Source organism: Cohnella rhizosphaerae (assembly GCF_029525575.1).
GTDB lineage: Bacteria > Bacillota > Bacilli > Paenibacillales > Paenibacillaceae > Cohnella > Cohnella rhizosphaerae.
The window spans coordinates 230686-461371 of sequence record NZ_JAPDIA010000007.1 but is presented as its reverse complement, the minus strand read 5'-3'; the positions used below and the strand labels follow the sequence as shown (position 1 = coordinate 461371).

Annotated in this window: 201 protein-coding genes, 1 tRNA gene, 23 pseudogenes and 1 riboswitch (2 of these 226 running past the window's edge); of the genes and pseudogenes, 57 read left to right on the top strand and 168 right to left on the bottom strand. The window is 59.4% G+C overall.

The features are described from left to right. From OMP40_RS19970 to OMP40_RS19960, 3 genes and pseudogenes are all read right to left on the bottom strand, one after another. Window positions 1-2013, bottom strand: the 5' portion of a protein-coding gene (locus tag OMP40_RS19970) for an efflux RND transporter permease subunit (RefSeq protein WP_277533989.1). 981 nt of this gene lie to the left of the window's left edge; the window shows 2013 of its 2994 coding nt (coding positions 1-2013); the start codon lies at window positions 2011-2013; its stop codon lies beyond the left edge, outside the window. Window positions 2014-3200: 1187 nt separating this feature from the next. Next, entirely contained in the window at window positions 3201-6002 is a 2802-nt protein-coding gene (locus tag OMP40_RS19965) for a glycoside hydrolase family 3 protein (protein WP_277533987.1), read from the bottom strand. Continuing rightward, a pseudogene (locus OMP40_RS19960) lies at window positions 5999-6986 on the bottom strand (LacI family DNA-binding transcriptional regulator). The gene OMP40_RS19965 and the pseudogene OMP40_RS19960 overlap by 4 nt, the downstream one beginning before the upstream one ends. A 321-nt stretch (window positions 6987-7307) precedes the next feature. Between OMP40_RS19960 and OMP40_RS40250 the strand changes: the two are divergent. After that, window positions 7308-8234 carry a type 2 periplasmic-binding domain-containing protein gene (locus tag OMP40_RS40250; RefSeq protein ID WP_420872022.1) on the top strand — a complete coding sequence of 309 codons (927 nt, stop codon included), beginning with the start codon at window positions 7308-7310 and terminating at the stop codon, window positions 8232-8234. Between the two features lie 115 nt (window positions 8235-8349). Here OMP40_RS40250 and OMP40_RS19950 read toward each other — a convergent pair whose 3' ends face one another. From OMP40_RS19950 to OMP40_RS19910, 9 genes are all read right to left on the bottom strand, one after another. Then, window positions 8350-8916, bottom strand: coding sequence for a CBO0543 family protein (locus OMP40_RS19950; protein WP_277533985.1), 567 nt, complete (start codon window positions 8914-8916; stop codon window positions 8350-8352). A gap of 255 nt (window positions 8917-9171) precedes the next feature. Next, the gene (locus OMP40_RS19945) at window positions 9172-9963 is read right to left on the bottom strand and encodes an endonuclease/exonuclease/phosphatase family protein (RefSeq protein WP_277533982.1); all 792 of its coding nucleotides are present in this window, start codon (window positions 9961-9963) and stop codon (window positions 9172-9174) included. Between the two features lie 315 nt (window positions 9964-10278). Further along, a complete protein-coding gene (locus OMP40_RS19940; protein ID WP_277533980.1) occupies window positions 10279-10623 on the bottom strand; it encodes an SRPBCC domain-containing protein in 345 nt (114 codons plus the stop codon). Between the two features lie 117 nt (window positions 10624-10740). Next, a complete protein-coding gene (locus tag OMP40_RS19935; protein ID WP_277533978.1) occupies window positions 10741-11457 on the bottom strand; it encodes an SDR family oxidoreductase in 717 nt (238 codons plus the stop codon). A gap of 123 nt (window positions 11458-11580) precedes the next feature. Beyond that, window positions 11581-12141: an NAD(P)H-dependent oxidoreductase gene (locus OMP40_RS19930; RefSeq protein ID WP_277533977.1), complete on the bottom strand. Its 561-nt coding sequence runs from the start codon at window positions 12139-12141 to the stop codon at window positions 11581-11583. 69 nt (window positions 12142-12210) lie between these two features. Next, window positions 12211-12789, bottom strand: coding sequence for a TetR/AcrR family transcriptional regulator (locus OMP40_RS19925; RefSeq protein ID WP_277533976.1), 579 nt, complete (start codon window positions 12787-12789; stop codon window positions 12211-12213). Window positions 12790-12900: 111 nt separating this feature from the next. Then, on the bottom strand, window positions 12901-13317 hold the full coding sequence (locus tag OMP40_RS19920) for a hypothetical protein (RefSeq protein ID WP_277533974.1): 417 nt from the start codon (window positions 13315-13317) through the stop codon (window positions 12901-12903). A 133-nt stretch (window positions 13318-13450) separates the two neighbouring features. Then, window positions 13451-14524 (bottom strand): sensor histidine kinase, encoded by a 1074-nt coding sequence (locus OMP40_RS19915; protein WP_277533971.1) that lies wholly within the window; start codon window positions 14522-14524, stop codon window positions 13451-13453. Then, complete coding sequence (locus tag OMP40_RS19910; RefSeq protein WP_338131187.1) at window positions 14521-15126, bottom strand: response regulator transcription factor; 606 nt, start codon at window positions 15124-15126, stop codon at window positions 14521-14523. The genes OMP40_RS19915 and OMP40_RS19910 overlap by 4 nt, the downstream gene beginning before the upstream one ends. A 309-nt stretch (window positions 15127-15435) precedes the next feature. Between OMP40_RS19910 and OMP40_RS19905 the strand changes: the two genes are divergently transcribed. Both OMP40_RS19905 and OMP40_RS19900 read left to right on the top strand, forming a co-directional pair. After that, on the top strand, window positions 15436-15567 hold the full coding sequence (locus OMP40_RS19905; RefSeq protein ID WP_277533969.1) for a hypothetical protein: 132 nt from the start codon (window positions 15436-15438) through the stop codon (window positions 15565-15567). Further along, on the top strand, window positions 15557-16210 hold the full coding sequence (locus OMP40_RS19900) for a DUF2306 domain-containing protein (RefSeq protein WP_277533968.1): 654 nt from the start codon (window positions 15557-15559) through the stop codon (window positions 16208-16210). The genes OMP40_RS19905 and OMP40_RS19900 overlap by 11 nt, the downstream gene beginning before the upstream one ends. 79 nt (window positions 16211-16289) lie before the next feature. On the opposite strand, the gene OMP40_RS19895 is transcribed toward OMP40_RS19900, so the two are convergent. From OMP40_RS19895 to OMP40_RS19860, 8 genes are all read right to left on the bottom strand, one after another. Then, window positions 16290-17609: a polysaccharide deacetylase family protein gene (locus OMP40_RS19895; protein WP_277533966.1), complete on the bottom strand. Its 1320-nt coding sequence runs from the start codon at window positions 17607-17609 to the stop codon at window positions 16290-16292. A 42-nt stretch (window positions 17610-17651) separates the two neighbouring features. Next, window positions 17652-18206 carry a hypothetical protein gene (locus OMP40_RS19890; RefSeq protein WP_277533965.1) on the bottom strand — a complete coding sequence of 185 codons (555 nt, stop codon included), beginning with the start codon at window positions 18204-18206 and terminating at the stop codon, window positions 17652-17654. Between the two features lie 972 nt (window positions 18207-19178). Then, window positions 19179-19697 (bottom strand): GNAT family N-acetyltransferase, encoded by a 519-nt coding sequence (locus tag OMP40_RS19885; RefSeq protein WP_277533963.1) that lies wholly within the window; start codon window positions 19695-19697, stop codon window positions 19179-19181. Window positions 19698-19895: 198 nt separating this feature from the next. Then, window positions 19896-20615, bottom strand: a complete 720-nt coding sequence (locus OMP40_RS19880) for a DUF5666 domain-containing protein (protein WP_277533961.1) — start codon at window positions 20613-20615, stop codon at window positions 19896-19898. Between the two features lie 130 nt (window positions 20616-20745). Further along, window positions 20746-21243: an RNA polymerase sigma factor gene (locus OMP40_RS19875; protein WP_090116672.1), complete on the bottom strand. Its 498-nt coding sequence runs from the start codon at window positions 21241-21243 to the stop codon at window positions 20746-20748. Between the two features lie 222 nt (window positions 21244-21465). After that, window positions 21466-21930, bottom strand: a complete 465-nt coding sequence (locus OMP40_RS19870) for a hypothetical protein (protein WP_277533958.1) — start codon at window positions 21928-21930, stop codon at window positions 21466-21468. 129 nt (window positions 21931-22059) lie between these two features. After that, complete coding sequence (locus OMP40_RS19865) at window positions 22060-23745, bottom strand: methyl-accepting chemotaxis protein (protein WP_277533956.1); 1686 nt, start codon at window positions 23743-23745, stop codon at window positions 22060-22062. Between the two features lie 325 nt (window positions 23746-24070). After that, window positions 24071-24739, bottom strand: a complete 669-nt coding sequence (locus OMP40_RS19860) for an S-layer homology domain-containing protein (protein ID WP_277533954.1) — start codon at window positions 24737-24739, stop codon at window positions 24071-24073. A gap of 43 nt (window positions 24740-24782) precedes the next feature. Here OMP40_RS19860 and OMP40_RS19855 point away from each other — a divergent pair, with 43 nt between their 5' ends. Then, on the top strand, window positions 24783-24989 hold the full coding sequence (locus OMP40_RS19855) for a hypothetical protein (RefSeq protein WP_277533952.1): 207 nt from the start codon (window positions 24783-24785) through the stop codon (window positions 24987-24989). Here the strand turns inward: OMP40_RS19855 and OMP40_RS19850 are convergent. The 9 genes from OMP40_RS19850 to helD all read right to left on the bottom strand — a co-directional run bounded on the left by OMP40_RS19850 (window position 24964) and on the right by helD (window position 31760). Then, window positions 24964-25335 carry a hypothetical protein gene (locus OMP40_RS19850; RefSeq protein WP_277533950.1) on the bottom strand — a complete coding sequence of 124 codons (372 nt, stop codon included), beginning with the start codon at window positions 25333-25335 and terminating at the stop codon, window positions 24964-24966. The two genes, OMP40_RS19855 and OMP40_RS19850, sit on opposite strands and share 26 nt — an antisense overlap. A gap of 16 nt (window positions 25336-25351) precedes the next feature. After that, window positions 25352-26902: a cohesin domain-containing protein gene (locus OMP40_RS19845; RefSeq protein ID WP_277533948.1), complete on the bottom strand. Its 1551-nt coding sequence runs from the start codon at window positions 26900-26902 to the stop codon at window positions 25352-25354. Between the two features lie 13 nt (window positions 26903-26915). Then, a complete protein-coding gene (locus OMP40_RS19840) occupies window positions 26916-27182 on the bottom strand; it encodes a dockerin type I repeat-containing protein (RefSeq protein ID WP_277533946.1) in 267 nt (88 codons plus the stop codon). After that, window positions 27139-27456, bottom strand: coding sequence for a chitobiase/beta-hexosaminidase C-terminal domain-containing protein (locus OMP40_RS19835; RefSeq protein ID WP_277533945.1), 318 nt, complete (start codon window positions 27454-27456; stop codon window positions 27139-27141). Before OMP40_RS19835 ends, OMP40_RS19840 begins: the two co-directional genes overlap by 44 nt. Window positions 27457-27538: 82 nt before the next feature. Next, window positions 27539-27832 carry an InlB B-repeat-containing protein gene (locus OMP40_RS19830; RefSeq protein ID WP_277533944.1) on the bottom strand — a complete coding sequence of 98 codons (294 nt, stop codon included), beginning with the start codon at window positions 27830-27832 and terminating at the stop codon, window positions 27539-27541. After that, window positions 27810-28244 (bottom strand): NHL repeat-containing protein, encoded by a 435-nt coding sequence (locus OMP40_RS19825; protein ID WP_277533942.1) that lies wholly within the window; start codon window positions 28242-28244, stop codon window positions 27810-27812. Before OMP40_RS19825 ends, OMP40_RS19830 begins: the two co-directional genes overlap by 23 nt. Next, window positions 28165-28530: an NHL repeat-containing protein gene (locus OMP40_RS42000; RefSeq protein WP_420872001.1), complete on the bottom strand. Its 366-nt coding sequence runs from the start codon at window positions 28528-28530 to the stop codon at window positions 28165-28167. Before OMP40_RS42000 ends, OMP40_RS19825 begins: the two co-directional genes overlap by 80 nt. Then, window positions 28466-29062 (bottom strand): NHL domain-containing protein, encoded by a 597-nt coding sequence (locus tag OMP40_RS19820; RefSeq protein ID WP_277533940.1) that lies wholly within the window; start codon window positions 29060-29062, stop codon window positions 28466-28468. Before OMP40_RS19820 ends, OMP40_RS42000 begins: the two co-directional genes overlap by 65 nt. 139 nt (window positions 29063-29201) lie before the next feature. Next, window positions 29202-31760, bottom strand: coding sequence for an RNA polymerase recycling motor HelD (gene helD, locus OMP40_RS19815; RefSeq protein WP_338131186.1), 2559 nt, complete (start codon window positions 31758-31760; stop codon window positions 29202-29204). A 245-nt stretch (window positions 31761-32005) separates the two neighbouring features. Here helD and OMP40_RS19810 point away from each other — a divergent pair, with 245 nt between their 5' ends. Next, window positions 32006-32269: a nitronate monooxygenase gene (locus OMP40_RS19810; protein WP_420872000.1), complete on the top strand. Its 264-nt coding sequence runs from the start codon at window positions 32006-32008 to the stop codon at window positions 32267-32269. A 497-nt stretch (window positions 32270-32766) separates the two neighbouring features. Here the strand turns inward: OMP40_RS19810 and OMP40_RS19805 are convergent, their stop codons facing one another. After that, window positions 32767-34755: a glycosyl hydrolase gene (locus OMP40_RS19805; protein ID WP_277533939.1), complete on the bottom strand. Its 1989-nt coding sequence runs from the start codon at window positions 34753-34755 to the stop codon at window positions 32767-32769. Continuing rightward, complete coding sequence (locus OMP40_RS19800) at window positions 34727-35395, bottom strand: hypothetical protein (RefSeq protein WP_277533938.1); 669 nt, start codon at window positions 35393-35395, stop codon at window positions 34727-34729. Before OMP40_RS19800 ends, OMP40_RS19805 begins: the two co-directional genes overlap by 29 nt. Before the next feature lie 169 nt (window positions 35396-35564). Between OMP40_RS19800 and OMP40_RS19795 the strand changes: the two genes are divergently transcribed. After that, window positions 35565-35984: an SRPBCC family protein gene (locus OMP40_RS19795; protein ID WP_277533936.1), complete on the top strand. Its 420-nt coding sequence runs from the start codon at window positions 35565-35567 to the stop codon at window positions 35982-35984. A 156-nt stretch (window positions 35985-36140) separates the two neighbouring features. On the opposite strand, the gene OMP40_RS19790 is transcribed toward OMP40_RS19795, so the two are convergent. The 8 genes and pseudogenes from OMP40_RS19790 to OMP40_RS19755 form a co-directional block, all read right to left on the bottom strand. Continuing rightward, window positions 36141-36731 (bottom strand): helix-turn-helix transcriptional regulator, encoded by a 591-nt coding sequence (locus OMP40_RS19790; RefSeq protein WP_277533934.1) that lies wholly within the window; start codon window positions 36729-36731, stop codon window positions 36141-36143. Window positions 36732-36781: 50 nt separating this feature from the next. Next, window positions 36782-37768, bottom strand: a complete 987-nt coding sequence (locus OMP40_RS19785; protein ID WP_277533932.1) for a response regulator — start codon at window positions 37766-37768, stop codon at window positions 36782-36784. Between the two features lie 16 nt (window positions 37769-37784). After that, a complete protein-coding gene (locus OMP40_RS19780) occupies window positions 37785-38819 on the bottom strand; it encodes a sensor histidine kinase (RefSeq protein ID WP_277533929.1) in 1035 nt (344 codons plus the stop codon). Then, on the bottom strand, window positions 38801-39061 hold the full coding sequence (locus OMP40_RS19775; protein ID WP_277533927.1) for a hypothetical protein: 261 nt from the start codon (window positions 39059-39061) through the stop codon (window positions 38801-38803). The genes OMP40_RS19780 and OMP40_RS19775 overlap by 19 nt, the downstream gene beginning before the upstream one ends. Continuing rightward, window positions 39051-39503 (bottom strand): hypothetical protein, encoded by a 453-nt coding sequence (locus tag OMP40_RS19770; RefSeq protein ID WP_277533925.1) that lies wholly within the window; start codon window positions 39501-39503, stop codon window positions 39051-39053. The genes OMP40_RS19775 and OMP40_RS19770 overlap by 11 nt, the downstream gene beginning before the upstream one ends. A 117-nt stretch (window positions 39504-39620) precedes the next feature. After that, window positions 39621-40500, bottom strand: a pseudogene (locus OMP40_RS19765) (carbohydrate ABC transporter permease). An 18-nt stretch (window positions 40501-40518) separates the two neighbouring features. Continuing rightward, window positions 40519-41416 (bottom strand): annotated as a pseudogene (locus tag OMP40_RS19760) (ABC transporter permease). A 116-nt stretch (window positions 41417-41532) separates the two neighbouring features. Continuing rightward, the gene (locus OMP40_RS19755) at window positions 41533-42972 is read right to left on the bottom strand and encodes an extracellular solute-binding protein (protein ID WP_277533923.1); all 1440 of its coding nucleotides are present in this window, start codon (window positions 42970-42972) and stop codon (window positions 41533-41535) included. Window positions 42973-43075: 103 nt separating this feature from the next. Between OMP40_RS19755 and OMP40_RS19750 the strand changes: the two genes are divergently transcribed. Next, window positions 43076-43360, top strand: a complete 285-nt coding sequence (locus tag OMP40_RS19750) for a hypothetical protein (RefSeq protein ID WP_277533921.1) — start codon at window positions 43076-43078, stop codon at window positions 43358-43360. 156 nt (window positions 43361-43516) lie between these two features. Here the strand turns inward: OMP40_RS19750 and OMP40_RS19745 are convergent, their stop codons facing one another. The 11 genes and pseudogenes from OMP40_RS19745 to OMP40_RS19695 all read right to left on the bottom strand — a co-directional run bounded on the left by OMP40_RS19745 (window position 43517) and on the right by OMP40_RS19695 (window position 57667). Next, entirely contained in the window at window positions 43517-45877 is a 2361-nt protein-coding gene (locus OMP40_RS19745; protein ID WP_277533919.1) for a polysaccharide lyase family 8 super-sandwich domain-containing protein, read from the bottom strand. Continuing rightward, window positions 45858-47234 carry a polysaccharide lyase family 8 super-sandwich domain-containing protein gene (locus tag OMP40_RS19740; protein ID WP_277533917.1) on the bottom strand — a complete coding sequence of 459 codons (1377 nt, stop codon included), beginning with the start codon at window positions 47232-47234 and terminating at the stop codon, window positions 45858-45860. Before OMP40_RS19740 ends, OMP40_RS19745 begins: the two co-directional genes overlap by 20 nt. A gap of 273 nt (window positions 47235-47507) precedes the next feature. Continuing rightward, window positions 47508-49109 carry an ABC transporter substrate-binding protein gene (locus OMP40_RS19735; RefSeq protein WP_277533915.1) on the bottom strand — a complete coding sequence of 534 codons (1602 nt, stop codon included), beginning with the start codon at window positions 49107-49109 and terminating at the stop codon, window positions 47508-47510. A 63-nt stretch (window positions 49110-49172) separates the two neighbouring features. Further along, window positions 49173-50088 (bottom strand): annotated as a pseudogene (locus OMP40_RS19730) (carbohydrate ABC transporter permease). 15 nt (window positions 50089-50103) lie between these two features. After that, on the bottom strand, window positions 50104-51045 hold the full coding sequence (locus OMP40_RS19725) for an ABC transporter permease (RefSeq protein ID WP_277533913.1): 942 nt from the start codon (window positions 51043-51045) through the stop codon (window positions 50104-50106). A gap of 449 nt (window positions 51046-51494) precedes the next feature. Beyond that, window positions 51495-52001: a hypothetical protein gene (locus OMP40_RS19720; RefSeq protein WP_277533912.1), complete on the bottom strand. Its 507-nt coding sequence runs from the start codon at window positions 51999-52001 to the stop codon at window positions 51495-51497. A 202-nt stretch (window positions 52002-52203) separates the two neighbouring features. Further along, the gene (locus tag OMP40_RS19715; protein WP_277533910.1) at window positions 52204-52989 is read right to left on the bottom strand and encodes a helix-turn-helix domain-containing protein; all 786 of its coding nucleotides are present in this window, start codon (window positions 52987-52989) and stop codon (window positions 52204-52206) included. A 50-nt stretch (window positions 52990-53039) separates the two neighbouring features. Continuing rightward, window positions 53040-53786 (bottom strand): response regulator, encoded by a 747-nt coding sequence (locus OMP40_RS19710; protein WP_277533908.1) that lies wholly within the window; start codon window positions 53784-53786, stop codon window positions 53040-53042. Continuing rightward, window positions 53783-55531 (bottom strand): sensor histidine kinase, encoded by a 1749-nt coding sequence (locus tag OMP40_RS19705; RefSeq protein WP_277533906.1) that lies wholly within the window; start codon window positions 55529-55531, stop codon window positions 53783-53785. The genes OMP40_RS19710 and OMP40_RS19705 overlap by 4 nt, the downstream gene beginning before the upstream one ends. A 258-nt stretch (window positions 55532-55789) precedes the next feature. Further along, window positions 55790-57256 carry an S-layer homology domain-containing protein gene (locus OMP40_RS19700; protein WP_277533904.1) on the bottom strand — a complete coding sequence of 489 codons (1467 nt, stop codon included), beginning with the start codon at window positions 57254-57256 and terminating at the stop codon, window positions 55790-55792. Between the two features lie 270 nt (window positions 57257-57526). Then, entirely contained in the window at window positions 57527-57667 is a 141-nt protein-coding gene (locus OMP40_RS19695; protein ID WP_277533903.1) for a hypothetical protein, read from the bottom strand. Between the two features lie 388 nt (window positions 57668-58055). Between OMP40_RS19695 and OMP40_RS19690 the strand changes: the two genes are divergently transcribed. The 11 genes from OMP40_RS19690 to OMP40_RS19640 all read left to right on the top strand — a co-directional run bounded on the left by OMP40_RS19690 (window position 58056) and on the right by OMP40_RS19640 (window position 71010). Then, window positions 58056-59261, top strand: coding sequence for a cache domain-containing sensor histidine kinase (locus OMP40_RS19690; protein WP_277533901.1), 1206 nt, complete (start codon window positions 58056-58058; stop codon window positions 59259-59261). A gap of 14 nt (window positions 59262-59275) precedes the next feature. Then, window positions 59276-59848, top strand: a complete 573-nt coding sequence (locus OMP40_RS19685; RefSeq protein WP_277533899.1) for a sensor histidine kinase — start codon at window positions 59276-59278, stop codon at window positions 59846-59848. Continuing rightward, window positions 59845-61464 carry a helix-turn-helix domain-containing protein gene (locus OMP40_RS19680; protein ID WP_277533898.1) on the top strand — a complete coding sequence of 540 codons (1620 nt, stop codon included), beginning with the start codon at window positions 59845-59847 and terminating at the stop codon, window positions 61462-61464. Before OMP40_RS19685 ends, OMP40_RS19680 begins: the two co-directional genes overlap by 4 nt. Before the next feature lie 147 nt (window positions 61465-61611). Then, the gene (locus OMP40_RS19675; protein WP_277533897.1) at window positions 61612-63045 is read left to right on the top strand and encodes an ABC transporter substrate-binding protein; all 1434 of its coding nucleotides are present in this window, start codon (window positions 61612-61614) and stop codon (window positions 63043-63045) included. A 77-nt stretch (window positions 63046-63122) separates the two neighbouring features. Further along, window positions 63123-64016: a carbohydrate ABC transporter permease gene (locus tag OMP40_RS19670; protein WP_277533896.1), complete on the top strand. Its 894-nt coding sequence runs from the start codon at window positions 63123-63125 to the stop codon at window positions 64014-64016. Between the two features lie 15 nt (window positions 64017-64031). Beyond that, window positions 64032-64877 carry a carbohydrate ABC transporter permease gene (locus OMP40_RS19665; protein ID WP_277533894.1) on the top strand — a complete coding sequence of 282 codons (846 nt, stop codon included), beginning with the start codon at window positions 64032-64034 and terminating at the stop codon, window positions 64875-64877. Window positions 64878-64890: 13 nt separating this feature from the next. Next, the gene (locus tag OMP40_RS19660; protein WP_277533892.1) at window positions 64891-66561 is read left to right on the top strand and encodes an alginate lyase family protein; all 1671 of its coding nucleotides are present in this window, start codon (window positions 64891-64893) and stop codon (window positions 66559-66561) included. Between the two features lie 50 nt (window positions 66562-66611). Beyond that, complete coding sequence (locus OMP40_RS19655; protein WP_277533891.1) at window positions 66612-66914, top strand: hypothetical protein; 303 nt, start codon at window positions 66612-66614, stop codon at window positions 66912-66914. 55 nt (window positions 66915-66969) lie between these two features. Further along, window positions 66970-67518, top strand: a complete 549-nt coding sequence (locus OMP40_RS19650; protein WP_277533889.1) for a glycosyl hydrolase 2 galactose-binding domain-containing protein — start codon at window positions 66970-66972, stop codon at window positions 67516-67518. Between the two features lies 1 nt (window position 67519). Next, window positions 67520-70645 (top strand): family 16 glycoside hydrolase, encoded by a 3126-nt coding sequence (locus OMP40_RS19645; protein ID WP_277533888.1) that lies wholly within the window; start codon window positions 67520-67522, stop codon window positions 70643-70645. A gap of 29 nt (window positions 70646-70674) precedes the next feature. Then, entirely contained in the window at window positions 70675-71010 is a 336-nt protein-coding gene (locus OMP40_RS19640) for a cupin domain-containing protein (RefSeq protein ID WP_277533886.1), read from the top strand. 239 nt (window positions 71011-71249) lie between these two features. Here OMP40_RS19640 and OMP40_RS19635 read toward each other — a convergent pair whose 3' ends face one another. The 6 genes from OMP40_RS19635 to OMP40_RS19605 all read right to left on the bottom strand — a co-directional run bounded on the left by OMP40_RS19635 (window position 71250) and on the right by OMP40_RS19605 (window position 76130). After that, complete coding sequence (locus OMP40_RS19635; RefSeq protein WP_277533884.1) at window positions 71250-72200, bottom strand: SGNH/GDSL hydrolase family protein; 951 nt, start codon at window positions 72198-72200, stop codon at window positions 71250-71252. 163 nt (window positions 72201-72363) lie between these two features. Continuing rightward, the gene (locus tag OMP40_RS19630; RefSeq protein WP_277534907.1) at window positions 72364-73536 is read right to left on the bottom strand and encodes an RNA polymerase sigma factor; all 1173 of its coding nucleotides are present in this window, start codon (window positions 73534-73536) and stop codon (window positions 72364-72366) included. Then, the gene (locus OMP40_RS19625; protein ID WP_277533882.1) at window positions 73424-73942 is read right to left on the bottom strand and encodes a YciI family protein; all 519 of its coding nucleotides are present in this window, start codon (window positions 73940-73942) and stop codon (window positions 73424-73426) included. Before OMP40_RS19625 ends, OMP40_RS19630 begins: the two co-directional genes overlap by 113 nt. Window positions 73943-74162: 220 nt before the next feature. Further along, complete coding sequence (locus OMP40_RS43145) at window positions 74163-75308, bottom strand: ABC transporter substrate-binding protein (protein WP_459076920.1); 1146 nt, start codon at window positions 75306-75308, stop codon at window positions 74163-74165. Between the two features lie 28 nt (window positions 75309-75336). Continuing rightward, entirely contained in the window at window positions 75337-75696 is a 360-nt protein-coding gene (locus OMP40_RS19610) for a helix-turn-helix domain-containing protein (RefSeq protein WP_277533881.1), read from the bottom strand. Window positions 75697-75701: 5 nt separating this feature from the next. After that, a complete protein-coding gene (locus OMP40_RS19605; RefSeq protein ID WP_277533879.1) occupies window positions 75702-76130 on the bottom strand; it encodes a hypothetical protein in 429 nt (142 codons plus the stop codon). 274 nt (window positions 76131-76404) lie between these two features. Between OMP40_RS19605 and OMP40_RS19600 the strand changes: the two genes are divergently transcribed. The 6 genes and pseudogenes from OMP40_RS19600 to OMP40_RS19575 all read left to right on the top strand — a co-directional run bounded on the left by OMP40_RS19600 (window position 76405) and on the right by OMP40_RS19575 (window position 80864). After that, entirely contained in the window at window positions 76405-76773 is a 369-nt protein-coding gene (locus OMP40_RS19600; RefSeq protein WP_277533877.1) for a MerR family transcriptional regulator, read from the top strand. Between the two features lie 19 nt (window positions 76774-76792). Then, window positions 76793-77554: an SDR family oxidoreductase gene (locus OMP40_RS19595; protein ID WP_277533875.1), complete on the top strand. Its 762-nt coding sequence runs from the start codon at window positions 76793-76795 to the stop codon at window positions 77552-77554. Between the two features lie 164 nt (window positions 77555-77718). After that, a pseudogene (locus tag OMP40_RS19590) lies at window positions 77719-78193 on the top strand (DUF2975 domain-containing protein). A gap of 10 nt (window positions 78194-78203) precedes the next feature. Then, the gene (locus tag OMP40_RS19585; protein ID WP_277533872.1) at window positions 78204-78428 is read left to right on the top strand and encodes a helix-turn-helix domain-containing protein; all 225 of its coding nucleotides are present in this window, start codon (window positions 78204-78206) and stop codon (window positions 78426-78428) included. Beyond that, window positions 78425-79248: pseudogene (locus OMP40_RS19580) on the top strand (DUF817 domain-containing protein). Before OMP40_RS19585 ends, OMP40_RS19580 begins: the two are co-directional and overlap by 4 nt. 215 nt (window positions 79249-79463) lie before the next feature. Beyond that, the gene (locus OMP40_RS19575) at window positions 79464-80864 is read left to right on the top strand and encodes an HD-GYP domain-containing protein (protein WP_277533870.1); all 1401 of its coding nucleotides are present in this window, start codon (window positions 79464-79466) and stop codon (window positions 80862-80864) included. A gap of 57 nt (window positions 80865-80921) precedes the next feature. Here OMP40_RS19575 and OMP40_RS19570 read toward each other — a convergent pair whose 3' ends face one another. The 5 genes and pseudogenes from OMP40_RS19570 to OMP40_RS40240 form a co-directional block, all read right to left on the bottom strand. Further along, on the bottom strand, window positions 80922-81329 hold the full coding sequence (locus tag OMP40_RS19570) for a GNAT family N-acetyltransferase (RefSeq protein WP_277533867.1): 408 nt from the start codon (window positions 81327-81329) through the stop codon (window positions 80922-80924). Between the two features lie 22 nt (window positions 81330-81351). After that, window positions 81352-81576, bottom strand: a pseudogene (locus OMP40_RS41995) (GNAT family N-acetyltransferase); the annotation flags it as partial. Window positions 81577-81610: 34 nt separating this feature from the next. Beyond that, window positions 81611-81841 carry a hypothetical protein gene (locus OMP40_RS19565; RefSeq protein WP_277533865.1) on the bottom strand — a complete coding sequence of 77 codons (231 nt, stop codon included), beginning with the start codon at window positions 81839-81841 and terminating at the stop codon, window positions 81611-81613. A gap of 64 nt (window positions 81842-81905) precedes the next feature. Next, window positions 81906-82082, bottom strand: coding sequence for a hypothetical protein (locus tag OMP40_RS40245; RefSeq protein ID WP_338131185.1), 177 nt, complete (start codon window positions 82080-82082; stop codon window positions 81906-81908). Between the two features lie 304 nt (window positions 82083-82386). After that, window positions 82387-82704 (bottom strand): annotated as a pseudogene (locus OMP40_RS40240) (SDR family NAD(P)-dependent oxidoreductase); the annotation flags it as partial. A 198-nt stretch (window positions 82705-82902) separates the two neighbouring features. Here OMP40_RS40240 and OMP40_RS19555 point away from each other — a divergent pair. Further along, window positions 82903-83487 (top strand): TetR/AcrR family transcriptional regulator, encoded by a 585-nt coding sequence (locus tag OMP40_RS19555; RefSeq protein ID WP_277533863.1) that lies wholly within the window; start codon window positions 82903-82905, stop codon window positions 83485-83487. A gap of 53 nt (window positions 83488-83540) precedes the next feature. On the opposite strand, the gene OMP40_RS19550 is transcribed toward OMP40_RS19555, so the two are convergent. Continuing rightward, window positions 83541-83717: an AsnC family transcriptional regulator gene (locus OMP40_RS19550; RefSeq protein ID WP_277533862.1), complete on the bottom strand. Its 177-nt coding sequence runs from the start codon at window positions 83715-83717 to the stop codon at window positions 83541-83543. A 120-nt stretch (window positions 83718-83837) separates the two neighbouring features. On the opposite strand from OMP40_RS19550, the gene OMP40_RS19545 reads away from it, so the two are divergent. Both OMP40_RS19545 and OMP40_RS19540 read left to right on the top strand, forming a co-directional pair. Further along, window positions 83838-84584, top strand: a complete 747-nt coding sequence (locus tag OMP40_RS19545) for an MBL fold metallo-hydrolase (protein ID WP_277533860.1) — start codon at window positions 83838-83840, stop codon at window positions 84582-84584. Between the two features lie 17 nt (window positions 84585-84601). Then, window positions 84602-85024, top strand: coding sequence for a GNAT family N-acetyltransferase (locus OMP40_RS19540; protein ID WP_277533858.1), 423 nt, complete (start codon window positions 84602-84604; stop codon window positions 85022-85024). 51 nt (window positions 85025-85075) lie between these two features. Here OMP40_RS19540 and OMP40_RS19535 read toward each other — a convergent pair whose 3' ends face one another. Both OMP40_RS19535 and OMP40_RS19530 read right to left on the bottom strand, forming a co-directional pair. After that, the gene (locus tag OMP40_RS19535) at window positions 85076-85849 is read right to left on the bottom strand and encodes an SDR family NAD(P)-dependent oxidoreductase (protein WP_277533856.1); all 774 of its coding nucleotides are present in this window, start codon (window positions 85847-85849) and stop codon (window positions 85076-85078) included. A gap of 15 nt (window positions 85850-85864) precedes the next feature. Then, a pseudogene (locus tag OMP40_RS19530) lies at window positions 85865-86603 on the bottom strand (SDR family NAD(P)-dependent oxidoreductase). Window positions 86604-86783: 180 nt separating this feature from the next. On the opposite strand from OMP40_RS19530, the gene OMP40_RS19525 reads away from it, so the two are divergent. Further along, the gene (locus OMP40_RS19525) at window positions 86784-87386 is read left to right on the top strand and encodes a TetR/AcrR family transcriptional regulator (RefSeq protein WP_277533854.1); all 603 of its coding nucleotides are present in this window, start codon (window positions 86784-86786) and stop codon (window positions 87384-87386) included. A gap of 633 nt (window positions 87387-88019) precedes the next feature. On the opposite strand, the gene OMP40_RS19520 is transcribed toward OMP40_RS19525, so the two are convergent. Further along, window positions 88020-88535, bottom strand: coding sequence for a DinB family protein (locus OMP40_RS19520; protein WP_277533852.1), 516 nt, complete (start codon window positions 88533-88535; stop codon window positions 88020-88022). Between the two features lie 199 nt (window positions 88536-88734). On the opposite strand from OMP40_RS19520, the gene OMP40_RS19515 reads away from it, so the two are divergent. Together OMP40_RS19515 and OMP40_RS19510 are read left to right on the top strand one after the other, a co-directional pair. After that, window positions 88735-89559, top strand: coding sequence for an SDR family oxidoreductase (locus OMP40_RS19515; RefSeq protein WP_277533851.1), 825 nt, complete (start codon window positions 88735-88737; stop codon window positions 89557-89559). Between the two features lie 140 nt (window positions 89560-89699). Continuing rightward, window positions 89700-90299 carry a TetR/AcrR family transcriptional regulator gene (locus tag OMP40_RS19510; protein WP_277533848.1) on the top strand — a complete coding sequence of 200 codons (600 nt, stop codon included), beginning with the start codon at window positions 89700-89702 and terminating at the stop codon, window positions 90297-90299. Between the two features lie 15 nt (window positions 90300-90314). On the opposite strand, the gene OMP40_RS19505 is transcribed toward OMP40_RS19510, so the two are convergent. The 4 genes and pseudogenes from OMP40_RS19505 to OMP40_RS19490 all read right to left on the bottom strand — a co-directional run. After that, window positions 90315-91286 (bottom strand): helix-turn-helix transcriptional regulator, encoded by a 972-nt coding sequence (locus tag OMP40_RS19505; RefSeq protein ID WP_277533847.1) that lies wholly within the window; start codon window positions 91284-91286, stop codon window positions 90315-90317. 100 nt (window positions 91287-91386) lie between these two features. Continuing rightward, on the bottom strand, window positions 91387-92304 hold the full coding sequence (locus OMP40_RS19500; RefSeq protein ID WP_277533845.1) for a DUF1835 domain-containing protein: 918 nt from the start codon (window positions 92302-92304) through the stop codon (window positions 91387-91389). A gap of 82 nt (window positions 92305-92386) precedes the next feature. Next, the gene (locus OMP40_RS19495; RefSeq protein ID WP_277533843.1) at window positions 92387-93505 is read right to left on the bottom strand and encodes an MFS transporter; all 1119 of its coding nucleotides are present in this window, start codon (window positions 93503-93505) and stop codon (window positions 92387-92389) included. Between the two features lie 67 nt (window positions 93506-93572). Continuing rightward, window positions 93573-93740, bottom strand: a pseudogene (locus OMP40_RS19490) (MFS transporter); the annotation flags it as partial. Window positions 93741-94002: 262 nt separating this feature from the next. Between OMP40_RS19490 and OMP40_RS19485 the strand changes: the two are divergent. Further along, a complete protein-coding gene (locus OMP40_RS19485; RefSeq protein ID WP_277533841.1) occupies window positions 94003-94632 on the top strand; it encodes a TetR/AcrR family transcriptional regulator in 630 nt (209 codons plus the stop codon). A gap of 168 nt (window positions 94633-94800) precedes the next feature. Then, a tRNA-Met gene (locus OMP40_RS19480) sits at window positions 94801-94877 on the top strand. A gap of 72 nt (window positions 94878-94949) precedes the next feature. Here the strand turns inward: OMP40_RS19480 and OMP40_RS19475 are convergent. The 7 genes and pseudogenes from OMP40_RS19475 to ytxJ all read right to left on the bottom strand — a co-directional run bounded on the left by OMP40_RS19475 (window position 94950) and on the right by ytxJ (window position 100195). After that, the gene (locus tag OMP40_RS19475; RefSeq protein ID WP_277533840.1) at window positions 94950-95306 is read right to left on the bottom strand and encodes a nucleotide excision repair endonuclease; all 357 of its coding nucleotides are present in this window, start codon (window positions 95304-95306) and stop codon (window positions 94950-94952) included. 329 nt (window positions 95307-95635) lie between these two features. Beyond that, a pseudogene (locus tag OMP40_RS19470) lies at window positions 95636-96316 on the bottom strand (ABC transporter ATP-binding protein). Beyond that, window positions 96313-97230 carry an ABC transporter permease gene (locus OMP40_RS19465; protein ID WP_277533838.1) on the bottom strand — a complete coding sequence of 306 codons (918 nt, stop codon included), beginning with the start codon at window positions 97228-97230 and terminating at the stop codon, window positions 96313-96315. The pseudogene OMP40_RS19470 and the gene OMP40_RS19465 overlap by 4 nt, the downstream one beginning before the upstream one ends. A gap of 97 nt (window positions 97231-97327) precedes the next feature. Then, the gene (locus tag OMP40_RS19460; protein ID WP_277533837.1) at window positions 97328-97453 is read right to left on the bottom strand and encodes a hypothetical protein; all 126 of its coding nucleotides are present in this window, start codon (window positions 97451-97453) and stop codon (window positions 97328-97330) included. Window positions 97454-97517: 64 nt separating this feature from the next. Next, window positions 97518-98897, bottom strand: coding sequence for a sensor histidine kinase (locus OMP40_RS19455; protein WP_277533836.1), 1380 nt, complete (start codon window positions 98895-98897; stop codon window positions 97518-97520). Then, window positions 98894-99572, bottom strand: a pseudogene (locus tag OMP40_RS19450) (response regulator transcription factor). Before OMP40_RS19450 ends, OMP40_RS19455 begins: the two are co-directional and overlap by 4 nt. Before the next feature lie 284 nt (window positions 99573-99856). Then, window positions 99857-100195 carry a bacillithiol system redox-active protein YtxJ gene (ytxJ, locus tag OMP40_RS19445; protein WP_277533834.1) on the bottom strand — a complete coding sequence of 113 codons (339 nt, stop codon included), beginning with the start codon at window positions 100193-100195 and terminating at the stop codon, window positions 99857-99859. Between the two features lie 237 nt (window positions 100196-100432). Here ytxJ and OMP40_RS19440 point away from each other — a divergent pair, with 237 nt between their 5' ends. After that, on the top strand, window positions 100433-102463 hold the full coding sequence (locus OMP40_RS19440; protein ID WP_277533832.1) for a Na+/H+ antiporter: 2031 nt from the start codon (window positions 100433-100435) through the stop codon (window positions 102461-102463). On the opposite strand, the gene OMP40_RS19435 is transcribed toward OMP40_RS19440, so the two are convergent. The 3 genes and pseudogenes from OMP40_RS19435 to OMP40_RS19425 form a co-directional block, all read right to left on the bottom strand. Then, on the bottom strand, window positions 102460-103041 hold the full coding sequence (locus OMP40_RS19435) for a DUF4304 domain-containing protein (protein WP_277534903.1): 582 nt from the start codon (window positions 103039-103041) through the stop codon (window positions 102460-102462). The two genes, OMP40_RS19440 and OMP40_RS19435, sit on opposite strands and share 4 nt — an antisense overlap. Window positions 103042-103196: 155 nt before the next feature. Further along, window positions 103197-104052: pseudogene (locus tag OMP40_RS19430) on the bottom strand (MBL fold metallo-hydrolase). Between the two features lie 121 nt (window positions 104053-104173). Then, on the bottom strand, window positions 104174-105004 hold the full coding sequence (locus OMP40_RS19425) for an SDR family oxidoreductase (RefSeq protein ID WP_277533831.1): 831 nt from the start codon (window positions 105002-105004) through the stop codon (window positions 104174-104176). Window positions 105005-105095: 91 nt separating this feature from the next. Here OMP40_RS19425 and OMP40_RS19420 point away from each other — a divergent pair, with 91 nt between their 5' ends. After that, window positions 105096-105476: a MerR family transcriptional regulator gene (locus tag OMP40_RS19420; RefSeq protein ID WP_277533830.1), complete on the top strand. Its 381-nt coding sequence runs from the start codon at window positions 105096-105098 to the stop codon at window positions 105474-105476. A gap of 58 nt (window positions 105477-105534) precedes the next feature. On the opposite strand, the gene OMP40_RS19415 is transcribed toward OMP40_RS19420, so the two are convergent. From OMP40_RS19415 to OMP40_RS19285, 27 genes and pseudogenes are all read right to left on the bottom strand, one after another. Then, entirely contained in the window at window positions 105535-105711 is a 177-nt protein-coding gene (locus OMP40_RS19415) for a hypothetical protein (RefSeq protein ID WP_277533828.1), read from the bottom strand. A gap of 34 nt (window positions 105712-105745) precedes the next feature. Beyond that, window positions 105746-106348, bottom strand: a complete 603-nt coding sequence (locus OMP40_RS19410; RefSeq protein WP_277533826.1) for an alpha/beta fold hydrolase — start codon at window positions 106346-106348, stop codon at window positions 105746-105748. Window positions 106349-106436: 88 nt separating this feature from the next. Beyond that, complete coding sequence (locus tag OMP40_RS19405; RefSeq protein WP_277533824.1) at window positions 106437-107240, bottom strand: MBL fold metallo-hydrolase; 804 nt, start codon at window positions 107238-107240, stop codon at window positions 106437-106439. A gap of 123 nt (window positions 107241-107363) precedes the next feature. Further along, window positions 107364-108422: an ABC transporter substrate-binding protein gene (locus OMP40_RS19400; RefSeq protein ID WP_277534901.1), complete on the bottom strand. Its 1059-nt coding sequence runs from the start codon at window positions 108420-108422 to the stop codon at window positions 107364-107366. A gap of 70 nt (window positions 108423-108492) precedes the next feature. Next, a pseudogene (locus OMP40_RS19395) lies at window positions 108493-109032 on the bottom strand (ABC transporter permease); the annotation flags it as partial. A gap of 157 nt (window positions 109033-109189) precedes the next feature. Continuing rightward, a pseudogene (locus OMP40_RS19390) lies at window positions 109190-110031 on the bottom strand (ABC transporter ATP-binding protein). 35 nt (window positions 110032-110066) lie between these two features. Then, a complete protein-coding gene (locus OMP40_RS19385) occupies window positions 110067-110750 on the bottom strand; it encodes a Crp/Fnr family transcriptional regulator (RefSeq protein ID WP_277533822.1) in 684 nt (227 codons plus the stop codon). Window positions 110751-111654: 904 nt separating this feature from the next. Continuing rightward, window positions 111655-112452, bottom strand: coding sequence for an S-layer homology domain-containing protein (locus OMP40_RS19380; protein WP_277533820.1), 798 nt, complete (start codon window positions 112450-112452; stop codon window positions 111655-111657). Beyond that, on the bottom strand, window positions 112439-114013 hold the full coding sequence (locus OMP40_RS19375; RefSeq protein WP_277533818.1) for a hypothetical protein: 1575 nt from the start codon (window positions 114011-114013) through the stop codon (window positions 112439-112441). The genes OMP40_RS19380 and OMP40_RS19375 overlap by 14 nt, the downstream gene beginning before the upstream one ends. Further along, a complete protein-coding gene (locus tag OMP40_RS19370) occupies window positions 113931-115823 on the bottom strand; it encodes a WD40/YVTN/BNR-like repeat-containing protein (RefSeq protein ID WP_277533816.1) in 1893 nt (630 codons plus the stop codon). The genes OMP40_RS19375 and OMP40_RS19370 overlap by 83 nt, the downstream gene beginning before the upstream one ends. A gap of 291 nt (window positions 115824-116114) precedes the next feature. Next, window positions 116115-119210 carry a BTAD domain-containing putative transcriptional regulator gene (locus tag OMP40_RS19365; protein WP_277533815.1) on the bottom strand — a complete coding sequence of 1032 codons (3096 nt, stop codon included), beginning with the start codon at window positions 119208-119210 and terminating at the stop codon, window positions 116115-116117. A gap of 816 nt (window positions 119211-120026) precedes the next feature. Then, on the bottom strand, window positions 120027-121484 hold the full coding sequence (locus tag OMP40_RS19360) for an extracellular solute-binding protein (RefSeq protein ID WP_277533814.1): 1458 nt from the start codon (window positions 121482-121484) through the stop codon (window positions 120027-120029). Window positions 121485-121770: 286 nt separating this feature from the next. Further along, window positions 121771-122661, bottom strand: a complete 891-nt coding sequence (locus OMP40_RS19355) for a carbohydrate ABC transporter permease (RefSeq protein WP_277533812.1) — start codon at window positions 122659-122661, stop codon at window positions 121771-121773. A 19-nt stretch (window positions 122662-122680) separates the two neighbouring features. After that, window positions 122681-123581 (bottom strand): annotated as a pseudogene (locus OMP40_RS19350) (ABC transporter permease). A 2-nt stretch (window positions 123582-123583) separates the two neighbouring features. Beyond that, window positions 123584-124516, bottom strand: coding sequence for a nucleoside hydrolase (locus OMP40_RS19345; RefSeq protein WP_277533810.1), 933 nt, complete (start codon window positions 124514-124516; stop codon window positions 123584-123586). A 186-nt stretch (window positions 124517-124702) separates the two neighbouring features. After that, window positions 124703-124951 carry a hypothetical protein gene (locus tag OMP40_RS19340; RefSeq protein ID WP_277533808.1) on the bottom strand — a complete coding sequence of 83 codons (249 nt, stop codon included), beginning with the start codon at window positions 124949-124951 and terminating at the stop codon, window positions 124703-124705. Further along, window positions 124927-125874, bottom strand: a complete 948-nt coding sequence (locus OMP40_RS19335; RefSeq protein WP_277533807.1) for an ABC transporter substrate-binding protein — start codon at window positions 125872-125874, stop codon at window positions 124927-124929. Before OMP40_RS19335 ends, OMP40_RS19340 begins: the two co-directional genes overlap by 25 nt. Continuing rightward, the gene (locus tag OMP40_RS19330; protein WP_277533806.1) at window positions 125867-126046 is read right to left on the bottom strand and encodes a hypothetical protein; all 180 of its coding nucleotides are present in this window, start codon (window positions 126044-126046) and stop codon (window positions 125867-125869) included. The genes OMP40_RS19335 and OMP40_RS19330 overlap by 8 nt, the downstream gene beginning before the upstream one ends. Further along, a complete protein-coding gene (locus OMP40_RS19325; protein ID WP_277533804.1) occupies window positions 126043-127257 on the bottom strand; it encodes a response regulator in 1215 nt (404 codons plus the stop codon). Before OMP40_RS19325 ends, OMP40_RS19330 begins: the two co-directional genes overlap by 4 nt. Further along, the gene (locus OMP40_RS19320) at window positions 127254-128222 is read right to left on the bottom strand and encodes a sensor histidine kinase (protein WP_277533803.1); all 969 of its coding nucleotides are present in this window, start codon (window positions 128220-128222) and stop codon (window positions 127254-127256) included. The genes OMP40_RS19325 and OMP40_RS19320 overlap by 4 nt, the downstream gene beginning before the upstream one ends. Before the next feature lie 97 nt (window positions 128223-128319). Then, window positions 128320-128856: pseudogene (locus tag OMP40_RS41990) on the bottom strand (cache domain-containing protein); the annotation flags it as partial. A 716-nt stretch (window positions 128857-129572) separates the two neighbouring features. After that, entirely contained in the window at window positions 129573-130694 is a 1122-nt protein-coding gene (locus OMP40_RS19310; protein ID WP_277533800.1) for a glycoside hydrolase family 88/105 protein, read from the bottom strand. A 3-nt stretch (window positions 130695-130697) separates the two neighbouring features. Continuing rightward, window positions 130698-131159 (bottom strand): alpha/beta hydrolase, encoded by a 462-nt coding sequence (locus tag OMP40_RS19305; RefSeq protein WP_277533798.1) that lies wholly within the window; start codon window positions 131157-131159, stop codon window positions 130698-130700. Continuing rightward, a complete protein-coding gene (locus tag OMP40_RS19300; RefSeq protein WP_277533796.1) occupies window positions 131086-131895 on the bottom strand; it encodes a dienelactone hydrolase family protein in 810 nt (269 codons plus the stop codon). Before OMP40_RS19300 ends, OMP40_RS19305 begins: the two co-directional genes overlap by 74 nt. A gap of 88 nt (window positions 131896-131983) precedes the next feature. Beyond that, window positions 131984-133561, bottom strand: coding sequence for an extracellular solute-binding protein (locus OMP40_RS19295; RefSeq protein ID WP_277533795.1), 1578 nt, complete (start codon window positions 133559-133561; stop codon window positions 131984-131986). Window positions 133562-133588: 27 nt separating this feature from the next. Next, window positions 133589-134473 (bottom strand): carbohydrate ABC transporter permease, encoded by an 885-nt coding sequence (locus OMP40_RS19290; protein ID WP_277533793.1) that lies wholly within the window; start codon window positions 134471-134473, stop codon window positions 133589-133591. 10 nt (window positions 134474-134483) lie between these two features. Then, complete coding sequence (locus OMP40_RS19285; protein ID WP_277533791.1) at window positions 134484-135389, bottom strand: ABC transporter permease; 906 nt, start codon at window positions 135387-135389, stop codon at window positions 134484-134486. Between the two features lie 222 nt (window positions 135390-135611). Between OMP40_RS19285 and OMP40_RS19280 the strand changes: the two genes are divergently transcribed. Together OMP40_RS19280 and OMP40_RS19275 are read left to right on the top strand one after the other, a co-directional pair. After that, window positions 135612-137117 (top strand): response regulator transcription factor, encoded by a 1506-nt coding sequence (locus OMP40_RS19280; protein ID WP_277533789.1) that lies wholly within the window; start codon window positions 135612-135614, stop codon window positions 137115-137117. Continuing rightward, the gene (locus OMP40_RS19275; RefSeq protein WP_277533787.1) at window positions 137101-138171 is read left to right on the top strand and encodes a sensor histidine kinase; all 1071 of its coding nucleotides are present in this window, start codon (window positions 137101-137103) and stop codon (window positions 138169-138171) included. Before OMP40_RS19280 ends, OMP40_RS19275 begins: the two co-directional genes overlap by 17 nt. A gap of 46 nt (window positions 138172-138217) precedes the next feature. Here OMP40_RS19275 and OMP40_RS19270 read toward each other — a convergent pair whose 3' ends face one another. After that, complete coding sequence (locus OMP40_RS19270; protein ID WP_277533785.1) at window positions 138218-138637, bottom strand: hypothetical protein; 420 nt, start codon at window positions 138635-138637, stop codon at window positions 138218-138220. Between the two features lie 357 nt (window positions 138638-138994). Here OMP40_RS19270 and OMP40_RS19265 point away from each other — a divergent pair, with 357 nt between their 5' ends. Next, complete coding sequence (locus tag OMP40_RS19265) at window positions 138995-139330, top strand: ArsR/SmtB family transcription factor (RefSeq protein WP_277533783.1); 336 nt, start codon at window positions 138995-138997, stop codon at window positions 139328-139330. Window positions 139331-139503: 173 nt separating this feature from the next. Further along, window positions 139504-141254 (top strand): annotated as a pseudogene (locus OMP40_RS19260) (SulP family inorganic anion transporter). Between the two features lie 113 nt (window positions 141255-141367). Here the strand turns inward: OMP40_RS19260 and OMP40_RS19255 are convergent. From OMP40_RS19255 to OMP40_RS19200, 12 genes and pseudogenes are all read right to left on the bottom strand, one after another. Continuing rightward, on the bottom strand, window positions 141368-143089 hold the full coding sequence (locus tag OMP40_RS19255) for a CotH kinase family protein (RefSeq protein ID WP_277533781.1): 1722 nt from the start codon (window positions 143087-143089) through the stop codon (window positions 141368-141370). Between the two features lie 160 nt (window positions 143090-143249). Further along, window positions 143250-145694 carry a glycoside hydrolase family 38 N-terminal domain-containing protein gene (locus tag OMP40_RS19250; protein WP_277533779.1) on the bottom strand — a complete coding sequence of 815 codons (2445 nt, stop codon included), beginning with the start codon at window positions 145692-145694 and terminating at the stop codon, window positions 143250-143252. Next, window positions 145694-146620 carry an ROK family protein gene (locus OMP40_RS19245; protein ID WP_277533778.1) on the bottom strand — a complete coding sequence of 309 codons (927 nt, stop codon included), beginning with the start codon at window positions 146618-146620 and terminating at the stop codon, window positions 145694-145696. Before OMP40_RS19245 ends, OMP40_RS19250 begins: the two co-directional genes overlap by 1 nt. Before the next feature lie 40 nt (window positions 146621-146660). After that, a pseudogene (locus OMP40_RS19240) lies at window positions 146661-148413 on the bottom strand (class I mannose-6-phosphate isomerase). A gap of 48 nt (window positions 148414-148461) precedes the next feature. Further along, window positions 148462-149340 (bottom strand): DeoR/GlpR family DNA-binding transcription regulator, encoded by an 879-nt coding sequence (locus tag OMP40_RS43140; RefSeq protein ID WP_277533776.1) that lies wholly within the window; start codon window positions 149338-149340, stop codon window positions 148462-148464. Between the two features lie 1732 nt (window positions 149341-151072). Beyond that, window positions 151073-152773, bottom strand: coding sequence for a sensor histidine kinase (locus OMP40_RS19230; protein WP_277533775.1), 1701 nt, complete (start codon window positions 152771-152773; stop codon window positions 151073-151075). Between the two features lie 39 nt (window positions 152774-152812). Then, window positions 152813-153694, bottom strand: a complete 882-nt coding sequence (locus OMP40_RS19225) for a carbohydrate ABC transporter permease (protein WP_277533773.1) — start codon at window positions 153692-153694, stop codon at window positions 152813-152815. Window positions 153695-153709: 15 nt separating this feature from the next. Beyond that, window positions 153710-154600 carry an ABC transporter permease gene (locus OMP40_RS19220; protein WP_277533772.1) on the bottom strand — a complete coding sequence of 297 codons (891 nt, stop codon included), beginning with the start codon at window positions 154598-154600 and terminating at the stop codon, window positions 153710-153712. A 94-nt stretch (window positions 154601-154694) separates the two neighbouring features. Next, window positions 154695-156401 (bottom strand): extracellular solute-binding protein, encoded by a 1707-nt coding sequence (locus OMP40_RS19215; RefSeq protein ID WP_277533770.1) that lies wholly within the window; start codon window positions 156399-156401, stop codon window positions 154695-154697. Window positions 156402-156498: 97 nt separating this feature from the next. Continuing rightward, entirely contained in the window at window positions 156499-157122 is a 624-nt protein-coding gene (locus tag OMP40_RS19210) for a helix-turn-helix transcriptional regulator (protein WP_277534897.1), read from the bottom strand. A 19-nt stretch (window positions 157123-157141) separates the two neighbouring features. Further along, the gene (locus tag OMP40_RS19205; protein WP_277533769.1) at window positions 157142-158050 is read right to left on the bottom strand and encodes a response regulator; all 909 of its coding nucleotides are present in this window, start codon (window positions 158048-158050) and stop codon (window positions 157142-157144) included. 83 nt (window positions 158051-158133) lie between these two features. After that, entirely contained in the window at window positions 158134-160569 is a 2436-nt protein-coding gene (locus OMP40_RS19200) for a glycoside hydrolase family 38 N-terminal domain-containing protein (protein WP_277533768.1), read from the bottom strand. A 369-nt stretch (window positions 160570-160938) separates the two neighbouring features. Between OMP40_RS19200 and OMP40_RS19195 the strand changes: the two genes are divergently transcribed. Then, entirely contained in the window at window positions 160939-161370 is a 432-nt protein-coding gene (locus tag OMP40_RS19195; protein ID WP_277533767.1) for a FixH family protein, read from the top strand. A gap of 7 nt (window positions 161371-161377) precedes the next feature. On the opposite strand, the gene OMP40_RS19190 is transcribed toward OMP40_RS19195, so the two are convergent. The 6 genes and pseudogenes from OMP40_RS19190 to OMP40_RS19165 all read right to left on the bottom strand — a co-directional run bounded on the left by OMP40_RS19190 (window position 161378) and on the right by OMP40_RS19165 (window position 165708). Then, window positions 161378-162064: a sulfite exporter TauE/SafE family protein gene (locus OMP40_RS19190; protein WP_277533766.1), complete on the bottom strand. Its 687-nt coding sequence runs from the start codon at window positions 162062-162064 to the stop codon at window positions 161378-161380. Continuing rightward, a complete protein-coding gene (locus OMP40_RS19185) occupies window positions 162061-163422 on the bottom strand; it encodes a heavy metal translocating P-type ATPase (RefSeq protein WP_277534896.1) in 1362 nt (453 codons plus the stop codon). The genes OMP40_RS19190 and OMP40_RS19185 overlap by 4 nt, the downstream gene beginning before the upstream one ends. Window positions 163423-163522: 100 nt before the next feature. Continuing rightward, a pseudogene (locus tag OMP40_RS41975) lies at window positions 163523-163714 on the bottom strand (hypothetical protein); the annotation flags it as partial. A gap of 122 nt (window positions 163715-163836) precedes the next feature. Beyond that, on the bottom strand, window positions 163837-164295 hold the full coding sequence (locus tag OMP40_RS19175) for a heavy-metal-associated domain-containing protein (RefSeq protein ID WP_277533761.1): 459 nt from the start codon (window positions 164293-164295) through the stop codon (window positions 163837-163839). A gap of 209 nt (window positions 164296-164504) precedes the next feature. After that, window positions 164505-164960 carry a DUF2269 family protein gene (locus tag OMP40_RS19170; protein ID WP_277533759.1) on the bottom strand — a complete coding sequence of 152 codons (456 nt, stop codon included), beginning with the start codon at window positions 164958-164960 and terminating at the stop codon, window positions 164505-164507. Window positions 164961-164979: 19 nt separating this feature from the next. Next, on the bottom strand, window positions 164980-165708 hold the full coding sequence (locus tag OMP40_RS19165) for an NAD(P)-dependent oxidoreductase (RefSeq protein ID WP_277533757.1): 729 nt from the start codon (window positions 165706-165708) through the stop codon (window positions 164980-164982). A 148-nt stretch (window positions 165709-165856) separates the two neighbouring features. Here OMP40_RS19165 and OMP40_RS19160 point away from each other — a divergent pair, with 148 nt between their 5' ends. Then, window positions 165857-166222 (top strand): winged helix-turn-helix transcriptional regulator, encoded by a 366-nt coding sequence (locus OMP40_RS19160; RefSeq protein ID WP_277533755.1) that lies wholly within the window; start codon window positions 165857-165859, stop codon window positions 166220-166222. Between the two features lie 360 nt (window positions 166223-166582). Here OMP40_RS19160 and OMP40_RS19155 read toward each other — a convergent pair. Continuing rightward, a pseudogene (locus OMP40_RS19155) lies at window positions 166583-167508 on the bottom strand (alpha/beta hydrolase family protein). A 102-nt stretch (window positions 167509-167610) separates the two neighbouring features. On the opposite strand from OMP40_RS19155, the gene OMP40_RS19150 reads away from it, so the two are divergent. Continuing rightward, complete coding sequence (locus OMP40_RS19150) at window positions 167611-168057, top strand: MarR family winged helix-turn-helix transcriptional regulator (RefSeq protein ID WP_277533754.1); 447 nt, start codon at window positions 167611-167613, stop codon at window positions 168055-168057. A gap of 29 nt (window positions 168058-168086) precedes the next feature. On the opposite strand, the gene OMP40_RS19145 is transcribed toward OMP40_RS19150, so the two are convergent. Then, on the bottom strand, window positions 168087-168530 hold the full coding sequence (locus OMP40_RS19145) for a GNAT family N-acetyltransferase (RefSeq protein ID WP_277533753.1): 444 nt from the start codon (window positions 168528-168530) through the stop codon (window positions 168087-168089). A 246-nt stretch (window positions 168531-168776) separates the two neighbouring features. Here OMP40_RS19145 and OMP40_RS19140 point away from each other — a divergent pair, with 246 nt between their 5' ends. After that, window positions 168777-169253, top strand: coding sequence for a MarR family winged helix-turn-helix transcriptional regulator (locus tag OMP40_RS19140; RefSeq protein WP_277533751.1), 477 nt, complete (start codon window positions 168777-168779; stop codon window positions 169251-169253). 17 nt (window positions 169254-169270) lie between these two features. Further along, a complete protein-coding gene (locus OMP40_RS19135) occupies window positions 169271-170209 on the top strand; it encodes an NADP-dependent oxidoreductase (RefSeq protein WP_277533748.1) in 939 nt (312 codons plus the stop codon). A gap of 86 nt (window positions 170210-170295) precedes the next feature. Here the strand turns inward: OMP40_RS19135 and OMP40_RS19130 are convergent, their stop codons facing one another. The 8 genes from OMP40_RS19130 to OMP40_RS19095 all read right to left on the bottom strand — a co-directional run bounded on the left by OMP40_RS19130 (window position 170296) and on the right by OMP40_RS19095 (window position 182370). Next, window positions 170296-171192 carry a diacylglycerol/lipid kinase family protein gene (locus OMP40_RS19130; RefSeq protein WP_277533747.1) on the bottom strand — a complete coding sequence of 299 codons (897 nt, stop codon included), beginning with the start codon at window positions 171190-171192 and terminating at the stop codon, window positions 170296-170298. Window positions 171193-171319: 127 nt separating this feature from the next. Further along, window positions 171320-173068: a polysaccharide deacetylase family protein gene (locus OMP40_RS19125; RefSeq protein ID WP_277533746.1), complete on the bottom strand. Its 1749-nt coding sequence runs from the start codon at window positions 173066-173068 to the stop codon at window positions 171320-171322. A gap of 41 nt (window positions 173069-173109) precedes the next feature. Next, complete coding sequence (locus OMP40_RS19120; RefSeq protein ID WP_277533743.1) at window positions 173110-174348, bottom strand: DegT/DnrJ/EryC1/StrS family aminotransferase; 1239 nt, start codon at window positions 174346-174348, stop codon at window positions 173110-173112. Window positions 174349-174423: 75 nt separating this feature from the next. After that, complete coding sequence (locus OMP40_RS19115; RefSeq protein ID WP_277533742.1) at window positions 174424-174663, bottom strand: hypothetical protein; 240 nt, start codon at window positions 174661-174663, stop codon at window positions 174424-174426. Between the two features lie 13 nt (window positions 174664-174676). Then, window positions 174677-179026, bottom strand: a complete 4350-nt coding sequence (locus OMP40_RS19110; protein WP_277533741.1) for a carbohydrate binding domain-containing protein — start codon at window positions 179024-179026, stop codon at window positions 174677-174679. A gap of 211 nt (window positions 179027-179237) precedes the next feature. Continuing rightward, complete coding sequence (locus OMP40_RS19105) at window positions 179238-180836, bottom strand: extracellular solute-binding protein (protein ID WP_277533740.1); 1599 nt, start codon at window positions 180834-180836, stop codon at window positions 179238-179240. A gap of 69 nt (window positions 180837-180905) precedes the next feature. Continuing rightward, window positions 180906-181769: a carbohydrate ABC transporter permease gene (locus tag OMP40_RS19100; RefSeq protein ID WP_277534894.1), complete on the bottom strand. Its 864-nt coding sequence runs from the start codon at window positions 181767-181769 to the stop codon at window positions 180906-180908. Between the two features lie 40 nt (window positions 181770-181809). After that, window positions 181810-182370, bottom strand: coding sequence for an ABC transporter permease subunit (locus OMP40_RS19095; protein WP_277533739.1), 561 nt, complete (start codon window positions 182368-182370; stop codon window positions 181810-181812). Between OMP40_RS19095 and OMP40_RS19090 the strand changes: the two genes are divergently transcribed. Next, the gene (locus OMP40_RS19090) at window positions 182345-182623 is read left to right on the top strand and encodes a hypothetical protein (protein ID WP_277533738.1); all 279 of its coding nucleotides are present in this window, start codon (window positions 182345-182347) and stop codon (window positions 182621-182623) included. The genes OMP40_RS19095 and OMP40_RS19090 overlap by 26 nt on opposite strands. A 364-nt stretch (window positions 182624-182987) precedes the next feature. On the opposite strand, the gene OMP40_RS19085 is transcribed toward OMP40_RS19090, so the two are convergent. The 3 genes from OMP40_RS19085 to OMP40_RS19075 are packed head-to-tail and all read right to left on the bottom strand — an operon-like array spanning window position 182988 to window position 185099. Further along, the gene (locus tag OMP40_RS19085) at window positions 182988-183236 is read right to left on the bottom strand and encodes a helix-turn-helix transcriptional regulator (protein WP_277533736.1); all 249 of its coding nucleotides are present in this window, start codon (window positions 183234-183236) and stop codon (window positions 182988-182990) included. Next, the gene (locus tag OMP40_RS19080; RefSeq protein WP_277533735.1) at window positions 183226-184113 is read right to left on the bottom strand and encodes a hypothetical protein; all 888 of its coding nucleotides are present in this window, start codon (window positions 184111-184113) and stop codon (window positions 183226-183228) included. The genes OMP40_RS19085 and OMP40_RS19080 overlap by 11 nt, the downstream gene beginning before the upstream one ends. A 44-nt stretch (window positions 184114-184157) precedes the next feature. Next, window positions 184158-185099 carry a cache domain-containing protein gene (locus tag OMP40_RS19075; protein WP_277533734.1) on the bottom strand — a complete coding sequence of 314 codons (942 nt, stop codon included), beginning with the start codon at window positions 185097-185099 and terminating at the stop codon, window positions 184158-184160. 378 nt (window positions 185100-185477) lie between these two features. Here OMP40_RS19075 and OMP40_RS19070 point away from each other — a divergent pair, with 378 nt between their 5' ends. The 3 genes from OMP40_RS19070 (at window position 185478) to OMP40_RS19060 (ending at window position 189662) form a co-directional block, all read left to right on the top strand. Further along, the gene (locus OMP40_RS19070) at window positions 185478-187586 is read left to right on the top strand and encodes an EAL domain-containing protein (RefSeq protein ID WP_277533733.1); all 2109 of its coding nucleotides are present in this window, start codon (window positions 185478-185480) and stop codon (window positions 187584-187586) included. 4 nt (window positions 187587-187590) lie between these two features. After that, window positions 187591-189246, top strand: coding sequence for a thiamine pyrophosphate-binding protein (locus OMP40_RS19065; protein ID WP_277533731.1), 1656 nt, complete (start codon window positions 187591-187593; stop codon window positions 189244-189246). Between the two features lie 68 nt (window positions 189247-189314). Then, on the top strand, window positions 189315-189662 hold the full coding sequence (locus tag OMP40_RS19060; RefSeq protein ID WP_277533729.1) for a carboxymuconolactone decarboxylase family protein: 348 nt from the start codon (window positions 189315-189317) through the stop codon (window positions 189660-189662). Between the two features lie 2136 nt (window positions 189663-191798). Here OMP40_RS19060 and OMP40_RS19055 read toward each other — a convergent pair. The 4 genes from OMP40_RS19055 to OMP40_RS19040 form a co-directional block, all read right to left on the bottom strand. Continuing rightward, window positions 191799-192704 (bottom strand): N-acetylglucosamine-6-phosphate deacetylase, encoded by a 906-nt coding sequence (locus OMP40_RS19055; RefSeq protein WP_277533727.1) that lies wholly within the window; start codon window positions 192702-192704, stop codon window positions 191799-191801. Window positions 192705-192777: 73 nt separating this feature from the next. Next, entirely contained in the window at window positions 192778-192957 is a 180-nt protein-coding gene (locus OMP40_RS19050) for a hypothetical protein (RefSeq protein ID WP_277533726.1), read from the bottom strand. Between the two features lie 45 nt (window positions 192958-193002). Beyond that, the gene (locus tag OMP40_RS19045) at window positions 193003-193740 is read right to left on the bottom strand and encodes a glucosamine-6-phosphate deaminase (RefSeq protein WP_277533725.1); all 738 of its coding nucleotides are present in this window, start codon (window positions 193738-193740) and stop codon (window positions 193003-193005) included. 240 nt (window positions 193741-193980) lie between these two features. After that, window positions 193981-195012 (bottom strand): LacI family DNA-binding transcriptional regulator, encoded by a 1032-nt coding sequence (locus OMP40_RS19040; RefSeq protein WP_277533724.1) that lies wholly within the window; start codon window positions 195010-195012, stop codon window positions 193981-193983. A gap of 283 nt (window positions 195013-195295) precedes the next feature. On the opposite strand from OMP40_RS19040, the gene OMP40_RS19035 reads away from it, so the two are divergent. Further along, window positions 195296-196210 carry an amidoligase family protein gene (locus OMP40_RS19035; protein ID WP_277533722.1) on the top strand — a complete coding sequence of 305 codons (915 nt, stop codon included), beginning with the start codon at window positions 195296-195298 and terminating at the stop codon, window positions 196208-196210. A 45-nt stretch (window positions 196211-196255) separates the two neighbouring features. Here OMP40_RS19035 and OMP40_RS19030 read toward each other — a convergent pair whose 3' ends face one another. The 5 genes and pseudogenes from OMP40_RS19030 to OMP40_RS19010 all read right to left on the bottom strand — a co-directional run bounded on the left by OMP40_RS19030 (window position 196256) and on the right by OMP40_RS19010 (window position 200522). Beyond that, window positions 196256-196690, bottom strand: a complete 435-nt coding sequence (locus tag OMP40_RS19030; protein ID WP_277533720.1) for a TIR domain-containing protein — start codon at window positions 196688-196690, stop codon at window positions 196256-196258. Between the two features lie 193 nt (window positions 196691-196883). After that, window positions 196884-197507, bottom strand: a complete 624-nt coding sequence (locus tag OMP40_RS19025) for a TrkA C-terminal domain-containing protein (protein ID WP_277533719.1) — start codon at window positions 197505-197507, stop codon at window positions 196884-196886. Between the two features lie 109 nt (window positions 197508-197616). After that, on the bottom strand, window positions 197617-198477 hold the full coding sequence (locus OMP40_RS19020; RefSeq protein ID WP_277533717.1) for a glycine betaine ABC transporter substrate-binding protein: 861 nt from the start codon (window positions 198475-198477) through the stop codon (window positions 197617-197619). Window positions 198478-198490: 13 nt separating this feature from the next. Continuing rightward, window positions 198491-199326: pseudogene (locus OMP40_RS19015) on the bottom strand (ABC transporter permease). Continuing rightward, window positions 199323-200522: a quaternary amine ABC transporter ATP-binding protein gene (locus OMP40_RS19010; RefSeq protein WP_277533716.1), complete on the bottom strand. Its 1200-nt coding sequence runs from the start codon at window positions 200520-200522 to the stop codon at window positions 199323-199325. Before OMP40_RS19010 ends, OMP40_RS19015 begins: the two are co-directional and overlap by 4 nt. 262 nt (window positions 200523-200784) lie before the next feature. On the opposite strand from OMP40_RS19010, the gene OMP40_RS19005 reads away from it, so the two are divergent. Further along, window positions 200785-201342: a GbsR/MarR family transcriptional regulator gene (locus tag OMP40_RS19005; protein WP_277533715.1), complete on the top strand. Its 558-nt coding sequence runs from the start codon at window positions 200785-200787 to the stop codon at window positions 201340-201342. Between the two features lie 89 nt (window positions 201343-201431). Here the strand turns inward: OMP40_RS19005 and OMP40_RS19000 are convergent, their stop codons facing one another. Beyond that, the gene (locus OMP40_RS19000) at window positions 201432-202028 is read right to left on the bottom strand and encodes a YjgB family protein (protein WP_277533714.1); all 597 of its coding nucleotides are present in this window, start codon (window positions 202026-202028) and stop codon (window positions 201432-201434) included. A gap of 232 nt (window positions 202029-202260) precedes the next feature. Beyond that, window positions 202261-202353: riboswitch (cyclic di-GMP riboswitch) on the top strand. Between the two features lie 97 nt (window positions 202354-202450). Here OMP40_RS19000 and OMP40_RS18995 point away from each other — a divergent pair. From OMP40_RS18995 to OMP40_RS18985, 3 genes are all read left to right on the top strand, one after another. After that, window positions 202451-203773, top strand: a complete 1323-nt coding sequence (locus tag OMP40_RS18995) for a FapA family protein (protein WP_277533712.1) — start codon at window positions 202451-202453, stop codon at window positions 203771-203773. 73 nt (window positions 203774-203846) lie between these two features. Then, window positions 203847-204281, top strand: a complete 435-nt coding sequence (locus OMP40_RS18990; protein WP_277533710.1) for a hypothetical protein — start codon at window positions 203847-203849, stop codon at window positions 204279-204281. Window positions 204282-204315: 34 nt separating this feature from the next. Beyond that, entirely contained in the window at window positions 204316-205383 is a 1068-nt protein-coding gene (locus OMP40_RS18985; RefSeq protein ID WP_277533708.1) for an HD-GYP domain-containing protein, read from the top strand. A 180-nt stretch (window positions 205384-205563) separates the two neighbouring features. Here the strand turns inward: OMP40_RS18985 and OMP40_RS18980 are convergent, their stop codons facing one another. The 9 genes from OMP40_RS18980 to OMP40_RS18940 form a co-directional block, all read right to left on the bottom strand. Further along, window positions 205564-207186 carry a hypothetical protein gene (locus OMP40_RS18980; protein ID WP_277533706.1) on the bottom strand — a complete coding sequence of 541 codons (1623 nt, stop codon included), beginning with the start codon at window positions 207184-207186 and terminating at the stop codon, window positions 205564-205566. A 19-nt stretch (window positions 207187-207205) separates the two neighbouring features. Then, entirely contained in the window at window positions 207206-209002 is a 1797-nt protein-coding gene (locus OMP40_RS18975) for an extracellular solute-binding protein (protein WP_277533705.1), read from the bottom strand. Between the two features lie 38 nt (window positions 209003-209040). Then, window positions 209041-209946, bottom strand: a complete 906-nt coding sequence (locus OMP40_RS18970) for a carbohydrate ABC transporter permease (protein ID WP_277533703.1) — start codon at window positions 209944-209946, stop codon at window positions 209041-209043. A 15-nt stretch (window positions 209947-209961) separates the two neighbouring features. Beyond that, window positions 209962-210870 (bottom strand): ABC transporter permease, encoded by a 909-nt coding sequence (locus tag OMP40_RS18965; RefSeq protein WP_277533701.1) that lies wholly within the window; start codon window positions 210868-210870, stop codon window positions 209962-209964. Between the two features lie 87 nt (window positions 210871-210957). After that, window positions 210958-212544: a response regulator gene (locus OMP40_RS43135; protein ID WP_277533700.1), complete on the bottom strand. Its 1587-nt coding sequence runs from the start codon at window positions 212542-212544 to the stop codon at window positions 210958-210960. After that, a complete protein-coding gene (locus OMP40_RS18955; protein ID WP_277533699.1) occupies window positions 212471-212668 on the bottom strand; it encodes a response regulator in 198 nt (65 codons plus the stop codon). The genes OMP40_RS43135 and OMP40_RS18955 overlap by 74 nt, the downstream gene beginning before the upstream one ends. Window positions 212669-212684: 16 nt before the next feature. Next, window positions 212685-213563: a sensor histidine kinase gene (locus OMP40_RS18950; protein ID WP_277533698.1), complete on the bottom strand. Its 879-nt coding sequence runs from the start codon at window positions 213561-213563 to the stop codon at window positions 212685-212687. Continuing rightward, a complete protein-coding gene (locus OMP40_RS18945) occupies window positions 213545-214459 on the bottom strand; it encodes a hypothetical protein (protein ID WP_277533697.1) in 915 nt (304 codons plus the stop codon). Before OMP40_RS18945 ends, OMP40_RS18950 begins: the two co-directional genes overlap by 19 nt. 205 nt (window positions 214460-214664) lie before the next feature. Beyond that, window positions 214665-215708 (bottom strand): SDR family oxidoreductase, encoded by a 1044-nt coding sequence (locus OMP40_RS18940; protein WP_277533696.1) that lies wholly within the window; start codon window positions 215706-215708, stop codon window positions 214665-214667. A gap of 117 nt (window positions 215709-215825) precedes the next feature. Here OMP40_RS18940 and OMP40_RS18935 point away from each other — a divergent pair, with 117 nt between their 5' ends. Continuing rightward, window positions 215826-216359 carry a TetR/AcrR family transcriptional regulator gene (locus OMP40_RS18935; protein WP_277533695.1) on the top strand — a complete coding sequence of 178 codons (534 nt, stop codon included), beginning with the start codon at window positions 215826-215828 and terminating at the stop codon, window positions 216357-216359. A 26-nt stretch (window positions 216360-216385) separates the two neighbouring features. Here OMP40_RS18935 and OMP40_RS18930 read toward each other — a convergent pair whose 3' ends face one another. The 7 genes from OMP40_RS18930 to OMP40_RS18900 all read right to left on the bottom strand — a co-directional run bounded on the left by OMP40_RS18930 (window position 216386) and on the right by OMP40_RS18900 (window position 221982). Then, window positions 216386-216574, bottom strand: a complete 189-nt coding sequence (locus tag OMP40_RS18930; RefSeq protein ID WP_277533694.1) for a hypothetical protein — start codon at window positions 216572-216574, stop codon at window positions 216386-216388. A gap of 20 nt (window positions 216575-216594) precedes the next feature. Further along, window positions 216595-217167: an immunity 22 family protein gene (locus OMP40_RS18925; RefSeq protein ID WP_277533693.1), complete on the bottom strand. Its 573-nt coding sequence runs from the start codon at window positions 217165-217167 to the stop codon at window positions 216595-216597. A gap of 237 nt (window positions 217168-217404) precedes the next feature. Further along, window positions 217405-218892 (bottom strand): alpha-L-rhamnosidase-related protein, encoded by a 1488-nt coding sequence (locus tag OMP40_RS18920; protein WP_277534892.1) that lies wholly within the window; start codon window positions 218890-218892, stop codon window positions 217405-217407. Between the two features lie 208 nt (window positions 218893-219100). After that, on the bottom strand, window positions 219101-219847 hold the full coding sequence (locus tag OMP40_RS18915; RefSeq protein ID WP_277533692.1) for a hypothetical protein: 747 nt from the start codon (window positions 219845-219847) through the stop codon (window positions 219101-219103). Window positions 219848-220478: 631 nt separating this feature from the next. Next, entirely contained in the window at window positions 220479-220946 is a 468-nt protein-coding gene (locus OMP40_RS18910; protein WP_277533691.1) for a phage tail protein, read from the bottom strand. Window positions 220947-220971: 25 nt separating this feature from the next. Continuing rightward, window positions 220972-221451, bottom strand: coding sequence for a GyrI-like domain-containing protein (locus tag OMP40_RS18905; RefSeq protein ID WP_277533690.1), 480 nt, complete (start codon window positions 221449-221451; stop codon window positions 220972-220974). A gap of 108 nt (window positions 221452-221559) precedes the next feature. Beyond that, on the bottom strand, window positions 221560-221982 hold the full coding sequence (locus OMP40_RS18900; protein WP_277533689.1) for a DoxX family protein: 423 nt from the start codon (window positions 221980-221982) through the stop codon (window positions 221560-221562). Between the two features lie 96 nt (window positions 221983-222078). Here OMP40_RS18900 and OMP40_RS18895 point away from each other — a divergent pair. Further along, window positions 222079-223044: pseudogene (locus OMP40_RS18895) on the top strand (helix-turn-helix transcriptional regulator). Window positions 223045-223105: 61 nt separating this feature from the next. On the opposite strand, the gene secF reads toward OMP40_RS18895, so the two are convergent. Genes secF through OMP40_RS18885 form a run of 3 tightly spaced genes read right to left on the bottom strand, consistent with a single transcriptional unit; the run spans window position 223106 to window position 225201 of the window. Further along, window positions 223106-223963, bottom strand: coding sequence for a protein translocase subunit SecF (gene secF, locus OMP40_RS18890; protein ID WP_277533688.1), 858 nt, complete (start codon window positions 223961-223963; stop codon window positions 223106-223108). A 13-nt stretch (window positions 223964-223976) separates the two neighbouring features. After that, on the bottom strand, window positions 223977-224228 hold the full coding sequence (locus tag OMP40_RS40235) for a hypothetical protein (RefSeq protein WP_338131184.1): 252 nt from the start codon (window positions 224226-224228) through the stop codon (window positions 223977-223979). A gap of 22 nt (window positions 224229-224250) precedes the next feature. Beyond that, window positions 224251-225201, bottom strand: coding sequence for a preprotein translocase subunit SecD (locus tag OMP40_RS18885; RefSeq protein ID WP_338131183.1), 951 nt, complete (start codon window positions 225199-225201; stop codon window positions 224251-224253). Between the two features lie 335 nt (window positions 225202-225536). Between OMP40_RS18885 and OMP40_RS18880 the strand changes: the two genes are divergently transcribed. The 3 genes from OMP40_RS18880 (at window position 225537) to OMP40_RS18865 (ending at window position 230259) form a co-directional block, all read left to right on the top strand. After that, entirely contained in the window at window positions 225537-227546 is a 2010-nt protein-coding gene (locus OMP40_RS18880; protein ID WP_277533687.1) for an S-layer homology domain-containing protein, read from the top strand. A 163-nt stretch (window positions 227547-227709) separates the two neighbouring features. Beyond that, window positions 227710-229437, top strand: coding sequence for a glycosyltransferase (locus OMP40_RS40230; RefSeq protein WP_338131182.1), 1728 nt, complete (start codon window positions 227710-227712; stop codon window positions 229435-229437). Window positions 229438-229545: 108 nt separating this feature from the next. Next, a complete protein-coding gene (locus OMP40_RS18865; RefSeq protein WP_277533686.1) occupies window positions 229546-230259 on the top strand; it encodes a glycosyltransferase in 714 nt (237 codons plus the stop codon). Between the two features lie 47 nt (window positions 230260-230306). Here the strand turns inward: OMP40_RS18865 and OMP40_RS18860 are convergent, their stop codons facing one another. Beyond that, window positions 230307-230686 carry the 3' portion of a class I SAM-dependent methyltransferase gene (locus tag OMP40_RS18860; protein ID WP_277533685.1) on the bottom strand. Its footprint extends 244 nt past the window's final position, so only the last 380 of its 624 coding nucleotides appear in the window; the start codon falls outside the window, past its right edge; its stop codon occupies window positions 230307-230309.

The window sequence follows — 230686 nt, the reverse complement described above, 5'->3', positions numbered from 1 at the left end:
AGTGCCGTCCTGCAGATTGTTCGCGACATTCTCCGTGCCGGCGATCTTGGCGATCGCTTCCGTGATCATCCCGGTACCCGTCCGGATATCGCCCGTCGAAGGGCCGGTCACCGTCACGTCGATCGCGCCGCCGCCGGACATGTCGTCCTGCGTCAGGCTGAACTCGGCGCCTTCCGGCACCGCGACCTTCGCGGCGATCTCGTCGCTGAATCGGTCGAGGTCCGTGCCGTTCTTGAGGCCGATGAACCAGCCGGCGGCATTCGCGCTCTCCTCGCCGAAGAAGGTGCCGCCCATCGTGACGCTCGAATTTTTGACGGCCGGATGCTCGGCGATCAGCTTGTCGAGCTTGGCGGCTTCCGTCCGAACGGCGCTGGCCGTCGTGCCCTTCGGCATCTTCAGATCGGCGAAAATGTATTTGTAGTCGGATTCGGGCAGCAGCGTGACGCCGATCTTGCCGGCGAAAATGGGGGCCAGGCTGCCCAGGAAGATCAGGGTGGCGAGCACGAGCACCGTTCCCTTGTGGGCCAGCGACCATTCGAGCACCCGCTTGTAGCCGCGGCTCATCGCCGATTCGCCGGTTTCCTTCGGCACCTTGTTTTTCATCAGTCCCCAAGCCATGAGCGGCACGACCGTCAGCGCGACGAGCAGCGAGGACAGAAGCGCGAAGCCGACGGTCAGCGCGAACGGGCGGAAGTAGCCGCCAATCATGCCCTGCAGCAGTCCGAGCGGCGCGAACACGGCAACCGTCGTGATCGTTGACGACGTGATCGCCCTGCCGACCTCCGCCGTCGCGGCGGCGATCAGTCCGCTGTCCGCCTTTTCCCCGCGGATTCGCCGGATGATGTTCTCGATGACGACGATGCTGTCGTCCACGACGCGCCCCGTCGCGACGGCCAGGCCGCCGAGCGTCATGATGTTCAGCGTGACGTCCGTGAACGTCTTGAGGCAGATCATCGCGATCAGCATGGACAGCGGGATCGAGACGATCGCGATCAGCGTCGCGCGGAAGTTCCGCAGGAAGAAGAGGATCAGGATCGAGGCGAACAAGGCGCCCAGTCCGCCCTCGCGCGCCAGGGAACCGACGGATTCCTTAATGTCGACCGCGCGGTCGTACATGATCAGCGTATCGACCTGGCCGCTTTTTTCCGCTTCGTCGTATGCTTCGAGCACCCGCTCGGACACATCCACCGTGTTGGCCGTGGCCGTCTTGACGACGTTCAGCGTGACGCTCGGCTTGCCGTTCGTCCGATTGACGATCGCAAGGTCTTCGCGCTGCCCGATCGAGGCGACGTCGGTCAGCTTGACCGTGCCGTCCGCCGTCAGCGGCCATGCCTTCAACTGTTCGACCGAACGCAAGTCGCCCTGGACGAATACCGGCAGCGTCGACTGTCCCACCGTCGCTTCCCCGAGCGGCACGCTCAGGTTGTTGGCTTGCAGCGCGCCCGTGATCTGCTCGAAGGCGATCCCGCGCTCGTTCATCTTGGCGGCGTCGAGGCGGATATAGACCCCGTCGTCCTTCAGCCCGACGGTCTGCACTTCGCCGACGCCTTCGAGCGCCTCGAGCTTCGGCCGCAGCGTGTTTTTTACGTAATCGCTAAGCTCCGATTCCGTCATGTCGCCCCGGGCGATGACCGTCGAGTACATGATCGGCTGATTGGTCGTCGAATAATACATGACCTGAGGCTTGTCGACGCCCTCCGGCAGCCGAACCTCGCCGACCGCCTGCTTGACGAGCTCCTGCTTCTTTTTCATATCGTCGTTGTAGCTGAATTCGAGCTGCAGCCCCGATACGCTGTTGGCGGACTGCGACGTCACGTTTTTGACGCCTTCCACGTTTTTAAGCGCCGCCTCCAGCGGCAAGGTCACCTGGCTCAGCACCTCGCCCGGCGCAGCGCCGGGATAAATCGCCTGAACCATGATGCCCGGAAATTGAATCTCCGGCTGCTGCTCCTGCTGGAACTTGGTCGAAGCGTAAACGCCCCCCGATCGCCACCAGGATGACGAGCAGAACAATCGCCACCGGATTGCGCAGCGAAAAATTCGTGAAAAACTTCATGTTCTCTCCCACTTTCTCTTTAGTCGTTTTATGGTTAATGGTATGCCATGCTAAGCGCCGATCCGAAAGACGCCGGCGAAACCTATTGTATGGCACCTGAATCGCGCCGAACATGGCCTGCAGGTGGTGCAAGTCCTGGACCTAGGTCTGGAATTGGAAAAAACAGGTTTGATTTGCCCGTACGTTCGTTAAAGATTCGCTAAAGTCCGGGAAGCCCCCGCCGCAGGCAATAAGAAAAGCCGCCGGCGGCCTTTGTTTGCGCAATGGCGCGCAGCGGACGGACATAGGAGCCCTTATATTTGTTCCGATCGCGCTTTGCAGCCCGCTCGCGGACCCAGGAGCCCCTATTGCGGGATTAGAGACTATTTTAGTCTTGATCTGGGTGAATAACGGCTCTCCAGTCCGTAATGATCACAATTGCACCGTTTTTTTACGAAATAGCGTCATCTGAGTCCGGTATCTTCGCTCGACTTGCCTTCGGTTACTCCCGGAGTTTCATTTGCATCTCACACTTACCTTTCCGCTTAACGTCATCGTAAGGTTAGCAAGTGAAGCCAGCGAGGGTGATTGGACGCCGCCGCTCCTGTTCGCAATATGCATGCGCAAGGGATAACCTATGATGCCTGCAAAGGATTGGCAGGCATATCCGCCTCGGCTCATCCAATCGGCTGGAAAGCCTGCGTTATCCAGCTTTCCCCTTTCTCGCCTCGCGCGACGATGCGAGAGCGGGGCGTAAGGCGCTGTGCAGCGTTACCTGTCGGGACTATGGCGTATTTCGGGCCGAAGAGGCGCTGTACAGCGTTACTTGTCGGGGATGTGACGTATTCCGGGCCGAAGAGGCGCTGTGCAGCGTTACTTGTCGGGGATGTGACGTATTCCGGGCCGAAGAGGCGCTGTGCAGCGCTACTTGTCGGGGATGTGACGTATTCCGGGCCGAAGAGGCGCTGTACAGCGTTACTTGTCGGGGATGTGGCGTATTCCGGGCCGAAGAGGCGCTGTGCAGCGTTACTTGTCGATTTTATACTTTCTATTATGTAAACAAAGAGCGCCCGCTTAGGCGCTCTTTGCCGATCCTTGTTGCATATCCCTTATCCCTTATCCCTTATCCCTTATCCCTTATCCCTTATCCCTTATCCCTTACTCCTTATCCTTCTACAAGCTTGAATTCGATCCAGCGGATCGCAAGGCCGGGTTTGACGGCTTCCAGCTTGAGCTCGTACACGCCGGCCGCAAGCTCGACCTTCGGCAGCTTGTGCAGCATCCAGGCGCCGCCGGTCCCGTTCGTCTGGACGGTCGCGACCGGCTCGCCGTTCAGGATCAGGTTGCTCGCGCTCTGCGCAAGCTCGGATTCGTCGGACATGGCGCTCGCGAACAGCCTGTAGGCGCCCGCTTGCTCCACCCGCAGGCAGGTCGGGCCCGCGGCTTCCGGCGCGATCCGCGCGCCGTCCGTCAGCGGCTGCGCGCCTTGCGCCTGCTCCGGGGCAGGGGCGGCCAGCGCCCGGAACGCTTGGGCGCGCTCCCGGGTGACGTCGTCCCGGGCGCCCGCCGGCGCGCGGAGGATGAAGCCGAGGATGTTCATCGCGGACCGCTGCAGCTCGCCCCTGGCAAGCGTGCCGTCGGCCAGCGATTCGATCGTGTTGTCCCCGTAAGCGTTGGTCTCCGCCCCGTAGTTGCTGACGACCATGTACAGATCGTTCTGCGCGCGCACCATCCAGTTCGTGTACTTGCGATCCGGAGCGCCGCCGCGCGCGGCGTCGTTCATGACGGCCCACCAGTCCGTCATGACGATGCCCTCGAAGCCCCATTCGCCGCGAAGGATCGTCGTGTTCAGGTCGTAATTCGACGCCGCCCAGTGCCCGTTGATCGGGTTGTAGGACGTCATGACCGCGTTCGCTCCGCCCTCGCGGACCGCGATCTCGAAGCCCTTCAGGTAGATCTCGCGCAGCGCGCGCTCCGATACGACGGCGTCGACCTTGCTGCGGTGCTTCTCCTGGTTGTTGCAGGCGAAGTGCTTGAGCGTGGCGTTCGAGCCGCCCCTCTTGATGCCCCGCACGCAGGCCGCCGCGAAGGCGCCCGAGATGAGCGGGTCTTCGGAAAAGTATTCGAAGTTGCGCCCGTTAAGCGGGCTCCGCCGAATGTTGAGTCCCGGACCGAGCAGCGCGTCGATCTCGTTGCGCACGAGCTCTCGGCCCTCCAGCACGTACAGCTCCTCGACGAGCGCCGCGTTCCAGGTCGCCGCGAGCAGCGTCCCGATCGACACCTGGGTTGCCTTGTGCCCGCTGTCCATGCGAATGCCGGACGGCCCGTCCGACGTGCAGGCGGCCGGAATGCCGTAGCCGAGCAGGCTGTCGGTCACCCCGCCGAACGCCGAAGCCGTCCCTGGCGTGACGAGCGGGCTGCTCATGCCTTCGCCCCGGACGAGCGCCGCCAGATCTTCGTCGCCGAGCTGCGCGACGAAGGCTTCCAGGCCGACCTTGCCGTCGCGAACGTCTCTCAGCTTGTAGCCGCGATCTCCGGTCTGCGCGATCTCCCGGGGAAGCCGGCGCTCGATGCGGTCCGCCAGCGAGAGCTTGCGCTTCGGCGCGTCCTCGTACGCAAGCTCGTAGGCGCCGTCCGCCCGGCGGGCGCCCGGCTTCATCCGCGAGAGGCTCGCGGTCGGCGCCATCGCTTCCTCCAGCTGCCGCACGATCCCAAGCGCGTCGACGACGTAGCCTTCTTGCCCCTCGAAGGCGACGGCGCTCGCCTTTTTCACGCTCGTACCCGCGTATAGCCGGTAGATTCCAGCTTCCAGTACGTAGGCGGAAGCATGGCCCGTCTTGCCGGCGTCGTCATAGGCGGCCAGCGCGCTGACCGGGAAGCCGAGCGTCAGGCGCTGCGACTGTCCCGGCTGCAGCAGCTCGGTCTTGGCGAAGGCGACGAGCGCTCTGGCCGGGCGTCCCAGCACGCCTTGCGGCGCTTCGGCGTACAGCTGAACGACCTCTTTGCCGGCGTAGAACGCGCCTGTATTCGTCACGACGACGTCGACCGCGATGGCGGCTTCTCCGCCGGCATCGATCAGACGGGCGTCCGCCGCCGCGAGGCCGAACGTCGTATAGGACAGGCCGTAGCCGAACTCGAACTGCACGCGATCCGGACAAAACGTCTCGAAGTACCGGTAGCCGACATAGATGTCCTCCTGGTACAGGTTCGCGAGCTCGTTGCCGTAGTTGCGGGTGGACGGATAGTCGGCCAGCGCGTAGGCGATCGTGTCCGTCAGCTTGCCGCTCGGCGTCGCGTCGCCGGCGAGCACGTCGGCGATCGCGTTGCCGCCCTCCATGCCGCCGTGCCAGGCATAGATGACGCTTGCGATCGGGTGAACGTAAGCGTCGTCCGCCAGCCAGCTCATATCCACGATATTGGAAACGTTGAGCACGACGACGGTCCGCTCGAAGCGCGCCGTCACTTGCCTCAGCATCGCCCGCTCCTCGTCCGTGAGCAGGTAGCTGCCCGGCTCGCCCGCGTTGTCCTGGTCCTCGCCTGCCGTACGTCCGATGACGACGATCGCCTTGTTCGAGACGCGCCTGGCCTCGGCGACCAGTTCGTCCGTCAGCGGCATCTCCCGCTGATGCCAGGGCTCCGCCGCCCAGCCGCCCCCGCCGTTGTCGAACGGGTTCTGCGCGATCCACCGCTCGTAGACAGCCGCGAGCGTCTCGTTTACCGCCACGTTTTCTTTGCCGCGAAGACCGTCCAGCAGGTTTGTCGTATACGCCACATGGACGCTGCCGCCCGAGCCCGTGCCGCTGCGGTAATAGTTCACTTGTATTCTACCGAACACGGCGACGTTGTCCCCTTGGCGCAGGGGCAGCGTCTCGCGCTCGTTTTTCAGCAGCACCGCGCCTTCGGCGGCTACGTTGCGGCTGAACGCCGCGAAGCCCTCCAATGGAACGCCGATCATCGATGTCGTCATTTCGTCTCCTCCTTCAGTTGTCCGACCGATTCGCCTTCGACCAGCCGCACGTAGATCCGCTCCTGCTCGACGGGCCGGCCCTCGAGCATTTTCAGCAGCTGTTCGGCGGCGAGCGCTCCCCCACTTGCGCTTGGAGTAATCGATCGTCGCCAGCCGAGGCTGCATATACTGCGCAAGCTCGATGTTGTCGTAGCCGACCACGTGGACGTCGCGCCCGATCACAAGCGAGGTCTCCGTCCGCAAGTAGTCGCACAGGCCGATCGCCATCTCGTCGTTCAGACAGAAGACGCCGACCGGCCCTTCACCCGCGGCCTCCGCGATCCGCGGCCCCGCCGCATAGCCGGAGGCTTTGTCGAAGGCACCCGGGAGCTCCTCGAGCCTCGCCTCCGGCGCGCGCTCCGCCGCCTGCCTGACCGCCCGCATCCGCTGCCGCGCGTCAAAAGCCGACTCGGGCCCGCTTACGGCAAAAATCCGGTCGAGTCCCCGCCCGAGCAGATGCTCCACCGCCAGCGTCGCGCCTGCCTTGTTGTCGAGCAGCACCTGGTTGACGTTGGGGTGCTCGAGCTCCCGGTCGAGGACGACCAGCTTGTGGCCGCGCTCCGCGTAGCCCAGCAGCTCCACGTCGGCGAACGTCGCGTCGAGGATGATCGCCCCGTCGAACGTCCGCTCCGGGATCATCCGGTGCGAGCGGCGGCCGCTGCAGACGATGAGGTCATAGTCCCTTCGGTTCAGCTCTTCCTTGAGCCCGAACAGCAGATCTCCGTAGAAGTGGCCGCTGAAGTCCGTAAGGAAGACGCCGACGAGCATCGTCTCCCGCTTCTTCAGCATGCGGGCCGCCCGGTTGGGCACGTAGCCCAGTTCGTCCGCGATCGACCGGATCCGGTCCGCGGTCTCCTTCGTGATCCGGTCGCTGCCGTTCAGCGCGTACGATACCGTGGAGATCGAGACCTTCGCCGCGCCGGCGATATCCTTGATGCTGACCAAGCTTCCCCTCTCCTTGCCTCCAAAGCTGAATTTAATAATTATGTTTTGCGAAACGTTTCAATTATTCCAAAACGAAGGGTCCCAAGCAAACAATATATGCCTTTTGCTAAGATCCTTTCTCTAAATTTATCCGAAAAGGGCGTCACGAGCAACATAAAATATAGGTTTGACGCCTTGTTATTGTGGAATTATAATGTCCGTAGAAACGTTTCGATAAAGCGTTATCAGCAGAAAGAAGGTTATATGCGCATGTCCGAATCGAAAGTTCCGTCGTCCCCTTTATCTCCTCAAAAGCTGCCGCTCCTCGTCTACCTTGAACGAATGACCCTGGACGAGAAGATCGCCCAGTTCATTCAACTGGCCGTTCCTTTCTTCGAAGGCGCGTCGGATGCCGGCCAGATCACCGGCCCGATGGCTTCGCTCGGCATCGGCCAGGACACCGTCCGCAGCGCCGGGTCCGTGCTCGGCATGGCCGGCGCGCAGGAGACGATCAATGTCCAGCGCGAGCATCTCGCGCACAATCGCCTGGGCATTCCCCTCCTCATGATGGCCGACATCGTGCACGGCTTCAAGACGATCTTCCCCGTACCGCTGGCCATCGGCTGCTCGTGGGATCTCCCGGCGGGTCCGGACGGCAAGATCGGCACCAAGTGGCAGAACTCCGGCGTCAACAGCAGCTTCATGGTCAACAAGAACGCCGCGCATCCGGAAGCGATCCTGCTGTACTACAACTACATGCTGGACAATCTGGCCAACCCGGCCGCCGGCAGTGCCTACGAGCACGGCTTCGCCAAAGGCTACGACTGGGACATCGTCGACGGCCAGCCGACGAGCGATTCGGCCAAGATCAAGAACTACAACGACAAGTTCCCGTTCATCACCGGCCCGGCGCGCATTCCGGACCTGTACATGAAGACGCTCGTCAAGCTCGCCGACGGCGGCAAGCCGGAGACGCCGTTCGAGAAGCAGCAGGCCGAGTCCCGCAAGCCGGAGAACTGGTACGCCGCCAAGGTCGTCATGTCGCAGATCGACGTGCGCAAGCAGAACTACTTCACCGGCGCCGCGACGCCGACCATGATCGCCAAGTGGAACCTCCTGCGTCAATCCGAGCTCGAGACGTTCAACAAGATCATCTACGACAAGCTGCCGGTCGACGCGTTCGACACGTTCGTCGCCAGTTGGAAGGCGAACGGCGGCGATCAAGTCACCAAGGAAGTCAACGATTGGTTCAGGTCGGTACAGCAATAAGGCGGATGCCCTCCGGCTTGACTTAAACCGATCCGAACGCAGAGAGCCGCCCCCCAAGTCATGTCTTTGACCCGGGGGCGGCTCCTTTGTATTCGATGTGGCGCTCGGCCCTTGCTCAAGACGGCGCTGCCACGCGCCGGCCGCCCCGGCGCAGCAGCGCTTCCAAGCCGCCTTTGACAAGCGCGGATTTGGCGACGTAGAGCGGGAACGAGTAGAAGTGATGCCAGTTAAGCATTTCATAGAGATCGATCCAGACGCTGACGGGCTCCAGAACGAACGCAAATACCGCTCCCATAATCGTTTCCGCGATCAAAAACGACCGCCATTTCGGAAAATACTGATAGACCAGCATATGCAGAACCGGCAGCATCCCCATGTCGATCGCGGTCATCTCCGGAATAAACCGAAACAGCTTATGCGGATAAATCCATAAGTTCAGCTCATAGCCGATATGGTCCAGCAAGAAAACGATGAAGGCGATCGAGATGCCGAATAACAAAATGTCTTTGAGTCTGGCCCGATCGACAAGCCTCCACCAGACGATCCAGGGCAGGATCAACGCCGCCAGCAGCAGCCACCACTGCGGCGCGAACAGATCGTAGCGCAGCCAATATTCATGGCCGAGCTCGGTCAGCTTCCGGTGGACATCCTCCATTTCGCCCAGCAGGGACTCCCTCGACACGCGATTCGACCTCCGATCCGATTCCGATTCGCCGACCGCGGGACCGCGATCGCTCGCCGCTTTCCGGGGAAAAGCGGCCGCGTTTCCATAGATTCAGCGTAAGGGCTCACGCTGGCTATTGTTGCCTGCGGCGGCATAACTATGCGGACGAACGAGATTAATCGGTAACGGCGGCGATTGCCGGGCATACTGGCCGAGGCGGGAGATTCGTGGTCCAAAGGTCGGCAAAGCTGCCGGCCGCCGTTCAACGCATACCTATTTTGTCGACAATACCGCGCAAACAGGGTAGTGATCCGAAGGATACCGCCCCTCGTACAATCCTCGGTCCACTTCGATCCGCTCCACTGCGACGTCCGGCGAAGCGAAAATGTAGTCGATCGGCTCTCCGGTCTTGCCGCCGCGAAAATCGTGGAAGGTCGCCCCTGCCGCCGCCGCACCGCCAGACAACGCCGAATAGCCGTTGATAAAGCCTGCCCGCTCCAGCCCTTTTACGACGGCGTGCGAAGGACCGACGTTGAAGTCGCCCGTCAGCGCGACGGGCGTCCCGGTCCGCTCCCGCAACGCCCCGATCCGATCCACGATCAGCCGCATCCCGTTCGTCTGCGCCGGCTCGCTGATATGGTCGAGATGCGTGTTGAACACCGTCAGTCCGCTCCCCCCCCGTCTCCGCGAGCAACGCCGTTCAGCCGGACCCACGTGCACATCCGCGGATAGTCCGCCCCCCCAGTCCGGCTCGCCGAGCCGCCCGGGCGTCTCCGACAGCCCGAAGCTGCCGTATTCCGCCACGCTCGCCTTGCTCTTCTTGTACCAGACCGCGCAGAACTCGTCTTCTTGCCCGCCGCGCCGGCCTTCGCCCACCCACGCATAATCCGGGAGCAGCGGCACCAGATCCAGCAGCATCGCATAAAGCGCCTCCTGCACGCACACGATGTCCGGATCGTGGCGAAGGATCGCCTGCGCGACGGCACGCGGCCGGTGCGGCCAGGCATGGTCTCCGTCCGAAGGGACGTTGGTGCGCAAATTAAACGTCATGATTTTCCATTTCACGCGTATCACCTCAAGTTCGTCTTGGCGCAACTGCCATGCAACTTGAAACCAGCTTACCGCGCGTGTCCCCCTCCGGTCTATATCCTAACGGAGGGTTTATCATGAATCGTGCATTATTCCCCGGCAGCGCCCTGTCTCCGTTTGTTCGCGCAGCATCAAGCCCAGCCTGGCGATACGATCTAGATTGACGGCTTATCGGTTGGTGGGGCGGAAATCCTCTGAGCAAGCTCCTCCAGCAGCTCGCCCAGTCGGTCGAGATTCTGCTCATTGCCCTCGATACAGTAAGGCTTGGCCTGCTCGAACGCCCGCTTCAGCTTAAAGCGCTGGTTGAACGTGACCCGCGTGCCCCCCGTCCGCAATCGACTCGAACGTGGCAGTTACCCTGAATTGATGGCCCGACAGATGATCAATTACGATGCGTTCCTGGGGCACGACTTCGACAAACGCGCTGACATTCGGGTAGGTTTTGCCGTCCGGCCCATGCATGGTGAAGCGCCACTCGCCGCCAGGTGTGATGTCGCACACGTCGAACGTGTTCGTAAATCCCTTCGGCCCCCACCACCTTGCAAGCCATTCGGGTGTCGTCCAGGCCTCGTACACAAGCGCCCTCGGGAAACGATAATCGCGCGACGTCGCCAGTTCATTCTCCGCTTCGTTCATTCTGGATTCCTCCTTTGGTCTTGCGCGCAGCAAAAGACGCAGCTTCAGTATAAAACCTGACGCTGCGTCACGTGCAAACTGAATGTTAGCCTGGAAGCATTCCGCGCTCAGGCTTCATTACCAGGGAAGCTCGCTGTCCATGTAGTAAAACCCGCCCGTCGGCCCGTCTTCGGGCAGCGTCGCCAGGCGAACGGCCGTAAGCGCGCCTTCCTCCGCGGTCAGCTCCGCCTTGTCGCCGCCCATGCGCGTCTTCACCAGACCCGGATGAACGGAATTGACCTTCAGGTTCGTGCCCTTCGATCGCTGCGACCAGTATGCCGTCAGCATATTGAGGGCCGCCTTCGAGGCCGCGTAGGCCGGGGTGGCGATCCGCTGCGCAAGTTCGTTGTTCAGGATGAAATGAATCGAGCCGAGCGCGCTGCTCTGGTTCACGATGCGGCCCGCCTCGCTCTTGAGCAGAAGCGGCATGAGCGTCTCCGTGATCAGGAACGGCGCGAACGTGTTCACCTCGAACGTATCTCTGAACGCATCGCCCTCGTACGGGCCGCTTTCCGCCCAGATGCCCGCGTTATTGACCAATATGTCCAACCGGCCGTATTGCTGCTCGATATACCGGGCCAGCTCCGCGATATGCGCGGCATTGGTCACCTCGAGCTCGACGCCTTCGGCCTGAATGCCTTCCAGGCGCAGCTCGGCCGCGGCCTTCCCGGCAGCGCCGATCGTGCGCGCCGATACCAGCACCGTGATGCCCTGGCGGCCCAGCTGCCGGGCGACCTCAAGTCCGATTCCGCCGCTTGCTCCGGTTATTAACGCGATTTTGTCGTGGTTTGCCATGATAAAATGCCTCCTCGTATAGGTTCGATATCCAGCGAAAAACCGTTGCCTCTTAGTCCGATATTCGTTGTCCCGATATTCGTTGTCCCCTTGATCCCGCTGCCTTATTATTGCCGCCGCTCGTTACCCGTTGCTTGCAACGAGGTCCGCCGCAGAGACGCGACGAGCGGTCGCCAGGTGACGAACGTACGCGGCTGCGCTCTCGGCCAGTTGTTCGTCCGTCGCATCCCTTGCGTGATGCATCGCGAAGGGCGGCAGATAGTGCGCGCCCACATAGTTCGCAAGCGCCTCGACCGGTCTCGCGATATCCCTGATCGTGAACAGATTGGATCCGCCGGGCCGATACGAATCCGCCGTCCCCGCCGTCGAGATCGCGATGCCGATCTCCTTGCCCTTCAGATGCTCGCCGCCCGGTCCGAACGCCCAGCCCCGCTCCAGCACTTCGTCGAACCACTGCTTGAGCAGCGGAGGCGTACTGTACCAGTAGAGCGGATATTGAAAAACGATGCGGTCGTGGGCGTCCAGCAACGCCTGCTCGCGGCGAACGTCGATCCGGCGGTCGGGATAAGTCCGATACAGTTCGTGCACGGTCGTATCCGGCAACCGCGTCAAGCGCTCGGCCCAGGCCCGGTTGATTCGCGATCGATTCAAATCCGGATGCGCGACGACAATCAATGTTTTCATAGTCATGCTCCTTCGAGGCGAATTATTGGGAACGATCGTTCTACTATGTTGAAAAAAAGGGCGATGCGCTTAAGGCTCCAGAATGCGCATCGTCAGTGCGGCGGTTCGTTCGAGCTTCTCCTTCGCGACCGTCGTCCGCGTCATGACGCGAAGTCCCGTCAACGCATTGTGCAAATATTCGGCGAGCTCCGAGGCGCCGTACCGCTTGGCGAACTCCCCGCTCTCCTGTCCCCATGCGACGATCTCCGCCAGCAGCCGCTCCGTCCCGGCGAACGCTTCGCGGGCTTTCGCGTCCACCTCCGCGTCCCGCAGCGCCAGCTCTGCGGCCGAATTCACGAGCATGCAGCCGGCAGGCGCGTCTTCCTCGCCGTGGATGATGAAGCCGAAGACGAATCGCAGCGCTTCTCCGGCCGAGCCGGACTGCTTGACGCCGGCCGCCAGCCGGCTGCCGATGCGGTCTTCGAACCGCTCCAGCGCCTTGAGGAACAAGGTGTGCTTGTCGGTAAACGTATCGTAAAGGCTTCGGCGGTGAATGCCCATATGCTCGACGAGATCGTTCAGCGACGTTTTTTCGTAGCCCTGCTCCCAGAACAGCTTCATCGCTTTTTCCAGGACGGCGGCTTCTTCGAACTCTTTGCTTCTAGCCATTGGAATTCCCTCCCGACCCCCATCATAGCATTTCGAGAACGAACGGTAAAGAATGTTCGCGACAAACGAACTTGTGGCGCGTCTGTCGGGAAAATGCCTGCGCAAAGACCGTCAACCGATCGCGCGCAGCTCCCGCCCCTGTGCCGACAGCCAGCGGACGGCTTCGTCCCGGTCCTCGAAGCTCTCTTGCCGGTAAGGCAGCGTGCCGAGACCTTCGACCGTGCGATTCACGCTCATCCTGGCGATCGCGCTGTGCGGCTCGAGCATGGCCAGATGGCGAAGCCCGCTCTCGTAGGCGCGCCGGACAAAAAACTCGGCGATCCACGCCTTGTCCTCCGCCTTGATCGCCGAGCCCTCGCGCGTATCCATCAGCACCTTGCTGCCGTATCGCAGCTTCAGCAGATCCGCGCCCTTGAGCAGAATCGTCTGAAATTCCTCGCCGTACGCGAATCCCTTCCACTCGATGACGACGCTCCGCAGCTCGTCGTCCCAAGAGACCTTGCCGTGCTTCGATTCAAAGTAACGCATGCCGTCCAACTCCTCGTCTCATTTTGCGGATCGAACGGGAACGATCATTCTCAAATGAAGACCGATTGACGTTCCGCGTCGTTGCTGCTGAACACAGATTAGCATATCGAGAACGATCAGTAAAGAATTATTTTTACCGATCGTTCTCAATGGGCATCCAGCCGCGCAGCTCCGCTCCGCCCTCCGGCCGGTTGGCCGCCGTCAGGTCGCCGCCGTGCGCGCGAAAGATGCGCCGCGCGATCGCCAATCCAAGACCCGCTCCCCCCGTATCCCGGCTGCGAGACGACTCGCCCCGGTACAGGGGCTCGAAAGCCCGTCCGAGGTCCGCGGGGGCGAATCCGGCGCCCGTGTCCCTGACGATGACGATGACGCGGTCGCCCTCCGTCTCGCAGCGCACGACGACGGCCCCATGCTGCGGGGCGTGTCTCACCGCGTTGTCCAACAGATTGCCGAAGGCGCGGGAGAGCTGATGGGCATCGCCGCGCACGGCGCAAGAACCGGCGCGCGGCAGCTCCGCTACGATCGAAGCGCCCTTCGCTTGCGCGGCGCCGCGCGCGCCTTCGACGGCGCGGCGAACCTCGGCCGCCAGATCCAGCGTCTCTCCTTCGAGCGCGGCGCGGGGATATTCCGTCTTCGCGAACGCGAACAAATCCGAGACGAGACGGTCCAACTGGCCGGCCTTGTCCTGACATACCGCGACGTATCTCTTCGCCTGCTCCGGCGAAGCGGCGATGCCTTGCTCCAACCCCTCGAGATAACCTCTTAACGCGAACAAAGGCGTACGCAAGTCGTGAGCGATCGCCCCGATGAAAAATCGGCGTTCCTCCTCCATCGCCTCCCGCTCCGCCAGCGACTGCCGGAGTCCGGCGAGCATCGCCTCGAAGCCGTCCCGCACCTCCGCGATCTCCCGGATCCGCGATTCGGGCAGGGCGACGTCCAGATCGCCGCCGGCGATCTCCCGGGCGCTCCGCCCCATCGCCTCGAGCGGCTTCGCGATCCATCGGCGCAGGCCATATCCGAAGAAGGCAGCGATCAGCAGCACGCCCGACAGCGCCGCGATCCAAATGCCGGTTCGGCTTGGCGTCCCTTCTCCCAGATGAAGCCCGCCAGCATCTGCGATCGCGGCGATCGCGTACGCCGTCCAGGCGAGCGTCAGGACCGCCAGCAGCGAGAGCGCCAGCAGGCTTCGAATCCGCAGGCGCCTCATCGGGGCTTGCCTTCGAAGCGGTACCCGACGCCCCATACGTTCGCCACATAGCCGGGCCGGGCCGGATCGGGCTCGATCTTCTCCCGCAGCCGGGCGATATGGACGCGAACGGTGTGCTTGTCGCCGATCCCTTCCCAAAATTGCCGGAGCAGCTGCTCGTAAGTGATCACCTGGCCGGGTCGCTCGCACAGCAACCGCAGCAGTTCGTACTCCCTCGGCGTCAGCGGCACGCTGGCGCCGTCGACCTTCACGTCGCGGCTGGCCGGTTCTATCTGCAGCCGGCCGAAGTCGAGCAGCCGCGGCGCGGCATGCATCGGAGGCGCTTCGGCGCGCCGCAGCGCAGCCTTAACCCGCGCGACGATCTCGCTGGGAGACGCCGTCTTGACGATGTAATCGTCGCCGCCGATCCCGAGGCCCCGGATCTTGTGCATGTCGTCGTCCCGCGCGCTGAGGAACAGGATCGGCACGCCGCTGACCGCGCGGATGCTGCGGCAGAGCTCGAAGCCGTCCTGTCCCGGCATCATGATGTCCAGCAGGATGAGATGGACGTCGGACGCATGGAACCGCGCCATCGCCTCCTCGGCGTGGCGTGCCGTCGACACGCGAAATCCGTCGTTCTCCAAAAAAGTCGCGCATCAGCTCTACGATGCTCTCGTCATCGTCCACGACCAGAATCGTCCGCTGCCGCATGTTCGATACCCGCCTTTTCGCCGGCCGCAGTCGGCGGCCTTTCATTGTTATAGCCAGTATAGCACTTCGGGTCCGGCGAACGTCTTCCGGACGACATCGTGATCGTTCGTTGACGGTTTCGTGACGAATGGACGTCCCCTTTCGAGACAAGCCCCGATTAAGCTTAAACGAGCGGCTAGCCTTTATCCCGCTAGCCCAAACCCATTAAAGGAGCGGTTCGCATGTCGTTTCACGGTCAACTTCTGCTCACGGCCAATCTCTGGTTCGGGGCCTCCCTCCTCGTCTTCGTCATCTTCAGATTCGCGCGGCTTCGCGATGGGCGCGGCTTCCGCAGGCGCCGCGATGAACGCTAAGGCCTCGCTTCGCGCCGTCGTTATCGTCGCGATCGGCTTCGTCGTCTGGACGATTCTGAACCGGCTCGTCTTCGATCCGCAGTTCGCCGCCTTCCTCGCTCACAAGACCGATCTGGCGCGTCCGCTGCGGCTGACGGCATGGCTGCGCGTATTGGATGTCCATATCGCGTTCGCCTGTCTGGCGCTGCTGGCCGGCGCGCTGAACTTCGCGGGCCGTCCGCCAAGCGAGCGCAGAACCCGCCATCGGGCGGCCGGGTATTTGTATCTCGCCAGCGTGCTTATCGTCGTCGCGACATCGGGTTACATGGCGCCCTACGCGACCGGCGGCCGTGCGGTGTCCATGGCTTTTAACCTGCTGAACATGCTCTGGATCGCCGTGACGCTCGCCGCGCTCGTGACGATCCGGCGCAAGCAAGTCGACCGTCATCGCCGGTGGATGATTCGCAGCTATGCGTTCTGCTTCACCAACCTGTCCATCCATCTGATCGAGACGGTGTTGACGCGTACGTTCGGCATGCCTTACAAGACGGCATATGCCGTCAGCGTCTATGTCACGATCCTGCTCCTCGCCGCAATCGCGGAATGGGTCGTACGGCGGACCGTCCCGAACCGGCAGCGAACAGAGACGAGCGCGCTTCATTAGGCCGCTTGCCAAGCCGCTCGTCGGGCCCACGGCAAAAACGGCTTCCGCGAGGAAGCCGTTCTTTTCGCCAGCGCCTTATTTAAAAACAACGAATTTTAAATCCTTCTTTTTTAAGATATTCGATGATGGCGGGCAAGGCTTCTACCGTATGCTGGTCTTCGTGCATCACGTACACGCCGCCGGCCGCCTCGATCTCCTTGAAGTACCGGATGATGTCGTCGGCGCTTTTGGCGTTCCAGTCTTCCGGATCGCGGTTCCACAGGAGCGTCTTCATCCGCTCCTTCGCGGCCGCGGAGACGAGCGCGTCGTCGACGGCGCCGTAAGGCGGCCGGAACAGGGTCACCTTCTCGCCGGTCAACGACTCCAGCAGGCTGCTCGTCATGGACAGGTTTTTGCTCCGGTCCTTCGCCGAAGCCTTGGTAAGCACGCTGTGATCCCACGAGTGATTCCCGACAGACATGCCATGCTCGTGCGCGTAGACCACGCCTTCCGGATGGCGCTCCGCGTTTTTCCCGACGAACAGGAACGTCGCCGCGATCTTGTGCGCGGTCAAAATATCCACGATCTTCTTCGTAAGCGGGGAAGGCCCGTCATCGAAGGTCAGGGCGACCTCGTCTTTGGGCAGTCCGAAAAACTTCTTCTTCGCGTCGATGTCCACGACGACGTATCCGGCTGCCTTGGCGCCCTGCTGAAGCGAGGCTTGCGCCGGCGCCGCCTGCTTGTCGGGAATCGCGGCGGCCTCTGCAGGGGCCGCCTCGTGCGCGTCTGCGCGGACGTCCGCATGGACGGCCGCTTCCTTGACGTCGTCCCGCGCGGCGACCGGCTTGACGGGCTCGACCGGAGCGCTCGTCTCCGCAGCGCCGGCCGGCTTCGTCTCGGCGCCGGGCAGCGCATCCGCCCTGCCGCCGGCGGACACATAGAGGAAGATCGCCGCTCCGCATAGCAGCAGGAGGAGCAGCGCCGACAGCCGCGGACCGTACGCCGCAAGCTTCCGCGGCAGCGTCCATCGGCTCCGGGCAGGCAGCTCCCGGGCGATCTTCCCGCCTGCTCCGCCCGGCGCGAGGAGCGAAGGCTCGCCCTGCCGAATCAGGCGAATCTGCGCCAGATACGCCTCGCTGCAAGCGAAATACAGCGTGTCCTGCAACGCGCTCGTCATCCTGACCAGCGCGCTATAATAAGTTTGCCTGTACGGATCCCACTTGGGATACGGCGAGAGCCTCGCCCTGCCGCCGTCCAACGGCCGCAACGCTTCCAGTTCCGAAAAAGTAAGCTCGTCGATATCGATCGCGTAGGTATGCTGCCCGTCTTCGCGGGACACGGCGATCACCATGCGATTCCTGCCGTCCTCGGTTCGCCCGAGCGACAGCAGCTCCATTACCTGTATGCTGTAAGTCTCCATGCCGTCTTCGCCCTTCTGCTCCCGGTCCCGATTGTAATAGCCTTAGTCGGCGGAGACGCCGTCCGTCCGGCCCTGGTTCGAGCCGAACGGAGACGTCAGCCGGTTGGTGAAGTCGTTCACGATCGTCAGCAAATGCGTCTTTTCCTGGCGCAGGGCGTCGAATTTTTGCTTCATCTGGGCGAGCTCCGACTCCAGCCGTTCGCTCTTTTCCTCGAGCTCGCCGATCTTTTTGTTTTTCTCCGCGGAGGTGGCGTTGTACTTCTGGAGCAAGCCCGCGTAGTTCTGCCGTTCGAGCTCGAGCATGCCCTTGAGCTCCTCGATCTCGCCGGTCAGCGCCGCCTGCAGCTCCCGGTAATCCTCCATCATCTGATCGACCTTCAGGTTCTTGTCGCCCAATCGCCGTTCCAGCTCCTGAATGCTTTTTTCGCGCTCCTCGATGACCTTGCCCAAGTTTCTGAGGTCCCGGTTCAGGCGGTCGGTCTGGCCGTTGGCATGACTGAGCCGGTCCTCCAGATCCCGATGGCTCATCTCGACGTGCTGCTTTTCCTTGATCATCTGTTCGACGGCAAAAATCAGATCGAGCGACCTTTTGTCCATATGGCTCCTAGGCACTAATGCCGCGTCCTGCGCCGCTTCGCCATCCCCCGCCCCCCGTCGCGAAGGCCGTTCCCTCGACCGGCGCTTCCGGCGCTTCCTTCCTCAAGTCTATTTCTTCGCGCGAAGGCCGCTGCTCCGCGCCGTTCTTCTTTTTAAGGAAGGGAGAAAACATCGATGAATTCACCTTTTTCTAAAAAAATGTTGATTCGTGTCGAATGATGTTATTTCCATTATAGATGAATTTTCCAATTTATTTGCGGGGCCGAAGTACCTATTTAAATACCGGAACTTAGGCTAAAAGGCGGGGGGGAGCGAGGATGATAGCGCAATCATCGGGACGCGGATCTCTTGCACGGCGGTTTGATCCTATAACGGCGCGTTCGGACCCAGGAGCCGTTATCCTTGCTCCGATCGCGATTTGCGGCCCGCTCGCGGACTCAAGTAACGCTATTTCGGGATTTCCAGCTTTTTTTAGCCTCGATCCGAGTAAATAACGTCCCTCCAGTCCGCCCAATCGTCATTTGGACCGTTTTTTAGGAAAATAGCGGCGCCTGAGTCCGACGCCATCTGCTTGACTTGAATTGACCGAGAAACCCGCATGCCTTGCCTTGCCTGCCCTGACTGCCTGGCTGCCCTGCCTGCCTGACCCGCATGACTTGCCTGCCCTGCCCTGCCCTGCCCTGCCCTGCCCTGCCTGCCTGACCCGCATGACTTGCCTGCCCTGCCCTGCCTGCCTGACCCGCATGACTTGCCTGCCCTGCCTGCCTGCCCTGCCCTGCCTTGCCTTGCCTTGCCTGCCCTGCCTTGCCTTGCCTGCCCTGCCCTGCCTGCCTGCCCTGCCCTGCCTGCCTGCCCTGCCCTGCCCTGCCCTGCCCTGCCCTGCCCTGCCCTGCCTGCCCTGCCTGCCCTGCCCGCCTGCCCTGCCCGCCTGTCCTGCCTGCCTGGCTGCCTGCGCACCTTCGCGACACCGCGTCAGCGGTCCGTCTCGCCGATTGCTTTCTCCATGATAAAGTCGTCCATCACGTAGCCGTTCCCGATATCCGCCACCTGCTCGCGCACCTTGCGAAATCCCTTCTTTTCGTACACTGCGATCGAAGCGTCGTTGTGCCGGTTGACGGTCAGCCAGACGGCCCCAAGGCCGCGCTCCCGGCACAGCCGTATTAGAAAAGCCATGGCGCTGCTCGCATAGCCGCGTCCTCGATGCGCCTTCAGCACGTACAGCTTGCTCAAAAACAGCTTCCCGTCCTCCGCCTTGACGGCCAGGTAACCGACATCAGCCCCGTCCGCCCGCATCAGGTAATATTCGTAGCCTTGCTCCGATATCTGATCCGCGATCGCATCCGGCGACTGGAACTTGTCCACCATATAGACGATTTGCTCGAGGGACAGAAGCGCCCCGTAATATTCATGCCAGATCTCCGCGGCAAGCGCGGCCACGGTCCGCACGTCCTCAATCGTCGCCGGGCGGCATGCCCATGTGTCTTGCGTCATCTCAATATAACCTCCCTTACGCTTGCGCGATTGGTTCGCCGGATCGTCGTTCAAACCCCGTCTGACGCGAATGTCTTCTCCTGCTTACTCAAATACTAACACATCGCATGCATCCGCCGAACGCGAAAAACCTCCGCTTCACGCGGAGGCTTTCCGATTGGCGTTGCGCAGGGCCCGAACCCTGTCCGATCGTCCATCTTACTGCTGCGGCGCCATGTTGTTGTAAATGCGCGTTGCGTCGACTTTGCCCGTGGACACGTCTTCGCTTGTGTAGCCCGACACGATGTTACCGACCTTGAACTCCTTTTGCAGCAGCTCTTCGGACGGCTCTGCGGCCGTCGGGCCGTCGATGCCCATGGCGGTGTCCGGCGTGATCGTCACCCAGAGATCGCCGACCTTGAAGCTTTTGCCGTCCGCGCTCACTTCGGAGATGACGCCGTCGATGTTGACCATCGCTTTCCCTTTGATCGGCGCTTCCTCCTTCGCAGGTGCCATATTGTTGTAGATGACGTCAGCCGTCACGCGGCCGGACGAGACGTCCTGGGAAGTGAAGCCGGACACGATGTTGCCGACCTTGAACTCCTTTTGCAGCAGCTCTTCGGACGGCGCGGTCGCCGTCGGCTCGTTGCTGCCCAGCTTCGTCTGATCCGTGATTTCTACCCACAGATCGCCGACCTTAAAGCTCTTGCCGTCCGCGCTCACCTCGGAGATGACGCCGTCGATGTTGACCTGGACCTTGCCCAGAATCGGCGGCCGTTCGGACACGACCGAAGAGGGCTGCGCCGTCGCCGACGGGGATGCGACCGAATCCTTCGCCGGACCGTTCTGATTCAGCGCGAAGATGCCGACCGCCAGCACCGCGCAAGCCGCCACGCCGACCGTCCAACCCGTCATCGTCTTCTTCTTTGCCTTTTCCATTTTAACCATCTCCTTGGATTGTGTTTGATCGATCGGGCCGTTCTGCTCCGATTTTGCCATTTCCCGCATTAACTTCTCGTACGTAGCCTCGTTAAAGTCCTCGCTCGTTTTCAAATGAGACATCGCGGATTTATATACTGAACGCTTCATCCTCTGCGCCTCCGATCTTCTCTTTTAACAGCATCCGTCCTCTGGCGAGCCACGTCCCGACCGTAGCGGGCTTGGCCTGCAAAATGTCGGCGATCTCCTGGATCGAATAGCCTTCGTAATAGTGCAGGTGAATCGGGATCCGGTACTTCTTGTCCAGCGCCAGCACGGCCTGCAGCACCTCGTTTTCTTCACGCGGGAGGTAGCTCAGGTTTTCGGGAACCGGGTTGCGGCTCCTGAACCAGCCGGCTTTGAGCATATTTTTGCTTTTATTGATCGTCGTGCGGATCAACCACGCTTTTTCGTGTTCGTTATTTTCAAAAACCGGACGTTTCTGCAGATAGGCGAGGAAGACGTCTTGCGCCACCTCTTCCGCGTCGGCCATATTTTTCAGGTATGCGAAGGCGATTTTGATCAGACTTTGCGAATAGCGATCCAAGGCCCGTCGCACAGATTCATTGAGCTCAAATGAATTGTACACCTCAGCACCTCCTTTCCCTTTGAATACAATCGAGCGGGCGGATATTTTTCATGGCGGTCGGATTTTTTTTTAAAATGATTTGCGCAGTCTCGCGCGCTTATACGCTAATGGACGCACGCGGAGGGGAAATGCATGCAATAATTCCGCGTTCGCGCGCAAAAAAATGACGGCGCCAGGACGATTGTCCCGACACCGTCATTCATTTGGATGCGGCCCCGACGATCAGGAGATCGCGAGGTGATAGCCGTACAGCGCGGGCGAGCCCGTCGGCTTGACGAGCACGACGTGGTAGGTATGGCCCGCCGTCTTGCTGAAGGTGATCGTCCGCGACGGGCTTGTCGGCGAGATGCTGCCGGTGGCGAGCGTCGTCGCGGTCGTCGCGTCGATGACGGAGATGTACTGGTTGACGGCCTCGCTCGTCCCGCCGTCGGACGAGAACGTCACCGTTACGGTGCCGGCGGTCGGCGCCGTGAACGCGAAGTAGTCGTTGTCCGCGCCGCCGCCCGGCCCGTTCAACTGTCCGAGCACGGTGTCGCCGATGTTGACCGCATCCGCCGTGGCGGCCGAGTTGTTGCTCTCGCTCTCGAGCACGGTCGCCGCGGACGCGGCGCTCGCGCCGGCGAGCAGCATACCGAGCACGGTCAGCGTCGCGAGCGCTTTGCGCGGTTGCCATACTGCCTGAATCATATCAATTCGCTCCTTTGGATAGAGCGGGCGCGCCCGCTCGGATAGGTGGTGCGTCATCTACGTTAGCACCCCCGTCCGGCGGTCGGATACGGTAGGGATTGAACATTGCTGTATATTCTGTACAAGTCGCTAAACTTTAAAATGACCGATCGCTTCCTGAAGCTCCTGCGCCATCTGGCTCAGCGCCTCGGCCGACGCGGACACTTCCTCCATGGCCGCGTTCTGTTCCTCCGACGAAGCGGCCACGTTCTGCATATTGGCCGCGGATTGCTCTGCAATGTGGGCTACGTTTTCCATCATCTGCAGCATACGCTGCGCGCTGGCGTTCACCTGCTCCACAATGGAAGCGACCGCCTGGGATTCGGCAGCCGCTTGCTCGACGGCGCCCGAGATGAGCGAGAAAGAGGTTCCCGACCGGTTGACCAGCTCGATGCCTTCGATGACGACGGACGCGCCGGCATCCATCGATCCTACAGCCGTATCCGCTTCCTTCTGAATCTCCAGAACGAGCTCCTGAACTTGCCCCGCAGCCTCGCTGGACTGCTCGGCCAGGCGCCTTACTTCGCGGGCCACGACGGCGAAGCCGAGCCCATGCTCGCCGGCTCGCGTGGCCTCTATGGCGGCATTCAGGGAGAGAATGTTGGTCTGGGCGGAGAGGCCTGCGATCGTCTCTGCGATTTGTTTAATGGCTTTGGACTTCCCGCTCAAGGCGTAAACGACTTCCGACGCCTCGGTGACGGCGTTCCCGATGCGTTCCATCTGTTCAATCGCCCGCGACACCACTTGATGGCCGTCATCGGCCTTTTCGTTCGCATCCGTATTAAGCGCCGCGACCCTTTGTATCGAGGCAGCCGCCTGCGCCATGCCCTTCGAGATCTCGTCGGCCGCTTCCGCCGCCGCCGTCACGCTGGACACTTGGACGCTCGATCCCTCCGCCACCTCTTGAATCGCCGCCGAGATCTGCTCGGTCGCCCTGCTCGTCTGTTCGGCGCTGGCCGCAAGCTCTTCCGAGGTTGCCGCCACTTGCCCGGTGTTCATCCCGACTTCGCCGATCAGCTGCCGAAGCTTCGCCTTCATCAGGTTGAAGGCGGTCGCCAGCCGGGCGATTTCATCCCTGTTTTTCGCTCGGATGTCCGGCTGCGTCAGATCGCCCGACGCGATTCTCTCGGCGCCGTCCGCCAACGCCAGGATGGGCCTTGCGATGACGCGGGATATCAGCAGCGCGATGCCGACCGCGAGTATCAAGGAAATCGCGCTAAGCGTAAGCACGGTCCGGATAACGTCGTCCACCAGCTTCGAGTTTTCCTTGCTTCCTTCATCCATCGACGAAGATTGAGATTCGACGATCCGATCCGCCAAGTCCCTGATTTGAACAGCGATCGGAGACGTTTTTTCGACGAATTGCTCCTTCGCCGCCGTCGGGTCGGTTCGCAGGAGCGCGAGAACCTTATCCGCCTCCTGTTTAAATTCGCCGTTCAAGGACGCAAGCTGGCTAAGCGTATCTTTTGTCTCTGCGCGTTGAGCCAGATCGCTCGCCGATCGAATGGCGCCGTCAAGACCGGCGATCATTTCAGCCAGCGTGTCGGATGCGCCTTCCTCCTGGAGCAAGGCGCCGCGCAAGCTGCCGTTCTCCCGGGAGGCGTAGTTTTGGATTTCCTTGGCCTGAATCAGTATCGCGGTCCGGCGGCCGACGAGATCGGAGTACGCGTTGTCGATATGCAGCAGTTGCACATACGAGATCGCGCTGATCATGCCGAGAAGAATAATGACGCCCAAAAAGCCTGCCATGAGCTTTTTCCGTATCGTGAAATTCATTGTCTGCCTCCCTGGATGTGCGATTATTACAAAACATAATTTAATAGTAAAGATAAAGTGCCGATCGTCCTAGACAATTTGCTTAAAGGCACCCAAAATACGGAAAAATAAGCTTGAATCCCAAGGAAGGATCGTGAATCGTTCGCGATACGTGTCACGAGCACGCATGCCAGGCAGGAGCATCGGAAGCAAAGGGGCAGCTTTCAAACTTCGAATGAGCGAGGGCGCAGACAGCGGACGGATCGGGGGAACGACCGACGGCGGCGGGTTCGTGCACCGTTAAGGTGCATGATTCCCGCCGCCGTCGGCCTTGCTTCGCTTTAATTTATTGTCTTCCGGCGTCGTCGTGGTCGATAGACGCTTCCTGAATGAATCCGAACGCCCAGTGCGACTTCGGCACGTCACGCCACTTCGCGGGCGCCTCGGATAGCGGGGCTCTGCCTGACAGCTTGCTTATCATCGCGACCGCTTCGGCACGCGTGAGCGTTTGATCCGGACGGAAGCTGCCATCGCTATAGCCGCCGATTATTCCCGCAGCTTTCGCCAGTTCAATGGCGCTTTGCGCCCAGTGGCCGCTAATGTCGGAGAAGCTTCCATTGCCGCCAGGCGTTGTTGCGAGCATGCGAGCCGCAATTTTCGCCATCTCCGCGCGTGTCATCGTCTGCCCCGGCTTGAAGCTGCCATCCGGATAACCGTCCATCAAGCCCGCTTTCGTCACGTCAACGATAGCGTCCTTGGCCCAATGCCCTGCGCTCACATCCGTGTAGCTTTTGCCGGCTTGCTTTTCCGTGTTTTCCGCGTTGCCGGATACGCGCGTCAGAATCGCCGCCATTTCAGCCCGCGTGATGCCTCTCTCCGGACCGAAAGTGCCGTCCGCATAGCCCTGCACGTACGCTTTGAGCTGCGATGGCTTCTCCCCGTCGATATGGACAATCGTAAATGTACTGAATTTGTCGACGGTGAAGCGAATCCCCCCGCTGCCCGCTTGCGTCATAAACGACGGCTTCCCCTTTAACCAGTTCCTTCGAGCCGTCGCCGTGTTCAATGAAGATGCCCAGATTGGCAAGTTGCGCCGGGTCGATCGACGCGTCCTTCAGCGGCAGCACCAGCGTGATCGGGCGGCTCTGCAGATTCGTTTCGATTTTCATCGGTCGGCCGACCAAGGTGACATGCTGGCTGCCGGCTGCCTCCTGCTCCGTTTTCGCACGCTGCTCGATTTCATTGCGTTCGGTTTCCTTTTTTGACCGGTACGATTCGGAAATACCCATCGCCTGTCAGGCCTTGCAGTGAATCGTTCGGAATGACGATCCGCACGTTGTCCGTGAAAATCTCTAAATGGATATGGCTTGCGGCCAGTCGTTCTGCCGATGCCTGCGGAATCGTAACGTCAAGTTCGGCTACCTCATCCTTCGGATCCGGGATCACCACTTTGGCCACGTCGGAGCCTGCCGCTTGAAGCTTCTCGATCGATTTGTTCGTCTGCTCCAGGGTGAGCGTGACTTCATCCCTTTTGCTCCCATCGGCTGCCGTCTTGCGGTGGATGACGGTTGTCGCTACGATCGCCCCGTTGTCGATTCCGCCGTTTTCCACATTTACCGTTATGGTTTCATAACCCGCCGTCGTACTGCCGCTCCCCCTGATTGCTGCCGGCCGATTGCGGGATTGCGCTCGCTTCATTCGAGTTGGGGCCGATCCCGGCTTCGTCGCCAGCCTTCACCGCAAAATAGTACGTCTGACCATTCGCAAGTCCGGTCACGTGATAAGCGTAAGTTGCTCCCGTCACAGTGGCTGCAGGCGTAGCGCCGTATTCGCCGGTTAACGTGCCCATGTAAATATTGTAGTAGGTTGCTTCCGCTACGCCGTTCCAGCTCAAGGCGACTTGCCCGTCGCCGGCTGTCGCGCTCAGATTGGACGGCGCCGCAAGCACTGTTCCCTGCCCGCTCGCGACCATTGCAGTCGTCTGACCGGATCTGACCGCTTGACCTGCCGCGTTCACTTCCGCAACAACGATGCGATCGCCGTTAGCCGCCTCGACAAGGCCATCCTCGGGCAATAAGGCGTAGTCCGCTTCAATAGCGTCGCCAACGTCGGGCAAATCCGCCGCAGCGCCGGCAAAATTTTTATACTTGAAGATGTTGCCGGCGCCCGCCGTTTCTGCGACCGTTATCTTCGTTTTGCCGTCTGTGCCTGCACCGGTCGGATCGCTCGACGCAACGGTCAAGCCTATCGTTACCATCCCCGAATTTACCGTCTTCATCATTTCTTTGCCGGACGTATCCGTCACGCTGAAGCTCTCCAGCGCATTTGCATCCGTAACGACAAGCGGCAATCGATCGCCCGCCGCCGCAGCGGCCTTCACCTTGAAATGGATCGTGAACAGCCTATCCCCGGCACGCAGCGGCCGGTCGCCGCCCGCAGCGTCCGCCCATAGCCCGATCAGCGTGCCTTCGGTGTTGTCAAAGCTGGAGATGAACCTCTCTCCGGAATCTCCAGCGATGCTTGATACTTCAAGCGCTGTCGGATCAAACCCGATTCGTATGCCGTACGAGCCTACGTCTGCCGACGCGTTCTCCAGGTACACAGGAACCGAAGCCGTTTGTCCTGCCGACCCGCTGCCGCTTCCGATCGTGACGGCCGCAGTATCGCTTACGGTGACCATGCCGGGCGTCACGGTTGTGACGGCTTGCGGCTCCTCATCCTCTACGTAAGTACTGTCATTGACGGTCACATGGGAAGGCCCGGATGGCGCCGTCTTCTTGATCTTGAAATGAATGGTGAATACCTTCTGCTTCTCGTCCATTATAAAATAGGAATCCCCGAAGCTGGAGGCCTCCACCTGCAAAACGCCGCCGGCGGTTGTCACCTCAAGCGGGCCGGCTGCATCCGCTTCGTCCGTGACACTCGCGCCTTCCGCAAGCTCAAGCACCGCCGGGTCGTAAGAGATGTTCAACGAATATTTCCACACCCCGTAATCGCCGGGATCGATAAACACCGGTACATCGACGATGTCCTCGCGGGCACCCGATGCCTGGCCGACTTCAACCCGTACAGGATGTTCGGGCGCCGGAGCAGCTGCCGCGCGGAGGGGATGCCATCCGAACAGCAATATAGAAAGCGTCATGATGAATGAGAGCAGCTTCATCGACTGTTGCCTCAATTTATCCCACTCCTTATTTCGAATTCGTATAGATTTGCATAATCAATTCTGCATCCTGCGCATCGACTTTCCCGTCATCATTCATATCCAGCGCCTCGAACTCGTCATTCGTCAGCGTTATTTTATGCTGAATATATTTATAAACGATGAGTGCATCTGCGGCAGTCGCCTTCCCGTCTCCGTTTGCATCGCCTTTCATGATGGAAGGAATCGTGTATGCGGCGACCGTCGTAGGGCTATTGGGGATGCCGTCCTTCACCACGATCGCCTTGATCGTCACGACCGCCCCCCCGCACGCCGGCGATCGTGACGCTTGTGCCGCTGGGGCTGTTCGTATTCGGCATTGTTCCGTCGGTCGTATAATGAATCGTTGCGCCGGCTGTTTCCGTATTCAACGTCACGATGCTCCCGTTCGATACAGTCGTGCCGCTTGCCGGATTGGCTGTTGGCGCCTTGGCCGGAGGCAAAGGCGCGTTCACCGCCTGCGTCACCGTAAAGCTCACCTTGTCCGCATTTTTCGCGGATACCGTGACCACCGCCGCATAGGACCCCACCGCCAGACCATCCTTTGCTCTCACGGTAAAGGTGGTCGTGTCTAGCGTCGAATTCAGCGTCGTTGCAATAGGTTGGGAGATTTCAAAGTCGCCGCCCCCACTCTCGCTCAATGCGACTGCCAGCTCTTCCAGATCGCCTGTGCCGGATTTTTTTGATGGTTATCGTTTTGGTTTCCTGTGTATTGGGGCTGTAGCCTGCTCGCTTAGGCTCCAGGGTCTGATTGCCGATCGGTTCGATCGAATACGGATTCGGCACCCAACTTGCGTACAACACCATACTTTCGGTACCCATGATGAAGGTGTCGCCGGCTGCATAGTTGGCGCCGCTGCCGTCGGCCTTCGTATTCCATCCATCAAAAACATAGCCCTTCTTCACGAGTCCGCCTGTGTTGCCGGGAACGCTGACCGTCGCCCCCCTTGTTATATTCGCTAGGGGTCGGCACTGCCCCGCTGGCAGCGTTAGCGTTATAGGATACGGCCAGAGACACTTTCCGAATTCTGCTGTTATTCCGATCTGCGATGTATAGAACGCCATTGCTGTCAACCGCTACGCCATATGGGTAATTGAGCTTTGAATTGGGCGCCAGCACGCCATCGGCGCTATAGCCTGCGTTTCCGTTTCCCGCCACGGTAGTTATGATGCCGTTCAGGTCGATCTTTCGAATGCGGTGGTTATAGGCATCTGCCAGAAAAATGTTGCCGCTGCCGTCAATGGCGACTCCCCCGGGGTCCATAAATTTGAGCCGATACGGCTGAACCTCCATCTCCGGAATAACCGTCAGAACCATTGCCCGCCACCGTGGTGATGATCCCGCTGAGGGCGTCAATCTTTCGAATATGTCCGTTCTCTACGGAGTACATATTCCCTATGCCGTCAAAGGCGAGATGCCAGGAATACGATAATTTGGCGGATGTGGCCGGGCCTCCGTCACCGGAATAACCGGAAGTACCCGTACCGGCTGCTGTCGTTATAATCTTGCTGACTGCGTCAACCTTTCGAATGCGGTTATTATTGGAGTCTGCAAAGAAGAGATTCCCGCTGCCGTCGACGGCGATCGCCGAGGGATAGTTCAATTTGGCCGCCGTGGCCGGACCTCCATCGCCGGAATATCCGGATTCCCCCCGTACCTGCCACCGTAGTGATGATTTTGCTGACGGCGTCGACCTTCCGAATCCGGAAGTTTTTTCCGTCCGCAATATAAAGGTTTCCTGCCGCATCGATCGCAATGCCGTCGATTCGGCCAAGTGCCGCGGCTGTGGCCAGGCCTCCGTCACCGGAATAACCCGATTCGCCGGTCCCGGCCACCGTCGTAACGATGTTCGTGCTCGCGTCGATTTTACGGACTCTGTAATTCCCCGTATCTCCTATGTAAATATTTTTGCCGCTGTCGACCGCTATGCTGCCGGGCAAGCTAAACTTAGCTAACGAAGCGTCGCCCCCATCCCCTGAGTAGCTGTAGCTGCCCGAGCCTGCGATCGTGGAAATGATGCCGTAGCCAGCGGCATTTGCGTTAGCCTGCGGGTTCATGGCGATGATGGATGCGATCGCCAGACAAATAATCAGAATGGATCCGACGATTTTCCTTCCGGACCTTAAATGCCGCATTTTTTTGTCCTCCTTATTTTTTGCGTCCATGAGGTTTAAACGATGCATGACTGCGGTATCCCTATTTCATCATAAGCAAGTGCCTTCCGTGCTCCTTCCCCCCCTCTTCTCCGCTACAATTCATGGTATCAAGCCATTCTCAAAAGAATCTCACAAGACCGCCGGCAGTTCCGGCAGCATCGGAAATTCGGGGAAACGGCCGACGGCGGCGGGTTCGTACACCGTTAAAGGTGCATGAGCCCCGCCGCCGTCGGCCTTGCTTCGCAATGATTAAACGTCTTCCGGCGCCGTATCGTACAGACCGGCATCCAGCTCCCGCACGAACGGCGTCCATTCCCCCGCCGCATAGAGCAGCAAGCCGGTGCATGGCGCGCGTGCAGGCCGTGTAGAACAGCTTGCGCTCGCTCTCCCGGCCGTAGGTTCCCGCGGACGCATCGTAGATCAGCACGGCGTCGAACTCGACGCCCTTCGCGAGGTACGCGGGCAGCACCAGCGTCCCCTTCTCGAAAGTCGGCGTCTGCTTCGTGACGAGCCGCAGCGACGGGCAGCCTGCCGCCAGCAGCGCCTCGTACGCCTGGGCGCTTTCGGCCGCCGTCTTCGAGATGACGGCGATGGAGGCATAGCCTTCTGCCCGCAGCGCCGCGACATCCGCCGCCATGCGCGCCGCGGTTTGCTCGAGGCTTGCGGTCCGCGCGAGCAGCGGCTTCGGTCCGCTGCGCTCGAAGGGCACGATCTCCCGGCCGTCCGGCAGCAGCTCCCGCGCGAACGCCACGATCTCGCGCGTCGATCTGTAGCTGCGGACGAGCCGGATGAGGCGGGTGTCCGCCTCGCCGTACAGCCCGATCAGCGGGGAATCGGCGCCGTGCAGCTCCGTCGCCTGCGTGAAGATCGCCTGCCCGAAGTCGCCGAGCACCGTCATGCGGGCTCTGGGGAACAGCCTTTTCAAAAACTCGTATTGAAATACCGAGTAATCCTGCCCCTCGTCGACGAACACATGACGGACCTCCGTGTTCGTCCGCACGCCTTCGACGAGCTCCTTCAAATACAAGTACGGCGTCGCATCCTCGTAAAACAGCTCGCGCTTGCCCAGCTTCTCCTTCGTTTGTTCGCAAATGTCGTCCCACAACGCCGGCGCCTCCGCCTCGCCGGTCATCGCCAAGTAAGCTTCTCTGTCGCCGAACAGCTGCGCGTACAGCCCGTTCGCGTCGATGAACCGCATCCGCTTGACAAACCGCCGCAGCGGCTTGAATTGCGCTTTGACGACGCGAATGCGAAGCAGCTCCTCCTCGCGTTCGGCGTAGTCGAAGTCGCTCTCGTCCCGCCGGCTGCGCCCCTGAAGCCGCTCCTGGACCTGCTCATACTGCTCGGCGAAGTCGAACACGCCGCGGTCCTGATGCAGCGCTTTGAATGCGGCGGCGTAATCGTCCTTGTCGAGATAATCCAGCTCATCCTGAACCCACGTGGCCTCCCGCTCCTCGCGTTCGAGCGCGGTCAGCTCCTTCAGCAGCCACTCCTGCAGCAGGGCGACGCGATTCGCCGCGCCGACGGCGGGATCGTAGCCGTAGAATTGGGCCTCCATGCGCGCCGCCGGGATCAGCTCCCGATCGCGGAACCGGATGCCGACGAACTGCATGCCTTCCCGTGCCAGCCAACCCGCATACCCCCGGAGCGCATGCAGGAACGCCGCGGACGCCTTGTAGGCGATCCCCACCAGCCGGGCTTCGTACGCGCGGGAAGACGAGCCCGACAGCACGTATTCGATCTGATCGAACGGATCCTCCGTTCGCAGCCCGTCGCCGAGCCCGATCTCCAGATATTCCTGGAATGTCGTCTGCTGCATATTTTCTTCGCCGAGCTCGGGAAGCACGGTGGACACGTAGCTGTTGAACATCGGGTTGGGCGAAAAGAGAACGATCTGGTCCGCCTTGAGCCGTTCGCGATGCTTGTAAAGCAAGTACGCGACGCGCTGCAGCGCCGCCGACGTCTTGCCGCTGCCCGCCGCGCCCTGCACGATGAGCATTCGGCTCACGTCGTCGCGGATGATGGCGTTCTGCTCCTTCTGGATCGTCGCCACGATCGTCTTCATCTGCGCGTCCGCGCCATGCCCAAGCACCTGCTGCAGCAGCTCGTCGCCAATCGTCAGGCTCGTGTCGAACACGTTCAGCAACCGACCCTCGCGGATCTGATACTGCCGCTTCAACGCCATCGTCCCCGCCACGCGTCCGCCCGGCGTGTCATAGAATGCCGGGCCCGGCGATTGATCGTAATACATGCTCGCGATCGGCGTGCGCCAATCGTACACAAGGAACTGCAGGCCATTCGATTCGACGAAGGACGATACGCCGATGTACACCTGCTCGCTGACGCCGAGCCCGTCCTCGCTAAAGTCGATCCGGCCGAAATAAGGCGAAGGCAGCAGCCGGTTCAAGCCCTTCCATTGCTGCTGGCGCAGCCTGTAGCTGCGCTCCCGCTCGGACAGCAGCGCCTCTTGCTGCTTAATGCTGTAGAAGGTCTCCTCGAAGTCCTCGCTGGTGGCGGTATTCACCGTCACTTCTTCCCAGAACCGTTTGCGGATCTCTCCGGCCTGACTCCGCAAGCCGTCGGCTTCCGGCTCCAGCTCGGCGATCCGCGCCCGCAGCTTTTCCGTCACCTCGTCCAACCGCGTCTGCTCTTGCGTCCAATCCTGTTCGTTCATCATTTTCCGATCCCGCTCCCTTACGTCGATGGGTAGAAAAAGAACGTTTGACAATCCACGGACCCGCATGATATGATTATTGTGAAGGTAACATGCGATATCTGTGATTTATTAAAAAAAGCTAGTGGTTTCTTATCATACCACGGCTTTTCTTGTTGCGCAATCGAATAAGTACATATACCGGCTAATGCCGGTTTTTTTTGTTTTCATGCTTGTACTGGGGAACGAACTACGGAGGGGATATGAAAATGGAGACCTCGTTCACGCGCAAGCTCGGCATCGCCTATCCGATCGTGCAAGCGCCGATGGCGAGCGGACCCGCCACGCCCGAACTGGCCGCCGCGGTGTCCAATGCCGGCGGACTGGGAAGCCTTGGCGCGGGCTACTGGTCGCCTGCGCAGATCCGCGACGCGATCCGGGAGGTCAGGCGGAAGCGAGACGCAGTATCGACACATAGCAAAAGCCGGGCCAGCTCCTCTAAAGGGAGTGCAGCTGCCCGGCTTTTTTCATAACATCAACTCACTTGGGTATGCGCGGGCGGGAATAGCTCAATTTTGAGCTATTCTGTGTGCTGCGCGAGTGGCGCGCGGGATCGGGAGGTGTGCGCGGGCGGGGATAGCTCAATTTTGGGCTATTCTGTGTGTTGCGTGAGTGGCGCGCGGGATCGGGAGGTGTGCGCGGGCGGGGATAGCTCAATTTTGAGCTATTCTGTGTGCTGCGCGAGTCGCGCGCGGGATCGGGAGGTGTGCGCGGGCGGGGATAGCTCAATTTTGAGCTATTCTGTGTGCTGCGCGAGTCGCGCGCGGGATCGGGATGTGTGCGCGGGCGAGGAATAGCTCAATTTTGAGCTATTCTGTGTGTTGCGTGAGTGGCGCGCGGGCCAGGAAAGTGTGCGCGAGCGAGAATAGCTCAATTTTGCGCCATTTTGCGTGCGAACACACCACACCAAACAAAAACGGTACGAAGCAGCGGGAGTCCCTCAGCTTCGTACCGTTTGGTTATTTCCGCGTCACGCCGCGGTGATGGCGATGTCGTCAATGAAGGCCGTGTTGTCCCCGGTCGTCGTCGTCGCCAGGAATTTGATCGTGTGACTGCCGGCCGTTGCCGCGAAATTGACGGTGGCGAACGAGGCGTAAGTCCCGGCCGTCGTCGTAAACGAGCCGATGACGGTGCCGTCGTACAGGACGGTAAACGACTGGACGCCCCCGAAGCTCGTTCGCTGCGCCGCCTTGAAGGTTACCTTGTAGCTGCCGGCCGACGGGAACGTCACGCTCTGGCTGAACTCGCCGGGCACGCCGCCGTCCGTCTTCAGGTAGGCGGTCTGCACGCCCTCGGGCGCAACGGCGGACGGTCCCAGCACGCTGCCGTTGTACTGGAGGCCGGCGCGGCTGTTGAACGTCCAGCCGCCGTAGGTGGCCGGTCCCCAAGCCGTCTTGGTCGACGCGGTGGCGACGGACGGCGACTCGAAGCCGGCACCCGTGACCGGAACTACGGCAGCCGGATTCAGCATGACCTCGTCGATGAACGCCGTGTTATCGCCGGCGGTCGTCGTGGCGGCGAACTTGATCGCGCGGCTCCCTGCGGACACGGTGAAAGCGCCCGTCGTATAGGGCGCAAACGCGCCCGAGGAAGGCGTGAACGAACCGACGACCGCGCCGTCGACCAGGACGTTAAACGACTGGGCGCCGCCGTAGCTCGCGCGCTGAGCCGCTTTGAAGCTCAGCGTGTAGCTTCCCGCAGCCAGCGTCACGCTCTGGCTGAACTCGCCCGCCACGCCGCCGTCCGTCTTCAGGTAGGCGGTCTGCAGCCCCTCGGGCGCATAATCCAGCGCGCCGAAGACGCTGCCGTTGCGCTGGATGCCCGCCCGGGAATTGAACGCCCAGCCGGCGGTCGTCGGACCGACGACGGTGCCCGTCGTGGCGGGCGATTCGAATCCGGCGTTGGCCGGCTGCGCGGAGCCGTCCGGATTCACCCGGACGAGCGCGATGCCGTAGCTCGACGGATCGGCCGTACTCGCCGCCTTGACGGCGACCAGCTTACTTGCGATGACGCGCGGCGCCGTGTAGACGCCGCCGGTCGAGATCGTGCCGTTGCCGCTGCCGACGACGCTCCAGGTCACGCCGCCGGTATTGTCGACGACGCTCGCGGACAGCGTGACGGATTGGCCCGCGGTTACGGTCGGATTGACCGGCGACACCTCCACCTGCGTCTGCGCCGGCAGCGTCGTGTAGACGATCACGTTGTAGTTCGCGTCGATCGCGCCGTCGGTGAACGAGGTGCCCGCGGCGAAGCTCGCGACGGACTTCGGGATCGTGGCATTGGCGTTCAGCGAGACCGTGTCCTGGTAGACGTGCTTGCGGAACGTCTTGCCGACGTTGACGCCACTGAAGTTGAACGTGACGCTGCGATCGGTGCCGGCCTTCGTCTCCAGCACGATCGTGTAGTCGCCGCCGCTCGTCTTGAAGGCGGCGGCCCGGATGTCGGCGGAGCCGGTGCTGACGGAGACGACCGAGCTGTGCGCCGGGACGTAACGCGCGAGCAGTCCGGCCACATAGTACGCTTTTTTGGGCGTCAGTCCCGTGTACAGCGCATCGTAGAGATCGTAGTTGCCGTTCGTGCTGCCGTCGGGATCGGTCGAGTAGCCGCCGTTCAACTGCCAGACCAGCGCGCCGTTCACGCCTTCGTTGGCCGACTTGATGACCGTGTTGGCGTAGCCGGAGTCCCAGCCGCTGTCGTTGTCGCTCGCCCAGCCGAACTCGGTCAAGTACACCGGCTTGGAGCCGAACACGGACGTGCGGGCGGAAATCGCCGTGCTTAGCGTCGCATACGGCTCGCCATAGACGTGGAAGCTGTAGCCGTCGAGATAGCTGTCGATGTTCGTTTTCATATATTGCGTCCATTCCGGCGCCCCCGTCTCCTCCGGTCCCCACAGCTTCACCAGGCTGCGGCGGCCGTCGGCGACGAGCCGGTCATGCACCTTTTTTGACCATATTCGCATAGTAGAGCTTCTGGTCGCCCGGCGCTTCGAAGTCCCAGGAACCGTTGGGCTCGTTGTAGAATGTCATGTACTTGATATTCGTGTAGCCCCTGACCGAGATCAACTGCTGCAGGGCGGCCGAAGCCGAGGCGGCGAACGCGTCCAGGTCCGCCGGCGCGCTCTCGTACGGCGTCGTGCTTCCTGCGATCGGGAACCAGCCGTGAATCGTCGAGCCGTTTTTCCAGCCGAAGTTCAGTTCGACCTCGGTCCCCGCGCTCTTCAGGACGTCGAGGTACTGGCAAAACGCCTGCATCTTCAGATTGTCCCAGGAGTAAGACCCTTTGGCCGGCTCCATCCAGTCGATCTGGAACCAGACGCGGGCCACCTTCGGCTTCATCGCCAGGATGCGTTCTTTGTCCATTTCCCAATGCGCGGCCGTGTACCCTTGCTCCCTGGACTTCGCCATGAGGGCGCTCGGAATGAGGTTGACGCCGACGCCCTTGTAATCCGATTGGACGACGGTATTCGGGTTGATCGTGACAGTGTGTACGGCGGTGGCGGAGGCTGGGTGCGGGAAAGCGAGGGCGGAGGGCATGAGCGAGAGGAGCAGACAAAGACCGGCGAGCAACCTGCTTCTGGCCTTGCGTGTCAACTTCATCAATCTTCTCCCTTCGATTCGTGGAATGCCGACGGGCGTCGCGGCAGCTGAATAGGAGGAGTCGGCTGATCCCAGTGTGACAGCAGGGAGAATGAGTTGACATGATCGATTTCCGTATTTGGTTGAAATGTTTACCGGCTTCTATATAATGGGACCCAAGGAGCGTGATCATTTGCCAACGATTCGCAAGGAGATCCTCATTGAAGCTACGCCCGAACAGGTATGGGACGCCGTCCGCGACGTCGGAGCCGTCCATCGCCGCCTTGTTCCCAAGTACACCGAGGATACGCGAATGAACGGTCATGAACGGACGCTGACGATGCTGGGCGGCAACGTGGTGCGCGAGTACATCGTGTCCGTCGACGATCAGGCGCGCCGCATGGCGTATGCCGTCGTCGAGAGCCAGACCCCGCTGCTGCATCACCATGCTTCGTTTCAGGTCTTCCCGCACGAAGACGGCGGCGCCCTGCTCGTATGGACGACGGACTTTCTGCCGGACGGCCTGGCTGCCGAGATCCAGGCGCGCGTCGACCGCGGGTCGCAGGTGATGAAGGCAACGATCGAAGCCGAGGCGCAAGGGAGCGTTCGGTAAACGATCCGGATACTGAACCGACCGGCGCAAGCCCGCGCCGGTCGGCAAAAATGCAACGACACCTCTTCATTTACGACCGGCTCACCTCTTACGACCGGCTCACCTCTTGTACGAGCGGCTTACCTCTTTTACAACCGACTCACCTCTTTTACGCCCTTACCTCTTGCGATAGATCTCCGGCGTCACGCCGTAATATTGCTTGAACCGCCTGATGAAGTGCTGCGGACTCTGGTAGCCGACTTTTTCGGTGATCTCGTAAATTTTACAGGACGTATTTTCCAGCAGGTTTTTGGCTTCTTCCATGCGTACGCGCAAAATGTATTCGCTTAAGTTCATGCCGGTCATTTCTTTGTATATTTTGGACAAATACACCGCATGCAAATAGACGGCTTCGCTGATCGTTTGAAGATTGACGTCATTCCCCAGGTTTTGCCGAACGTAGCTATGAATTTTATGGATCAACTGCCTATGGTTCTCGTCGTTTTTAACGGGCGCATCGTTCATCAGCGCTTCCAGGATGATCCCGCTCCATGCTTTTAATTGCTTGGCCGAATGGAACGCCTGGCTTTCCGAATGCGACGATACGGTCCCTATGATATCCTCCAGCACGATTCCTTTCTTGTGCGCCAGATAGGTGAAGCAGCTGAGCAGATGTAAATAGGCCTCGCGGATATGCGCTTGCGAATCCGGATGAACGCGCTCCAATTCACTAAAAATCGCCGCAAGCTTTTCGTTGATTTTATCCATATCCCCCCATATCCATCAACTGCACGAGCATCGGCACTTGATAGAGCGCGCTAAGCGGCGTCAGTTTTCGATGAGCGGCCGCATCCGGCGCGACGACAAAAAAACCCTGTCGTTCCCCCCGACTTCATCACCTTAGACAGCACGGACAGGTAGACGGAATGGACTTCCTTCGGAAATTGCGCCGGGCTCGAGAGATAGACGGCTACCTTCCCTTTTAAATACTGTTCGACCTGCTCCACCAGGCGATTAGCCAAAGACGCCAGCGAATCCTGGCATGACGGCGTCCAAGCGTCCGTCCCGGCCGCTGCCGCCGCATGGGGCAACAGCAATAACGTCAAGTTGCCTTGCATCGTTTTGCCGAACCACAGATGGAAATGGGACGCCAGCAGCTCCTCCGCTATATTCTTCATCGCATATTCGAATAACTTCATATCGTACGCGTCGTAGGAATCGTAGAATTCGGGATCGAATTTAACGACGGCGACTTTAACGTAATCTCCGATCCGCACCGGAATTCGGTACATGCCCAGCTTTTCCGCCAGTTGATTGCCCGTCAGTCTGACCCCTTGCAAAATATCATGCAGCAGGTTTTCCTTCAGCAAGGGCAAGTTTCGATGAAGAAGCGAGGTTGCATGCTCGAAGCTTTGATGCTGCCGCAAATCGGTTTGCCGTTTAGCAATAATTTTTCTCACCGACTCCAGCAGCACCTCGTCCCGAACGGGTTTGATCAAATAATCGACGGCGTGCAGCTCGATCGCCTTTTTGGCGTATTCGAACTCCGCATAGCCGGTGAGCAGGATGCAGTCTATTTTGAGATTGCCCCTGTCGATGAATTCGATCAGATCGAGTCCTGTCGTGCCGGGCATGTGAATGTCGGTGATCAATATGTCGATCGGGTGCGCTTCGATCATGGCCAGCGCACTTTGCCCTCCGTAGGCTTTATGAACGGCGGAGATGCCGATTGCATCCCAGTCCACGGTAGCTGCCAGCGTATCGACCTGATGCTTGTGGTCGTCCACGATCAACAAAGAAAACATCGCTTTCACGCCCTTTCTATTTGCCCCAATAGAGTTCGACCTTCAGGCCGCCCAGCGCCGAATGGTTCAATTGCATGCCTGCGTTCGGACCGAAATAATATTTGAAACGGTGATGAACGTTCCATAGTCCGGTTTGTTCGCTCTCGTTGTTTTCCATGGCAACCTTTAACTTAAGCGCTTCCAGCTTCTCCTCCGACAGGCCAGGCCCGTTATCCTCGACGATGAGACGATACCCGTCCGGCTCCTCGATGCCCACGATCGTAATCCAGCCATCCTCTAAAATTTCTTCAAGACCGTGCACGATCGCGTTTTCGATGATCGGCTGGAAGATGAGCTTCGGAATCTTGATCGCTCTCATCGATTCGGGAATATCGTACGTATACTGGAATTTATCCAATTGATGATTCATGATGTTCATATAGTTAACGGCCAGCTCGATTTCGTTGATTAACGTCGTCACCAGCGTTTCGTTGCGGGTCGTATATTTGTAGTAGTCACCCAGGTTATGCGCCATCGCGATGACGGATTTGTTGTTGTTCATCTTGGCCATATTGATCATATAGGCCAGGCAATTGTACAGAAAATGGGGGTTGATCTGCGATTGAAGCTGCTTCATCACGGCTTCTCTGGAGCGAATCTCTTCCGCGTAGACGCGCTTCAACAGATGGTCGATCTCCATTCCCATGCCGTTAAAGGAATCGAACAGCTGCTGGAATTCATTGTTGCGCCGCTTCCTGATCCGATAGCCGAAATTTTTGTTTTTAATGTGCTCAACGCCGCGGATCAGGATCCGAATGGGAACTTGAATATGAAAATACAAAAGAGATGCCGCAAGGGTGCCCAGCAACAGCAGCAGCAGCAAAATCGCATAAAATAAATTTCTGCTGTGAACGACCGGCTTCAGAATCTCGTCCAGCGGCTCGATATCGACCAGGCTCCAGTCCACCTTGCTCGAAGCGAGCGTATACAGCAGATACTTCTTGCCGTCGATGGACACGATATCGTGAAACTTGGATTTGCTCGTATATTCATCTATGGGGTGGTTTTGCATAAGCTGCCCGAATCCTTTGCGTATTGGCCGTACTGCTGTACACCACTTCGTCCGCGCTTCGATAAAAAAAAGGCGTCGCTATTGCCCGCCAGCTTAAAGCCGTCCAGCAAATTAGTAATGTTCTGCGTGAAAAAATCCACGCGAATGATCAGCTCGGCATTCATGAGGCCGTCCGGATCCTCATGAAAAGGGGATGCAAAAAAGCGGGAAAAGGCATCCATGGGGATATCGTTAACTTCCACTTTGTTCAGTCGCCAATTGGGCGTGTAGCTTTTTTAGAAACGCATCTCGATCGAACGCCGATGTCGTATCCGTTGTTAAGAACAATTGGCTTCTTGGGAAATAGATGGAGATGACATTCATGATTTTATTCGTAATGCTAAACAAGCTGAGCTTGCTTTGAAGAGACTGAATCACATTAAAACGGTCATAACCCGAATCTGGCAAGTTTCCGAAGGCTACGCTTTTGATCTCGGGGTCCTTGGTCGCGAGTGCGGCAAATAGCATGTTCTGGTCCAACAAAAATTCGATTTGATTCAGAAAGTTAGCCAGCTTCTCTTCGTTTCTCGTATTGATCTGATGCTCGATGACATGAACGGACTGACGATAGGAATACGCGTAGAGCCCTAATATGGGTATCAGAATCATGACGATCAGCAAGATAACCTTCGTAATCAGGTTCATCGGATTCCCCGTCCCATCAAAGACCTGGCCATTCGAGGTGCCGCAGGGCCGGCCAACCGATGCTGTAAGGCGGCCGCCGGCACGTCGAATTTTATTTCTTTATCATACGACGGTCGTCTACTCTTTTACAGATCCCAAAGTCATTCCCTTAACGAAGTACTTTTGCAAAAAAGGGATACACGAGCAGAATCGGAAAAATGCCGATGAACATGAGCGCCGATTTAAGCGAACGCTCCGACAGCTGCTCCAGATCGGAAGGGTTGAGGCCGATCTTCGTATAATCGAATCCCGCGATCAAAGCTTGAAGAAAGGTAGCGAGCGGGAATTGGTCCGCTTGATTCATATAGATCATCCCGTCGAACCATGAGTTCCAATGAAAGACCATCGTAAATAAGGACAGCGTCGCGATCGAAGGCAAGGAAATCGGGAAAAAGATCGTAAACAGGACGCGGAAATGCCCGGCGCCATCGATCATGGACGCCTCCTCCAGCTCCTTGGGAATGCCCCGAAAGAAGTTCATCATGAGCACGACGTTAAACACGTTGACGGCGACCGGCAAAATGAGGGCCCATATCGAGTTGGTCAGGCCCGACTTCTGAACGACCAGATACGTGGGGATCAATCCGCCGTGAAACAGCATCGTAAATACGAAAAACCAGGCGTACAGCGTTCTTCCTTTAAAGTACCGATCGTCCTTCGACATCGAATAGGCAGCCAGCATCGTGAGGAACATCGTGAGCAACGTACCTCCAAGCGTCCTCAGCACGCTGACTTTGAAGGCAACGATAAAATTGTTGCTGTCCAACGCCGTTTTGTAAGCATCCAGGTTAAAGCCGATCGGCCAAAACTTGACCAAATAGGAGGTTGTCGCGTAATCCGAGCTTAAGGAGACCGCCAATACGTGAACCATCGGCAAGATGCATAAGAAAGCCATCAACGCTAAAAACAAATGATTGACGATCCGGAACACACGGTCCGATAACGATAATTTGAGCATAACCGCTCCCCCCTTCCCTCAAAAGATTCTGTAATTCGCGTATTTGGCCGCCAGCCGATAGGTGGTCGCGATGAGAATAAAGCCGATGACCGATTTGAAAAACCCGACTGCCGTCGCCAAGCTGAAGGAGCCTTGCTGCAGTCCCACGCGATACACATACGTATCGATAATGTCGCCCTTCGGGTAAACGAGCGGGTTGTACATATTGAATACTTGATCGAATCCCGCGTTCAAAATGTTGCCCAGCGACAACGTCACCAGCACGATCGCGATCGGGATGACGGCGGGAATCGTCATATAAATCGCCTTTTGAAAGTTGTTGGCGCCATCGATGTCGGCGGCTTCGTACATATTCGGATTAATTCCCGCCATGGCCGCCAGGTAGAGAATCGTCCCGAACCCGAACTCTTTCCACACATCGCTAATAATCAATATTGCGCGAAACCAGTTCCCGCTTTGGAGAAAATCGATACTGTTCAAGCCCAGCCAGCCTAAAAACTGATTAATTAATCCGTTCGTGGAGAGGATATCCGTCAAAATCCCGCCGAGAATGACCCAATTGATGAAATGGGGCAAATAAACAAGGGATTGGACCGTCCGCTTGAACAGCATCCTTCTGACTTCATTGAGCAATAGCGCAAAAGCAAACGGCGCGATCGAGCCGGCGATGATTTTCAACACGGCGATCAGAAGCGTATTCCAGATCACCTGCAGCGCAACCGGATCGTGAAACATGAATTTAAAATGCTTCAGGCCTACGAACGGGGACTTAAAAAACCCCGAGCCAGGGCTTGAAGTCCTCGAAGCCGATCATAAAGCCGACCATGGGAATGTAATTGTAGACGATGAGCAGCAGGACCGAAGGCAATAAAAACACATGCAGCGGCCAGGTTTTTCTCAGATTCAAGGTTTTCATACCGGTGATCTCCTGTCTTCATCCGTTAGGACGGGAATACCCATTCAGAAAAAAATACGGAGAGACAAAGTGGCTCTTTGCGCTCCGTATTTTTTTGCATGTATGAATGGCGTGCCTTATTTCATTTTGGACACGGCTTCATTGATTTCTTTCGTAATTTGGGTGCCGCCTTGCTCATGCCATTGCTTCAGGAAGGTATCGAAGGAGTCCAGGCTCTTTTTCCCGTAAATAATTTGCAGGTACGCTTGGTCCTCCAGCGTATTCAACTGCTCCCATTTCTCCTTCATCGTCGGCGTGTTGGCGCCATAGAAGCCGTTTTTAACGTCTTTGTCCATCTGCTGGTAGGCGACCGAGAAGCCCTCGATGGCCAAGCTATCGTTGCTCGCCGCCAATTTTTGCTCGAATACGTTGTCTAACTTGCCTGCGGCGACGCGCTGGTAAATGCTCGGGCCATCCATGACGTTCGTCGGCGCGGTTCCGTTCGAAGGGAAAATTAAATACCTGCTCAGGCTGACGAGTCCGCCGGGCACGTCCTTCCAATCCGGCTTGCCGTCCTTCATGACATAGTCGTAGCCTTCTCCCTGGCCGATGGCGAACGGACATTTCGGATCTTCGATCAGGCAACCGTACATCGTGTCGTAATATTTGAAAACGGCTTCCATATTGTCAAAGCCTTTGCGGAATACATAGGTGCCGTAGGACGGCTGCGATTCTTGACGTCCGACCTCGCCGGTGATGCCCGACGGGATCGGGTACGGTTTAATATTGAGCGTTTGATTTTTGCTTTTCGCTTCCTGCACCGCCGTTCCGATCGGCCAGCCGCCTGCCCAGCCTGCCGCCATGGCGATTCCGGCTTTTCCGGAAGTGAAGTCCGCCATCGCCTGCGCCGCGTCCATCGTGCCGAAGTCGGGATTGAAGTAGCCTTTGTTGAACCACTCGTTCAGCTTGGCCAATCCCTTTTTGACGTTCGGACTGTTGGCGCCGTAATACAGCTGCCCGTCGTCGCCTTTGATCCACAGGTAAGGCTGATCCTGTCCGAACAAGAATTCGCTGTCCGCCATGTAGTTGTTCGTCGGCTTGTGGTAGCCGGTGTTGGCGCCGAATGCCATGCCGAACGTGTCCTTCTTGCCGTTGCCGTCGGGGTCCTGGTTCGTGAAGGCGTCCAGCACCTTCTCAAACTCCTCGACATTGGTCGGCGCCTTCAGCTGCAGCTTATCCAGCCAATCCTGGCGAATCCACATGACCTTGTTGCCGACGACGCCGTTGGAGACATCCGGCAGACCGATTATTTTGCCGTCTCGCTTGGCCATTGCCCATACCGCCGGATTTTTGGCATACAGGTCCTTTAATCTCGGCGAGGCGTATTTTTCGTAGGCTTCGTCGATGGTTTGAATCTTGCCGGAATCGATCAGCTCTTCGAGCAGGCTGCCGCCCGTGTACAGGACGTCCGGCAAAGCCTCGCCGCTCGCAAGCGCCAGGCGTACTTTGGTCTCGAACGCGGCCGTATCCGTGACCACCCATTGGAACTTGGTGACGATCCCCAGGTTCTCGCTCAACCAACGCGTGACGGGATTGTTCTCTGTCGTATCCCCGAAGCGGAGCTTATCGGAAGGCCGTAGCGTTATCGCCGCTGAGATCGTAACGGGCGGATCGAATTTAGTGAATGCCGTCTCCTGCGTCTCGGCGGGAGCTGCTGACGCGGTTGAACTAGCCGATGCCGTCGGACTCGCGCTTGCGCTTGCGGACGGTTGCGCGCTGGCCTCGCTCGTTTGCGATTCCTTCGCGTTATTGCTCGAACATCCGGCGATAATGCTCATGCAAAGAATGATGCCGGCTAATGCTTTGACTGCTCTCCTATGCCGTTTCATCTTACTCCCCCTCGAATTGGATCTTGCATTCTCATTATGGCATTCGCCAAAATCGATGGACATGATCGGTTTTTAAGAACATGAACTTTCCTTAGTCAGAATCAAAAAAAGCTCTCCGTCGCCGCCAGGCGCCGGAAAGCTTCTTCGTCCCCTTATGAATCTCTTATTGAATCTCTTATTGAATCTCTTATTGAATCTCTTATTGAATCTTCTATTGAATCTTCTATCTTATTCAGAGCTTGCTCGTGATTACGGCTCTCGCCAGCGCCGGATTCCACGCATTGGCCGTATTGTTCATATATACGATTTTTAAATACTTGGTGCCTGCCGGAACCGTATTGCTATAGCTGACCTTGTGATAATTCGTCCCCGTGCCCAGCACCACCGTTCGATTAGGCGCGACCAGCGTATAGTTGATATTATCCGGTGAAGCGTAGAATTCGAAATCGACGATGGGCTCGTTGTAAGCAAACCAGGTGTCCACGTCGAAGGCATCCATATTCATGCTTCCGAACGCTTTGTATACGACATTTTCTTGCAGGTTTTTCGTTCTGACTAATTTGGAAGTATCGTCTCCCATCCTGGACGCATTGGACGAGCTGAACACCAGATTAGCCGTATGCGAGAAAATCTTCGAATAATCGTAAACGTCGTCCACGACCGAGATTGCGCTTGTCGGCGGAATAGGGGCGGACGTATCGTATTGAATCGACAGCTTATGCGAGACGCCGTCCTTGGCCTGGGTATCGACCTCGAACTTGATCGTCGGGCTCAATTGCAGAATCGTGATGCTCGCATCCTTTTGCGTGACCGTAGCGCCCGTCTTCGTGATCTCGTACGTAATCTTGTCCTGAAGATGCGTCGGATCGGATACGGCAATATCCAATACGCCGGCCTGATCCTTCAGCATTATCGACGATGGGTTGTACGCGATGATACCGTCAGCGATATCCGGCGTCCAGAAATTAGCGCCCGTGACGCCCAGCGTATTCTCCTTCACCATCTGTACGCTGGCATTGTTGGCAACGATCGAGATGTCCGGGTTGTTGCCGTAAGCCGTCGTCTGCTGTGCGGTCTTGTTCGGCAGCATGACGTAGGCATAATCCTTATTGACCGGGTTGATCCCATGATCGTACCAGAGCGTCAGGTACTTCTTGCTCACGTTGGCCGTCCCGCCAAGCACGCTCAATTGCGCCCAGTTGCCTGTTCTGGATTCTCTCAGGCCCTTAATCGCCGCAGGCTGCGGAAAGTAGTAGCCTCCCGTGCCTTCCATATAGACGGTCGAAACGGCCGACATGGCCTCTGTCCAGCCCAGGCCGGCGGGCTTGGCGACGCCGTTGACGACCAACTGCTCGTCTCCGTTATATTTGGTAACCGTATGCAGGGGATTGAGTACCGTGCCCAGCGCATTCGGCGCATAGAATTGAATCTCGGACAGCCGGTTGCCCAGATCGACATCGTTCCCGTGGAAAATGATTTTCACGTATCTGGCCGTCGAATCCGTCAGATCGTAAGCGTGCATTTCCGAAGTCAGTACGCTTTGACCGCTGAATACCGTCGTCCACGTCGCGTCGTCCGTCGAGGTCTGAATGTCGAACGAATACTTTCGGACATTGCCGATAAAGAAGCCGATGCCGGCATAGCCCACCGTCACGTTGCTCCCCAGATCGTATTTGAGCGATTGGCCGTCGCCCACCGAAGACCAACGCGTAAAAATATCGTTGTCGATCGTTTCGAGATTGTTCGTCGTGGACAACGCTTTAAGCGGAGCGACCGTGATCGGAATTAACGCATTTTGCGCATGCGGGGCATAAATTTGCACCTCCGTAAGGTGGTTATACTTGTTCGACGTGTTGCCATGACCGACGATCTTCACGTAGCGCGCGTTCACATCGGGAAAGTCGAATACCTGGATGTCCGCCGCCGTTCCTCCTACCGTGGAGCTGCCGCTGAATACCGTCGTCCATGCCGTGTTGTTGCTGGACACCTGGATATCGAAGCTGGTCGCTCTCGCCGTTTGACTCAAGAAATTGATGCCGACATACCCGACAGGCTGCACTTTGCCCAGGTCGTATTGAATCCACTGGCCGTCGCCCAGGGCGGTCCATCTGGTATTCAGGTTGTTGTCTAACGTGTTTTCCGGCAAGTTGATGCCGTCGTTGTCGCTGTTGGTCACCTGACTGACCATCAGCCGCATCGGCTCGCTTCCGGCCGGCGTCGCAACCGCCGAGTTCGTATCGATACCGTGGGAAATGCTCGCTTTATTCAGACTCCGGTTCTCGATCGTCGTCTCGATCGTTCTTCCGTCCGTACTGTTGATCCCGCTTCCCAGGGCGACGATCTCGTCATCGAACGTGAACCACGACTTTTTGGCTTTAAGCGTGCTTCCGTAAGTTTTCAAGTCCATGCCTGACGCCGTGTACTGATTCAGCAGCTCCGTTCCGCCGGTCCACGTGTTCGGACTCGTATAAGCCGCACCCGAATTGTCCGCCCGAGCCATCGTATCTACCGTCGTACCCGGCAGCCGGTATTTGTTCACCGTCGGCCAATAATCGACATACTGCAGCGAATCGTTATTGTAGAGATAAGTCATCCCTTCCCCCGGTATACCAGCCTTTGTAATTCTGATTGATGCCCGTCTCATAATTGGCGATACGCTTGGAAGACATGCTGACGCCGAATCCGAAGCCCGGCTTCAGGCTGATCGCCCTGTCCATACCCGCATACACCTTGGCTAACGACAGCTCGCCTCTTGGGACAATGTTCGTATCGTTCATAACGGCCTTGGCGAGCTGAAGAACGCTGAGCGTCGCTTCCCTGTAGAAGCTCAAGGCTGGATCCTGCTGCAGCCAATATTTGACCATGGACTTCATGCGCTGCGCATCCGCGGGCGGCGCGATCTGAGCCAAACGCAAAATGCCGCCCGCCACCTTGTTGCCGATGACGCGGCCTTGGGTCTCGGCCCTTGCGATCTCTCTGCCTCTGACCATATCCATCATGGAGCCGTTATAAATAAATGGCTCGTAGGCATCGTAAACCCACTGATACACGTTGGTTAGACCTGCATAGGTGGATTGCCATGACGAACCGTTCAGCAAATACAAGACATTCGCGATATCCTGTATGAGGTTAGCCCCGTAACCGCCATTGTAGGAATAGACGAGATGCTGCACGAAGGACCCGTCTTTATAGAACCCGTCTCCCGACACGACGTAATCCATCACTTGATTCAAAGCGTCTCTGGCAGCGGCCAGCAGCGTGCCCGATTTCGTAATCACGCCTTGCAGAGCGACGATCTGGGATTTCCAGATGCGATTGGCGCCGGTCGCTTCGTTGACGAGACCCGGTTCATGCATCGAGATCATCGTGGGATCGGGAGAATAGTGTGAAACCGCATTCATATAATTGGTTAATTTAGCGGGGGTCGCAATCAAGTCATCGTACAGGAGAACGACGGTGTCCATCAGCTGAAGCGGCGTGCCGATCTCCAGGTCGTACCACGTAAGCCATGTCTCGGCGCCCATCGATTCGTTGTACCGATTCGTGTACAGCCAATCGAGCGCGTCGATAATATCCGCTTTGAGCGTCGCGTTGCCATACAGGCTCGATCCGTACGTCTTGTACGCAACGGCCATTTCCTTGACTCTCGTATAATTATAGGTCGTGTCCGTCGAACTGGCGGGATTGTTTAAATCGGACCACAGATAGGTTCGGTTTGCAGCCTTGTTCAAGCTGCCCCAACTCGACTGGGCGGCCATGGCGAGTTTTCTCGCGATGTCAGGATCGGCCGTATTGTACCCCGTGCCTCCGGTGAGCGTTTCCGCCCATTTGATCCTCAAATCATCGTACGGATCGCTCGCGCTCACGCTTGCCAAGCCGATTTGCGATAGACAGGAGAATAACAGACTCATAATCATGAACGAACAGAGCTTTTGCTTGAACCTTTTCAATTTAGCCACCGTCCCTTTCGAATTTGATGTTCGCCGCGCGCAGAGAAGCTGAATGACCACCCTCCTTTCGCGCCTATTATCGCACCCGAAATTTGCGAATGATATGAACGTTCCTAAAGATCATGAACTTTCGTTAGCCATATTTTTAGGATATAGGCGGCGTTTTGCACGAAAACGCATGTTATGTCTTTGATGGGCCTGAAGCCACGCAAAAAACCGGCTACCTTCGCCTTGTTGACGAAGATAGCCGGTTCGGTTCTGTTGCGTTCGCTTTTAGTTCTTAGCCAAAAACGCGTCGATCTGCGATTGCAGTTCGGTCTGGATCTTGGCGATGCCGGCCGCGTCCAGCTGCTTGTTCAGATCCGCCAGACCCTTGTCGATGTCCTTGACCAGGCCGTATTCGAGCGGGATGCCGTAGCGCAGCATGACGTTGCCGACGTTGGCGATCTCCGTCTTGACCTTGCTGTTGTCGAACACGAACGTCTCGAGCGGGTAGTGGTACACATTCGCTTCCCAGCTCTTGACCAGGTCGGACGCTTCCTGCGGGAATGCTTCGTTGTCGCGGTTGAGCGGCGAGTTGAAGCTCCAGTTGGAGAAGCCCGTATAGTTCGGGTTCTTGTCGAGCGCCTTGTACTTGTCGTCGCCGACCGGCTCGTAGTGAACGCCGTTGATGCCGTACATGATCAGGTCGTGCAGCTCTTTGTCGTTTTGCAGCAGGTCGATCGCCATCAGCGCGCGCTCCGGATTTTTGGAGGTCGCGTGAACGGAGGTGCCATTTTGCGTGGAGATCGCCACCGACTTTTTCTTGCCTTGGTTGATGTCCGCCAGCGCCACTTCGTACGGCGAATTTTCCTGGCGCATGAGCGCCATCAGCGCGCCGAGCGTGCCGTTGTTGTGCGTGATCGAAGCCGTCTTGCCCGCCTTGAAGTCCGCCTGATGGTCGTTTTTGCTGTTCAGGACGTTCTTCGACCAGGCATTGTGGTCCGCAAGATCCTTGTAATACGTCGCCAGCTGCTTGAATTCCGGCGTGTTGTAAACGTTGAAAACTTGCCCCTTCTCGTCCGTCAGCTTGAAGGCGAACGGCATATCCAGGTCGAACATGTTCCACTCGTTCTGCTGCTTGAGCAGGACGCGGTCGAGGTTATGGAACTTCCAGTCGCCCGTCTCCGGCGTGAACGGCACAATGCCCTTCTCTTTCTCGGCAACCGTTTTCAAATACGTGGCATAAGCTTCCGGGCTGTCGATGGCCGGCAGATTGTATTTCTTGCGCAGGTCTTCGCGGTACAGGATCAGCTTCTCGACGGATTCTCCGCGGTTCTGCGGCACCATGTACAGCTTGCCGTTGACCTTCGCCTGATCCCAGCTCACCTTGGACATGTTCTTCCACGTTTGCGGCATGTACTTAGCCAGCATATCGTCCGTCAGCTCGAGGAAGCCGCCCTTCAGCGCCTGGTCGTTGTAGCCTGCCCAGTTGGCCGAGTAGATCAGGTCGAAGTTCTCGTCGGCAGCCAGCTTGAGCGGATACTTCTGCGCCCAGTCGGACCAATCGAGGAACTCGCCTTCGATCGTGGCGTTGATCTTCTCTTTGAGCTTCTTGTTGAGCTCGGCGAACACCGAATCGTAGTCGACCGGCTTCGGACCGACGAAGATCATCTTGAGCTTCACTTCTTTAGACGTGTCGACGGCGCCTTCGGACGGCGCGGCGGCGCTGCCGCTAGCGGCCGAGGATGAAGCCGAAGCCGATGCGCTCTTCGACGGCTCCGTACTCTGACTGGCTGACGACCCCGAATTCTTGTTGTTATTGCCGCATGCGCTCATGATCATCACAAAAGCGAACAAAAGCGTGAACATCGTCCATCTGCTTTTTCTCAACATGCCCATCTTCCCCCCTAATGGTAGTCGTATCAAGCTCTATCGATAAACCGGGTCGCCCCGTATTCATCCCTTTACCGCGCCGATCGTGAGGCCCTGGACGAAGTACCGCTGCACGAACGGATATGCCAGCAGGATCGGGCCGGTCGCGACGACCGTCATCGCCATCTTCAGGCTCTCGGTCGGGATCGCCGTCGTAACCACGGCCCCCCGCGCCCATCATCGCCTTGCGCATGCCGTCCATGTTGCCCAGCATTTTGTACAAATAGTACTGAAGCGGCATGAGCTTCTCGTCCGACACGAACAGCAGGGCGTTGTACCAGTCGTTCCAATAGGCCAGCGCCAGGAACAGCCCGATCGTCGCGAGCGCCGGCTTGGACAGCGGCAGGATCAGCTGCGCGTAGATGCGGAAGTCGCCCGCGCCGTCGATCTTGGCCGACTCGACGATCGCCTCCGGGATGCCGCCGAGGAACGATTTCATCACGATGATGTAAAAGACGTTAAGCACGAGCGGCACGATCAGCGCAAGCACCGTATCCTTCATGTGCAGGTAGTTCACGATGAGCAGGTACCACGGGACGAGCCCGCCGCTGAACAAGGTGGTGAAGAAAAAGAAGAACGAAAAGCCGTTGCGCCACTTGAAGTCCCTCCGGGACAGCGCGTAGGACGTCATCGAGGTCAGAAACAATCCCAGCAGCGTGCCGCCGATCGTCACCCCGATCGTCACCAGGTAGGCCTGGATCATCTCGGTCGGGTATTTGAACAAAATGCTGTACGCCTCTACCGAAAAGTCCGTCGGTATAAACTGATACCCCGCCGTAATGATCTTGTTCTCGCTCGTGAGCGACGACGATACGACCAGCAGGAACGGCATCAGGCAGAGCAGCGCCATGATCGTCAGCGCCCCGTACCCGATGGCGGCGAATATTTTCTGATCCGTCTTTTTTGACGCCCGAGGTTTTGGCGAACGACTTGTCCGCATTCAGCTCCGTTGCGCTCATGTCATCAGCCTCCTCTTTAGAATCAGGGCGCGGTCTTTGTCGTACCGCCGTACCGCATAGTTGACCGCCATGATCGTGGCGAAGCCGAGCACCGACTGGAAGACGCCGGCCGCGGCCGACATGCCGATATCGTTGGACGTGATCAGCGACCGGAAGACGAAGGTGTCGATGACGTCCGTCGCGGAGAACAGCATCCCGTTGTTGCCGACCATGTTGTAGAACATCCCGAAGTCCCCGCGGAAAATGTTGCCGACCGCCAGCAGCACCAGGATGATGATCGTCGGGTACAGGTTCGGAATCGTCACCTTCAGGATGCGCTGGAAGATATTCGCCCCGTCGATCTCCGCCGCCTCGTACATCTCGGTGTCGATGCTCGTGATGGCGGCCAAGTACATGACCGTGCCGTACCCGAGCCCCTTCCAGGCGGACACCAGCACCAGCAGGAACGGCCAATAGGCGGGCGTGTTGTAAATGTCGACCGGCTCGAGTCCGAGTCCTCTCAGCATGGCGTTCACGGTGCCGATGTCGTAGTTGAGCAGGTTGTAGGCGATGGCGCCCACCACGACCCACGAGATGAAGTACGGGAGGAACAGCGACGACTGAATGATTTTGCGGAACCACTTGCCTCCGACTTCAAACAGCAGGATCGCCGCGAAAATCTGCAGGGCGTTGTTGACGACGATAAACGCGACGTTGTAGAGCGCCGTGTTGCGCGTCACCTGCCAGGCGTTGCCCGAGTCGAAGAAAAAGCGGAAGTTGTCCAGTCCGTTCCACGCGCTGCCGAAAATGCCGCCGGCGTAATCGTAGCGCTTGAACGCGATGACGATGCCCGCCATCGGGATATAAGCGAATAATAGATAGAAGATGACCGCCGGGGTCAGCATCAACAAGAACATTTTGTACTTTTTCACATCGTGCCAGAAGCTGCGCAGCCGCATATCCGCTCCCCCCTCTCTCCTCTGTAGCTCTCATTATAGAAGGCGGGACGGAGCGGCATAATTCAGCGAAACAACTAAAGTTAATACAAATTCAACGATCCAGGTGAAAACGTATACGATCGGATACGCCGGTTCGGGGCGGCGCGTAGTTAGCGGGGCCTAGCGGTGCGCGGTGCCGCTATCGGCTCCGACGGCGCGTAGCCCGCTGCGACCAGCATTGCGTGAAATAAGGATGCGCCACATCGCTATTTCGCCGCTGGGACCGGTATTGCGCAAAATAAGGATGCGACACATCGTTATTTCGCCGCTGGGACCGGTATTGTGCAAAATAAGGATGCGCCACATCGCTATTTCACCGCCGCGACCGGTATTGTGTGAAATAAGGATGCGACACATCGCTATTTCGCCGCTGGGACCGGTATTATGTGAAATAAGGATGCGACACATCGTTATTTCGCCGCTGCGACCGTATTGCGCAAAATAAGGATGCGACACATCGCTATTTCGCCGCTGCGACCGGTATCGTGTGAAATAAGGATGCGACACATTGCTATTTCGCCGCTGCGACCGGTATTGCGCAAAATAAGGATGCGAAACATCGCTATTTCGCCGCTGCGACCGGTATTGTGTGAAATAAGGATGCGACACATCGTTATTTCGCCGCTGCGACCGGTATTATGTGAAATAAGGATGCGAAACATCGTTATTTCGCCGCTGCGACCGGTATTATGTGAAATAAGGATGCGACACATCGTTATTTCGCCGCTGCGACCGGTATTGCGCAAAATAAGGATGCGAAACATCGCTATTTCGCCGCTGCGACCGGTATTGCGCAAAATAAGGATGCGCCGCATCGCTATTTCGCCGCTGCGACCGGTATTGTGTGAAATAAGGATGCGCCGCATCGCTATTTCGCCGCTGCGACCAGCATTGTGTGAAATAAGGATGCGAAACATCGCTATTTCGCCGCAGCCCGCGGGGCTCAGCGGCATTCGGTGCGGTTATCGGCCCCGGCAGCGCGTGGCCCGCGGGGCTTGGCGGCACTCGGTGCCGCTAGCGGCATCCGCAGCGATATGCTGCCGTAAAAAAAGGAGGCCCCTGTTCCCGCGGGAACCGGAGTCTCATAAGGCGTGGCGGCGCATCAGGGGCGGCGCTTCATCAAATGTTGTGCTTCTTGCGGTATTCGCCGGGCGACATGCCCATGTGCTGCTTAAACTGGCGGTTGAAGTAGATGATGTTTTTGTAGCCGACCTGCTCTGCGATCTCGTACACCTTCTTGGTCGGCTCCTGCAGCAGCTCGCATACCCGCTTCATGCGCAGATCGTTCAGGAAGTCGCTGAACAGGCTGTTGGTCTCGGCCTTGAACAGCTGCCCCAGATAATTCGGCGTAAAGTTAAAATGAGCCGCCACTTCGTTCAGCGTGATCTTCTGCTCCAGCCTGTCCTTCACGTAAGCCGTGATGTCGTCGATCAGCTTGCGCTTCTGCCGCTGCCGCTTCAGATAGAGCAGCTCGGACAACTCGAAAAACCGCCTTCTGAGCCAGGATAAAATGTCGTGCACGGTCTCGAACTGAAACAGGATGAGCGGCTGATGGGCATCCCAATTCAGAATCTCGTACAGATGCTCGTTGAGCTGCCGCAGATCCGCATGAAGCTTGGACGTGATCCGGATGATGAGATCGTAAATCTCGTGCTTCTGCGAGAGCGGATGATCGCCGTCGAACAACTGCAGCAGGCAGTCGTCGATCGCGGTCAGGTCGTACTCGAGCATCGCCTTCAGCATCCGGTCGACGATCTCCTCCAGATTCGGGGCGATCCGCTCCTTCGGGCGCCACTGCGAGGCGTCTTTGATGAGCCGGTTTTTGCCGACGATCCACTTGATGCTGAGCGCGGCCTGCGCCTGCCCGTAAGAGTCGTGCAACTGGTCGAACGCATTCGTGTACATCCCGGTCCCGATCGTGACAGAGAAGGCGAACTCGGCGTAAAAAGCGCGGATCAGCTCTTCGAGCAGCGTGGAAAAGAAGGCTCGGGCACGGCGGCCAACAAGACGAAGCGGCTGTCGTAGGCGTCGATGACGAGGCCCATGTTGCGCTCCTGCGCGAAACGGCGGATGAAGGCGGCCGCACCTGCAAGCCAGGCCCGACGCTCCTCGGCGGTCGAGCTGCTCGTCTTCCACGCGAGGTCGTCGATCTCGGCGATGGCGACCGCGGTCCCTTCCTGGAGCATCGGCGCGAGGAAGCTGCGGATATGCGCTTCGACGTCGCCAGGCGCGGACTCGTTGAACCAGCGCAGCAGCAGCTCCTGGTTGACGAGCGACAGCGTCTCGGTCAGCGACGTGTGCTGCCGCCTCTCCCGCTCGATTTTGCCGCATAGCTCCGTCAACGTCGCATTCAGCTCGCCGTCCTCGACGGGCTTCAGCAGGTAGCCGTGGGCGTTCAGTTGAATCGCCTGTTTCGCATAATTGAAGTCCTCGTGTCCGCTGATGAACACGATCGACACCTGCGGATTGATCTCCTTCGCCTGCCGCGCGAATTCGGTCCCCGACATGATCGGCATGCGGATGTCCGAGAGGATGATGTCGACGCGCTGCCCCTTCATCAGCTCAAGCGCGGCGAACCCGCTCGTGGCCGTACGCACGCTGGCGCCCGCCAACTGTTCGTGACCCGCCACCCGGCGTCTCAGCCATTCGAGATCGACCGCTTCGTCGTCCACCAGCAGGACGTTGATATCGTTGTCCGTCATTGATCGCCGCGCCCCTTGTCTTCCCGAATCTCCGCGTTTTCCATCGGAAAAATAAGCTCGACCGTCGTCCCCGCGCCGTAGTAGCTCCCGATCTGGATGCCGAAGTCGCTGCCGTATCTCATTTTGATTCGCTCCTCCACGTTTTTCAGGCCGTAGCCGCCTGCGCTCGGTTCGCTCGAACGCATCCTTTTGAGCGTATCCGGCCGCATGCCGATGCCGTTGTCGATGACCTTCAGCGCGATCCGGTCGCCGCCGAGCCGCCTGCCCGCGATCCGGATCGCGATCGATTCCCCGAACCAGGCGTGCTTGAATATATTTTCAACGAAAGGCTGCAATACCAGCTTGATGATGCGCACGTGCAAAATGCCGGGGTCGATGTCGAAGTACACCTGGAAGGCGTTCGCGTACTTGACCCGCTGGATGTCCAGATACGCCTTGACCTGCTCCAATTCGGCTTCAAGAGAAATATAGACCTGCCCTTCGTTCAACGTCAGCCTGTAAAATTTGGAAAGCTCCTGCACCATCTTCGTCACCTTGTCGGCTTCGCCCATATTCGCCAGGCTGCCGATCGTCGAGAGCGTGTTGTACAGGAAATGCGGGCTGATCTGCGCCTGAAGCACGTCGAGCTCCGCCTGCTTTTTCTGCATGCCCTGCTCGTAGACGTCGCGGATCAGCTCCTGGATGCTCTGGGCCATCTGATTGAAGGCGTCGGCGATATACACGAACTCGTCGTTCCCGGCGAAGCCGATCCGCTTGTAGAAGTTGCCCTCCTGGAACGACCGCACGAGCGAGACGATCCGCTTCATTTTTTTGCCCGACAGCCTGGCGACCAGGAAACCGATAAGCGCCATCACCGCGAAGCTGATCGCGCAGACGGCGCCGATCACGCGGCGCATCTTGCTCGCGTCTTTGTTCAGATACCGGTGAGGCACCCAGGTCTCGATCGCGTAGCCGGAGTCGGGGATGTCTTCGCTGACGACGAGATAGGCGCCCGCGTCGGCATTCGTCGCCACGGACCCGCGCTCGTACAGGTTCGCGCCCGTCGCCTTATCCTTCAGCCGGAGCGCGATGCCCTGCTCGATCGGAAACGTATCGAAGTTGCCGAGCAGCTCGTCGAACCTCGCCGTCACGCGAATGTAGCCGATGAGCGACTGCGCGCCGTTCGCTGCGAACAGCTTGCGAAAATAAGAGAGGTTCCCCAGCTCGCGGTCGGTGTCGATCTGCAGCCACAGCTTGTCCCTGCTCGGCGGGGAGACGGACTTGAACCAGTCCGTCTGCGCGACGCCCTGCGCCGACAGCACGTAATAATCGCTGCGGCCGATCGGCTGCGACATGTCGTCGCCTGCGATCTCGAGCATCGTCTCGTTGACCGCGTACAAGACGAGCCGCAGCTTGTTGCCGTACAGCTGGAGCGGCGCCTTCATGTACGGCACGATGTCGTCTTTCATCTTCAGCATATTCTCCCGGGTATCGCCCTTGAATTGCAGCGCGTTCTGGAACGTCGTGTTGAGAAAAAGCGCGTTCGTCATGCGCGTGATCTCGTCCATCTGGTATGCGATATTGTTGCTCGTCTGCCGCATCGCGGTGCGGATGTTCGTCTCCGCCATCTCGGTCCGGGACTCGACGAGCATCGTGTACGAGATGTAGCCCACCAGAATATCCGTCAGCAGCACCAGCGCCAGATACGGCAGCATCGTTTTATAGGTAAACGGGATGTATTTGCGGTTCAGCCGAAAATTCCCCATGCGCGCGCTCCCTTTCCGTTCGTAACCGTCCCTTGAGAGGGTTGCCCCATTTTACAACGAAATGAGAGCGGTTACTAGATGGTCGGTATCGACCGGACCCGAAGGCCGGTGTCTCACGCGCCGTCCGTCGGCATTGGTCCGGACGGGAAGGGCGGCATAAAAAAAGAGGGGCCGCCGGCCCCTCTCGATAGGATTGCTATGGCATTGAGATTCTTCGTGTCGGCCGGCCCATTCGTCTTGTTGAAGGGAGCCGTTTCTTTATGCCGCCGGCGTGTAAGTGACGGTGTAGATTACATCCGTCGATTTGCCGTACTTGTTCGTCGCGGTAATCTTGAACTTGTTTTCTCCGGGCTGCAAGGAAGCCGTATAGCTCGTGCTGTAGTAAACTTCCTTGTCGTTGACGTACATTTTAAGCGAGGTATCGTTCTTGTCGGACGCCGTCCAGCTGATCGAGATCGAACTGGAGGCGGTCGTCTCCGGCGCGTGAAGCAGCGTGAGCGTCGGCGCGGGCGGCTCGAACGCGATCGTCTTCGTGACGGTCGTTTCTTTGCCCAGCTTGTTGACGGCGCGAACCGTGATCGTATTCGTACCCGGCTCGAGAGCTACGTTGGCGGAGGTCGAGTAATACTGCTCTTTGTCGTTCAGATATACGCGAGGACTCGAATCGTTCGTATCCTTAACGGACCAAGTCACGTTAACCGAGTCCTTGTCGGTCGCAGCCGGCAGATCGCCGACGGTTAACGCGGAAGTGCCCACGCTGAAAGTGATCGTCTTCGTCACCGTCGTGCTTTTGCCGAGATCGTTCGTCGCCTTGAACACGATCGTATTTACGCCTTCTTTTAGCGTGACGGTCGTCGAGTCGCTATAGTACTGCTCGCGATCGTTAACGTAGACGCGAGGAGACGTATCGTTCTTATCCTTTACGGTCCAGCGGACCGTGATCGTCTCTTTGTCGGTCGTCTCCGGAAGGTCCGCGACCGTCAGCACGGGGCCGCCGCTCGTAAACGCGACATGCTTGGTGACCTCGGCAGACTTGCCAGCCGCATTCTCGGCTCTAACGTTAATGATGTTGTCGCCTTCCTCCAAAGTGACGGTCGCAGAGCTGCCGTACTGCTTCTGGCCATTCAAGTAGACGACGGGGCTGCTGTCGTTCGCGTCTTTGACCGTCCAGGACACGGTGATGGATTGCTTGTCGGACGACACCGGCACGCCTTTAACCTCGAGGGTCGGAGCGCCTTTCTCGAAGGTCACCTTCTTCGTGACGGACTCCGCCTTGCCGCCGGCCAGTCTTGCGGCGATCGTGTAGGTATAGGTCCCTTCTTGCTCGAGACGGATGCCGACGCGGAACGCCCCTTGGACAACCTCGACCTTCTCGTTGTTAATGGTCACGTCCGCACCCTTGGTGACGTCGCCTGTGATATAGAAGGTCGGGGAGCTGATCGTTTCGGGCGCGTCGACGTTCAGGGTCAGCGCATTTCCGCTGTCCGCCGACGAATTCTTAATGACGCGGTAGAGCAGAGATGCGGCCTCCGCGCGCGTAACGCTGTTGCCCGGCTTGAGCGTGTAATCGTTGTAGCCGGTCAGCAGCTTCTTTTCTACCGCGATCGCGACATAAGTTTCCAGATTCGGCGAGACGTCTTCCGAGTCGTAGAAGCGATCCAGAATATCCGCGTTCTGCAGATCGTCCGGCTGATAGCCCAGCGTCTTGACGAGCGCAACCGCCACATCCTCGCGCGTCGCCTTGCCGGTCGGATCGAAAAAAAGCTTTTCCGCTCGGCGGGTAGTACCCGGTCAAAAAGTCCTTGGCCGCTTCGACCGAAGCGAAGGACCAGCGCGATCTGCCTACGTCGACGAAGGTCTGCGACGCGTCCGCCGCCGGAAGATCCAGGTAAAAAAGCCGACGTAATGATCTTCGCGAACTCTTCGCGCGTCACGGGCGCCTGCGGCTTGAATGTATTATCCTGATAGCCCTTGATGACGCCCATCTGAACGAGGCTATTGATCTCGTCTTTGGCCCAGAATGTTCCCCCCCACGTCTTTGAACGAAATATCGTTCTCGGCGGCGGCGAATCCCGGAATGACAAGCGCGGCGGCCAGCAGGGCTGTAGCGGCATAGGCGAACCATTTCTTGAACAAGTCGCTTTCTCTCCTTAGGCATATAAGTTAGGAAAATAGTACCATGAGAATGATAGCACGACTTGTTTGCGCTGTACATATTTTCCTAGGGCTTCTTTTCCATCGCTTCTAGATCGTGTGACGATCACGCGTCTCCTTTCCGGACCGGCTTCACACCGACCCAAAGCTAGTCGGCGGTACCTGCCGGAGTAACGCGGCTTTTCCAGGCAACTGAGCTCCCGCACGCACCCCATTAACGTCTCCTCAGTCCATCCGGCGTGACCTGCGCGAGATTCCGAGACATCGGGAAACGCGATGAAGCCCGTTTACAAAATTCCCCCTTCCCCCGCTAGTCTAAGAGCATATAGACATCGACATCCATCGCGCCGAGCGCAAGGAGTTATCCCGCATGGAAACCGTCCGCATGCTGCTGTACAAGCTATCCTTCCGAAGCCGCATGACGATCTCGTTCATCCTCGTCATCGCGTCGGCCATCCTGGTCACGAGCGTCATGTCTTACGTGATCGCGACCCGGGAGCTCGAGGGCAACGCCACGAGTCAGAGCCAGGAGACGCTCAGCAAGACGGCGCAGCTGCTCGACGAGCAGCTCAAGGGCTTGCTCGTATCGAGTCTCACGCTCATGATCAGCGCGCCGTTCACGGAGATGGTCAATCATGCGACACGCAGCCAGACCGATGCCTATTACGCAGACCTCAGCGCGCTCCAGACCCCCTTCACCCAGTTGAAAATGACGAATCCGGCCGTCCAGTCGATCCTGATCAGCACGCCGATCGGCGAGTTTTTTCCCACCAGCTACTATCGCAATCCCGCCTTCTCCTTCGCGAGCTCGCCGATGCGGCAGGCCTTCGACGCCAGGCCCGGCATCTCGATGTGGGCGGCGGGGCACGAGGACGAGCTGTTCACCGGCAGAGACCGGGTCGTCTCTCTTGTTTTGAAAGCGTTCTCCCAGACCAACAGCGACATCTACCTGGTCATCAACGTCAGCGAATCGGCGATCAAACGCGTCGTCACGAGCAACCTCGGAAGCGACAGCAAGCATTATTTTCTCGTCACGGACGAGGGACGGTACGGCTTCGATCCGGGCGCCGAGCCGCTGATCCCCGAAACCAACCTGCGCGATTGGGCGCTTGCGTCGAAGGATAAGTCAACGGCGATCTACAAGCATGAAGGAAGCGAATACCTGGTCAATCGCGCCGCGCTCAAGGTGGCGGAGCATTGGACGCTGTACAGCGTCCAATCCAAGGACAAGCTGTTCAGGCAGGTCGAGCGGATCAAATGGCTGACGATCGTCATCATCGGGAGCGGCATCGCCGTCGCGATCCTGATCTCCCACGCGCTGTCCGCGCTCCTCCTTCGCCCGCTCCGCGCCCTCCAGCGGACCATCAAGCAGGTCGGGCTCAGCAATCTCGACGTGCGGTACAGCTCGGGCTACCGGGACGAGGTGTCGCAGGTGGGCTACAAATTCAATGCCATGCTCGACCAGATCGGCATCCTCATCTCGGAGCTCGGCGCGCGGGAGAAGGAGAAGCGGATCGCGGAGGCCAAGGCCCTCCAAGCCCAGATCGACCCCCCACTTTTTTATACAACACGCTGAACACGATCGTCTGGGTGTCCGAGTCGGGCGCGGCGGACGAGACGCGGCGGCTCATCATCTCGTTGTCCCGGCTGTTCAAGCTGGGGCTCAATCAGGGGCTGGAAATGACGACGCTCGGACTCGAACTCGAACATGTCGAGCACTACTTGCGGATCCAGCAAGCGAGCTACGAGGGCTTGTTCGACTATGAGATCCGGCGCAGCTTCGACGCTTCGCTGCTAGGCATGCCGATGCTGAAGATTCTGCTGCAGCCGCTCGTCGAGAACAGCATCCTGCACGGCTTCAAGGACTTTACGGACGGCGGCCGCATCCTCATCGAAGTCGAAGACGAGGGCGGTACGCTCCGCGTCGCGGTCACGGACAACGGCGCCGGCATGGATGCCGAGGAAGCGACAAGAACGATTGCGCAGGAGCCGCAGGAAAGCGAAGCGATCGACGCCGGCAGAAAAGGGTACGCCCTGCGCAACGTATACCGCCGCATTCTGCTGCATTACGGCGAACGGGCCGAATTCCGGCTGGAGAGCGAGCCGTTTGCGCAAACGAGAATCACTATTCTACTGCCACTGCCGGAGGGGAACGAGAAATGATGCTGAAGCTCTGCGTCATCGACGACAGCCGGATCGTATGCAACGGAATTATGAACAACATCCGCTGGGCGGAACACGGGATCGAGCCGGCGGGTACCGCGATGGACGGCGAAGCGGGACTTGCGCTGGTGCGTCGCGTCAGACCCGATATTCTGATCACCGATATCCGGATGCCCCGCAAGAACGGCATCGAGCTGTTCCGGGACGTACTGGACCTGGGCTGGCCCTGCAAGGTCATATTGATCAGCGGCTACACCGACTTCGAATATGCGCAGGAAGCGGTGAGGCTCGGCGCCTTCGACTTCGTCAGCAAGCCGTTTCTGGCGGAAGAGATCGCGGCGGTCGTAAACAAGGCGAAGGCGCGCATCGTCGCGGAGAGCGAGGAAGCCGAGCGCGTGCGCGGCCTGGAAAGCCGCGTGCGGGAGAGCCTGCCGCTGCTCCGTCAGGAATTCGTGCAGCTGCTGCTCCGGGTCGCCTCGACGCCCGAACAGACGGCAAAGCGCTGGGACTTTCTGCAGCTGCCGCCGGCGATGACGGACCTCGTCGTCCTGGCCGTCGAGATCGACGGCGCCGAGCCGCCCGCCGCTTCGGGCGGCATTCTGGATATCGAGCTCGTCCGCTTCTCCCTGTCCAACATCCTGGAGGAGACGGTCGCCCAAGCGACCCGGGGTATCGTCGCCCGCGACGGACTGAGCCGGTTCGCGCTCGTCGTGAACGCCGGACCGGACGCCGACGCCACGAGTCAGCTGGCCGAGCTGTGCAGGGAGCACGTCGAGCGCTACTCCCGCCGTACCGTCTCGATCGGCGTCGGCTCGCCGGCGCCCACGGTGAGGGAGCTTCCCGAATCGTACCGCCACGCGCTCGCCGCGCTGTCCTACAGCTTCTTCTCCGGCGGCAACAGCGTATTCCGCTACGCGGACCTGGCCGACCGGCCGGCGGACGCCCGGTTCCAGGCGTACTCCCCGGACAGCGAGAAGGAGCTGCTGCTGTATGCGCGCGCCGGCAACAAGACGCGCGCCCTCGAAGCGTTAAGCGCGATCTACGCCGGGTTCGACGACAAACGGACGCAGGTCGCGCCGGACGGCACGGCCGCCGCCTTCCTCAAGCTGGCGGAGGCTTTGTACGACGTCCTCGCCTCCGCGGCCGGCAAAGACGCGGACGCCCGAAGCCTGGCGGCGGGCGAGCTGCGGGCGCTGCGCGCAGACGCGCCGCGGACGCTGGCCGCCTGGAAGGAGACGCTGGACCGGGCGTGCGCGGACGTCTGCGACCGGATCGCGGCCGAGCGGACCCACGAATCGGAGGCCGATATCCAGCGTTCGGTCGCCTATATTAAGGCGCACCTGCAAGAGTCGCTCACCGTGCAGTCGCTCGCGCGGCTTGCCTGCCTCAGCACGAGCTATTTTGCCAACCTGTTCAAGAAGCAGACCGGCGTCACCGTCGCGCAATTCATCATCGCCGAACGGATGAACCGGGCCAAGGAGCTGCTCGCCGAAGGCAAGCAGGTGCAGGAGATCGCCGCCATGCTGGGGTACGAGGACCGCGTGTACTTCAGCGACGCGTTCAAGAAGCATACGGGCCTCACGCCTTCCGAATACAGGCAGCGCATTTCCGGGTAATCGTCGTTTTCCCCCCCTCTCGATTCGCGTTTACCCCTCCTCCCCCGATCGCCCGCCCGCTGTTATTGTTTGTATCAGAGGGCCGCGAGCCGCCCGCGGATGCTCGCGCCCCGCTACCAACGGATGATCCAAGAAGGGGAGAACAGTATGGCTAGAAAATGGTTAGGAATCGCGCTCACGGGAATCCTCGCGTCGAGCCTGGCCGCCTGCGGCGGCAACAACGAAGGGAACGCATCGCCTTCGGGCTCGAGCGCGGCCTCCGGGACCGGCGCGGCGTCCGCATCGCCGGCAGCTTCGCCTGCGGCGTCGCAAGCCGAGCCGGTCAAGCTGAACTTTTGGACGCCGGATCGCGGCGCGACCGACCACATCAAGGCGGAGATCGCCCGGTACAACGAGACGAACAAAGACCATATCCAGGTCGAAGTCAACATCATGGCCGAAAACTACGATCAGCAGCTGGACATCGCCTTCGCGTCGAACCAGGCGCCGGATATCGTGCGCGTCAACGGCCTCCCGAGCCTGAGCGTGTTCGTGAAAAAGGGGTATCTCGCGCCGCTCGACGACTTGCTGACGCCCGACATGAAGGAACGCTTCGGATCGCTGCTCCGCGAGGGCGTGAACCAGATCGGCGGCAAGACGTATACGCTGCCGAACTACGGCACCACCCAGCGGCTGATCTATAACGTCGAGCTCTTCGAAAAGGCCGGCATCAAGGAGCCGCCGAAGACGCTGCAGGAGATGATCGACGTCGCGAAGAAGCTGACCGCGGCGGGCAAAGCCGACGGCGCCTACGGCATCGCCGGCAACCTGAAGAGCACCGGCTCCGGCCTTCGCTTCGCCGACCCGATCGGGATGCTGAGCGGCATGGGCAGCAGCGGCTACGATTACAAGAAGGGCGCCTTCGACTTCGCGCAGTTGAAGCCGATCATCGAAGCCTACCGCCAGATGAAGCTGGACGGCAGCTTCATCCCGGGCGTGGAACAGCTGGATATCGATCCGCTGCGCGCGCAATTCGCGGAGGGCAAGATCGGGATGTACGTCTCGACCGCTTCCGAGCCGCTCGTGTACAAGAACCAGTTCCCCGCGAAGATCAAATGGGCGTCGGCGCTGCCGCCGACGATCGACGGCCAGCAGCGAGGCATCGTGCCCGTCGGCAACGCAGGCATCTTCATCGGACTCAGCCCCAAATCCGAGCATAAGGAAGAAGCCTGGAAGTTCATCGAGTGGATGTACAGCGACGAGGTGCTCAAATCGTATCAAGAGGACGGCGTCGGCCTCTCCGTCGTGCCTTCCGTAATCGCGAAGGCCGGCAAGCCGGCGATCAACGGCATCGACGGCTTCATGCCGACCAAGTTCGACGCGATCATCCCGCCGGTGCCGATCGTCGCGATCGAAGGGATGGGCTACCAGGAGGCGCTCATCAAGTACATTCTCGTCGGCGGCGATCTGGATGCCGTCATCAAGGATCTGAACGCAAGATACAACGCCGCGCTCGACAAGGCCAAGGCGTCCGGCGAAGTGAAGGCCGAGCCGATGCCCGACTTCGATCTTAGCCAGTTGCAAGGCACGCTCGCGAAGTAATCCGGCATTGCCGCAAGAGGGGCCTTTCAGCCAACGACTGAGGGCCCCTTTCTTTTCCACCGGAAGGAGATACCTGCATGCACCGGACCCGAATCAAACTGGAGGCCGTCGCCTTCACCCTCCCGAGCCTGCTGCTCACGCTCGCGCTCGGCATCTATCCGATCTTCTGGGCGATTCGCTACATGTTCTACGAGTACGCGGGCTACGGCACGCCCAAGTTCGTCGGACTCTACAATTTCGAACGGCTTTATCATGACGAACGTTTCTGGAACGCCGTGACCAACACGCTGGTATACGCCGGCGGCAAGCTCCTCGTGACGCTCCCGCTGTCGCTGCTGCTGGCCGTGCTGCTGAACCGCCGCATGCGGGGCGCGGGACTGTTCAAGACGATCTTCTTCATGCCGACGGTGCTGAGCGCATCCGTCATGTCCATCGTTTTCTACGTCATCTTCAACTCCTACAACGGCATGATCAACCAGCTGCTGCAGCAGCTCGGATGGTCGCGCGGCGTCGAATGGCTGGGCGCGAACTATGCGATGCTCACGATGATTCTGATCGCGATCTGGGGCGCGGTGGGCAACTATATGCTGCTGTTCCTCGCCGGCCTGCAAGGCATCCCTCGCGACATCTACGAGAGCGCGTCCATCGACGGCGCCCGTCCCGTCCAGCAGTTTTTCTACATTACGATTCCGATGCTGGGCCCGGTGCTGCAGATGGTCATGCTGCTCGCCATCACCGTCTCCCTCAAGGGCTACGAGAGCATCATGGTGCTCACGCAGGGCGGACCGTTCGGCAAGACCGACGTCATGTTCCTGTACGTGTACAAAATGTTTTTTCCCGTCGCCTCGACCACCGCGGAGGTGCAGCAGTTCGGCTACGGCAGCGCCGTGGGCTTCGCCGCGGCCTTGCTGATCGGCGCCGTCACGCTGATCTACTTCTATGCCTCCAAAAAACTCAATTCGCTTTATTAGAAAGGGCGTATCGCCATGAACAGATGGTCCAAGCGGCCTTCGGGGGCGAACGTGCTGGCCGGGGCATTTCTCGTGCTCGTCGCCGTCGTCATCCTCTATCCGGTCCTAATGGCCGTGCTCGGCTCGTTCAAGACGAACGCGGAGCTAAGCGGCGGCGGTTCGTTCTGGCCCGCGCACTGGCAGTTCGCGAATTATTCCAAGGCGTGGAAAGGCGCCAACTTCGCGCGCTTCTCGTGGAACAGCCTGTTCGTCAGCGTAGCGGCGACCGCCGGCACCCTGATCGTCGCGGCGATGGCGGCGTATGCGGCGGACCGGCGCGACTTTCCCGGCAAACGGCTGGCGATCGCCATCCAGGCCTCGACGATGTTCATCTCCATCGGCGCCGTCGTGCTCAAGCCGCAGTTCGACCTGATGGTCGCCGTCGGCCTGCACCGCACGCTCTGGGGCGTCGTGCTGATCCTGATCGCGGGGCATGCCGGCACCTACTTCATGCTCGCGAGCTTCATGCGGTCGATCCCCCGCGATCTCGACGAGGCGGCCATGATCGACGGCAGCGGCTTTTTCCGCACCTTCCGCTCGATCATTCTGCCGCTTCTGAAGCCGGGTCTCGGCGTCGCCGGGCTGTTCGTCTTCCGCAGCGCCTGGAACGAGTACATCCTGCCCTCCGTCTTCACGATGACGAATCCGAAGCTCCAGACGCTGACGGTCGGGCTCGCCAACCTGCGGTACGGCGTATCCGCCGCCATGCAGACCGACCTGATGCTGGCTGGCGCCTGCATCTCGCTGCTGCCGCTGCTGCTGGTCTATTTGCTCGCCAACAAATCCTTCGTCCAGGTTACGGCCGGTTCGGTGAAGGGATAGGAGCGTGACGGACATGCCGACGACGATAGATTGTGCGAACGGCTACTATTTGACGTTTGGAGAATTAAAACAAGCCGCCGAAGCTTATGCGGCAAGCCATCCTGCGGGAGCTGCGGAAGCGCTGGAAACCGCGGATCGCGCGAGACGGGGCGAGTTCCGCGTCCCCTTCTCGATGCTGGCCGGCGAATGGGTCGGTCTCGGGACGCCGATCGACTGGCTATACAACCCTTCGCGCGACCCCGAGTTCACCTGGGTGCTGAACCGGCACGGCCACCTGCGGGCGATGGGAAAAGCATATCTGCTGACGGGCGACGAGTCGTATGCGACGGATGCCGCGGCGCAGCTCGCGGATTGGATTCGCAGCTGTCCCGCCCCGGAGGGAGAAGCGTACGAGGAGGCGACTTATTTTCAGAAGCCGGGTCCCTGGCGGCTGCTGGAGACCGGCGTGCGTCCGCTATCGTGGATTTTCGCCTATGCCTGCATGGAACCGGTCTGGCGCCGGGACGCGAACTGGATGGCGATGTTCAAGGAGGCGCTCGCCGCGCATGCCGCTTATCTGTCCGCGCATATGGGCGATCCGGCGATCAACCACGCCATCATGCACATGCAGGGGCTGCAGGCGATCTCCGTGCTGCTCGGCGACCATCCGCGCGCCGCGTTCTGGCGGCAGCTCGCGCTGGAGCGCCTGGAACTGTGCATCCTGCGGCAGGTTGGCGAGGACGGCGTCCAGACGGAGTTGGCCGTCCACTACCACAATGTGGCGATCGAATGCTTCGCGCTCCCGTATCTGCTGGCCCGGAAGACGGGCGACCGCTTCCCCGACGCCTATCGCGCGCGGCTGGCTGCCATGGCGGACTTCGCCTCCGCCACGGTACGGCCCGGCGGCACTTCTAGTCCGCTGTCCGACTCGGACTGCAACCGGTGGGGCTTGCGCAAGCTGGCCCTGCTCGGCGAGGTGCTGGAGGACGACGCGCTGCGGGCGCGGGGCGAGCCCGACTGGGAGGATGTCTGGATCGCCGGTCCGGGCATCGCCGAGGGATGGGCGGCGCGGGAAGGCGAGGGCGATGCGCTTGCTGGCAGCGCGGGTGTTGGCGGGTCGGGTATCGGCGAGCCGGGTGCAGGCGGCTCGGGCGCTGACAGCTCGGATACCGGCCTCTCGTATCGGTTCTTCCCGCATGCCGGCTATCACATTCTGCGCGATCCGCAGCATTATCTGCTGTTCGATGCCGCTCCGCTGGGCGGGGCGCACGGGCATGCCGACGCGCTGCAGCTCGAGTGGTTTTACCGGGGACGCGCCGTTTTTATGGACAACGGCAGGTATACGTACGAGGAGGGCGCCGGCAGGCGCTATTTTAAAGCTACGGCGACGCATAACACGGTCACGGTCGACGGTCTCGACCAGACGGAATACGTGTCCAGCCAGCGCTGGTCCGACCGCGAAGCGACGGTCGCGCTTCACCGGTCCGTGCATCAAGCCGACTACACCTTGCTGGACGCCTCCCACGACGGCTACCGGCGACTGTCGGACCCCGCGACGCATCGCAGGTGGCTGATCGCGGACCGGCAGCTCGATGCGCTCATCCTCGTCGACTGGCTGATCGCGTCGGGGGGAGCATCGCCTGGCGCAGCATTTTTATCTCCATCGCGATACGACGGTGCGCGCGGCGGACGGCCAAGCCGATAGCGCATACACCTTTTTCTTAAATCCTGAAGGGGGGGGATGCAACACTTCGAATGAGCTGGCATTTCGGCGGGGCTTGCGAGGCGCCTGTCGTCTCGGCCGCGGCCGGGTACCGTTCGGACAGCTACGGAACCAAGTACGAAGTACCCGCGCTGCGGGCGGAAGCCGCATGCGGCGGCACCGCGGGCATCGTAACCGTCATCGCGCCGCACGGCACTTCGGATCCCGGCTGGCGATGCATCGCTTGCCGGATCGACGAAGAGACGCTCGCCGTCCGGATCGAGCTGGAGAACGCAAGCGGCGGCAGGCACAGGCTGGACGTTAGCCCGGAAAGCTACGAAAGATCCCTGATTTAAGCGCAATCTCGATTTCTCGCCTGAAGGAACCGCTACTATCTGAGGAGGTCCGATAATGGGAATTTCGAAGAGCAAACACGCTTACGCAAGGTTGATCCAGGTTCTAATCTGCTGCAGTCTGCTGATCGCTTACGCAGCCGTGGCCCCGAAGCCGGCAGCGGCGGCCGGGGAGCGGGAGTCCGCGTCGCTGAACGGCATCTGGGACTTTTATCCGAACGGCGGCACGACCCGGTACGACATCGTCGTCCCCTCCTATTGGGACGAAGCCGAGAACTTCGGTTATCCGTCCAGCTGGGCGACGCTTAATTACGGCGTATACAAGCGCAATTTCACCATTCCCGCTACGATGTCGGGCAAGGAGATCTTCCTCGACTTCGATCAGATCGCGCCGCTCGCGAAAGTGTTCGTCAACGGCACGCAGATCGCGACCGATACGAACGGCTACCTGATGACCCGCCTGCCGTACAAGCTGGACATCACGTCCGCCGCGAACGCGGGCGCCTCCAACACGCTCGAGGTGCGCGTCTGGGGCCTGCAGTCCTTCCCCTTCCGACGCGATCGAATCCGGCACCGGCAAGCCGATGTACCCCATCGGACTGGATAACATGTCCTGGGGGCAAGGACGGGGCATCAAGGACGACGTGCGTCTCGTCGCCTATCCCAAGCTTTACATCGCGGATACGCAGGTCGTGACGAACCTGCAGAACAACGCCGATCCGTCCGACGACGTCATTCAGATCGTGACGACCGTCGTCAATAAGACTTCGACCTCCCAGACGGCGACCGTCAAGAGCGCGGCGACGCTTGTCGGAGGTACGCTGGAGAAGAGCTTCGCCGACCAGAGCGTCACCGTCCCCGCGGGCGGCACCCAGACGGTCGTCTGGAACAATATCTCCTGGACGAACGCCAAGTATTGGTGGACGCACGATCCGAAGCTGTACAACCTCGGCGTCAGCCTCGTTCAGTCCGACGTCACGGTCGACAGCAGCACGACGCGGTTCGGCTTCCGGGAGTTCACGAAGACCTCGAACTACTTTCAGCTGAACGGCATCAAGACGAACCTGCGCGGCGACGCGCTTCAGTTCAACTGGCGCGCCGGCAGCGCGCACGGCTCGATCCCGAGCGCTTCCCAGAGCTTTAAGGATTCGAATATCGCCCAGGTCAAGAAGCTGATGGACGAGTGGGTCAAAACGTACAATGTCGCGCGCACCCACGTGGGCGGAGCGATTGACGAGCTGTACGACTATGCGGACGAGATCGGACTTCTGATCATCGACGAGACGCCTTTTTGGCAATACCAGGTCACCCAGGGCTTCGGTACGACGGCGATGAGCAATGTGTCCAAGTGGACCAGCCAGTGGGTCGCGGCGCGCCGCAACCATCCGAGCATCGTGATGTGGAGCGGAGGCAACGAGAATTGGGGAACCGAGAGCTCGCTGCTGCCCGTCGTGACGACCGCCATCCAGAGCGCGGATACGAGCCGTCCGATCATGCAGGACGATCTGGAGACCGACTGGGAATTTAACGATCACTATACGGGCGGCTATCCGATCGGATTTATGAATCACGCGAACTTGTACGGCCTGTATACGAACAACGCGACGAAGCCCCGCGGCGAGGGCGAGGCTTACACGCCGTCGCAGGGCTGGCCGACCCTGAACGCGGACGGCAGCTACAACGGCGCGACGCTCACCAAAGACCATCTGAACGACAATATCGTCTCGCAGGCCGTCTGGCACCGGGCGACCGACCGGATGGTCCGGGCCATGCGATACGCCGGCTTCGCGGACATCCGTTATTACGCCGACTGGATCTACGCGTACGAGCCGATCGAAGCGACGCTTTATCCGGCTTGGTCCGATATGACCGCGCCGGGCGTCAAACCGGTCAAGATCGACCGTCCGGTCGTCAATGTCTTCTCTTCGGCGTACCCGACGGTCATTCCGTCCGATTCCTACGAATATACGAAAAATTCGTTCTCGCCCGTCGCCGCGTTCGACAAGGTCGGGGACCAAAACAATCGCATTGGCGTGGCGCCGACCGTATTCGCCGGCGGCAGCGCCGCGTCCCGGACGATTATCGTCTATAACGATGAACAAAGGGACGGCACTTCCATCAACGTCAACTGGGAAGCCGGATATGTGGATCCCGCTACGAATGCCTATACGTCGTTCCAGACCGGTTCCTTCGCCGCGACGGTGGCGTACGGCTCCAAGACGGAGCAGGCGATCAGCTTCACCGTGCCGACCGGCGTCTCGGCCAAGTGGCTGACGCTGAAGCTCACGGCGAGCAAGGGCGGCGTGCAGAAGTTCCAGGAGACCAATCAGCTCGGCGCCATCGGCAGCGTTCCCGCGCCCAAGATCAGCGTGACGCCCGCCATCAACGTCGGCGTCAAAAACCCGGCGAACGCCTCGCAGCTGCACAAGATCAAGCTGGTCAACAAAGGCGGCGGCCTCAGCACGAACTGGACGGTCGCCGGACAAGGCGGCTTCCTCACGCTGACGCAAACCTCGGGCAACCTGCGCGGCGAACACGAGCTTTATTTCACCATCAACACGAACGGATTGTCGCCGAACACGGCTTATACGCGGACCTTGACCTTTACCGAGGCAAGCGGCTCTTCCGCTTCGGTCGTCGTCTCGTTCACGACGGACGCCAATCCGGGCGGCGGCGCAAGCGGGAATTTTACGGACGACTTCGAGGACGGCAGCGCGGCGGACTGGACGACGAACGGCGGCACGTGGGCCGTCGCGACCGACGGCTCGAAGGTGCTCCGGCAGACCGACGCCGCGGCTACCAACGTATCCGCGCTGAACGGCTCGGGCACGTTGACGGACTACGAGCTCACGGCCAAGGTCAAAGCCGCTTCGCTGGGAAGTCTGTCGGGGATCGGCCTTAACGCGCGGTTCCAGGATACGAGCAACACCTACAATTTCCAATACTACACCGCCGGCAATCTGATTAAGATTCAGAAGGCCGTCGGCGGCACGTGGACCACGCTCGCCTCGAAGGCTTTCACGTTCAACACCGGTACCTGGTACACCTTCAAGGCGGTCGCCGTCGGCAGCACGCTGGAATTCTGGGTCAACGGCGTCAAGGAGCTGACCGCCACGGACAGCACCTTCGCGTCGGGACAATTCGGGCTGAACGCCCACCGCGCCGACGCCAGCTTCGACGACGTCGTCGTCTCGCCGGTGCTGCTGGCGGACGACTTCGAAGACGGCAATGCGAACGGATGGACGACCACGGGCGGCACTTGGGCGACGGCGACGGACGGCACTTACGTGTACCGGCAGTCCGACAACACGGCGGCCAACGTCCATGCGCTCGCCGGCACCGCAAGCTGGGATAACTACGCGGTGACCGCGCGCGTGAAGGCCGGTTCCTTCAATGGCACCTACTCCGGGATCGGCCTCGATGCCCGGTACCAGGACGCGAACAACCAGTACAACTTCACCTATTACAGCGGCGGATCGGGGACCGTCAGCACGCTGAAAATTTCAAAATGCATCGGCGGCACATGGTCGGACATCGTTACGGTGCCCTTTACGATGACGACGGGTACCTGGTACACCTTCCAGGCCGTCGCGAACGGCAGCAGCTTGTCGTTCTGGGTGAACGGCACGCAGATGCTGTCCGTCACGGACACGAGTCTGACGACCGGCAAAGCGGGGCTTAGCTCGCACCGGGCGCAATCGAATTTTGACGATGTAAGGGTACTGGATCTGTGAGCGCGATGCTTAGAGAATGGAGGTAACAAATGAGTCTTAATGAAGAATGGCAGTACGCCGAACCCGGCGTGCGCCGCAAAATCGTAGCCGCCGGCACCGCCATCATGGGGATGCTCGTCGAATTCGAAGCCGGCGCCGAAGGCGCGGTTCATGCGCATCCGCACGAGCAGCTGACGTACGTCGCGAAGGGCGAGCTGGTCTTCCGGATCGGCGACGCCGAGCGCAGCGTCTCGGAGGGGGATACGGTGTATATCCCCTCCAATGCGCTTCACGGCGTCCGGGCGCTGACGCCCGCCACGCTGTTCGACACGTTTACGCCGCTGAGGGAGGACCTGCTCGCGGCGATGGGCGTGTCGAACGACTGACGGTCAGCGCAAACGGCCAATGTAACGCTGTGGGACGCCTCTTTACGCACATGCGCTCGCCGACCGACCGAAGTAACGCTGTCGGGCGTCTCTTTCGGCGCATGCGCTCGCCCGCCGGCTAAAGCAACGCTGACGAGCGTCTCTCTCGGCGCACGAGCCCCCCTGCTGGCAGAAGTAACGCTGTCGGATGCTACTTCGGCGCGTGAGCTCGCTTACCGGCCAAACTCGAAAATGAGAGGCTACGAAGCAGGCGAAGCCTTAAAGTCCGCCGCCAGCTCCCGGATGCGTACTTCCAGCGCATGCGCCGCGGCCTTCGCTTCCGCCAGGGGCAGCGCGCCTTCCGCCTTGTTCGGGTTCGTGTGCCCGACATGCTCTTTCCAGGCCGCGCTGACCAGCCGGTGGCGCTGCATGATCAGCTCAAAGTACGCCGAGCCGTCCACCGCCGTCACGAATGCCCGCGCATGCTCCGGCTCGATGCCGAACAGCGTGCGCAAGATCGACTGCGCCATCACCGCATGACCCGGCGCGAACGGATGGATGCCGTCTCCCGACAGGTACGCCGGATCGGCCGCCCGTTCCGCCGCGATGTGCGCCAGCAGCTCGTCGTGGATGCTCACCGTCGCGTCTGCAACATCTTCGCCGAGCGACAGCACCCAGTCCGCGTAGCGCTTCAGCACCTGCTCGTAATCGGCGAAGGGCGTCTCGTAACTGTACGCCGACTCCGGCCGGCCTTCGGGCAGCAGCCGCTTCGCGCCGTCCGGCAGCGACGCGGGATCGAACGGCGGCGGCGTCATGGCGATCGCCTTGGCGCCCGCCTGCCGGATCTGGCCGAGCAGCCGAAGCAGGCCGTCCTTGTAGGCGGCGAAACGCGCCTCCGACAGCGGATGGTAGATGCCGTCGTTCATGCCGTAGCAGACGACGACCCAGTCAGGCTGCGTCTCGGCGAGCGCCCGCGCCAACCGGTCGTGTATGCACGGCCGCGGAAACGGATGAATGGGCTCGCTCAGTCCCGACGCCGTCTCGCTGCTGACACCCAGGTTGATCAGCTCGATCCGGGAAGCCGGGACATGCAGGTGGAAATAGGCATCGAGATAGGCGATGTAAGTGCCGTCGTCGGTAATGCTATCTCCCAGAAACACGATTCTGAGCGCTTCCGGAAGCGGCTTGTCTTTCCCGTAAAATGGCTTCATGGCAAACTCCCAACTCTCGCAAGGAATGATATCGTCAACGCCATTATACACGCGAACGGGCCAACGAACGAGAACGGCGCGCAAAGAACCCAGGAATCCAAAGAACCCTTAAGCAACACTCGCTTTGCGGTGTTCTGCTTAAGGGTTCTTTTTACTGTCGTATTCACAGCCCGTCTGACTGGCTGCTCAAAAACCGCCGGACGGCCCCGTCCGCGCTGAGTCCGATCGCCCGGCTGTACGCGGATCGCGCTTCATCATACCGATGCATCCGCTTGTACAAATGACCGGCCAGCGCCCAGTAGGGCTGATAATCCGCAACTTCCGCAGACGGAATGGATGCCAGCAGCGCGATACCTTGGTCTGCGCCATAGGCCTCCGCGACCGCCGCGGCACGGCCGACGATAGCGCCTAGCGTGGGTCGCACGCGGACGAGCCCCTCGTACAATTGCGCGATCGCTTCCCACTCGGTACGTCCCGTCCATAGACGCTGCGCATGCACCGATTGAATCGCGGCCATGAGTTGAAACCGCCCGATGCGGCCGGCTTGCGAAGCCGCGTGCAAATGACGCTCCGCCTCCGCGATCAAGCTCCGATCCCAGCTTGCGCAATCCTGCTCGGAGAGCGGGACATAACTTCCTTCCCTATCGCGGCGAGCCGCTCGGCGAGCCTCGCCGTGCAGCATCAGCGCGAGCAGCCCGTGCACCTCCGGCTCGCGGGGAACGAACCTAAGCAGCAGCTTTCCGAGCTCGATCGCTTCCTCGACGAATCTCCCGCCAGGCGAACCGGCGGCGGTCGCGTCGTCCCAGCCGCTCCCGTAAGCGGCGTAGACGGCCTCCAGGACCGCGTCGAGACGCGCCGGGATCTCTTCCGCATCGGCCGGTTCGAACGCGAGGCGCTCGGCGCGGATCTTGGCCTTCGTCCGGGTCAAGCGCTGGCTCATCGTCGAAGGCTTGACGACGAAAGCGGACGCGATGCGGGCCGCGTCCAACCCAAGCACCGTCTGCAGCATGAGCGGCGTGCGCATCGCGGGATCGATCGCCGGATGCGCGCACAGCAGCATCATGCCGAGCCGCTCGTCCGGCAGCTCGGCGATGGACGCATTCAGAAGCCGGGCATCCTCGGCCATGGCCAGAAGCGTCGGCAGCGCCTCGGCGGAGACGCGGCTGCGGCGGGCGCGGTCGATCAACCGCCTGCGGGCGATCGTGACAAGCCAAGCTTCGGGCTTATCTGGAATGCCTGTCTTTGGCCAAGTTTCCAACGCCGACAGAAAGGCGTCGCCGATGGCATCCTCCACATCCTGAGGATTGCGCCAACGGACCGTGAGATAGGAGAGCAGCCGGCCGTAGGCCTCGCGCGCCGCCTTTTCGGCTATTCGATGCAATTCCATCGGCGGCTACTTCAGCGCGGGGATGTTCTGCCTGATCTCGACCGTATCGATCGGCCCCCCGGGCCGCCCACTCCAACGCGGCGTCCATATCCGGCACGTCGATCACGAAGATCCCGCCGAGCTGCTCCTTCGTCTCGGGAAAAGGTCCGTCCTGAACGACCATGTCGCCGCCGCGGCGCTTCAAAGTAGCGGCCGTCTCGGGCGCATACAGCCCGGAGCCGAACACGACGACGCCCGCTTCCCGCAGCGCATGCACATAGTGCGTCCAGCCAGCCAAATAAGCCTCCTGGCGTTCCGGATCCGTTCTGGCCGCGAAGTCCTCTTGCGACTCATAAAACATTAACGTGTAATTCATACGATAAGCCTCCTAGAAAACCGTTGAATTTGGTTACGTTATTCTGTCGTTTCGGCTTGCGCGATTTCTACATATCCGAAAAAAAATTTCTTCAGTCGCATCCAATGTGTGCATTTGCCTAAGTATAACAAATCGGAGGAAAAGAAAGCCGTTGCCTAGCGCCAAAAAACGAAGAAGCCTTCCCATGTCAACGATATGACTTTGGGTCGGCCTCTCATTTTCATTTTAATTTTCGACTATAAGGTCTGCCGCGCTTCAGAGGCTTGTCAGCCAGTCGGCCAACTCCTCCGTCTGGCTTAGAATCGCGATCGGGTCCCAGTAGCCTGAGCGGGTGCTGGTCCACAGAAATACATGATTGTTTTTGACGGCCGGCAGCGAGCCCCAGATCGGGTCCGCCTTGATATCGTCCAGCGTCTTCGAATCGGAGGTCAGAACGATATAGTCTCCCGCGTATTTTGGCAATACCTCGGCAGAGAATGCCGCCCAACCCGGATCGGCCATCTCGGCGGCGACCGCCGCGGGAGGCTTGAACCCGAATCCGTTGTAGATCGGTTGTCCGCCTTTCCCGTAGTCGGTTCCCACGGCCATCAGATCTTTTTTGATTGAGTTCGATGACCGAAAACGTGCTGTCCGCAGGTACGGCCTTCAAAACGCGTTCTTTGGCGCTCGCGATGCGACTGTCGTAGTCCGCGAGCCAGGCGTCGGCCTTTTCCTTTGCGCCCAGCAGCTCGCCAAAATAAGCGACCTCTTCGTGCACTGTCTTTAGCGAAGCGTAGGGGATAACGACAGTAGGCGCGATTTTGGCCAGCTGCTCGTTCACCTCCGGATAGAAGTCGTCCATGATGATCAGGTCCGGCTTCAGCGCCAATATCTTCTCCGCGTTGCCGTTGCCGTCCCCGATATTTTCGACGTCTTTCAAATATTCCTGGAAATACGGATTTTTAATATGATGATCGGACGTGCCGACCGGCGTAATGCCCAGCGCGATCAGGCTGCCGAGATACTCGCCTGCCACGATTCGCTGCGGATGAACGGGGATTTCCACCTCTCCGTTGACCGTTTGGACTTTTCTGGTCTGCGGCTCTGCCGAAGCTGTCGCCGCAGCGCTTGGACTCGGCTGCGAGGCGGCCGTCTCCGTCCCGGCGCCATTCGAGCCGCATGCGCTAAGCAATAGCATGAAACTCAGCAGTAATGCAGAAGCCAGCGTTGGCCTTACCTGTCTAAACATGATATCTCCCTCTCCGTCACCATGATACTGATAATCGTTATCAATAGATTCAGTATATGGAAACGCCTCGGGAGGGACAATGGAGTATCCCATGTTTATGACAGGACGATCTGCTCGTTTCTGCTTTTCGGCATGCATCTCTCTGTAACGGATGGGAGAGACGCCTTTATACTTTTTTGAACAGTCTGCCCAGATAGCCCGAATCTTGATATCCGATACCCGCTGCGATTTCCTTCAGCGTCGCATCCGTCTCGCGCAGCAGCGCCGCCGCCTTGTCGATGCGCACCTTAATCAAATAATCGATCGGGCTGAGTCCCGTACGGAGCTTGAAGTACGAGGATAGATGGGGAACGCTGTAGTTCAGGCTCTCCGATAGCGATTCAAGCGTGATAGTCTCCGCATAATGTTCGTGGATGATGGCGGCGACCTGGGCGGCCAAATCGCGCTTGGCCGGGCGTTGGCCAAGCTCTCCCATCTGCTGCAGCAGCTCATGCGCGAATTGATAGAGCAGCGTCCGGACGCGCAAAAGCGCTAATGGCTGCCTTTTCCCCAGGCCCTGAACATTTCGCCCGCGATCCGGTGCAGCGCTGCCGGATTGTCCGGCGCGAAGCTGTAGGATCGGTCCTGAGGCCGATCCTCCTCCAACGATGCGGCTAGCTCGGAAGGGATCGCAGCGCCTATGACAACCTTGTAATAAACGCTATAGTAATCCAAACCCGCGCTGCCCGCGACGAGGTCGAGCACGGCGCCCTTGCCTGCATGAAGCACGGTGACGCGCTGCATGCGGTGAACTTCGCGGCCGACATGAGCCTCGGCTTCGCCGCGAACCGAGATCAGAAACAAACTGGAGGGCACGCGGTAGCGGTAGACAGATTCGCTCGCTCCGATCGTGGTACGGCGAACGTCCACGACTTTGCATTCGGCATGATTCCATAGCGCGATCAGTTGATTGACGTCCATGCGGCGACCTCCCTTCCGCGTCTTTAAATTCCAGGCCTGCCGATCGGACTAAATCGCCTTCATCCGATTGTTCCTCGGCTGATGCTCGACTTCCGCCAAGCCCCATGCTTCCGCACCGATTCGACCTCCGTCGCATTGTTTATCTTTTCGTATAGTATATCCCGTGAGAATGCCCGCAACAAAGGCTTGTCCGTTCCCCCCTGTTGACTTAAACCACGGTTCAAGTCGTATCCTATAGTTGTCGACTCAATCGAATGAATTTGGAGGCCTCCAGATGAAGTACCGTTCCATCGGGGAAGCGGCGGCGGAGCTCGATATTCCGGATTCCACGATTCGCTACTACGAAAAAAAGGGGCTGCTGCCGCTAGTCGAGCGCGACAAGGCCGGGAGACGGATCTTTTCGGACGATCAGATGGCACTCCTCGGCACCGTGATGTGCTTGAAAAATACGCATATGCCCATCAGCGACATCAAGCAATACGTGGATTGGATCGTAGAGGGCGAGCGCACGCTCGAACGCCGGCTCGAGATGATGAACCGTCACAAGCAGGCGGTGCTGGACGAGATCGCGTTGATGACGGAAAGCTTGAAGGGCATCGACTACAAGATCGATCGGTACGCCAGGGAGCTCGGAAAAAAATAAACGGAGAAGAGGAACGCGCATGAAACTGTCGGGCAATACGATCCTGATCACGGGCGGCAGCGCCGGCATCGGCCTCGCCTTCGCGGAGCGATTTCTGAAGGCGGGCAACCGCGTCATCGTGTGCGGCAGACGCGAACAAGCGCTGCGGCAAGCAAAGGAGAAATATCCGGACCTTATCGCTCGCGTATGCGATCTGGCTATCGGGTCGGAGCGGACGGCCTTGTTCGAATGGGTAACGGCGAACCATCCGGAAGTCAACGTATTGGTGAACAACGCAGGCATCCAGCTGCGCTTCAACGTGCTGAAGGCGGATGCGAAAAACGACTGGGCTGCGCTAAGCCAAGAGATCGCCACCAACATCGAGGCTCCGTTCCACCTCTCGATGCTGTTCGCTCCGTTTTTTGCGGCCAAAGATGCGTCGGCGATCATCAACGTGACGTCCGGCCTGGCCTTTACGCCATTTGCGATCGCGCCGATCTATTCGGCGTCGAAGGCGGCGCTTCATTCCTTCACCATGAGCCTGAGGCTTCAGCTGTCGAACACCTCCGTGGAGGTGATCGAGGTCGCGCCGCCCGCCGTCAATACGGATCTGGGAGGCACCGGGCTGCACGTTCAAGGCGAACCGCTCGACGCTTTCGCGGACGGCATCTTCCAGGAGCTTGAAGCGGGGCTGACGGAGATCGGCTACGGCACCTCGGTCGCACGCCTGCGCATGTCGCGGGACGAGATCGACCAATACGCGGAAAAGATCTACGAAGCGACGAAAAGCGCGATTGAATAAAGCGGACCGCCGTCCGCGCGAACACCCAGCTCTCCGGCACGCGCCGGAGCAGTTGGGTGTTTTTATTTATCGGCAAATATGTTCTCTTAATCGAAATAAATTTATTGTAAAACGATAAATGTCGTGGTACGCTCTGTTCACCATACTTAAGCGGGGTGCTGGAAATGAAACGGAAAACGCTCATGCTGAGGGCAGTCGTCTTTCTGATCGGAATCGCGATTCTTGCCTTGTGCGTCATCGGGCTGCCTTCGACCTTTGACGAAGCGGCCGCGAATTATCCGACGTCGACTTATTTGCCCCTGTTCATAGGCATGTACGCCTCGGCGATTCCCTTTTTTTGCCGCACTGGTTCAGGCGCTGCGCCTCTTGCGCTATATCGACGACAACAAAGCTTTCTCGATATTGTCCGTCCGGGCGCTCCACATCATCAAATATTGCGCTTGCGCGATCAGTCTCCTGTATATAGCATGCCTGCCGTTCCTCTACCGGATCGCCGAAAAAGACGATGCCCCCGGCGTCATGGCCCTCGGCCTGGTCGTCGCGTTCGCTTCCTTCGTGATCGCCGTCTTCGCCGCCGTGCTTCAGAAGCTGCTCCAGAACGCCATCGACATTAAAGCGGAAAACGACTTAACGATCTGAGGTGAACGATGTGGCGATTGTCATCAATATCGATGTCATGCTGGCAAAGCGGAAAATGAGCGTGACCGAGCTGTCGGAGCGGGTCGGGATCACGATGGCCAACCTGTCCATTCTCAAAAACGGGAAGGCGAAGGCGATCCGCATCTCGACGCTGGAGGCGATCTGCAGGGCGCTGAAGTGTCAGCCCGGCGACCTGCTCGAATACGTCGACGATGAAGAGGAGGCCGGGCGATGAATCTGCTAAGCCTGAGGAGAGCGGCCGACACGGTCGGCATTCCCCGCGTTCTGCGGCAGCTCGTGCGGTTCGGCTGGGTGCAATCGCTGTCCTGCGTATTTCCCGTCGTCATCTTCGTCTCGCTCGCCGCGACGCAGCAATTTTCCCTGCCGTGGCTGCCTCGCTACGACTGGCTGCTGATTATCTGCCTGGCCATGCAGGCCTGGATGCTGCTCGCCGGACTCGAGACGCGCGACGAGCTGAAGGTGATCACCGTCTTCCATCTGATCGGCCTCGCGCTGGAGCTGTTCAAGGTGCATATGGGGTCCTGGTCGTACCCCGAGGCGGGCTGGGCGAAGATCGGCGGCGTGCCGCTCTACAGCGGTTTCATGTATGCCAGCGTGGCCAGCTACCTCTGCCAGGCCTGGCGGCGCATGCATGTCCGCCTGGAAGGCTGGCCGCCTCTCCGGTTGGCCGTTCCGCTGGCGGCCTCCATTTATTTGAATTTTTTTTACGCACCATTATTGGATCGATCTTCGCTGGTGGCTGTCGGCCCTCGTGCTCATCGTGTTCCGGCGGGCCTGGGTGACCTACCAAGTCGGGCGCCGCCGCTACCGGATGCCGGTCGTCCTCTCGTTCGCGCTGATCGGCTTCTTTATCTGGATCGCCGAGAATGTCGCCACCTTCTTCAACGCCTGGCAGTATCCGAATCAATCCGGCGCCTGGCATCTCGTTCCGCTCGGCAAGATCAGCTCCTGGCTTGCTGCTCGTCATCATCAGCTTTCTTATCGTCGCCTCGCTGAAGCTTTACAAGGGGCGTCGGCTTCCCGAAGCGCCTTGAGCGCCTTGAGCGCCTTGAGCTCCCGAAGCTCCGAAGGCTCCCAGACAACCTGAAGCTCGCGATTCCTCCTCCCGATTTATACGCTAACGGTCGTCGCCTCCGGCAGGATTCAACAGGGTTTATGTCGAATTTTGGCTACAGGCGAAGGAAGTTAGCTAAAAACCGGAAAGGTTGGAACGACCATGCCGCGTTCACCGCGCGTTTTGATCCGCATCATGTCGATAACGTCTGTCGTTCTTCTTCTGGCCTACGCTTACCTGGATTCTTTCCCCGGCCGCGATACGATGTGGGATTTGCCTCGCTTCCATTTTTACGTCATTTCCCCGACGCTGCTGACTTTGGCGATCAGCGCGGTCATCCTCGGCTGGACCGGGATCCGGCTGCGGGATATGAGCGTCCTCATGCTGGCGCTGGCCATCTTCTCGTTGAACGGATTTTTTCTGATCCATGCGCTGTCGACCCCGGGATTCATTATCCACGACCAGTACCATTTGGCCGGCGTCTCCTCTCAAGTCGCGCTGACGACCTGCGCGGTATGGATATGCCTGTCCACCCTGTCCTCGGACCACCCCGCGATTCGCCTGCTATCCAAGCACCGCAGGGGGATCGTCGTCGGCTGGGTGACGCTCATCGTCCTGTTGAATATGGCCGCGCTGGTGAATCCCGACCTTTCCGAATTCATACCGATCGATATCGAGCCGTTGAACTACGTTATGGCGGCGATTACCGTCCTCCTGTTCATTTTCGCAGCCGTCCGATATTACCGGCAGTTCCGGGTCGTTCGATTTCCCCTGCATGCCGCCATCGTATTCGGCGCCGTGCTGCTGGCGATCACGGAGTGCTTCATGATCAGCACGATGATGTGGACCCTCGCCTGGTGGCTGTACCATGTCGTTCTCGCCGCGTCGGCATTGCTGCTGTTGTACGGCATTATCGCCCAGTACCGGTCGAACGTCGCGGTGACGCACACCGTTCAACAGCGCGATCGGCATTCGCCGCAAGGCCAGCTGCGCATCAGCATCTCCGGCAGCATGCAAAATTTGATCGCCGCCACGGAGACGAAGGATGCTTATACGGCGGGCCACAACTACCGCGTCGCCATGTACGGCGTGCAGCTGGCCCAGGCCATGAAGCTCGATCCCGAGCTGCTGCTGGCGCTCGCCCGCGGCGGACTCATTCACGACGTCGGGAAGACGCAGACCCCGGGCGAGATTCTGAACAAGCCGGGCAAATTGGATCCGGACGAGCGGCTCGTCATCGAACAGCATCCGGTGGCCGGCTACGAGATGTGCAAGTATATCGGTTTTATGACCGAAGAGCTGTCCGTCATCCGCCACCATCACGAAAAGTGGGACGGCACGGGGTACCCCGACAAGCTGAAAGGCACGGAAATCTCGCTGCCCGCGAGAATCCTTGCCGTCGCGGACGTGTACGACGCGTTGACTTCGCGCAGGTCCTACCGCGAGCCTTGGCCGCAGGCGCGCGCGCTGCAGGTCATCGTCGAGGGGAGCGGCACGCACTTCGATCCCGATTGCGTCTCGGCCTTCGTCAAGCTTTGCGAGAGCGGCGACTTGTTCGTTCCTGACGAAGGTGACCGAAAACATAAGACCGTGTAAATGATAAACGGCTCTTCCGATGGGCGCCTTAAGCGCGTCCATCCGAAGAGCCGTTTTTTATTTCCCGCGATTCGCGATCGCTTCCTTGACTTGCCCTAGGTCTCCGGCGATGCGATAGGAGCCCCGCAGCGGCACATAACCCAGGTTTTGATTGACTTTAAGGATAGGACCGTTTGAAGAATCGTTATCCGTCTTCAAGTAGACGGCGCCCTGTCGCTTCGCGAGTTGAACGGCGCGGATCTTCAGCGCTTGCGCGATCTTGCGGCCCCGGTATTCCCGGCGGACGCCGGTATATTCGCGGTACATGCCGCCGGTCGCTTCCTTGTAAGGTATATTCGATACGGCGACGTACCGGCCGTCCTTCACGTCCACGGCGAGCAATACCCGTTCGGGGGCGTAACCCTCGACCCGCAAGTGCCACTTCGACCATTGCGCCCGGTCTGGCACCTCGCCCATGAAACGCATGCCGGTCCACGGAGAAGCCTCTGTGCTCGGCGAACAGCCGCGCTGCAGGGTCGTCGTCCCAGATCTCGGCGACGAGCTTGGTTGCCCCCAGCCCTTCGCCCCACTGCACGAGGTACTGCAGTAGCTGCCCTCCGATGCCTTGTCCGCGATATTCTTTTTTCACGACGACCGTATTATTGAGACGGCCCGGTTCGGTCCAAGGCGCCCGCCACGACCAGACATAGTCGACGATCAGCTCGTCATCGGCGACGACGACACGCTCATATTAGCGCAGATTTGCGCTATTCTCGCCCCTGCCGCTCCCGCACGCTCGCCCGCCGAACGCGTGCGGTCATGCCAGCCAGCAGCCCATTGTCGTCCATATACGTATGTCCGACCTCGTACAGGTTCGCATCGTCTTCCTTCAGGCGCTCGGCGGATATCGGCTCGGAGAAGAAGACGTTCAACAGCGCTGCCGATCCTTCATAATCCTCGAGTACCTTCAAAGGACGCAGCCCGTAATGCTCGGTCATGCGCTCTCCGCCTTTTTTATCCAGCATAGCATGTCATTATCTGGAACTGTCCCGAACTATCCGATCAGGAGGTTACTGCCCTTCCGGAAAATCCGTCGAGAAAGCGAGCTCCCCGCTGCGCCTCAAGCTCCGCGAGTCGGCCGGTGAGCGCGCGATGGATCGCCTGGTAGGAATCGCTGCCCAGCGCGATCCGCTTCGGCGCCGGATGCTGGTCGACGCTGTCGATTATGATCTTAGCCATTTTTGCAGGATCCCCCCTGGATACAGCCGTCTTATCTTCGGCGATACGCCTGGCGCCCGCAGCCGGAGAGATATCGTAGGCCTCCATCCGCGGCCCCAGCTTCAAGCTGTGGTGCCTGAAATTCGTGCGCGCCCCGCCCGGCTCCACGATGGTCACGCCGATGTTGAACGGCGCGACCTCCTGCATGACCGCTTCGGCGAAGCCCTCGATCCCCCACTTCGTCGCGTGGTACAGGGAGCCTCCCGGGAAAGCGGCTTGGCCCCCTGACCGTAGAGAGCTGAATGATACGTCCGCCGCCTTGCGCGCGCAAGTGCGGCAGCGCTGCGCGCACCAGCTGGATGGAGCCGACCAGATTGGTATTGATCTGATGGATAATTTGCTCGTCGGTCAGCTCCTCCGCCGCGCCGATCAGGCCATAGCCGGCATTGCTGACTACCGCGTCAATGCGGCCTAACTGCTCGAATGCCTCGTTGACGACCGTATAAATGCCCGCCGTATCCGTCACGTCCAGCTTCGCGATCCACAGCCGATCGCCGTATGCCGCCTTCAGATCGTCCGCCGCGTGGAGATTGCGCACGGTGCCGGCTACGCGATCGCCTCGCTCCAGCAGCTGCTCGGTCATATGCCGGCCGAAGCCGCTGCTGATTCCCGTGATCAACCAAGTCCGATGTTCCATCGTTATAACCTTCTTTCGAGGAGTTCCGATTTATTTGTAACTAACCGGTTAGTTATAATATAGAATGTTCTAACCGGTTAGTCAAGTGGTATACTAGGCAGAAATGACGCGGTATCGCTAATACAAAGTAAGGATGAGCAACCGATGAAAAATGCCGAAGCGACGCGCGAGCGAATTCTGGACGCCGCGATGGACGAGTTCTCCGCCTATGGAATTGCCGGCGCAAGAGTCGATCGCATTGCCAAATCCGCCGGGTGCAACAAAAACTTGATCTACGTTTATTTTGAAAGCAAAGAAACGCTTTTTACGACCGTGCTTCAAAAAAACCTCGAGCGCGCGTTCGAGGAAATCCCGTTCTCGCCGGACCGCATCCCCGAGTTCGCGGTTAACGTATTCGACTTCGCCGTGGCGCATCCCGATGTCATGCGGCTGCTGATGTGGGCCAATCTGGAGCACAAGACGGACAATCCCTCCGAACGAGAGAATGCCCATGCGGAGAAGATACGACAAATCGGTCAAGCGCAAAGCGCCGGCCGCTTAAGCTCGACGCTCCCGCCTGCCTTTTTGCTAACGGCCATCATGACGGTCTCTACCGCCTGGGCGTCGACGAATCCCTTCGGCCCATCGCTTAATCCGGAAGCAGCGAAGGACCTGGACGCCTTAAGAGCATCCGTCGCCGGCGCGGTGAAGCTGTTGATTCAGGCTGATCGTCCGGCGGAGGAAAAATGAAAAGGAGCTGCCTCACGCAGCTCCTCGATCCCTTCGCTAACGAGGGACAAATCCTATTTCACCTTTTCAATGGAAATGCTCAGTTTATAATTGCCGTACTTCAGCACGTCCTCCAGCAGCTTGTTGAGCGCCGCGACCGTCTCCCCCATCTCCTTGTTGGAGAGGAGCGCGTTATGCAACAGCGCATTGAGAATGCGCAGATCGATATCGTCGATCGCTTGGTTAGCCACTGGCAGACCACACCTTTCAGCGTGAAAGTAAATCCTTCCGAATGCGTTCATCCGGCTATATATGAAGCCTAGGCGCTAATGCTATCATCATAACAGATGAATCTCCGAGGAGGTATTCCGATGAAAATCCAGCTGATTCGCCATGCGAGCCTATGGTTGGAATATGCGGGAGCCAACTTCCTGGTCGACCCGATGTTCGGCGACCGGGCGACGATGCCGCCCATCGCCAATTCCGGCGACGATCGGCCCAATCCGCTCGTCCCGCTGCCTGGCCCATTGGACGCGTGGCTCGAGCCGGATGCCGTTCTTGTGACGCACTTGCATCCCGATCACTGGGATGCGGCGGCCCTTCAGGCGCTGCCGAAGACAGCCCGGATCTTTTGCCAGCATGGGGATGGAGAGGCGATCGCGTCATCAGGCTTCGCCCGAACGACCGCAATCCAAGACGAGACGAGCTTCCGGGGCATACGTATCCATCGTACGGACGGTCGGCACGGGACAGGCGAGATCGGCGCAAAAATGGGGGCGGTGTCCGGCTTCGTGCTCCAGGCTGAAGGGGAGCCTACGCTATATATCGCCGGCGACACGATCTGGTGCGACGAGGTGAAAGAAGCGCTCGATCTTTATAAGCCCGGTATGACCATCGTTAATGCAGGCGGAGCGAGATTCCTTGTAGGCGACGCCATCACGATGGACGAAGACGACGTGAGCCGGGTCATCGCGTATGCGCCCTATACCCGGGTCGCGGCCGTTCATATGGATGCCATCAATCACTGCCATGTCACGCGCGACAGGCTGCGTACCCGTCTAACCGCAAACCGGTTGCTGGATAAAGCGATCATTCCAGAGGACGGTGAGTGGCTATGAGCCGGCGCGAAAGAGATATGGATCGCATCGTATTGTCGACGGACCGGGCGCTGATCGACCTGGATTTCGCGTACCGCTACCTGCGCGACAACATGTATTGGGCGAAAAAGCTGACGTTCGACGTCTTCCAAAGGGCCGTGGCCCACTCCGCGATCGTGGTCGGCGCGCACGATTCGTCGAAGGACGGACAGCTTGCCGGATTCGCACGAGTCATCTCCGATCTGGCGACTTTCGCTTATTTGTCCGACGTCTTCGTCGAGGCCGAGTATCGCGGCCAGGGACTGTCCAAACGCATGATGGAGCTGATCGTCCATCATCCCGAGCTTCAGGGACTCAGGCGCTTCGCGCTCGTGACGGAGGACGCCCAAGGGCTGTATGCCAACTTCGGCTTTGAACCGCTGCGGGACGGCGCGAATTGGATGCAAATCTATAACGGATAACATAAAAAACTCTCCGGAAACGGAGAGTTTTTATGTCGCTGCTTGCTCGCCTTATTGGTTGATCTGGCCGCCATCCACCGTATAGATCGACTGCGACACGTACGAAGCGTCGTCGGACAGCAGAAAGACGGCTACGCTCGCCACTTCCTCGGCTTCCCCGTATCGGCCTAGCGGCACCGCGGCGCCGAACGCTTTTCTTGCGCCCTCGGCATCGTCGGGAACCGTATTTTTCTCGATCTGACGCATCATGCGGGTGTTGATGACCCCCGGTGCCACCGCGTTCACTCTGACGCCGTACGGAGCGGCTTCCAGCGCGACGACCTTGGTCATGCCAATCACCGCATGCTTCGAGCTGTTGTAGCCGACGAAACCGGGCGAGCCGATCAATCCCGCACCCGAGGACGTATTGACGATACTGCCGTAGCCTTGCTTTTTCATGACGGGAACGACGTATTTCAGCCCCAGGAACGCACCCTTCACGTTGACGTTGAACACCAGCTCGAACGTCTCGGTCGGATAATCTTCGACGTTGGCGGTAATGCCTTCGATCCCGGCGTTGTTGAAGAAGCCGTCGATCTTGCCGAACTTCGCGACCGTGGCGTCGACGTACGCCTTGACCTCTTCTTCCTTTGCCACGTTGGCTTGCAGCGCGATCGCGCGCGATTCGTCGAGCCCCAATTCGGCGATCGCCTGGTTCACGGCCTCCAGGTTCAAATCCACCAACGCGAGCTTCGCGCCTTGGTCCGCCAGCTTTTTCGCGGTCGCTTTCCCGATGCCGCCTGCCGCGCCCGTAATGATGATGACTTTATCGTTAAATGAACTCATGATGAGCACCTCTCCTTATTGAGCTGTATAGCCGCCGTCGACGGTCAAGCTATTGCCGGTCATGAATGACGAATCGTCGCAGGCCATGAACAGGACGGCTTTCGCCATCTCCTCCGCTTGTCCGAGACGCTTCATCGGCGTGAGTCCGGCCAACGCTTCCTTGCTTTCTTCCGGAATGATAGGCGTGTCGATAAAACCTGGGCATAATGCGTTAATGCGAATATGTTGTTCGGCATATTCGAGCGCAAGCGAGCGCGTCAAGTTGATGACGCCGCCTTTAGCCGCATTGTAGGCAGCCGATCCGGGCGACCCGACCCAACCGTACATCGACGCCGTATTTACGATCGTGCCCCCCGCCGGCCTTCAACATTTCCCGGATCGCTTCGCGCGCGACCAGGAAGACGCCGTCCAGGTCGACGTTCACGGTGTTGCGCCACTCCGAGTAGGCCAAGTCGTGCGACGAGTGAACGCGCCCGATGCCGGCATTGTTGAACACGACATCGACCTTGCCGAAAGCTTCGATCGTTTGTTTGAAAATATGGGCGACTTCTTCTTCGTTTGTGATATTGGCTTTAACGAACAACGCGTCGGCGTCAAGCGCCTTGAGCTCGCTCTCGAACGCCTTGCCTTTTTCTTCGTTCAAATCGACGAGGACCACCTTGGCTCCCTCGGAAACGAACAATCTTGCCGTAGCCGCGCCGATTCCGGACGCTCCTCCGGTTATGACGGCTACTTTGTTTTGCAGTTTGCCCATCGCTGACGCCTCCAGTAAAATATGTCGTAATCGTGCCGGACACCGTGCCAAATGTGTCTATCCTGTTCACAATTTAATTGTACTATTCTGACCGGAGGGAACAATCATCAACAAATCGCGGAGTGTCTATCCCGTAGACAATTCGCTTGAATATGTCTTTTTTCAAAGGAGGCCATCTTGTTGAATAGCGACAAAGCCGCCACGTCTCCACGGCGGGATCGGACGAACGATCATTTAAAATCGGCTTTGACGAAGCTGATCAAAGAGAAAGGATTTCATGCCGTAACCGTTAAAGACATCGTCGATTATGCCGCTTATAATCGCAGTACGTTTTACGCGCATTATCAGGACAAATTCGAGCTTGCGGAGGATTTGCTGACCTCCATGCTTCATGGACTGGAGATTGCCGTAGGACAGCCCTACGTTACTGGACAAAAAGTGTATACGGAGAAGCTGAACGTGCCGTCCTTTAATATCGTGGCTTACATTTACGAACACCGGGATTTTTTCGAGCTGATTAAATACGGCGACACGCTGCCGGGACTGCTCGCGGAATTTCCGCAGACGATACTGAAGATCTACCGGGAGCAATTCACTTTCGAGACGATCAACAACATCCCCGTCAACATGGATTACTTTAAACGCTATACCGCCTACGGCTTTTACGGCCTCGTGCTCAATTGGATCCGGCAAGACTTCAAGGAGTCCAAGGAGGCGTTCATCCATGAAGTGATCGATCTCACCAAGACGCATATGTATTCGTTCAAGTATGTAGGCAAATAAGAAAAGGCCGCCGGCGGCCTTTGTTTGCGCAATGGCGCGCAGCGGACGGACTCAGGAGCCCTTATATTTGTTCCGATCGCGCTTTGCAGCCCGCTCGCGGACCCAGGAGCCCCTATTGCGGGATTAGAGACTATTTTAGTCTTGATCTGGGTGAATAACGGCTCTTCAGTCCGTAATGATCACAATTGCACCGTTTTTTTACGAAATAGCGTCATCTGAGTCCGGTATCTTCGCTCGACTTGCCTTCGGTTACTCCCGCAGTTTTCATTTGCATCTCACGCTAACCTTTCCGCTTAACGTCATCGTAAGGTTGGCAAGCGAAGCCAGCGAGGGCGATTGGACGCCGCCGCTCCTGTTCGCAATATGCATGCTCACGGGATAACCTATGATGCCTGCATAGGATTGGCAGGCATTTCCGCCTCGGCTCGTCCAATCGGCCGGAAAGCCTGCGTTATCCAGCTCTCCCCTTTTTCGCCTCGCGCGACGATGCGAGAGAGGGGCGTAAGGCGCTGTGCAGCATTACCTGCCGGGACTATGGCGTATTCCGGGCCGAAGAGGCGCTGTACAGCATTACTTGCCGATTTTATACTTTCTATTATGTTAAGAAAGGCACCTCATCGGGTGCCTTTATCTTTAGATAGACGCCTGCCGCTCCACCAAATAAAACATATAATCGGTCGGTACGCCGGCGTGCCCCTGCTGTCTCAGCATCGCGGTTACGTTGCCCCGGTGATACGTACCGTGGTTGACCACATGCCGCAGAATCTCGGAAAAATGCGTATCGAGTCGGCCGTATATCGGATGCTCGATCGTCATCGCCTTGTCCGGGTCGGGCGTACGCCGCAGCAAGTCGCGAAACTCGCCGGAGACGCCGGCGAACAATTGACGCATCTCGTTCGCGGTTCGGCCCTGCGCTTCCTCCGTCCAGCTTGGGAGCTTCGGAAAAATGTCGTCGTTCGGCACGCCCGCGAGCACGGACATGAAGAGCCGTTCGAACAAGTACATATGCCCGAACGTATGCGAGACGGACGGGAACACGCTCGTCACCTCGGCATGGAACGCCTCCTTCGGAAGCTGCGCCAGATGGTCGAACAGCCGCTCGTTCGCCCAGACGTGATACTCATATAATTGATGCGATGGTTGAAGCATGGTCCACTCTCCTTTCATTTGTCGTCGTTGCTGCTACCGCAGTCTTGTCCCTATCGTACACCCGATCGGCTGACAAACGTTGTCAGCGAAGTTCGCGAGCTCGCCGTTTCCCAGTCGTACAGCCCCTCTCTTGACAACCGGATTCACGCGAACTATGATTAGAATGAACGTTCGATCTAATCATGCTGGAGGGATAACAATGACAACAAAAACAGTCTTTATCACAGGCACAAGCTCCGGACTCGGCAAGCTGACGGCCATTCGTTTTGCGCAAATGGGGTGGAACGTCGCCGCCACCATGCGTACGCCGGAAAAGGAAAACGAGCTGACGGCCTACGACAACATCCGTATTTTTAAATTGGACGTCACCGACGTCGAGCAGGTTCGCTCGGCCGCGGACCAGGCGATCGCCGCCTTCGGACGAATCGACGTCGTCGTCAACAACGCCGGCATGGGCACGTACGGTCCGCTTGAATTGGCTCGGGAAGACGACATCGATTGGCAATTCGCCGTCAATGCGCGAGGACCGATCAACGTCATTCGCCGATTTTTGCCTCACTTCAGAGCGAACAACGGCGGCATGTTCATCAATATCAGCTCCTTCATGGGCATCACGACGGCCGTGCCGCTCGGATCGCTCTACAACATGTCCAAGTTCGCTTTGGAGGGATTGACGGAGGGTCTCTATTACGAACTGAAGCCGTTCAACATCGAGCTCCGATTGATCGAGCAAGGCGGCTCCACGGGGAATAACTTCCGAGACAGTATCGTCTGGAACCGCGACGAGAATATTAAGGACTACGACGACATGATCGCAAATCTGAAGCAGGTAATGGAAGCGTCGGCCGATAGCGGCCAGCTGGACGATCCGCAGACGATCGTCGACGCCATCGTCGCCCAGGCGACGGGCGAGAGCAAGCAATTCCGCACTGTCGTCGGCGCGACGGGCAACAGTCTCATGGCGCTTCGCAACGCCGTACCGATCGAGCAGTATCTAGAGAAAATGGCCGAGGGCTTCCGATAAACGCAGGCTTATTCCCGTTCCCGATGCTGCGGATAAACGAGGTTCTCTATGCGGGCCGGCTTGTATTGACTGCAAAAAGCCGTGCGTTTATGCTAAATAGAATGAACGTTCGTTTTGTATCGGGAACGGAGGATGTCCAAATGTTCGAGAATTATAACAAAGTGCAGCGCGCCGTGCTCGAGACGACGCTGAACATGATTATCCGCAAGGAATTGCAGGCGACCTCGATGGCGCTCATCGCGAAGGAGTCCCGCGTATCGACGGGCAACATTTACCACTACTTTCAGAGCAAGGAGGATATCGTCAATGAGCTGTACAAAGCCGTCGTCACCTTCAACGGCGAGTATGTGCGCGCTGGCCTGGCGCAGGGGGAGACGATTCGCGAGAAATTCGAGTTAGGCTGGCGGCGGGTCGTCGACCTGGGCGAGCGGTATCCCGAAGGCTTCCAGTTCATCGAGCAGTATTCCTTTTCGCCGTATATTTACGACGATGTGAAAAAGGCCGTATATGTCGGCGGCTGGTGCGCGCCCATGAACCAATTGTACGAGGAAGCGATTCGGCAGAAGCTGTTCATCGCGCTCGATCCCGGCATGATGGTGCAAATGCATTACGGGTCGTTCGTGTACATCCTGAAGGCACACCTGCAAGGCGTCATCGAATTGACGCCGGCGCATGTGAACGAGGTCATTCAAGCCTGCTGGAAAGGCGTACAGCCCGTGGATGCGCCGGCGGCGGGCTAGAAGACGGACAAAGCTTCAATCGGGGCCTTCATCGTAGTGCGCCGCGATCCGCAATGCCAGCTCTCGCACGCTCCGCTTGAGCGCCAGCGGCTCCTTGATGCGAATGCGCGTCCCGAACGTCATCAGATACGTCGGCAGATGCTTGATCATCGTGGGCGCGTCGAGCTGAAAACGCGCATCCCGGTCGGTCCGCTCGGTCAGGTAGTGCCGCAGGTGCCAGTGGCCGCATAACGCGTTCAGCGCGTCCGGATCTCCCTCAATGCGGATGAGCGTCAGCGGCCCGTCCGCATCCCGCGCCTGCTCGGACTGATCGCGGAAGTAGTCGGACGCGGAAAAACGCACCGGCTTTTCAAACCTTGCCTCGGTCGGTTCCAGCTTCTCGATGCGGTCCACGCGGAACGTCCGCGTCTCCAGCGACCGGCGGCAGTATGCGACGGCGTACCACTCGCCCCGGTCGTAGGCCAGCCCGTACGGATCGATTTCGCGTTCGTCGATCTGTTCCGCATTCGCCTTGCGATAGGCGATCCGGACGGTACGCCCGGCCTCTGCCGCCTGCTCCAGGTCCCTCAGCGATGCCACGACGGAAGGCGGCCGTGCCGGAGCGATCACGTCCAGGCCGCCCGTCCTGCCGGACAGCTCATGGCGCTGATCCTCTTCCAGCCCGCTCTCCACCTTCTTTAGCGCGCTCTCCAGCTCCGACGCGTACGGATAGCCGGCGCCCTGCGCGAACTTATACGCGTCGAGGAGCGCCTTCAGCTCCAGGGCATTAAAGAATAAAGGCGTTTCCTTGAAGCCGTCCAAAATGCGGATGCCGCCGTCGTGGCCCGACTCCGCCACGACCGGCACGCCGCTGGCGCCCAGCGCGTCTATATACCGGTACACGGTGCGAACGCTGATCTCCAGCTGGTCGGCGATCTGCGCGGCGGTGAGCTTCCTGCCGCCCCGGAGCATCCATAGCATGGACAGCATGTTATCCCATTTGGCCATTCGGGCGTCTCTTCCTTTCCTGGACGCTTATTCGCCTTGGCGCGTCGATTCGGCGTCAGTCGGCTGCTTCCGCCCCGCGTCCCAACGCCAGGTCAGATCGTCATGCAAATGCAGGCCCCCCGTACCATTCGTCCATCCCTTTAAAATGCCCAATCTGTACGCCCGCAGCGACATTCCGTCCCATCTCCGTCAAAGCCGCGACGTTTTCGGAATCGCCGGGCAAGGCGCTGGGATTTCGTATCTCTATTAACGCGACGCGCGGTTCCGCCATTTGTCGGAGACGATACCAGAATTCCAGATCGCCCATCCCTAACAGACTTAATCGCTCTCCGACTGCTTTAAACAGCCCGAGCGGCGTATTCGTCCCGTCCCGGACAAGCTCCAAGACGGTCTGCTCGACGATGCCGAGCCCGCTTGGCGCCGCGGGCAGACGGGACATATGCATGTCCAGCGCCGCCTGCGCGAAGGGAAGCGCCGACGTGTCTTCCCGAAGCATGGCAGCGTGGTCCTCTACGTTCGGCGATGCGTACGCCTCCCAGATCCGCTTGCCCGTCTCCAGCTCCCGCTGTCCGATTCTCTTCCACGTGCCGACCAGCGATTCCAGCTGCGCCGCCGTCAGTTGTCCCAAGCCGCGGAACCGTTCGACGCCCGGATACGCGCCGATGCACAGCAGATTGAGTTTCGTATCCCCCAGCTCCTGCCGCGAAAACCAATGCAGCAAATAACCGAGCATCAGTTGGTCGAATAGATCATGCTCGAACCAAAGCACGACCTCGTCGTACTGGCGGAAGCGCTGCAGGGTCCGCTCCTGAGACGCGCAGGCCGCCGTATATTCATCGGCAGGAATCCCCATGGTCCGCTCCAGATAGGCCGCTCTGGCCGCTCTCGCGCCAGGCTCCTCCATTTTTACAAACGTCGGACCTGCCGGATACACCTCTCTCCAGACCAGGACGTCTCCGCGGATATTCCCTTTTCGCAGCTTGTCGCCGACGCTGTCGCCGTTTACGATGTGAAGCATGACGGTTCCTCCTTCGCGAAGTTGTCGAGACGAGATCCATCGCGCGGTAATCAGGTGAAGGACCTTCCCAGTCCAGTGTATACTACGGCGTTAAAAAAAGGGAGGTCGAATCCTCCCGTTTCCTCTTTATTTCTTGCCCCTCGATAGCATAAATGCCGGGATGATCGCCAGCACGGTGAATCCGAACGACCACCAGAACGCCGCCTGATAGGCGTGGGCGACGGCGCTTACGCCGGAGATTGCCGCGCTTCTGAGCTGCTGATCGATGACCGTGGCCAGAATCGCCGAGCCGAAGGCGCCCCCGATCGTCTGGAAGATCCGCGTGGCGATGCTCGCGTGCGGGATCTGCTCCTTGCTCAGTCCCGCGTAGGCGGACACCATGATCGGGATAAAGATGCCGTTCAGCGCCGCACCCCGCACGAATTGCGCGATACCGAGCAGGACGTGATTCGTATCCGCCCCTGCGAGCGCGAACGGAATCGTGCCGATCGCCGTCGCCGCCAGACTGAGCAGCACGATGTTGCGCGAGCCCATCCGATCCGCCAGTCCCCCCGATCCAGCTCCGCGTCGCCAGCATGCCGAGCCCTTGCGGGATAAGCAGCAGCCCGGTATCCAGCACGCCTACCCCGCGCACTTGCTGGTAGTAAAGCGGCAGCAGCAGCATCGCCCCGTTCATCACCATCCCGGTCAGGAACAGCGTGACGTTCGAGCCGAGAAAATGACGGGACCGGAACAGCCGCAGATCGAGCAGCGGCGATTGCCTCGCGCGCAGCGCGTAAACGATGTAAGCCGCCGCGAGGACGATTCCCCCCGCGAGCGGAAGCGAGACCTTCAGGCTGCCGAGTCCGCCCTCCGCGCTGGCCTCGGATATGCCGTAGATCAGCGCCGCAAAAGCCGGAGACAAAAGCAGCAATCCGACGATATCGAGCTTCGGCTTGTCGCGCGCCCGCTCGTCGGCCGGAATGTAACGCCAGCTCAGCCAGATCGCGACGAGCATGATCGGGATGTTCACGTAGAAAATCCAACGCCAATCGAGGTTTTGAATGAGCAGGCCGCCAAGGACGGGACCGAGGATCGGGCCGATCAACGCGGGAATGCTGATGATCGCGATGAGTCTGCCGAGATTGCGCCCGCCGGACGATTGCACGAGCACATTTTGCATCGTCGGGATGAGCAGACCCGCGCCCACGCCCTGCAGCAAGCCGGAAGCCGATCAGGCTGCCGGTATTCCATGCCAGGCCGCACAGGACGGACGAGACCAGAAAGATAATCAGCGAGAATACGTACACTTTTTTCCCGCCGTATCGCTGAATCGCCCATCCCGAGAGCGGCACCGCCAACCCCATCGTAAGCACGTACCCCGTCACGACCCACTGAATGGCGGATACCGTGCTGTGCAGGTCGGATGCCAGCTTGTCGATAGCTACGTTAACCATCGTGGAATCCAGCTGGGACGCGACGGCGCCGAAGACGAGGATCAACGCGATCCTCAGCACGCCGGCGTCCATTTTTTCTTTGGGCGGTTTGGCCGCTCGCGCCTCCGCTTGTACGCTTGCCATTTGACGTCACCTCTCGCTCTCTTTAGAGTACGGTACGTACCGTACCTTATATGAACAAGATATGCTATTGCGCCGAGAAATGCAATATAATAATTAAAGCGAGTATTCACACTTCAAGGATCGTCGAGAGGATAGAGCGATGGCTGAGTCGAAAAAGGAGCAGGCCCGGAACAATGGCCCCGGTACGCGGCGGCGGGGCGAAGCGCTGGAAAACGCGATTCTGCAGGCGGCCTGGGAAGAGCTGGAGACGACCGGCTACAACCGCCTGACGATGGAGGCCGTAGCCGCGCGGGCGCAGACGAACAAGACGGCGGTCTATCGAAGATGGCCGAATAAAGCGCAGTTGATCATCGCCGCCCTTATCAAATTCGCCCCCAAGCCTGCGATCGAAGCTGCGGATACCGGCGAACTGCGGACGGACGTGCTGACCTTCCTGCAAGGCATCTTCAAACCGCTGCAAGCGATCGGCCCCGAGACGATCCATGGGCTGATGAGCGAATACCCCGGCAAGGAGCATCCGATGTCCAAGCCCTTGCCGCCAAGATCCGAGGACGACCTCTTCGCCGCCATGCGGGCGATCGTCGGCAACGCGGAGAAGCGCGGCGAGCTGCGGCCGGGTCAACTGCCGGAACGCGTCATCTCGCTCCCGGTCGACCTGCTGCGGTACGAGATGCTGACCACCCATGGCGCGGTATCCGAAGATGTCGTCGTCCAGATCGTGGACGAGCTGTTCCTGCCGCTGGTGAGGGCGAGCGCCCAAGCCGAATAAAAGCATCGGGCCCTTCTGCATGGCGCGCAGCGGGGCTTCTTCGGTCGCGCATGCTAGCGGATTTGTCTCTTGGCAGTATTTTTCCCTTGGCGCTTGCATATTTGTTCGAACTGCTGTAATATAAGGAATCTGTTCAACGTTCATGTTTAACATGTTGCGTTACAATGTCGCGGGGTGGAGCAGCCCGGTAGCTCGTCGGGCTCATAACCCGAAGGCCGCAGGTTCAAATCCTGCCCCCGCAACCAACTTATCACTTCAATGGATGCCTACATAGGAATGCCCCTCGACCACGGCGGTGGACGAGGGGCATTTTCTCGTTATTTGAAGAACACTTTATCCACATTGTACTTGGCCTTGAATTCGTTGATGATGTATGTCTCGTAGAGTTCCCTATGGACCGGATCCTCGACCAAACAAACCTCGATCTTCGTCACCTCATCGCGCTTGTCTTTCATGACCGACGCCGAATCCTCGAAGTGTTTCTTGATCCGGGGTCTCAGCTTCCGGGCCTTGCCTACGAACAGGAGCTCGCCCTTGTCATTATAGAACATAAAGATTCCCGCTTTATCTCTCGGAATCTGAATGAAATCCGTAAATCCGTAAATATGGCTGAGCTCTGGGGCCTCCTGCTTGTAAATCGTGACATCGGGCACAGGCGCCGTTATTTGTATCATGAACATTCACTCTCTCTTGGACGACATTTTATTTTAAGTTTCAAGTCCAGCTTACATTCTATCCATTATGAACATACCCGTCCACCAATATGATACCATTTGGCAAATCTGTCCTGCGGTGGCAGGCGTAATGGGGTCCATTTAATGCATCGGAACTCGGGCGCGGGCATCGCCGTATTCGCGGCGGACGGGGGGCGCTCTTTCGAGAAAGTGAAGTTATACAGGGGACTTTAGTGCAGCACAGCATAAGTCGAGAACGAGGTTATCAAGCATTTTATATTGGGCGTTGTCGCCTCCCTCATCAGTAGCGCCGTATTGGCCATGCGCTTCTACTTCTCAAGCAAACGGCCGTTCTCTAAATAAAGCACGCGATCGCACAACGGAAGGACGCGTTCGTCGTGGGTCACGAGCACCGCGCTTTTGCCCCGCTCCCTCGCTTCCTCTGCGAGCATGCGGACGACCTCCAGGCCCCTGGACGCATCGAGGCTCGCCGTCGGCTCATCCGCCAGCAGCACGGCCGGATCGTTCATCAGGGCTCTGGCGATCGCGACGCGCTGGCGCTCGCCCCCCCGACAGCTTGTCGGGGTAGGCATCGCTGCGATGGTCGAGGCCCAGCTCGCGCAGCAGCTCCCGCGTGCGTGCGGCCGCCTTCGCTTTGTCCATCCCGCCGAGCTTCGCGACGAGCGTCAATTGCTCGCGCACCTTCAGGTAGGGAACCAGATTGGCGCTTTGAAAAATAAAACCGAGTTTGCGAAGCCGCAGATCGGACAACGCCTGCTTGTCCAGGCCGGCGATCGATTCCCCGTCCAGCAGGACGTCGCCGCTCGTCGGCTCGAGCAGGGCGCCGGCAATCGACAGGAACGTGCTCTTCCCCCGAGCCTGAAGGACCCATCACCGCGACGAGCTCCCCCCTCCGCCACCTGCAGATTCAGCGAATCCAGTATCGTACGCCTGTTGCCGCCATCCTCGAAGGCGTGCGCAATATTTCTCAACACGAGTCTGTATCTCATGCCGCAGCCCTCCCGATCGCATCCAACGCGTCGATACGGGCGACCTTCCACACCGATAACAAAGATCCGGCCAGGGACATCGCGATAAAAGCGCCGCAAGTAAGGCCCAGCGTGGATAAATGCAGCTGAAACGGCATGCTTCCGGGCAGGAACGCCTCGATCGCGCGGACAAGGAGCGCGCTGGCGATCAAGCTGGCCGTCGACAAGAGCAGCACCTGCAGCGCGACGCTTCGCGCAAGGTAGGCGGTGCGCGTGCCGATCGCCTTGAGAATCCCGAATTGACCGGTCTTCTGAATGGTGACGACATAGAAAAATACGGCCATGACAAACGAACCGATGACGAACAAAAAGACGATCATCATCCACAGCGAGCCTTGCTCTTCCTTGTAGCCCGGAATCGCGGATACCGCGTCCGACTTGGAGACGAGCTCGACGGTCGGCATAGCCGCGGCCAGCTTGCTAACCAGCTCCTTGTTCGCTTTGACCGCGATCGCGCTGTAGTTCGCGCCGTCCGACGACTTCCCCGATTCCGCCGCCTTCGGACGTGCCGCAGCCGACATGCGCTGAAGCTGCGCCCATTGCTCCGCGCCGAGGAATACCGCCGGCGAATGGCTGAAGGACTCCTGGCTGACGAACCCGCCGACCGTCCATTTCAAGCCTGAAGCTTGATCGACGATGACCGAGCCGAGGGCGATGCCGGCGTCTTTCAGTTTACGATCCGCGAGCACCATGCCCGGCGCCTGGGGCGAGAGCGCGTTGCCTTCGGTTACCGCGGGCATGAGCCAGCCGCCCGCCCGTATGCCGAGCAGCGTCACATCCAGCTTTTGCGCGGTGCCTTCGGCCGTTACGGTCGTCATTTTGACGCCCAGCGGCTCGACGTTTTCTTCTCCCGCGATCGCGCTTGCCTCGCTCAACACGGATGCCCCGACTTCCGAGCGTGTGAAGCGGTGGTTCGAGCCCTCTTCCATCATAAAATGCGTGGCGGCCATATTTTGAATCGAAGCCGCGTTGTCATAAGCAAGCCCCCCGCGCTAGCCCGGTGACGAACAGGACCAGAAAGGCGACCAGCAGGATGATCGCGGCGATGAGCGAATAACGGACTTTGGCAAATCTCATTTCCCGAATCGCCAGATACATTGCGCTTCCCTCCCTTGATGACTCCAGTTTAGGAAGCGAATATAAACGGCGCGTAAATAACAAGTTACAAATGGGGCAGCGTGACCGTAAAGCGCGTGCCGACGCCCGGCGCGCTGTCGACTTCGATCGTACCTCCGTGCAGCTGCACGATTTTTTTCACGATGGCCAGTCCTAGGCCCGTCCGTCCCGATGCGCGTTCCCGCGCGCGGTCGGCCCGGTAGAAGCGGTCGAACAGAAAGGGCAGATGCTCCGCGGCGATGCCTTCCCCGTTATCCGCGACGACGATGCGCGTGTACGCCTGCGTCTGCTCCGCCCGGACTTCGATCGCCCGGCCTGGCGCGATATGGTTCGCCGCATTGCCCAGCAGATTGGTCCACACCTGCATCAGCAGCACTTCGTCGCCGTCGATCGCAATGCCGTTCGGGACGGACAGCTTAAGCAGCAGCTCCTTCTCTTCCAGCTGCCACTGCAGCATCTCCGCGGCCTGACGGACGTGGCCGCTTAAGGCGATACGCTTCGTGTTCAGCGCATCCTCCCCTTGGTCGAGCGTGGACAGCAGCAGCAACTGCTTGCTAAGCATGGACAGGTGTCGGCTCTCGGCTTCGACGATGGAGGCATACTGTTCGCGTTCTTCCTGCGGCAGATCGTGCCGCGCCAACACCTTGGCGAAGCCCTGGATGGCGGCGAGCGGCGATTGGATCTCGTGCGATACGTTCGATACGAACTGCTGGCGCGCCTGGTCGACCCGCTCCAGCTCCCCGGCCATCGTCATAAAGTGCCCGGCCAGTTGACCGATCTCGTCGCGTCTGCCGGTGGCCAGACGAAGCTTGTACTGCCCTTGCGCGAGCCGCTTGGTCGCTTCGGTCAGCTTCGTGATCGGCTTGACGATATAGCGGGTGCTGATCAAAAAGAAAACGATGCTGATCAGAATCGTCAGCAGGCCGACCAGGGCGAAGAAGGTACGCAGCTCGCCGAACTGCAGCAGCACGTCCGGCCGCATGAACAGCGCGTAGCGCTTCGCGGACGATCGGACGGGCACGCCTACAGTGTTGCTCAACCGATTGTCGAAGAAGCCCGAGATGAACGGCTTGTTCGGGAACTGCGCCACGCCATGGTAGACGCCGCCGTCAAGGACCCGGTCGATATCCTGTTCGTTCAGGTCCTGAACGCGGAAGCTTCGTCCGTAAAATCGCGACTCCTCTTGCCCGTCCGTCACGTAGATCTCGTACCCCAGGTCCGCGGCATGGCGGAGGTAACGCTCCATATTGGCCGGCTCCGCCTCGATGAAGCCTTTCATCTGTTCGGCGATGGACACGAGCTTCTTGTCGTTGAAGGGTTTGAGCTTGACATGGTAGTAAAGGTTGGACGCAAGGAAGCCAAGTACGCTGCTGGCCAGAATGACCGCTAACGCGATCAGAAACACGCGATAGTAGAGCGTCTTCATTTGTCCGCCACCACGAGCTTGTAGCCGATCCCGCGGATCGTCTGGATGGCGAAGTCGTCGGCGTAATCGGCGAACCTTTGGCGCAGACGGTTAATGTGCACGTCGACCGTCCGCTCCTCCCCTTCATAATCCGCTCCCCCACACGAGCCGGATCAGCTCGTCGCGCGCGAACAGGCGCCCCGGATACTGGGCCAGTTGGGCCAGCAGCTCGAATTCCTTCAGCGGCAGCAAAAACACCGACTGGCCATCGGACACTTCGACGTTCTTGCGATCGATGGCAATGCGATGCATCCGAATAACGTCGCTCGATACGCGGTTGTAGCGGCGGAACAAGGCCTTCACGCGAAAGAGCAGCTCCTCCGGCTCGAAGGGCTTGGTCACGTAGTCGTCCGTCCCTTTCCGATAGCCCTGCGCCTTGTCCGACAGCTGGTCCTTGGCCGTCAGCATGATGATCGGAATGTCGTACTGCTGCCGGATGTGCTCGCACAGCTCGAGTCCGTCCATATGCGGCATCATGACATCGATGATCGCGATGTCGATCGGCATCCGCTCCAGCACCTTGACCGCCTCTACCCCGTCCTGCGCCTCGTGCACGCCGAAGCCTTCGAGAGTCATGACATAGCGGACCAGCGCTCGAATGCTCGGATCGTCGTCTGCCAGCAGCAGATGGTTCATTGCGGTTACCCCCCGTTTCTTTGCCTGCTTTCTTGTTAGCATAGCAGAAATCGGGGCATGCGCATGCATCGCAAGATTAGAAAAGCCACCCGGAAGGTGGCATAGAGTGGTATGGTAAGCTCAAAGAATAGGCTCAAAGAAAATAACCCGCCTAGGTTCGCGCCATTGCGGGTTACTTTATCGGTCGCTCGACTGGAGGTAACCCAACCGAAGCAGTTGTGCGGGAAGTGGAGTTGGCGCATCGGCTTCATTGCCGCGATAGCCGCGGCTATCGCCGGATTAAGTTAGTCCAGCACGGCCGTCATATGCGCCTTGGTCACGGCCCAGTGCGTGGCGCTCCAATACTTGGCCTTATCCTTCACGTAAATGATCTGGGGCGATTCGTGCTTGACGTTCAAGTCCTCCGCGATCTGATTCGACACGGGGCGGGATTCGATGACTTTGACCAGCGTATAGTCTACGTCCGGATTCGGCGCAGCCTTCAGGTACGCTTCGTATTCGCTCAGCGCATTGGCGCTGACGGGGCACGTCGTGCTGTGCTTTAAAATAACCTGTCCGCGTTCGGCGGACTTGGCCAGCAGCGCATTCCACTCGTCGATCGTCGAAATTTCTCTCCAGGTCATCGTCTTACCTTCTTTCGTCGATTGAAGATCCAATATTGGCTTGAATTGTATCATATCGCGGGACAGGACGAAAGCGAGCCATTGCCGCGCGTTGGCGTACCCGCTTTGTTTTCGATGCTGTTCGCCTCTTCCGCATCCGCCCGGATGAAGTATAATAATTCCATGCAACTCGAAGGCTACACGGAAGACGTAGTCCGACGATCACAGCTTTGTAAAAAGGGGACGTTCAGAGCCGCCATGGAATTATTTTTTACGATCTTGATCCTGCTCGCGCTGGTTGGCGTATCCAACATCTTGAGCGGCAAATTCCCGCTCGTGCCCGTGCCGCTCATGCAGATCGCGCTCGGCATGATCGTCGCCGCCGTCCCGTCGGGCCTGCATATGCATCTCGAGCCCGAGCTGTTCTTCGTGCTGTTCATCGCGCCGCTGCTGTATAACGACGGCAAGCACGCGTCTCGATCCGAGCTATGGAAGCTCCGCGTCCCGATCCTTGTACTCGCAGTGGGCTTGGTGTTCGCGACCGTGTTCTTGATCGGCTATGCCATCCATTGGATGATCCCGTCGATCCCGCTGCCCGTCGCGTTCGGTCTCGCGGCGATCCTGTCGCCGACGGACGCCGTCGCGGTGAGCAGCCTCGCGGGCCGCATCCGGCTGCCGAACAACCTTATGCACCTGCTCGAAGGCGAGGCGCTCATGAACGACGCGTCGGGCCTCGTCGCCTTCAAGTTCGCGATCGCCGCCGCGCTCACCGGCAGCTTCTCGCTGGCGAACGCAAGCGTCAGCTTCCTCTTCATCGCCATCGGCGGTCTCGGGATCGGCGCGGTGACGGCGCTGCTCGTCTCCGGCTTCCGGGTGTGGCTCCGCCGGTCGGGTCTCGAGGACGAGACGATGCATATGCTCATTCACCTCTTGACGCCGTTCGCGCTGTACATGATCGCCGAGCGGCTCGGCGTATCCGGCATCCTGGCCGCCGTCGCCGGCGGCGTCGTGCATGCGATCGAGCGCGACCGGATGTCCAGCATCAAGCCTTTGTCCAACGAACTGTCGGATAACACGTGGTCCGTCATCGTATTCATCCTTAACGGACTGGTGTTCGTCATTCTCGGCCTGCAGCTGCCGAGCGTGTTCAACGAGGTATTCCGGGAGCCGACGCTGAACAACGGCGAGGTGATCGCTTACGCGGTCGTCATCTTCCTCATGCTGCTCGTGCTGCGTTTTCTATGGGCGCTGGCCTTCTCAAGGGGCGGTCGATGGATCGGCAAGAAGACGGCGACCAACGTCAAGGTCTCGTTCCGAAAGCTCGCGATGACCGCCCTGTCCGGCGTGCGCGGCGCGGTGACGCTCGCCGGCGCCTTCTCGATCCCGCTGCTGTTGGACAACGGGGCGCCGTTCCCCGAACGAAGCCTCGTCATTTTCCTGTCGGCCGTCGTCATCCTGCTGTCGCTCATCGCCGCGAGCGCGCTTCTGCCGCTGTTCGCGCAGCAGCCTGCGCACAACAAAGCGGCGGAGCTCGCGGCTGCGGAGCGCAAGGGAGAACGGCTGATCATGGGCGCCGCCATCCGCGCCGTCCACTCCGCGACGACCGAAGACAATGAAGTCGAGGCGGCGTCCGTCATCTCCGATTACGAGCGCTGGCGCAGAAATCCGGAATTGGACATGCTGCGCATGCAGCACGGAAAATTCGAGTTGGAAGAGCGGGAGCTGCGACTCAAAGCGATCGACGAGGAACGGCGCACGGTGAACAAGCTGCTGCGGGAAGACCGGATCACCGAGACGCAAGCCGTGCTGTTCCAAACGAACCTGGAGCAAATGTCGATGGTATTGTCCGTTCGCACGAATTTGTTCGCGCTGCTGGTAAAATTCTGGGCGCGCGAACTGAAGGCGATGTTGACCAAGCAAGAATCCCGATTCAAGGCGATACGGGACTTGTCGCAGGCGGATCGGGAAGCGATCCGAGGTCTGAAGGTGCAGACGTGCGAGGCGGCGCTGTCCTCCCTCCGCTCGGAACGCAAATGCGAAGCCAGGTCGGCAGTCATGAGCCAGTACGAGCATATCCTGTCGAAGCTGACGACGCCTTACTCGTTCGGCAAGCAGCCCGCGGGCAACGAAGAGGTGCGGCGCGACCTGCAGTGGATCGCCATTCAAGCCGAGCGGGACGAGGTGCAGTCGCTGTTCGAGCGCAACGAAATCACGCGCGACGTCGCCAACAAGCTGCGCCGCACGATTCGAACGCGCGAAGCGACGTTATTGAGCGAGGCGCTAGACTAGGATTCGTACGGTACGCCGTATTTGCTGAAGATCGCTCGGTATTTAAGATCGAAAATCGCCCAGCGGTTTTCCGCCCCGTGCTTGTCCTTCAGCGCCTCCAAATAGCGCCTGGCCGCTGCCTCGTCACCGGATTGCAGCAGCAACTCGAAGCTCTCCTCGCCCAGATGCAAATAGGGTCCTGCGACATAATAATCGACGATGGATCTGGCGCTGGTCATCGTATCGTAGAATCGAACGACTTCATCCAATCCGTTGAGCAGCGTGTCTCTTAAGTCGTTCATATTCGTATCGGGCGTTAGGGAAAATCGCGCCGGAACAGCCCGGGCCAGCTCCTCGATTCTTGCTCGGAAGTGACACTCCGGCTCCTGGGGCGCCGTTTGAATCTCCTTTGACTGCAAGTGCGCTAATTTCGCCGCGTAAATGCCGAAATTCACGTAAAACATCACATGATCCGCCGAATTGCCGGCGGATTTTTGGAAGTTGAACATATAGATGAGATCATCCGCGCTTTTGCTGAAATTCAAACCTTTTCTGGCAAAGCCGCGCTCGGCAAGGAACGGCTTGACGTCCTGCTTCATCAGGTCGTTAAAACGCTGCTGCAACGCAATCCCTCCCCGTTTTATACGAATTACACTAAAAAAATCCCACCCGAAAACAATCGCGACGGGGCTCTTCAGCTCGCAGACCGGTCCAAAAGGTGCTGTAAGAGCAAAAATCGAGGTTTGGATAAAAATCAGATTAAATACCCGTTCGCGAATTCGTCGATGACCAGCAGCTCGTCTTCCGTAAGCGCCCGCTGCACGGCATTCCGGTAGGCCTCGGTCACGCTCGTTGTATCCCCCCTTAAAGCGGTCCGTCAAGACTGCGACGGCTCTGAGCATGGCCGCTTCTTGATCGAATTCCGCTTTGGCGATCGGCAGTCCGTGCGAGAGCACGTACGTTTCTGCATCGAAGGCGGCCAGCCGGTCGAGCAGTCGCAGGGTCTCGCCGATTTTATAATTCCTGTTCGCCGCGTAGATATCTGAATAAATGCAGTCTCCGAGAAATAAAATCTTCTCTTCTTTGACGTAGACGACGACGGAATCCGGCGCGTGGCTGCCCCCCACCTGCTGCAGGATGCAGGTGACGCCTCCCAGATCGATTTGCAGTCGTTCCTCGAATCCGACCTGCGGCAATACGATCTTCATGTCTCTTTGACCGACGAACTCTTTCTTAATGGCATCCGCGCAAAACTGAATTTCCGTTCCTTCCCTGACTCTCGCGTCCAGCGCCTCGTCCGACCAGGATAGCGGCATGAGCTTCTCGATTGCCTTCCTCGTATCGCCGGATGCGATCGACACGGTATCCGCGAGCGCGGACAGACCGAAAATATGATCCCAATGCCAGTGCGTCAGCACGACCAGATCAGGCCGGGGGACGCCCCTTTCGCTGAGCTCGTGCAAAAAGCATCGGGCATGGCGCTCCGAGTTGCCCGCATCGATCATCAAAGTCTTGTCGTCGCCCGCGACCACTCCCAATACGGGCCGGTCGGTCTCTGCTACTGGCGTCATGTACCAGACACGCTGGCCGATTCGCTCGATCGCATGCATGAAGGGTCCTCCTATTTAAAAGACGTCGATCAGACCGCCGACGAGACGACCCTCGCATTAATCATCTTACGAACGGAAAGACCCCTTTCGCAAGGGGCCTTTCCGTTGAGATGCACAGTTTTTACTTCGAGAAGTAATGTCCTTGCTCGAGATCCGGGATCAGCGCGGCGTGCACCGGACGCCACCCCAGGAGCGCCTGCGTCTGCGCGCTCGACCGCGGGATATCGAGCCCCGCCAGCATGCCGAGGAAGCCGAAGTGGGCGCTCGCTTCTTCGCGCGGGATGCTGACCGTCGGCACGTTAAGGCGCTTGCCGATGATACTCGCGATGTCGCGGAAGGGCACGCCCTCGTCGTGCACGCCGTCCAGCCGCGCGCCTGCCGGAGCGGACTCCGCAGCCAAGCGGAACAGCGTCGCCGCATCGAGACGGTGTACGGCCGGCCAACGGTTGGTGCCGTCGCCGACATAGGCGGCTGCGCCCTTTTCGCGGGCGATGTCGATCAGCCTCGGCACGAAGCCCTTGTCGCCTTCCCCGTGCACGGTCGGCGCAAGCGATACGATCGATGCCCGCACGCCTTGCGACGTCAAAGCCAGCGCCGCCTGCTCCGACGCTTCCCCGTTCGCGTGCGCCGTCATGACAAACGGCTTGCCTGAACCCTTGAGCGCCTCGCCCATCGCTTCGACGGCGCGGAGATCCATGCCGAGCGAACCCGCGAAGTCGGAGAAGTCGTGCCTGAACGCCAGGTGAATGACCCCGTCCGCGGCAGCCGCTCCGCTCCGAAGGCCGTCCAGATCTTCAAGCGATCCCGCATGCGCCTCGGCTCCCGCTTCCGCAAGCGCCGCCGCGCCGCGGTCCGAACGCGTTAGGCCGACGACCCGATGACCTGCCCGGATAAGCTCGCCTACCACGGCCGAACCGATATACCCCGTTGCTCCCGTTACGAAAATTTTCATTCCGATCTCTCCCTTTGCTTTTGATCATCACGGCTCTACTGTAAACTATAGAGTGGACTCTAAAGCAAGCCGTCGATAAGGAGCGTCGCGAATGAAAATTCAGGAACTCGCCGAAAGGATCGGATTATCGGTTCACGCCATTCGTTACTATGAAAAGGAAGAGCTGTTGGACGAGCGTCACGTTCGGCGGGATCGGAACAACTATCGCCATTACTCCGACGAAGCGATCGAGCGTCTGAAGCTGGTCAAGAGATTCCAGAGCGTCGGCTGCTCGCTCACGGAATTGAAGCAAATCCTGCAGGGTCTGGACTCGAACGCGACGACCACGCAGCAAGGGATCGACTGGGTTTTATCCAAAATCAAAGAAATCGAACGCAAAAAGGAAGAATACGATCAGGTGCTGGCCACGCTTAACAAGATGCTGGAATACAAAATCGCCAGACAGGGCGACGCGGGGGAAAAGCATCGCTGACTCGATTATATGGATGCGATCGGGCGGCGGCATGCGATAATGCAGGCAATGTCGACGTTCAGTCCCGCCCCGCCTCGTAGAGCTTTTGCGCCACCATGGCCGGCCTCGTGCGCGAATCCGTCATGTGGTCCCCATCGCCGACGATCAACCGGAACAGGCCCAGACGCGAGGACATATGCGGATGCCAGCCGAAGCCTTCTCCTTGCGGCAATACATTGTCTTGATAGAAGTACACATAGCTTTTGGGCGTCGTCAGCGCATAGAACGCTTTAAGATCCAGTTTCTCGAAAAGCGGCTTGGCCGGCTCCGGAGAGGCGGTTGCGTAGATCCATCTCGCCACGTCCAAAGCGGCCGTATTCACGAACGAATCCCGGAACAGCGGAAAAGGAAGCATAATCGTATCGTCCCCCCGAGCTTGCCCGAAGCTGCTCGAAGCCTTGCCTCGTCTGCGGCGTCACCTCGTCCGCAAGCGATTCGCCGTCCTTCAATACGAAGGCATCCCAGAAGACGAGACGCTTAAGGCGCGCAGATACCTGTTCGGCCGCCTTCTGAACGACCGTGCCGCCGAAGCTGTGCCCGACAAGAACGATATCCCGCAAGTTCAGCTTTGTTATAAAGTCGACGACGGACTGCGTGATCATCGCGTGCGTGACCTGTTTGTTCGGATCTTCTCCATGCCCGGCATATTCCGGCGTATAGACGACATGCCCGTTCGCGCGCAGCGCCGCAGCTATATCGTCCCAGAAGCGAGCGTCCGCCCAAGCGCCATGCACGAGCACGAAGGTAAGCCGCTGCAGCGCATGCTGCCCATACTGCCCATACCGATAGTCAACGCAGGGGAAGCGACGAATTTCCGGATAATAAGGATACATGCTCAAACACCTCTCGAATCTGCATGGGATCAGCTTATGCCCAGTGCAGCCCAGAGGTGCCCGCAGCCCCTGCCTTCAACGATGGTCGCTATTTTAATACGAAAGCCATCAAGTCCCGTCCGACCGTGATCGGACCCGCGTAAATATCGGCCATTCCCGCGATGTACGCCTGCTCCGCCGCAGGATTCGCCTCCGGCGCGGGAATGTGATGCGTGAGCACGAGATGCCGGACGCCCGCGCGCTGCGCGATGCCCGCTGCCTCCAGCGTCGTCGTATGATACTTCGCGGGGTTCGACAGCGCCTTCTCGTGCTGAGGATAGCGCGCGATTAGGGCGTCCAGCCAGGGCTTGTTGTACGCCTCGTGAACGAGCAGATCCGCCCCGGCCGCATGCTTCTCCATGCTCGCCACCGGAATCGTGTCGCCGGAAATGACGGCCGTCTTGCCGTTATACTCGAACTTGTAGGCGACGGCCGGGTACACCGGACGATGGTCCACTTCGAAGGCCGTGATCCGGATGCCGTCCTTGTCGTAGACGACGCCTTCGTTGCGCTCCGTATATTCGATTCGCGAGCCCGCTTCGTCCGACAGGTTGTAGCTGATGCGCAGCTTCACGTCGAACTCGAAGGATTCCCGCATTTTTCCAATGATCGCCTTCGTCGTCTCCGGTCCGTATACGTGCATGGGCACCGACCGGCCCTCGAAGACACGCTCCGCCGTAATATGCGTGCGCCAGCTCGTGATGAACACGTCGAAAAATCCGCCGTTGTGGTCGTAATGGTGATGGGTGAACAAAACATCCGATATCCGCTGCGGCATGATGCCCGCCTTGACCAGTTGATCCACCGCGGCGCCGCCGCAATCGACGAGGAACGCCTTGTCTCCCGCGAGCACCGCGACCCCGGGCTTCGCGCGCCCGTAGAAGGCCCGGGGGGGACCCCGTTCCGAGCAGAACGACGGTCAGATTCGGGTGGTAGTCCGGGCGCAAATCGCGCTGCGGCTGAATGTAGAACTCAGTCATCGCTGTCTTCCCTCTCTTCGTCGGTCTATTTGCCTTCCTGCGTCTCCTTCAGCAGCGACAGATCGTACAAGCCTGTCAGATCCAGGCCGTCCGCGCCGACGTCCTTGATGTAGCCGGCATCGACCGCCACCTGCCCCATCGCCTGCAAGGCGTCCTGATCGATGTTCGTCGTCAGGCTGAGGCGCGAGAGCGTCGCCTTGATCAATTCGACGTCCAGACCCTTGCCCGTCAGCTCCTTCAGCTCGTCGCTGACGAGCGTGTACGTGTCGTCCGGGCGATCCTTGATGAACTGGATGGCGTCCTCGTTGGCGAGAAGCACCGACTTGGCCAGATCCCGATGCGCCTTCAGGAAGCCGTCGCTTGCGACGACGATCGTCAGCGGATAGTTCCCCCTTGTTCGGCGGCACCTGGTCCCAATCGACGGCGATCTCGCCGATGCCTTCGTTCGCGATCTGCGTGCCCCACGGTTCGGGCAGCAGCGCCGCGTCTACCTGGCCTTGCTTCATGGCCGTCAGCGTATCCGCGGGCGCCATCGCGATGATCTGCACCCCGCTCTTGTCGCTCGTCACCTTAAGGCCCTGCTCCTGAAGCAGCAGACGGAGCGAGATCTCGTTCGTGCTCCCCTTGGTCGGGATGGCGACCAGCTTGCCGGACAGGTCCTTGACGCCCGCCACGCCGGCGCCCTTCCTCGCCACGAGCACGGCGCCGCCGTTGTTCGCACCGGACAGAATCTTGATGTTCTTGCTTCTGACGTATTGGTTGATGACCGGGCTCGGCCCTACGTAGCCGATGTCGATCTCGCCCGTCGCCATCGCGGTCGAGAAGTCGGAACCGTTGTTGAAGCCTTGTACTTCAAGCTTCACGTTCGCGCCGAGACGGTCCTGCAGATAGCCCTTCTTGATCGCGACGAAGGCCGGCGCATGGGTTACGTTTTTGAGCAGGCCGATCTTCACCGTGATCGGGTCGGCCGACTTGGCGCCGCCGCTCTCCGAAGCAGAAGAACCGGAGGATGCGGATGAGCCGGATGAGCCGCACCCGGACAGCAAGGCCAGCATCAAGACGAGGACAAAACTAGAATAGATCGCTTTTTTTAAACATGAAGCATTCTCCTTTTCCCATTTAAGCTTAGGCTTTGGCCGTCTGGAGCCCGTACAGCGTCAAGACCCGATCCTCGATGCGCTTGAAAACGAGGTGGTCGGAAATCGTGCCGAGAATCGCGATCACGAGCACGATGCAGAGCATGAGCGACGTGTCGCCGAGGCTCCGCCCCTCCTCCAGCAGTTGCCCGAGCCCGACGCCGCGCGCGATAAGCTCGCCGGAGACGAGCGCCCGCCAGGCGAACGCCCAGGCCATGCGCATGCCGGTGATAAGCTGCGGGATCGCGGCGGGGACCATCACCTGATAGAAGAGACGGAGCCCGCGGCCCGTCCCGAACATCTGCGCGGACTTCACATAGATCGGCGGGATGTTCTTGATGCCGCTCCGGCTCGCGATCGCCATCGTCCAGGTCGCCCCGATCGTCGTGATGAACACGACGGCGAAGTCGTTCAGCCCGAACCAGATGATCGCAAAAGGCAGCCACGCGATGCTCGGCACCGTCTGCAGCGCGACGACGACGAAGCCGAACGTCTCGTCCAGCAGCCGGCTCCGGGCGAACAGGACGCCAAGCGTCACGCCGATGGCGCACGACAGCGCGAACGCGACGAGGATGCGCCGCAGGCTGCCGAGCGTCGCCTTGAGCAGTTGGCCGTCAACCATTCCGTCGTAGAATGTCCGCATCGTCTGCAGCGCCGACGGGAAGCGCCAGCCCCAGTGCATCGTCCTATATGCCGTCTCCCATATGATGAGCAGCAGAAGGAGAAAGAGCGCTTTTCTCCAAAGTGTAGTCATCGCCGTACTCCTCCTTCGCCACCTTCTCCAGCTCGGCGGCCAATGTATCCATGATCCGACTCTCGATATGGTGCAGCACGGAATCGCCCGGCTCCCGCGGACGCGCCGCCTGCACACGAAACTCTTTTTTTGATCCGCCCCGGCCGGGTGGACATGACGAGCACCCGCTCCGACAGCGTGACCGCCTCCCGGATGTTGTGCGTGATAAACAGGATCGTCTTCCGCGTGCTCAGCCAGATCTGCTCCAACTCCCTGTGCAGCAGCAGCCTCGTCTGCTCGTCCAGCGCGGCGAACGGCTCGTCCATGAGCAGAATCTCCGGGTCCATGACGAGCGCGCGCGCGATCGCCACCCGCTGCTTCATCCCCCCCCGACAGCTCGTGAGGATAGCGGTCCGCGAACTTGCCCAGATGAACGGTTCGAATCTGCTCCATGGCCCGCTCGCGGCGCTCCTTTTTGCCGATCCCCTTCTGCTTGAGACCGAACGCCACGTTCTCCAGTACGGTAAGCCAGGGATACAGCGCATGGTCCTGAAACACGACGATCCGGTCGGGCCCGGGAGCCGTGACGACCTTGCCGTTCGCTTCGACGCGGCCGCGATCCGCCCGTTCCAGTCCCGCCACCAGGTTAAGCAGCGTAGACTTGCCGCAGCCCGAAGGACCGAGGACGGAGACGAACTCTCCCCTCCCGATCTCGAAGTCGATGTCTTCCAATGCCGTGTAGCCGACGCCGCCCCGCTGCGCGAACGTCTTGCCGACGCCTTCTAACCGGATCATGCTCCGCCACCTCCAACGCTTTCTTTGTCGTGTCGTTATAAGCGCGCTTCGAACGCGTCCGTATCGAAAATGACGACCTGCTTCTTCTCGTAGCGGACGATGCCGTCGTCCCGCCACCGCCCGAGCGTCTCGGTCACCGTCTGCCTGCTGCAGCCGATCACGTAAGAGATCTCCTCGTGGCTCAGCGGAAGCGTGACGACCGTCTCCTTCCCCGAACGCACGCCGAGCTGCAGCAAAAGCTGCGCCAGCCGCCAGGCCACCGGCCGGGACACGAGCGTCTCCACGTAGCGCTGCGTCTGCAGCAGCCGGCGGGCGTTGGCGACCGTCAGCGCGTAAAGGGCGTCCGGATGCTGCCTAAGCAATCCGATGAAGGAAGCAGCGGGAATCGAGAGAATGCGGCTGTCCGTGATGCATCGCGCGTAACGCTGCCGCTTCTGCCCCGTCAGCACCTCGGCCGCGCCGAACACCTCGCCCTTGTGGCGCAGGAACAAAGTGATGCTCTGACCCTCCTGCGCGAACTGCGAGATTTTCACCAGCCCGTCCTGGACGAAATAAATCTCCTGGCTCTCCTCTTCGCTTCTGAAGATAAAAGCGTTCTTCTTCACGTCGCGCGACGCGCCGAACGTCTCGAAGAGCTTCGCCAACGCGAGCTGCTCGGCTGCCTCGGCGCGATTCGAGGCGGTTTCTTGCGCATCGCCCCGCACGCCCGCTTCGTTCATCGTCGTCGCGCCCCTCTCCGAATGTTAATTCATTGTTTGTTTATCGGTATTTATGATTATAGAGGATCGTTCGAGGAGAAAACAGTCGGCTACCCGACAAAATATCAAGCATCTGCGACAAAATGTACGCGAAGCTGCGATGTGGCCGGTAGGGAACGGGGGGGTTGCCCGTTGCTTGGAAATCAAGGCGCGGCTGGGAGCGATATAGGAAGTCGGACACGCGCCATGCGCCCAATCTCTGCCGAGGGGAGCCAAGGGCTGCTGAAGCGCCGGGGGCGGAGGACGGCGGGCGGAGCGGCAGATACGGCGCGGGCGGGAGTTCCGGCGGGTGGCGAGGGCTTTAAAAGCGCAGGCGGGAGTTCCGGCGGGTGGCGAAGGCTTTAAAAGCGCAGGCGGGAGTTCCGGCGGGTGGGGACGGCGTTAAAAGCGCGGGCGGGAGTTCCGGCGGGCGGGGACGGCGTTAAAAGCGCGGGCGGGAGTTCCGGCGGGTGGCGAAGGCTTTAAAAGCGCAGGCGGGAGTTCCGGCGGGTGGCGAAGGCACTGTACGCGTAGCGGACGGACCGAGGAGCCCTTATTCTTGTTCCGATCGCGATTCGCGGCCCGATCGCGGACCCAGATGACGCTAATTCAGGTTTGCCGACCTTTTTTTAGCCTTGATCCGTATAAATAACGTCCCTCCAGTCCGAATCGATCACCATGGGACCGGTTTTTACGAAAATAGCGTCTCCTGAGTCCGATGCCCTTTGCTTGACCTGCATTCAGCGCCTCCTCGCCGTTCTCATCTGCGCCTACCCGCATACTTCCCACCTCTCTTCGCTGTAAGGTTTGTAAGTGAAAGTAACGCCTTTCTGCTATATCAAAAAAAGGGGAATCCGCTGTTTAGAGCGAATTCCCCCTTTTTTGGTTACCTTCTTGTGCCCGATCGTGTCTGGTCGCATGCCGAGTCTCTTGGCTGGAAATCAGAACCCGACTGCATACCGTTTGCAGCCGGGTTCCTTTTGATTACTTGTTTTGAATAGTCAACATTCTCAGCAGAGCCGTGACCGCTTCCGCTCGCGTCAGCTTGTCGTCGGGAACGAACAAGTCCTCCCCCCTTGCCATTGACGATGCCCAGCTCCTTCATGGCCGTCACGGCGCCTTTGGCCCAGTCCGGAATGCGGCTATCGTCCGCAAAGCCCGTCGCGGCCGTCGCTTCGGCCGACCGTCCCAGCGCCCTGGCGATCATCGTCGCCATCTCCGCGCGCGTGACGAGGGCGTCCGGACGGAGCGTATTGTCGTCCGCGCCTTTCATAATGCCCGCGTAGACCGCTTGCGCAAGCGCTTTGCGCGCCCATTCGCCTATTTTCGCGTTGTCGCTGAACGTCAGCTGCTGCTCCGCTTCGCCATCCTGCGGCTTGAGCGCATTCATCAGCATGACCGCGAATTCCGCACGCGTCACCGAACCATTCGGCTTGAACGCACCGTTCGGATACCCGCTCACGATGCCGGCGGCGGCCGCCTGTTTAATGCCGGCTTCCGCCCAGTGACCCGCGATGTCCGTGAAGGCGTCCGTCTGCGCGCCCCCCGCAGCATCATCGTGACCGCCTACGGCGAATACCGCATACTTCGTGAAGTGATTCACCTTGACGCTGATCTTATTGCCGTTCACGTCGCCGCCGGGAACTTCCACCCAGACCCGGGTCAACTCGTCATAATAGAACACGGACGGTCGTTGCCCATTGCGCAAGTCCTCGGGTTTGAACGTAAAGGTCAGAACGACGTCTTTGCTGAAGTTCTCGGGGGAAATTTTTCGAAATTTCAAATACCCCGCTGACCGTCCCGTCCTTATCCGTGAGCAAACCTTGCGTATTCGCCAATTTTTGTATGGTAATATCAAGACTTTTGTATGCAGCCCCGGACGGGATCTCGACCTTGACCTCGCCGTCCAGGCTGACGTCTCCGGATTGGCCCGCGGACAGGGTCAAGCTGCCGTTCGTCGTCGAAGTTGCAACGGGCTGCGCAGGCGCCGGACTTCCGGAGTCGTTCGTAGGCGCGTTCACGGTCACCTTCGCCGCCGCGCTCGTGGCGGTCGCCGTCTGCGCGCCGTTTACGCCGCTATTGGTGTTCGTCACGACGACGTAGTAGTACGTCGTGCCTTCGCTCGCCGTCGGCACCGCGTACGTCGCACTCGTCGCGCCGACGATTACAGTGCCGCCGCTGTTGCTGTTTGTCGCGCTGTTGTACCATTGGTAGCTCAGCGTGCCGCCATCGCCCACCGTCGCCGCCACGCTCAGCGTCGGGCTCGTGTCTCCCACGCTCACGATCTCGTCCGCCGGCTGCGTCCCGATGCTCGGCGCTTCCGCGTTCACCAGCGCGTTCACGGTCACCTTCGCTGCCGCGCTCGTGGCGGTCGCCGTCTGCGTGCCGTTTGCGCCGCTGTTCGTGTTCGTCACGACGACGTAGTAGTACGTCGTGCCTTCGCTCGCCGTCGGCGCCGCATACGTCGCGCTCGTCGCGCCGACGATTACAGTGCCGCCGCTGTTGCTGTTCGTCGCGTTGCTGTACCATTGGTAGCTCAGCGTGCCGCCGTCGCCCACCGTCGCCGCCACGCTCAGCGTCGGGCTCGTGTCTCCCACGCTCACGGTCTCGTCCGCCGGCTGCGTCCCGATGCTCGGCGCTTCCGCGTTCACCAGCGCGTTCACGGTCACCTTCGCCGCCGCGCTCGTGGCGGTCGCCGTCTGCGTGCCGTTTACGCCGCTGTTCGTGTTCGTCACGACGACGTAGTAGTACGTCGTGCCTTCGCTCGCCGTCGGCGCCGCATACGTCGCGCTCGTCGCGCCGACGATTACAGTGCCGCCGCTGTTGCTGTTCGTCGCGTTGCTATACCATTGGTAGCTCAGCGTGCCGCCATCGCCCACCGTCGCCGCCACGCTCAGCGTCGGGCTCGTCGCGCCGACGTCGGCCGTCTCGTCCGCCGGCTGCGTCCCGATGCTCGGCGCTTCCGCGTTCACCAGCGCGTTCACGGTCACCTTCGCTGTGCCGCTCGTCGCGGTCGCTGTCTGCGTGCCGTTTACGCCGCTGTTCGTGTTCGTCACGACGACGTAGTAGTACGTCGTGCCTTCGCTCGCCGTCGGCGCCGCATACGTCGCGCTCGTCGCGCCGCCGATCGGCGTGCCGCCGCTGTTGCTGTCCGTAGCGTTGCTATACCATTGGTAGCTCAGCGTGCCGCCGTCGCCCACCGTCGCCGCCACGCTCAGCGTCGGGCTCGTATCGCCGACGCTCACGGTCTCGTCCGCCGGCTTGCGTCCCGATGCTCGGCGCTTCCGCGTTCACCAGCGCGTTCACGGTCACCTTCGCCGCCGCGCTCGTGGCGGTCGCCGTCTGCGTGCCGTTTACGCCGCTGTTCGTGTTCGTCACGACGACGTAGTAGTACGTCGTGCCTTCGCTCGCCGTCGGCGCCGCGTACGTCGCGCTCGTCGCGCCGACGATTACAGTGCCGCCGCTGTTGCTGTTTGTCGCGCTGTTGTACCATTGGTAGCTCAGCGTGCCGCCATCGCCCACCGTCGCCGCCACGCTCAGCGTCGGGCTCGTGTCTCCCACGCTCACGGTCTCGTCCGCCGGCTGCGTCCCGATGCTCGGCGCTTCCGCGTTCACCAGCGCGTTCACGGTCACCTTCGCCGCCGCGCTCGTGGCGGTCGCCGTCTGCGTGCCGTTTACGCCGCTGTTCGTGTTCGTCACGACGACGTAGTAGTACGTCGTGCCTTCGCTCGCCGTCGGCGCCGCATACGTCGCGCTCGTCGCGCCGACGATTACAGTGCCGCCGCTGTTGCTGTTCGTCGCGTTGCTGTACCATTGGTAGCTCAGCGTGCCGCCGTCGCCCACCGTCGCCGCCACGCTCAGCGTCGGGCTCGTGTCTCCCACGCTCACGGTCTCGTCCGCCGGCTGCGTCCCGATGCTCGGCGCTTCCGCGTTCACCAGCGCATTAACGGTCACCTTCGCCGCCGCGCTCGTGGCGGTCGCCGTCTGCGTGCCGTTTACGCCGCTATTGCTGTTCGTCACGACGGCGTAGTAGTACGTCGTGCCTTCGCTTGCCGTCGGCGCCGCGTACGTCGCGCTCGTCGCGCCGACGATTACAGTGCCGCCGCTGTTGCTGTTCGTCGCGTTGCTATACCATTGGTAGCTCAGCGTGCCGCCGTCGCCCACCGTCGCCGCCACGCTCAGCGTCGGGCTCGTGTCTCCCACGCTCAAGGTCTCGTCCGCCGGCTGCGTCCCGATGCTCGGCGCTTCCGCGTTTACCAACATGATTGTTTGTAGAATCGATCCCTGGTCACCCGTGGCCATATACGTACCATTGCCAGCCGTCAGCCCCCAGAACCCAATCGAAGTTCCCGAGCTATGACTGCTCCAGTGAATGCCGTCCGTGGAGGAGTCGATTAAGCCGGAAGAACCTGCCAAGACAAACACGCCATCGTTGAATAAAGCTCGTCGATAATAATCTGAAATCGGAGGCCATCCAGAGGGAGGGGAGTTTTGCCTTTCCGTCCAGATAGCCCCGTCCGGAGAGGTTAAAATGATTTTATTCTGGCCCCCCGCGACAAACAGCCCATTGCCGTAAGCAACCGCGTAAAGCTGATTGGTCGTGCCGGAGACGTTACTTGTCCAGGCAATTCCGTCCGTAGAGGTGAAAATGACGCCGCTATTGCCTACCGCTACATACTTGCCATTGCCATACGTGATACGGTTAAGGTCATAATAGGTGTTCGAATTTTGAGTCGTCCAGGTCACACCATCGGGAGATGTTAAAATCGTCCCGCTCTGCCCTACCGCAACATATAAGTTGTCTCCATACGCCACATCGTAAAGAATACTGGATACGCCCGGATTCCGGTTCGTCCAGTTAATGCCGTCGGAAGAGGTGAACAAATTGCCTTGCCAGCCGACGCCGACGAACAAGCCTCCGCCATACTCGACACTCGCCAGATAACTGAAGCCCGGAGGGGTTGTCGCGTCGGTCCACGTCTCGCCGTCGACAGAGCTGACGATCTTGTTGCCGCCTGCTACGAACACGCCGTTGCCATATGCGGCATCATACATAATTTCATAGCCGCCGTTCGCTCTTACCGTCCAACTGTCTAGCGCAGAGGCGGCATGTACGGATGCATGCACGGGCAAAAGTCCCGCTGCCAACACCGCCGTTAAAATCAGAGATAAACATCTTTTCATTGCCGCACTACCCTTTCTTCGCTGAACAGGTTTTAATCGCCCCCCCTACTATAGCAATGGATTAATTGACAAGGACTCAACAGTCCTCTCAACAAAATACGACTAAAAACGATAAAATGCGGCCGAGCGAACCTCTCCCCCGTGTCCTGTAGAATACGAAAATCAAACCTTCAGCCACTGCTTGGCCGCTTCGCTCGGCTCGATGCCGAACTCGGCGCGAAGCAGGCTGTGGAGGAAATCGTACTGCTTCTTGGCAGCGACGCGGTCTTCGGCAAGCATGTAGACGCGAATGAGCTTCGTATGCAGGCTCTCGTTAAAAGGATCGCAGGCAAGCGCACGCTTCAGGACGGCGATAGCAGCGGGAAAGTCTCGTTCATGAACGTATACGTCGTGGATCTGCAGCAGCATCCCCACGTATTCCTCCTCCAGACGGCCCCGCGCCTGCTCGGCCCACGCATAAGCGCTGTCTGCCAGGTAGCCCGTCCGATAGAAGTCGCCAAGCGATTGTTCGTAAGCTTTGACGCGCTCGATCGCGGCCGGGACGCCGGCGGACAGCAATTGACGCCACCGGTCGTAATCGCAGTCCAGCCGGTTCATATCCAATCTGTACTGGCCTTTCGCATAGTGAACCATCCCGTCGTATCCGATCGCCAGCAGCTGCTTGCGCAAATAGTGCACCGTCGTGTTCAACTGGGCGATCGCCCGCTTGGCGTCGACATGGCTCCATAAGGCCTCTACGATCTGGTACTTGTCGATCGCTTCCCCCCGATGATGCACCAGATAAGCCATCAGCTCCATCGTCTTGGAGGTGCGCCATTGGAGCTGATTCGCGCCCGCCCGTCCCGAATATGTCCGAAAATGTCCGAAGCAGCGCACCTCGATCCGCTCCGGCCGCTGCGTCTGCGCTTGCGGAATCGTAAGCGCCCGCAGCAAACCCTTCGCGTAGACTAACGGCTCGGAGGGAGCCGGCCCGGAATGGCTGGGCGCGTATCGTTCCACATACGCCGTCAGCATCTCCGCCATGACGGCGCCTTCGTCCGCGAAGCTGCGAATGAAGCCTTCCGGTTGCGCCAGTCGCAGGGCAAGCTCCAGCATCCTGAGCGACGCCTCGGCCCGGCCGGCGCGGTGCAGCGTCACGCTTTGCAGAATCGCCATCCGGATTCGGTTGCGAAGACGATCCTCCTTCCAGAACAATCGCTGCAGCCGTTCCGCGAGCGACAACGCTTCCTCATGCCGGCCGCAGGCGCCCAGCACGAAGGCGAACGTCATCTGCTCCGCCGCGCCGTTCAGCGACACGTCGTCCGCAGCGTTCATCCCGCAGCGCTCCAGCCACGCCGACGCCGCCTCCCAATTGCCCTGACGCACGGCGAGAGAAGCTTGCTCCGCCTCGATTTTCCGCAAAAACCGTTCATAATCCGGCGATTCGATCCGCAGCTTCAGCTCCTCCAGCAGTTCATTGGCACACGTCGAACGACCCAAGGCTTGCTGAATTCGCGAAGCGTAGAAGTAGATTTGAAGCAGGCTGCGCGGATTGATTTTACCGACCTGGGCTTTTAACGCCCGATCCAGCATCGCTTCCGCCTCCTCCAGCCGGTTCCATTCGTACCATACGCCGCTGCAGGTCGCATGCAGGATCGCCGCGGACGGATGCGACATGCCGTTCTCCAATCGTTGAAGCCACTCGCCCAAGAAGGAGGCGGCCGCCCGATAATCGTTGATATAAGACATCGGATCGTCGAACTCATCGTAGCCGTAATACTTGTTGTCCCCCATGGACGCAAAGAGACTGCCTTCCGGCGCGACCTGCTCCGCCAGGCGGAAGTACATCGACACCCGTTCCAAATCTTTCTGAAAATAGCCGGCGGCTGCGCACAAAAAGTAAATGTTGCCCATCAGCCGCTTCCATTCCGCCTCGTCCATGCGTTCCCGCATGGCTTCATAGCGGATTTTCGCCTGCTCTATTTTATCGAGCGCCGCTTCCCACTGCCGGGTGCCGATCAAAAGGGATAGATAAAGCATCTCGGCCATGGGCCGCTTCGCCAGGGCGCTTTCCGGCAGCTGAAGCACCCAGCCGCTCACCTTTTCGGCTTTTTTGTGCAGCAGCTCCAGAAGATTTTTCTCGATGAGGAACACGACATCGTCGTATTGGCGCCCGGCCAGGTAGTGCTCGGCGGCCTCCTCCTCGAAGCCGCGGGAAGCCAGCCACTGCGCCGCTTGAATATGAGCCTGCGTTTCCAGCTCCGGAGCCGTTCGGGCGAGCTGCCGCTGCAAAAAGTCGGACATGAGATGGTGATACCGGTACCAATGTCGATCATCGTCCAGCGGAATCGTGAACAGATTCGACTGTTCCAATTGTTCCAAATACGGCTGGCAATCGGGCATTCCCGTCACGGCGCGGCAGAGCGAATCGTTCATGCGGCTTAAGATCGACGTTCGTAGCAAAAAAGCGCGCAGCGCCTCCGGCAGATCGCGGAATACTTCCTGGAACAAATAATCGGAAATCCGATGCTGCTGGCCGCCGAATTGCCGGATGGTTCCCGCGATGTCGCCGCTGCTCTTCAGCGTGAGCGCCGCGAGCTGAAGTCCGCTGATCCAGCCCTCCGTCTGGTCGTACAACGCCTCGACCTGCTCGCCGGATAGCGGCAAATCCGTCGTGTCGCGGAAGAAGCTCAGACCTTCCTGGGGATCGAACCGCAAGTCCTGCGCCGTAATCCGCCGCATCTCGCCCCTGGCCAGCAGCCTGGCGGTCGGGATGGCCAGCTCGGTACGGCTCGCGATATAAAGATGAACGCGGGGCGGCAGACGCTCCAGCCAATAGCTCAGCGACTTCTGAATGTCGGCGTGCTCGATCAGATGATAGTCGTCCAGCACGATCGCGAGCTCGCCGGGATGCCGATGCAGTTCGTTCAGCATGGCGGAGACGGCAGGGTCCGGAGACGCGGAGGTAGCCGAGGGCCCCTCGTTCAGCAGCGGCCCGACCGCTTCGGCAAATCCGGGAACGACCGCCTGGATCGAGGCGGCGACGCAGCTCCAGAACGGAATCCATGCATCGTCCTGCTTGTCCAGCGACACCCACGCTACAGGGATGCCGCTTTGTCTCGCCCATTCGCTCAGCGCCGTCGTCTTGCCGTAACCGGCCGAAGCGGCGACGAGCGTCAGCTTGGCGCTCAGCCCCCCGTCAAGCTTCCGTATCAACCGCGGACGCGACACCAAAGCGCTGCGCACTTGAGGGATGTAAAGCTTAGTCTGAACAATCAATCGAATCCCTCCACGCCACGTTCCTAATGGACACCTATTGCAATACGTTGAAGCCCTCTCTGGACCTGAAGGGCTATGCCGGAGGTCGATATGTTCGATGCTCGCCTCTGGCTCGACAAAGTCTAGTTCGACAAAAATCCTCAAATTCCTATACGGAGCGAAGAAGATTTGTTCGTTGCGGTCTAGGGCGGGGAAAGGGAGCGTTATCCTGTCAGAGGAACCGTTAAGTGTTGAAACGCAGTTAATTTCCTTTAACATGACGTCCCCCGGATCTGCGCGCCGATTAACTGCTCTTTAACTCTTTAACAGTTATTCGTCTCCAACGCTCAGCTTTTATCTCCCAGTTCCAGCCCAGCCGTGGCCAATTTTGCTCGATCTCCCCCTCGGTCCGAGCGCCGCAGCGTCTCGGCCGTCCCAGGTAGGAACAAATCCGCTCGATCCGAGCGTCGCTGCGGCTCGGTCGTCCCAGGTAGGAACCAATCCGCCCGCTCCGGGCGTCGCTGCGTCTCGGTCGTCCCAGGTAGGAACAAATCCGCTCGATCCAGGCGTCGCTGCTTCACGGTCGTCCCATGTAGGAACAAATCCGCTCGCTCCGAGCGTCGCTGCGTCTCGGTCGTCCCATGTAGGAACAAATCCGCTCGCTCCGAGCGTCGCTGCTTCACGGTCGTCCCATGTAGGAACAAATCCGCTCGCTCCGAGCGTCGCTGCTTCACGGTCGTCCCATGTAGGAACAAATCCGCTCGCTCCAGGCGTCGCTGCGTCTCGGTCGTCCCATGTAATTAAGAAAAGGGTGAAGTCTGAGCTTCACCCCGAAAGTTATACATTCTGATATGCGCACAAAGAAGCCGCCCCGAAAGCCTTTGGCTTTCGGAACGGCCTCTTTTTTGTTACTTCATGCTTTTCCAGCGCTCGTACGCCGTCCGGTTGATCTGGACGAGCTCCGGCAGCCCCATCTTGTCGAGGGTATCGACGTACTTCTGCCAGTTGTCCAGCGACTCCGCCCCGGTGATGAATTTGGCTTCCATCTGGGAGACGTAGGTGTTGATGTCGTTTTTCATGGCGTTCACTTGCTTCTGCTCGTCCGCGGTCAGGAAGACGTTCGGGAACGGCTCCTTCCACACCTTCGGATATCCGGCCGCCTCCGTCTGCTCGTCGATGCGCGCGGTCAGCGGATCGTCCTGCTTGAGCACGAAGTCCTTGCTCCACCAGGCGATCGCGCCCATGCCCGCTGCCGGCGTCACCTTGCCGCCCCGGTATTCCTCGGCGTCCATGCCGGCCGGCGGCGTAAAGGTCCATTTCGTCTTCGTATCGTCGGTCCACTTCCAGTCCTCGCCTTCGACGCCGAAGCTCTGAAGCACCTTGCCTTCGTCGGAGAACAGGAAGTCGAGCCAGCGGATCGTCGCCTCCGGGTACGGGTTGTTTTTCGTGATCGCGAAGCCCCCCCGTCCAGACGTCCGAGAACTTCAGCCATACGGGATCCGCGTTGTCCGGGCTCGTCAGCGGCGGCACGGCCGCGTAGTCTTTGTCCCGGTCCGCGCCTACGCCAAGGAACGCGGCGGCATGATCGAACGAACCCAGGATGCCCGCCTGCCCCTTCGCCGACAGCTGCTCCGGCTTCAACGTGAACGTCTCGCGATCGAGCAGGTCTTCCTTGTACAGCTTGTTCATATAGGCGAGGTAGTCTTTGTACTGCGGCTCCGTAGGGACGAAGACCGCCTTGTCTTCCTTGTTCAGCTCGATGCCGTTAGAGACGTAGCCGAATGCGCTCAGAATGAAGTTTCGGGTCTGACCCAGGTTGACGGCCGAGAGCGGAATCTCGTCGGCTTTGCCGTTGCCGTTCGGGTCCTTCGTCTTGAACGCCTTGAGCACGTCGTACAGATCGTCGGTCGTCTTCGGCATCGCGAGGCCGAGCTTGTCGAGCCAGGACTGGTTGATCCACTGCTTGAAGGTGAGATCGCGCGGCACGTCCTGCACGATGCCCGTCGCATAGACATGGCCGTCCAGATTCGTCGTATTGCCCTTCAGCGTCGGGAATTGCTCCATCGCCTTTTTATAATTGACCGCGTACTTGTCGATCAGCCCTTCAAGCGGGATGAACGAGCCGTCCGCCCCGCGCGTCGTCTCCGTGTCCCGGTTGATCCACAGGAAGAAAGCGTCCGGCAGGTCGTTGCTCGCGAACGCGAGGTTTTTCTTCTCCTCGAAGCTGTCCGTCGGCGGCGTGATCCACTCGACATGGATATTCGTGATCTCCTCCATCTTCTTGAACAGCTTCATGCCGGCATAGTCGCCGTGAATGGCCGCTTTGGGCGCGAAAAACCTCAGGGTTATTTTCTCGTTGACGATGGGATAACCCGTCGGGTTGAAGTTGCCGTCCGCCGGCTTGCCGGACGCCGCCGATGTCGATTGCGCAGCCGAAGCTTGACCCGCGTTGTTGTCGTTTTTGTCGTTGCCGCCGGAGCAGCCGGCCAGCGCCGACGCCGCCAGGGTCGCGGTCAGCAGAGCCGAGATTTTTTTTATGCATGGATAATAGCCTCCTGGGAATGAAAGATGCGTTCGACGCTCAGCCCTTGACCGCGCCGACCATGATGCCCTTGACGAAGTAGCGCTGGAAAAACGGATAGGCGACGAGAACCGGCAGCGTAGAGACGATGATGACCGCGTACTTGAGCAATTGGGCGATCTCCGCCTGCTTCGCCAGCCCCTCCAGCACGCCGCCCGACTGCTTCATCGCTTCGTTCATTTGCGCCTGAACGAGAATTTCCCGAAGAATGAGCTGCAGCGGGTACAGATGCCGGTCGGACAAATAAATGAGCGCATCGAAATACGCGTTCCAATGGCCCACGCCGTAAAACAGCGCCATGACCGCAACGATGGGCTTGGCGAGCGGCAGGGCGATTCTCGCGAAGGCGACCAGATTGGACGCCCCGTCCATCATCGCCGCCTCGTGGACCTCGTCCGGAATCTCCGTCTCGAAGTACGTTCGGACGATGAGGATATTCCACACCGAGGCGGCGCCCGGCACGATAAGCGCCCAGATCGAGTCCAGCATGCCGAGATTTTTGACCAGCAGATACGTCGGGATCAACCCGCCGCTGAAAAACATCGTGAACAGCAGCAGCAGCAGAACCGTCGTCCGTCCCGTCAAGTCTTTGCGGGAGAGCGGATAGGCGCATGTCAATGTGACCGCAAGATTGAGCAGCGTGCCCGCCAGCGTGTAGACGATCGTATTGAGGTAGCCGGTCCAGATCTCCTCGTTGCGGAATACCCGCCTGAACCCCTCGAACGTAAGGTCGCGCGGCAGCAGCCATACCTTGCCCTTGTTCACAAGCTGCGGATCGCTGATCGAAGCAGCCAGGATGTGAAGGAGGGGGAAGAGCACAAGGATGAGCACGATGGACAGCACGGCGGCGTTGGCGATCAGGAAAAGCCGGTCGGCTCCCTTTTCTCGCATGGATGAATCTCCCCCCCTTCTACCACAGGCTCGTCTGGTTAATCCGGCGCGCCAGCTGGTTGACCGCGAGCAGCAGCACGCAATTAATCACTGAATTGAACAAATTGACCGCCGTCGAATAGCTGTACTGCGCCTGGGCCAGCCCGATCTTGTACACGTTCGTGGCGATGACCTCCGACGCTTCGAGATTCAGCGGGTTCTGGAGCAGGAAGATCTTCTCGAAGCCGACGCTCATCAGACTGCCCGTGCTCAGAATGAGCAGCACGATCATGACCGGGCGGATCCCGGGCAGGTTGATATGCCAGATCCGGCGGAGCACCGAAGCGCCGTCGATCTTCGCGGCCTCGTGCAGCTGCGGATCGATGCCGGCCAGCGCGGCCAGATAGATGATCGACCACCAGCCAAGCTCCTGCCAGACCCCAGAGAATACATAAAGCGTCTTGAACCAGCCGGGCTCGGTGAGGAAGGAGACCGACTGTCCGCCGAAGGCGGCGACGATCCGGTTGACGATGCCGCTCTGGGGCGACAGGAACAGCGTCAGCATCCCCCGCCAGTACGACGACCGAGATGAAGTGGGGGGCGTACGTAACCGTTTGCAGCAATTTGCGGAACTTCATGCTTCTCACTTCGTTCAGCATCAGCGCGAACAGAATCGGCAGCGGAAAATTGACGACCAGGCTGTACAGGCTGATGCCCAGCGTATTGCGGATGATCGTGCCGAAATAATAGGAGTCGAAAAATCGCCTGAAATGCGCCAGCCCGACCCACTCGCTTCCCCAGATGCCTTTGACGGGGTCGTAGTCCTTGAAGGCGAGCAGAACGCCGTACATCGGCAAGTAATGGAACACGACGAAGTAGGTTAGCGCGGGAAGCAGCAGCAGGTAGAGATCCAGGTTGCGAAGCGCCCGCCGGTTAACCATCGTCAGCGCCCTCCGGCGAAGGATGCTCCGAATACGCGCGGCAGGAACGTTGCGAAAAACCGCGGCGCATCGACCTCTTCGGCGATCCAGGCGCCCTCCTCGCTCTCGCCCGGATTGACCCAATCGCCGCCCGTGCGGTTGAACGTAAGACCCCGGGTGAACTCGCCTCTCGTCTCGACCTGCACGACCTCCCGCTTCAGCGTCAGCACCGCTTCGTCGAACACGGCGCAGACGGCGAGCGGATCGTGCAGCACGGGCAGGTTGCCGGAGAAGCGAAGCCAGCGATCCACCAGCTCCATCAGAAAATTGCGGTACGGGTCGCCCGCCACCCCGGTCATCGCCTTCAGCTCGTCGACCTCGTCCCGGCTCAACCGGCACTTCAGCGTAACGTCGAGTCCGACGGCCACGACCGGAATGCCGGATTCGAAGACGATGCGGGCGGCTTCGGGATCGCAGTAGATGTTCCACTCGGCGAAGTGCGAGTGGAAGGCGCCGCCCATCAGCACGATCCGCTTGATCCGGCTCTTGAAGTCCGGACACGCGGCGATGGCCGCGGCGATGTTCGTCAGCGGTCCGATGGGGACGAGCGTCACTTCGCCGGGAAAGGCGGCAGCCTGCCGGACGAGGAAGCCGGCTGCGGATTCCTCTTCTTCGCAACGGGCGTTCTCCATGTCCGCCGACCATTGGCAAGGCACCTCCCGGTCGTCCACGCGGTTGATGAGCGGCTGCGGGCAGCCTGCGAAGACGGGGATATCCGGCCGGCCCCCCAGGTCCAGCAGGCGGCGGGCCAGCTGGGCGCGCGCCCGCACGTTCTTGAACACGGTCGTCACGCCCAGCAGCTCAAGCTCCGGCGAGCGAAGCGCGAGCGCCAGCGCCAGCGCGTCGTCGATATCGTCCCCGATATCGGTGTCGAGAATGATTTTGTTCGTCTGCAATGTCGGCACATCCTTCCCTTAAACGCAATGCAATCGGCATCGATGCGATACTTTAACTATAAGGAATAGCCGCGGCGGACATAACGGCACACGGTTCGGCTTTGGTCGAAAAATCACGGCAATCGGACGCGGCCCCGGCAACGCAAAAGAGGCGCCGAAAAATCGGCGCCCCGCGAGTAAAGCGTTTTAAGGTGAGGATTCGGGCTTCATGAGTCGCGTCAGGTCGGACGCCGCCTTGTCCAGCATCTCCTTCGGGTCCGCTCCGTTGCGGATGTCCTCCATCGCGGCCGTCATCCGCTTGTCCCACTCCCGATAATAGGGCGTGACGGGCCGCGTCATGCCGGTATGCAGCGCCTCGTAGGCGCCGATTCGCAAGCCGCTGTTCGGAAAGGCATCGTACTGCCCGTCCTTCAGAATCCGGTCGAGCAGCGACATCTTGGACGGAATATCGCCGTTCGCCCCGAGCCAGATGTCCGCGCCTTGTCCGATGGCCAAATACCGGATGAAGTCTGCCGTCTCCCGGGGATGCTTCGCGTGCACGTTGATCCCCAGATGCCAGCTCCCCCGTGGGCGTGACCGGCGTTCCGTCGCGGAAGTACGGATGGGGGGGCATAGCCGAAGTCCAGCTTCTGCTCGGCCGTCAGAAAGCCCTGAATGTCCCAGGTGCCGCCGACGAAAAAGGCGATTTGCCCCGACAGGAACAGATTCCGGCTCTCGTAGGCCTTCACGCCCTTCGGGCTGATCCGGTAGCGGTTGAACAGATCCGAGTAGAACTGCATCGACCTGACCCAAGCCTCGTCGTTGACGATGCCGTCCGTCGTGACGCCGTCGTCGCCGATGCCCCTGCCGCCGAGCGAATTGGGCAGCGCCAGCATCTGATAAGGACGCCCGATCTGCTCGAACATCAGCCCCCACACCGGCTCGCGGCCGCCCGTCCCGTCGTTGAGCCGGCTCATGAGCAGCTGCGACATCTCAACGACATCTTCCCAGGCAAGCCGGTCCTCGATTCGTTCCGACGGCCATTCGATGCCGGCCTCGGTCAGCAGCTTCTTGTTGTAAAACAACAGCTGCTCGGACGTATTCATCGGCACCGCCATCAGCCGGTCGCGGTAGTAGCCGGTGGAGAGCGAGCCCGGCAGCATCCCCTCCCGATCCGAGGCGTCGAAGTAATCGTCGAGCGCGAGCAGATAGCCCTGCTGGCTGTAGCCCGCCACCATCGGCTCGTCCACGACGAACGCGTCGATGTCGCTCGTCCCGGTGCCCATCTTGACGTCGATCACGTCGAACAGCTGGTCGTACGGATACGACTGGCGAACGATCTTGATACCGGGATGCTGCCCTTCGTAGGCTTCAATCACCGCGTCCAGCCCCGGCCAAGTCTCGGTAAGGAAGCGCAGGACGATCGTCTGCCGTCCCGTCTCCCCCGTCGGCGGGCGCATCCGCCTTCCAGTCGTCGGTCTGCCGGAACAGATTGGCGACGATGAGCCCGGCAGCCGCGACGAGCGCGAAGACCAGCAGCGACCGCTTCATACCGGACCGCCTTCCCGGCCGACGGGCTCGGGCTGCAGGAAGACGCGGTCCCGATACTCGGCGGGCGACATCCCGACCTTTTTCTTGAACACCTGGCCAAAATACTTCGGATCGTTGAAGCCGACGGCATGCGCGATCATGTACACCTTGTTGGAGATGTCCCGGAGCATGCGCTTCGCCTGGCCGATGCGATAGTCGGTCAGATACTCGCTGAGATTACGTCCCGTTTCTTTCTTGAACAGCTCCGACAGGTAGTGCGGGTGCACGTAGGCCGCGCGCGAGATCTCCTCCAGCCGCAGCGCCCTGCCGTAGTGCTCGCGGATATACCGGATCGCCTGGCTGACGATCGCCGAATAGCCATCCGCCTCGCCGGGTTCGGGCAGCGGCGCTTCCTCCCCGGCCGCCGCGTCGCCCTTCAGCCGCCAAAGGGCTGCGCGGTAGGCATCGGGCAGCCGCGCCCAGTCGTCGAAGACATCTCCGAACGCGATGCGAACCGCGCCGAACGTCCGCCGGACCGCCTGCTCCGCGCCGATGTCGGCCTCGCAAGCGGCAGCTTCGTCCGCCGGCGCCGGGTAGAGGAAGACGTTCAGTCCGAATGACAGCCGGAACGCGGCGAGGATCGGAGCCGCGCCCAGCCGTCCGCCCAGCGGACCGTCCCTTCGCAGCGACGGCGGGGGCGCGTCCGCCGGCGATTGAACCGCCATCAGCCGGAAACGTCCGCTCGGAAGCCCCCATCTGCGAGTGCCTGCCGCGATCGCCTCCGCCGAATAAGGCTCCGTCTCCAGCAGCAGATCGAGCAGGAACTTGTCCCGCAAGCCCGCGAACTGATCGTGCCTCGCCGCGGCGATCGCCTCCGCGCGTCGCAAGGTGTCGATCACCTTCGCCGCGTTGACCGGCTTCAGAATATAATCGAAGATGCCCATCCGCAGGGCCTGCTGGGCGTAGGCGAACTCCGCGAAGCCGCTGATGATCACGATCGTCATATCCGGGTCCTCGCGACGGATGCGCTCGATCACTTCGAGTCCGGACAGGCCGGGCATCTGGATATCGATCAGCAGCACGTCGACCTGCTCGCGCGCCGCCGCCGACAGCGCGGACAGACCGTCGTGCGCCAGCCCGACGACCTGCCAATGGCTGTCCCCGCTGCGCTCGATGATGCCGGCGAGTCCCCTTCGCACCTTCGGCTCGTCGTCCGCGATCAAAATGTTCATACCTGCTCCCTCCGTTCCGGCAGCCGGATCGCCACCCGCGTCCCGCTTCCCGGCTCGCTCTCCACTTCCAGTCCCGCTTCTTCCCCGTAAGCCAGCTTCAGCCTCCGCTCCACGTTCAGCAGTCCGATCGAGCCGCCGGTCGCGGGACCGTCGTCCCGCAGCAGCGCGGCCAACCGGTCTGCGGGAATGCCCTGCCCGTTGTCCTCCACGACAATGCGCGCCAGGCTTCCGTACCGCTCGCCGCGGATACGCACGATGCCGCCCTCTGTTCGGCTCTCGATGCCGTGCACGACGGCGTTCTCCACGATCGGCTGCAGCAGCAGCTTCGGTATCGGCAGCTCGCTTAGCCCGGCGTCGATGTCGATGCTCCAGCTAAGCCGCTCCTCGAAGCGGACGGACTGGATCGTCAAGTAGTTCGCCAGCTGCCGAACCTCCTCCCGAAGCGGCACCCGCTGGGATTCGGAGCCCCGTATCGTGTAGCGAAGCATCTCGCCCAGCGCCTGTATAACCTCGCTCACCTCGTACTGCTCCCGCTCGATCAGCATCCAGTTGATCGCATCCAGCGTGTTGTAGAGGAAGTGGGGACGAATCTGCGCCTGCAGCGCCTTCAACTCTGCCTGCTGCTCGCGGATGTGAAGCTCGTACGTCGTCTGGATCGAATCGTTCAGCCGCTGCAGCATCCGGTCGAAGCTGTTGCTGAGCAGGCCCACTTCGTCCTGGCGATCCGTCCGGATGTTCGTCTGCAGGTCGCCGCGTTCCACCTTCTTCATGCGGGCGATGAGCTGGTTGAAGCCGAGCACGATATCGTCCGAGATCAGCACGGCGAACAGGATGCCGAACAGAATGATGAGCAGGCTGGTGTCGAAAATGGCGCTGCGGATCGGCTGCGCGCTGGCGAGCAGCTCCGACTTGGGCACGATGCTGACGATCGACCAGCCGGTCGCTTCGTTGCGAAGGTAGGTCATGAAGTAGTCCTCCCCCGCCCAGCCTCCGGATGTCCGCCCCGCTGGCCGCCGGAAGCTTCGTCAGATCGGCCGCTTCGGGCAGCGGCTTCGCGCTCAGCATCAGCCGGCCGCTCGCATCCAGCAGGGCGATGTTGCCCAATTGATGCAAGTAGACGTCCTGTACCAATCCGGACAGCGCCGTTCGCTTCAGATTCAGCACGAGAATGCCGAGCAGCTCGTTCGTCGTGTAATTTTTGATAGCCGCTGCGGAAGGGATCACCTCCGAGCGGCCATACAGCGAAGATTTGATCAGATTGTCCGACAAGCCCAGCCAGACGCTGTTCCCGCTGGCCCGCGCCGCTTCCCGGTAATAAGGCGTATCGACGAATTCGATCGCCGGATTGAAGTAACCGTCGCCGGCCCAGTATTTGTTCCCGCTGCGATCGACCAGAACGAGGTCTCCGATATCCGGGGAGCTGAGCGTCATATTGCGGAGCAGCGCCTCCAGCTCGAGCCGGTTTTTGCCGCGCCGGATCTCGTCCTTCTCGTTCAGCATCCCTTTCAGGGAGGGATTGGTAATGAGACTGAGCGAGACGGCATTCATCGCATCGATCTTCGACGTCAGATTCCGGTTAATCTGTCCCAGCAGCTCCATCGTATACTTCTTGGAGTTCCGGAGGATCGCTTCCTGGCTTTTGCCGTAAGAGAATGCGCCGATGACGACGACAGGAATGATGCCCAGACCGATCAGCGAGAACAGCAGCTTCTGCCGCAGCCTCCAATTCCGCCACCGCAGCTTCGTCCGCCATCTGCGATCGAACATTCCCATCTCCCCCCTTTCCGTGCCCGCTCCGTCCCCGGGACGGCACGCTTGATCCGGCAAGCGCTTCCATATTCGGTCGTCGTGAACATGCGGCCGCCATGGTACGCTCCCTACAATCCATCGTAAGGGCTGACGTCGCCAAGTGTAAAGACATCGCTGCGATCGGCCCCGTTCGTCCGGCAGCTTCCGGCCGCATCGGTCTCCCGCATATGTGCGGTCGAGGCGATGGGAACGCTTGCGGATCCCGGTATGCCCCCTCCGTGTCGAACGCCTTCACACTATAGCGGAAAAGCGGGCGCGCGGATAGCCGAATCCGTTCGGATAAGGTTGAATCCGTTCGGCTGTTCGCGCAATCGAACTTCTCCTCGCCGTAGCCGGCCTGAACGGCGCGGTCGATGTCCCGCTGCAGAATTCCGCTGGAGCGGGCATATCCGCTTTGCAGAAGAGTGCTGGACATTTTTCGCAAGATGACGTCCATGTCGGGCGCATATGCAGACAGGCGAGCCGCTGCAGCGGCTCGCCTGTCGAGATAGATGGCAAAATAACGGTCACGCGGGCTGCCTGTCCCCGGCCGACAGCGCGTCGACGGCGACACAGGCCATCACGAAAGCACCGATGCCGTGGAGATCGTTGGCGCTGGTCGAGCGCGATACATAATAGTCGTAGTCGCCTGCCGCCGTGCCGATGCAGATGTCGGGCAGCACGAGCCGGCCATGTTCGTCCTGCCGCAGCCGCTCGACGAGTCCGCGATAGCCGCGCTGTGCGGCTTCGGCGCATTCGGGCGGCAGCGTCCCTTGGCGAACAGCAACGGCGATCGCGTAGACGAACAAGCTGGAGCAGGACGTCTCGAGCCAGTTGTCGGGCCGGTCGCCCTTGTCCACGACCTGGTACCAGAGGCCGCTGTCGGCATCCTGATAGCGAATCAGCGCAGTCAGCGTCTCCCGCAGCGCGCCGGACAGCTCCGAACGGGCTTCGGCATGCGCCTCTCCCGGCAGCAGATCGATGAATTGGGCGACGGCCAGCACATACCAGCCGAGGGACCGGCCCCAGAACGACGGCGACAAGCCCGTGACCGGATCTGCCCAAGGCATGCGGCGGCTCTCGTCCCATGCATGATAGAGCAGACCGGTCTGCGGGTCCCGCATGTGGCGCCGCATGAGCCGCTCCTGAAGCAGGATGGTTCCGCGCAGTTCCTCGTCCCCGTAAGCGGCGGCATAGGCGAGTCCGAATACGCCGCCCATGTAGAGTCCGTCCAGCCACATATTATACGGCAGCGAATCCTTGTGCCAGAAGCCGCCGCAGCCCGTCCGGTTGAGCGTGTCGAACAAGCCCCGCAGCCGGGCGGCCGCGGTTCGGTACTTGTCCAGTCCGGTCTGCTTCGCGAGCCGGAACAGCAGCAGGCCGGCCTGTACGGCATCCAGCTCATCCCGCAGGAAGATCAGATTGCCTCGTTCGTCCACCAGACTGTCTACATAGCCGCGAATATAGCGGTCGTACCGTTCGTCCCCGGTCCGCTCCGCGAGCATCTCCATGCCGCACAAAAATACGCCTTGGTGGTAATGCCACATGCGGGCGGGCGGCAGCTCCGCCGGTTCGTAAGCCGCCATCAGCGCTTCGCAGGCGGCACGCGCCCATGCGAGTGGCGCATTTGTCGCTTGATCGGCTGCCATCCGTCATCCTCCTTCTTGTCCTGGACCCGTCTCGTGCGCCCATTGGCAGAGCCAGGGGTAGGCGACGGTTCCATTCACTTCATGTCCGCCTTCGAACAGATGAAGCGCGGGCATCGGCATCGACTCAGCCGACTGGCCGCGATCAAACCGGGCGGCGGTGTAAATCTCGCGCAGCCTGTCCCATGCCTCCCTCACCGCTCCGACCGGGAACAACGGATCTTCGGTGCCCGAGGACAGCAGCAGACGGCGCGGTGCGATCAGCCCGAGCAGATCGGGCATCTCGCCGATCTCGAGCAGACCGGGGATATAGTTGTCCAGACAATGCGCGGTCGCCAGCACGCTGTCCTTGAACAGATTCGCGTAGCCGCACAGGACGGTCGCGCCGATCCGTTCATCGAGCGCAGCGGCGAACCCGGCGACGAGCCCCCCCGCCGGAGAAGCCCATGCAGCCGATCCGCTCGGCATCGCATTCCGGACGCGCGGACATATAATCGACGGCGCGCAGCGTCTCGGCGATGCGCAGGCCCGCCAGCGTGCGAGCGTGCATGAGCAGATGGGCCGCGATGCGGAAGCAGCTGTAGACGCCCGGTCCGGCTTCGATGTCCTCGCGCAGCCGGCGGTCGCCGAAGCCGAGCAGCTCCGGCACGGCGACGGCAAAGCCGCGCAGCGCCAGCTCAACCGCGAATTGCCTGTGAATACCGGTGTCCGCGCCCAGCGGCGAGCCATTCGCCGCCAGCCCGACCGCCTCCCGGCTTCCATAGCCGTGTCCGTGGCAAGCTACGACGATCGGGTAAGGTCCCTTGCCTGCAGTCGGTATAAGCACATATACAGGCATGGTCAATCCCTCGTCCGTCTGCAGCTCGATCCGCTCCCGCGTGTAGTGTTCGCACGCCTCCCGCTCCAGCAGCCTCGCGGCTGGCGGATCGAACATCGGCTCGCCGGACGGCGAGCCCTCCGCATCCGGTACGGCTTCGGATAGAGATCGCGCTCCCGCCCGGTCCGTGCCGCCGCCAGCCTCGCCGTCCGCACCGCCGCGCGCCGCCGCCAGCCCGAGCGCCGCCCGCAGGCGGCGCCGGAGCCGCAGCCGCATCGCATCGAAGCGCTCGCCGGCGGACGCTTGCTCCCGACGCGCTTGCGACTCTGCGTAGAGACGCCGCATGTACGCGTCCGGTCCCCGGACGACGGACGCGTTCTCTTTCACGCCGCCCGACCCGTTCTCCGGCTCGTTTTTTTTGTCCGTTTCCTTGCCCCTTCTCTTGCACGCTCCACACCTTCCTCCCGAACGTCCCTTACTTCGCGGCGACGTACCGGTCGATCTGCGCCTGCAGCTCCTGCTGCAGCTTTTCGAAGCCCGCTTGCTTGCGCTTTGCCAGCAACTCGTCGTACGCCTTGTCGACGTCCTTGGCGAAGCCGAGCGTGAGCGGCGCCTGATACTGGCTGGCCACGTCCGCAAGCGCCGCCTGCTGCGTCTTGATCTTGTCGAGGTCCGGCTGAAAATCGTTCAGCTTCGTAAGGGCTACGCGGTCGCGCTGCGACTTCATCACCTCGTCAAAGTTCGGCAGGCCGTCCTTCGAAGTCAAATAGTAGCGCTCATCGCGCCAGCCCCAAGGGCAGGTGCCGTCAGGCGGATAGTTGGGGCTGTCGGGGAGCAGGATCAGCTTGCCGTCGGCCGACCGGTCCCAGTGCTTGCCCTGAAGCCCGTACGTCGTCGTCTGGTTATACCAGGCATCGTTCTTGAACAGGTCGAGCAGCATGAGCGCACGTTCCGGATTTTTGGACTTGGCGTTGATCGCCATGCCGTTCGCCATGTAAGAATTGGCGACGACCTTGTTGCTTGTGTTGATCGGGTAGAACCGCACGTCCCAATCCGGATGAGCGGCCTGAACCGTCTGGAAGGTCGCATTCGCGTCAAGCAAGTTCGTCAGAAATGTCGCGCTCTTGCCGTTGACGAACGAATCCTTGGAGGATACCTTGTTGACAAGCGAATTTTTGGAAATGTAGCCCTTCTCGTTCCACGTCTTCATCCGCTTATAGAGCGCAAGCGCCTGCGGATCGGAAGCCGACGCATCGACGATCTGATTCGTGGCAAGGTCGACGCTCACGCCAAGCGTACCCATCTCGTATCGGTCGCGCAGCTCCTGCAGCTGCATATGCGGGATGATCCAGTTATCGTACGAGGTCGCTTCCCATGGTACCAGCCCGCTGCCGTCCTCGGCGACCGCCTTCAGGTAGCTTTCGTAGTCGTCGAGCGAATCGATGGCTTTAATGCCGTACTTTTTCATCAGATCGCCCCGCACGACGTAGCCGTACACAGAGATCTCGCGGTAGTTCATCGGCAGCGCGTACAGCTGGCCGTCTACGGTGCCGGCGTCCAGCACCTCCTGCTTGGAGCTCTCGAGCGTGCGCGGCGCATACGTCTTCATCAGCTCGGGCGTCAGCGCCTTGAAGGCGCCCTTGCGCGCATAATCGGCGAACTGGCCCCAAGTCGCCGTCACGATCAGGTCGAAGTCCTCGCCGGAGGCAAACTTGAGCGAATACGCCTTCTGCCAGTCGGCGAACGGGATAAACTCGATGTCTACGGTCGCGTTGATATCCTGCTGCAGCTTCTTGTTGACCTCCTCGTAGACGAGCTTGGCGTCCGGCGCGCCGTCGCTGATCAGCACCATCTTGAGCGTCACCGGCTTGGACGTATCGGCTTTGTCTCCCTGAGCCGCATCGTCCGAAGCGACGGCAGCAGAAGCGGATTGCTTGGAGGCGGCCGCCGAGGAAGCTGCGCCGTTCTCGTTATTGGAGCCGCCGCAGCCGGCGAGCAGGACGGCGAATAGGATGGTGACCAGCAGAACCAAGCCTGTCTTATTTACAGCCATAAAAGATTTCCCCCCTGAATAAGTTGGTCAGCCCTTCACCGAGCCGACGGTAACGCCGCTGACAATGAACCGTTGCAGGAACGGGTAGACGAAAAACACGGGCGCAATGACGATGACGGTCATCGCGAGCTTGAACGTCTCCTTCGGAATGTCCGGGATCGGCATCCCGGTCTTGCCCGCGAGATTGTTCAGCATCTCGGTCTTGTTCATCAGATTGTACAGATAGTATTGCAATGGAACCAGATTCTGATCGTGAATGAACAGCATCGCGTTGGACCAGTCGTTCCAGTAGCCGAGCCCGATGAACAGCGCGATCGTCGCAAGCCCCGGCTTCGCCACCGGCAGCATAAGCGTGAGGAAAATACGCAGCTCCCCGGCCCCGTCGATCTTGCCGGACTCGGCGATCGCCTCGGGGATCGAAGCGAAGAAGCTTTTCATCACCAGGATGTAGAATACATTCATCAGCAGCGGCAGGATCAGCGCCAGCAGATTATCTTTCATATGGTAGTAGTTCACCATAAGCAAGTACCAGGGCACGAGACCGCCGCTGAAGACGGAAGTGAAGTAGATATAGAAGGAAAAGTAATTGCGGTACTTGAAGTCCCGGCGCCCGATCACGTACGACGTCATCGCCGTCAGGAACGTGCCGAGCGCGGTGCCGGCCATCAGCACGAACAGCGACACCCCGAACGCGCGGACAATATCGCCCGGCGCCTTGAACACCAGCTCGTAGCCGGCAAGCGACAGATGCTCCGGAATGAGCCGGAAGCCGTGCCGCACGAGCGCCTCCTCCTCGGACAGCGAACCGCTTAAGATGAGCAGCAGCGGGACGATGCAGAGCAGGCAGAGCAGCCCGATGAACGCGCAGCCCAGGATGTTGAACAGCATGCGGTCTTTCGTATAGTGAGCCATGGGCGCCTCCTTAAAAGAGCGAATAATCGGGCTGCACCCGGCGCACGAGCGCATTGGTCGCCAGAATGACGGCGAAGCAGACGACCGACTGGTACAGTCCCGTCGCGGCCGACATCCCGATATCCTGGGAGGAGAGCAGCGAGCGGAATACGAACGTATCGATGACGTCCGTCGCGTTGAACAGCAGTCCGTTGCTGCCGACAAGCTGGTAGAACAGATCGAAGTTGCCTCTGAAAATGTTGCCGACCGACAGCAGCACCATAATGACGGTGGTCGGAACGATCAGCGGCAGCGTGATGCGCCGGATACGCTGGAAGACGTTGGCGCCGTCGATCGAAGCGGCCTCGTACAGACTGCGGTCGATGCCGATGATCGCCGCGAGGTAGACGAGGGAATTGTACCCGACGTATTTCCAATTGTGAAAGAACAGCAGAATATACTTCCACCACCCCGGCGACGAATAGAAGTCGATCGGCTGCAGTCCGACCGCGCGCAGCAACACGTTGAGGAAACCATAGTCGTAGTTGAGCAGGTTGTAGACGATGGCGCCGACGACGACCCATGACAGGAAAAACGGAAACAGCAGGACGGACTGCGCGGCCTTGCGCAGGAAGCGACCGCCCATCTCCGCGATCACGATCGCGACGGCCAGTTGCAGCAGCAGACCGCTCACGATAAAGGCTGCGTTGTAAAGCACCGTGTTGGACGTCACCAGCAGCGCCTTGCCCGAGCGGAAGAAAAACTCGAAATTGTCCAGGCCCGCCCAGGGACTAAGGAAGATGCCTTTGTCAAACCGGTAGTTTTTGAACGCCAGCACCGTGCCGGCCATCGGCAGATAGCAGAGCAGGAAAAAGTAGACGACCGCCGGGACCATCATCGCGAAGAGTACCTTGTGCTTGCGCAGTTCCTTAATCATGAGCTTTGGCCGCTCCTGTTGTGCATGCCGATCAACATCCTTTTTGCTTGAGTGGGTGATGCGCCTAGGATGACTCCATTATATAAACCGCTTACATGGATGCGATAGGGTGGTATTATGCCAATCGGATAGACAAAATTATAGAGTTGCGCAATGGAAGGAAGCGCCGATTGTCTTCCCGAACAGATGCGCTATACTACAGTAAAAGAGGAGGGAAAGCGCTTGCTTAAGCTGCTGATCGTAGACGACGAGCGCACGACGCGCAACACGCTGGCGAACCATATTCCGTGGCGGGCGCTCGGGATCGGGGACATCGAGCAGGCCGACGACGGCGTGCGTGCGCTGGAGATCGCGAGGCGCTACGCGCCGGACATCGTCCTGACCGACATTCGTATGCCGCGCATGGACGGACTGGCGCTGGCCCGGGAGCTTCGGACATGTCTGCCGCGCAGCAAGGTCATTATTTTAAGCGCTTACTCGGAGGTCGACTACTTGAAGTCGGCAATCAAGCTGAACGTCGTGGATTATGTAGAAAAACCGGTCGACCTGGACGAGGTGTCGCGGGCCGTCGGTTCGGCGGTGTCGGCGTGCGAGGAAGAAGCGGGGCGGCAGACGCGCCGCGATGCCGGAGCGGGATGGACCGGGACGGTTCATGCCAAGCCCGATGCACGGGAAGAGCGAGGCGCCGCAAGCGCCGGAGGGGCCGTTCAGGAGGGCGGACGGCTCGCCGCAGACAAAGCCAAACGATACATCGAGCAGCGCGCCTGCGAGCCTGACTTCAGCATCAATGCGCTGGCAAGCCATCTTTATCTGACGCCATCGTACGTCTGCATGATTTTTAAGCAGGAGATGGGGGTTACGATCAATCATTATCAGACGTCCGTGCGGATGGAGCGGGCCAAGACGCTTATCGCCGATCCGGCCATCAAGCTGCATCAGCTCGCGGCGCTGGTCGGCTACTCGGACGTCAAGTACTTCGCGCGCCTGTTCAAAAAAAGAATGCGGGTATACGCCCTCCGACTACCGGAGGCGGGTACTGTCATGAGGGGCGCCCCGCTGCTGCCGCTCTACCGCGTCCTGAACCGTCTCAGCCTGCAGCGCAAGGTGTTTCTGTCCTATGTCGTGCTCATTCTCGTCCCGATGGCCGTGCTGACCTGGTTCTCGTATCATCGGAGCGCGGACGTCATGCGGCGGCAGACGATGCAATCTGCGGACCAGGTGTTCGGCGAAGCCGTACGTCAGTTGGACAGCCTGGCCGACAAGGCGGTCGGCGCGCTCAACACCGTTACGCTGGACGGGCAGGTCAATGCGATTCTATCCACGAATGTCGAGCAGTACGAGATTCCCGCGCAGTTGACGGACTACTACAAGCTCACGCCTTTTTTTAAACAATATCGAAAAATCCCAGGGCGTCTACCAGGTCATGCTGTATATCGACGACCGCTTCGTCTATTCGAACGACGGTGCGCGCCTGTATCCGCTGTCGAGCCTCGACCTGAAGCCTTGGTACGTGAAGCTGAAGAATGCCGGCTTGTCCGCTTACTGGTTCGTCCCGGAGGAAGGGGAGCAGCGCGTCCCGGTCGTCTCCGTGGCGCGGACGATCTGGAATATCCAGGACTTCACGCAGCAGATCGGAGTCGCGCGGGTCGATATTCCCCTCGCCGATTTAGAGCGAATCGTATCGGACGCCCGGATCACGGCCTCCAGCGAAGTGAAGCTCCTGAATGACGCCGGAGACGGGGACGCCAGCCTGTTCGCCGTATCCGGTCCCGAGGGCGGAGACGGCGAAGCTTCGTCCGTTTTGACGCGCATCGCTGCCGTCCCGCGCACCTCGTGGACGCTCGAATCGCGCGTCTCGCTGAAGGAGGCGCTGCAGCCGCTGTCGGCGCTGCGCAACCGGATGCTGATCACGATGATCGTCGTGACCGCGATCGCGTACGTCTTCGCTTATTTTTACTCCGATCTGAGCACCAAGCGCATCAAGCGGCTGTCCGAACGCATGCGCCGCGTGCAGAGCGGCGACCTGCAGGTCGTCATGACCGAGAGCGGCAAGGACGAGATCGGCGAGCTGGTGGGCAGCTTCAACTACATGGTGCGGCGGATGAACGGGCTCGTGCAGGAGCAATTCCAGATGGGTCAGGCGCTGAAGAACGCGGAGCTGCGGACGCTTCAGGCCCAGATCAACCCGCATTTGCTGTACAACTCGCTCGACACGATCAATTGTCTGGCCATCGCGCATCAGGTGCCGGACATCTCCCGCATGGTGCGGGCGCTGACGCAGTTCTACAAGCTCGGCCTGTCCAAAGGCCATGAGCTCGTGCCCCTGCGGGCCGAGCTCCAGCATATTCGTGCGTATATCGGCATTATGAACATGCGCTATGAGCACGCGATCGAGCTGCGAATCGAGGCGGAACCCGAACTGGAGGCATGCCTGGTACTGCGCACGATGCTGCAGCCGATCGTGGAGAATGCCGTCTATCACGGCATACTGGAGACCGAGCGCAAGCGCGGGACGATCGTTGTCGCTGCGGCGCTTGAGACGGACCGGACGCTGTGCGTCATCGTGCGGGACGACGGCCGCGGCATGACGGCCGACCAAGCCGCCAGGCTGTTCGAACGTCCGTCCGACGACAGCCGCGAAGGCGGCTTTGGCCTGCTCAACGTCAACGACCGGATCAGGCTGACGTTCGGCGAAGCCTACGGTCTCTCCGCCGAATCCCGCCCGGACAGCGGCACGGTCATCCGCCTGCGGCTGCCGGGCGATCTATCCCGCCCGGCGTGACTGCCTGTCATGCTTTTCCAAAGCTTCGTGTATCCGTTCGTCTTTTCTATTCCATGCTTGAGCCGTTCGACCGGTATTCCCGAAGCTCGGCCTGGAATCGATGAAACGGACGCGTTAAAACTTGAATGTTTCTTTCGATTTTAATGCGCTTTTTGCGATCGTTCTTGCAGAGCTCCCATTGATCGACGTATCGATCTATTTTCTCCCGAAGCGTCAGAATGAATCCGGTCGCCATAGATTCGGCTGCCAGCTCCTGGAGATCGGCCGCCAGCGCCTCGCTAAGCGTCCGGATATTCGGCATATGCAGCGGTCCCTCCACGAAAATAAACGGCGGCGTGAAGTCTTCGCGATAGTCCTGGCCCGGGACTTGCTTCCAAAAGCGGTGCCACTCCTCCAGCAATCCCGTCGCATACAATAAATACTTCAGAAATCCGCAAAGCCATGCCGTACAGCTTGTATTGCGCATCTTGCATCCGATGCCGTCGGCAAGATAACGGCAACCTATGCAGCAAGAACCCCCCGTTTTTGATACAGACCTTGCAAAGCAAGTCGGATCCGACATCGCTTAATGCATCGACGCCCAGCTGAATAACCGTCTGTCTGCTCATATTCGTGCGTATGGCGTCCGGGTTGTCGAAGCTTGGCATTCGCTCCCACCTTTAAATAAGAATCAAATATTCAGAAGTTTGAATGTTAGAGCATTATAATGTAGATTCCGCTCAATAACAATCGATGCGCCGGCTTGCGACTTTGCGGATGGCCGATTGGAAATGTGCTATCATATTCATATATTCAAAAGTTCAGGCATTGGGGAGAATGGACGATGAATCCGAACCAAAATATACAACAGTTTAAAGCCGATTTTTTCAAGGCGCTGGCTCACCCGATGAGAATCCGGATACTTGAAGTGCTATCCGAAGGCGACAGAAACGTGAACGAATTGCAAAGCATCCTCGGCTCGGAGGGCTCCGCCGTCTCTCAGCAGCTGTCCGTCCTTCGGAATAAAAACGTGGTGAGCGGCATCAAGGACGGGACGTCGGTGATTTACTCCTTGCGAGATCCGCTGATCAAAGAGCTGCTGGCCGTGGCGAAGCAAATATTCGACAATCATCTCGTCGACGCGATCTCGCTGCTCGAAGTCATTCGAAACGAACCATAAGCGACAAAACAAGGGCATCCCTGCGCAATTTCAAGGTGCACCTTGTTTTTTTTCGTTTTCCTTTCCTTTTTTGGAGATACACCTTCCATTTCAGCGTTTGACTGTTTGGCGCTCAGGCATTACATTTCGTATATATTCAAATAATCAAATATATGATAATAGAAGGTGTATGAATGAGATGGACCGGCAGGTATCGGCAGCTTGACGCAGCGGCTTTTCGCAAAGATCTTGTTTCCGGGGTGCTCGTAGGCATTATCGCCATCCCGCTGGGAATGGCGTTTGCTATTGCCTCCGGGGTCAAGCCCGAGTACGGCATATATACAACCATCGTTGCGGGTATCGCCATTTCTTTTGCTCGGCGGCTCCAGATTTCAGATCGGCGGTCCGACCGGCGCCTTTATTCCCATTCTATTCGCTATCGTCTTGCAGTACGGGTACGAAAATTTATTGATTGCAGGATTTTTAGCCGGAATTATCCTTATCCTCATGGGCCTATTCAAGCTCGGCGTATTAATCAGATATATCCCCCCGTCCCGTCACGGTCGGGTTTACGGCCGGAATCGCCGTTCTTATTTTCACCGGTCAAATCGCGAATTTCCTCGGACTTTCCGGGATGAAAAAGCACGAGCAATTTTTGCCCAACATGAGCGAAATAGGGACGCACCTGTCATCCGCCCATCTCTACAGTCTTGCAACGGCGGCTATTTGTCTAGCGACCATCCTGCTGACGTCGGCATGGCTGCCCAAGGTTCCCGGCTCATTGGCCGGACTCGTCTCATCGAGCGTTATCGCGGCCTTGTTCTTCCAGGGGCATGTCGCGACGATCGGCTCTTCATTCGGCGCGATCCCCGGCACGCTGCCTCATTTCCATTTTCCCGAGATCACCTGGGACCGCGTAAAAGTCTTGATCCAGCCCGCATTTATGATCGCCCTGCTGGGGGGAATAGAGTCTCTGCTATCGGCCGTTGTGGCCGACGGCATGACGGGCACCCGTCATGACAGCAACCGCGAGCTTATCGGGCAAGGCATCGCGAACATGGCGGCGCCTCTATTCGGAGGGATCCCGGCGACCGGCGCCATTGCTCGAACGGCGACGAACATTAAAAACGGGGCTGTCTCGCCGTTATCCGGCATCGTACACGGTATTGTCGTTTTTCTCGTGCTCCTGCTTTTTGCGCCCTATGCGTCCGATATTCCGCTCGCGAGCATGGCCCCCATCCTGATGTTCGTGGCATGGAATATGAGCGAGCGCAAGGCGTTCGCCCATATCCTCAAATCGAGAACAAGCGATTCGTTCGTGCTGCTGATCACCTTTTTGCTAACCGTGCTCGCCAATTTAACGACAGCCGTCGAAGTCGGCTTAATCTTGTCCGGACTTCTGTTCGTCAAGCGAATGAGCGAGCAGCTGAAGGTGGTCAAGGTGCTGCCCGACGCGGCCGACAAATCCAAAAGAGTGAAGGCCTACATGGTCAGGGAAGATCACGACTGTCCCCAGGCCGGTATTTTTACTCCCGAAGGACCGCTGTTCTTCGGTACGGCCCATAGATTCGAACAATTCATCGCCGACATGACCGCACAGCGGCCTGCCATTGTTCTGCTGCGCATGTCTAAAGTTCCCTATCTGGATACGACAGCCGAGGCCAAGTTGGCGCGTCTGGTCAAGGATACCGGGCAGTCGGGCGGAGTCGTCCTGATCTCGGGCATCCAGCAGCAGCCCTTGAGATTGATCAAAAAAACGGGCTTGTACGCGCGAATCGGCGAAGACCGCTTTTTCGCGCATACGGGCGAGGCGATCGACCGCCTCTTGACGCTGGTGAACCCCAAACAATGCGTGGGCTGCACGCACGCCGCATTCCGCGAGTGCGAGACCAAATCGGGCGCAACCGCAAATGCGAAAGCGGCGACGGGAGAGGGGATAGGCTGACCCTGCAAAGCGGCGATCTGCCGGCCGTCTTGACCGAAAGCGGCAAAGACGGGATCGGCAAGCCGGCGCCCGTCCGGCCCGACACCGGGGGACGCCGACGGACGCGATCTCCGTCAACGAGCCGACGGGCTTAGCCCTGCTGGCCCGTCCCGCGATTTTGCCCGCTCATCTCCGGGGGGAGCGCCTTGGCCGCTTCGATCGCCCTGACCGCCCGGGAAGCCCTGACCGTTCGGACCTCCCTGACCGTTCGGACCTCCCTGGCCGCCCGGGCCGCCCCGACCGCCTTCGCCGCCCTGCGAGCCGAGCGCCTGCAGATTGACGGACGAGGCGTCGACGAGTGCGCTCGAATCGGCTTTCTGGCCTTCCGTCGTCGAAGGGATCGTGCCGTCCAGCTGTCCCTGGATGCTCTCCGCGCGAAGCGCGCCCAGCTTTTTCAGCTCCGTGACGCCCGCTTCGAAGGCCTCGTCGTCGTAAAAGGCCGTAGGGTCGTTTTTAACATACTCGGCGATCAGCGCGCTGAGCGTATCCACCTTCTGTTCGAACTTGCCGTCGGCAAAATAGCCGTCCACGATGTCTTGCAAATACTGATGATACGTCGCGAGATACGCGGGCACCTCAAGCATCTTCGCCAGCAGCGGGCGCTCCTCCAGGCTCACGCCGGACACCGGGGTATCGATCGGGAAGTTGGCGACATCCGACGCGCTGCCCGACTGGAAGCCGCCGAAGGCCAGATTGTAGTCCCACGGAAGGATGCTGATCTGCCCGTCGTTCTCGTAGAGATAATAGTTGTGGCCCATATTGGATACGTAGCTGTCGAGATTGACGACCGCCGTATGCGCGGCGAAGTACCTGAACACGGCGTCCACATCCACGTAGGTTTCAAGGTCCTTGCCTTCTCCGAGATTTTTCAAAGCCGCGATCACGCGCTGCTCGTCGGCTTCGTCCGTCTTGGTCTTGGCATTGTCGAAGATCGCCGAATAGCTGCCGATCTCGTCGTCCGTATATTGAAGGGAGACGCCGTTGTTCGCCATGCCGCTCATCCCGCCCATGCCGCCGCCATTCGGCCGATCCGGCCTCCTTTGCTCGGTATTCTGCGCGGTATTTTGCGCGGTATTCTGCACGGTTCCGGTCCCGTCTTCTGCAGCCGCCGGCGAGGATGCGGTCGCGCCGACTGCGTCTTGCGCGCGGTCAGGCCGCCCGCCTGCGCCCATCTCGTTCTCCGGCTTGTACAGCTCGCCTTCGCCGCCGTCGACACGGTCCAGATAGCTGCCGTCCACATCCTCGACCGCCAGATACAATCCCCATGTCTTGCCGTTAAGCGAGATGTCGGCGAATGAATACAGCGGCGCATCCACGCCGATATACGACATGATGTCGTAGGACAGGTATTCCTTCAGGCTGGTCGCATCGGAAAAATTGTTGTTCAACACGAGCTTGTCGAGCCCCTGCCAGGTTTGACCCTTAACGTACGCGTCGAACTTGATCTTGAAGCTGTAACGGTCCGTCGTGTCGTCTTTGACGATCGAGGACAGACTGGAATTGCCCTTTGGACGAATGCCCGCGTTTTTGATCGTCGTGCCGTTGATGGTGATGTCGGCCGAGATATATTCCTCCGCAGCCGCGTTGTCCAGCATCGACTGCCACTCGGCCTCGTCCGCAGAGATTTGAACCGTCATGATTTTGGTTTTGTCCATCTCGTCCGCATATCCAAGCGCGGCAGTCTGCGTCGATGCGCTGGATGAAGTCTGCGTCGCGCCCGACGTACAGCCCCCCAGCATGGAAGTAACCGCCAAAGCGAACGCCATCATGATGGCCCACCGTTTTTTCCGCAACATAATCGCACATCCCCTTCTCGATTCGTGTCTTCTTGACCTTAAATTAGACGCCGAACCTTTAACGGACCTTAAATGAAAGGGAAAGGACACGCTTAAAAGGCCGTCCTCAAGGCCGGGAGGCCATGAAGACAACCTTTTGGAGGAAACAGAACAATCCTTTTTATACGCTTCTAAACGCCACGGTACCCGCGTTTACGCTGCGGTTGACGCCCAGGGCATTCTCTGCCGTATTCAGCGCCCCGCCCCACTGCAGCGTATAGCGGAATTCGTAAAAGCCGCCCAGCGTCGCCTTGAAGTTGGTCTCCCAGTAATTCGTCAGCACCCACGCGTACAAGGTCGGCGCCTCGTCCCGCGCCTGGCCCTGCACCTTGCGCTCGCCGAACGCGAGCGGTCCGGTCTGCATCAGCGGCGTATCCGGCGTCGCGATCGCCAGGCCTCCCGACGGCGACACGAGCGCCAGTCCGTCCTGGATGCAGTAGAAGTCGGTCAGCGTGCCCGGAATCTGGTCGATGCCCGGCCGGACGGCCGCCCCCGCCTTGTCGAACCACAGCTCGCCGCCGTCCGTCCGCAGGAACGGCAGGGACACGTACACGTTTTCCGGCTCCCACACGCTCGTCTTGTGCATGCGCACGGAGACGTCCGCTCGCGCCTGGTCCTTGTACACCTTCAGGAACAGCGAGTAGTGGCTCATCCCTTCGACCTCGTAGCGCAGCTCCACGACCGCGTACAGCGGGCCGTCCGTTATCGCTCTGACGCCGGTCAGCGTACCCGCGGAGCGCTTCGCGTTCATGCCCTTGCGGTTGCGGCCCATGATCCGGCGGACCGTCATCTGGTCGCCGTGCTCGCCTGCCGTCACTTCGTATACGGGGGTAAAAGCGGCGTGCGCCTGGTTCGGATCGATAAGCTCCTTGCCCGTTCCCTTGTCGACCCAGGAGACGATGCCCGCTCCGCTCCGCCACGCGATCCGCATATGCGGCGTCTCGATGCCGTTCTCGGTCACGGCCGCTTGATCGGCGGCGCCGGCCAGCGGCACCAGGTCCCGGATATCGTGGATCCGGTCCGCGCCGATTAGACGCGTGCTGCTCGTCGTGCGCCCTGCGGGCTTCGCCGTAGCCTCGCGAATGACGTAGCGCTTCTCTTCCCGCGCGCCGAGCTTGGCCATGATCGCGATCTGGTAGCCCCGGCTCACCGTCTCCTGCTGATGCGGCACGACCTCGCCCGTCCGCTCGTCCGCCACTTCCAGACCTTGTCTGAAGTAGTCGGCCTCCCAGTTCTCCTCCAGGTAAAAATAGGCCGCATCCGTGACCGGATAATCGAACGAATTGACGACCGTAAACGTGAACGCGCGGCTCGCTCGAAGCAGCACGTCTCCGCGGGCCCGCAGCACGCGGTCGAGCGAACGCTGGACGAGGCGGCTCGCATGGGCGGCGTACGCCTCTTTGCGAACGCCGAGCTCTTGCACCATCGGATGCCAAGGCTCGGAGATCGAGGAGTGGTAGCCCCACGTATGCTCGGCGTACATCGCCAGTTGCAGCTTCGCTTCCTCGATATCGGCCGGCTTGACGCTTCGGCCGTCCGGGTCGAGCCGCCCGACGACGGACAGCGCGCGCTGGGCGCCTCTGAAGATCTGGGTGTGCATGGCGGTGGAGGCGACGCCGTCGGACCACCAATCCGGCCAATCGCCTCTGTAGACGGGGATTGGCACGTCCTGCTTTTTCACCAGGTCGAAATAGCGGTCCGGCGTCGTCATCTCGATCTCGATCCGGTCGCCGTGCTTCGCGTTCCACGCCTGAATGAAGCTCACGATGCGGCCGTTCGGCGCGGCGTTGTCGCGCAGCTGGCCTGAGACGTTCACGACCGTGAAGTCGTACGGGTAGTTCTCCTTCTCCAATTGGGCCAGATACCGGCCGATCCTCGTCTCCGCGATCTGCCAGTGATCCTCGGCGATCCCGCGGATCGGCGTCTCGTCCTGGATGGAGTAAGAGAACGTGCCGTCCGGATTGAGGCCGAGATCGTTGCCGATCATGTAGTGCTCGCCGTTCCAGACAAGCAGGCGGTCGCCCTTGGGCGTCTCCCAATAGAAAGGGAACTGCTTGCGCCCGATCGCGAACATGCCGTGATGCGTATGGATGCAGCTCAGCAGATGTTCGATGCCGGCGTCCGCCATCGCTTGCGAATAGCCCCAGCTGTAGCCGTTAATGTCCGCCGTCATCGCCGAGCGGACGCGCAGGCCGTGCGACGCCGCGAACTTGCCGGCCCGTCCGGCCATGTCGGCAAGGAGCTCGTAGCCTGCCAGCTCCGTCATATTCAAGTACGTGCCGGACAGCTCGATATCGCCCCTGCGGAGCGCCTGCACGAAGCGGTCCTTTTCCTCGTCCGTCGCTTCTTCGAGGAACCGCTCGACGGCCCAGTACGCCTCGCAGGTCCACTTGAAGCCCTTCCACTCGGGATGCTCGGCCGTATGAGAGGCTTCGCTGATCTCCAGCGCCTGCCGGATAAAGTCGACCTGGTATTGTTCGATCTTTTCCTGTCTCTCCGTGTAGCCGATGTCCGTGTGCGAATGGTGGATCACGTATAACTTCCACTTTTTATTCAAGCTCGGCATTAACGTTCTCCTCCCGTCAAGAAAGTCGTCCCCGTCATAAACCTGTATATGCCCAGCAGCGTGCCGGTCAGCGTATCGCGGCCGACCCGGACTTCCGCTTGCAAGCCGGACGCCGCGAGCGCCTGCCGGAAGTAAGGCGCGAACAGATGCGCGCTCTTGGAGATCTGTCCGCCGAGCACGATCGATTCCGGCCGGAACCGGAGGAGCGGCGGCGCCAGAATCTCCGCCATCCGCTCGCCGAAGCGTTGGAAGAGTCGCAGCGCGGCGGCGTCTCCGCCGTCCGCCAGCAGCGCCAGATCCTTGACGTCCAGGCCGGCATCGGCGAAGCCGAACCGCGGAGCGAGCTGCAGGACGCCTCTTCGCGAGATATAGTCGTCGGCCATCCTGTTCTTGTACGGCGTGGCGTACAGCCAGCCGTCGCCCGGCACGTCCGCGCGCGTCTTCACCAGGCGCCCCGCCTCCAGGAAGCACGAGCCGAGACCCGTGCCGATCGTCAGGCAGACGACGCGGCCCGCCCCTTCCGCGGCCCCGCCGGGACCCGTCTCGCCGAGACCGAAGAGCGCGGCGTCGTTCTCGAACGCGAGGCGAAAATGCGGCGCCAGCCGGCTGCCCGTCCGCTCGTCTACCCGCAGCGCTTCTTCCAGCAGGCTGCCAACCGGCAGGCCGTACAAGGCTTCGAACTTGCCCAGCCCCCGGATGCGGCTGACGCCCGCCTCGTAATCGAACGGTCCGGGAAAAGCGAGGCCGAGCCCGTCCACGCGGGCATCCGTCCCCGACTTGCGGAGGACGTCCGCGACGACTGCCGCGAAATGTTCGATCGTATCCCCCCGCCGCCAGGCCGGCGCCGGATTCGTAATGTCCGACGCTCGCTTCGATGATTTTCCCGTCCACGACGGCCCCCGCCTTAATCTGCGTGCCGCCGACATCCAGCGCGATCACCATGGACGATGTCATGCCCTGTTCCCCCTATGCCCGGACGTAAGCCTTGATCGTGCCCACCGTCTTGCCTTCGCTGGCGCCGCTCGGCCGAATGGTATACGCGGAGACCGATGCCGGGACGATAAACGTCTCGGCGTACCGCACGACGAACGGCTCGAATACGCCGTCCGGACTCTCGACGGTCGCTTCCTCCCCTTCGATCAGGTTGAGCATATGCACGCTGCCGTTGCTCTCGTGCAGGACCGGCTCCGAGAACCAGTGACGACGCGTCTCGATGAACTCGAGCTCGTGCAGCCCCGTGCGCTCCTCTCGCCAGCCTTCCCCCCTCCGCGAGCGGCTCGACGACGTTGACGCACTGCGTCTCCGTCCACTTCGTCGTCCGGTCCCAGCGAATGACCCGCTCGCCATGATCGATATGCACCGGGCGCGGCCTGCCGTCCAGGCCCAGCCGATCCCAGTCCCACAGCTTAAACGTGAAAATGTAAGGCGTCGCGCTGATCTCCAGCACCATGCAGCCTGCGGCCGAGCAATGCACGGTGCCGGCCGGAATGAGAAAATGGTCGTGCTTTTTCGCCGGGAACGTATTCGTATACTCCTCCGCCGGGAAGGAATATCCGCCCGCCTGCGCCCGCCGCAGCTCGGACATCATCGCGGCCGGCTCGATACCGTCGCGCAGCCCCAGATACACCTCGGCACCGGGCGCGGCGTCCAGAATGTAGTAGCTCTCGTCCTGCGTATAGGCCATGCCGAACTGCTCGCGGATGTATTCCGCGGTCGGGTGCACCTGCAGGCTCAGATTCTGGCCGCCGATCGTGTCCAGGAAGTCGAAGCGAATCGGGAACTCGGCGCCGAATCGCGCGTACACCTTCTCGCCAAGCAGCTCGATCGAGCGGAAAAATACCAGGTTGATCGCCGGCGTCTCTAGCCGGTGCGAGCCGTAGCGGAGGTACAGGCTGTTTTCCTCCGGGACGCCGTCGAAGCCCCAGGCATACGGATGCTCCCGCTTGGGCAGGTCGATATGCGCTTCCAGCCATTCGCCCCCCCATACGCCGGGATCGAAGTAGGGCACCAGCCGGAACGGCCGCGCCGCCGCCTGAGCCAGGCCGTCGAACAGCGCTTCGCGGGTCGCCATGACGGGCGAAGCCTTGACGTTCGTATCCAGGTAATAGTCGATCGAGCCGAGCAGCCGCTTCTTCAGCCGATCTGCCATGCGCCATTCGAAGAAAAAGCCCCGCTTGTACAGGCGCAGGATGTCGCGTTCGCGACTTTCCGTCCGCCAGTTGCCCAGCTCGCCGGAACGGTAGCGCTGCTGGATCTCCCAACGCGCCAGATCGGCATAGACGCGCAGGTCTCCGTCCGCGATAAGCGACGCGCCGAAGCCGACGATCAGGACGACGCCTTCGCGGACCGCGTCGATCCGCTCGCGCAGGGCGTCGATCCGCGCCTGGTCATAGAACTCTTCTACTTGAAAGGGGGCCATGTAGCCGAATACCCGATCATCCGTCATGTAGCGTCCGACGATGCGGTCTACCTCCGCGGGAGGCAGCGCAGCTTCTTCGGCGCGGACGACCGTCAAGGCGCCGAGCGCCCGCTCGCAGCCCGCGACGATCTCCTCCTGCCGGACGCCGGGGTAGCATTCCAGGACGACGACGGCTTTGCCTTGGCCCAGGCGATCGATGGCGGAGCGGAGCTCGGCCGCGATCGCTTCGTAGCCTGCCCATACCTCGTCATCCCGTCCCTTGATCGCGATGAAGGGCTCTTTGTCGTAGCGTGGTGGCATGTCGTACAGCTCCTTTTGCGTGATCTGATCATATATTATCATATTCAATCACAAATGAACATATTCTGCGTGTGATAATTTGTTCGAAATCGTTAGATCTCCGCTATAACACGCTACACGATATGGAGCTCCACGCCGCTGCTCTCGATGAGCTCGCGGTCCTCCCGGGAGATGCCCGCGTCGGTCACGAAGACGTCGATATCCTTCAAGGCCGCGACCGGGGCGAAAAAACGCTTGCCGATCTTGGAGGAATCGAGCAGCACGACCACGCGGCGCGCCGCGCGGATCATCGCGATCTTGACCTGCGTGTCCATCAGGTTCGGATCGGTGAAGCCGATCTCCGGCGTATAGCCGAGCGCGGACAGGAACAGCGTATCGGCTTGATACCGCGAGAAAAACTCTTCGGCCAGGGGACCGACGAACGTGCCCGACTTTTCCCGGAGAATGCCCCCCGCAAGCGATGGCGCTCCGCCGGTCGCCGGCGTACGGCCGGAACCGGTTCAGCGTGTCCAGGCCGTTGGTGAGCAGGGTGAGCTCGTTCAGTTGCCCGAGGCGGTCGACCATATAGGACACCGTCGTGCCGTTCTCCATCGCCACGATATCGCCGTCGGTCACGAACCTTTGCGCGGCATAAGCCGCCAAGCTTTCCTTGACGTCCCGATTGTGGGCCTGCTTGTCCGTGAGCGCCGGCTCGTCCTGTCCCTGCGAATCCTGTCCCTGCGCGTCCTGTCCCGGCCCCGCCCTCGTCCCCAGGTAGACGGCGCCGCCGTGGGAGCGGCGGATCACGTTCTCCTGCTCCAGCGCGTTCAGATCCCGGCGGACGGTCATCTCGGACACGCCGAAGCGTTCGCTCAGCTCCCGCATGGTGGCCACGCCTTTTTCCGCCAGGTAATCGATCAACAGTTGCTTCCTCTGCAATGGCAGCATCGCCGCACCTCGTCGTTTTTTTCTCATTCTATCATAAATGAACATCGCGATCGCGAAGCTGTAGAGTAACTTTTTGCCCTTACAGTACCATGTGGACCGGTTCGCGACGCTGTAAAGTAACTTTTTGCCCTTACAGTACCATTTGGACCAGTTCGCGAAGCTGTAGAGTAACTTTTTGCCCTTACCGTACCATTTGGACCGGTTCGCGAGCCTGTAGAGTAACTTTTTGCCCTTACCGTACCATTTGGACCGGTTCGCGAGCCTGTAGAGTAACTTTTGCCCTTACAGTACCACTTGGACCGGTTCGCGAGCCTGTAGAGTAACTTTTTGCCCTTACAGTACCATTTGGACCAGTTCGCGACGCTGTAGAGTAACTTTTTTGCCCTTACAGTACCATTTGGACCGGTTCGCGAAGCTGTAGAGTAACTTTTTGCCCTTACAGCACCATTTGGACCGGTTCGCGAAGCTGTAAAGTAACTTTTTGCCCTTACAGTACCACTTGGACCGGTTCGCGAGCCTGTAGAGTAACTTTTTGCCCTTACAGCAACTGTTGGACCGGTTCGCGACGCTGTAGAGTAACTTTTTGCCCTTACAGTACCATTTGGACCGGTTCGCGACGCTGTAGAGTAACTTTTTGCCCTTACCGTACCATTTGGACCGGTTCGCGACGCTGTAGAGTAACTTTTTGCCCTTACCGTACCATTTGGACCGGTTCGCGACGCTGTAGAGTAACTTTTTGCCCTTACCGTACCATTTGGACCGGTTCGCGAGCCTGTAGAGTAACTTTTTGCGCTTACAGTACCATTTGGACCGGTTCGCGAAGCTGTAGAGTAACTTTTTGCCCTTACATCACCATTTGGACCGGTTCGCGAAGCTGTAAAGTAACTTTTTGCCCTTACAGCAACTGTTGGACCGGTTCGCGACGCTGATGAGCATGTTTGAGGAAAAAATCCTGTACTTTTAATCGATTGATGATTTACGCCGTGCTGCACCAGCTGCAAAAGCGAAAAATTAGGGCGACCCTAAAGGGCGCCCTAATGCTATCTACACAGTTACCTTCCATCCATGCTTCGAGCCTGCATCGTAAGCCGCAGTCGCTGCCCGCGAATGCGCTTAAAGCGCTGGATAAGCAAGTCATGACAGCGCTTGGCGAAGACTATCCGGACCAAGCCTCGCCAAAATCGGTACGCTGACTATAGTGGATGCAACCACGACTTCCATCGATGCCCAACGCGTCAAATGGGCGTACGTCCAGCGGGGGCAACATGCGGTTACTGCATTTGAGCTTCGGTTTGGCGAACACGCAATCCGTTCATCCGCAGCATATCGCGCTTTCTACAGGCGTCGTTTCGGAGTCTTGGACGAGCTGGCGGTTCCGTCGGCGTATACGTACATTTTCGAACACGGATACGATTCTTTCGGACGCTATGCAGATTGGACGAAACCGCCACCTGTGAGCGGAGTAACACGGAAAAACCGTGCAACTCCGCAGTACACGACACCTGAGAGCGGAGTAACGCGGAAAAACCGTGCAACTCCATGCCCGATAAAGCGCCAATGGGCACGATCGCCGTCTCTGCGACGGTAGCGTCAGGTAGCGTCAAGAAGTTAGTGTAAGTAAGGTATCTCTCATTGTGCGCATACGGTTGTCGTGAAACTGGGGAGCACAGCTCAAGCGAAGGCGCGGGAGGCTCTTACGCTTTACATTGTTCCTCCATCAGCGTATCGTTCCTCAAACATCGGAGACCGGGATCGTCACGCTCACCCGCGTCCACCGGCCAGGCTCGCTCGCGACTTCGACTCCGTACCGGCTGCCGTACTGCACCTGAATCCGCTGGTGAACGTTGCGAAGCCCGTAGCCGCGGGACTGCTTGACGAGCACCTCCTCCGCGACGCCGGCGGGCATGCCCGGCCCGTTGTCCTCCACCGTGAATACGAGCGTCTCTTCGTCTTCCTCGATGCGTCCGCAGATTCGCAGCATGCCTCTTCCCTCGCGCTTCTGGTCGATGCCGTGCTCGATGGCGTTCTCCACGATCGGCTGAAGGACGAGCTTGATCATCCGCTGCTCCAGCAGGGCGTCGTCCACCTCGTATTCGACGTCGAAGTTGTAGTCGTGCATGATGAGCTGCATCTCGAGGTATGACTTCGTGTTCAGCAGCTCGTCCTTGATCAGGATCAGGTCGTTGCCCTGATTAAGCGTCGTCCGGTAGAAGGTCGAGAGGATGCCCGCGACCCGGCTGATGTCCTCGGCGCCCGCGTCGATGGCTTTCCAGTTGATGACCGACAGCGAGTTGTACAGAAAATGCGGATTGATCTGGGCCTGAAGCGCCCTCAGCTCCGCCTCCCGCTGAACGATCTTGCTCTTGTAGCTTTCTTCGATCAACTGGTTGATGCTGGCCAGCATCTTGCCGAACCGCGATTCGAGCTCTCCGATCTCGTCGCCTCCGTGGACCTTGAGACTGATCGTCAGCGTCCCTTCCTCGACCAGCTTCATCTTGTGGTTCAGGCGCTGGATCCGGCGGACGAACACGCGGGAAAAAATCCAGCCGACGAGCAGAAGGACAACGATGCAGAGTCCTTCGATGATGAGCGTCGCCCGGAGAATCTTCCAGGGGCTGATCGTGAGCGCGTCGTCGGGCACCATCAGGGACAGCGACCAGTTGGACGCTCTCAGTTCGCGATGCAGCCAGAGATATTCCGGATGGTCGTCGGCCGCGCCCTGCAGCCGCCGCTCGACGAGGGCCGCGGCGTCCCCCATCCGCCCCGAAGCCGGCCCGCTCGCGTATACGACCTTGCCGCGACTGTCGGCGATGACCGCCGCGGCTTCCGGCAGATCGGGCAGATTCAGCGAGTCTTGCAGGAATTCCGGGACAAGCTCCACGTAGACGAGGTTTTTCTTGTCGTAGTTGATGTCGCCGAAGATGCGCCTGACGCCGAACACCTTTCCGTTTTCGATATACCAGCGCGTGTCGATCGTCTCCATCGCTTCCTTGTACCAGTAGGCGTGCTCCACGGCAGAGATCGGCATGATCGAGTTGAAGCGTTCGGTCACGTTGTTCTCGGTGTAGATGACGATCCGCTGAATGTCGCTGTTGAGCGAGGTCGTCGTATTGATAAGCGGGTCTACGATCTCCTTCAGATCGAGGTACATCGTATAGTAGCTCTTGTATTCTTCGTTAAAAATGTGGGAGAAGTTCGGATTGTAGCTGATAAGCTCGATCGCCGCGTCGAAGCGCTGCAACTTGTAGCTCAGGCTGTCGTCGATCTTGCCCAGATTGTCCTGCAGCACGACGTTCGCCTGCTTCAGCTGCACTTCTTTGGACTGCTGATAGGAATAAACGCCGAGAATCGAGAGCGGGATCAAAGTGACGGCGAGATAGGAGATGAACAGCTTATGTCTGAGTTTGATCGATTTTCCCCACTTCGCTAGCAACGGTCGATCCGCCCTTCCAGCTCTTATGGTCTCTTCATCTTACTCCTTCACCGCGCCCAGCACGATGCCGCTCACGAAATATTTTTGGAGAAAAGGATAGATCAACAGAATCGGCACCATGGAAACCATGACCTTCGCCGAGTTCAGCAGCTGGCTGGACATGTTGGTCAGCCGCTTGATCTCCTCGGGATCGGTCGTATTCATGATCGAGTTCACGCTGATGATCAGCTGTTGGATGTAGGTCTGCAGCGGCCAATGCTCCTTGTGCTGCATCAGGATCATGCCGTCGAAGAAGGCGTTCCAGTGGCCGACGATCGAGAACAAGGTGACCGTCGCGAGCGCCGGCAGCGAGATCGGAACGAAAATGACGGACAGCGTTTTCCAGGGACCCGCGCCGTCCATGTTGGCCGCCTCTTCGAGCTCCTTCGGAATGCCCTTGAAGAAGTTCATCAGCAGGATGACGTTGAACACGGGCACCGCCGTGGGCAGCACGAGCGCCCAGATCGAGTCCAGCAGGCCGAGCGAATAGATCGTCATGTACCACGGGATCAAGCCGCCGTTGAAAAGCATGCAGAAGATGACGAACCACATGTAGACGTTCCGGCCGGGAAACAGCTTGGCGGTTCTGGACAGCGGGTAAGCCATCAGCACCGTGATCACGAAGTTGATCGCGCCTCCCAGCAGCACCCGTTCGATCGATACGCCGAAGGAAATGAAAAAATTGCGGTCCCGCATGATGGATTCGTAAGCGCTCAGATTAAATTCGACCGGCCAGAAAAAAACCTGGCCGGCCATCGCCGGAATTTTGCCGCTGAACGAGATGGCCAGCGTATTAAGAATCGGCGCGATGGAAAAAAAGGCGATCAGGCTCAAGATCAGATAGATCGTCCAGTCGACGGCACGGCTGCTTCCGCGTATCATGAATCGTCACTCCTGTCAGAAGATGCGGTAGTTGGCAAAACGGGCGGCGAGCAAGTAAGAGACGGCGATCAGGAGGAAGCTGACGATCGACTTCAGCAAGCCGACGGCGGTAGCGAGGCCGTATTGAATCTCCAGCAAGCCCGCGCGATAGACGTAGGTATCGATGATGTCGCCGGACTGGTAGACGACGGGATTGTACAGGTTCAGAATCTGCTCGAAGCCGGCGTTCAGCACGTTGCCCAGACTGAGCGTCGCCAGCAGGATGATCGTGGGGAGCAACCCGGGTATGGTGATGTGAAGCAGCCGCTGAAAGCGGTTGGCGCCGTCGATCGCGGCAGCCTCGTACAGGCTCGCGTTGATCGAGGTCAGCGCGGCAATATAAATAATGGTGTTGAAGCCGAATTCCTTCCAGACGTCGCTCGCCACCAGAATGACCCGAAACCAGGAATTGCTCTGCAGGAACATGATCTCTTGGCCGCCGAACCACTGGACGATCTGATTGACGATGCCTTCCAGGCTCAGCAGATTAACCAAAATGCCGGATAGAATGACCCAGGACATAAAGTGAGGCAAATAAACGATCGTCTGGACGATGCGCTTGAACTTCATGTTCATGACTTCGTGCAGCATCAATGCGAATACGAACGGAACGGCCATGCCGGCCACGATCTTTAAGGACGCGATGGACAGCGTGTTGACGAAAATCGTGCGGCTGTCCGGCAAGTCAAACATGTACTGGAAATTTTCCCAGCCGACCCAATCCGAGCGGAAGATGCCGAGCGTCGGCTGGAAATCCTGGAACGCGATGACGATGCCGACCATCGGGATGACGCTGAACACGAGCAACAAAGCGATGCCGGGCAGCAGCATGAAATGGTAGTGACGGATAAACGATCGGTTATTCATTGCATCTCCACCTATGCGCTAGATTCGATTCAAAAAAGAAGGGGCTGACCTGACTTGCCGGACAGCCCCTGATCACGTTTAACGAGCGCGAATGCTACTTTGCCTGAAGCGCCTCCTTGATCTCCTTGGCGACTTCGTTGCCGCCGATGGACTTCCACGTGGAGACGAAGCTGTCGAATTCGTCCAGCGGCGACGTGCCGGTAATGATCTTCAGGAACGTCTCGTTCTCCAGCTTATCCAGGTTGGCGCCGCGCTTGAGCATCGTCTCGGTCTTGCCGTAGTACGCGGGCTCCACCTTGTTCAGCTCCTTGGCGCCGGTGACCGCCGCCGCCGTGTAGAAGGCCAGCGAATCGGCGTAAGCCGCCATGTCCTGCTTCGGATTCTCCTGGTTCTTCAGCACCGACTCGACGCGGGGCAGGATGCGCGCAGGCAGGCCGGTCTTGTCCTTGTCCTGTACGACCTTGTCGTAGATCGGCACGTCCCGCGCCAGCGAATCCTGGAAGTCCAGCTGCAGGTTCAGCGGATAGTTCAGCCAGCCTACGCCGAGGCCTTTATAAAGCTCCTGCGCGGCGGGGTCGATCAGGCGGATGCCTTCGTACTCTACGTTCAAAATTTTGATCGCGGCCTCGGGGTTCTTCGCCTGCTTCTTGACGACCAGGAACGAGCCCGAAGGGACCGACGGCACGATATTGCGCTTGCCCGCGTCGTCGAGCGGCACCGCGAGCGGCACCCAGTCCGCCTTCGGATTCGCCTTGACCGCGTCGGACATCGCCCAGCCGGCGAACCACGGCGCGAACAGGATGCCCGCGCGGCCGCTGGATACGAGACCGGCGTTGTCCTCCCATTTTCGCGTCAGGAACTCCTTGTCGATCAGGCCTTGCGCGTACATCTCCCGCAGCACGCCGAGCGCCTGCTTCGTCTCCGGCGTCGTGGAGCCGTACACGACATTGCCGTCGGCATCCTGGAACCAGCTCTTCGGATAGCTGTGGTAGGCGTTAAAGATCGGATCGAAGGTGAAGAAGCCGCCGTCGGTCGCGATCGACGTGTCGCCGAGCAGACCGATCGTATCCGCCTGGCCGTTGCCGTCGGGGTCCTTCTGGACGAACGCCTGGATGATCGTCTTGAGGTCGTCCACGGTCTTCGGCAGCGCAAGGTTCAGATGCTCGAGCCAGTCCTTGCGCATCCAGAGCAGCTGGAAGTTGCCGTCGATGTTCGTGTTGGGCAGCGCGTAGAGCTTGCCGCCGATCCGCCCGGTGTTCAGCACGCGGTCGCCGGTATAGGAGCCGTAGTACTCTTTGATCAGCGGCGACGCGTACTTGTCGTAGACGTCGGTCAGCTCCGCCAGCATGCCCGCCTTGGCCATCCGTTGGAACTGCTGCTCGTCGACGACCATGATGTCCGGGATGTTGTTGCTCGCGATGGCCAGCGTCACCTTTTGATTGTAGGCGTCCAGATCCTCGACCGAAAAATCGTATTTGATCTTCACGTTGAGACGATCCTCGACGTACTTCAAATATTGGTTGCTCTCCAGCGTATCGCCGGAAGGCAGGTTGTTGCCTGATACGCCCTGTCTGCCCAGCGACACCATGACCGTCTCGGCGTATTTGCCGAACGGATCTTCTCCGGATGCGGCTGCGCTCGAATCGGCAGTCTGCTGCGAGGCGCTTGACGACGCGCTTGGCGAAGCGCCCGCGGCGCTATTGCCGCCGTCGCCGCCATCGTTGCCGCCGCCGTTGCTGCAAGCCGTCATGCCGAGCAGCAGCGTCGAGCAGAGCAAGAGGGTCGATTTTTTTGTATGCATGCCCCAACCTCCATCGAATGAACTTGTTTGCCTATTTATCATAGCAGCAGCGTGAAAACGCCTTCCATCTCACAAATTTATGATTTGAACAGGTTTTTTACGGAGTTGCCTCCCTGTATTTGGCCGGGGTGACGCCGTAATATTGCCGGAAAGACTGGATGAAATAGTTGGAGCTCCGGTACCCCAGCATACTGCAAATATCCACGATCTTGATGTTCGTATCCCGCAGCAGCTCGGCTGCCTTCTCCATCCGCACCTGCGTAATGTATCGGATCAGGCTTTGCCCGGTCTCTTTCTTGAACAGGTAGCTCAGGTAGCTCGGGGTCAGATACACCTGGTTCGCCAGGCCTTCCAGGGAGAGGTCCTGATCGTAATTTTCCCCGATAAGCTGCTTGATCTGTTCGATGATCTTGTTCGCGGATTCGGCTTTGGCCCCGGAGACGAAGCCCGCTTCGACGAGATCGAAAATGTCGAACATGACCTGTTTCAGGTCGTGCAGGGAAGCGCAGCGGGATATTTTGTCCAGGTACTCGTTCATGACGGGCAGGCGGCTCTTGTGCTCCTTCGCCAGGGCTCTGGACAAAATCTCCGAGCAGAGGAATTTGGTATAGAGCGACGAGAAATGCCCTTTCGTTTTCAGGTAAGAAAACAGCAGCTCGATCCCGTACTTGGCCCCCTGCACGTCCTGGTACGCCAGGCACTGGTAGAGCTTGTCCACCATCGCGTTCAATTCGTTTTCGTTAAAGGGGGGCTTCGGAAAATTGCGCTTCGGAAAAGAGGATCGGCCGGTCGTCCATAAAAAAGCGGTATTCCAGCAGCCGCTCGATGCTGCCGTAGGCTTCGTGTACGCGATCCCAGCCGTCTGCGGCCGCGCCGACGACGATGCTTACCTTCTGGCCGAAGCGCGCGGAGGCGCCTAATGAGATCGTCTCGGCCAGCGACCGGAGCGCCTCCGTAGACAGCGGGGCCGGATGGCGGACGAAGACGATGCTTTGGCTTTCGTTCACGTTCAGGTAATCGAACGCATCGGTCACGCACGCCTGAAGCATCGCGACAAAAGCGTCGTTATGCATATCGAAAAAATGGTTCGGGCATTCCACGAGCAGCAGATGAATCGCCTCCGGCGTGCCGGAAGCGCCCGGCGAAGGCGGGGATGCGGGGAGCCTGCCGCTTCGCGGCGCGTTGATCGCGTCCAGCAGCATTTTTTCCCGCTCGTAGGCGATTCCGCGTTCGTAGCCTTCCTGCAGCTGCAGCTCGCGCATGCGGCCCGCCTCTTTTTCCTCGCAGGCGGCGATCGCCTCGCGCAGCGCGGAGAGGAACTCCGGCACTTGAATCGGCTTGAGCAGATAGTTCGCTACGTTCGTGCGAAGCGCCCGCCTGGCATATTCGAATTCGTTGAAAGCGCTGTAAATAATGATTTCGATGTCCGGCTTTTCTTCCCTGATTCTCTCCGACAGCTCCAAGCCGTCCATGAACGGCATCTTAATATCCGTGAGCACGATATCGACCGGCTCGCGCCGAACGATATCGAGGGCTTTCTCCCCGTTCTCCGCCGTCAGCGTCTCCAGCTCCAGCTGGCAGCTGCGAATCAGGTTCCGCAGGCCCTCTCTCTCGATCCGTTCGTCGTCCACGATTAACAGGCGTCGCATGCGATTCGCTCCTTCCCGGCGGCATAAGCGCAAAAAAGGGCTTCTCTCCGCAGAGAGACGCCGCCCTTCTCATGATATCAAAATTATACGCTTCTAAACGCCACGGTACCCGCGTTTACGCTGCGGTTGACGCCCAGGGCATTCTCTGCCGTATTCAGCGCCCCGCCCCACTGCAGCGTATAGCGGAATTCGTAAAAGCCGCCCAGCGTCGCCTTGAAGTTGGTCTCCCAGTAATTCGTCAGCACCCACGCGTACAAGGTCGGCGCCTCGTCCCGCGCCTGGCCCTGCACCTTGCGCTCGCCGAACGCGAGCGGTCCGGTCTGCATCAGCGGCGTATCCGGCGTCGCGATCGCCAGGCCTCCCGACGGCGACACGAGCGCCAGTCCGTCCTGGATGCAGTAGAAGTCGGTCAGCGTGCCCGGAATCTGGTCGATGCCCGGCCGGACGGCCGCCCCCGCCTTGTCGAACCACAGCTCGCCGCCGTCCGCCCGCAGGAACGGCAGGGACACGTACACGTTTTCCGGCTCCCACACGCTCGTCTTGTGCATGCGCACGGAGACGTCCGCTCGCGCCTGGTCCTTGTACACCTTCAGGAACAGCGAGTAGTGGCTCATCCCTTCGACCTCGTAGCGCAGCTCCACGACCGCGTACAGCGGGCCGTCCGTTATCGCTCTGACGCCGGTCAGCGTACCCGCGGAGCGCTTCGCGTTCATGCCCTTGCGGTTGCGGCCCATGATCCGGCGGACCGTCATCTGGTCGCCGTGCTCGCCTGCCGTCACTTCGTATACGGGGGTAAAAGCGGCGTGCGCCTGGTTCGGATCGATAAGCTCCTTGCCCGTTCCCTTGTCGACCCAGGAGACGATACCCGCTCCGCTCCGCCACGCGATCCGCATATGCGGCGTCTCGATGCCGTTCTCGGTCACGGCCGCTTGATCGGCGGCGCCGGCCAGCGGCACCAGGTCCCGGATATCGTGGATCCGGTCCGCGCCGATTAGACGCGTGCTGCTCGTCGTGCGCCCCGCAGACTGCCCCGAAGCCTCGCGAATGACGTAGCGCTTCTCTTCCCGCGCGCCGAGCTTGGCCATGATCGCGATCTGGTAGCCCCGGCTCACTTTCTCCTGCTGATGCGGCACGAGCTCGCCCGTTTGTTCCTCAATCACTTCCAGACCGTTTCTATAATAATCGGCTTCCCACTGCTCTTCCAGGTAGAAATATGCCAAATCCTCGATCGGCTCGTCGAACGGGTTGACGACTTGATAGGTGAACGCGCGGCCCGCCCGCAGCAGCACGTCCCCGCGATCCCGCAGCACGCGGTCGAGCGAACGCTGGACCAGGCGGCTCGCATTGGCCGCGTACGCCTCCTTGCGGACGCCCAGCTCCTGCACCATCGGATGCCACGGCTCGGAGATCGAGGAGTGATAGCCCCACGTATGTTCGGCGTACATGATTAATTGCCGCTGCGCTTCCTCGATTTCTTCTTGCTTGACGCTTAGTCTATCCGGGTCAAGCTTCTTGACGACGGACAACGCGCGCTGCGCGCCGCGGAATATCTGGGTATGCATGGCGGTGGAGGCGACGCCGTCGGACCACCAATCCGGCCAATCGCCTCTGTAGACCGGGATCGGCGCGTCCTGCTCCTTCACCAGGTCGAAGTAGCGGTTCAGCGTGGTCATCTCGATCTCGATCCGGTCGCCGTGCTTCGCGTTCCACGCCTGAATGAAGCTCATGATGCGGCCGTTCGGCGCGGCGTTGTCGCGCAGCAGGCCCATGACGTTGACCAGGGCGAAGTCGTACGGGTAGTCCTCCTTCTCCAGCTGCGACAGGTAACGGTTAATTCTCGTCTCCGCGATCTTCCAGTGGTCCTCGGCGATACCCCAGATCGGCGTCTCGTCGCGGACGGAATAGGAGAGCGTCCCGTCCGGATTGATGCCGAGGTCGTTGCCCATCATATAGTGCTCGCCGCTCCACACGAGCAAGCGGTCACCTTTGGGCGTCTCCCAGTAGAACGGGAACTGCTTGCGCCCGATCGCGAACATGCCGTGATGCGTATGGATGCAGCTCAGCAGATGCTCGATGCCGGCGTCCGCCATCGCTTGCGAATAGCCCCAGCTGTAGCCGTTAATGTCCGCCGTCATCGCCGAGCGGACGCGCAGGCCGTGCGACGCCGCGAACTTGCCGGCCCGTCCGGCCATGTCGGCAAGGAGCTCGTAGCCTGCCAGCTCCGTCATGTTCAAGTACGTGCCGGACAGCTCGATATCGCCCCTGCGGAGCGCCTGCACGAAGCGGTCCTTTTCCTCGTCCGTCGCTTCTTCGAGGAACCGCTCGACGGCCCAGAACGTCTCGCAAGTCCACTTGAAGCCCTTCCACTCGGGATGCTCGGCCGTATGGGAGGCTTCGCTGATCTTGAGCGCCTGCCGGATAAAGTCCACGTGATACTGCTCGATTTTTTCCTGTCTTTCCGTATATCCGATGTCCGTATGCGAATGGTGAATGACGTATATTTTCCACTTTCTCGTCACGCTTTGCATGCGTTCTCCCCTAACGTATCCTGTCTTGCGATCAGTATAGCCTCGGGAGGAACAGGCGGGAAAGTTCACATTTTTGCGATTCATATCACATTTTTTCGCGATCTGCGGCGGTGGAGGAACAAAGCGGAATCAGAGGCGAATTCAAGGGCGGTCATGGGCCCGGCACTGTAAATCAATGAGCCGCGATAATGCGCGCAGACCGCCCGCGCAACCGTTTCGCGATCATAAGGACGATCCCGGAAGACATATACATGCGGGGGAGCAAGAAAACCGTCAGGAGAACGTTTTTATCGGAGACAAATCAGATACGTACCGGTGAAACTTATCCTTTCCTATTCGCGAAAAAGGGAGGCGCACGCCATGGGATCGCTCCTGAAGCGCGCGATCAGGCCGATGGCGCTCGTCGCGGCCGTCGGCCTTGCGTTGTGGTACGTCTATTCGTCCCGCGCTTCCGCGCTGCCGGCGGAATCTTCGAAGCTGGACGGCGAATACCGGATCACCGTACGCTCGCCCGCCCGCTCTGCGGCCGCCCTGGAGCCGAGCCGGTTTGTCGTCGAGATCGCGGATCGGTCCGGCATGCCGGCGTCAATCGGGCGGCTGACGCTGAAGTATTGGATGCCGGGCATGTTCTGCGGCATGTTCACCGCCGAAGCAGAGAGGACCGGCAGGGCTGGCGCGTACGCGGCGACCGTCATCCCGGTCATGACGGGACGGTGGGTCCTGGAAGCCCGAATGACGATCGGCGAAAAGGAGGTCGTCGTCCGACATCCCTTCGAGGCCGGCCGTTCGTGAGCGCGGCTTACCAGAGCCACGGGTGGATCGAAGGGATCCATCCGTTCGCGCTGCAGCCTTTCAAGATCGACAGGATGCCCATCGTGTAAGCGAGATAGCGGCCTGCGCCTGCGAGCCTCAGCCTCCAGCCGCGGCTCATGCGCCGCGCGGTCATCGCGAACAGGAAAAGCATCGGGAACGTCGTGAGTCCGAAGATGAGCAGCAGGGCCGTCCCTTCCGCCCAGGCCCCCGTCGCGGCAGCCTTCATCTGCATCGCGTACGTGAGGCCGCAGGGCAGCAAGCCCAGACTGAGGCCCGACAGAAACGCCCCGTACGCCTCAAGCTTCGACACGTTCGCGGTCCCGGCCGCCGGCCGGCTGGTCCGCCCCCGGCCCGGCAGCTTGATGCGATAAACCGGAAGCGAGATTCGCCGCCAGGCCCACAGGATGATGAGAAGCCCGCCCAGGATGCTGGCCGCCCCGCGCAGGCCGACCAGCTCGCCAGCGGCCTTCAGGAAAGAACCCGCCGCGCCCATCGCGGCCCCGGTCACGCCGTAGGTGGCGATTCGCCCCGCGTGATAGGCGATCAACGAGGCGGCGGCGCTTCGCCGCGCCTCCATCGCGATCGAGGCGCCGATACCGCCGCACATCGCGATGCAATGCGGCGCCCCCGTCAGGCCCGCGACGACGGCCAACGCGATATCGCCGCCGTTCAAGGGCGCCCCGTCCGGCGTCCGAACGCCGTTCTCCGCAGCCGGACCGCGTTGCCGACGACGAGCAGCGAGCTCAACGCCATGCCGATGCAGGCGAGACGCGGGTCCAGCAGGCCCGCCGCGGCCAGCGGGATCATGGCTGCGTTGTACACGAGCGCGAGCAGCAGGTTTTGCCGGATGTTCCGCATCGTACGCCCGGCCAACGCATGCACTTCGGCCACCTGGGACAGACGCCCGCCGACGATGACGATATCGCCCGTCTCCAGCGCGGCCGCATGACCGGAGGCCATCGCGATGCCGACGTCGGCGGCCGCCAGCGCGGCGCTGTCGTTCGCGCCGTCGCCGATCATGACGACCCGCCTTTTACCGGCCCGGCCTTTCCCGGCCCTCACCTCCCGCAGCAGGTTCAGCTTCTGCTCCGGCAGCAGCCCCGCCCGGACGCGGCGAATGCCCGCCAACGCGCCGATGCGGGCCGCCGCCCGCTCGCGGTCTCCGGTCGCCATCCATACTTCGCCGTGCGCCGAGAGCGCGCGCACCGTCCGCCCCGCATCCTCCCGGAGCTGCTCATGGAGACGAATCAGACCGGCACGCCGTCCGTTAATCCCGATATGTACGACGGAATCGCCGGCCGCTTCCCCTTTCCCGGCGGTCATCGGGTCAATCATCGGGTCAATTATCGGGTCAAACCGACGAATGCCGTACGCCTCCAGCCACGCCGCGCTGCCGACGACGACCCGCATGCCTTCGACGGTGCCGGCCACGCCCATCCCGGGGCGCTCGACGAAGCGTTCGACGGGAGCCGGCCGCAGCTCCCGGACCCCCGCCTCCCGGACGATGGCCTGGGCGAAGGGATGCGCCGACATCGACTCGAGCGACGCGGCCAGCCGCAGCAGCTGCTCAGGGGGCCAATCGCCTTCGATCCCGCTCACGGCCGGTCTGCCGTAGGTCAGCGTCCCCGACTTGTCGAACAGGAACGCGTCCGCCCGGCTGAGCGTCTCCAGCAAGCCTGCGTCCTTGATGACGATGCCCGCCTTCAGCGCCATGCCGGACGCGATCAACACGGAGATCGGCGTCGCGAGGCCGAGGGCGCACGGGCATGCGGTCAACAGGACGGCCATCGCGATGCCGACGGCTTCCCCGGTCGTCGCCGTTCTCATATGGACGATAAAGGTTACGATGGCCAGCAGGAGAATGCCCGGCACGAAATAGGCCGCGATCCGATCTACCCGGCGCGCGATCTGCGGCTTGGAGAGCTGCGCCGCCTCGACCAGCGAGATCATCTTCGCCAGGCGCGTAAGCGTACCGCTGCGCTCGATGCGGAGCCGGGCGCTCCCCCCGACGAGGCGCGTCCCCGCGTACAGCCGCTCGCCGGGATGCCGGACCGTGACGGCCGACTCCCCCGGTCAGCAGCGATTCGTCCACCTCCACGGTTCCTTCCTCGATCGCGCCGTCCGCCGGCACCCAATCGAGCGGACCTACCGCCGCGAGATCGCCGGGTCGCAGCTCGCCGGACAGCACGGTCTCCGCGCGGCCGTCGCGGACGACGCTCGCCGTCCCGGGCTGCAGTCCGGACAGGGATTCCAGGCTCCGCAGGGCATTGCCCTTCGCGATCGCTTCAAGCCATTTGCCCAAGGTGACGGCGACAAGGACCATCGCGATCGAATCGAAATAAAGCATATGCGCCGAGCCCGACCGGAACACCTGATATTGGCTGTACAAGTAAGCGATCGACGTGCTGAGCGCGATCAGCACGTCCATGTTGGGGAAGCCCTGCTTTAGCGCGTGATAAGCGCCCCTGTAAAAAAGGATAGCCTGCATAGCTCAGCAGGACCGATCCCAATGCCAGCTGCATAAGCGGATGCAGGAGCGCGTTCAGAAGCCCTCCTGGGACCGCCGAGCCGGGCATGCCGAATACATGAGCCGCCATCGCGACAAGGAGCGGCAGCGACAGCGCCGTCGTGATCCAGAACCGGCGCCGGTAAGACGCGGCTTCGTCCGTATGCGAAGGCGGCTTGTCTCGCGCGAGTATCGCGGCGCCGTAGCCGAGCGTACGGATTCGGTCCACGATCTGCTCGCCCCGAATGCCGTCCCCCCTCCCAGCGAACGCCGGCCGTCGAAGTCGCCAGGCTCACGGCCGCCTGCCGCATGCCTTCCATGCGCAGCAGCGCCTTCTCGATTCGTGCCGAGCAGGCGCTGCAGGTCATGCCGTCGATTTGAATCTGAAGCTCGTTCACGGGATGCCTCCCTGTACAAAGACGTGGACAACGCTCCTGTCGATTCAATTTATGCGCCGCTGTCCGCATCGATGCCGCGCCGTCTATTTCCTATCCAGGCAAATGTGAAGAGGATCGGGCAGGCAGTACCGCACCCCAACCTTTCATGTACTTTTGCACGATACGCGATAGACGCTCCGGGACTTGGCGATGATCCCGTTGGAGCAAGCTCATGCGTTCAGCGCCGGCTTAACGACCATCAGCACGGTCACGGCCAGCGCCAGCAGTTGCGCGGTCGTCTCCCAGAGCACGAGCTTCCGCATCGCCAGACCGACATCGGCGGATAATCCATGGCCTTGGCTTTCCGACGCGATCCGCTTGAGGCGTTTGACGCGCGGCTCGATGAATCCGCCGATCGTGGCCGCCAGGATGAGCGACAGCAGGATGGAAAGATTGAGCCACATCTGGGAGAACCCCGTATCGGCGATGATCATCAGCCAAATACCGGTCAATACGAGCACCGCGGCGCCGAGTTTAGACAACAAGGCAACCGTGGCCGTCGCGTCGAAAACAAAGCGAAGCTGGGCGGCCGTTCGGGCCGATCTTCGGACGATCGGCGCCAGGAACGCTGAGCCGATCACCGCGACCGCAGCGAGAATATGCAAAACAAGCAGCCATGCGTACACGCCATCCCCTCCTTCCCGGTTAGTTCGCGGGCATCTCGCTTCGATAGGCGAGACCCACCCTTTTGCCTTTGAACGGCCCTGCAAGCTCCGCATGGTTCAACATGCAATTCGCAGCGTCCTCGTAGGACACATCCAGCTCCTGAAGCCTGCTGAACAGGAGTCCGGCCAATTCGGCTTCGGACAGCTCCCGGATCGTCTCTGGAAGCGCCAGCGGCAAGACTTCCGTCGTTACGTGCAAACGATTGAGAGGCACCTCCGCATTTGACTCGACCATCGTGCCCGGACACATGACCGACCAGTCAAGCCCGGTCCGCCGCAGCCGCTCCAAGTTCCTGTTGTGGTATTGGAAAGCCGGAGGAAAGCCCGGCAAATCGTTGCCGATAAGTCCGGTATGCGGAATATCGAGCAGGCCGGCCCCTCCCATCATCCATACGCGTCCGGAAAAAAGAGGCTGGCGCTCGCACTGGCTAAGGATGTTGTCGACGATGCGAACGAACGTCTCTCCTTGGCCCGCATGGCCGGCGGCCAGTATGGCGACGTCCTGATGCGCTAACGCCGCGAAGACGCTCTCCGGGTCCATGATATCCTGCGCGATCACCGTGACTTGCCCGGCGATCCGCCCTTCTTGCTGCGCATGCAGCTTCTCCGGATCGCGCACGAAGGCGGTCATTTCGTGTCCCGTACGGACGCCCTGCGCCAGTACCCTTTTCCCCGTATTTCCCGTCGCGCCGAACACAACGATTTTCATTTTGCGATTCCCTCTTTCTATGGCAGGATGGATACATGGCGTTGCCCTCGAATTGACTCCAGCCTACCATGAGGCATAAAATCTTCGTAAGCACCCACTTTTTTGTAGGGCACTTACTTAAAAGTAAGCATGACTGAGGAGGGCTGGCATGGAAACGAACGCGGAGACGGCTGCGGAGAGGAAATGCCCCATCGAAACGGTGATCCAATTGTTGGGCGGGAAGTGGAAGCCCCTAATCCTGTGGCACCTGCTGGACGCCGCCAAACGATTCAGCGAGCTGGAAAAGCTGATTCCAGAGGTAACCCAGAAAATGCTCGCGCAGCATCTGCGGGAGCTCGAAGCCGACAAGCTGGTGACGCGGACGATCTATCCTTCGGTCCCTCCAAAAGTCGAGTACGCGCTAAGCGATTATGGGAAAACGATGGTACCGGTGCTGGAGACGATGTGCGCTTGGGGAGAAAACCATAACAGATTAAGCTCGAGGCCGATTGCTCAAGCGATAGCTCCTGTATAGCGTCGTCTGCAGGACAACGCGACAAGACGATAGGGGAAGTATTCTTCCCACCTGAAAAAAACCTTTCCTTGGTGTGCGGCCGGGTGATGTCTCCATCTGGCCGAGGAAAGGTTTCTTTTAGTTTGACAAAAATGAAAGAGGGTGTCCCGCGCGGCGGCGTGTTCCGCTGTGACAGTGACCCGCGAACCGGTCTAAATGGTGCTGTAAAGGAAAAAAATTACTCTGCAGGCTCGCGAGCGGGTCTAATAGGGAGCGGTGTGGCGGCGGGCGTTAGCGGCATTTCGTGCCGCTAACGGCCCACAGGGCGATGTGATGGTGCGCGTTAGCGGCACTCGACGCCGCCAGGCCGCGCGGCCTTGGTCAATGCTTCGACTCGATACGGCCGAGCGGATTGGCGGTCTCCTCCAGCGCTTGGCGGGCTGCCGGCCAACTGGCGTCGTCGAGCTGAAGCGCATCGCGAAGGTAGGCCCCCCGTGATTTGCCGGAGCAACGCGACCCGTTCGGGATGCGCATCCGTCGTTTCCGCGACGTCGTAGCCGGCGATGCCGCCAAGGGTGTGCTCCGCTCCGAAGAGCGTAAGCAAACTCTTGCTGCCCGGACTCAGGAAGTAGGGATCGGTGAACCAATCAGGTCCCCGCGTGGACAGACGGGACTGGTCATGGTCTCCCGCGACCACCAGAGTCGGCGTCTTCATGCCTGAGAAGTCGGGGTTCATGAACGGGAAATGCGCGGCCGCGAACGGACTCAAGTCGGCGCCGCCGCGGCCGGGGGTGGCCAGCAGTACGCCCGCCTTGATCCGCGAGTCGGACATGTCCTCTCCCGATTCGCCCTGGCCGTCTATCACGCGCGCGCCGAGCAGCATGCTGACCGATTGGCCTCCCCCATGAGTGCCCTGCTGCGGCGATGCGGCTGCGGTCGAGGCGTCCCTCGAGGCCCGGAACGGCCGCTTCGATAAGATCAAGCTGGTCGAGTATACGCTTCAGGTCATCCACGCGGAATCGCCAGATGAGCGGCGTGCGGGGATCTTCGGGAGGTAGATTTAACGTCCGCGAGTCGAGATGCGTGGGTTGAATAACCGCGAAGCCGCGGGCGGTCCAGTCGTCGACCAGCGGACCGTAGCTCTCGAGCGACCAGCCGTAGCCATGCGAGAAAATAATGACAGGCAGTCGGCTCCCCTGAGCCGGGGCCGACACGCGCACTTGCAGATCCTCGCCGCGGCCCGGGGCCGGCAGGACGATTGGTTTAAACGAGATAACCGGCGTGAACGTCTTTTCGTTCATTTCCATCGAGAATGTTCCTCCTGATTGAACTGTTATTAGGTTGATACGTCAACTTAAATTTACTATAACGTATTGTGGTTGACACGTCAACCGTGCTATGATGTTGTCATGAATAAGCGCGAACTGAGCCAGGAAGAACTTCAACTATGGTATAAGTGGAAAGGTACCTTTAACAACATCTTCGGCCGCGTCATTAAAGAAATGTCCGAGCATACCGGACTGTCGGAGGGCGACTACGGCGTGTTGGACCGGCTCGACCTCCTGGGAGACGGCAAGCTTCGGCAGCAAGAGCTGGCCGACTCCATGGATTGGGACAAGAGCCGCTTGTCGCATCATCTGACGCGGATGGAGAAGCGCGGACTTGTGACGAGGAAGCCGCTGGACGCGGATCGCGGCGTTCTGGTCGGCATCACCGACGTCGGCACATCGGCATTAAGCGATGCCCGCCCGATCGTCGCCATGGCCATACGCCGGCATTTTCTGGATCAGTTAACCGATCTGGACATTGCGTCGATCACCAAGCTTGCGGAAAAAACGAAAACACGGTCGCCATGACCGTGTTTTTTTGATGCGTATGTCCGGGTTTAACTTCCTCTCCAAGCTTCGAGGCACATCCGCGGCGCGGGTCCGCCTTCGGTCTCGGCCATGCCTATGGCGACGAAGCCCGCCGATTCGTAAAAGCCTGATGCGTCCGGACTGGCCGACACCTCGATGCGCAAGCCGCGACGCGCAATGTCGGCGACCAGCGCGCTTGCGACGCCTTGGCGCATCCAGTCGGGATCGGTGAACAGGTCCTCAAGCTCGAGGAAGCCATCGTCCGGGCGCGCCGAGGCGAAGCCGACGACCCGCTCCCCGGCGACGGCGACTCGCGTGAAGGGCAGCATCGCGTCGTCCCATGCGAACCATTCGGGATGGGCGGCCATGAGCTCTCTTGCGCCTTCGTTGACGAGCGACGCGCGGACAAATATGTCGCGCAGCGCAGCGATATCTTCCGCCGCTGCATGGCGAATGATCACTTCAGCCCGCATCCGATCTCCCCCTAACCGTTCAAGCTCTCTGCGTATATCGGATCTTGAAGACCCGCTCGAAAATTCTTTTCTCTGCTTCGAATAGCCTTTTTCTCTTTTTACCATATTGCGCCGCGCCATGCGATTCATGAAGCTAATTAATTTTATGTTGTCGGCAACATAAAATATGTTGACGGCAACATATCTGCGTGTTATCTTAAGCTCAGGAAATATGTTGACGACCACATAAAAGGAGGGGACACGAATTTGAAGAACAGCGACAACCACGACGACGCTAACGATAATGAAATCGGCGCGGTTACCCGCTTTCCCGTCAGCTTCTCGATTTTCAGCCTTGCGCGTTCGCATCATCGCTTAGCGGGACAGCTGCTTCGGGAAGCGGGCTTGTATCCCGGTCAGGAGCTCGTGCTCATGCAGCTGTGGCACCGGGACGGCCAGTCCCAGAACAGCCTCTCCAGATCGCTTCGCCTCGACCACTCGACCATCGCCAAGTCCGTTCGTCGATTGGAGGACGCGGGACTCGTCTCCTGCAGCCGTTCCGAAGAGGATAAACGGGTCACCCTCGTATCGCTCACCCAGGCGGGGCGGGATTATGAAGCGAAAGTCAATCAAGCGTGGAGCAAGATCGACGAGATGACGATCGAAAATTTAAGCGACGAGGAACAAGCGCAGTTCGTCGCGTTGGCCAAAAAAAATTACGGCTGCGCTAGAGGATTAAACTAAAAAGAGGAGAGATCAACATGTCTAACCCAACCATGCAAGCGATCCGGGTTCACGAATACGGCGGTCCGGCGGTTATGAAGGCGGAAACGGTCGAGCGTCCGGGGGCGCAAGCGGACGAAGCGCTCGTTCGCATCGCGTACGCCGCGGTCATTCCGCTCGACTTCAAAATTCGCAACGGCTGGCTGCAAAGCGTTTTTCCCGTCACGATGCCCTATACCCCCGGCTTCTACGCTTCGGGCGTGATCGAGGCGGTCGGACCGGGCGTAACCGCGTTTAATCCCGGCGACCGCGTGTTCGGCATGATCAGAGGCGCATACGCCGAATACGGCGTGGCCAAAGCCCAGGAGCTGATGACGTTGCCCGACAACCTATCCTTCGAGGAGGCAGCGACGATCAAAGCGGGCGCCGAGGCCGCCTGGAAGGCGCTGTTCACGGAGGGCGAGCTCCAGGCCGGGCAGACCGTTCTGCTTCACGCGGCGGCAGGCGGCGTCGGACAGTTTGCCGTTCAGCTGGCCAAGTGGAAGGGCGCGACCGTCATCGCCACGGCTTCGGCCGCTAACTTGGACTTCGTGAAGTCGCTGGGCGCGGATCAAGTCATCGATTATACGACGACCCGCTTCGAGGACGTCGTCAAGGAAGCGGACCTGGTGGTCGATTCGGTCGGCGGCGAGACGGAGACCAGGTCCTGGTCCGCGCTGAAGAAAGGCGGAATCTTCGTCTCCTTGACGCAGGATCCCTCCCAGGAGAACGCCGGAAAGCATGGCGTTACGGCCAAATTCAATACGAAGCTCCTATCCCGCGAGGACCTCCGTCAGTTGACGGAACTCATGGCCGAAGGCACGATTAAGGCGCAGATCGATTCGATATTCCCGTTAAGCCAGGCGGCCCAGGCGCTGGAGAAAAGCGAAGCCAGGCACGGGCGAGGAAGAATTTTGCTGAAAGCGGACGCCGTCTAACGACGCGAACAACACGCATGCCCATCCGGCTGCGTGTTGCTTTCATTCCTGGCGGACCGTCTTGCCCGCAGCTTCCGCTTCATCCGCTACCCGGCTGCCGCCTCGGGCACGACCACGTCGAGATGACGCGGCAAAATGTCGAGCGCAAGCGGCAGCGGCGGTCCAGCCTCGCCGTCCACGTTCGTGCCGACGGGACTCGGAGAGCTCACCGATACGCGCTTGGCGGTGAAGTAAATAACATCCTTATGATCTTGCAAGTGACCCCGCAGCAGCGACAGTCCCGCCGTGAGCGTACGGAAAAAGCTCAAATCCTTGACGATGAAGCCGTGGATGAGGCCGTCGTCGACGGCGGCTTCCGGCGCCAGCCGCTCGAAGCCGCCGACCGAGTTCGTCAGCGCGGCGATGAACAGCGGCGAAGCGCCTTCCCAGACCGCATCGTCGTAACGGATGACGAGCGGATGCCCGGAGCGGCCCAGCAGATCCTTAGCGCCTTCTTTGAAATAGGCAAACGCGCCGAAGCGGGATTTATCCTCCGACGTGACCGCGGACAGCGTCTCGGCGAGCGGGCCGGCGGCGACGACATTGGCGAACAGCCGCCCGTTCAACCGGCCGACGTCGACCCGCCGCGTCCGGGAGGACGCAAGCGCGGATACCGCCGCCTCCGGATCGAGCGGAATATGCAGCGCCCGCGCGAAGTCGTTCACCGTGCCGAGCGGAACGATGCCGAGCCGCGGCCGGTGCGCCTGATTTTCGAACCCGTTGATCGTCTCGTGCAGCGTGCCGTCCCCGCCGATCGACACGACCAGCTCGCTGCGCGCCTCGCAAGCCTCCGCGCAGAACCGGGTCGCGTCCAGCTCCGCGGCGGTCTCCTTCACCACCACCTCGTAGCCCTGGGCGCGCAGCAGTCCGGCGGCACTCTCCACGAAGGCCGGCGCCTCCTCTTTCCCCGACGAAGGATTCATGATGATGGTCGCCTGCTTCATAACCCGTTCCCCCCTTTTCCATAGCGCATGGCCGTACTTCTGTATATACCCGCAAAGCCGCATTCTTGAGGCGGCAAAAAAACGGCGGCCCTAGGGCCGCCCAAAATCAGACTTACGGGGCGGTGCGTCAATGCCCCGCCTCCTCCTGCGTCGTCACGACCTTCTTCAGGCACGGGACGCCGTATTTGATTGTGAATGGCCCGTCATCCGCTTGCCCGCCCGCATCCCGAACCGCCGGAATCCAAACGACCGCGCCGGCGGCTCCCGGCGAACCCGACACGACCGGGTCTCCCGCGGCGTCGAACCCTTCGCATCGGACCGTGCGGCGGGCGCGCTGCCAATCGTTGATTCGTCTGCTCGTCCAGAACGAGAAGCCGCGCCTGCGCGCTTCCTCCGCGATTCGGCCCACGGCGGCGGCGACGTCGGACTGTCCGTGGATATGATTCTGATGGGAGAGGAAATGCGCGACGCCCTCCACCCGAGCTGCCTGCTCCAGGAAGGTAGGGACGACGCTGAAGTCGGCCAGCGCATAGTGGTCGATGTCCTGCGTCAGAAAGCCGATCTCCAGCACGTCGTACAGCCTGTTGCCCTCGTCCGCCCAGGCGATCGGGAAATACGGGTGGCAAGTGCCGAACAGAAAACCGACGTTTCCTTTTTTACTCGGTCCCCGTGTCTGATCGACGCCGATCCCCGCCCTTTCGCACCAGGCGAACAACTCTCCCCAGCCTTCGAACCGGGTATAGTGGTTTTTATTGGAGACGACCTCATCGATGTCCGCGGCCTGCTTCAACCAGGCAAGCTGCCGGTTGAACGCTTCTTCCGACCAGACGCCGTTGTCCATGTCCAATCCATTAAAATGAAAGGCTAATTCATGGCCGGCCTGCTTGACTCCGGCATATACCTCGGGAGAATAACCCGGCTCGAGCATGCACCAGGTCGAAGTCAGGCCGTTTTCTTTTAGAACCTCCAGCGTACGCACGGCCTGCTCATCCAGATTCAGATCGCTGTCGTGAGAAAACAGGGCTGCGGCCTTCACCCCGTCCGGCCACTGGCCGACGAACGGGAGCGCAAGTCCCGCTTCCGCAGCCCGCCCGACAAGGTGGCCGATCGCGGCCTCGCGCCAGTAATCCGCATAGGGATAGGCAAAGAATGGCGTGCCTGTCTCCGTTCGGCGGCGGTCCAGCTCCCAATCCATTGCGCAGCAGTCGTCCGCCTTTAAAGTGCCTTCGTCGATATCGGCCGTCCCGTCGCCAGCCGGCATGCCGTCTTCCAAAACCGGTCCCGTCCCTTGCTGCATCGCTACGACCGTGACCGGAATGTTAACGGACCAGCGGTCGATCCATCCGCTTCCGACCGCGAATCGCTGCAGCGCGGCCCCGGCGCGTTCGCCATCGGGACGCCGGCTCCGCAAGACGCCGCTGTCCGCAGCCTGTACCGATGCCATTGCCGTCGGGCTCGAGCGCGCGATCCACGGCTTGGCTTGCAGGAAGCGCAACGGCGGCATCTCGTCCCGCAGTTCGCCCGGCCTCTCGCCGCCCTCCGCCAGCTTGGCGTATCCCGGCCCGAACTCAGGCAACGGTCGGCAGCCCAGCTTTCTGGCCAGACAGCCGATTCCCGCGTAAGAGACGACGATGCCGCCCTTTTCCGCAAAGCGCCAAAGTGCGTCTGCCGTCGCCGCCGTCTCTTCCGCACAGGCGACGATCACGATGTCATACCGTTCGTTGTCCAGACCGGCGGGGCCTTCCGCCTCTTCGAACGGGACACCCGCATGGGCCAAAATTTCCGCGATATAACGCTCGAATGCGTTGATTCCGAAGCGCCAGCGACGCTCGGCCTGTCGGCGGTCGAACAGGATCGCGACCTTTGCCAGTCTCATGGCAGTCTCACCCTTACGTTCTCCGCGGACGTTGCCCGCGTTTATTTTTTTCCGAAATGAAGCGAGACCTTGCGGATCGCCGCGACGATCTCGTCGATGTCCGTATCCGTATAAAATTCCTTGATCGGCAGCGTGACCGCCGTCCGCAAAATATCCTCCGCGACCGGACACAGCCCTGCTCCGTACGCAATATCCGTCAATTCGAACGGGAAATGGCTGCCCGCATAAGCGGACCGCTCCTGAAACAGCGGACTCATGTAGACGGCATGACGGATATACCCCGCCCCGTTGGGAATCCCCTCCGCCAAGAGCGCCTGACTGAACGCTTCGCGCGTGCACGTAAGCGCCTCAACCTGAAGACGCAGCATATAAAACCAGCAGGTGTTCGTTGCGCCCTCCGTCACCAGCGGCACGGCAATTCCCGGCAGCCCCCGAATCCCGGACGTAATCCGTTCCCCGTGACGCTGCCGGGTCGCGCAAATCCAGGGCAGCTTCTTCAACTGGGCGATGCCGACCGCGCCTTGCAGTTCGGTCATGCGATAGTTGGGCGCAAGGCCGTCGATATCCCGGGAGACGGCGCTCCCCAGCCGGCGATAATTTTTGTCGGCAAAGGCGTGGACCGTCTCGTAATCCGACGCGTTGCCCGAGTTGACCGTCACGATTCCGCCGTCGCCCGTAGAGATATGCTTGAAATCGTTCGTGCTGAAGCAGCCGTAATGGCCGATCGTCCCGACATAACGCCCCTTGTACTTCGCCAGGTAGCTCTGCGCGCAATCTTCGATCACTTTCAGTCCATGCCGCTCGGCAATGGCCATGATCGGATCCATATCGGTCGGATTGCCGGCCAGATGCACGACGACGATCGCCTTCGTCCTCGGCGTGATTCGCGATTCGACCGATCGCGGATCCAAGCAGTACGTGTGCGGATCCAGGTCGGCGAACACCGGGATCGCGTTCTGGTACAGAATGCCGATCACCGTCCCCTGGTCGGTAATCGGGCTCGTAATGACTTCGTCGCCGACAGATACGCCGGCGGCGCCCAGCGCGACATGGATCGCCGCGGTACCGGACGAGGTCGCCACGCTGTACGGAATGCCGTACAAGGCGTTGAAATCGTTTAAAAACTGTTTGACCTTGCGGCCGGCGTGATAGAAAAGCGTATCCTGCTCGAGCGCCTCCAGCAGCTCCTTGGCTTCTTCCAAACCGAACCGTTTGCCCGTTCCGAACGGCTCCGTCTTGACAGGCGGTCCGCCATGTATGGCCAGCTGTTGTTCCACCATCGTTGGCACCTCTCTTGTTCAGAAAAGAAAGCCGTTAAGCGAACCTAACGGCTTTCTGGTTCCGTCATTCTGCTTCTATTGCGCTTCGATCGCGTGCGACCCGGCCGTCAGGCTCAAGCTCAGCACCTTTGTCGCGGCGTTATACGTGTAAGAGCCCCCGCTCAATATCGTTCCGTCCAGCTTCACTTGCGTCGCGGACACTGCATGCAGCGAGACCGTCGTGGCGGCGTTCACGATTACCGTCGCCTTCAGCGTCTGCGCCGCTATATCCAGGTCGGCCGCTGCGCTGAAGGACGACGATGCCTGCAGCAGCACATGCCCTTCGTATTCAAGCGAGGTCCCCCCGCGTCATGGCGTATCCGGCGAACGCGCCGGCAGAGTTGCGGCTGACGACGCTTTGATCGGCGTCGCTGCCGACATCCGCCAGCGAATAGCTGCCCGCCGCCGTGCGGAACAGCACATAATCGGTTACCGCGCTGCCGTCGCCGCGCTCGATTCGGGCGCCGGTGGCGTTCGTTCCCTCCAGCAGTTCGGCGTCGGTCTGCATCTTGGCGTCGATGGCTTCGGTACCCGCCGGCACGAGCCGGATCGCGTCGATGCCGAACGAATAACCGGCGGCGTTCGGATTCTTGCCCGCCACCTCGTAGCGCAGCGTATGCGTTCCGGCAGTCAGATGCACCGTGCCGTGAACCTGCGGCTTCGTCGGGAAGGCGCCGAAGATGCCGTCGTCGATCGCCGATCCGATCGGCTGCCCGTCGACATACGCTTGCACGATGCCATAGTTCGTCGAGCTCTCCATAAACGTCGTCGCGAACGCATAATCGCCCTCGGTATCCGTCTCGACGGTGAACGAGGCGTAATCGCCGACCTCATCCATATTGAGCTGCAAGTATTGGGTGCCCGCACCGTTCACTTTGCCGTAGACCGAAGCCGACGTGCTCATTTGCCCGATGAGATCCTCTGCCTGATAATAGCCGGCATGGTCGAATGGCGCAGCCTTGAGCACCGTCAGGAACCGGTAATTCGTTTGCTTCTGGTCTCCGCTGCGCACCTTGACTTGATAACCGTATTTATCGGCGCCCGAATAGGTAGACACGGTGATCGGCAGCGGCGAGGCCGAGAGGAACTTGGCGGAAAGCTGGGCGCTGCCGTTCTGCACGAATACGTCGTTGCCGTACGCCGTCTGGCCGGGCGCGACGGAAGCGCCGTCCACCTGGTAGTCGAGCAGAGGGCCGCCAAAGAGCACCCAATCGAAATCGCGCGGCGCATCCGCCTGCAAATCGTCCAGCATGACATAGTAATTCGGCTTGACGTACACGATGTGCCGGTCGAACTTCTCCAGCTTCGGATTCAGGTAGGCGCCTGCCGCGGATCCCTTCACGTAATCGTAGGTCGGCGAAGTCATGCCCGGCGTCAGCGCGCCGCCGCCCAAAGAAGACTGCCCGAGCCCGTCGACCTGGATCGTGCTGTGCCCCATGTCGGTCGTAAAATCGTGGATCGTGCCTGCCGGGAAGTCCTGGTACCCCGGATCCCGGCCTATCCACGAACCGTTAACCGAGAGCTGGAAGCTGTTCTGGTCGTGATGGTTGTGACCGGTGGCGAAGTTGTTGCTCTGGAAGGCAAGCAGCGTATCGGTCTTCTCCCAGCCGGAGCGCAAGGCCGCCCAGCCGATCTCCGGAAGCACGGCCGATGTCGGCTTGCCGGTCGGCTGCACAACGGCGCCGTTCGGATTGTAATACAGGAAGTTATCCATGATCTCGGTCGCCGCCGGTTGAGCTTGCGTCAGGTAATAACCTGCGAATCCGTCGTTCAGCCGGTTGTTAAGGATGCTCATGGTCGTGAAGAAATAAGAGCCGTACAGCGAATCCGAAAAGGCTGCCAGACCCGCGCCGCCCGGCGCCAGGAAATAATTCGCCCAGCGTACGGTGAAGTCTTTCAGGAACGGGTGGTCCAACAGTTCGGACGTTCCGGTCACGCGCGCCGTCTGGTCGATCGCCTTCAGCACCATGTCGGTCGAATAGGCCGTGTACAGGAAGCCCTCGTTCTGACCGGAGACCAACCGTTGGTCCAGATACCACTGCATGTAGTTAAAGGCGCGCGTCAGATATTTATTCGTATTGGGATTGCTGCCGTGCAGCACGGAAGCGCCCGCCGCCAATGCGGCTGCCTTTGTGATCTGTCCGTTGCCGTCGATTTTAGCCAGCGTGTTGATGTACAGCGGGATAAGCCCCTTGTTTTCCAGCGCCGTCTCGATTTGCGTCCGTTCCGCCGGCGTGAAGAGACTGTACAGCATATCGTAAGCCGCGCTGACGCCTAGCGTAAAATGTACGGTGTCCAGGCAGGTTCCGCCGCACTCGTACTCCGGATCCGACCAGTTGTTCCAGGCCGCCAGCGCCAGCACGTACGATTTTGCTTTGTTCCCGTAGGCGCTGTCTCCGGTGACGACATAAGCAAGACTCATGGCCTCCAGCCGGTTCTCGATTTCCTTGGCCATGGACGTCCAGTAGGGATAAGCGCCCGAGAAGCCGGGGGGCGGATCGATATGGCCCGGCTGCGCCGGCGGGAGGCTGAACGCCACTGTTTTGCCGCCGATGTACGTAATCGAGAAGCTGTTCGTCTCCGCCAGATAGTTGTCTGCCGCCTGCTTGACCTTGCTCCATAGCTGCTGACCGGTTTGGCCGGTTGGACCTGCCGTTGTGTCAGCCGCTTTGGCCTGCAGCGCGGGAATATCCGCGCTTCCGAAGTAGAGCCGCGGATGGCCCGTCGTTTGAACCGGAAACGTACGGACAGGCTCCGGCGCGATCTCTTCAATCGCCGCGTTGTCGAAGTAGGAGTTGCTGATACCGTTGCTGAGCAGGTAGATCGTCGCGGCCACCGCTCCGGGCGGGGCCTCCGCTTCCACCGAGAGCGGCTGCCACTGTCCCTTCGTCTGACCGGATTGGATGTACACGGCGATCCGTTTGCCCGCGGCGTCCCAGAACTCCAGGTAATAATGCGGCGAGCCCGACACGATGTAGTTCCGGACCGACGCGCGGTAGCTCGAACCGGCCGTGACGGGCACCTTGGCGCTTCGCAGTCCCGATCCGCCGCTAGGATCCGCGTTGGACAGCTTCGCGCTGCGGGTTCCTTCGTAGACGAGATCGGTCGCCGTGACGCCCGGTCTGGAGGCGATGGCTTGCGTCCAGTCGGAGGGCCAGCCTGCGACGGACTCCTCGAAGTCGCCGTTCGGCAGCTTTTTCAGCTCGGCGAGCGGAATGGCGACCAGGGATGCGTCGTCGAAGTAGGTCGTGCCCGCATAGGCCGAATTGCCGTTGAGCAGCAGCGTTGCGGAGACGGCATTGGCCGGGGCCGCTTGCCGGATGGTCATTTTCTGCCATTCGGCAGCCGGGTTGGCCCGTTTGGCATCGACCTTGATTCTGGCGCCCGCGCTGTCCCAGAACTCCAGGTACAGATCGGGCCCGCCGTCCGTCGCGGACACGTAGGCGTATACCGTCGCCCGGTACGCTTGCCCCGGCGTCACGGGAACCTTTGCGCTGCGCAGACCCGGCTGCGCGGCCGGGGAGGGATCTTCAAGCTTCACGCTATTGCTGCCTGTACGCACTTGGGTCGTCGCGACGCCGACCGGGAGCGCGTTGTTCAGCTGCGACCACTGTACCGCGTTACCGCCCGAGGCCAGCTCGAAGCCGCCGTTGGCCAGCAGCTCCGGACCTCTCGTCAAGGAAGCCTGGTCGAAATAAGCCGTACCCGCATAGGCCGAACTGCCGTAGAGCAGCACGGTGGCAAAGGCCGCATTAACCGGCGCCGTCTTGCGCGCGGTCATTCGCTGCCAGTCGTTCGACGCCGTCGCCCTGACCGTCTCGGTCAGGATTCGGGTGCCTGCATTGTCCCAGAACTCCAGGTACAGATCCGGCGCTTCCGTCTGGCCCGGCGGCAGGTATGCGAGCACGGAAGCCTCATAAGAAGCGCCTGGCACGACCGCGACCTGCGCGCTGCGCAATCCGAGCTGCCCCGCGACCGTGGTATCGGCCAGCTTCACGCTGTTCGTTCCGGCATAGGCGTTAAAGGTCGAAATGCCGACCGGCGAGGCCGCATTGAACTGCGACCATTGCGCCGCCGCCGCCCCGCTTGCCGTCTCGAAGCCGGCGTTCGCGAGCAGTTGCGGCGCGGTAGACGGCTCCGGTATGGCGACAAGCGACGCATTGTCAAAGTAGGAGGTTCCCGCATAAGCGGTACTGCCGTAAATCAACACGGTCGCATACAGCGCATTGGCCGGCGCGGTCTTGGCGATCGTCAGCTTCTGCCATTCGCCGAGCGGCGCAGCCCGCTTCGTATCGACCTGAATCCTTCCCGCCCCGTCCCAGAATTCCAAGTACAGATCGGGCCCGCCCGCGCTCGCGGATACGTTGGCGGAGACCGACGCCCGGTAGGTTAAACCTGGCGTGACCGGGATCTGCGCGCTGCGCAAGCCGAGCTGCGCCGAAGCGCTCGGGTCTTCAAGCTTGAGACTATAACTTCCGTCGTAAGGGGACGTCGTAGTCGCTGCGACCGGCAGCGCACTGTTGAACTGCGACCACTGGGTCGGGTATCCGCTCGACGATACGGATTCGAAGGTGCCGTTGGCCAGCAGCTCCGGACCGGTGTCGACCGGTTCCGCGGAGGCGCCCCCCCGGCACGCCAAGTCCGAATCCGTAAGACAACAACAGCAGCGCGATCAGAAGCTTTGCGGCAAACCTTTGGGAATGAACATTAAACACGTTTTCATCTCCTTCGCCTTTTTCGTTTGCGTATTCCGCTTCCCCCCGCCGATCGCCTCCTTTTTCGCTTGGATTATGGAAGCCGCCGGACAGCTTCGTCGCCCTCCGGCGGCAGGCCATGCTTCCGCAAATCGCTCAGGCTTTGTTGCGCTCGGCGTAGAGCTGCTCGGCTTCGTCCCGCGCCTTCGCGAGCCCCAGGCCGTTCAGCTTGGCAACGAAATCGTCGAAGCCCTTGTCCGTATCCACCTGGCCGGTAATGAATTTGATCTCGTACTCCTTGATCATCTTGGTGATGGCGTCGGCATTCGCGATCCAACTGGGCAGAATGGCATTCGGCAGCACGTTGTACAACCGGGTGACGTCCGGCTTGACGACGCTGGCCCGGAATTCCAGCTGACTCTTCGGCCTGTCGAGTTCCCGCATCGTGTTGGCTTTGAACAAGCCGTAGAAGTAGCCGATCCCGGCCACGGCTCCCGCCTTCTGCTGATCCGTGAACTCCGGCTTGGGCACCGCCGCTCCGTCGACTTCGTCGTAATGGACGCCTTTTTCCCCGTAGACGGCCGCCAGGTACGTTTCCGGATCGAATGCGAGCGAATCCAGAAGCTCATAGATTTTGATCCGCTTTTTCTCATCCTTGTGCGCCTCGGCGCTCATGATGATCGGGACGACGCTGTAGCCTTGCGCCCCGGCCGCACGCTTGCCGCTCGGTCCGGTGACGGGCTGCCCCACGGTGAACTTCATGCCCGCCTTCGCCGCATCGCCGCCTATGTTGCCGCTAGGATCCAGGTGGTACCAGAGCGCCTGGTCAAGCATGCCGACTTTGCCGTTGATGAACTTGCCGCGATATTGGTCAAAGTCGTCGGTGATGAACTCCGGATCAAGCAGCTCCGCCTTGTACCAGGCGTTCAGGGTCTTCAATGCCTGTCTCGCGCCTTCCAGCGTAATGCCGAATTGCAGCTTGCCGTCCACCAGCATCCAGGCGTTCGGATTGACGCCGTATGCGCCGAACACCGAGTTGAAAATCTGATTGGAGCCGAGCGTATCTTTGCCCCTTGCGGAGAAGCCGTACGTATCCTTCTTGCCGTTCCCGTCCGGATCGTCGTTGCGGAATTTGGTCAGGACGTCCTCCAGCTCGGCAAGCGTCTTGGGCGGCTCCGAATACCCGATCTTGTTCAGCCAGTCGGTATTGTACGACGGCAGGAAATACGCGTCGCCTTCCCCGTACGTGCGCGGGATGCCGTAGTTTTTTCCGTCGATCATTCCGATGCTCCACAGCTTCGGGTCGAGCTCGTCGATATATTTGGCGTACCTCGGCATGTATTGGCGAATTTCTTCGATCGGGAGCTCTGCCGCGATCCCTTGTTTCACCATTTCGGCATAGCCGTTGATATCGCTGTATCCGGGGATGACGTCCGGAATCTCTCCCGACGACAGCTTCACGTTCAATTGTTGAACCGCCGTCGTGTAGTCCAGCTTGATGTTGTTGAATTTGACGTTGAACTTATTCTCCAGAAACTTCTGGGCATAGGTGTCGTCGGACTCGGGCGGATACCAGCCGACCCATTTCAGTTCGATCGGCTTCTCCGCCGCGGCGGCGGCGGACGGCGCAGCCGACCCGGACGGACTCGCGGAACCCGCGTTTTCTTTGTTATTGCCGTTCGAGCAGGCCGACAGCACCAGCGTCGCCGCAAGCGCGGCGGACAGGGCTGCAGGGATGGCGTTGCGAATTTTCATACATTGGACCTCCCACAAGTTTTTTTTATATTCGACAAGCCGGCGCCGTGGCGAGGCCTGCAAATAACGTCACCCTTTGACGGAGCCGACCAGAATGCCTTTGGTAAAATACTTTTGCAGAAACGGGTATACGAGCAGGATCGGCGCCGTGACGACCATGAGAATCGCCGCCTTGATCGACTCCGGCGAAGTCGCTTGCGCGGACTGAAGCATCTGCAAGATGTCCAGATCGTCGCCCGTGATGATCAGCCGGCGCAGCAGAATCTGAAGGATGGTGAGCTTCGCGTCCTGCGTATAGATCAGCGCGTCGAACCAGGAATTCCAATGAAAAACCGCGCAGAATAGTCCAATCGTCGCCAGAATCGGCTTGGACAGCGGCAGAATGATCGTGAATAAAATGCGGATGTCGTTCGCTCCGTCCATCTTGGCGGACTCCTCGATCTCCGGGGAGAAGCCCATGAAAAAATTTCGAAGGATGATCATCCAGTAGGTATTGATCATCACCGGCAGAATAAGCGCCCATCGCGTATCGAACAGCCCCAGTCCTTTGACCAGCAAATAGGAGGGAAGCAAACCGCCGCTGAAGAACATCGTCACGACGATTAACAGCGTGTAGAACCTCCTGTGCGGCAAATACTTCTTGGACAACGCATAGGCGGCCATCGTCATGACGGTCAGCATAAAAAACGTGCCCACCGCCGTACGGAAGACGGAATTGTACATCGCCGACCACAGATTGCGCGAGACGAACACTTTCCTGTACGCCTCGAGCGACCAGTCCCGCGGATACAGATGCACCCCGAGCCGCAGCGCTTCCTTCGGCGAGCTGAGCGAAATGGACAGCTCGTGCAGGAAAGGATAGACCATGATCATGCACAGCAGCGACACGAACAGCATAAGAACGACCTGGAACAGGCGCTCTCCCCAAGTCATCAAGCCCAAGCGGCATCCTCCTTTCCAAACCGTGTACCGGTTATAGCAATCCTTCTTCGCCCGATTTCTTGATCAAATAATTCGTGAGCAGCACGAGCGCGAATGCGATGACGTTTTTGAACAGGCCGACCGCCGTGGCGAAGCCGAACTGCATTTGCTCCAGGCCAAGCCGGTACACGTACGTGTCCAGAATATCCGCGACCTGATAGGTGGCGGGCGAATACAGGTTCAGCACCTGATCGAAGCCCGCATCCAGAATGCCGCCGATCCGGAAAATGAACATGATGGCGATGACGGGCAAAATCGCCGGCAGCGTAATGTGAAGCATCTGCTTCCACCGCCCCGCTCCGTCGATAACGGACGCCTCGTAAAGCTGCGGATCCGTGCTTGCAAGCGCCGCCAAATAAATAATCGCGCTCCATCCGATTTCCTTCCAAATGGCGGTGGACACCAACGTGAACCGAAAAAAGGTCGGGTCTCCCAGAAAATAGATCGGCTTGATGCCAAGCATGGAAATGAAATAATTGACGACCCCGGTCGAGGGCGACAGCACCGTGATCAGAAAGCCCGACAGGATGACCCAGGAGAAAAAATGCGGCAAATACGTAATCGCCTGCGTCACTTTTTTTGAACCAGCCGATCCGCAGCTCGTTGAACAGCAGCGCCAGAACGATCGGCGCGGGAAATCCGAACGCCAGATGGTAAGCGCTCAAAATCAACGTGTTGCGAATAATCTGATAAAAATCCTGCGAGCCGTTCAGCATCATGTCGAAGTACTTAAAGCCGACCCACGGACTTCCGTTAATACCCTCGAGAATGCGAAAGTCCTTGAAGGCCAACTGCACCCCGTATAGCGGGCCGTAGGCAAAAACGGCGTACCAAGCCAACGCGGGCAGCAGCATGAGAAACAGATACTTGCACTTCTTGTAGCTCTTCCAGACCGCACCGGACATCATGTCCATCCAGCCCCTCCTCGTCTTGTGTCTTTTCGAACCGGCGAGTCGGTCCTGGCTCCTAATGTAAACGCCGCGCCAGTTTTCCGACTACAATAAAAACCGCGAAAAGTGGATGAAAACCAACAACGGCGCTGTATAATATCCGCCTATCATCTGTATACAACCGGATATCCGGCGCCTTCGCCGGCTTTCACGAAGAAGGACGCAAAAAAAAACGGCCTCCCTTCGTGCGGGCAGCCGTCTTTATGGTCCGATTTTCCGCTCACAGCAATTCCGTCGCCTCCGGGGCGGGTTTCCGCTCCCCGGTCGAGGCCTGGCGATATTGCAGCGGAGTGACCCCGTATTTAGCCTTGAATTTGCGGGAGAAATATTGCGAGTATCTGTAGCCGACCTGCAGCGAGATCTCCGAGACGGTCGATTTCGTATTCCGCAGCAACTCCGCGGCCTTCTCCAGCCGGATTCGGGTTAAATACTCGCCGACATGAACGTTCGTGGCTTCCTTAAACAGCATGGAGACGTAATTCGGCGTTAAGTTGGCCCGTTCCGCAAGCGAGTCCAGCGAGATGTCCTCGTCCAGATGCTCGTCCATGTACGCCTTCAAATCGCGTACCAGCAGCAAGTGGCCGTTCGACGCCCGCTGCTCGTAATGCGTCGCCATTTGCCGGGCCATCTCCGCGAGCCAGGCGCCCGTTTCCTCCAGCGTCGTTTTGCGGGCCTCGGCCAACCAATCGCCCCCCCGGCACGAGATGCTGCAAATGATGATCGATCATCAAACCGGACATAGAGGTAACCGCTTGCATGAGATTCACCTCCACCGATTCGATCGACATTCCGCCGCCCGCAAGCTCGGCGATATAGCCGCCGATCATTCGCTCCGCGAGCGAGGAATCTCCGGCCAGCACCGCATTGGAGAAAGGCTCGTAAGGAAAAGGCAGGTGAACGGCCTTGCGGTGCATGATCTCGTCGTACAGAATAACCGCGGGATAGCCGGCCTCAAAACCGTACTGGCAGGCGTATTCCGCGTTGGCCCTCGACTCGTGAACGCTCTCCGGCGACAGCGCCACGCCGCCGATCCCGACGACTAGTTTCCCGGCGCGCGCGTAGAAAGGCATGAGCCTGCGCATTTCCTCGCGGACGCTCAAAGCGGGGGCGGCGTCGGCCGCTTCCGGATAAAACAAGACGACCGCCTCGCGTTCGCCGACAAGGACGAGATCGTGGGGGATCGCCGGCCGGCGTTCGGACAACAGCGTTTGGAACGAAACGACGGCGTCACCGACGTTTTTGACAAGAACGGCCACGTACCGGGGATAAACCGGCAATCCGTCGGGGTTGTCCATGGCGCCCAAATTGCCGTTCACCAGATGGAGCAAGCTTTGGCTGCGGGCCATTTTGCCGAACGGGACGTAAAACCGCTTGGATACGAAGACAGCCGTCAGTATGCCGGCCAGGACGATGACCGCGCAGCTCCATATAATATCGTTCTTGAACTTTTCAGTCGCGAGAAAAAGGAGTTGGTGGGTTTGACGACCACATAACCCCAACCGTTGGCGGACAGGGACGGCGGCAGATAGGCCACGATATTATCGCTTGCGTTATCCTTGGAGACCTCGATCGCCGAGCCGTCCCGGGCGACCTTCTCGCTCGCCAGCTTCATCACGCGGTCCGCTACCGGCCGGCTCTGGAACATAACCGTACCTGCGCGATCGAGCGCGATCAACGTTTCCTTCGAGGCGTTCGTCATTTGATTGAGGATCGTCTTCACGTAGGCCAGGCTGATATCGATGTACAAATAGCCCTTGGCGCTTTTCTGGTTCATCATATAGGGGAGGGTGTACACGTAAGTCAGCACGTCTTCGCCCGTTTCGTCTTTTTTTCGAAGAAGCCAGCGGTTCGGGGCCGTATTCGGCAGCCGGTCGATAAAGGCGCTGTCCGCGGCGTTCGCCGGGGTGCGGTAATAGTGCTTCTCGTCGATGACATAATCCGATTCGGCAAAATAAATCGTGATCCCCGCCAATCCTTCGTTGGCAGCGGCGATGACGTTCAAATCGTTGACGAAGGTCGTGATCTGGTACATGTGGGAAACGGGGGGATCGCTCAGCAGAATCATCAGATCGTCCGTGCTGTCCGGAATGACGGTCGCCATCACCTGGCTGATGAACGTATCTTCGTACTTTTGCAGCAGCGTATTCTCCAGATAGCCTTGAATGTTAAGCAGGGTATGCTGACTGTCCTTCGATATCTCTTCCACCATCACTGCGTTGGCCCTGTCATACAGATAGCCTCCGGCCGTCCCGATGAGCAAAACGGCAAGCGCGCTGTATGAAAGCGCCAGTCGAACGAAGTACCGGTTTCTCCAGCCCGGCATCAATCCCACGCAATCTCCCCCTTGGCACAACGAGTTCTGGTATAGAAGATCATATCGGACAAGAATTGACATGGTCAATGGTTCCCGCAGCATCGCGTATGCCCAGATCGATATCCAGAATCTAACAGAAATAAATTGACAAAAAACTTTACGCGTCGTCATAATAAAAATAGAATCGATTGGCAACGGGATTTCTCCACATCTATGTACATTCTTGCATTTTCCTTGGTAGAGTAGGGGGATCGCTTTGACGAAAGTATCCTTGATCTCGGAGTCTAAAAAAGAGATGTGTGGCGCTAGGCATCGACCCGCAGGGGGTTCCCTCCTTTTACCCGGTTTTTATCGGAAGCCGAGCTGGATCTCAAACGGGCGGAATACGAAGAAATATTGTCCGTCATCGACTTTTTCGTCCATCGGATGCTGGAGCTCATGAAAGGGCTTCCACTTTTGATCCTCATTTCCGACGAGAACGGCTGCATTCTGGAAATGGCCGGGGACGAAACGATCAAAAGCGTCGTTCAGCAATCGGGCATTCGGGTCGGCCTGATCTTCAGTGAGCGCGAAGCGGGAACGAACAGCATTAATCTGGTGCTGGATCACCGCGAGCCCGTCCAACTGGTCGGCGGCGAGCATTATTATGAATTTTTAGGGTCCTCCGCGTGCTATTCGGTCCCCTTCCAATATGCGGATATTTCCAACCTGCTGGGCACCATTACGATCATGACGACCATCGATCAGCACAATCCCTTTTTATTGGCGATGCTGTGCACGGTCGTCGATTCGATCGAACGCGAATTGCTGCTGAAAAAGCAGAACAGACGGCTGCACATCCTGAACCAGGTGGTCATCGAGACGACGCGAAACGGCATTATTATTACGGATCGGGATGGAAACGTTACCGAATTCAATAAGTTTGCGGAAATTTTGACCGGCGCCAAAAAGCAGGACGTCCTTCACCAGCCGATTCCGGACGCCAAAGCGAACGACTTCATTCAAGAGGTGCTCCGGACGGGAAAAGAATACGAAGACATGGAGTTCATCCTGCGCCCCCGGTCGGGGCAGGACGAGCTTGTTTATTTGTTCGACGCGTTCCCGATTCGCGACGGGAACCAGCAGATCATGGGCGCCTTCGCGCAGTTCCGGGACATTACGGAGCGGTATCGCACGCAAAAGCAAATCAATTACCTGGCCTATCATGACGATCTGACGGGCCTGCCGAATCGCAGGTTTTTTACCGGTCATATCGATAAGCTGCTAAGACACGGGGTGAACGACAACAGCATCTTCGCCGTCATGTTTCTCGATCTGGACAGCTTCAAGAAGATTAACGACACGCTGGGCCATAACAACGGCGACGTGCTGCTGAAGCTCGTTGCCGAGCGTCTGAAGAGCTGCTGCCGCGCTGCGGATCAACTGGTGTCCCGAATGGGCGGAGACGAATTCACGATCCTCCTGCACAATATTGCGAACCAGGCGGAAGCCATTCATGTCGCGGAACAGATCATTAAAGTATTCGAGAAGCCGTTCGCGGTGGACGGCTACGAGTTCTACATCACGGCCAGCATCGGCATCGCCTTCTATCCGCAAGACGGCACGAACGTCGAGATGCTGATGAAAAACGCCGACATCGCGCTCTATCGGATGAAGGACGACGGGAAGAACAACTACAACGTCTTCAAGCCTAACCCGGACGGCGGGGGCATTGAACGGCTGACATTGGAAAACTCGATTCGCAAAGCGCTGCAGCTGGGCGAGTTCGAGCTGCATTACCAGCCCCAGGTCGACGTATTGACCGGGGAAGTGATCGGTACCGAGGCGCTCGTCCGCTGGAATCACCCGACGCTCGGCCTGCTCCCGCCGGCCAAGTTCATCCCGATCGCCGAAGAGACGGGACTCATCGTCTCCCTTGGGGAGTGGGTGCTGAGGACCGCCTGCCTTCAACATCAGGTATGGAGGGAAAAGGGCTTCGCCCCGATGCGCGTATCGGTCAATCTCTCCTCTCGCCAATTTTCAAAGCATGATTTGATCGAGAGGATCGAAGAGATCCTGCGCGAGACCCGCATCGATCCCAGGTACCTGGAGCTGGAGATCACGGAGTCGATGACGATGAACGTGGACGGCGCGATCGAGGTGCTCGGCAAGCTGAAGGAGCTCGGCATGCAGCTCTGCATCGACGACTTCGGGACAGGCTACAGCAACCTGTACTATTTAAAATTGTTTTCGATCGACCGGCTGAAGATCGACCGGTCCTTCGTCAGGGACATCATGACGGATACGACCGACGCGGACATCGTCGCGACGATCATCGCGATGGCCCACAAGCTTGGCATCGGCGTCATCGCGGAAGGCGTGGAGGACAGGGATCAGCTGGATTTCCTGCACAGCCACAGTTGCCATGAGGTGCAGGGCTTCTATTATCACCGGCCTTTGCCGGCGGCGCAATTCGAGCGATTGTTGAGGAAAAGAGGGGCAATGAAAACCAATTCGCAAAGGTGATACGATGAAAAAGAGAGTGTACACCCTATTGGTCGAGCATTTTAAAAATTGGGGGATTTCGCACGTATTCGGCATTCCCGGCAAGTCCATCTCTCCGCTGATGCTGGAGCTCGAAAGCTTCGGCATCGAATACGTGCTGGGGCGCCACGAGGCCGGCAGCGGGTTCGAAGCGGCAGGCTACGCATTAGGGAAAAAGACGCTCGGCATCGCGATCGGCACTTCCGGTCCGGGAGGCACGAATATGATCACGGCCGCCGGGCAGGCCAAGGAGTTCCAGCTGCCCGTATTGTTCATTACCGGACAGCCGTCGATGCAGGAGACCGGACGCGCCTTAAGCCAGGATTCAAGCCAATTCGGAGCGGATCTCGTTAAAATGTTCGAGCCCGTCACCTTGTTCAGCGCGCGCATCGAGCGGGGTGATCTTCTTTACCTGTACCTGAAGCATGCTTTGGAAAAAGCCTATACGGGCGAAAAGGGTCCCGTTCATCTCTGCATCCCGTTCGACGTGCTGATGGAGGAGGTCGAGTCCTTCTACCTGCCGCTGCCGGACCACATCTCGCCGGTCGTATCCGGCGATCTCGACAAAGCCGCAACGATGCTGGACGAGGCCAGGAAGCCGGTCCTCTTCCTCGGCAAAGGCGCCGTCATGTCCGAGTCGTATCCCCAATTGCGGACCATCGCCGAGCATTGGGGAATCCCCGTCATGACCACGCCCGGCGGGAAAGGGGCGTTCCCCACCAACCATCCCCTATACTTGGGCGGGTATGGCCTCGGCGGCTCCAGGCTTGCGACGGAATATTTGAAATCCGGCATCGACCTGATGATCGTCGTCGGCAGCAAATTGTGCGACATGTCCTTGTCCGGATTTACGGCCGACATGGCGCCGGAGAAGGTGCTGCAGTTCGAGTACGACCTGACGTTCGCGGGAAAAACGATTCAGGCGCCGACGCAGGTGATTCTTGGCGATATCCAATCCAACCTGACCCGGCTCGTCCGGCGGAGCGGGGCGTCCGCCAAGGCGCAGGAATCGCATGAGGCGCTGGCGGCCCGCGCCGAGGCCGCCGTTGCGGCGACTACGCAGACGGAAGCCGCGTTGTCGGCGGGAACGGCGTTCAGGAGCCTGCGGGCGGCGCTGCCGAAGGACGCGGTGCTGTTCGGGGACGCGGGTAGCCACTCCTTCCATGCCGTGCAAAATTTCGAGATTATCGAGCCGGGAACCTTTTTCTTCGATGAAGTGTTCATCGCCATGGGGGCGGCCATCGGCTATTCGATCGGAGCCAAGATCGCCATGCCCGACCGCCCCGTCGTCTGCGTCACCGGCGACGGCTGCATCATGATGCACGGGACCGAGATCTCGACAGCCGTCAATCATGGCGTTCCGGTCATCTTCTTCGTCCTGAACAACGGGCGACTGGATATGGTGGAGAAGGGCATGTCCTACAACACGGGGCGCTCGGTGGGCGCCGTCTACGAGCGGCCGCTGGACGTCAGCCTGTTTGCCCGATCCATGGGCGCGACGGCCTACCGCTGCGAGACGGGAACGGAAGTCGAGCGCGCCGTTCGGTCCGCCTTGCGGTCCGATACCGCCGCGGTCATCGAGGTCATGGTCGATCCGCAGGAGATCCCGCCGATTCTGACTCGGCTGCTCAGCTTGGATTAAACGATACGGAGGATTATTGGCTATGGACGCGAATCGCTACGATCAAGGCATCGAAGTATTAAAAAAAGATGGTCAGCGAAGAGACGCTGAACGCGACGGTTAAACGTATGGAGAAGTTCAGCCCCGATATGGCCAGGCTGATCGTCGAGTTTCCCTACGGCTCGCTGTACGCCCGGCCGGGCCTGGATCTCAAGCAGCGGAGCCTGCTCACCATTGCGGCGATGCTCGCTTCGGGCGCGGCGACTCAGCTGGATTTTCATATTAAGGGCGCTTTAAACGTCGGCCTTGCGCCCGACGAGATCGTTGAAGCCGTCATGCATTGCGTATCCTACGCCGGCTTTCCCAAGACGCTGGATGCGATGTTCGTCGTCATGAAGGTATTCGAGGAGCAAGGAATTACATACGGAGAAGGATGACGCCTCAGCGTCATCCTTTTTTTTAGCGACCAGAACGCTTAACATCACGGATGTCGTACAGGCTGCACCGGCTATACTTAGGGCGACGATAGGCAGGGAGTTGGCGGGAGGGACGCAGGTGCGGACGCGAGCGGGACGCGAGTGCGGGTGCGGACGCGGGCGGTGGCGGCGAGGACGCGGGTGCGGACGCGGGCGGTGGCGGCGAGGACGCGGGTGGTGCTGGGGACGCGAGTGGTGGTGGCGAGAACGCGGGTGCGGGTGCGGACGCGGGCGGTGGCGGCGAGGACGCGAGTGCGGGTGCGGACGCGGGCGGTGGCGGCGAGGACGCGAGTGCGGGTGCGGACGCGGGCGGTGGCGGCGAGGACGCGGGTGGTGCTGGGGACGCGAGTGGTGGTGGCGAGAATGCGGGTGGTGGCGGCGAGGACGCGGGTGCGGACGCGGGCGGGACGCGAGTGCGGACGCGGGCGGGACGCGAGTGCGGGTGCGGGCGGGACGCGAGTGCGGGTGCGGGCGGGACGCGAGTGATGCTGGGGACGCGAGTGGTGGTGGCGAGAACGCGGGTGGTGGCGGCGAGGACGCGAGTGCGGACGCGGGCGGGACGCGAGTGCGGGTGCGGACGCGGGCGGTGGCGGCGAGGACGCGGGTGCGGACGCGGGCGGGACGCGAGTGCGGGTGCGGACGCGGGCGGGACGCGAGTGCGGGTGCGGACGCGGGCGGTGGCGGCGAGGACGCGGGTGGTGCTGGGGACGCGAGTGGTGGTGGGGACGCGAGTGGTGGTGGCGAGAACGCGGGTGGGTTCGCCGGTGCGTGCGAATGACGACTACGTTCAGCGGTTGAATGCGCGCAGGCAGCCGGTGCCGCCGGACACAGGGGACGCTATTTTCGTAAAAAACGGTCCGAATGGCGATATGGCGGACTGGAGGGGCGTTATTTACTCGGATTAAGGCTATGAAGGGCCGGCAATCCCGCAATAGCGGCGCCTGGGTCCGCGAACAGACCGGGAAGCGCGATAGGAAAAAGAATAAGGGCTCCCCGGTCCGTCCGCTGCGTGCGAATGGGCAACAAATAGGCCGCTGGCGGCTTTTCTAGTGCCCAAATGCGCTTATCGCAGACGATGCACGGGCAAATCGGCGCGCGATAGTGCCCAAATGCGCTTATCGCAGGCGATGCACGGGCAAATCGGGGCGCGATAGTGCCCAAATGCGCTTATCGCAGGCGATGCACGGGCAAATCGGGGCGCGATAGTGCCCAAATGCGCTTATCGCAGGCGATGCACGGGCAAGTCGGGGCGCGATAGTGCCCAAATGCGCTTATCGCAGGCGATGCACGGGCAAATCGGGGCGCGTTAGTGCCCAAATGCGCTTATCGCAGGCGATGCACGGGCAAGTCGGCGCGCGTTAGTGCCCAAATGCGCTTATCGCAGGCGATGCACGGGCAAGTCGGCGCGCGTTAGTGCCCAAATGCGCTTATCGCAGGCGATTCACAGGCAAATCGGGGCGCGTTAGTGCCCAAATGCGCTTATCGCAGGCGATGCACAGGCAAATCGGTGCGCGATAGTGCCCAAATGCGCTTATCGCAGGCGATGCACAGGCAAATCGGGGCGCGATAGTGCCCAAATGCGCTTATCGCAGGCGATGCACAGGCAAATCGGGGCGCGTTAGTGCCCAAATGCGCTTATCGCAGGCGATGCACGGGCAAGTCGGCGCGCGTTAGTGCCCAAATGCGCTTATCGCAGGCGATGCACGGGCAAATCGGTGCGCGATAGTGCCCAAATGCGCTTATCGCAGGCGATGCACAGGCAAGTCGGCGCGCGTTAGTGCCCAAATGCGCTTATCGCAGGCGATGCACGGGCAAATCGGCGCGCGATAGTGCCCAAATGCGCTTATCGCAGACGATGCACAGGCAAATCGGTGCGCGATAGTGCCCAAATGCGCTTATCGCAGGCGATGCACAGGCAAATCGGTGCGCGATAGTGCCCAAATGCGCTTATCGTGTAGGGACCCACACGCCATCGCGCAAGCGCAAGAACCGCACTAAAAATGCGCGGTTCCGGTATCCAAGCTGCAGTGGTTGAATCGCGCGGTTTAATCTTCCTGCGGGAAGAGCGATGCAGACAGCAAGATGCGTGCGTCGGGCTCACCGCCGGTACACGGATGCTCCTGCCGCTACCGTCTCCGTCACGACGACCGCGCCGCCGGGTTCGTAACGGAAGAGCGTCAGATCGGCCCGCATGCCGGGTCGAAGGGCGCCGAGCGCCTCGAATCCCATCAACTTGGCCGGCCGTATCGTTACCGCCTGCACCGCCTCCGCCAGGGACAGGTCGGTGAATCGTACGACATTGGCGATGCCGTCCGCCAGCGAGGAGGCGGAGCCGGCCAGTATGTTTGGATCGGCGGCCGTGTGCAGCAGCCCGTTCGCCTGCAGAACGACCTGTCCGCCGATCGGGCTGCCGTAGGCGCCCGGCGCCATGCCGCCGAAGCGGACGCTGTCGCTGACGAACAGCGCCTTGTCGCGCTTGGCGCGGAGCATCGCCTTGAGCACCGGAGGCGCAAGATGGTGTCCGTCCGGGATAAACGTCGCCCATAGCCGGTCGTCGGCAAGCTGCTGCCAGATATAGTTGGGGTGCCGGGGCAGCATCGGCTCCGAGCCGTTGCCCAGATGCGTCGACACGCGGGCGCCCGCTTGTACGGCTTCCTCCAGTTGTTCGGCGCCGGCTCGGGTATGCCCGATGGCAACTACGACGCCCGCATCCGAGAGGCGTCTGATGAACGGAATGGCTCCTTGGCGTTCCGGCGCGATCGTGACCATCCGGATCAAGCCTTCGGCCGCCTCCTGCAGACGCTGGTATTCGTCCCAATCCGGATCCCGGATATGCGCCGCAGGATGAGCGCCGCGACTCCCGTCCTCAGCCGACAAATAAGGACCTTCCATATGAATGCCGACGATCGAACGGCTGCCGAAGCGACTCTCTCTTACATAAACGGCAATCGCCCCGAACGCGCGCCGCATCCGATCGATCGGCCCCGTAATAATCGTCGGCAAGAAGGCGGAGACGCCTTGCGCATGCAGCGCGCGAACGACGCCCTCGAGCTCTGCGGGTGCCAGCGTCTCCCCGTTAAGATCGTATCCCCCCGAACCCGTTCACCTGCAGATCGATCCAGCCGGCGCTGATCCAGGGCAGGTCCTCGTCGCCCGCTTGACGGCCGTCCGCGCTTCTGACGTCGACGATCCGATCTTGCGACACCGTCACTTCCACAACCTGTCCCGTTACCGCGTCTCTGCCTTTGCACTTCATGCCTAACCCCTCCTGTCAAGACGATTGCATGATGCCCGACAGTCCTTAACAACGCTGATAGATCAAGGATGCCGATGCTTGGTCCAGATACAATTGCCAATGGGGATGCGTCTTTAGAATCGTCGAAGGAAATTGCGGATCCACGCTCTTCAGCATCGTGTTGCGAATCGCCTCCGCCTTCACCCCATGCGGCACGACCGAGAGAATATGGCGGCTTTTCATAATCTGCTTCACCGTCATCGTGATCGCCTGTTTAGGTACCTCGTCGCGCGATGCGAACCAGCCCTCGCCAACCTGCTGATCCTTGCAGGAGTCGTTCAGTTCGACAGCCATATACGGTTCATCGATGTCAAAGTCGGCAGGCGGGTCGTTAAAGGCGATATGACCGTTCTCTCCGATGCCGATCAAGGCCAGGTCGATCGGGGCCCGGGCGATCTCTTCCTTAAGGGACTTCAACACGTCCGGGACCGGACCCTCCCCGTCTACCAGATAAGCGCGCTTCACCTTCGCATCCTGCAGGAACCGTTCCTTTAGGTATTTGCGAAAGCTCGCGGGATGCGTTTCCGGCAAACCGATATACTCATCCAGATGGAACATTTCGACCCGGCTCCAATCGACGTTCCTGGCTGTGAAATGCTTCAGAAATTCAAACTGCGACGCGCCGGTCGATAACAACAGCCGTGCCTCTTTTTGCTTGGCCAATACAGCTTGCAAAATTCGCTCCGCTTCGATCGCCGCCTCCAGTCCCGATTGGTCTGCCGTATCCGATATGTGCAAATGCATCGATCTTCATCCTTTCTAAAAAAGTAATCGATTTCTATTTAGAGCGTAACATGATCGTGTTTGCAATTCAACTATTGCTGCCATTGCTTGCCTGAATAAATGCCTCATTTAAGGCTAGACGGAACGGCGAACGGATGCAGCTCTAAGCACAAAAGCGCACGATCGATCAGCGGAAGGTGGATCCACGCCTCATATTTTAGTAATCGATTACCAAATGAACGGCAAAAAAACGGTCCAGCGTCAGCCATTCAAATCCCGGACCGATTGCCTTTCCAGCACCTTGGGTTGAAGCGTCACGTTGAACATCGGCTTGTCCTCGCCCCTCGTCATGTCGACCAGCATCCTGCATGCCATCTTGCCCATCTCGTAATCGGGCTGCTTGACGGTCGTTAACGGAGGATGGATCATCTGCCCGACGTCGATACCGTCGAATCCCATGACCGATACGTCGGACGGCACTTGCAGTCCGCGAGCCCTCAGCTCATGAATGACGCCGAATGCCAGAAGGTCGTTGCAAGCGAAGATCGCGGTCGGGGGGCGTTCCGCATCCATCATTCGCCGGGCAAGCTCCCTGCCCGTCTCGAATTCGAAGATCGGATTCACCGTCTCGTCGGACCGGTATTCTTCCACGAACGGCTCTAGACCCGCTTCGTTCATCGCGTCCACGTAGCCGAGGCAGATCCCTTTTCGGCTGGGGCGATTGAGCTTGGTCGTCGCATAACCGATACGGGTATGTCCCTTGCCTTGCAAATACTTGGCGGCCAGAAAGCCTCCCTTGCGATGATCGAATTCGATCTGCGATATGCCTTCCTCATCCAGCTTCTGATCGATCGCAATGACGTTCACGTTCATTTTGATCAATCGCTTCAGCTTCTCTTTATTTGTCGTAATCGAGGAAATAATCACGCCTTTGACCTGCTTTTCCATCATGGTCTGGATGTACTCGTCCTCCAGCTCCGGGTCTTGCAGCGAATTGCAGGTGAATACCGTGAATCCCTCTTGTCTCGCCACTTCCTCTACGCCGAACGCGACGGCCGAATAGAAAGGATTGATAATCGACGGAATAATGATGCCGATCGTCATCGTCGAATTTTTCTTCAGTTGCTTGCCGAGCAGATTCGGAACGTAGTTGACTTCCTCGGCAATCTGGAGAATACGGGTTCTGAGCTTCTCGCTAACCGGATAATCGCTGTTGCTGAGCACCCGGGATACCGTCGCCGACGATACGTTGGCCAGCTTGGCGATGTCGTGAACCGTCACGGACTTGGACATGGGGAACCTCTTCGACGCTTTGATTTTACCTTGGCGGCATAGCCTAAATATAGCATAGACCCATCGCGTGATGAAACGGGACGGGGAAGGGTTGACGACCTTCGCCAACGGCTTTCGGCCTTGCAGGAGATCGCGGACGCATCGGCGAAATAACCCATTAACTAAATAAATCGTCAGGAGGAATCGTCGTGCCAAGAAAAAAAGTGCCCCGCTAAGCCCGCGGTCCGCCTCCTTTCTTCTTCAGTCCGACACCATGCGACGCTAAGAAGAGAGGAAGATTAAAATGAGACCTTCGTTGGCGGATTGGATAGAACTTCGGTTCGGCGTCGAGATCGAGTTCGTCGGCGGTTGCCCCGAAGGCGTCGCGCTGCTGCCCGGCTGGATCATGTCGCTGGATGAACGACAGATCGACGATACGGGAGCCGAATCGGGCAGCGAGCTCAAGCCCCCTCCCATCCAGTGGGCGGATCGCGGGCAAATTCGCGAAATGCTGGCGAGGCTCCGGGAGACGGGAGCTTGCGTCAATTGGAACTGCGGACTGCATGTCCATGTCGGCCTGGAGCCTTGGGGACAACAGGCGATTCCGCGATTTATCGAAGCGGCGTTGCTGTATCAGGACGCCATGAGGGAGCTGCTCAATACCGGCGAAGCCCGTCTGCCCTTCTGTCCGCCGTTCACGCGGGAGATGTACGATCGATTCGTTGCCGCTCCCGGAAGCGACGCGTTATGCCGCAAGGGACGCCCCCAATCCCATCGGTGCGGCATCAATCTGGCGGCCTGGTACGATATCGGGACCGTGGAAATTCGTTATGCGAACGGTTCCCTGGACTACGATGAAGCGATCAATACGGTCGAATTGTGCCTCCGGTTCGTGGCAGCCATAGGCGCGGGACGCCGGCTGTCGTCCGATCCCCGCCGGCTGGCGATCGAACTCGGCGCGCCGGTCGGCGGTTATCCGCCGCCAAAGCTCGCCCCGCAATGGTATCGCGAGCGAATGTGGCTGGAGGATGCGCTAGTGCCGATCCTGGCCCCCCTTGCGCGCAGCCTCGTCCCCGATGGGGAGATTCTTTACATTCTGCCCCGGCCCGAGGGGATCCTGGCTGCCATCGAAGACGCTGACGGCCGATTGTTCAAGCACCTGCTGCGTCCGACTTCTGCGGGCTGGGAAGCCGTACGGCCGCTTCAAGAACGATCATAACAAGAAAAGACCCCTTCGCGCGCCTTGGCGAGGGGTCTTTTCTTGTTATGACCGCCGGCCGGCCAACTGCCTGATCGCGCTTACAATGGCTTCGGCGTCCCAATCGACGATCGTATCCGCATGCTGCTTAAAGATAAAAGGGATAGGCTCGCTCTTCTCTCTCCGGACGAAGACGACCGGCTTGCGCAATTCGTCCCTACAGGCGATCAACTCTTTGTTGATCCACCGTCCGTATTTCACATACTCCCCGCCGAGCATGACGACCGCGTCGCAGAACTTTATTTTCGTTTTAATGGCATGATAAAGCGCCCTTTCGTCGTCGGCCTGATTCGCCGAATGCGCGGGTGAAAGGATGGATATCGTAGGTTTGAACCGTTCGCGCTGCAGAAGCGTTCTGAATTCGTCCAAGGCGCGTTCGTCGTTCCAGGCATAGCTGAGGTATAGATGAAAGGGTCTGCTTGATTCTTTTTGAATAGACATCTCCGACTCCTTTGACCGTAAATAAAATAGAAAGAGCCCTCGTTGACAGGCTCCGCCGTTTTGAATGTCGTATAGAGTTCCTTAAAAGGATACCAAAAACGCGGATAACTGACAACCTCATTCACGAATACAAGTTGTAAGTTTGCGGAGGCAAACAAAAAGCCATCCGAACGATGGCCTTTACCAGCGATGACTAGAGAGGCATATTCAGAAATTGCAGGGCTTTCCGATGCGCGGCGTCGTCCCCGACGACAACGATGACGTCGTTCTCGAGCAGCACCACATGAGGGCCGGGCGAAATGGAGACGTGAATGCCGCGTCGCAAGGCGATGATGGTCGCGCCGGTATTTTGCCAGAACTCCAGCCCTGCGATCGTCTTCCCGATCACATGCGTATCCGGCTTGATTTTAAGCTCGACGGGATTATAAGGCTTCAGGTTTTTGAGCCGGTCGGAGGCTTCGACGATCTCGCTCAACAGATCCTCGAATTTGCGGTCTACCCCGCGCTTCTCGGCCATCAGCTGCTGGATTTCCTGTTTAAGCGAATAGACGGACTTTAAATAATTGTTTCTTGAAATGTACTCGTGGGCCTTAACCGCGGAAACGATCGTGATTTCTTTGCCCTGGGATACGGCAACGATGCCTTCTTCCTTGAGCAGGACCATGGCTTTGCGGATCGTCTCCGGGGATACATGGTATTGTCCTGCCAGAAGGGATCTCCCGGATATCTTGCTATTCTCGGGCAGCTCGCCGCTGACGATTCGTTGGGCGATATCGAGCGCAATCGATTTGTAGCCGGCTCTTGCTTGGTCGTGCATCCGCGCTCTTCCCCTATCCACTCATATGACTGATATGAATATACGCTTTTGGATAGTCGAAGTAAATATCGTCAGCGTCGGCTTTCCCGCATTCATGACGCCGCGAGCGTTATTTTCCGAGCCATGCGTTCACCTGGTCTTCGTGGCTGTCGACCCAGGCCTTGGCGGCGTCTTCCGGAGATTGTCCTTCTTGAATGTCGACCATCACCTTCGCCATATCGTCCGGCGTCCAGTTGAAGCTGTCGAGGAACGCGTAGGCGTCCTGCCTGTCGTCCTTCAAGCCTTTTCGAACGACGGTATGAATCTGCTCGTCGCCGCCGTACACGCCCTTGGGGTCTTCCAGGTACTTCAGCTTCATCTTCGCGAACATCCAGTGCGGCGTCCAGCCGGTCACGACGATCGGCTGCTGCTTGTCGTACGCGCTCTGGAGCTGCTGCGCCATCGCCGCGGACGAGCTTTCCAGAAGCTTCACGTCCTTGAGTCCGTATTGTTCCAGCGCTTTTTCCGTTGCCATCATGATGCCGGCGCCGGGCTCGATGCCGATAATTTGGCCCTGAAGCGACTTGGCGACATCGGCCTTGGCCAAATCTTCGATCGACGAGACGTTCATATACTCGGGTACGGTAAGCCCGATTCTGGTGCCTTCGAGATTGGGCCCCAGATCGTCGACCTCCGACTGGTACTTCTCCATATAAGAGGCATGCGTGCCCGGCAGCCAGGCGGCCACCATCGCGTCCGCGCTGCCGTCGGCGATGCCCGCCCACATCGGACCCGCGTCGACTTGCAGCATCTCGACGTCGTAGCCGAGTTTATCCTCGAGCACTGTCTTTACGACATTCGTGCTTGCGATCTCCGAGTCCCAGGCGACGTAGGCCAGCTTGATCTCCTTCTTTTCGCTTCCTTTATCGGCGCATCCCGCCGCGAGCGCCGCGACGAGCGCGAGCGACAGCAAACCTAACCCTTTTTTCATCGATGAATCCCCCCTAGTTTTTTTGTTTTTTGAATACGTTCTGCGTCAGACGGTCCAGCAAGATCGCCATGACGACGATCGCGATCCCGGCCTCGAACCCGACGCCTGTCTTGGCTTGCGTGACGGCGCGGTACACGTATGCGCCGACGCCTTGGGCGCCGATCATCGAGGAGATGACGACCATGGACAGCGACAGCATGATCGTCTGATTGACGCCGGCCATGATGGTCGGCATCGCGAGCGGCAAGCTGCAGCTTGAGCAGCTTCTGCGAGGGCGTGGAGCCGAACGCGTCGGCCGCTTCGACCAGCTCGGCGGGTACTTGCCGGATGCCGAGCTCCGTCAGGCGGATGGTCGGCGGGATCGCGAAGATGATCGAGGCGATGACGCCGGGCACGACGCCCAGCGAGAAAAACGAAACCGCGGGCAGCAGGTAGACGAACGCGGGCATCGTCTGCATAAAGTCGAGGAGCGGCGTGACGATATGGCGGATCGTTCTGGACCGCGAACAGAGAATGCCGACCGGCACGCCTGCGACGACGGACAGGATCGAGGCGGTCAGGACGAGCGCCAGCGACTGCATCGACGGCTCCCACAGCTCGAGATCGTAGATCAGCAGCAGCCCGATGACCGCGAACAGCGCGATCTTCCATTTGCCGATCCAGTAGGACAACGCCGTGATGATTAAAATAAGGACAAGCGGATGTACGGAAGTCAGAGTCGTCTCGATTCCGTCCACCATGCCGCCGATGACGGCATGAATGAAGTCGAATAAAGGCCCCAGATGGTTCGTCAGCCAATCCTCGGCCCGTTCGATCCATTCCCCCGATGGGCAGTTTCGGCATGTTCATCCCGCCGCACCTGCTTCCGGCAGCGCGTTACCGGCGAGCGCCGACAATACCGCGCCTTTGATGACGATGCCCCGCAGCCGGTTATTCTCGTCCAGCACGGCTACGGGCAGTCTCGCTTCGGCCATCATCTCGAACAGCTCGCTCAGCAGCGTATCCGGACCGGCCCAAGGCACCTCCCGCTGCAATACCGCGTCGAGCGCCAGGCCTTCCTTGCTCGCGCGGGAGGCTTCGTCCGCCGTCACCACCCCGAGCAAGCGGGATTCGGCGTCCGTCACGTACAGACTGGAGACGCCGCTGTCCCGCATGAGCTGGAGCGCCACGCGCGGTCCTCTCTCGGGGCGGATGGTCTCCGGCTTGCGCATGACATGGGCGGCCGTCAGCACCTTGGACAGGTCGACGTCCTCCACGAAGCGCTCCACGTACTTGTTGGCCGGCTGCGTCAGAATCTCCTCCGGCGTGCCGATCTGCACGATGGCGCCGTCCCGCATGAGCGCGATGCGGTCCCCGATGCGCAGCGCTTCGTCGAGGTCGTGCGTGATGAAGACGATCGTTTTTTTGACGCGCGCCTGCAGCTCGAGCAGTTCATGCTGCATGTCCTTGCGGATGAGCGGATCGAGCGCGCTGAACGCTTCGTCCATCAGAAGGATATCGGGATCGTTGGCGAGTCCGCGGGCCAGCCCGACCCGCTGCTGCATCCCGCCGCTGAGCTGATCGGGGCGGCTCTGCTCCCAGCCCTTAAGTCCCACGAGATGCAGCGCCTTAAGCGCGGCCTCATGCCTTTCCGCTTTGGGAATGCCTTGGATCTCCAAGCCGAACTCGGCGTTCTGGAGGACGGTCTTATGCGGAAATAACGCGAACTTCTGAAATACCATGCCGATGTTGCGGCGGCGGAAACGGCGGAGCTCGGCATCGCTCATCCGCATCACGTCTTGGCCGTTAAACAGAATCTGCCCGGCAGTCGGCTCGATCAGACGGTTCAGCAGCCGGACCAGCGTCGACTTGCCGCTTCCGGATAAACCCATGATGACGAATATCTCGCCCTTCTCGATGCTGAACTCGGCTTGATTCACGCCTACCGTCAGCTTCGTTTCCTTCTGTATTTTTTCCTTGGACCAGTTCTGGTTCAGCAGCGGCAGCGCCCTGCCCGAATCCGGCCCGAACACCTTGGTCAGCTTTTTCACCTCTAGAATCGGCATGTAAACCCCCTCGTCTCTGCATCGTCGTCCAAATAGTCGGCTCGCTAACTAGTTAGCAGTGTATCGCCCGTTCGCTTGAATGGTCAAAACGAATCAGGGACCGTTAACTTTGTACAGTTTATACTTTACGTACTTATTGTATAGAATACTCCGTTTTCCTCCGAATTCCGGTCGAAGAGGCTTCTTTACTTGTAAAGAGGGGTTTGTTTACAATATGGATTAGAGTTTGGCAAGCGGAGGCTTATCCTTCAGGAGGGACTGCATGAACGACTTCGATGGAATCGCGCCGGAAGAAGCGAATCTGGTGCGCAAAGTCCGAGAACGCGTAATCGACACGATCGGCAAGAATATGGACCTGTACGGCATCACTTCTTCGATCGGCCATTTATATGGATATATGTATTTCAGCAACGACCCGATGACGCTCGACGACTTAAGCCAGTCGATGGGCATGAGCAAAACCTCGATGAGCACGGGCGTCCGCACGCTGCTCGATCTGAAAATGATCGATAAAGTATGGGGCAAAGGCTCGCGCAAGGATCTGTACGAGGTGACGCCGGACTGGCACCAGAACTTCACCGATTTTTTCTCCATCAAGTGGAGAAAAGCGGTGGAAGCGAACATGAACGCCTTGTCCAAATCGCTGAAGGAAATCGAGGCGATCCGGACGGAGCAGGCGGCGGGCAACGAAAAACTGTCCGAGCTGCTCGCGATCGACGAGGCGAAGATCGTAGAGGCCCTGAACTACTACAAGTGGCTGCTCCGGTTCATCGAAACGCTGGAGAGCGGCCGGATTTACGACATCGTGCCGAAGGAATAAATGAAGCCGCCGGGACATCTGGTCCGGCGGCTTATTAACGCGCAAGAAAATCGCGATCGCGACAACCTGCGCCAGCAGCGGCTCCCCGATTAATTCGCCGTCAAGTTGATATGGTCGAGATTGTATCCCTGCAGGTTATTAAAGATAAACTCCATCTTGTAGTCGCCCCGAACGTACGTAATTTTGCGCTGCATCAGCTTGCCGTTCTTAATGATTGCGCCGCTGTCCGGGCTGCTCCAATATTTGTACAGCATGTGGAGCGTAATACCGCCTATATTCGTCTGCCGCTCGACATTCGTGCCGAAATAACGCATTTCTCGAAGCTTGTTGAGCTTGTAATTCAAGGCGTAGCCCGGATGGCCCATCTCCGCATGATACACGTCCCACCCATCGGCGTCTACCCGCTGCTGCGGCGGCTCGCCGATCGCGTCCACGACGTCCTGGTGCGTCGTCCGACCGATGGTGAACGCATGAAAGTCGGGAAATTGCCCCTTCAGCGCCGGCTTATAAAAGGTCATCAGGTTCTTAATCACCATGGCTTCTGTCTCATCGGAAGCTGCGGACACCTCGACCGCTTGCGCCGGTGCGCTTGCGGATGCGATGTCGGAAGCGCCTGCGCCGCCGAGCAGCACGGCTCCGGCGGCAATGGCTGCGCATATTTTCGTTGAGCGAATCCGATTGTTCATTTCAATGCCTCCTCGTGTTGTCGTTACTTGGTGAGTAACCAAAAACGCATAACGACCAAACAATTCGGCTTCGGACATCCTTCTTTGCGCCGAAGTACGCGAATGCCTTTTTTGAACAAAATTGATGGACTGGACATTATTGACTGTCCCCCCGCCGTCTATTTTATAATTCTTAAAGACTAGGACTATAGGCATGATAAAGGACTAAAGGCACGATTAAGTTGAATACTTTGCTTCGAAACGGCAAACCTGTCGAAAGGCAGGGACGCAAAGCTACAGGTCTACGGAATTCCGGATCGGATTCCATGGCGGCTGAGCCACCGAAAAGTAGGGTACGACTGGCTCATTGACCGCCCTATTTTATTTAGGGCGGTTTTTTATGTTCTCTGCTGTGACTCTATCTTAAAAAAGGAGCCAGAACGATGAAGGAACATCTAACAGAAGAACAGCTTTTTAAGATCATTAACCGCTTAGATCTCCCTCAGTTCCTGGAAGATGATCCACCCCCCATAGCAGAAGGGTACATAAATCGGTCATGGGCCAAAATCGATCAAGGCGCTTTATCGTTTCATATCGGTGTTACACCTCTCGTGATCGAATGCATCAAGCCCGCCGTTCTTATTGTCAATGGAGAACGCGTCGGTAAAGCAACGATCGAAAAGGACGACGTCGTCGATTGGTGTATAGATGCTCCTCCTTTATTCGATATTCGCATTTCCTCCGACCAATTGTCGGCCTATTTCAAACTGAACGATAAACATCGTCATGAATGGCTGCTCGTCGACTATCCGTCATCGGATTCTCTTCGATTATGCGCAGCAGAACGAATGGACGTTATCTTAGAAACGCTTACGATGGATACGATCGGCGAAGAAGTCGACCGGTTAGGCATCCGCGGAGTGGATTGGGCCGCAATCGGCCGGGAGCTGGACAACCCCGCCTTTGAGCCTGTTCTCATTGCAACGGGCACGCCCTGCAAGCCCCCCAAACATGCTTCCATCGAGCTATACTTTAACGAGCATATCGTCAGTGCCTACGAGGAAGTGAACGGCACGATCGATTACCGAAATCATTTAAAAATTCCTTCCGCCCAGAAGGGACAAGTCGTTGCAAAAAAGCATTTGCTTGAGGAAGGCTTGCCGGGCATAACCGTATTCGGGACGCTCATTCAACCGGAGCCGGCGCGCGACTTGATGATGGTCGCCAAAGACCATATCAAAATCAACAATCAGATCGAGGCTGTCGCAACCGCTGAAGGCAGACCCCGGATAACGGGAGACCGCATCAAATTTATCGATCTGACAACCGCTCATGTCGTGCCGGGAGATGTCGATTTGAAGACGGGCAATATCGTGTTTTCAGGCGATATCATCATATATGGCAGTGTCATGGACGGCATGGTCGTGGAAGCGCTCGGCAATATCTACGTCTACGGCCACGTGTTTCGCGCCACTTTATCGGCTACCGGCAATGTGTATCTCAAAGGCAATGCCATCGGAAGCCACATTTATTGCGGGCATTACGGCGTCTTGTTCAACCGGCTCTATAAAGGTGCCCGCGCCTTGACTGAATCGATCAGAAAATTGCTGGAGGCATTCAAGCAGCTTGGCCAAGCCATCGGTGACAAAAAAAGAATCCGTATCCGAAAAGCAACTAATTCAGCTATTAATGGAATCCAAGTTCAAAGAGATTCCGAAAACCGTCAAAGAGCTGCTGCAAGTCATATCGAATATTCATTCAATTAGCAAAGACCAGCTGAACGAGCTGAAGCAGGAGCTTACCGTGCTCTATCACCCCCATGAATGGCCTGCGGAGCGTATGAAAGACTTATTGTACAGACTGCAATATTCGTTGATCGAAGCGTCGGAGATGGTCAAGCGCTGCGAGGAGAAGCAGGTAACGATAGAGCTTCAGCAATGCAACTATTCCGAGGTTCGCTCCAACGGGGATATCCTTATCAGGAAAGAAGGCGTTTTGAAAAGCAGCCTGTACGCCAACGGCAACATTATCTTTTACGATAAAAGCGCGGTCTGCCGGGGCTCTTACCTGGAAGCGGAAAACGCCATATCCGCGATTCAGGTCGGCGGCGAGTCGGGCGGGGAAACGACCTTAAAAGCCCAACAAATCATGGTAAGCAAGATGTACTGCGGACGAGTCATTATCGGAAGGTACGTGCGTGATATTATGGAGCCGGTCGAAGACGCCAGATTTATCATTCAGAACGATCGCCTGAGTCTGCAGCCCGGAAAATAGAAGAGGAAAAATCCTGATAGAGGAGAGGGAAACGATGAATCCGACGGCTGCGTTTGTAGGTAAACGGCTAAACAAATCGATTTACAACCATTATGGCGTTCTTCTCTATCCAGAGAACACGAAGCTTACGACAGAGCAGCTGTTCATATTGGAGCAGCAGAAAATCATGCTTCAAGAAGATGATGTAGATGGCTTGAACTCGCAGGCTCACTACGTCGTGAGCCGCGCCGTCGCGGAAATCAAACAGTTTTTTGCCGATTGCCGCCGTTCGGACACCATTGCGTTGGATCATCTCGAACATGACATCCTGCCGCTTTTATCCGAAGCGATCGATCACGCGCAAATCTCTCTGTTGCTGGAAGAGCTGCAGGTTGCCGATGATCCGACTTACCGCCATAGCATTGCCGTTGCCCTCCTCTCCATGCTGCTTGGGCGCTGGCTTCACCTGGAGGAACCGGAGCTTCGGCTGTTGATGTCCGCGGCCGTCCTTCACGACATCGGAAAATCCAAATTGCCCCTTGAGCTCTTAAACAAGCCAGGGAAGCTTACGGAACGGGAATTCGAAGTTGTGCAAAAGCACACGGTATACGGATATGAGATGATTCAGCGGACAAAAGGACTCACCGATACCCATGCGGCTGTAGCGCTCCAGCATCATGAAAGGTGGGACGGCAGCGGTTACCCGCATGGCATCGCCGGAAACAAAATGCACGTATTAAGCCGGATTGTGGCGGTTGCGGACGTGTTTCATGCCATGTCTTCGCGACGTCCTTATAAGGACGCCCTGCCTTTCTGCGAAGTCATGACCGAGCTGCATCAAAGCGCATTCGGCAAATTCGACGCTCTGATCATCAATGTCTTCATGAAGCGAATGATGGAAACCCTTATCGGCAGTCATGTCTTGCTGTCCAACCAGATCGAGGCGACCATTCTGCAAATCAATACCGATGATCTGGTTAATCCGCTGGTGCGAACCGCGGGCGGGCAATTTCTGGATTTAAGCAAAGATTGCAGCGTCAATGTCGTAAAGCTGCTTCCCAGTGCGACCTCTCTCGTTCCCGATTCGCGCTCAGTTGCGAAACGCCGCATGCCGGGCGATTGAAGTCGCAGAACCGACTGTTGCGAGCGTGCTGCCGGAACGTTTTCAAGGCAAATTTTCTGATGGGGCCTGTGATTTATAAGTCGTTGTCTACTTCCCGATTGTGCAGCAAAGCTCAGGCAGACGCCTGAGCTTTGTTTGCAAAATGAAGTTGTCGACGGTCGCCTGTCTAAGGCATACCCGTCAGTCGGAAGACGCCGTCCCGGGTCGCCGGGATTCGTTCTGCTCCAGAACCAGCTCCCGTCCGAAGGCACGAAGCTCGATGCCGCCGGAGGCCGCTCCCTCCGGGCCGATCCAGGACGGCCGCGTCCCGATCAGCGGCATACGGTACGCGTAACCTTCGAACCGGTAATCGATGGCGTCCTCGTCCAGCCGCATCTCCGGCAACTCGGACGTGCTGCCCCAGGTGAGGCAAAGTCCCCAGTCCGGCAGGCTCGAGGAGAAGCGAATGCGCCCCTCCGCGCAGTGGATGCGCAGCGTATCCGCGCCTTCCAGCCGGACCAGTACGACGAGCTCGCCGGGAACGGATTCGTCCGTCTCGAGCGCGCGGACGGCGAGCGGCCGCGCCTCCCCCGTCCCATCATAGACGACGGGGCGAAGGCCGGACGCTGCGCCCCCGATGCCCCAGCGGGCGCTGTCCACGATCGGCAGCGTATCGTAGCGGCTGTTCCGATCCGGGCAAGGCTCCCGCAGGTACCGCTCCTCGTAGCGCTCGTCGAACCGGTGAATGTCGCGGATGCAGAGGTCGCCGTCGTTATTCAGCAGGTTCAACCGGTAGTAGCGGCTGTAATACCAGACCGATTGCCGGCCTTCTTGCCGCCAGTCGGTCAGCGCGCACAGGGAGGAGGCCGGCGTCACGGGATACCGCGCCTTGAACCATCGCCCCGACGCTCCCAGCGTTTCGACGCGCAGCATGCCTTCCCCTTGCCTGGCGGCCAGCAATTCAACCTGGTCGGTGAGGCCGTCCTTCATCGCCGCCCAGCCGAAGGAGTTTTCCTGGCCTACCTGCGTGTAGCCGAAGGAGATCTGTTCCTTGCGGAAGTTGACGTCGAAAAACCACCTCACCCACTCGGGTATGCCGCCTCCGCCCTCCTTCCCGGCGTATACGGGCTCCAGCGTAATCACGGCCTGACCGTTGCCGCCGAGCCGGGCGTCGTATTGATAGATCGGGTCGCTGCCGAGCATGCGGAATACCGGAACCGGGATCTGGGCCGCCTCGGTCTGGGCCGGCATGAAGCCGTTCAGGCGGCTGGGATAATAGGCTTGATTGTAGTAGCCGCCCCACAGCGTGTAGCCGTCCGTCCCCCACTGATCCTTGCAGTTGCAGGAGGCGTCGATGCCGTATTTGTCGGAGAAATACGCCAGCGCATGCGCATCCATGAACCAGGAGCCGACCGACTGCGGATAGCGGCCGAACCTGGCGCGGAAGTCCTCCATCAGCACGTCCGCAAGACGCTCCCGCTCCTGCGGCGTATACCCGGCCGAGAAGGCGATATGTGCGTGCGAGTCCCAGGCGTGACGACCTCTCCAGGGAATGCCTGCCTTCTCCGCCAGCGGCTGCACGATCTCGAACCAGACGCCGATCTCCTGCGAGGCGTCCGCCTCTCGAAGGAGCAAATCGGTGAAGGCCGGGTCGATCAGCGCATCGTACTGGAGCAGCCAGGTGGCCGGCAGCCCGTGCTTGCGTACGAGCGCCAGCTGCTCCCGGACCGGCTCGACCAGATCGATCGGCTCCCGCGGCTCGACGCCGCGAATGAAGTTAATGATATTGACGCGATTCGGGTAGATCGCACCGGATGCATTCATAGGTCACGCTCCAATCCGTTTATTCGCCGATGATCGCGGGCTGGTCGCTGTATACGTTGCGAGGAAGGGACCGCTTGACGTCGACCTTGATTTGCCCGGCCGGCGTTTGGCTGTAGGCCTTGTACTGCTCGTTGAACTCGGCGGCCGTCTCCTCGTCATGCCCGCGCACCTTCATCTCGTTGAGGAACTGATTGTACGCATTTTCGAAATCCTTGTCGCTCTTGGCAAGCAGCATCTTCGCATAATATTGAAGGCGAATGTCGCTTTGCACCGGGCTGTATTTCTCCACCTTGCCCCCGATGACCGGCTTGATCCGGCTCTCCGTCGGGATCAGCGCGAACGTGCCTTGCTCGTGATTGATCTCCTCGGCCTTGTAGAGCATGGCGTTGTACGCCGGCCACGGCGGTTCCATCGTCTTGATATGCGAGGCGCCTACGCTCGCAAAGTTTTTCCACCACCAGAAGCCGTACTCCGTCACGCTGGCCATGCCGCCGTTGTCCCCGCCCCAGAACTTCGGTCCGCGGAACACTTCGGAATTCTCGACGGCCGCCCCGTTCTCCATCTTGTAGGCGCCCATCTCTTCGGTGCCGTACTCCATGAGAATGAAGGCTTCGTCGGTCTGCATCCAGTCGATCCCCTTCATCATCCGATCCGGATCCTTGACGTTCGCGCTGATGCCCGTGCCGTTCGACCCGAAGGGATTGAAGTAGGCGTACGGCGCCGGCTTCACGCCCGATTTGACCGGCAGGTAGGTCGGAGCGAACCAGCCGTCGGGGAAGCCCTTGGCCTCAAGCGCCTTGTAGGTGATCGCTTCGGGAAGGCCGCTGTTCTTAAGCGTCGTCACGTTGGGATTGTCCCAGCCGTCGAACAGCATCGCGCCGAACCGCAGATTGTTGACCTTTTCCTTGAACAGGTCCTTCTTCTGGAAGGCCGTCTCCGGGTCCAGCAGCCCGTCCAGGTAGAGATGGTTCAGCCACTGGAACGCCTGCTTGAAACCGGGCAGCTTGTAATCCTGGACGACCGTGCCGTCCGCCTGCTCGTTGTAGCCGTTGTCCGCGCTGCGCACGCCGAACATCGACATGACGACCTGAAGCCCGGCAAAATTTTCGCCGCCCAGCGACAGCGGGATGATCGCCCGTCCCTGGCTGTCCTTCAAACCCTTGACGGCCTTCAAATATTTCTCGAAACCTTCGAGCGTCTTGATGTCGTCGAGCGTCATGCCCGCCTTTTCAAGGATCGTATTCTGAACCCACAAGCCCTGCGCGTTGCCTTGCCAGGCGGAAGGCTCGTCGATGATTTTCTCGTAAGCGGAAGGGATCATATAGATATGTCCGTCGGCTGCGCGCCAGTAATCGACGATGCGCTTGTCGATCGCGGCCAGGTTGGGATAGTCCTTGGCATTGTTGAAGTAATCGTCAAGCGGCAGCAGCTTCTTCTCGTCGACCAGCCGCGACCAGACGAGACTGTCGGAAGGCAGCATGATCGCGTCGGGAAAATCGCCGGCGACCAGCTTGAGGTTGATCTGCTGGGACAGGTCGGCGCCATTGCCGATCTCGACTTTATCCCAGTTCAAACCGGATCGCTTCATGACTTCCTGCGTGACCGGACCGTCCAGATTGATCGGCGTCGTCATGGCGGGCGCATACAAGGTATAGTGCGTCGGCTGCGCATTGGCGGCGTCGGTGCCGGCATTGGAGGCCGAGGCTCCGCTCGTCGCCTTGCTTCCTCCGTTGCCGTTCGAGCAGCCGGCGAGCAGCGCCAATGCCAGCACGACGGCCCCCGTCGCCTTCATATTCGTCTTCCAGCCCTTTTTCACGTTGAAGATCCCCCTCGATTAATAGTGACCTGCCTCTGTTATTCCTTGACCGAACCAATGAGCACGCCTTTGACAAAGAACCGCTGCACGAACGGATACACGAACAGAATCGGCAAAATCGTAATCATAATGGTCGCCATGCGAACGGACTTGGTCGTGATCGCGTCCGGATTGTACAGCTGGGTCTGGTTGGCGGTCGCCATCTGGCTTGCGCTGATCATATGCGTCGCTTCGATCGTACTCAGCATCCGCTGCAGATAGGTCGGAAGCGGCTGCAAGCTGAGGTCGTTGACGAAAAAAGCGCCCGTGAACCAGTCGTTCCATTGCCCGACGGCCGTGAACAGCCCGAGCGCCGCGAACAGCGGCATGGAGAAGGGCAGCACGATGTTAAAATAAATTCGCGTATAACCGCCGCCGTCGAGCTTGACCGACTCCACGACGTTTTCCGGAATGTTGCTCTGGAAGGAGGTCTTCATGACGAACATGTTCCAGATGCTGAACAGGGACGGAAACACGTATACCCAGAAGCTGTTGAGCAGGTTCAGGTTCATCAACTGGATGTAGTAGGGAATCAGCCCTCCGCTGAACAGCATGACGAAAAGGAAGACGAACAGCAAGAGCTTCCGGCCCGGCAGCTCTCTGCGGGAAAGGGCGAAGGCGACCATCGAAGTCACCAGCAGCGAACCGAAGGTGCCGATGACGGTGCGTTTGACCGTGATCCAGAAAGCGCCCAGGATCGTATGGTCGGACAGCATGACGCGATAATTGTCCAGCGTGAAGGCGCGCGGCCACCAGTAAATGCCGCCGAGACTCGTATCCGTTCCTTCATTGACCGACAGAATCAGGATGTACCAGAGCGGATAGGCGCACAGAAAAGCGAATAGCGCCAGCAGCAACGTGTTGCCGATCGTAAACGCCCGGTCTCCCGGCGTGGATCGTCCCAAGCGATCTCCTCCTTTCTACCATAATCCGTCGCCGCCGGCCCACTTGGACAACCGGTTGCTAAGCAGGAGCAGCAGCGTGGAGATCAGGCTCATCACCAGTCCGATGGCCGTCGTCTGCGAATATTGGGCCTGCCCGATGCCGAGCCGCAGCACGTACGTATCGATGACCTCGGCCACGCCGATATTTGCCGGGTTGATCATGGCGTAGATCTGGTCGATGCCGACGCTCAGCAAGCTGGGCACCGTCAGGATCAGGACGACCGAGATGATCGGGACGATGCTGGGCAGCGTCACGTAGCGCATCTGGGAGAACCGTCCCGCCCCGTCCATCACGGCCGCTTCGTAGAGGGCCGGGTTGATGCCGGAGATGGCGGCGAGATACAGGATGGTGCCCCAGCCGACTTCCTTCCACATGCTGCTGAGGATGAAGATCGGGCGGAACCAGGCTTCCGAGCCCATGAAGGCGATCGGGTCTACGCCGAACAGGTGCAGCAGCGAATTCGCGCCGCCGCCGTCCAGCGACAGGAACGCGTCGAGGAAGCCGACCACCACGATCCAGGAAATGAAGTGCGGCAAATAGCTCAGCGACTGGACGAGGCGCTTGAAGCGGAACGCCCGGACTTCATTGATGAGCAGCGCCACGATCAGCGTGGTCGGGAACACGAACAGCAGACGGAGAAAAGTGAGCAGAAAGGTATTGCCAGTCGCTCTCCAGAAATCCGAGCTCGCCGCGAACTCCTTGAAGTTCTGCAGGCCGATCCACGGACTTCTCCAGATCCCGTCGCTGAAGTTGTAATCCCGGAACGCGATCTGCAGCCCCAGCATCGGGATATAGTTGAACAGCACGACAAGCACGATGCCGGGCACCAGGAAGGCGTACAGCGGCAGGTAGCCCTTCTGTTTGATGAGCATGAAGCGATGCATGGACCTGATCTCCTTTCTTCCTTGTTGCAGAACCTATACCTGAATATAGAGCAGTCCTAAAACGCTTACAATCGTCGTAATGCACGATTACTTGCGCTCTCGCGCTTTCATGTTTTTCAAATTCGGCATGTAAAAAAAGCGCTGCCAGGAGGCAAGCGCCGAAATGGGAACGATCATTCGGATTGGGAAAAGCCCAGAAACGTCCGATATTCCTTGGGGCTGAAGCCTGTCATTCGTTTGAATACGCCGGTAAAATAGCCGATGTTCTGATACCCGACGCCTTCGGCGACTTCGTACAGCTTGAGGTGCGGCTGCTGGAGCATCTCCTTGGCCTTCTGGATGCGAATCTGGATCAGCTGATCGGTGAACGAAGCGCCGAGCTCGGTTCTGAACAGGGCGCCCAGATAGCTCGGACTGAGATACACCGACTCCGCCACCGATCGCAGCGTCAGGCTCTCCTTGTAGTGAACGTTCATATAGTCGAGCGCCTTCTGCACGACGAGCTGCGTATGGCTTTTTTTTGCGCTCCGCGATAAAGGCGCAGATGCCGTTCAGGATGTCGACCGTCTCCTGCAGCTGCTCCGTCTCCTCGCCGCATTCGAGGATGCGTTCCCACAGGGCACTCTCCGGGCCAAGCTGACGGGCTGCGTCCCCGATCTCCGCGGCCGTCCGGTAAGCGCCGGTGACGAGCTGCAGGCACAGGCTTCTCAGCTTCGCGCCCTGCACCTCCAGATTGCCGGCGATCCCGCTCAGAATTTCTCCCAGCAGATTCAGGCTGTTCTGGCTATCGCCGGCCCCAAGCACCTCAAAAAAATCCCCGACCAGCGCCTCTATACTCTTGTCCGGGCGATCCTCCGGCTGAATGAGCGTCTTCCAGCTGTACGTCCGCTCGCCGCCGCCCAGCAGCCTCTGATTGACCGCATGCTGGGCCAGCCGGAAGCTCCGGCTCAATTGGTTCAGCGCAGGGACGGGCGGACCGATGCCGATCGACACGGTACAACCCTCGATCTTCTCGGCCTCCAGACGAAGGCGCTCGATGCAGGCCTCCGTATCGCGGTCGAAGCCGCCGGTCTCCCGCTCGCTCAATATCAGCACAAGGCTGCCGCGCTGCGTCGTCGTCCGCTCTTCGAGCAGCGCCCCGCAGACGGCCGCTGCAGCCTCGCCGAGCAGGCCTCTGGCCCGCCGAATCTGCTCCTCCTTGGGCAGCGCCGCGTCCGGATCGGCGTCGATCACTGCAATCAGCACGCGCCGCAGTCCCTCGCGGGCGAACAGACCGAAAGCGTCCGCTCTCAGACGGATCGTCTCCTCGCCGACCACCAGCCCCTGAATCAATTCCTGGAAAAATTGCTCCTGGGCTACGGGCTTGAAGGCGCTCAGCTGCTCCTTCAGCTGCCGCTCTTCCCTGCTCCTGGTACGTTCGGCGGCATCGGCCTGACAGATTGACGCCAGCAAGGCCTTCAGCTCGTCGAACATAATCGGCTTGACCAGAAACGCATCGACGCCGATATCCAGCGCCGACTTGGCATATTCGAATTCTTCGTATCCCGTGACCAGAATGATGCGCAACCGGGGATTAATCTCCCTCATCCGGGCCGCCAGCTCAAGCCCGCTCGCGCCAAGCAGGCGTATGTCGGTGATCAGCAGATCCGGCGCGGCGCGCCCGGCCAGCTCCAATGCCTCCGCGGCGTCCTCGGCTTCCCCCCACGACCTGCATCCGATATCGCTCCCAGTCGACGTGACGGACAATCGAGCGGCGCTGACGCTCCTCGTCGTCTACCACCATGACCTTGATCTCCATGCCAGTCCTCCTTCCTTCAGCTTGTCTGCGACATCTGCGGCATCTGCGCGTGCTGCTGAGGGATGAACAGCCGAATGGCGGTTCCTTGTCCCGGCGCGCTATCGATCTCCATACGATAAGCCGCTCCATAATGGCGCTTCAGCCGTTCGTTCACGTTGTAAATGCCGAACCCCTCGCGCTCCCTCGCGCCGTTGGCATTCTCGAGCAGCTGCCGCAGCTGCTCCGGCGACATGCCGGAGCCGTCGTCGGCGATGGTTATGCACAAGATCTGATCGTCCAGGCGGGCGGACAGCAGGAGGCGGCCTCTTCCCCGGGCATGCACGAAGGCATGCAGCAGGGCATTTTCCACGAGCGGCTGCAGCGTGATCTTGACGATCTCGCAAGTCAGCGCCTCCGGCTCCACCTCGAATACGGTCGTCACTCGGCGGGGGTACCGCGATTCGTGAATGTCCAGGTAAGCTTGGACATGCGCGAGCTCCTCCCGGAGCGTCAGCGTGTCGACGCCGCGATTGAGCGCCAGTCTGTAGAACTTCGCCAGCGCGTCCACCGTGCTGCCGATCTCGGCCGATCCAACGTCCATAGCCATGCTTTTGACGAGCGCGAGCGTGTTGTAGAGGAAATGCGGATTGATCTGCGCCTGCAGCAGCTTCAGCTTCTCCGTCTCCGCCCGGCTCATGGCTTCGGCCGCCGTCTTTAGCGACGTGTCCAGCCGGATGGACATCGCATTGAACTCCTCCTCCACGCTGGCCAGCTCATCCTTGCCGTGCACTTTGATCGTCAGTCCCAGATCCCCGCTGCGCACCCTTCTCATGTTGCGGATCAAGGAATTGAGACGGTTGGTGATGCGCAAGCCGAAGCCGGTCAGCACGACAAACGTCAGGACGACGAACAGCACGCAGACGATGATGGCCGCTTTTTTTGACCAACTGCAGCTTCTTCCAGAACTCCTCCTGGCTGACGATCGTCACGACCTTCCAGCCCAGACGGTTCGTATCGTAAACGATCATGCTCGGCACGCCGTCGATCTTCGCCGTATACCAGCCGTGATTCGATTCGTAAACCCTTTGCAAGTACGGAATCTTGCCGATATCGTCGCCGTCCTGCCGATCCAGATAGTCGGCGAGCACTTTGCCATGGGCGTCGGCCACGACGAACCTGCCCTTTTTTGAGCGCCAGCGGGTTGGTGATCTGGTCGAACAGCGCCCGGTTGGTCACTTCGACATGGATGAGACCGAACTTCTCGTTGGATAAGTAGTCCACGAGCCATTTGCTCAAATGCAGGGAAGGCTCCGACCCGTCCGTCTTCCATTCGAAATACCAGTAGAACTGCTTGTCGTTGTCCTCCATCGGCGGATACCAGCTCTTCGTTTCGGCTTTCTCCAGATTCAGCACCGTTCCGCCGTCCTCGTGCAGCGTGTCGTTGCTCTTGTAGAACTGGATCGTTTTCATCGGAAAATACGAGCGAATCCGGTTGACGGCCGCGTTGATCTGCTGCAGGCCCGTCACTTCCTCCTGAAGCGATCGGTACTGCTGCGTAAGCGTCGCCGTAATCCCCGAATCGAGCGAGAGCTGCATCAAAATATTTTGATACCCGATAATCCGGTATTCGATGTTCTCATTCAGTTGGTAGGCCACCGTCTCCAGCATCTCGCGGCTTTCCTTCTGGGCGAGCGGCAGACTGGTCGAGAAAAGATAATAGCCGCTGACGAGCACCGGCAGGATCAGAAACAGCACCACGATCAAGATCAGCTTCCGAAGCAGCCGGACCCTGCTCCAATAGCCGGTGAACATAGCCGGCAGCCTCCTTCTTCTTTTCGATAAAACGCTTGCATGCCCTTATAGGCTACCACAATTGTGCGTCCGGCGGTCAACCCCCCTCTTGACGACGGCCCCGAAGCGCTGCGTCGTTGCCGGAAGCCGAACAAGAGCGCAAGCCAAAAAAATCTCGCCGGCAGAGAGCCGGCTGAGGCTCGCTTGGCGAGGTTTGCAGAATGTACTATTTCATATGCCCCTTCATGACCTTGATCATGCTTCTCCCGGTCGCGACAATCGCTTCCTCCGCCGAACGCGGCCTCCATCCCAGCAGACGTTTGGCCTTCTCGTTGCTCGTCGACAAGTCTTGGCCCAAAAGCGTCGCGATCATTCTGAGCTTGGGATTAAATATGGCCGCCGCGCGAACGATCGTATTCGCAACTTCCTTCTTTGGCACGTTTTTCGCATCGTCCCCCAGATGCTTCCTCAAAATGTTCGCGACCTGCAGCGTGGAAAGATTCTCTGCGGTAGAGGCGATAAAGCGTTCGCCTTTGGCTTCGGGACGCGTCATGGCCAAAACATGCAGCTCGGCAACGTCCCGGGCGTCCACGTAATCCGAGTAAATTTTGGGGACCGCCTTCAGCTTGCCCTCCAGCATCTGGCGAACGATGTCGTTGGAATGGGAATAATCCTGGCCCAAGATCGGTCCCATCACTCCAACGGGATTTACCGTGGCCAACTCCAATCCCTTTCCTTCTTGTTGAACAAACCGCCAGGCCGCCCGTTCGGCGAGCGTCTTGGACTTTTGGTAGGGATGAATGTTGGCGTCCGTATTCGACCAATCCGCTTCGGTATACGGACCGACGTGATGACGATGCCCCACGCCGATCGCGCCGAACGCGGAGGTCAGCACGAAGCGCTTCGCGCCCGCATCGCGCGCGGCTCTCAGCACGCGCAGTACGCCTTCGACCGCGGGTCGAATCATTTCGTCTTCGTCTTTATAAATGCGATTGGGCGTCGGAGAAGCGACATGGATGACATAGTCCGCTCCCGCGGTCGCATTCTTCCAGTTCGTATCGGAAGTAAGGTCGGCTTGAATAAACGACAAGCTGCTAACATCGGAGATCCCGCCCGATCTCAGCATCGCCCGGACTTCGTCCTGTCTGTCCAACGTGCGGAGCGTCGTCCGTACGCGGTACTTCTTCGCCAGCAAATTCAAGATAATATGAACCGCAATAAAGCCCGAGCCTCCGGTTACTAAAACGAGCGGGTTGTTATTTTCCGGCATCGCGAAGCCTCCATTTATTTGACGTTACACATGTAACGGATTTGCCCTTATAATAAGACCGAAGCTTATTCCGTACAAGCGGCAAACAGGCATGTGTGACAAAATGGAGGATCTGTTATGGCAGCGACCGAGCACGCGCAAGCGATACGAAAAGACACCAAGGAATGGATCGCCTTGGCTCTGCTTGAGCTTTTGAAAACAAAGAAAATCGCGAAATTGACCGTTTCGGAAGTCGTCAAGAAGGCCGGCGTCAGCCTAATGGCGTTTTATCGAAATTACGAAAGCCTGGACCAAGTATTTATGGCGCACTACGAACCGAAATTCGCGGATATCTTTAATAAAATCGCCAATCAAATCAGCCATGAGCAGAAAATAGCGGACTTGACGCATTTTTTTCACGCCATGACAAGCGAGATCCGATTGGCGATCGAGGCCGGCTGCACCGATTTGCTGTATCAAGTTTTCAAAAGCCATATTGCGCGGTTTTACGATGGATTAAATCCGTTCCCCGACTGGACGGGCGCGAAACGAAACTATTGGATTCACTATATGAGCGCCGGCGTCTTTGAGGTTTGGATCACGTGGATCAAAAACGGTCAACAGGAAACGCTGGAGGAAATCTCGAACCTCATTCGGCTTTTTCATCGTTGAGGCGATTCATTTAGAGTTGAGGCGATTCATTCAGAATCGAATTTTCCGATATACGTCATCCCTAAAGCAGTACCGATTGCCAAACCGTCTATTTTAGAGGGTTCATCTACAATTAAATCGAGAATAGCGTTGGCTGTGGGGGATATTTGCATTTCGTCGGCTTTTAAAATCATACTTTCCGCAACCTGAAAGTCTTCCACTTGCATGATGATCATTTCGTCCAGTTTTTCCTTTTTTACGACGATAGTAGAAATGAATATTTACAAGCGTATCTTCGTCGATGTTCATTTTCTTCAATTCTTTTTTTTACCGCTGCGGACGTTTGTATGGACGGCGTCTCGCTTTCTCCAACCCATAAATAATGAACGGAAGCACGGTCGGCTTCTTTATTTTCAGTAATCCTGTTCACCTTGCCCAAGTATGTTGCGCGAATGGATTTTGAAGCGCTCTCCGCGCTTAATTCTTTGTCTTCATAGGCGATCAGCGCGTTCACCCTGTCTGCCGGACGTTGATTCCACAACCTTGCGAGCTCCTCCTTATCGGCAAGAATAGCATCGGCTATGCGATCTATATCCACTGATTTTTCAAAATATTTTAACTGTGCACAGTCTTCGTCATACATATCCAGATCTACTTCCTTGCAAAATTCACATCTTAACGCAGGACTCGGTTCTGCATCTTCCTCTCCGCCTGTTGGAGGTTCGTTATCGTAAATGGCCCAAGCTTTTAAATATGATTCTTGGTCTACATAGTGCTTAAACTGTTCTTCAGATTCAAAATATCCTACCCAAACGTGCATGCTAGGCATCCTTCAAATCTCCCTTGCTTGTATTTGAATCCTATATTATACAAGTACATCTAAGAAAGCGAGCTTGCGAATGAATGGCGAAGCGCGTGCACGCTCATCGTCTAGTTGCGCGCGCGGAAGGAGCCGGGAAGCGGCCCGTGAGCTTTTAAAGGTGCGGTTGAAATGCTCGACATTGCTGCAGCCGACGGCGCATGGCGCGATGCGAAGCCTGCGCGGACAAAAGTTTAAGGCCATCCTTCATTGGATGGCCTTAAACTTTTGAATCATACCGGCTTGCCGCCGCAGACTGCAACGGGCGTGAATCGTTTGTCCGCCCTTCGCTTCTTGTATCGCGCCGTCCGGAAGAACGATGTCCACGGGAATATCCGTCGGGGCATCCACCGTCAAGATAAAGGCGTCGCCGTCCAGCCGCCAGGCCGTCTTCACGGGTCCGTGCGGCGTCGGCGTCGTTCCGTTCGCCCATGCGAGGCCTTCCGGCCTCGGCGCAATCCGGATGCGCGCGAAGCCGGGGGCTCCCGGACGCACGCCGAGCACCGTCGCGGAGAATTCGTACAGCGGCAGCGCGCTCCACGCATGGCAATCGCTGCGGGGCGTGCCGTGCGCCATCTCCGGGAGCGTCGTCAGCTCGAGGCCGAGGAACAGTCTCCAGCGGTCCCATTCCTTAAAGGCCAGCGCGTGCAGGCCGCACGATTCCAGCGCGCGCATGGACGCGAAGGTCTGCGGCAGCGAGGCAACCGGCAGCGTATCGTCGGCGAAGGTCCGGCGAAGCAGCTCCGCCGCGGCCTCGCCGGCGACCGCGCCGGCCAGCACCGCCCAAATCTGCGCATGCACGCTAAAGTCGCCCGTCCCCGGGCAGTTCGCGTACAACTGCCGCTCGGCCGACCAGCAAAGCCGATGTACCGCTTCAATAACCGCTTCGGCGCGCCCTCGCAGCTCGCCGGCCGCATCGCGCCAGCCGCCGGCTTCGAGCAGGCCCGCCGCCTTGCGCAGTCCGGCGGCGTACATAAGGCTATGCAGCGTCATCGGTCCATCGTCCTGCGTCGGCGGCGCGCCGTAGGGCCAGCTCTCGACCCAGTCGAAATGCGTCCACAGCTCGTAAGGCAGCATGCCCACGATGCCCTCGGGCGTCCGGTACCGCTCGAACCAGTCAAGCAGCTTCAGCATGGACGCGCGGTACCGGTTCACGAGGGCGATATCCCCGAAGTACCGATAATGTTCGTCCAGCATGTCGATCCAATACAAGGAGAAGCCGGGAATCACCTGCGTCAGCATAGAAGGGAACCGGCATTGCAGCATGCCGGAAGGCAGCTGGGAGCTGTGGAAATCTTCGATCGCCTTGCGCGCCAGCCGGTCGTCGGTGGTCAAATGGTACGTGTACAGCATCTGCAGCCGCGTATCCATCGTATATTGCAGCTGTTCGTAATACGGGCAGTCCTCGTACGTCTCGTGCATGCAGCGGCGCAGCGTGTTGAGCGACATGCGCCAGATCTGATTGAGCTCGTCGTCCGAGCAGTCGAACGCGCCTGTCGGCTCCAACGGATAGCCGGTCTCCCGGTAGCCGATGCCATGAAGCGCGATCGGCTCATTGCCGGCCGCGATCTCCACGCGAACGTACCGGAACGTCCGGAACCAGAACGGCTCGTAAACTTCGGGGCGCTCGGGCGTACCGACGCCGGCTGCCGAATAGACGTCCGGATCGCCGACCAGCTTGCCGCCTTCGGCCATCGTCCGTACGCCCTTGATCCGTCCATCGCCGATATCCGACGCTTCCGGCTCGTAGCATTCCGCGCAGATCAATCGAATCTCGGCGCCGGCGCCGCCGCTGAAGGCCACATGCAAATAACCGGTCGTGAGCAGGGCGGCGTCCAGCTCGAGCCAAATCTTTGCCGCCGCGGGCACGACCACGGGGACCCGTTCAGGACCGCGCATCGCTTCAAGCCGTTCCGCCGCGCACCCCTCGGCGCGCACGATACCGGCAAACGCGGTCTCCCGTTCGTAAAGCGGCGGAATCGGGCGCGGCTGAAGCGCCCAGCCCACGCGCTCGCCATACGGATTGCGCATGGGCGCAAACGGAACCGCCGGCTGCCAGCCGGCTGCGTCGAACGCCGGCTGCGCCCAGCCGTGCGGAAGCTTCGCGCCCTCGATGCGCTCCAGCCCGCCCAGCCACTGGATGAGCTCGCTCGGCTCGACGGCGTATCCTTCCGCTGCCATGCACAGCCAGCTGTCGCCCGTATGCAGCTCCTCCTTCATGCGGCCCCCCGTCATCGGACAGCGCGCCGTCCAGCAGGAAGCCGCCGTTCCGCTCGCTCCAGATCGAGATCGGCCCGGAGACGCCCATCGTCCAAGGCTCCGTCCCGACATAATGCACAACTTGGGCGGCCAGCACGTTCATGCCGTCGCGCAGCAGTCCGCCGATCTCCACCGTCTCGTAAAAACGCCGGTTCGCGTCGCCCTTGCAAGGGCCGATCGATACCGACTCGCCGTTCAAGAACAGCCGGTACCGGCTGTTCGCGCTGACCCGGACGATCAGACGCTCATCTCCTGCCGCCTGGAACGTCCGGCGAAACAGCGCCATCGTGTGGCGGCCCGGCCGAATATCCCGATCCGGGCTCTCGAACCAGATCCATTCCCCGCGCCAGTCGCGGGTATCATGGGCAAGCAACGCTTCACTTTGCAGCATGAGGGGGGCTCCTTTACGTTGATGCCCTAATACTATTATGTATCACTAGTACATTCAATGCCTATGCCGCGGGATTTGGGTGTTACGGAGGCCGAGATCATGCCCATAGGCGCTTATCGGCGCCATTCAGGGTGCGACGGGGACCGAGATAATGACCATAGGCGCTTATCGGCACCATTCAGGGTGCGACGGGGACCGAGATAATGACCATAGGCGCTTATCGGCGCCATTCCAGGTGACACGGAGGCCGAGATCATGCCCATAGGCGCTTATCGGCACCATTCAGGGTGCGGCGGGGACCGAGATAATGCCCATATGCACTTATCGGCACCTTTCAGGGTGCGACGGGGACCGAGATGATGCCCATAGGCGCTTATCGGCACCATTCAGGGTGCGGCGGAGGCCGAGATAATGCCCATAGGCGCTTATCGGCACCTTTCAGGGTGCGACGGGGACCGAGATAATGCCCATAGGCGCTTATCGGCGCCATTCCAGGTGACACGGAGGCCGAGGCTTGGCCCCTCCCGCGACCGGACTTTCACCGGCAAGAAAATACGTGCTTACCTGGGCACGCCATAAATTAAAACCGCCAGGGAAGATCGCCCTGACGGTCTTTACGTGCTTGCTTGCCTCAGTACTCGCCTTTAATGACGAAGAACGAACCGCGGATGGTCCCGGCCAGCTTGGACTTCTGTCTGGCGAATTTGAACTTCTTTTCTTCCAGCTCCCGGGGCACTTCCATCCCCTCGGACAGCTTGAACCCCACGGCGCGCTTCTTCGGATCGTCCAGCGTGTACAGCACGTTGACCCCCAGGCCGTCCTCATAGAAGACGAAGGCCCAATCGATATTTTCGACTTGAAAACGCGACGTTTCCAGCGGTCGGGCCGCGAACGCGATGCCGCGTTCTTCTCGCAATACCCGCTCTACGTAATCCAGCGTGTCCCGGCTTTCGGCTGCGGGTACGACGGTGAATTCATGCTTGTATTTGTTCATGAAATAACGGGCTTCGTTCGCGCGCAACCCTGCCAGCGCTTCTGCCACCGGCGAAGATTCCAGACCGGCCGTAGACACGTTTTTAAAATCGACGATCATGGACATGGCTCATTCCTCCTATCGTTTTCGATTACTTCTGTACAACCGGGACCCACATCTCGCCGTATACGAGACCGTCCCGCTGCCCCATCTCGACCGTTGCATTGGGACCGCCGACGTAAGCGTATTGATCGGCCGCAGGCAAGGCTTGACCGAAGGCGATGCCGGTCAGCATGCTGCCGAGCTCATCGGCCGACTTCCCTTCGCCTTTTACGACGAGATACTGTCCCTTGGGAAATTGGATCACTCTGTGCTCCTCCGGCAACGATGCGTCCGACATGACGCCGGCGTAATACATCATCTTGTGGTTGACCGCTTCGTTGACGGCAAAAATATAGTCGTTCGCGGCGATCGCCTTGAGCGTGTCGAGCCGTCCATCCTGCTCCACGGACCGCCAGAAGCTTTCTTTCTCCTTATTCATAGCGGCATAGTCCGTGTAGTCGCTCTTCAGCTCCGTTCCGATCCCGAGCACGATAAAGCTGTCTTTTTCCTCGAAGGTATACGTTGCCATGAATTCCAGCTCCCTTTTTTAAATGGTCGATTGGATGGGTTAACCGCCTGATAGATCTATCATAACCATAAATGGTGTCAAAATCTGCTACGTTTAGCGTGCGACTTATTAAAGTTTGCGGCTTTTCGGACGAAGCGCCCAGGAGGCGACGGCAAGCGCGGCATACAAGAGCGGCAAAATCACGTTGAACCCGCCATCGCCGTAATCATGAGCGAACATATGGGACAGAGACGCGCCAGTCATGAGGAAGAAAATGCCGCTGTACGCCCATTCCTTCAGCCGGGGGAAGCCCGGGATGAGGATCGCGATGATGCCAAGCAGCTTCCACGTACCCAGAATGTTCGTGATATACAGCGGGAACCCGATAGCGGTGACCAAATCGACGTTGCCGCCGTACCGCATCAATTGCCCGATCCCGCTTAACGCGATAGAAAATGCGAGAACGGCGGTGACGATCCAATAAGCGGCCGTCCTTCCGATCGGGCGAGACTTGCTCAAACCGTCTTTTTCTTCAAGGGTATAGGTTGCCATTGCCCAAGCTCCTTTTCGTATCGATTTGTTTTTTCTCTTGATGCGCTTATAATAACGAGTAATCATGTCAAAATATGATACTGTTTAGAGGACCCCATGAAAAAAGTAGAACGGATTAACGTAATCATGCGGTACATCAACAACCGCGCCCATTTCACGATTTCGGAAATCATGCACGAGTTCAACATCTCCCGTTCGACGGCGATCCGGGACATCCGCGAGATCGAAGCGATGGGCATGCCGCTCGTCGCCGAGGTCGGGCGGGACGGGGGCTACTTTGTGATGAACAACTCCGTCCTGCCCACGGTCCGCTTCACCGACAATGAGATTAAGGCGCTTTTTTATCGCCTTCATGGCCACGCGCAATCTGCAGCTCCCTTATCTCAAGAGCCGTCACTCCTTGGCGGAAAAATTGCTCGGCCTCATCTCGCAGAATCAGCAGGACGATCTGGTACTGTTGAATCAAATCCTGCTGTTCGAAGGGACGAACCCCCACAATCCCGACCTGCTCGATCTGTCGGATCTGCCCCATCCGATGCTGGAGCAGCTCATACAGATTCTTCTCGAAGATCGCTACCTCGCGGCTTCCGTCGAAGAAGGAAAGGAAATCAAGACTTATTCGGTCTATCTCATGCGCCTGTATCGCGAAAAAAAGCGCCTGGCAAATCGAAGGCTTCGACCTCGTTGAGGAGAAGCGGCGGATCATTCCCGTCGACCGTCTCGCCGAGGTCCGACCCTATCCGGAGAAAAAAAAGAATAAGCCCGAAGAAAATCGCGGAGCAGCTAAGCAAACGCGAAGAAGCCTTCAACCTCGTCGTCGAGCTCGGTCCTCAGGCGATCGCCCAGTTCAAAAAGTACCATCCGCTCAAAATGACGATTTCCTATACGAATCCGTATCAGACGACGGCCATCCTGAAGGCGTCGCTCCCTGTTCATCGTCCGGACGAATTGGCCGAGACCACGAACTGGCTGCTTTTCTTGGGCGCGGATATCAAGGTCAGGGAAATGCCGAAGGAGGTTGTAGAGGGATTGAAGGACAGGCAGGAGGTGTGGGGGAAATAAGAATACAAGGCTGCCTTGAAGAAGACTTCAAAGCAGCCTTGTTGCATTTATCCGAAGCCTGTCAGTCTTCCTCGTCTTCATAGGAAATCGGCAGTACGGGAAGCGGATAGAGTCCATCCGACGTCTTCTGTTCTCGATTAAAGCGCCGATGCAAGGAGCGATTCTTCATAATCAGCCATACCTGGCTGGCAATGCAAATGGAAGAATACATTCCGACGATCAGTCCGATCGACATTGCGAGCGAGAACATTCTTATCGATTCGCTGCCCCAGAATAACAGAGCAAGCGAAGCGAAGAGAACGGCGATAACGGTATTGATCGATCGGCCAAGCGTTTGATTCACGCTTCGGTTGACGATTTCAACGAGGTCCTCGAACGTCCGGGCTCTCGCGAAACGCATATTTTCCCTTATCCGGTCAAAGATAACGACCGTATCGTTGATTGAATAGCCGATGATCGTAAGCATCGCGGCGACAAAAGGCAGATTGACTTCCAATTTGAACACGGAGAATACGCTAACGACAAAAAACGCATCGTGGAGCAGAGCTACGATCGCGGCCAAAGCAAATCGCCATTCGAATCGAATGCTTACATACAGTAAGATGCCAAGACTGGCAAGACCGACGGCATACAGCGCTTGAAGCGCTAATTCGCGGGCGATGCCCGGATCTACCGTATTCTCCTCTTTGCTTACGTCATTTCCATATGTCGCGACAAATGCGGAGACGATCTTGGCGGAGTCTTTGCCCGACGGGTCCAAAACATGGTCAAAACGCATGGACACGCGATTCTGCCCATTGCCGCCAACGGATAAGACCGAAGGCTCGAAGCCTGCGCTCCTGACGATCTGGCTGGCGGACGACGACTCGATAGAGCGGCTAAGCGTAATGTCCAGTGACGTGCCTGCCTTGAAGTCCACGCCGTAATTCAGATTAAAAAAGAAGGAGGCTGGCGATGCCGGCTAAAGTGGCGATGGCGGATATGGAAAAGAAAACGTTGCGCCTGCTTACAAAGTCAATTCTCCCGCGAATGGCCGGCATTTCCGCTGCCTCTGCTTGAAAAACGATGTGCTCAGGCTTGACGCCATAAAACCTAGTATGATCGGCCAGCCCTGTGCGCAACAGCATACGAAGAAGCCATTGGGAAAAATAAATATTCGTAAAAATACTTAAAACGATGCTCATGATTAAAGTAATGGCAAAGCCTTTAATCGCCCCCCGAGCCGAGAGAAAACAAAACGAAGCCCGCGATGAGCGTCGTCACGTTGGCATCCATAATCGTCTTGAAAGACCTTTTGGAGCCGGCCTTGAATGCGGACAAGGGCGTTTTGCCCGTCCTCAACTCTTCGCGAAATCGTTCGTAATTGATAATGTTGGCGTCTACGGCCATGCCAATCCCCAGAACGAACGCTGCAATGCCGGGCAACGTCAGCGTGGCCTGCATCAAATTCATGAAGAGCAGCAGCAGCCACGAATAGGTTATCAATGTAATACTGGCCACGATGCCGGGAAGCCGATATAAAGCCAGCATGAACAACAAGATGAGAATGGAGCCCGCCGCCCCGGCCGTCAAGGTCTGCTCCAACGATTGTTGTCCCAGCGAAGCGCCGACGGACTGGCTGAACTTTTCAGTCAACTTAAGAGGCAGAGCGCCCATATTGATGGTATCGACAATGTTTTTTGCGTCGTCGTAAGTAAATTGGCCCGTAATCCGGCATATCCCGTTGGTCAGAACCGCTTGAATAACCGGCGCCGTCAGCACCCGTTCATCCAGATTGATGCTGATGGTCTGCCCAAGCAGCCGCTTGGACAGCGATTCCAGCTTTTCTTTATTTTTAACGGTGACTTGTATATTAGGATTCCGCATCTCGTCGTAAACAACCTGGGCAGCCCCCTCGACAAAATCGGTTCCCGTCAGTTCGACTTGGTTGTCCGGACCCCGAACCGTCAATTCCGACGGCTTCTTCAGCATTTCTCTGACTTGTTCCTCGTCGGTGACGCCGGCGATTCTAACGCGAATTCTGTCCGTACCCTCGGTCCAGATTTCGGGCTCGGCCGTGCCTAGCGCGTTGATTCGCTTTTCCAGGCTTTTGGCCGTCTGTCGGAGCGTATCGACCGGAATCTCGCCTTCGCCCTGAACGGGCGAAGCTTCGTACAAAATCTCGAAGCCGCCTTTCAAGTCGAGTCCCAGACGAACCTGATTGACAATGCCCGGCGAGGTGAAGAAGACAACCCCGAGTGTTAGGACGACTGTTAGCGCCAGTCCCGCCAATCTTTTTTAGCAGCAACACGTTTTAGCTCCTCTCGCAGCCATCGGTTCCTATTAATTTAGTACCAACTATAGCACATCTCGCGCTTTAAAAAGCAATCCCGCCCCTGTTCAGCGAATGTTCAGTGTAGGTTGTTAGTATTAAAGACATAAACAAAATTCGTCATTATTCATCAATTTTCGGTAGGTCGGCAGGCTTATCTTTTTTGAGGGAGAGAGAACTGGTGAGAGACAAACGCAGAGCCGTGATGACAGGCCTCAGCATGGTTATGATCCTGTCCAATGCCGGACAAGCCGCGGCTGCGGCCAAGGATTTTTTTAAAGACTTGCAGCACGTGCCTTGGGCGGAACGGCAAATTAACAAAATGAGCATGCTGGAAGTTGTCGAAGGCAGAGGGAACCAGGTGTTTGATCCCGCCGATAAGGTAACCAAGCAAGAAGCGCTCATTATGGTCATTCGGCTGATGGGCGCCGAGAGCCGCCTCGAGACAGGTGTCGCCGGCTACCCCGTCGATGCCTGGGCCCAGGCTTATGTTAAATTGGCCCTGCAGCTTGGTTTGGTGGACGAGTCCGAAATAGCCGGGGGCTCCGTTGCAAATTGGGGACGTGCGTCCGTCCAGCGCGTATGGGCGACCCAACTGATGGTCAAGGCCGTCCAGCATGGCAATGACGATCTGGCGCTGTACAGCTCGTTATCCAAGTTTAACGACTGGTACAAGGTATCCCAGGAGATGCTGGCGTACATCAACCTTGCAAGCGAGCTGAAGATCGTCGACGGCTTTCCGGACGGCTCCTTCAAACCGCTCGATCTCGTGACGCGCGGACAAATGGCCAAGATTCTTACCGCTACGCTTCCGTATCTTGCGAACAGCGAAGATGGCAGCAAGGCCGGGCTCGTAAAATACGGGGTCATCGCCGCCATTAAAGGCAATGTTGTGGACGTCAACATCGATGGCGAGATACAAAGCTTCCAGCTTGACGATAATTCGTTTATCTATGGCAAGGACGGGAAGAAAGCAGCCGGCGCAACCGCCCTTAAAGTCGGCCAGCCGATCTCGATGGTGGCGGACGGCAACAAGATCGGTCTAATCGAAGTAACCGATAAAGCGCTTAGCACTGCGGCTTTTGCATCGCAGCTGAAGGTGCTGGCAGAAAAAGCGGAAGCGAGCAAAGGGCAGAAGGGCGATCCGGGCGCTACGGGGGCTACCGGAGCTGCAGGCGTTACCGGCGTGACCGGTCCGCAGGGCGGTCAAGGCGCGCCAGGCGTGACGGGTGCTACGGGTGTCACCGGCGATCCGGGCGATCCGGGCGTGACAGGTGCTACTGGCGGTACGGGCGCTACAGGCGCCACCGGCGCTACGGGCGTCACCGGCGCTACGGGCGTCACCGGCGCTACGGGCGATCCGGGCGTAACGGGTGCTACAGGCATGACAGGCGCTACGGGCGATCCGGGCGTGACAGGTGCTACTGGCGGTACCGGCGCTACGGGCGTCACCGGCGATCCGGGCGTGACGGGTGCTACGGGCGTCACCGGTGCTACAGGCATGACAGGCGCTACAGGCATGACAGGCGCTACGGGCGTCACGGGCGCTACGGGCGTCACCGGCGCTACAGGCGATCCGGGCGTGACGGGTGCTACGGGCGTCACCGGCGCTACGGGCAATCCAGGCGTGACGGGTGCTACGGGCGTCACCGGCGCTACGGGCGATCCGGGCGTAACGGGTGCTACGGGCGTCACCGGCGCTACGGGCGATCCGGGCGTGACGGGTGCTACGGGCGTCACCGGCGCTACGGGCGATCCGGGCGTGACGGGTGCTACGGGCGTCACCGGCGCTACGGGCGATCCGGGCGTGACGGGTGCTACGGGCGTCACCGGCGCTACGGGCAATCCAGGCGTGACGGGTGCTACGGGCGTCACCGGCGCTACGGGCGATCCGGGCGTGACGGGTGCTACGGGCGTCACCGGCGCTACGGGCAATCCGGGCGTGACAGGTGCTACGGGCGTCACCGGCGCTACGGGCAATCCGGGCGTGACAGGTGCTACGGGCGTCACCGGCGCTACGGGCAATCCGGGCGTGACAGGTGCTACGGGCGTCACCGGCGCTACAGGCGTCACCGGCGCTACAGGCGTCACCGGCGCTACGGGCGTCACCGGCGCTACGGGCGTCACCGGCGCTACGGGCGTCACCGGCGCTACGGGCGTCACCGGCGTCACAGGGCCTACGGGAGTTTAAGACCGCTTGTATATGAAGATTCGCTAATCACCACAACGCGTCCACGCTACGGATTTACCGTGCGCGTGGACGCTTTATTTTCAAGAAGCAAGACTTCCTGGACAAATTCATTTTTGATCTGGGATACTAGCAAAATAGAGACTGTATGTAACGGAGGTTCGTCATGAAATCCGTAAGTATCGTTCTACTCGCACAACACGAGAATTTGGTCGAGGGCTGCTTGACTGCGTTGTATAACCGGACGAAGCAGCCTTACGAACTCATCGTCGTCCTTGAGTCCGGCGCAACCGCAATCGCCAAAAAAGTTGGGACCCTAAAGAATGTAAATACGCTTGTCGTACTGGCACCTAAGGGCTTTGGCGTAGCGGCGGGCTACAACCTGGGCGCGGCGCAGGCCCGTGGAGAAGTCGTTGTCTTCATGCGGGATACCGTTGCGGTCGGCAAGGATTGGCTGGAGCCGTTGGTCGATTGTCTTGAAGCGCATCCGGAAGCCGCAGCGGCCGGACCTTTGAGCCACGGCGTCAGCGGTGCGCAGCATGCGACAGGGGACGTCGGGGAACTGCTGGAGCTGGACCGCGCGAGCCGGGAAGCGGTCAGAGCGGATCGGCGGGCCTCCAGATTGATCGGTCTGACGATCGCTATTCGAAGCGCCGCGCTGGCGCAGCTGGGCGGATTCGACGAACGGTTCGAGGGCGAGAGCTACGAAGACGACGATCTATGCTACAGAGCGCTGCTTGCGGGATATTCCCTGTATATTGCGTGCGGTAGCTTCGTCGCATACAACTCGCCGTACCTGACGACGGCCGAATGGCATGCGTTCAGCGATAACATGTCGAAGAATAAACGGGTAGCCACAGCCAAATGGGGAAGCGACCTGACCGAGCTGTTGCAAAATTGGAAGCTGCCTGCGACGGTCAGTCTGTGCATGATCGTTAAAAACGAGGAGGAAACGCTCGATCGCTGCTTGTCCAGCGTCTCAGATCTCGTTCAGGAGATTATCGTCGTCGATACGGGATCGACGGATGCCACGAAGCAGGTTGCCGCTCGCTTTGGGGCGCGCATTTTTGATTTTGAATGGGTCGACGACTTCGCCAAAGCCAGGAATTATGCCTTTGACCAAGCCACGCAGGACTATATCCTATGGTTGGATGCTGACGACGTCCTGCTGCCTAAAGACCAAGCGGCTTTTGCCGAATTGACGGCAGCCCTGCCGACTCAAGCCGACGCGATATCCATGCACTACCATCTCGGGAAAGACGAATACGGCAACGTGACAAGCAGTCTCCGCCGGAATCGTCTAGTCCGTCGCAGCATGAACTTCAAGTGGATCGGCATCGTTCACGAGTATCTGCAGGTACATGGCCATATCGTGCACAGTGAGATTGCGGTGACGCATGACAGAGTGCACGGCCATTCGGACCGCAATCTTCATATCTACGAGCGCAAGCAGCGTTCGGGCGAAACCTTTAACCCTAGAGACATCTACTACTACGCCAACGAGTTATACGATCATGGCTTATGGGAACGCGCCGCCGAGCAATACGAAAAGCTGTTGGCTGAATCGGAAGTATGGATGGAGGACAGGATCGGCGCTTGCGGACGCGCGGCCGAATGTTACCATGCGCTCGGCCATACGCAACTCGCCAAGATCAAAGCGCTGCAGTCCTTCGCCTACGCGCTGCCCCGCGCCGAAAATTGCTGCCGGCTCGGCTCGTTTTATTTATCCGAGGATAACTATAAGGAGGCCGCCTGGTGGTATCGGTTGGCCACCGAAGTCGAGATGCCTTCGGATTCTTCCGCGTTGCTGCAGCACTCATGCTGGACCTGGCTGCCGCGTCTGCAACTATGCGTTTGCTACGATCGCATGGGGGGAGTACGCGCTGGCCTATGAAGAGAACGAACAGGCGGCGGCCTACATCCCTCGCGACGCTCGGATCGTGGCGAATCGCTCCTATTTGCAAAGTCGTCTCGGACGAGGAGAACACGCGGGAGGAATCTCATGAGTGCGATCGCTATGCAAAAGCGAATAACGCTTTCCATGATCGTCAAGAACGAATGCGGCAGATACCTGGAGCAGGCGCTGAAGAAGCACAGGGAATACATCAGCAATGCCGTCATCATCGACGATGGCAGTACCGATCGCACGGCGGAAGAATGCTTGCGTCTTCTGGAGGGCATTCCGGTCAAGTTAGTCCGCAATCGCGCGTCGCGCTTCCAAAACGAGATCGAACTGAGGCTTCAACAATGGGAGGAGACGATTCGCGAAAATCCGGAATGGATCTTGAATATGGACGCGGACGAATGGTTCGAAGATCGGTTTGCCGGCGAGATTCATCGACTGCTCGCGGGCGAGCAAGCGGATGTCCTATGCTTCCGATTATACGACTTCTGGAGCAAGGAAGCCTATCGGGACGACGAATACTGGCAGGCTCACCATTACTACCGCCCGTTTCTCCTTCGTTACCGGCCGGATTTCGACTATCGGTGGCGGGCCGCGGCCCAACATTGCGGACGTTTTCCGGAGAACATATTGGAGCTCCCGTCGGCAAAGTCCGAACTCCGGCTGAAGCATATGGGCTGGTCATCGTCCGTAGACCGGGAAAATAAGTTCATCCGCTATATGCTGCTCGATCCGAAAGGCGAACATGGCTGGAGAGAACAATATCTGTCGATCATGGATGAGCATCCTTCTCTTGTCGCTTGGTCGGAATAATAAGACGAACCTCCATTCCGTAAGACGGACAGGAGGTTCTTGTGTTATCAGGACGCCAAGCGCTTGGCTAGCAGCAACCGGATGCACTTAATCTCGGGCCCCCACATTGCCGTAGAGATCGCATCGGCCGGCTCCCCGAAATCATGCAGCCCGGCAAAACGCCAGCCGACAGCATCCATTTGCGCTTGAAACATCGTCATATCGACATTTGGATAGTCGACGGTGAGCACAAGCAAGCCGTCGTTCTTAAGCACCCGGCGGAACTCTTCCAGCGCGCCCCGCAAGGTTTGCGCGTCCACATGCTCGAGCACGGAGATACAGAAGATTTTGTCGAAAAGCGCATTCGCATAAGGCAAATGCGTCATATCGCACTGCGAGAAGCTTATGCGATCGAAAAGGCCAGGGTCGAATTCGGACTTGGCCCGCA

What these genes read in the sequence shown, in the direction of transcription:
- OMP40_RS19770 (WP_277533925.1), bottom strand. Translation starts at nt 39,503, where the DNA reads ATGAACCTGATTACGAAGGTTATCTTGCTGATCGTCATGATTCTGATA.
- OMP40_RS18915 (WP_277533692.1), bottom strand. Translation starts at nt 219,847, where the DNA reads ATGCTGCAAAGTGAAGCGTTGCTTGCCCATGATACCCGCGACTGGCGC.
- OMP40_RS19420 (WP_277533830.1), top strand. Translation starts at nt 105,096, where the DNA reads ATGAAAATTCAGGAACTCGCCGAAAGGATCGGATTATCGGTTCACGCC.
- OMP40_RS19735 (WP_277533915.1), bottom strand. Translation starts at nt 49,109, where the DNA reads ATGTTGAGAAAAAGCAGATGGACGATGTTCACGCTTTTGTTCGCTTTT.
- OMP40_RS18920 (WP_277534892.1), bottom strand. Translation starts at nt 218,892, where the DNA reads ATGGCCGAAGGCGGCAAGCTGGTCGGCGATCCGGACGTCTATTCGGCA.
- OMP40_RS19510 (WP_277533848.1), top strand. Translation starts at nt 89,700, where the DNA reads ATGTTCGAGAATTATAACAAAGTGCAGCGCGCCGTGCTCGAGACGACG.
- OMP40_RS19595 (WP_277533875.1), top strand. Translation starts at nt 76,793, where the DNA reads ATGAAACTGTCGGGCAATACGATCCTGATCACGGGCGGCAGCGCCGGC.
- OMP40_RS18935 (WP_277533695.1), top strand. Translation starts at nt 215,826, where the DNA reads ATGGCAGCGACCGAGCACGCGCAAGCGATACGAAAAGACACCAAGGAA.
- OMP40_RS19930 (WP_277533977.1), bottom strand. Translation starts at nt 12,141, where the DNA reads ATGAAAACATTGATTGTCGTCGCGCATCCGGATTTGAATCGATCGCGA.
- OMP40_RS19790 (WP_277533934.1), bottom strand. Translation starts at nt 36,731, where the DNA reads ATGGATAAAATCAACGAAAAGCTTGCGGCGATTTTTAGTGAATTGGAG.
- OMP40_RS19935 (WP_277533978.1), bottom strand. Translation starts at nt 11,457, where the DNA reads ATGGCAAACCACGACAAAATCGCGTTAATAACCGGAGCAAGCGGCGGA.
- OMP40_RS19650 (WP_277533889.1), top strand. Translation starts at nt 66,970, where the DNA reads ATGGGAATTTCGAAGAGCAAACACGCTTACGCAAGGTTGATCCAGGTT.
- OMP40_RS19940 (WP_277533980.1), bottom strand. Translation starts at nt 10,623, where the DNA reads ATGAACGAAGCGGAGAATGAACTGGCGACGTCGCGCGATTATCGTTTC.
- OMP40_RS19900 (WP_277533968.1), top strand. Translation starts at nt 15,557, where the DNA reads ATGAACGCTAAGGCCTCGCTTCGCGCCGTCGTTATCGTCGCGATCGGC.
- OMP40_RS19570 (WP_277533867.1), bottom strand. Translation starts at nt 81,329, where the DNA reads ATGCGTTTCATGGGCGAGGTGCCAGACCGGGCGCAATGGTCGAAGTGG.
- OMP40_RS43140 (WP_277533776.1), bottom strand. Translation starts at nt 149,340, where the DNA reads ATGCTGCCATTGCAGAGGAAGCAACTGTTGATCGATTACCTGGCGGAA.
- OMP40_RS19025 (WP_277533719.1), bottom strand. Translation starts at nt 197,507, where the DNA reads ATGCACGACCAAGCAAGAGCCGGCTACAAATCGATTGCGCTCGATATC.
- OMP40_RS18910 (WP_277533691.1), bottom strand. Translation starts at nt 220,946, where the DNA reads ATGTCCATGATCGTCGATTTTAAAAACGTGTCTACGGCCGGTCTGGAA.
- OMP40_RS19245 (WP_277533778.1), bottom strand. Translation starts at nt 146,620, where the DNA reads ATGTCGGCGGCACGCAGATTAAGGCGGGGGCCGTCGTGGACGGGAAAA.
- OMP40_RS19810 (WP_420872000.1), top strand. Translation starts at nt 32,006, where the DNA reads ATGGAGACCTCGTTCACGCGCAAGCTCGGCATCGCCTATCCGATCGTG.
- OMP40_RS19085 (WP_277533736.1), bottom strand. Translation starts at nt 183,236, where the DNA reads ATGCTGTTTAAGGAAGCCACGAACGTTCATGTCGGCGAGTATTTAACC.
- OMP40_RS19705 (WP_277533906.1), bottom strand. Translation starts at nt 55,531, where the DNA reads ATGGGGAATTTTCGGCTGAACCGCAAATACATCCCGTTTACCTATAAA.
- OMP40_RS18985 (WP_277533708.1), top strand. Translation starts at nt 204,316, where the DNA reads ATGAATCCGACGGCTGCGTTTGTAGGTAAACGGCTAAACAAATCGATT.
- OMP40_RS19965 (WP_277533987.1), bottom strand. Translation starts at nt 6,002, where the DNA reads ATGACGACATCGATGATCGGCGTTCCATTGGAGGGCTTCGCGGCGTTC.
- OMP40_RS19440 (WP_277533832.1), top strand. Translation starts at nt 100,433, where the DNA reads ATGGAATTATTTTTTACGATCTTGATCCTGCTCGCGCTGGTTGGCGTA.
- OMP40_RS19720 (WP_277533912.1), bottom strand. Translation starts at nt 52,001, where the DNA reads ATGTTTCGCATCCTTATTTCACACAATGCTGGTCGCAGCGGCGAAATA.
- OMP40_RS19285 (WP_277533791.1), bottom strand. Translation starts at nt 135,389, where the DNA reads ATGATTAAGGAACTGCGCAAGCACAAGGTACTCTTCGCGATGATGGTC.
- OMP40_RS19655 (WP_277533891.1), top strand. Translation starts at nt 66,612, where the DNA reads ATGAGCTGGCATTTCGGCGGGGCTTGCGAGGCGCCTGTCGTCTCGGCC.
- OMP40_RS19425 (WP_277533831.1), bottom strand. Translation starts at nt 105,004, where the DNA reads ATGAAAATTTTCGTAACGGGAGCAACGGGGTATATCGGTTCGGCCGTG.
- OMP40_RS19385 (WP_277533822.1), bottom strand. Translation starts at nt 110,750, where the DNA reads ATGAACGAAGCGGGCGTGCGGGGCGATGCGCAAGAAACCGCCTCGAAT.
- OMP40_RS19410 (WP_277533826.1), bottom strand. Translation starts at nt 106,348, where the DNA reads ATGTATCCTTATTATCCGGAAATTCGTCGCTTCCCCTGCGTTGACTAT.
- OMP40_RS19505 (WP_277533847.1), bottom strand. Translation starts at nt 91,286, where the DNA reads ATGGCCAAATGGGATAACATGCTGTCCATGCTATGGATGCTCCGGGGC.
- OMP40_RS19905 (WP_277533969.1), top strand. Translation starts at nt 15,436, where the DNA reads ATGTCGTTTCACGGTCAACTTCTGCTCACGGCCAATCTCTGGTTCGGG.
- OMP40_RS19715 (WP_277533910.1), bottom strand. Translation starts at nt 52,989, where the DNA reads ATGTACACGAATGCGTTCGACCAGTTGCACGACTCTTACGGGCAGGCG.
- OMP40_RS19010 (WP_277533716.1), bottom strand. Translation starts at nt 200,522, where the DNA reads ATGCCGATTCTAGAGGTGAAAAAGCTGACCAAGGTGTTCGGGCCGGAT.
- OMP40_RS19250 (WP_277533779.1), bottom strand. Translation starts at nt 145,694, where the DNA reads ATGCCGAGCTTGAATAAAAAGTGGAAGTTATACGTGATCCACCATTCG.
- OMP40_RS19820 (WP_277533940.1), bottom strand. Translation starts at nt 29,062, where the DNA reads ATGCGGCATTTAAGGTCCGGAAGGAAAATCGTCGGATCCATTCTGATT.
- OMP40_RS19680 (WP_277533898.1), top strand. Translation starts at nt 59,845, where the DNA reads ATGATGCTGAAGCTCTGCGTCATCGACGACAGCCGGATCGTATGCAAC.
- OMP40_RS19515 (WP_277533851.1), top strand. Translation starts at nt 88,735, where the DNA reads ATGACAACAAAAACAGTCTTTATCACAGGCACAAGCTCCGGACTCGGC.
- OMP40_RS19225 (WP_277533773.1), bottom strand. Translation starts at nt 153,694, where the DNA reads ATGATACGCGGAAGCAGCCGTGCCGTCGACTGGACGATCTATCTGATC.
- OMP40_RS18945 (WP_277533697.1), bottom strand. Translation starts at nt 214,459, where the DNA reads ATGTTCACCGGCTATTGGAGCAGGGTCCGGCTGCTTCGGAAGCTGATC.
- OMP40_RS19270 (WP_277533785.1), bottom strand. Translation starts at nt 138,637, where the DNA reads ATGCGCAATACAAGCTGTACGGCATGGCTTTGCGGATTTCTGAAGTAT.
- OMP40_RS18925 (WP_277533693.1), bottom strand. Translation starts at nt 217,167, where the DNA reads ATGCCTAGCATGCACGTTTGGGTAGGATATTTTGAATCTGAAGAACAG.
- OMP40_RS19290 (WP_277533793.1), bottom strand. Translation starts at nt 134,473, where the DNA reads ATGGCTCACTATACGAAAGACCGCATGCTGTTCAACATCCTGGGCTGC.
- OMP40_RS19090 (WP_277533738.1), top strand. Translation starts at nt 182,345, where the DNA reads ATGACCCAGGAGAAAAAATGCGGCAAATACGTAATCGCCTGCGTCACT.
- ytxJ (WP_277533834.1), bottom strand. Translation starts at nt 100,195, where the DNA reads ATGACCTGGAGAGAAATTTCGACGATCGACGAGTGGAATGCGCTGCTG.
- OMP40_RS19125 (WP_277533746.1), bottom strand. Translation starts at nt 173,068, where the DNA reads ATGAGACTGGCAAAGGTCGCGATCCTGTTCGACCGCCGACAGGCCGAG.
- OMP40_RS19310 (WP_277533800.1), bottom strand. Translation starts at nt 130,694, where the DNA reads ATGGCAGCCGATCAAGCGACAAATGCGCCACTCGCATGGGCGCGTGCC.
- OMP40_RS19555 (WP_277533863.1), top strand. Translation starts at nt 82,903, where the DNA reads ATGAAAAATGCCGAAGCGACGCGCGAGCGAATTCTGGACGCCGCGATG.
- OMP40_RS19865 (WP_277533956.1), bottom strand. Translation starts at nt 23,745, where the DNA reads ATGAATTTCACGATACGGAAAAAGCTCATGGCAGGCTTTTTGGGCGTC.
- OMP40_RS19920 (WP_277533974.1), bottom strand. Translation starts at nt 13,317, where the DNA reads ATGCGTTACTTTGAATCGAAGCACGGCAAGGTCTCTTGGGACGACGAG.
- OMP40_RS19600 (WP_277533877.1), top strand. Translation starts at nt 76,405, where the DNA reads ATGAAGTACCGTTCCATCGGGGAAGCGGCGGCGGAGCTCGATATTCCG.
- OMP40_RS18900 (WP_277533689.1), bottom strand. Translation starts at nt 221,982, where the DNA reads ATGGCAACCTATACCCTTGAAGAAAAAGACGGTTTGAGCAAGTCTCGC.
- OMP40_RS18980 (WP_277533706.1), bottom strand. Translation starts at nt 207,186, where the DNA reads ATGAATGCATCCGGTGCGATCTACCCGAATCGCGTCAATATCATTAAC.
- OMP40_RS19145 (WP_277533753.1), bottom strand. Translation starts at nt 168,530, where the DNA reads ATGCGGGCTGAAGTGATCATTCGCCATGCAGCGGCGGAAGATATCGCT.
- OMP40_RS19500 (WP_277533845.1), bottom strand. Translation starts at nt 92,304, where the DNA reads ATGCTTCACATCGTAAACGGCGACAGCGTCGGCGACAAGCTGCGAAAA.
- OMP40_RS19745 (WP_277533919.1), bottom strand. Translation starts at nt 45,877, where the DNA reads ATGACTTATCTCTACAATAACGATTCGCTGCAGTATGTCGATTATTGG.
- OMP40_RS19165 (WP_277533757.1), bottom strand. Translation starts at nt 165,708, where the DNA reads ATGAAAATCGTTGTGTTCGGCGCGACGGGAAATACGGGGAAAAGGGTA.
- OMP40_RS19160 (WP_277533755.1), top strand. Translation starts at nt 165,857, where the DNA reads ATGGAAACGAACGCGGAGACGGCTGCGGAGAGGAAATGCCCCATCGAA.
- OMP40_RS19400 (WP_277534901.1), bottom strand. Translation starts at nt 108,422, where the DNA reads ATGCTGGCCTTGCTGTCCGGGTGCGGCTCATCCGGCTCATCCGCATCC.
- OMP40_RS18995 (WP_277533712.1), top strand. Translation starts at nt 202,451, where the DNA reads ATGAAGGAACATCTAACAGAAGAACAGCTTTTTAAGATCATTAACCGC.
- OMP40_RS19355 (WP_277533812.1), bottom strand. Translation starts at nt 122,661, where the DNA reads ATGCGAGAAAAGGGAGCCGACCGGCTTTTCCTGATCGCCAACGCCGCC.
- OMP40_RS19005 (WP_277533715.1), top strand. Translation starts at nt 200,785, where the DNA reads ATGAACGACTTCGATGGAATCGCGCCGGAAGAAGCGAATCTGGTGCGC.
- OMP40_RS19710 (WP_277533908.1), bottom strand. Translation starts at nt 53,786, where the DNA reads ATGACGGACAACGATATCAACGTCCTGCTGGTGGACGACGAAGCGGTC.
- OMP40_RS19340 (WP_277533808.1), bottom strand. Translation starts at nt 124,951, where the DNA reads ATGTCGCTGCTCGACCGGATTCTGAAGGACGGGCAGTACGATGCCTTT.
- OMP40_RS19925 (WP_277533976.1), bottom strand. Translation starts at nt 12,789, where the DNA reads ATGGCTAGAAGCAAAGAGTTCGAAGAAGCCGCCGTCCTGGAAAAAGCG.
- OMP40_RS19535 (WP_277533856.1), bottom strand. Translation starts at nt 85,849, where the DNA reads ATGAGTTCATTTAACGATAAAGTCATCATCATTACGGGCGCGGCAGGC.
- OMP40_RS19000 (WP_277533714.1), bottom strand. Translation starts at nt 202,028, where the DNA reads ATGAACAATCGGATTCGCTCAACGAAAATATGCGCAGCCATTGCCGCC.
- OMP40_RS19040 (WP_277533724.1), bottom strand. Translation starts at nt 195,012, where the DNA reads ATGTCCAAGTCCGTGACGGTTCACGACATCGCCAAGCTGGCCAACGTA.
- OMP40_RS19665 (WP_277533894.1), top strand. Translation starts at nt 64,032, where the DNA reads ATGAACAGATGGTCCAAGCGGCCTTCGGGGGCGAACGTGCTGGCCGGG.
- OMP40_RS19435 (WP_277534903.1), bottom strand. Translation starts at nt 103,041, where the DNA reads ATGAAGCAGGACGTCAAGCCGTTCCTTGCCGAGCGCGGCTTTGCCAGA.
- OMP40_RS19520 (WP_277533852.1), bottom strand. Translation starts at nt 88,535, where the DNA reads ATGCTTCAACCATCGCATCAATTATATGAGTATCACGTCTGGGCGAAC.
- OMP40_RS19605 (WP_277533879.1), bottom strand. Translation starts at nt 76,130, where the DNA reads ATGGACGTCAATCAACTGATCGCGCTATGGAATCATGCCGAATGCAAA.
- OMP40_RS18940 (WP_277533696.1), bottom strand. Translation starts at nt 215,708, where the DNA reads ATGCCGGAAAATAACAACCCGCTCGTTTTAGTAACCGGAGGCTCGGGC.
- OMP40_RS19220 (WP_277533772.1), bottom strand. Translation starts at nt 154,600, where the DNA reads ATGAATAACCGATCGTTTATCCGTCACTACCATTTCATGCTGCTGCCC.
- OMP40_RS19205 (WP_277533769.1), bottom strand. Translation starts at nt 158,050, where the DNA reads ATGCGACGCCTGTTAATCGTGGACGACGAACGGATCGAGAGAGAGGGC.
- OMP40_RS19670 (WP_277533896.1), top strand. Translation starts at nt 63,123, where the DNA reads ATGCACCGGACCCGAATCAAACTGGAGGCCGTCGCCTTCACCCTCCCG.
- OMP40_RS19295 (WP_277533795.1), bottom strand. Translation starts at nt 133,561, where the DNA reads ATGGCTGTAAATAAGACAGGCTTGGTTCTGCTGGTCACCATCCTATTC.
- OMP40_RS19825 (WP_277533942.1), bottom strand. Translation starts at nt 28,244, where the DNA reads ATGGTTCTGACGGTTATTCCGGAGATGGAGGTTCAGCCGTATCGGCTC.
- OMP40_RS18930 (WP_277533694.1), bottom strand. Translation starts at nt 216,574, where the DNA reads ATGATCATCATGCAAGTGGAAGACTTTCAGGTTGCGGAAAGTATGATT.
- OMP40_RS19255 (WP_277533781.1), bottom strand. Translation starts at nt 143,089, where the DNA reads ATGTTGCGGAAAAAACGGTGGGCCATCATGATGGCGTTCGCTTTGGCG.
- OMP40_RS19565 (WP_277533865.1), bottom strand. Translation starts at nt 81,841, where the DNA reads ATGACCGAGCATTACGGGCTGCGTCCTTTGAAGGTACTCGAGGATTAT.
- OMP40_RS19880 (WP_277533961.1), bottom strand. Translation starts at nt 20,615, where the DNA reads ATGGAAAAGGCAAAGAAGAAGACGATGACGGGTTGGACGGTCGGCGTG.
- OMP40_RS19020 (WP_277533717.1), bottom strand. Translation starts at nt 198,477, where the DNA reads ATGAAAAAAGGGTTAGGTTTGCTGTCGCTCGCGCTCGTCGCGGCGCTC.
- OMP40_RS18990 (WP_277533710.1), top strand. Translation starts at nt 203,847, where the DNA reads ATGAAAGACTTATTGTACAGACTGCAATATTCGTTGATCGAAGCGTCG.
- OMP40_RS19135 (WP_277533748.1), top strand. Translation starts at nt 169,271, where the DNA reads ATGTCTAACCCAACCATGCAAGCGATCCGGGTTCACGAATACGGCGGT.
- OMP40_RS19120 (WP_277533743.1), bottom strand. Translation starts at nt 174,348, where the DNA reads ATGGTGGAACAACAGCTGGCCATACATGGCGGACCGCCTGTCAAGACG.
- OMP40_RS19105 (WP_277533740.1), bottom strand. Translation starts at nt 180,836, where the DNA reads ATGAAAATTCGCAACGCCATCCCTGCAGCCCTGTCCGCCGCGCTTGCG.
- OMP40_RS19635 (WP_277533884.1), bottom strand. Translation starts at nt 72,200, where the DNA reads ATGAAGCCATTTTACGGGAAAGACAAGCCGCTTCCGGAAGCGCTCAGA.
- OMP40_RS19540 (WP_277533858.1), top strand. Translation starts at nt 84,602, where the DNA reads ATGGATCGCATCGTATTGTCGACGGACCGGGCGCTGATCGACCTGGAT.
- OMP40_RS19895 (WP_277533966.1), bottom strand. Translation starts at nt 17,609, where the DNA reads ATGGAGACTTACAGCATACAGGTAATGGAGCTGCTGTCGCTCGGGCGA.
- OMP40_RS19690 (WP_277533901.1), top strand. Translation starts at nt 58,056, where the DNA reads ATGGAAACCGTCCGCATGCTGCTGTACAAGCTATCCTTCCGAAGCCGC.
- OMP40_RS19915 (WP_277533971.1), bottom strand. Translation starts at nt 14,524, where the DNA reads ATGAGGCGCCTGCGGATTCGAAGCCTGCTGGCGCTCTCGCTGCTGGCG.
- OMP40_RS19545 (WP_277533860.1), top strand. Translation starts at nt 83,838, where the DNA reads ATGAAAATCCAGCTGATTCGCCATGCGAGCCTATGGTTGGAATATGCG.
- OMP40_RS19030 (WP_277533720.1), bottom strand. Translation starts at nt 196,690, where the DNA reads ATGTCTATTCAAAAAGAATCAAGCAGACCCTTTCATCTATACCTCAGC.
- OMP40_RS18965 (WP_277533701.1), bottom strand. Translation starts at nt 210,870, where the DNA reads ATGCATCGCTTCATGCTCATCAAACAGAAGGGCTACCTGCCGCTGTAC.
- OMP40_RS19640 (WP_277533886.1), top strand. Translation starts at nt 70,675, where the DNA reads ATGAGTCTTAATGAAGAATGGCAGTACGCCGAACCCGGCGTGCGCCGC.
- OMP40_RS19045 (WP_277533725.1), bottom strand. Translation starts at nt 193,740, where the DNA reads ATGCATTTGCACATATCGGATACGGCAGACCAATCGGGACTGGAGGCG.
- OMP40_RS19215 (WP_277533770.1), bottom strand. Translation starts at nt 156,401, where the DNA reads ATGCATACAAAAAAATCGACCCTCTTGCTCTGCTCGACGCTGCTGCTC.
- OMP40_RS43145 (WP_459076920.1), bottom strand. Translation starts at nt 75,308, where the DNA reads ATGCATGCCGAAAAGCAGAAACGAGCAGATCGTCCTGTCATAAACATG.
- OMP40_RS19060 (WP_277533729.1), top strand. Translation starts at nt 189,315, where the DNA reads ATGGTCAGCGAAGAGACGCTGAACGCGACGGTTAAACGTATGGAGAAG.
- OMP40_RS19100 (WP_277534894.1), bottom strand. Translation starts at nt 181,769, where the DNA reads ATGACTTGGGGAGAGCGCCTGTTCCAGGTCGTTCTTATGCTGTTCGTG.
- OMP40_RS40235 (WP_338131184.1), bottom strand. Translation starts at nt 224,228, where the DNA reads ATGAGCATCGTTTTAAGTATTTTTACGAATATTTATTTTTCCCAATGG.
- OMP40_RS19210 (WP_277534897.1), bottom strand. Translation starts at nt 157,122, where the DNA reads ATGGTGGACAAGCTCTACCAGTGCCTGGCGTACCAGGACGTGCAGGGG.
- OMP40_RS40245 (WP_338131185.1), bottom strand. Translation starts at nt 82,082, where the DNA reads ATGGCTAAGATCATAATCGACAGCGTCGACCAGCATCCGGCGCCGAAG.
- OMP40_RS19265 (WP_277533783.1), top strand. Translation starts at nt 138,995, where the DNA reads ATGAATCCGAACCAAAATATACAACAGTTTAAAGCCGATTTTTTCAAG.
- OMP40_RS18865 (WP_277533686.1), top strand. Translation starts at nt 229,546, where the DNA reads ATGAGTGCGATCGCTATGCAAAAGCGAATAACGCTTTCCATGATCGTC.
- OMP40_RS19890 (WP_277533965.1), bottom strand. Translation starts at nt 18,206, where the DNA reads ATGGACAAAAGGTCGCTCGATCTGATTTTTGCCGTCGAACAGATGATC.
- OMP40_RS40250 (WP_420872022.1), top strand. Translation starts at nt 7,308, where the DNA reads ATGACCCTGGACGAGAAGATCGCCCAGTTCATTCAACTGGCCGTTCCT.
- OMP40_RS19320 (WP_277533803.1), bottom strand. Translation starts at nt 128,222, where the DNA reads ATGACCTACCTTCGCAACGAAGCGACCGGCTGGTCGATCGTCAGCATC.
- OMP40_RS19485 (WP_277533841.1), top strand. Translation starts at nt 94,003, where the DNA reads ATGGCTGAGTCGAAAAAGGAGCAGGCCCGGAACAATGGCCCCGGTACG.
- OMP40_RS40230 (WP_338131182.1), top strand. Translation starts at nt 227,710, where the DNA reads ATGAAATCCGTAAGTATCGTTCTACTCGCACAACACGAGAATTTGGTC.
- OMP40_RS19575 (WP_277533870.1), top strand. Translation starts at nt 79,464, where the DNA reads ATGTCGATAACGTCTGTCGTTCTTCTTCTGGCCTACGCTTACCTGGAT.
- OMP40_RS19860 (WP_277533954.1), bottom strand. Translation starts at nt 24,739, where the DNA reads ATGACGCAAGCGGGCAGCGGGGGGATTCGCTTCACCGTCGACAAATTC.
- OMP40_RS19305 (WP_277533798.1), bottom strand. Translation starts at nt 131,159, where the DNA reads ATGCCGAGCGGATCGGCTGCATGGGCTTCTCCGGCGGGGGGGCTCGTC.
- OMP40_RS19675 (WP_277533897.1), top strand. Translation starts at nt 61,612, where the DNA reads ATGGCTAGAAAATGGTTAGGAATCGCGCTCACGGGAATCCTCGCGTCG.
- OMP40_RS19460 (WP_277533837.1), bottom strand. Translation starts at nt 97,453, where the DNA reads ATGTATCTGGCGATTCGGGAAATGAGATTTGCCAAAGTCCGTTATTCG.
- OMP40_RS19625 (WP_277533882.1), bottom strand. Translation starts at nt 73,942, where the DNA reads ATGAATTACACGTTAATGTTTTATGAGTCGCAAGAGGACTTCGCGGCC.
- OMP40_RS18905 (WP_277533690.1), bottom strand. Translation starts at nt 221,451, where the DNA reads ATGGCAACGTATACCTTCGAGGAAAAAGACAGCTTTATCGTGCTCGGG.
- OMP40_RS19065 (WP_277533731.1), top strand. Translation starts at nt 187,591, where the DNA reads ATGAAAAAGAGAGTGTACACCCTATTGGTCGAGCATTTTAAAAATTGG.
- OMP40_RS19150 (WP_277533754.1), top strand. Translation starts at nt 167,611, where the DNA reads ATGAATAAGCGCGAACTGAGCCAGGAAGAACTTCAACTATGGTATAAG.
- OMP40_RS19035 (WP_277533722.1), top strand. Translation starts at nt 195,296, where the DNA reads ATGAGACCTTCGTTGGCGGATTGGATAGAACTTCGGTTCGGCGTCGAG.
- OMP40_RS19725 (WP_277533913.1), bottom strand. Translation starts at nt 51,045, where the DNA reads ATGCGGCTGCGCAGCTTCTGGCACGATGTGAAAAAGTACAAAATGTTC.
- OMP40_RS19645 (WP_277533888.1), top strand. Translation starts at nt 67,520, where the DNA reads ATGTCCTGGGGGCAAGGACGGGGCATCAAGGACGACGTGCGTCTCGTC.
- OMP40_RS19330 (WP_277533806.1), bottom strand. Translation starts at nt 126,046, where the DNA reads ATGAAGCGGTCGCTGCTGGTCTTCGCGCTCGTCGCGGCTGCCGGGCTC.
- OMP40_RS19660 (WP_277533892.1), top strand. Translation starts at nt 64,891, where the DNA reads ATGCCGACGACGATAGATTGTGCGAACGGCTACTATTTGACGTTTGGA.
- OMP40_RS19805 (WP_277533939.1), bottom strand. Translation starts at nt 34,755, where the DNA reads ATGCGAATATGGTCAAAAAAGGTGCATGACCGGCTCGTCGCCGACGGC.
- OMP40_RS19325 (WP_277533804.1), bottom strand. Translation starts at nt 127,257, where the DNA reads ATGAACATTTTGATCGCGGACGACGAGCCGAAGGTGCGAAGGGGACTC.
- OMP40_RS18955 (WP_277533699.1), bottom strand. Translation starts at nt 212,668, where the DNA reads ATGGAGATCAAGGTCATGGTGGTAGACGACGAGGAGCGTCAGCGCCGC.
- OMP40_RS19455 (WP_277533836.1), bottom strand. Translation starts at nt 98,897, where the DNA reads ATGAAGACGCTCTACTATCGCGTGTTTCTGATCGCGTTAGCGGTCATT.
- helD (WP_338131186.1), bottom strand. Translation starts at nt 31,760, where the DNA reads ATGATGAACGAACAGGATTGGACGCAAGAGCAGACGCGGTTGGACGAG.
- OMP40_RS19475 (WP_277533840.1), bottom strand. Translation starts at nt 95,306, where the DNA reads ATGATACAAATAACGGCGCCTGTGCCCGATGTCACGATTTACAAGCAG.
- OMP40_RS19050 (WP_277533726.1), bottom strand. Translation starts at nt 192,957, where the DNA reads ATGAAGTGCAAAGGCAGAGACGCGGTAACGGGACAGGTTGTGGAAGTG.
- OMP40_RS19080 (WP_277533735.1), bottom strand. Translation starts at nt 184,113, where the DNA reads ATGGCCCGCAGCCAAAGCTTGCTCCATCTGGTGAACGGCAATTTGGGC.
- OMP40_RS19885 (WP_277533963.1), bottom strand. Translation starts at nt 19,697, where the DNA reads ATGACGCAAGACACATGGGCATGCCGCCCGGCGACGATTGAGGACGTG.
- OMP40_RS19360 (WP_277533814.1), bottom strand. Translation starts at nt 121,484, where the DNA reads ATGAAGCTGTTCAAGAAGATGGAGGAGATCACGAATATCCATGTCGAG.
- OMP40_RS19370 (WP_277533816.1), bottom strand. Translation starts at nt 115,823, where the DNA reads ATGTATGATGCCGCATATGGCAACGGCGTGTTCGTAGCAGGCGGCAAC.
- OMP40_RS19780 (WP_277533929.1), bottom strand. Translation starts at nt 38,819, where the DNA reads ATGCAAAACCACCCCATAGATGAATATACGAGCAAATCCAAGTTTCAC.
- OMP40_RS19130 (WP_277533747.1), bottom strand. Translation starts at nt 171,192, where the DNA reads ATGAAGCAGGCGACCATCATCATGAATCCTTCGTCGGGGAAAGAGGAG.
- OMP40_RS19195 (WP_277533767.1), top strand. Translation starts at nt 160,939, where the DNA reads ATGGGATCGCTCCTGAAGCGCGCGATCAGGCCGATGGCGCTCGTCGCG.
- OMP40_RS19870 (WP_277533958.1), bottom strand. Translation starts at nt 21,930, where the DNA reads ATGATTCAGGCAGTATGGCAACCGCGCAAAGCGCTCGCGACGCTGACC.
- OMP40_RS19785 (WP_277533932.1), bottom strand. Translation starts at nt 37,768, where the DNA reads ATGTTTTCTTTGTTGATCGTGGACGACCACAAGCATCAGGTCGATACG.